Source organism: Pseudoalteromonas luteoviolacea S2607 (assembly GCF_001625575.1).
GTDB classification, from domain to species: domain Bacteria; phylum Pseudomonadota; class Gammaproteobacteria; order Enterobacterales; family Alteromonadaceae; genus Pseudoalteromonas; species Pseudoalteromonas luteoviolacea_E.
On sequence record NZ_AUXV01000056.1, the window covers coordinates 403,700 to 634,385 of the forward strand.

175 protein-coding genes (2 of these 175 cut by a window edge) are annotated in these 230,686 nt (G+C 42.0%); 65 read left to right on the forward strand and 110 right to left on the reverse strand.

Translation table 11 applies throughout. The features are described from left to right. From N480_RS18875 to N480_RS18905, 7 genes are all read right to left on the reverse strand, one after another. A protein-coding gene (locus tag N480_RS18875; protein WP_231102286.1) for an ATP-binding protein crosses the window boundary here: on the reverse strand, positions 1 to 782 show its 5' portion. It extends 781 nt beyond the left edge of the window; the window shows 782 of its 1,563 coding nt (coding positions 1–782); it begins with the start codon at positions 780 to 782; its stop codon lies off the left edge, out of view. A 158-nt stretch (positions 783 to 940) separates the two neighbouring features. Continuing rightward, the gene (locus N480_RS18880; RefSeq protein ID WP_063373981.1) at positions 941 to 1,237 is read right to left on the reverse strand and encodes a PilZ domain-containing protein; all 297 of its coding nucleotides are present in this window, start codon (positions 1,235 to 1,237) and stop codon (positions 941 to 943) included. 9 nt (positions 1,238 to 1,246) lie between these two features. Next, positions 1,247 to 1,630 (reverse strand): response regulator, encoded by a 384-nt coding sequence (locus N480_RS18885; protein ID WP_063373982.1) that lies wholly within the window; start codon positions 1,628 to 1,630, stop codon positions 1,247 to 1,249. An 84-nt stretch (positions 1,631 to 1,714) separates the two neighbouring features. Continuing rightward, the gene (gene hrpA, locus N480_RS18890) at positions 1,715 to 5,596 is read right to left on the reverse strand and encodes an ATP-dependent RNA helicase HrpA (RefSeq protein WP_063373983.1); all 3,882 of its coding nucleotides are present in this window, start codon (positions 5,594 to 5,596) and stop codon (positions 1,715 to 1,717) included. Between the two features lie 79 nt (positions 5,597 to 5,675). Further along, positions 5,676 to 6,104, reverse strand: coding sequence for a CBS domain-containing protein (locus N480_RS18895; protein ID WP_063373984.1), 429 nt, complete (start codon positions 6,102 to 6,104; stop codon positions 5,676 to 5,678). 88 nt (positions 6,105 to 6,192) lie between these two features. Beyond that, complete coding sequence (locus N480_RS18900) at positions 6,193 to 7,191, reverse strand: isoaspartyl peptidase/L-asparaginase family protein (RefSeq protein WP_231102292.1); 999 nt, start codon at positions 7,189 to 7,191, stop codon at positions 6,193 to 6,195. 300 nt (positions 7,192 to 7,491) lie between these two features. After that, on the reverse strand, positions 7,492 to 8,202 hold the full coding sequence (locus N480_RS18905; RefSeq protein WP_063373986.1) for a SapC family protein: 711 nt from the start codon (positions 8,200 to 8,202) through the stop codon (positions 7,492 to 7,494). A 257-nt stretch (positions 8,203 to 8,459) separates the two neighbouring features. Between N480_RS18905 and N480_RS18910 the strand changes: the two genes are divergently transcribed. Beyond that, positions 8,460 to 9,977 carry a tryptophan halogenase family protein gene (locus N480_RS18910; protein WP_063373987.1) on the forward strand — a complete coding sequence of 506 codons (1,518 nt, stop codon included), beginning with the start codon at positions 8,460 to 8,462 and terminating at the stop codon, positions 9,975 to 9,977. 32 nt (positions 9,978 to 10,009) lie between these two features. On the opposite strand, the gene N480_RS18915 is transcribed toward N480_RS18910, so the two are convergent. The 6 genes from N480_RS18915 to pgi all read right to left on the reverse strand — a co-directional run bounded on the left by N480_RS18915 (position 10,010) and on the right by pgi (position 20,619). Further along, positions 10,010 to 11,440 (reverse strand): sulfotransferase family protein, encoded by a 1,431-nt coding sequence (locus N480_RS18915; protein WP_063373988.1) that lies wholly within the window; start codon positions 11,438 to 11,440, stop codon positions 10,010 to 10,012. Positions 11,441 to 11,449: 9 nt separating this feature from the next. Continuing rightward, complete coding sequence (locus tag N480_RS18920; RefSeq protein WP_063373989.1) at positions 11,450 to 12,994, reverse strand: tryptophan halogenase family protein; 1,545 nt, start codon at positions 12,992 to 12,994, stop codon at positions 11,450 to 11,452. An 87-nt stretch (positions 12,995 to 13,081) separates the two neighbouring features. Next, a complete protein-coding gene (locus N480_RS18925; RefSeq protein WP_063373990.1) occupies positions 13,082 to 15,691 on the reverse strand; it encodes a TonB-dependent receptor in 2,610 nt (869 codons plus the stop codon). A gap of 790 nt (positions 15,692 to 16,481) precedes the next feature. Next, on the reverse strand, positions 16,482 to 17,192 hold the full coding sequence (gene pgl / locus N480_RS18930; RefSeq protein ID WP_063373991.1) for a 6-phosphogluconolactonase: 711 nt from the start codon (positions 17,190 to 17,192) through the stop codon (positions 16,482 to 16,484). Continuing rightward, on the reverse strand, positions 17,192 to 18,664 hold the full coding sequence (gene zwf / locus N480_RS18935; protein WP_063373992.1) for a glucose-6-phosphate dehydrogenase: 1,473 nt from the start codon (positions 18,662 to 18,664) through the stop codon (positions 17,192 to 17,194). Before zwf ends, pgl begins: the two co-directional genes overlap by 1 nt. 308 nt (positions 18,665 to 18,972) lie before the next feature. Continuing rightward, positions 18,973 to 20,619 (reverse strand): glucose-6-phosphate isomerase, encoded by a 1,647-nt coding sequence (pgi, locus tag N480_RS18940; RefSeq protein WP_063373993.1) that lies wholly within the window; start codon positions 20,617 to 20,619, stop codon positions 18,973 to 18,975. Between the two features lie 384 nt (positions 20,620 to 21,003). Between pgi and N480_RS18945 the strand changes: the two genes are divergently transcribed. Then, positions 21,004 to 22,065, forward strand: coding sequence for a LacI family DNA-binding transcriptional regulator (locus N480_RS18945; RefSeq protein ID WP_063373994.1), 1,062 nt, complete (start codon positions 21,004 to 21,006; stop codon positions 22,063 to 22,065). Positions 22,066 to 22,081: 16 nt separating this feature from the next. On the opposite strand, the gene N480_RS18950 is transcribed toward N480_RS18945, so the two are convergent. Both N480_RS18950 and N480_RS18955 read right to left on the reverse strand, forming a co-directional pair. Next, on the reverse strand, positions 22,082 to 24,082 hold the full coding sequence (locus tag N480_RS18950; protein WP_081231925.1) for an aminotransferase class V-fold PLP-dependent enzyme: 2,001 nt from the start codon (positions 24,080 to 24,082) through the stop codon (positions 22,082 to 22,084). 117 nt (positions 24,083 to 24,199) lie between these two features. After that, on the reverse strand, positions 24,200 to 25,267 hold the full coding sequence (locus N480_RS18955) for an AI-2E family transporter (RefSeq protein WP_063373996.1): 1,068 nt from the start codon (positions 25,265 to 25,267) through the stop codon (positions 24,200 to 24,202). Positions 25,268 to 25,797: 530 nt separating this feature from the next. Between N480_RS18955 and N480_RS18965 the strand changes: the two genes are divergently transcribed. From N480_RS18965 to N480_RS18985, 5 genes are all read left to right on the forward strand, one after another. Then, complete coding sequence (locus N480_RS18965) at positions 25,798 to 26,463, forward strand: hypothetical protein (RefSeq protein WP_063373998.1); 666 nt, start codon at positions 25,798 to 25,800, stop codon at positions 26,461 to 26,463. A 1-nt stretch (position 26,464) separates the two neighbouring features. After that, positions 26,465 to 27,916 carry a M48 family metalloprotease gene (locus tag N480_RS18970; protein ID WP_063373999.1) on the forward strand — a complete coding sequence of 484 codons (1,452 nt, stop codon included), beginning with the start codon at positions 26,465 to 26,467 and terminating at the stop codon, positions 27,914 to 27,916. Positions 27,917 to 28,043: 127 nt separating this feature from the next. Next, positions 28,044 to 28,391, forward strand: a complete 348-nt coding sequence (arsC, locus tag N480_RS18975; RefSeq protein WP_063374000.1) for an arsenate reductase (glutaredoxin) — start codon at positions 28,044 to 28,046, stop codon at positions 28,389 to 28,391. Between the two features lie 2 nt (positions 28,392 to 28,393). Then, a complete protein-coding gene (locus N480_RS18980) occupies positions 28,394 to 28,948 on the forward strand; it encodes an NAD(P)H-dependent oxidoreductase (RefSeq protein ID WP_155732897.1) in 555 nt (184 codons plus the stop codon). Beyond that, positions 28,945 to 29,379: a DUF2069 domain-containing protein gene (locus N480_RS18985; protein WP_063374002.1), complete on the forward strand. Its 435-nt coding sequence runs from the start codon at positions 28,945 to 28,947 to the stop codon at positions 29,377 to 29,379. Before N480_RS18980 ends, N480_RS18985 begins: the two co-directional genes overlap by 4 nt. 102 nt (positions 29,380 to 29,481) lie before the next feature. On the opposite strand, the gene N480_RS18990 is transcribed toward N480_RS18985, so the two are convergent. Together N480_RS18990 and N480_RS18995 are read right to left on the reverse strand one after the other, a co-directional pair. After that, on the reverse strand, positions 29,482 to 29,802 hold the full coding sequence (locus N480_RS18990; protein WP_063374003.1) for an RnfH family protein: 321 nt from the start codon (positions 29,800 to 29,802) through the stop codon (positions 29,482 to 29,484). After that, positions 29,802 to 30,236 carry a type II toxin-antitoxin system RatA family toxin gene (locus tag N480_RS18995; RefSeq protein WP_063374004.1) on the reverse strand — a complete coding sequence of 145 codons (435 nt, stop codon included), beginning with the start codon at positions 30,234 to 30,236 and terminating at the stop codon, positions 29,802 to 29,804. Before N480_RS18995 ends, N480_RS18990 begins: the two co-directional genes overlap by 1 nt. 142 nt (positions 30,237 to 30,378) lie before the next feature. Between N480_RS18995 and smpB the strand changes: the two genes are divergently transcribed. Next, positions 30,379 to 30,858 (forward strand): SsrA-binding protein SmpB, encoded by a 480-nt coding sequence (smpB, locus tag N480_RS19000; RefSeq protein WP_023401520.1) that lies wholly within the window; start codon positions 30,379 to 30,381, stop codon positions 30,856 to 30,858. Positions 30,859 to 31,133: 275 nt separating this feature from the next. Here the strand turns inward: smpB and fabB are convergent, their stop codons facing one another. Further along, on the reverse strand, positions 31,134 to 32,348 hold the full coding sequence (fabB, locus tag N480_RS19005) for a beta-ketoacyl-ACP synthase I (protein ID WP_063374005.1): 1,215 nt from the start codon (positions 32,346 to 32,348) through the stop codon (positions 31,134 to 31,136). A gap of 181 nt (positions 32,349 to 32,529) precedes the next feature. Here fabB and mnmC point away from each other — a divergent pair, with 181 nt between their 5' ends. Further along, entirely contained in the window at positions 32,530 to 34,515 is a 1,986-nt protein-coding gene (gene mnmC, locus N480_RS19010; protein WP_063374006.1) for a bifunctional tRNA (5-methylaminomethyl-2-thiouridine)(34)-methyltransferase MnmD/FAD-dependent 5-carboxymethylaminomethyl-2-thiouridine(34) oxidoreductase MnmC, read from the forward strand. Positions 34,516 to 34,542: 27 nt separating this feature from the next. On the opposite strand, the gene N480_RS19015 is transcribed toward mnmC, so the two are convergent. Beyond that, the gene (locus N480_RS19015) at positions 34,543 to 35,406 is read right to left on the reverse strand and encodes an OmpA family protein (protein WP_419554952.1); all 864 of its coding nucleotides are present in this window, start codon (positions 35,404 to 35,406) and stop codon (positions 34,543 to 34,545) included. Between the two features lie 223 nt (positions 35,407 to 35,629). On the opposite strand from N480_RS19015, the gene rnt reads away from it, so the two are divergent. Then, positions 35,630 to 36,298 (forward strand): ribonuclease T, encoded by a 669-nt coding sequence (gene rnt / locus N480_RS19020; RefSeq protein WP_063374008.1) that lies wholly within the window; start codon positions 35,630 to 35,632, stop codon positions 36,296 to 36,298. A gap of 53 nt (positions 36,299 to 36,351) precedes the next feature. Here the strand turns inward: rnt and N480_RS19025 are convergent, their stop codons facing one another. The 6 genes from N480_RS19025 to N480_RS19050 form a co-directional block, all read right to left on the reverse strand. Further along, a complete protein-coding gene (locus tag N480_RS19025) occupies positions 36,352 to 37,983 on the reverse strand; it encodes a DUF342 domain-containing protein (protein ID WP_063374009.1) in 1,632 nt (543 codons plus the stop codon). 501 nt (positions 37,984 to 38,484) lie between these two features. Then, entirely contained in the window at positions 38,485 to 40,140 is a 1,656-nt protein-coding gene (locus tag N480_RS19030; protein WP_063374010.1) for an H-type lectin domain-containing protein, read from the reverse strand. 204 nt (positions 40,141 to 40,344) lie between these two features. After that, positions 40,345 to 40,887, reverse strand: a complete 543-nt coding sequence (locus N480_RS19035; protein ID WP_063374011.1) for a GNAT family N-acetyltransferase — start codon at positions 40,885 to 40,887, stop codon at positions 40,345 to 40,347. A 208-nt stretch (positions 40,888 to 41,095) separates the two neighbouring features. Beyond that, positions 41,096 to 48,232 (reverse strand): leucine-rich repeat domain-containing protein, encoded by a 7,137-nt coding sequence (locus tag N480_RS19040; protein ID WP_155732898.1) that lies wholly within the window; start codon positions 48,230 to 48,232, stop codon positions 41,096 to 41,098. Between the two features lie 487 nt (positions 48,233 to 48,719). Beyond that, the gene (locus N480_RS19045) at positions 48,720 to 49,214 is read right to left on the reverse strand and encodes a nuclear transport factor 2 family protein (RefSeq protein ID WP_063374013.1); all 495 of its coding nucleotides are present in this window, start codon (positions 49,212 to 49,214) and stop codon (positions 48,720 to 48,722) included. Positions 49,215 to 49,320: 106 nt separating this feature from the next. Beyond that, a complete protein-coding gene (locus tag N480_RS19050) occupies positions 49,321 to 50,163 on the reverse strand; it encodes an isocitrate lyase/PEP mutase family protein (protein WP_231102287.1) in 843 nt (280 codons plus the stop codon). A 73-nt stretch (positions 50,164 to 50,236) separates the two neighbouring features. Between N480_RS19050 and N480_RS19055 the strand changes: the two genes are divergently transcribed. Both N480_RS19055 and N480_RS25950 read left to right on the forward strand, forming a co-directional pair. After that, on the forward strand, positions 50,237 to 51,136 hold the full coding sequence (locus N480_RS19055; RefSeq protein WP_063374014.1) for a LysR substrate-binding domain-containing protein: 900 nt from the start codon (positions 50,237 to 50,239) through the stop codon (positions 51,134 to 51,136). A gap of 191 nt (positions 51,137 to 51,327) precedes the next feature. Then, positions 51,328 to 52,638, forward strand: coding sequence for a PAS domain-containing methyl-accepting chemotaxis protein (locus N480_RS25950; RefSeq protein WP_063374015.1), 1,311 nt, complete (start codon positions 51,328 to 51,330; stop codon positions 52,636 to 52,638). A 95-nt stretch (positions 52,639 to 52,733) separates the two neighbouring features. On the opposite strand, the gene N480_RS19065 is transcribed toward N480_RS25950, so the two are convergent. The 7 genes from N480_RS19065 to N480_RS19095 all read right to left on the reverse strand — a co-directional run bounded on the left by N480_RS19065 (position 52,734) and on the right by N480_RS19095 (position 61,519). Beyond that, positions 52,734 to 54,209, reverse strand: coding sequence for a cytochrome P450 (locus tag N480_RS19065; protein WP_063374016.1), 1,476 nt, complete (start codon positions 54,207 to 54,209; stop codon positions 52,734 to 52,736). Between the two features lie 3 nt (positions 54,210 to 54,212). Beyond that, the gene (locus N480_RS19070; protein WP_063374017.1) at positions 54,213 to 54,821 is read right to left on the reverse strand and encodes a chorismate--pyruvate lyase family protein; all 609 of its coding nucleotides are present in this window, start codon (positions 54,819 to 54,821) and stop codon (positions 54,213 to 54,215) included. 22 nt (positions 54,822 to 54,843) lie between these two features. Further along, positions 54,844 to 56,391 (reverse strand): NAD(P)-binding domain-containing protein, encoded by a 1,548-nt coding sequence (locus N480_RS19075; protein ID WP_063374018.1) that lies wholly within the window; start codon positions 56,389 to 56,391, stop codon positions 54,844 to 54,846. A 97-nt stretch (positions 56,392 to 56,488) separates the two neighbouring features. Beyond that, positions 56,489 to 58,045, reverse strand: coding sequence for an amino acid adenylation domain-containing protein (locus N480_RS19080; RefSeq protein WP_063374019.1), 1,557 nt, complete (start codon positions 58,043 to 58,045; stop codon positions 56,489 to 56,491). After that, on the reverse strand, positions 58,042 to 59,184 hold the full coding sequence (locus N480_RS19085; RefSeq protein WP_063374020.1) for an acyl-CoA dehydrogenase family protein: 1,143 nt from the start codon (positions 59,182 to 59,184) through the stop codon (positions 58,042 to 58,044). The genes N480_RS19080 and N480_RS19085 overlap by 4 nt, the downstream gene beginning before the upstream one ends. 41 nt (positions 59,185 to 59,225) lie before the next feature. Then, positions 59,226 to 60,446: an NAD(P)/FAD-dependent oxidoreductase gene (locus N480_RS19090; protein WP_063374021.1), complete on the reverse strand. Its 1,221-nt coding sequence runs from the start codon at positions 60,444 to 60,446 to the stop codon at positions 59,226 to 59,228. Continuing rightward, the gene (locus tag N480_RS19095; RefSeq protein WP_063374022.1) at positions 60,443 to 61,519 is read right to left on the reverse strand and encodes an alpha/beta fold hydrolase; all 1,077 of its coding nucleotides are present in this window, start codon (positions 61,517 to 61,519) and stop codon (positions 60,443 to 60,445) included. Before N480_RS19095 ends, N480_RS19090 begins: the two co-directional genes overlap by 4 nt. A 295-nt stretch (positions 61,520 to 61,814) precedes the next feature. On the opposite strand from N480_RS19095, the gene N480_RS19100 reads away from it, so the two are divergent. From N480_RS19100 to N480_RS19110, 3 genes are read left to right on the forward strand one after another with little or no spacing between them, the layout of a single operon-like run. Then, positions 61,815 to 62,405 (forward strand): carboxymuconolactone decarboxylase family protein, encoded by a 591-nt coding sequence (locus tag N480_RS19100; protein ID WP_063374023.1) that lies wholly within the window; start codon positions 61,815 to 61,817, stop codon positions 62,403 to 62,405. Between the two features lie 10 nt (positions 62,406 to 62,415). Further along, entirely contained in the window at positions 62,416 to 62,736 is a 321-nt protein-coding gene (locus tag N480_RS19105; RefSeq protein ID WP_063374024.1) for a 2Fe-2S iron-sulfur cluster-binding protein, read from the forward strand. Positions 62,737 to 62,746: 10 nt separating this feature from the next. Next, positions 62,747 to 63,991: an NAD(P)/FAD-dependent oxidoreductase gene (locus N480_RS19110; RefSeq protein WP_063374025.1), complete on the forward strand. Its 1,245-nt coding sequence runs from the start codon at positions 62,747 to 62,749 to the stop codon at positions 63,989 to 63,991. A 65-nt stretch (positions 63,992 to 64,056) separates the two neighbouring features. On the opposite strand, the gene N480_RS19115 is transcribed toward N480_RS19110, so the two are convergent. The 5 genes from N480_RS19115 to N480_RS19135 form a co-directional block, all read right to left on the reverse strand. After that, positions 64,057 to 64,872, reverse strand: coding sequence for a sterol desaturase family protein (locus N480_RS19115; protein ID WP_063374026.1), 816 nt, complete (start codon positions 64,870 to 64,872; stop codon positions 64,057 to 64,059). Between the two features lie 120 nt (positions 64,873 to 64,992). Continuing rightward, positions 64,993 to 68,124: an efflux RND transporter permease subunit gene (locus N480_RS19120; RefSeq protein ID WP_063374027.1), complete on the reverse strand. Its 3,132-nt coding sequence runs from the start codon at positions 68,122 to 68,124 to the stop codon at positions 64,993 to 64,995. Then, positions 68,124 to 69,476 (reverse strand): efflux RND transporter periplasmic adaptor subunit, encoded by a 1,353-nt coding sequence (locus N480_RS19125; protein ID WP_063374028.1) that lies wholly within the window; start codon positions 69,474 to 69,476, stop codon positions 68,124 to 68,126. Before N480_RS19125 ends, N480_RS19120 begins: the two co-directional genes overlap by 1 nt. Further along, positions 69,460 to 70,104: a TetR/AcrR family transcriptional regulator gene (locus tag N480_RS19130; RefSeq protein WP_063374029.1), complete on the reverse strand. Its 645-nt coding sequence runs from the start codon at positions 70,102 to 70,104 to the stop codon at positions 69,460 to 69,462. Before N480_RS19130 ends, N480_RS19125 begins: the two co-directional genes overlap by 17 nt. A 96-nt stretch (positions 70,105 to 70,200) precedes the next feature. Then, positions 70,201 to 71,100 (reverse strand): sulfite exporter TauE/SafE family protein, encoded by a 900-nt coding sequence (locus N480_RS19135; protein WP_063374030.1) that lies wholly within the window; start codon positions 71,098 to 71,100, stop codon positions 70,201 to 70,203. Between the two features lie 533 nt (positions 71,101 to 71,633). Here N480_RS19135 and N480_RS19140 point away from each other — a divergent pair. Continuing rightward, positions 71,634 to 72,302: a helix-turn-helix domain-containing protein gene (locus tag N480_RS19140; RefSeq protein ID WP_063374031.1), complete on the forward strand. Its 669-nt coding sequence runs from the start codon at positions 71,634 to 71,636 to the stop codon at positions 72,300 to 72,302. Positions 72,303 to 72,399: 97 nt separating this feature from the next. Here the strand turns inward: N480_RS19140 and N480_RS19145 are convergent, their stop codons facing one another. Then, positions 72,400 to 72,762, reverse strand: coding sequence for a winged helix-turn-helix transcriptional regulator (locus N480_RS19145; protein ID WP_063374032.1), 363 nt, complete (start codon positions 72,760 to 72,762; stop codon positions 72,400 to 72,402). A gap of 119 nt (positions 72,763 to 72,881) precedes the next feature. Between N480_RS19145 and N480_RS19150 the strand changes: the two genes are divergently transcribed. The 4 genes from N480_RS19150 to N480_RS19165 all read left to right on the forward strand — a co-directional run bounded on the left by N480_RS19150 (position 72,882) and on the right by N480_RS19165 (position 76,625). Next, entirely contained in the window at positions 72,882 to 73,463 is a 582-nt protein-coding gene (locus N480_RS19150) for an NAD(P)H-dependent oxidoreductase (RefSeq protein WP_063374033.1), read from the forward strand. Between the two features lie 10 nt (positions 73,464 to 73,473). After that, positions 73,474 to 74,019 (forward strand): redoxin domain-containing protein, encoded by a 546-nt coding sequence (locus N480_RS19155; protein ID WP_063374034.1) that lies wholly within the window; start codon positions 73,474 to 73,476, stop codon positions 74,017 to 74,019. 75 nt (positions 74,020 to 74,094) lie between these two features. Next, positions 74,095 to 74,703, forward strand: a complete 609-nt coding sequence (locus N480_RS19160) for an NAD(P)H-dependent oxidoreductase (RefSeq protein WP_063374035.1) — start codon at positions 74,095 to 74,097, stop codon at positions 74,701 to 74,703. Between the two features lie 11 nt (positions 74,704 to 74,714). Continuing rightward, positions 74,715 to 76,625: a monovalent cation:proton antiporter-2 (CPA2) family protein gene (locus tag N480_RS19165; protein ID WP_063374036.1), complete on the forward strand. Its 1,911-nt coding sequence runs from the start codon at positions 74,715 to 74,717 to the stop codon at positions 76,623 to 76,625. A 264-nt stretch (positions 76,626 to 76,889) separates the two neighbouring features. On the opposite strand, the gene N480_RS19170 is transcribed toward N480_RS19165, so the two are convergent. Both N480_RS19170 and N480_RS19175 read right to left on the reverse strand, forming a co-directional pair. After that, positions 76,890 to 77,396, reverse strand: coding sequence for a GNAT family N-acetyltransferase (locus tag N480_RS19170; RefSeq protein WP_063374037.1), 507 nt, complete (start codon positions 77,394 to 77,396; stop codon positions 76,890 to 76,892). A 104-nt stretch (positions 77,397 to 77,500) separates the two neighbouring features. Next, positions 77,501 to 77,800 carry a DUF3088 family protein gene (locus N480_RS19175; protein ID WP_063374038.1) on the reverse strand — a complete coding sequence of 100 codons (300 nt, stop codon included), beginning with the start codon at positions 77,798 to 77,800 and terminating at the stop codon, positions 77,501 to 77,503. 667 nt (positions 77,801 to 78,467) lie between these two features. Here N480_RS19175 and N480_RS19180 point away from each other — a divergent pair. After that, on the forward strand, positions 78,468 to 78,845 hold the full coding sequence (locus N480_RS19180; protein ID WP_063374039.1) for a hypothetical protein: 378 nt from the start codon (positions 78,468 to 78,470) through the stop codon (positions 78,843 to 78,845). Positions 78,846 to 79,111: 266 nt separating this feature from the next. Here the strand turns inward: N480_RS19180 and N480_RS19185 are convergent, their stop codons facing one another. From N480_RS19185 to N480_RS19245, 12 genes are all read right to left on the reverse strand, one after another. Next, positions 79,112 to 79,624: a YgjV family protein gene (locus N480_RS19185; RefSeq protein ID WP_063374040.1), complete on the reverse strand. Its 513-nt coding sequence runs from the start codon at positions 79,622 to 79,624 to the stop codon at positions 79,112 to 79,114. Positions 79,625 to 79,834: 210 nt separating this feature from the next. Further along, a complete protein-coding gene (locus N480_RS19190) occupies positions 79,835 to 80,710 on the reverse strand; it encodes a hypothetical protein (protein WP_063374041.1) in 876 nt (291 codons plus the stop codon). A 62-nt stretch (positions 80,711 to 80,772) separates the two neighbouring features. Continuing rightward, positions 80,773 to 81,654, reverse strand: a complete 882-nt coding sequence (locus N480_RS19195) for a hypothetical protein (RefSeq protein WP_063374042.1) — start codon at positions 81,652 to 81,654, stop codon at positions 80,773 to 80,775. Positions 81,655 to 81,697: 43 nt separating this feature from the next. Beyond that, positions 81,698 to 82,567 carry a hypothetical protein gene (locus N480_RS19200; protein WP_063374043.1) on the reverse strand — a complete coding sequence of 290 codons (870 nt, stop codon included), beginning with the start codon at positions 82,565 to 82,567 and terminating at the stop codon, positions 81,698 to 81,700. A gap of 665 nt (positions 82,568 to 83,232) precedes the next feature. Beyond that, positions 83,233 to 83,955 (reverse strand): class I SAM-dependent methyltransferase, encoded by a 723-nt coding sequence (locus tag N480_RS19205; RefSeq protein WP_063374044.1) that lies wholly within the window; start codon positions 83,953 to 83,955, stop codon positions 83,233 to 83,235. A gap of 378 nt (positions 83,956 to 84,333) precedes the next feature. Further along, positions 84,334 to 84,738: a hypothetical protein gene (locus N480_RS19210; protein WP_063374045.1), complete on the reverse strand. Its 405-nt coding sequence runs from the start codon at positions 84,736 to 84,738 to the stop codon at positions 84,334 to 84,336. A gap of 115 nt (positions 84,739 to 84,853) precedes the next feature. Continuing rightward, complete coding sequence (locus N480_RS19215) at positions 84,854 to 85,459, reverse strand: hypothetical protein (RefSeq protein ID WP_063374046.1); 606 nt, start codon at positions 85,457 to 85,459, stop codon at positions 84,854 to 84,856. A 108-nt stretch (positions 85,460 to 85,567) separates the two neighbouring features. Then, entirely contained in the window at positions 85,568 to 85,909 is a 342-nt protein-coding gene (locus N480_RS19220; RefSeq protein WP_081225599.1) for a hypothetical protein, read from the reverse strand. Positions 85,910 to 86,235: 326 nt separating this feature from the next. Beyond that, a complete protein-coding gene (locus tag N480_RS19225; RefSeq protein ID WP_063374047.1) occupies positions 86,236 to 87,207 on the reverse strand; it encodes a hypothetical protein in 972 nt (323 codons plus the stop codon). 336 nt (positions 87,208 to 87,543) lie between these two features. Beyond that, positions 87,544 to 88,275 carry a carbon-nitrogen hydrolase family protein gene (locus N480_RS19235; protein WP_063374049.1) on the reverse strand — a complete coding sequence of 244 codons (732 nt, stop codon included), beginning with the start codon at positions 88,273 to 88,275 and terminating at the stop codon, positions 87,544 to 87,546. 228 nt (positions 88,276 to 88,503) lie between these two features. Further along, complete coding sequence (locus N480_RS19240; protein WP_063374050.1) at positions 88,504 to 89,385, reverse strand: alpha/beta hydrolase; 882 nt, start codon at positions 89,383 to 89,385, stop codon at positions 88,504 to 88,506. 125 nt (positions 89,386 to 89,510) lie between these two features. Continuing rightward, positions 89,511 to 90,983 carry a LytR/AlgR family response regulator transcription factor gene (locus N480_RS19245; protein WP_196761519.1) on the reverse strand — a complete coding sequence of 491 codons (1,473 nt, stop codon included), beginning with the start codon at positions 90,981 to 90,983 and terminating at the stop codon, positions 89,511 to 89,513. Positions 90,984 to 91,180: 197 nt separating this feature from the next. Here N480_RS19245 and N480_RS19250 point away from each other — a divergent pair, with 197 nt between their 5' ends. Then, entirely contained in the window at positions 91,181 to 92,728 is a 1,548-nt protein-coding gene (locus tag N480_RS19250) for a serine hydrolase (protein WP_063374052.1), read from the forward strand. A gap of 92 nt (positions 92,729 to 92,820) precedes the next feature. Here the strand turns inward: N480_RS19250 and N480_RS19255 are convergent, their stop codons facing one another. Next, positions 92,821 to 94,377: an MBL fold metallo-hydrolase gene (locus N480_RS19255; protein WP_063374053.1), complete on the reverse strand. Its 1,557-nt coding sequence runs from the start codon at positions 94,375 to 94,377 to the stop codon at positions 92,821 to 92,823. Between the two features lie 200 nt (positions 94,378 to 94,577). Between N480_RS19255 and N480_RS19260 the strand changes: the two genes are divergently transcribed. Beyond that, positions 94,578 to 96,683, forward strand: coding sequence for a winged helix-turn-helix domain-containing protein (locus tag N480_RS19260; RefSeq protein ID WP_063374054.1), 2,106 nt, complete (start codon positions 94,578 to 94,580; stop codon positions 96,681 to 96,683). 75 nt (positions 96,684 to 96,758) lie between these two features. Here the strand turns inward: N480_RS19260 and N480_RS19265 are convergent, their stop codons facing one another. The 3 genes from N480_RS19265 to N480_RS19275 form a co-directional block, all read right to left on the reverse strand. Continuing rightward, the gene (locus tag N480_RS19265; RefSeq protein ID WP_063374055.1) at positions 96,759 to 97,067 is read right to left on the reverse strand and encodes a hypothetical protein; all 309 of its coding nucleotides are present in this window, start codon (positions 97,065 to 97,067) and stop codon (positions 96,759 to 96,761) included. Between the two features lie 82 nt (positions 97,068 to 97,149). Continuing rightward, complete coding sequence (locus tag N480_RS25970) at positions 97,150 to 97,509, reverse strand: S1 RNA-binding domain-containing protein (RefSeq protein WP_063374056.1); 360 nt, start codon at positions 97,507 to 97,509, stop codon at positions 97,150 to 97,152. Between the two features lie 92 nt (positions 97,510 to 97,601). Then, the gene (locus tag N480_RS19275; RefSeq protein WP_063374057.1) at positions 97,602 to 97,958 is read right to left on the reverse strand and encodes a MerR family transcriptional regulator; all 357 of its coding nucleotides are present in this window, start codon (positions 97,956 to 97,958) and stop codon (positions 97,602 to 97,604) included. Positions 97,959 to 98,038: 80 nt separating this feature from the next. On the opposite strand from N480_RS19275, the gene N480_RS25835 reads away from it, so the two are divergent. Beyond that, positions 98,039 to 98,602, forward strand: coding sequence for an aminotransferase class IV (locus N480_RS25835; protein WP_063374058.1), 564 nt, complete (start codon positions 98,039 to 98,041; stop codon positions 98,600 to 98,602). Between the two features lie 388 nt (positions 98,603 to 98,990). Here the strand turns inward: N480_RS25835 and N480_RS19290 are convergent, their stop codons facing one another. From N480_RS19290 to N480_RS19345, 12 genes are all read right to left on the reverse strand, one after another. Next, positions 98,991 to 100,895 (reverse strand): S9 family peptidase, encoded by a 1,905-nt coding sequence (locus N480_RS19290; protein WP_063374060.1) that lies wholly within the window; start codon positions 100,893 to 100,895, stop codon positions 98,991 to 98,993. Between the two features lie 529 nt (positions 100,896 to 101,424). Beyond that, positions 101,425 to 101,790: a hypothetical protein gene (locus N480_RS19295; protein WP_063374061.1), complete on the reverse strand. Its 366-nt coding sequence runs from the start codon at positions 101,788 to 101,790 to the stop codon at positions 101,425 to 101,427. A 241-nt stretch (positions 101,791 to 102,031) separates the two neighbouring features. After that, the gene (locus tag N480_RS19300; RefSeq protein ID WP_063374062.1) at positions 102,032 to 102,391 is read right to left on the reverse strand and encodes a hypothetical protein; all 360 of its coding nucleotides are present in this window, start codon (positions 102,389 to 102,391) and stop codon (positions 102,032 to 102,034) included. Positions 102,392 to 102,679: 288 nt separating this feature from the next. Continuing rightward, positions 102,680 to 103,261 (reverse strand): hypothetical protein, encoded by a 582-nt coding sequence (locus N480_RS19305; protein WP_063374063.1) that lies wholly within the window; start codon positions 103,259 to 103,261, stop codon positions 102,680 to 102,682. Positions 103,262 to 103,418: 157 nt separating this feature from the next. Next, positions 103,419 to 104,408: a questin oxidase family protein gene (locus N480_RS19310; RefSeq protein ID WP_063374064.1), complete on the reverse strand. Its 990-nt coding sequence runs from the start codon at positions 104,406 to 104,408 to the stop codon at positions 103,419 to 103,421. 211 nt (positions 104,409 to 104,619) lie between these two features. Further along, complete coding sequence (locus N480_RS19315; RefSeq protein ID WP_063374065.1) at positions 104,620 to 105,621, reverse strand: hypothetical protein; 1,002 nt, start codon at positions 105,619 to 105,621, stop codon at positions 104,620 to 104,622. A 300-nt stretch (positions 105,622 to 105,921) separates the two neighbouring features. Beyond that, entirely contained in the window at positions 105,922 to 106,245 is a 324-nt protein-coding gene (locus N480_RS19320; RefSeq protein ID WP_063374066.1) for a hypothetical protein, read from the reverse strand. Positions 106,246 to 106,507: 262 nt separating this feature from the next. Continuing rightward, the gene (locus N480_RS19325; protein ID WP_063374067.1) at positions 106,508 to 106,966 is read right to left on the reverse strand and encodes a hypothetical protein; all 459 of its coding nucleotides are present in this window, start codon (positions 106,964 to 106,966) and stop codon (positions 106,508 to 106,510) included. Between the two features lie 249 nt (positions 106,967 to 107,215). Further along, positions 107,216 to 107,506, reverse strand: a complete 291-nt coding sequence (locus tag N480_RS19330) for a VOC family protein (RefSeq protein ID WP_155732901.1) — start codon at positions 107,504 to 107,506, stop codon at positions 107,216 to 107,218. Between the two features lie 219 nt (positions 107,507 to 107,725). Then, a complete protein-coding gene (locus N480_RS19335; RefSeq protein WP_081231930.1) occupies positions 107,726 to 108,076 on the reverse strand; it encodes a hypothetical protein in 351 nt (116 codons plus the stop codon). 179 nt (positions 108,077 to 108,255) lie between these two features. Next, entirely contained in the window at positions 108,256 to 108,594 is a 339-nt protein-coding gene (locus N480_RS19340; RefSeq protein WP_063374068.1) for a hypothetical protein, read from the reverse strand. Positions 108,595 to 108,719: 125 nt separating this feature from the next. Further along, positions 108,720 to 109,232: a M23 family metallopeptidase gene (locus tag N480_RS19345; protein WP_063374069.1), complete on the reverse strand. Its 513-nt coding sequence runs from the start codon at positions 109,230 to 109,232 to the stop codon at positions 108,720 to 108,722. A 272-nt stretch (positions 109,233 to 109,504) separates the two neighbouring features. Between N480_RS19345 and N480_RS19350 the strand changes: the two genes are divergently transcribed. From N480_RS19350 to N480_RS19400, 11 genes are all read left to right on the forward strand, one after another. Beyond that, the gene (locus tag N480_RS19350; protein WP_231102288.1) at positions 109,505 to 111,004 is read left to right on the forward strand and encodes a PfaD family polyunsaturated fatty acid/polyketide biosynthesis protein; all 1,500 of its coding nucleotides are present in this window, start codon (positions 109,505 to 109,507) and stop codon (positions 111,002 to 111,004) included. A 1-nt stretch (position 111,005) separates the two neighbouring features. Then, positions 111,006 to 112,103 (forward strand): ACP S-malonyltransferase, encoded by a 1,098-nt coding sequence (fabD, locus tag N480_RS19355; RefSeq protein WP_063374070.1) that lies wholly within the window; start codon positions 111,006 to 111,008, stop codon positions 112,101 to 112,103. Between the two features lie 84 nt (positions 112,104 to 112,187). After that, complete coding sequence (locus N480_RS19360; protein ID WP_063374071.1) at positions 112,188 to 113,930, forward strand: carbamoyltransferase; 1,743 nt, start codon at positions 112,188 to 112,190, stop codon at positions 113,928 to 113,930. Between the two features lie 105 nt (positions 113,931 to 114,035). Continuing rightward, a complete protein-coding gene (locus N480_RS25460; RefSeq protein ID WP_063374072.1) occupies positions 114,036 to 134,246 on the forward strand; it encodes a non-ribosomal peptide synthetase in 20,211 nt (6,736 codons plus the stop codon). 98 nt (positions 134,247 to 134,344) lie between these two features. Next, the gene (locus tag N480_RS19370; RefSeq protein WP_063374073.1) at positions 134,345 to 135,007 is read left to right on the forward strand and encodes a DNA alkylation repair protein; all 663 of its coding nucleotides are present in this window, start codon (positions 134,345 to 134,347) and stop codon (positions 135,005 to 135,007) included. Positions 135,008 to 135,093: 86 nt separating this feature from the next. Next, positions 135,094 to 135,564 (forward strand): GNAT family N-acetyltransferase, encoded by a 471-nt coding sequence (locus N480_RS19375; protein WP_063374248.1) that lies wholly within the window; start codon positions 135,094 to 135,096, stop codon positions 135,562 to 135,564. 119 nt (positions 135,565 to 135,683) lie between these two features. Further along, entirely contained in the window at positions 135,684 to 136,295 is a 612-nt protein-coding gene (locus N480_RS19380) for a LysE family translocator (RefSeq protein ID WP_063374074.1), read from the forward strand. Positions 136,296 to 136,320: 25 nt separating this feature from the next. Beyond that, positions 136,321 to 137,037, forward strand: coding sequence for a sulfite exporter TauE/SafE family protein (locus N480_RS19385; RefSeq protein ID WP_081231931.1), 717 nt, complete (start codon positions 136,321 to 136,323; stop codon positions 137,035 to 137,037). 138 nt (positions 137,038 to 137,175) lie between these two features. Next, on the forward strand, positions 137,176 to 139,068 hold the full coding sequence (locus tag N480_RS19390; protein ID WP_063374075.1) for a hypothetical protein: 1,893 nt from the start codon (positions 137,176 to 137,178) through the stop codon (positions 139,066 to 139,068). Then, entirely contained in the window at positions 139,065 to 140,771 is a 1,707-nt protein-coding gene (locus tag N480_RS19395) for a HEAT repeat domain-containing protein (RefSeq protein WP_063374076.1), read from the forward strand. Before N480_RS19390 ends, N480_RS19395 begins: the two co-directional genes overlap by 4 nt. Positions 140,772 to 140,889: 118 nt before the next feature. Beyond that, complete coding sequence (locus tag N480_RS19400) at positions 140,890 to 141,249, forward strand: glyoxalase superfamily protein (RefSeq protein WP_063374077.1); 360 nt, start codon at positions 140,890 to 140,892, stop codon at positions 141,247 to 141,249. Between the two features lie 31 nt (positions 141,250 to 141,280). On the opposite strand, the gene N480_RS19405 is transcribed toward N480_RS19400, so the two are convergent. Together N480_RS19405 and N480_RS19410 are read right to left on the reverse strand one after the other, a co-directional pair. Continuing rightward, entirely contained in the window at positions 141,281 to 141,694 is a 414-nt protein-coding gene (locus tag N480_RS19405) for a rhodanese-like domain-containing protein (protein WP_063374078.1), read from the reverse strand. Positions 141,695 to 141,799: 105 nt separating this feature from the next. Continuing rightward, entirely contained in the window at positions 141,800 to 143,158 is a 1,359-nt protein-coding gene (locus N480_RS19410) for a hypothetical protein (protein ID WP_063374250.1), read from the reverse strand. Between the two features lie 162 nt (positions 143,159 to 143,320). Between N480_RS19410 and N480_RS19415 the strand changes: the two genes are divergently transcribed. Together N480_RS19415 and N480_RS25125 are read left to right on the forward strand one after the other, a co-directional pair. After that, positions 143,321 to 143,692, forward strand: coding sequence for a HopJ type III effector protein (locus tag N480_RS19415; protein ID WP_063374079.1), 372 nt, complete (start codon positions 143,321 to 143,323; stop codon positions 143,690 to 143,692). 144 nt (positions 143,693 to 143,836) lie between these two features. Beyond that, positions 143,837 to 144,088 (forward strand): TIGR03643 family protein, encoded by a 252-nt coding sequence (locus N480_RS25125; RefSeq protein WP_081225596.1) that lies wholly within the window; start codon positions 143,837 to 143,839, stop codon positions 144,086 to 144,088. Between the two features lie 103 nt (positions 144,089 to 144,191). Here N480_RS25125 and N480_RS19420 read toward each other — a convergent pair whose 3' ends face one another. Both N480_RS19420 and N480_RS19425 read right to left on the reverse strand, forming a co-directional pair. Further along, positions 144,192 to 144,620 carry a response regulator gene (locus N480_RS19420; RefSeq protein WP_063374080.1) on the reverse strand — a complete coding sequence of 143 codons (429 nt, stop codon included), beginning with the start codon at positions 144,618 to 144,620 and terminating at the stop codon, positions 144,192 to 144,194. A 199-nt stretch (positions 144,621 to 144,819) separates the two neighbouring features. After that, positions 144,820 to 145,050 carry a hypothetical protein gene (locus tag N480_RS19425; RefSeq protein ID WP_063374081.1) on the reverse strand — a complete coding sequence of 77 codons (231 nt, stop codon included), beginning with the start codon at positions 145,048 to 145,050 and terminating at the stop codon, positions 144,820 to 144,822. Positions 145,051 to 145,294: 244 nt separating this feature from the next. On the opposite strand from N480_RS19425, the gene N480_RS19430 reads away from it, so the two are divergent. The 4 genes from N480_RS19430 to N480_RS19445 all read left to right on the forward strand — a co-directional run bounded on the left by N480_RS19430 (position 145,295) and on the right by N480_RS19445 (position 152,823). Further along, positions 145,295 to 146,470 carry an efflux RND transporter periplasmic adaptor subunit gene (locus N480_RS19430; RefSeq protein ID WP_063374082.1) on the forward strand — a complete coding sequence of 392 codons (1,176 nt, stop codon included), beginning with the start codon at positions 145,295 to 145,297 and terminating at the stop codon, positions 146,468 to 146,470. A gap of 6 nt (positions 146,471 to 146,476) precedes the next feature. Next, a complete protein-coding gene (locus tag N480_RS19435; protein ID WP_063374083.1) occupies positions 146,477 to 149,626 on the forward strand; it encodes an efflux RND transporter permease subunit in 3,150 nt (1,049 codons plus the stop codon). A gap of 197 nt (positions 149,627 to 149,823) precedes the next feature. Further along, the gene (locus tag N480_RS19440; RefSeq protein ID WP_063374084.1) at positions 149,824 to 152,166 is read left to right on the forward strand and encodes a hypothetical protein; all 2,343 of its coding nucleotides are present in this window, start codon (positions 149,824 to 149,826) and stop codon (positions 152,164 to 152,166) included. A 219-nt stretch (positions 152,167 to 152,385) separates the two neighbouring features. Continuing rightward, positions 152,386 to 152,823 (forward strand): hypothetical protein, encoded by a 438-nt coding sequence (locus N480_RS19445; protein WP_063374085.1) that lies wholly within the window; start codon positions 152,386 to 152,388, stop codon positions 152,821 to 152,823. 3 nt (positions 152,824 to 152,826) lie between these two features. Here N480_RS19445 and N480_RS19450 read toward each other — a convergent pair whose 3' ends face one another. After that, positions 152,827 to 155,097 (reverse strand): acyl-CoA dehydrogenase, encoded by a 2,271-nt coding sequence (locus N480_RS19450; protein ID WP_063374086.1) that lies wholly within the window; start codon positions 155,095 to 155,097, stop codon positions 152,827 to 152,829. A gap of 227 nt (positions 155,098 to 155,324) precedes the next feature. Between N480_RS19450 and N480_RS19455 the strand changes: the two genes are divergently transcribed. The 5 genes from N480_RS19455 to N480_RS19475 all read left to right on the forward strand — a co-directional run bounded on the left by N480_RS19455 (position 155,325) and on the right by N480_RS19475 (position 160,523). Continuing rightward, complete coding sequence (locus N480_RS19455) at positions 155,325 to 157,136, forward strand: M2 family metallopeptidase (protein ID WP_063374087.1); 1,812 nt, start codon at positions 155,325 to 155,327, stop codon at positions 157,134 to 157,136. A gap of 127 nt (positions 157,137 to 157,263) precedes the next feature. Beyond that, positions 157,264 to 158,073: a hypothetical protein gene (locus tag N480_RS19460; protein WP_063374088.1), complete on the forward strand. Its 810-nt coding sequence runs from the start codon at positions 157,264 to 157,266 to the stop codon at positions 158,071 to 158,073. Next, positions 158,070 to 158,972: an ABC transporter ATP-binding protein gene (locus N480_RS19465; protein ID WP_063374089.1), complete on the forward strand. Its 903-nt coding sequence runs from the start codon at positions 158,070 to 158,072 to the stop codon at positions 158,970 to 158,972. The genes N480_RS19460 and N480_RS19465 overlap by 4 nt, the downstream gene beginning before the upstream one ends. Before the next feature lie 389 nt (positions 158,973 to 159,361). After that, positions 159,362 to 160,000, forward strand: coding sequence for an NAD(P)H-binding protein (locus tag N480_RS19470; protein WP_063374090.1), 639 nt, complete (start codon positions 159,362 to 159,364; stop codon positions 159,998 to 160,000). Further along, complete coding sequence (locus N480_RS19475) at positions 159,987 to 160,523, forward strand: GNAT family N-acetyltransferase (protein WP_155732902.1); 537 nt, start codon at positions 159,987 to 159,989, stop codon at positions 160,521 to 160,523. The genes N480_RS19470 and N480_RS19475 overlap by 14 nt, the downstream gene beginning before the upstream one ends. Before the next feature lie 12 nt (positions 160,524 to 160,535). Here N480_RS19475 and N480_RS19480 read toward each other — a convergent pair whose 3' ends face one another. Continuing rightward, positions 160,536 to 160,922 carry a hypothetical protein gene (locus N480_RS19480; protein ID WP_063374091.1) on the reverse strand — a complete coding sequence of 129 codons (387 nt, stop codon included), beginning with the start codon at positions 160,920 to 160,922 and terminating at the stop codon, positions 160,536 to 160,538. Between the two features lie 206 nt (positions 160,923 to 161,128). On the opposite strand from N480_RS19480, the gene dld reads away from it, so the two are divergent. Then, the gene (dld, locus tag N480_RS19485; protein WP_063374092.1) at positions 161,129 to 162,829 is read left to right on the forward strand and encodes a D-lactate dehydrogenase; all 1,701 of its coding nucleotides are present in this window, start codon (positions 161,129 to 161,131) and stop codon (positions 162,827 to 162,829) included. Positions 162,830 to 163,023: 194 nt separating this feature from the next. Beyond that, a complete protein-coding gene (locus N480_RS19490; RefSeq protein WP_063374093.1) occupies positions 163,024 to 163,968 on the forward strand; it encodes an endonuclease/exonuclease/phosphatase family protein in 945 nt (314 codons plus the stop codon). A gap of 56 nt (positions 163,969 to 164,024) precedes the next feature. Here N480_RS19490 and N480_RS19495 read toward each other — a convergent pair whose 3' ends face one another. Both N480_RS19495 and N480_RS19500 read right to left on the reverse strand, forming a co-directional pair. After that, positions 164,025 to 165,368, reverse strand: coding sequence for a serine hydrolase domain-containing protein (locus N480_RS19495; protein ID WP_063374094.1), 1,344 nt, complete (start codon positions 165,366 to 165,368; stop codon positions 164,025 to 164,027). 75 nt (positions 165,369 to 165,443) lie between these two features. Further along, positions 165,444 to 166,883 (reverse strand): MATE family efflux transporter, encoded by a 1,440-nt coding sequence (locus N480_RS19500; RefSeq protein WP_063374095.1) that lies wholly within the window; start codon positions 166,881 to 166,883, stop codon positions 165,444 to 165,446. A 297-nt stretch (positions 166,884 to 167,180) separates the two neighbouring features. On the opposite strand from N480_RS19500, the gene N480_RS19505 reads away from it, so the two are divergent. Continuing rightward, positions 167,181 to 167,378 carry a DUF1289 domain-containing protein gene (locus N480_RS19505; protein WP_063374096.1) on the forward strand — a complete coding sequence of 66 codons (198 nt, stop codon included), beginning with the start codon at positions 167,181 to 167,183 and terminating at the stop codon, positions 167,376 to 167,378. Between the two features lie 94 nt (positions 167,379 to 167,472). Further along, positions 167,473 to 170,109, forward strand: coding sequence for a fibrinogen-like YCDxxxxGGGW domain-containing protein (locus N480_RS19510; protein WP_063374097.1), 2,637 nt, complete (start codon positions 167,473 to 167,475; stop codon positions 170,107 to 170,109). A 40-nt stretch (positions 170,110 to 170,149) separates the two neighbouring features. Here N480_RS19510 and N480_RS19515 read toward each other — a convergent pair whose 3' ends face one another. The 4 genes from N480_RS19515 to N480_RS19530 form a co-directional block, all read right to left on the reverse strand. Then, positions 170,150 to 171,811, reverse strand: a complete 1,662-nt coding sequence (locus N480_RS19515) for a tannase/feruloyl esterase family alpha/beta hydrolase (RefSeq protein WP_063374098.1) — start codon at positions 171,809 to 171,811, stop codon at positions 170,150 to 170,152. Between the two features lie 276 nt (positions 171,812 to 172,087). Then, a complete protein-coding gene (locus N480_RS19520; RefSeq protein ID WP_063374099.1) occupies positions 172,088 to 172,414 on the reverse strand; it encodes a hypothetical protein in 327 nt (108 codons plus the stop codon). A 294-nt stretch (positions 172,415 to 172,708) separates the two neighbouring features. Then, positions 172,709 to 173,830 (reverse strand): response regulator, encoded by a 1,122-nt coding sequence (locus N480_RS19525; RefSeq protein ID WP_063374100.1) that lies wholly within the window; start codon positions 173,828 to 173,830, stop codon positions 172,709 to 172,711. A gap of 18 nt (positions 173,831 to 173,848) precedes the next feature. Continuing rightward, the gene (locus N480_RS19530) at positions 173,849 to 174,928 is read right to left on the reverse strand and encodes an HD-GYP domain-containing protein (protein WP_063374101.1); all 1,080 of its coding nucleotides are present in this window, start codon (positions 174,926 to 174,928) and stop codon (positions 173,849 to 173,851) included. 91 nt (positions 174,929 to 175,019) lie between these two features. Here N480_RS19530 and N480_RS19535 point away from each other — a divergent pair, with 91 nt between their 5' ends. Next, on the forward strand, positions 175,020 to 179,030 hold the full coding sequence (locus N480_RS19535) for a PAS domain-containing hybrid sensor histidine kinase/response regulator (protein ID WP_063374102.1): 4,011 nt from the start codon (positions 175,020 to 175,022) through the stop codon (positions 179,028 to 179,030). A 108-nt stretch (positions 179,031 to 179,138) separates the two neighbouring features. Here the strand turns inward: N480_RS19535 and N480_RS19540 are convergent, their stop codons facing one another. After that, positions 179,139 to 179,624 carry a GNAT family N-acetyltransferase gene (locus N480_RS19540; protein WP_063374103.1) on the reverse strand — a complete coding sequence of 162 codons (486 nt, stop codon included), beginning with the start codon at positions 179,622 to 179,624 and terminating at the stop codon, positions 179,139 to 179,141. Positions 179,625 to 180,029: 405 nt separating this feature from the next. Further along, positions 180,030 to 180,314 (reverse strand): YciI family protein, encoded by a 285-nt coding sequence (locus tag N480_RS19545; protein ID WP_063374104.1) that lies wholly within the window; start codon positions 180,312 to 180,314, stop codon positions 180,030 to 180,032. 271 nt (positions 180,315 to 180,585) lie between these two features. Between N480_RS19545 and N480_RS19550 the strand changes: the two genes are divergently transcribed. The 3 genes from N480_RS19550 (at position 180,586) to phnW (ending at position 185,418) form a co-directional block, all read left to right on the forward strand. After that, positions 180,586 to 182,037: a PepSY domain-containing protein gene (locus N480_RS19550; RefSeq protein WP_063374105.1), complete on the forward strand. Its 1,452-nt coding sequence runs from the start codon at positions 180,586 to 180,588 to the stop codon at positions 182,035 to 182,037. Further along, a complete protein-coding gene (locus N480_RS19555) occupies positions 182,037 to 184,136 on the forward strand; it encodes a TonB-dependent receptor (protein WP_063374106.1) in 2,100 nt (699 codons plus the stop codon). Before N480_RS19550 ends, N480_RS19555 begins: the two co-directional genes overlap by 1 nt. 187 nt (positions 184,137 to 184,323) lie before the next feature. Continuing rightward, positions 184,324 to 185,418 (forward strand): 2-aminoethylphosphonate--pyruvate transaminase, encoded by a 1,095-nt coding sequence (phnW, locus tag N480_RS19560; protein ID WP_063374107.1) that lies wholly within the window; start codon positions 184,324 to 184,326, stop codon positions 185,416 to 185,418. 94 nt (positions 185,419 to 185,512) lie between these two features. Here phnW and N480_RS19565 read toward each other — a convergent pair whose 3' ends face one another. Together N480_RS19565 and N480_RS19570 are read right to left on the reverse strand one after the other, a co-directional pair. Then, entirely contained in the window at positions 185,513 to 186,307 is a 795-nt protein-coding gene (locus N480_RS19565; RefSeq protein WP_063374108.1) for an energy transducer TonB, read from the reverse strand. Between the two features lie 587 nt (positions 186,308 to 186,894). Beyond that, on the reverse strand, positions 186,895 to 188,529 hold the full coding sequence (locus tag N480_RS19570; RefSeq protein WP_063374109.1) for a methyl-accepting chemotaxis protein: 1,635 nt from the start codon (positions 188,527 to 188,529) through the stop codon (positions 186,895 to 186,897). Positions 188,530 to 188,862: 333 nt separating this feature from the next. Between N480_RS19570 and N480_RS19575 the strand changes: the two genes are divergently transcribed. After that, positions 188,863 to 190,026 carry a DUF819 domain-containing protein gene (locus tag N480_RS19575; RefSeq protein WP_063374110.1) on the forward strand — a complete coding sequence of 388 codons (1,164 nt, stop codon included), beginning with the start codon at positions 188,863 to 188,865 and terminating at the stop codon, positions 190,024 to 190,026. Positions 190,027 to 190,075: 49 nt separating this feature from the next. On the opposite strand, the gene N480_RS19580 is transcribed toward N480_RS19575, so the two are convergent. From N480_RS19580 to N480_RS19605, 6 genes are all read right to left on the reverse strand, one after another. Beyond that, positions 190,076 to 190,768, reverse strand: a complete 693-nt coding sequence (locus N480_RS19580; RefSeq protein ID WP_063374111.1) for a UTRA domain-containing protein — start codon at positions 190,766 to 190,768, stop codon at positions 190,076 to 190,078. Between the two features lie 93 nt (positions 190,769 to 190,861). Then, positions 190,862 to 192,268 (reverse strand): FAD-dependent oxidoreductase, encoded by a 1,407-nt coding sequence (locus N480_RS19585; protein WP_063374112.1) that lies wholly within the window; start codon positions 192,266 to 192,268, stop codon positions 190,862 to 190,864. Continuing rightward, entirely contained in the window at positions 192,265 to 193,074 is an 810-nt protein-coding gene (gene phnX, locus N480_RS19590) for a phosphonoacetaldehyde hydrolase (protein WP_063374113.1), read from the reverse strand. The genes N480_RS19585 and phnX overlap by 4 nt, the downstream gene beginning before the upstream one ends. 27 nt (positions 193,075 to 193,101) lie before the next feature. After that, positions 193,102 to 194,433: a DUF5690 family protein gene (locus N480_RS19595; protein ID WP_063374114.1), complete on the reverse strand. Its 1,332-nt coding sequence runs from the start codon at positions 194,431 to 194,433 to the stop codon at positions 193,102 to 193,104. A gap of 52 nt (positions 194,434 to 194,485) precedes the next feature. After that, entirely contained in the window at positions 194,486 to 197,290 is a 2,805-nt protein-coding gene (locus N480_RS19600; RefSeq protein ID WP_063374115.1) for a TonB-dependent receptor, read from the reverse strand. Between the two features lie 193 nt (positions 197,291 to 197,483). Further along, positions 197,484 to 198,560 carry a serine hydrolase domain-containing protein gene (locus tag N480_RS19605; RefSeq protein ID WP_063374116.1) on the reverse strand — a complete coding sequence of 359 codons (1,077 nt, stop codon included), beginning with the start codon at positions 198,558 to 198,560 and terminating at the stop codon, positions 197,484 to 197,486. Positions 198,561 to 198,861: 301 nt separating this feature from the next. Between N480_RS19605 and N480_RS19610 the strand changes: the two genes are divergently transcribed. Continuing rightward, on the forward strand, positions 198,862 to 199,380 hold the full coding sequence (locus N480_RS19610; protein WP_063374117.1) for a hypothetical protein: 519 nt from the start codon (positions 198,862 to 198,864) through the stop codon (positions 199,378 to 199,380). Positions 199,381 to 199,426: 46 nt separating this feature from the next. Continuing rightward, the gene (locus tag N480_RS19615) at positions 199,427 to 199,801 is read left to right on the forward strand and encodes a nuclear transport factor 2 family protein (protein WP_063374118.1); all 375 of its coding nucleotides are present in this window, start codon (positions 199,427 to 199,429) and stop codon (positions 199,799 to 199,801) included. 21 nt (positions 199,802 to 199,822) lie between these two features. Here N480_RS19615 and N480_RS19620 read toward each other — a convergent pair whose 3' ends face one another. The 4 genes from N480_RS19620 to N480_RS19635 all read right to left on the reverse strand — a co-directional run bounded on the left by N480_RS19620 (position 199,823) and on the right by N480_RS19635 (position 203,503). Continuing rightward, a complete protein-coding gene (locus N480_RS19620; protein WP_063374119.1) occupies positions 199,823 to 200,791 on the reverse strand; it encodes a glutathione S-transferase family protein in 969 nt (322 codons plus the stop codon). Between the two features lie 142 nt (positions 200,792 to 200,933). After that, the gene (locus N480_RS19625) at positions 200,934 to 201,350 is read right to left on the reverse strand and encodes a DoxX family protein (RefSeq protein WP_063374120.1); all 417 of its coding nucleotides are present in this window, start codon (positions 201,348 to 201,350) and stop codon (positions 200,934 to 200,936) included. Between the two features lie 318 nt (positions 201,351 to 201,668). Continuing rightward, entirely contained in the window at positions 201,669 to 202,385 is a 717-nt protein-coding gene (locus N480_RS19630) for a DUF4397 domain-containing protein (RefSeq protein WP_063382457.1), read from the reverse strand. Positions 202,386 to 202,582: 197 nt separating this feature from the next. Then, positions 202,583 to 203,503: a hydrogen peroxide-inducible genes activator gene (locus tag N480_RS19635; protein ID WP_063374122.1), complete on the reverse strand. Its 921-nt coding sequence runs from the start codon at positions 203,501 to 203,503 to the stop codon at positions 202,583 to 202,585. Between the two features lie 300 nt (positions 203,504 to 203,803). Between N480_RS19635 and katG the strand changes: the two genes are divergently transcribed. Further along, entirely contained in the window at positions 203,804 to 206,017 is a 2,214-nt protein-coding gene (gene katG, locus N480_RS19640) for a catalase/peroxidase HPI (protein WP_063374123.1), read from the forward strand. A 153-nt stretch (positions 206,018 to 206,170) separates the two neighbouring features. On the opposite strand, the gene N480_RS19645 is transcribed toward katG, so the two are convergent. After that, positions 206,171 to 206,674 carry an RNA methyltransferase gene (locus N480_RS19645; protein WP_063374124.1) on the reverse strand — a complete coding sequence of 168 codons (504 nt, stop codon included), beginning with the start codon at positions 206,672 to 206,674 and terminating at the stop codon, positions 206,171 to 206,173. A 390-nt stretch (positions 206,675 to 207,064) separates the two neighbouring features. Here N480_RS19645 and N480_RS25465 point away from each other — a divergent pair, with 390 nt between their 5' ends. Continuing rightward, positions 207,065 to 207,229 carry a hypothetical protein gene (locus N480_RS25465; protein WP_155730556.1) on the forward strand — a complete coding sequence of 55 codons (165 nt, stop codon included), beginning with the start codon at positions 207,065 to 207,067 and terminating at the stop codon, positions 207,227 to 207,229. 218 nt (positions 207,230 to 207,447) lie between these two features. Here the strand turns inward: N480_RS25465 and N480_RS19650 are convergent, their stop codons facing one another. From N480_RS19650 to N480_RS19660, 3 genes are read right to left on the reverse strand one after another with little or no spacing between them, the layout of a single operon-like run. After that, the gene (locus N480_RS19650; protein ID WP_063374125.1) at positions 207,448 to 207,894 is read right to left on the reverse strand and encodes a methyltransferase family protein; all 447 of its coding nucleotides are present in this window, start codon (positions 207,892 to 207,894) and stop codon (positions 207,448 to 207,450) included. 57 nt (positions 207,895 to 207,951) lie between these two features. Continuing rightward, on the reverse strand, positions 207,952 to 208,545 hold the full coding sequence (locus tag N480_RS19655) for a Crp/Fnr family transcriptional regulator (RefSeq protein WP_063374126.1): 594 nt from the start codon (positions 208,543 to 208,545) through the stop codon (positions 207,952 to 207,954). Positions 208,546 to 208,563: 18 nt separating this feature from the next. Then, entirely contained in the window at positions 208,564 to 209,019 is a 456-nt protein-coding gene (locus tag N480_RS19660; RefSeq protein ID WP_063374127.1) for a GNAT family N-acetyltransferase, read from the reverse strand. Between the two features lie 414 nt (positions 209,020 to 209,433). Here N480_RS19660 and N480_RS19665 point away from each other — a divergent pair, with 414 nt between their 5' ends. The 4 genes from N480_RS19665 to N480_RS19680 all read left to right on the forward strand — a co-directional run bounded on the left by N480_RS19665 (position 209,434) and on the right by N480_RS19680 (position 215,306). Then, positions 209,434 to 212,811: a methyl-accepting chemotaxis protein gene (locus tag N480_RS19665; RefSeq protein ID WP_063374128.1), complete on the forward strand. Its 3,378-nt coding sequence runs from the start codon at positions 209,434 to 209,436 to the stop codon at positions 212,809 to 212,811. Positions 212,812 to 213,035: 224 nt separating this feature from the next. Then, positions 213,036 to 214,205, forward strand: coding sequence for a MerR family transcriptional regulator (locus N480_RS19670; RefSeq protein ID WP_063374129.1), 1,170 nt, complete (start codon positions 213,036 to 213,038; stop codon positions 214,203 to 214,205). Positions 214,206 to 214,437: 232 nt separating this feature from the next. Then, positions 214,438 to 214,971, forward strand: a complete 534-nt coding sequence (locus tag N480_RS19675; RefSeq protein WP_063374130.1) for a hypothetical protein — start codon at positions 214,438 to 214,440, stop codon at positions 214,969 to 214,971. 125 nt (positions 214,972 to 215,096) lie between these two features. Continuing rightward, positions 215,097 to 215,306 (forward strand): hypothetical protein, encoded by a 210-nt coding sequence (locus N480_RS19680; protein ID WP_063374131.1) that lies wholly within the window; start codon positions 215,097 to 215,099, stop codon positions 215,304 to 215,306. A gap of 112 nt (positions 215,307 to 215,418) precedes the next feature. Here the strand turns inward: N480_RS19680 and N480_RS19685 are convergent, their stop codons facing one another. Next, a complete protein-coding gene (locus N480_RS19685; RefSeq protein WP_063374132.1) occupies positions 215,419 to 215,850 on the reverse strand; it encodes a DoxX family membrane protein in 432 nt (143 codons plus the stop codon). 68 nt (positions 215,851 to 215,918) lie between these two features. Beyond that, positions 215,919 to 216,416, reverse strand: a complete 498-nt coding sequence (locus tag N480_RS19690) for an RrF2 family transcriptional regulator (protein ID WP_063374133.1) — start codon at positions 216,414 to 216,416, stop codon at positions 215,919 to 215,921. Positions 216,417 to 216,679: 263 nt separating this feature from the next. On the opposite strand from N480_RS19690, the gene N480_RS19695 reads away from it, so the two are divergent. Beyond that, entirely contained in the window at positions 216,680 to 217,354 is a 675-nt protein-coding gene (locus tag N480_RS19695; RefSeq protein WP_063374134.1) for a hypothetical protein, read from the forward strand. A gap of 52 nt (positions 217,355 to 217,406) precedes the next feature. Here the strand turns inward: N480_RS19695 and N480_RS19700 are convergent, their stop codons facing one another. Then, positions 217,407 to 220,415: an FAD-binding and (Fe-S)-binding domain-containing protein gene (locus tag N480_RS19700; protein ID WP_063374135.1), complete on the reverse strand. Its 3,009-nt coding sequence runs from the start codon at positions 220,413 to 220,415 to the stop codon at positions 217,407 to 217,409. Positions 220,416 to 220,597: 182 nt separating this feature from the next. Next, positions 220,598 to 221,821 carry an aspartyl protease family protein gene (locus tag N480_RS19705; protein WP_063374136.1) on the reverse strand — a complete coding sequence of 408 codons (1,224 nt, stop codon included), beginning with the start codon at positions 221,819 to 221,821 and terminating at the stop codon, positions 220,598 to 220,600. A 213-nt stretch (positions 221,822 to 222,034) separates the two neighbouring features. Here N480_RS19705 and N480_RS19710 point away from each other — a divergent pair, with 213 nt between their 5' ends. Continuing rightward, the gene (locus N480_RS19710; RefSeq protein ID WP_063374137.1) at positions 222,035 to 222,898 is read left to right on the forward strand and encodes a pirin family protein; all 864 of its coding nucleotides are present in this window, start codon (positions 222,035 to 222,037) and stop codon (positions 222,896 to 222,898) included. 57 nt (positions 222,899 to 222,955) lie between these two features. Here the strand turns inward: N480_RS19710 and N480_RS19715 are convergent, their stop codons facing one another. From N480_RS19715 to N480_RS19750, 8 genes are all read right to left on the reverse strand, one after another. Next, positions 222,956 to 223,495 (reverse strand): sel1 repeat family protein, encoded by a 540-nt coding sequence (locus N480_RS19715; RefSeq protein WP_155732903.1) that lies wholly within the window; start codon positions 223,493 to 223,495, stop codon positions 222,956 to 222,958. Between the two features lie 241 nt (positions 223,496 to 223,736). Next, a complete protein-coding gene (locus N480_RS19720) occupies positions 223,737 to 224,498 on the reverse strand; it encodes an SDR family oxidoreductase (RefSeq protein WP_063374138.1) in 762 nt (253 codons plus the stop codon). A gap of 24 nt (positions 224,499 to 224,522) precedes the next feature. After that, positions 224,523 to 225,413: a 3-hydroxyisobutyrate dehydrogenase gene (gene mmsB / locus N480_RS19725; RefSeq protein ID WP_063374139.1), complete on the reverse strand. Its 891-nt coding sequence runs from the start codon at positions 225,411 to 225,413 to the stop codon at positions 224,523 to 224,525. Positions 225,414 to 225,423: 10 nt separating this feature from the next. Further along, entirely contained in the window at positions 225,424 to 226,563 is a 1,140-nt protein-coding gene (locus N480_RS19730) for an enoyl-CoA hydratase/isomerase family protein (protein ID WP_063374140.1), read from the reverse strand. Beyond that, positions 226,563 to 227,339 (reverse strand): enoyl-CoA hydratase, encoded by a 777-nt coding sequence (locus N480_RS19735; protein ID WP_063374141.1) that lies wholly within the window; start codon positions 227,337 to 227,339, stop codon positions 226,563 to 226,565. Before N480_RS19735 ends, N480_RS19730 begins: the two co-directional genes overlap by 1 nt. Positions 227,340 to 227,350: 11 nt before the next feature. Continuing rightward, positions 227,351 to 228,508: an acyl-CoA dehydrogenase family protein gene (locus tag N480_RS19740; protein WP_063374142.1), complete on the reverse strand. Its 1,158-nt coding sequence runs from the start codon at positions 228,506 to 228,508 to the stop codon at positions 227,351 to 227,353. A gap of 127 nt (positions 228,509 to 228,635) precedes the next feature. After that, on the reverse strand, positions 228,636 to 230,126 hold the full coding sequence (locus N480_RS19745) for a CoA-acylating methylmalonate-semialdehyde dehydrogenase (RefSeq protein ID WP_063374143.1): 1,491 nt from the start codon (positions 230,124 to 230,126) through the stop codon (positions 228,636 to 228,638). Positions 230,127 to 230,199: 73 nt separating this feature from the next. Beyond that, a protein-coding gene (locus N480_RS19750) for a thiolase family protein (RefSeq protein WP_063374144.1) crosses the window boundary here: on the reverse strand, positions 230,200 to 230,686 show its 3' end. The gene runs 692 nt beyond the window's last position; only the last 487 of its 1,179 coding nucleotides appear in the window; its start codon lies off the right edge, out of view; its stop codon occupies positions 230,200 to 230,202.

Here is a 230,686-nt window from a genome sequence, read left to right on the forward strand (position 1 = left end):
GAAGCTATCTTTTTTGCTGCACTTCGCAATGATAATACTGGCGCAACTAAAAATCGGCTAAATGGGATAGCTAATAAACTACTGACTAGCATAGCAACAATGGCAATACCTAAAAACCAGTGCTGCTGACGACTTGCAAATAATGCGTCTAATGAATTGCTTATCTCCATGCCATTAGCAATACCAATGTAGCCTAGTAGTTGCCCTGAATTGTCTTCGTTTTGATAAACTGGTTGCCACAATGCTGTATGTTTCGATTTTGGGCGACCGACTAGCATCGAACCACTCACAGATTTGAACACCAATCTAGCAGGGGATTTGTGTTTAGGCTTTGGCGGCCGACCTTCTCTGCTTTCAGACCCTCTTACAGGCTTTCCCTCGCGTCTTTCTTTGCTATGATGCTTGGGAGGTCCCCTTCTTGGCTTTTTCGCCATCTGCTCTATTTCTGCTTCTGAGCGGCCTTCAAATTCACCTACGAGTCTTGGCCATAGCGGGTTATGTCTAGAAACCCATTCCTCGCCATATAATGAAAAGTTGCTTCTAACGGTAGGCATAATCGCAACCAGTTTAGCACGGCTACTGTTTTGTAAATACTCTCGAAAGCTTTTTTCAAACGCCAGTTGGTTCGCGTAATAAACGGCCGAAATTAATACGGCGTTAACCAACAGCAAAATGGCTAGCAACTTTCGTCGCAAGGTAAGTTTCATCGCAACTCCATTGTTATTAAACAAGTTGGCTTTGGTACCAATGCTTACCTTTTTCGTCGCAAGTTGTTGTTCCATAAAATTTCTATTGAATTAAGTGACGGTCTTATCCATGAGGATTGGCAGCTAATAGTGAATACCAGATAAGCTGATCACATTATTTACCAAGAATGTGCAAAAACCGTGGAAGATGCAGAACGTAAAGCGAGCCAAAACTCGCTTTGTTCTTGATGAATTTAGTTAATTTGTACGATTTCTAAACCAATAATATAAGAGTCAGGTGAACTTTCCGCACTGCCACAGCGAACAACTTTGGCATTCGCGTTAAACGGCGGAATTGTCGCGCTTTTACTATTAATAAAAACGGTTATCAACTCGCCTACTTCGAGTGGGCTTTCGATTTCAACAGATAACCCTGTTGCACTTAAATCTTGGCACACACCGATGATTTTCTCCCCAGTTTGGCTAACTGTTAATTCTGCTTGAGCGTTAACCATCATGCGCATAAAGCGACGTTTGTCTTCATGGATCATAGTGAACTCCTAGACCATATTTTTTATTTTTTCCAAAAGAGATTGCATCGCAAATGGCTTTACTACATATTCATCGCAACCTGCTTCGTACCCTGCTTGTTTTTCCTGTTCAGACTCTAAACCCGATACCATCATTACTGGAATATCTTTGGTCTCAGGGGTGTTCTTTAGCATACGACATGTGTCGTAACCATCAAGGCCCGGCATACAAACATCGAGCAAAATGACATCCGGTGGATCTGCTATTGCATTAGATAAACAACTTAACCCTGATTCCGCATAACTGAATTTAAACGCATCCGACAAGGCCATAGATAACATTTCGTAATTGAAATACTCGTCATCAACAACCAATACGTGCGGTGTTCTACTCCGTCTTTGCTGCGTGGACATAGTCAATGCCGCTTCCTTCTCACAATCCAAAAATCATATCCTCTTATTAAGGTAATTGTCTCAAGGCAAAATGCAAGTCAATTCCTATAAATCCACTTCATTTAACGCATTGCTAACACGCTTAGCCGAAATTGGGTAAGGTGTACCTAATGTTTGAGCGAACAATGAGACTCTAAGTTCCTGTAGCATCCAAAAAATATGTAATAAATCTTGCGGTATTGGCATACCTTTGGGTACTTTGTTGTACTTTTGTAAGTACAGTTCAGATACTTTTTCGATTTCCAGCACGCATAACCTATCTCTATTAGGGTCTACAGGCAGCTTCTCTAAACGTTTTTCTATTGCTTTTAGATATCTCAATAAGTCGGTCATTTTATCTGCGCCATGCGCACTTACAAACCCTTTGAAAATGAGCGTTTCTAATTGAGACTTAATATCACCATGTGCTGTAATCATTGTCAGGTCAACGCGTCCTTTCATGCGCTTATTAACGGCATGCGCAATACTCAAAACCTGCTCAACCTGTGACGCAATCTCAACGACTTTATCGCCAAGCTCACCCCTTATAAACTCTTTTGCGCGCTCAAACTCATTTTCATCCCTAATCGCGTCAAACTTTCCTAGCAAGCTGTCTACACCAGCAGCTGTACAATCTGCAATTAAATCATGGATTTTTCCAAACGGATTAAAATATAGACCTAATTTGGCTTTATTGGGTAAATGTTGCTGCAAATATTTTACAGGAGACGGAATATTCAATAACACCAGCCTTCTTAGCCCAATTTGGTGTGCTTGTTTTGCCTTCTCTGGGTGATCAAATAAAGTTATGGCTGTGCTTTCTTTGTTGTCTACCAGTGCAGGAAACGCTTTTATCTCGTAACCACCCTGTTTCTTGGTATATTCTTCAGGTAGCGCACCAAACTGCCACTGTGTAATGCCCTCTTGCTCTATGCCTTTTTCAGCTACCTTAGATAGAGTTTGTGATACTTTCCCTTGTAGCTTTTCCTTTAAGGCACTTAATTCAAAACCGTGAGCAAGCACTTTTCCACTGTCATCAACAATCTCAAATTGCATTTTAAGATGATTTTCCAGTGCAGATAAATCCCAATCCGTTTCTTGTACTTTAACCCCTGTCATACGCAGTAATCGCGTCGCCAGTGAGTCTAGTAACGGGCCTCGCAATGGCTCAAAAGAGGCAAGTACCGCGTCTGCATAATTTGGTGCTGGGACGAAGTTCCTTCTTAAGTTTTTAGGTAGGCTCTTAATTAATGCACAGATCAATTCATGGCGCAGTGCCGGAATATGCCAGTCAAAGCCTTCAGGTTGAATTTGATTTAATAGTGCCAAAGGGATAATAACAGATACGCCGTCAACCGCTTTCCCAGGCTCAAAATGGTAGTTTAACGCTAAGGTTAAATTGCCCTGTTGCCATGTATCTGGATAGTCAAAAGCCGTGACTTTATCAGCGCCATGGCGCATGAGTGCATCTCGGTCCATGTGTAATACACGATTGTTGCTTTGTTTTTTCCACCAGTTGTTAAATGCCGCACGATTATTTACTTCAGCGGGAATACGTTCATCATAAAATTCAAACATCTGCTGTTCGTCAACCAAGATATCTCTACGTCTCGCTTTGTTTTCTAGAGATTGGATCTCTTCTATCAAAGATTGATTGTATTCCAAGAACAGGGCTTTTTGCCCTAATTGCTGGCCAATTAACGCTTCTTTGATAAATAACTCACGGCTAATTACAGGGTCAATCTGACTGTATACTGTGCGCTTTCTAGATACGATAGTCAGGCCGTATAACGTCTGTTGTTCAAACGCAATTACAGCCCCTTGTTTCTTCTCCCAATGCGGCTCACTGTAGCTGCGTTTAACCAAATGCTGCGACAAGGGCGCCACCCACGAGAGGTCAATTTTTGCGTTTATACGTGCATAGAGTTTACTGGTCTCTACAAGCTCTGCCGACATTAACCACTTAGGGCTCTTTTTAAATAAACCAGAACCTGGAAAAACATGAAAAATGCTGTTTCTGGCACCTTTATAGTGCTGTTTTTCATCTTTAACACCAATATGGCTCAGCATACCACTCAGTAATGCTTGGTGAATTGCTTCATAGCTTGCTTCATTGCCAGAGCCTTTCATATCCATTTCATCACATACTGTAGTCAGCTGGTAAACAATATCTTGCCACTCGCGAATACGCATATAAGCTAAAAAGTCTTTTTGGCATAGCTTTCTAAACTGACTTCTTGAGAGTGATTTTTGCTGCTCTTCTAAATACTGCCATAAGTTTAGAAATGCCATAAAGTCGGAGTTTGGATCATCAAAACGACCATGCTTTTCATCTGCCGCTCCGCGCTTTTCTTGCGGCCTTTCTCTCGGATCTTGAATCGACAGCGCTGCTGCGATAATAATAACTTCGGTTAATGCACCTTGCTCAACCGAAGACAGTACCATCTTAGCCAGACGTGGATCGATTGGTAAACGACTGAGCTTGCGGCCCGCCTGCGTGAGCTTTGCGTTTTCTCTGCGACTAGCCGCTTTAACAGCACCAAGCTCTTCAAGCAACGACATACCATCTTTGATGTTTCTGTTATCAGGCGCTTGAACAAATGGAAACTTGGCAATATCACCTAACCCTAACGCCAACATTTGCAAAATAACAGATGCGAGGTTAGTACGTAGAATTTCTGGATCTGTAAACTCAGGGCGTGATAAAAAATCCTCTTCAGAATACAAACGAATACAGATACCAGCTGCGACACGCCCACAGCGACCAGTTCTTTGGTTTGCACTTGCTTGAGACACAGCTTCAATAGGTAGCCTCTGAACTTTAGTACGGTAGCTGTAGCGGCTAATACGAGCAGTACCTGGATCGATAACATAGCGGATGCCAGGTACCGTCAAAGAGGTTTCTGCAACGTTGGTAGAAAGTACAATTCTTCGGTGGCTATGGGGAGCAAAAATACGATTTTGTTCAGCATTAGAGAGGCGAGCAAATAAAGGGAGAATTTCGACCCCTTTTAAATTGCGTTTACCGAGTGCGTCTGCGGTGTCTCTGATCTCTCGCTCACCATTCATAAATATTAGAATATCACCAGGCCCTGCGTCACAGAGTTCATCCACGGCATCAAATATACCTTGCAGTTGATCATTTTCAGCTTCGCTTTGCTCGCCAGATACATCGACAACGGGTCTGTAACGCACCTCAACAGGAAAGGTACGACCGGACACCTCAATTATAGGGGCGTCATTGAAATGCTGTGAGAATCGCTCAGGGTCAATCGTTGCTGAGGTGATAATAACTTTGAGATCTGGTCTTTTTGGCAGAAGGTTTTTTAAATAACCAAGGATAAAGTCGATGTTAAGGCTTCGTTCGTGGGCTTCATCAATAATGATAGTATCGTACTGATTTAAAAATCTATCTTGCTGTATTTCAGCCAGTAAAATACCGTCCGTCATCAATTTGATATAGCTTTTGTCGGAGACCTGATCGCTAAAGCGGATTTTGAAACCGACTTCCTCACCAAGTTCACACCCAACTTCCTCTGCAATACGGTTAGCGACACTTCGGGCAGCAAGACGTCTAGGCTGAGTGTGCCCAATATAACCATCGATACCACGACCAAGTTCCAAACAAATTTTTGGTAATTGAGTCGTTTTACCCGAACCAGTCTCACCAGCAATTATTACAACCTGATTGTTTGCAATAGCCTCTTTAATGTCGTCTTTCTTTTGGCTAACTGGTAGCGATTCTGGGTAGGAAACTTGGGGCAAACCTTCTTGCCTTTGGGTTTTCAATTGTTGGCTACGCGCAATGGATTCACTGATCTGAGCAACAACCTTTTGCTGTTTTTTCTCATCAGTGATTTTTTTCACACCTTGAAGACGTTTCTTAAATAAAAACTGATCCTTCTTTAAACAAAAAGGAATATCTGAATATAACGACTTTAAGTCCACTACACGACACCTTGAAAATTCCAAAATCGCCGCGTAGTCTATCAAAACCTCATGCTTCTACCCAAGGAAAAACAGACTTTTAAACAAATCTGTTCCCTGATTCGTAGGTGTCATGCAAATGTTTATCAAAAGCGAGTAAAACGTGAGCACGTGTTATGACCCCAATAAGTCGCCCATCTTCTTCGCAAACTGGGTAAAGCTTTGGTTTATCGTTCGACATCTTATCAGCAATTTGCAAAATACTGTCTTCGGGGTGAACACACACAGGGTTTTTGTTCATCACATCAGACACAATGCTATGCGACTCATTTTGATAGGTCGCTTCTAACATTTTTTTGATACAGTCCTGTTCAGACAAAAAGCCAATCACTTTGTGATTGTCGTCCAAAACAGGTCCTCCTGACTGACCGCTTTGTAATAGTTTTTCGACCGCCATTTCTATACGCATGCTTGCGCTAAATGTGACGGGTCTATGATTTAGATAATCTGCTACTTTAACTGATTGCATTATTTATTCCCCCAAATAAAACGCCAGCTACATTTATAATAGTAGCTGGCGTTGATAAATTTGCCTAAGAATCAATAACCGTTTATTTTTACTTAAAAATACCTACATAAGTCGGCGTAGAACTTGACTTACTAGCCCTATACATGCCTTTGGTGTTAAACGGCATGCTGATGTTGCCCTGACTATCGACAATTATAACGCCACCAGTACCGCCAGCTTGGAACATACGCCCAAATATCACTTCCTTGCCAGCTTGAGCGATAGACTTATTTTGATATTCCACTCGGGCACATATATCAGCTGCTACATTGTAACGAATAAAATACTCACCATGGCCAGTTGCTGACACAGCACATGATTGATTATCAGCAAACGTGCCCGCACCAATGATTGGTGAGTCCCCAACTCGTCCATATCGTTTAGCTGTCATACCTCCTGTTGAAGTACCTGCCGATAAGTTTCCATGTTTATCAACCGCTACTGCACCAACGGTGCCCATTTTAAACTCTGCTGGTAAAGACTGATGTGCCGCTTGGTAATCTTTAGTACCGCTTTCTTGTTGGCGTAGCTTTTCTTTAGCACGCAAGAGAGATTTATATCTATCAGGGGTATTGAAGTATTGTGATTTTACCAATTCAATACCTTGCTTTTTAGCAAACTCCTCAGCACCTTCTCCACTGAGCATAACGTGTACAGAGTTGTCCATCACTTCTCTAGCCAAATTAATTGGGTTTTTTACATGCTTAACACCCGATACCGCACCTGCTTGTCGGTTTCGACCGTCCATAATAGAAGCATCTAACTCATGACTCTCTTCATAGGTATACACAGCTCCCTTACCTGCGTTAAAAAATGGTGAATCCTCTAGGATATTGATCGCTTTTGTAATTGCATCTAAGCTATCACCGCCGTTTTCAAGCACCTTATACCCGGCTTCCACAGCTTCTTGAAGCTTTGCCCGGTATGCTTTTTCTTTTTCTGGCGTAAAACGGCTTTTCTCAATGGTACCAGCACCACCATGAATGGCGATTGCGATAGGTTGTTCCGCATGCTTTGCGACAGCCCCTGTACAAGCTAGCGTAAGCATTAGCCCCAATAAAATCTTATTATTCATTTTTATCCTTTTGTTGGATTTTTAACGCTATAACAATGCGCGTAAACACGAGACGAGGCAAGCTTTTGCGTTAAAGCACGGTGAAAATCGCCCAAACAAAGTGAATTGACGTTGAGTGACTGAACTAAGGCCTGTGTAAATAAAATCGTTGATTGCAACCATAGTGTAGCTTTTCGTGTAAACTAAACGCGGTTTAATATTGAGGCATAAAAAAACGCTTGCGGTGCAAGCGTTTCTATCTGTTCGTCAAGCTCACAAAGTGAACTTACCATATTAAGCTTCTGGTAGCTGAGCTTTAAGACGAGCTAGACGCGCTACTTGATGAGTTGAAGTCAAGAAAGCGAAAATAGGCGCTAGGTAACCGCGCTTACGTAGCTCTAGGTACTCTTCATCGCTAAGCTCGTTTAGTTTACGCTCATCTACTAAGTAAATGCCGTTGATGTCTTTTTTCTCACCAGCGATATCAACAGTTAAAGTCTGTTGTACTAGTAGCTCTTTATCAGCAAGGAACTGAGTAAATACTTCTGTTACACGCGCAAACTCAACATAGTTTACAAGGGCTTCTTTACGAGCCTGAAGGTACTCAGTTTCTTTGCCATCAGCAAATAAAGCGTTACCTTCTTCTTCACCAACTAATGGGCTTGCTTCGTCGATAACGATACCGAACTGATCTTCCTCAGGGTGCTTTACTAAACCGAAAGGGTAACGAGCAGCAGCTAGCGGTGCAAAACCTGCCTGCCACTTGCCGTCTCTAACATATAGGTTTTCACCAGGTTCTAAACCGAATAAAGCAACTGCTTGAAATTGACCAGTTTCAGTATTCTTAACAAATGCCATTGGGAACTCTGTTGCAACACGAGCAAACTCATGTGCAACAACTGGGATTAGGTGCTGAGATTTAAGAAATTCAACATTGATGCCGTTTTTAACTTTAATGTTGGCATGCTTCTCGTTGTGTAAAGGCTGCACTTGCTGCTCCGCCATAATACTACTCCATTCAAATTCGTAATTATTACTTTTAGTGGCCCTAAGGCTAATGGTTTTGAACACAAATTGGAAGTGAATTTATGAACTTCTCATTTATTTTACAAATGACCAAAAAGCTGCCGTAGAGTTTTTAGTCAACCTGCTGTGTTCTTCTTGCTCTATGTCAACAACTTAAAGTATGTAACATGAATTAAATGACATCGCTGTCTATACCTGTATACTTTGTTACAAGTTTGAGAACTGGAGTAACTATCATGTCTGAGCAATCGATAAAAAGTATAACTATTGTAGGCGGAGGCTCGTCTGGCTGGATGACAGCAGCATATCTAAACGAGTTGTACAATAGCAAATCACACAAGATCGACATTACGCTAATTGAAAGTAAAGATATAGGTATTCTAGGAGTTGGTGAAGCAACTGTGCACTCAATTCGATACTTCTTTGCAGCTATGGGGATTAACGAACAAGAACTAATGCGAGAAACCCAAGCTACCTACAAGTCAGGCATCATGTTCAGAAACTGGATGAAACCGACTGAGTCAGGCGAAACTCATGAGTACTTCCACCCTTTTGAGCAACAGCAACTCGGGTCAAATATTGATATTGCCACAGCTTGGCTCCTAAGTGATCGAAATAAGCAAGAGCGATATGATGAAGGCGTATGTTTAAGCTCCCACACCATCAAACACGCCCTATCGCCTAAGTTACCTAACTCAACCGGCTACAAAGCGCCCACACCATACGGATATCATTTAGATGCGACCCAAATGGCGCGCTTTTTAAAAACTAAATGCACTGCTGCGGGCGTAAAACACGTAGAAGCCACCGTAACCGATATCTCAGTTGCGAATGGAAATATCGATACAGTACATACCGAAAAGGGAGACTTTTCTGCTGATGTATTTATTGATTGTACGGGGTTTAAAGGCCTCTTAATCAATAAAGTTAGTACGAACAATTGGGAAAGCTTCGAGGAAGCATTACCTTGTAATAAAGCGGTTGCAATTCAAAGAAAGTTACCAGCAAATAAAACGCCGAACCCTTACACCGTTGCAACAGCTTTGAGTAATGGTTGGGTGTGGCAGATTGACCTCGCAAACCGTCAAGGCACTGGTTATGTATATGATGGAAACCGCCTAACTAAAAAAGAGGCTGAAGAAGAGCTCAAGTCTTTCCTCGGTGAAGAAAGTGAGTTCATCAAAACAACACATATAGATATGCAAATCGGCAGGCGCAAAGAGTTTTGGGTTGGTAATTGTATCTGTGTTGGTCTTTCAGGTGGTTTTATTGAGCCCTTAGAGTCGACAGGCTTGCACTTGATTAATCTTGGGGCACGATTACTTTCTACACACCTGACAGGAACACAGGTGCCACTATCGGTTAAAGACTCATATAACCGATTAATGAGGCATGCTTATGATGATTTAAAACAGTTTATTGTATTGCACTACTGCTTGACTGACAGAGACGACAGCGAGTTTTGGGTGCAAGCAAGAAAATCTGTTGAACATTGTCCAGAATTGATAGAAAAGTTAGCACTATGGCGTAATAAACCATGTGAATTCGCAGATATAGGCAGTGCGGGAACATCTTGTTTTACCGATGAAAACTATAGATATATTCTCTATGGCATGGGCCACGCCCCCAAGCTTAATATTGAATATGATTATTCAGAGCACGAAGCTGTTTTTGATGAACTGCAAAACAGGATAAAGCGACTCATCGGTTCAGTTATGACCCACGAAGACGCACTCAAGAGAATTAATAGCTAACAAATAGGAGGGTAGCACAATGATGCGCTACCCTATTTCAGTTTCCGTTGGTAAGGTGACAGATGCGTTTCATATTTACGCCATTTTTGAACTGACGATGTATATATTGGCTTTCTCACTTGCTGATCACTCACAGTATGAACAACTTTACTGCCTTCATAAAAATGTTCACAGCTTTGTTGATAATCCAGCCCTAAAAACGACAGTACTTCGCATATAACTTTTTTCGGGTTTGCGATAAGCGCTTCATACTCTAATGTAAAGATCGCCCCATTTGATGTATCTTCAAAAAAAGACATCAGTTTGTCGTACTCTATGTAATAGTCTGTTAAATCATCTAGACTATTGGCAAAGCCATTACCTAACCCAAAGTTCTGCTCATAACAACTCCATATAGTATCCATCGGCGAACGCCTACAATGGATGACTTTTGCGTTGGGGAAAACCTGATGTATCAGTCCAACAGCTTTGAAATTTTGTGGCATTTTATCCGTAAAGTAAGTAGCCGTTTGCAAGAACGCCGTATTCTCTAGGTATCGGTCAGCTACTTTATTTAATGCTTCGGTATTGATTTTGCCTAACCAATGTGGAAACGCAGTTCGAGGCACATATTTTGCCGCAACTTCAGCACTACAACGAGCAAACTCAAACAACTCATCTCCTGCTGTTACTTCACTATGTGCTGCGAGTATTTGCTCAATCAGTGTCGTCCCACTTCGGGGCATTCCTACAATAAATATTGGCTGTGCAGAAGAATTATCACTTTTATCTAATTCGGAATGTGAGAACTTCTTTTTAATTGCGCGCAGTGCTTCCAATTCATCAACGCCATTATAAGGCACTATCTTGCGCTGTATTTCATTGGCTTTATGTAACCAGTGGACGTATTCGTCTGGACTACTTGAAAGCTGTTTGGCAATGGCAAATGCATAAAACGCTTTGTCTTTATTACTTTCTGCGTTGGAGAAACGTTCTTTCAGGTTGTGAGTGTGTAAAAGATCCTTGCCCGGCTGCGCTCGCACTAGATTATATGAAGCCTCTGAAAAATCGGGTTTGATCTCTAAAGCACTCTTGAAACACACTGAGGCTTGTTCTAGCTCTCCTATTTCTCGATATAAAATACCAAGCTGGTTGTGTATCGAAGCTTTATCAGAATGGTATGCCAACGCCTGTCGCAGCAAATTAATAGCATTCGTATGCTGTTTAAGCGAGCGATAGCTATGCGCCAAAAACTTATACCCAGATTCAAAAGAGGGGGACTTCTGCATAACCTTAGCCATCACACCTACAAAATGGCTATAGCGTCCGGTTTGATAGAGCCACATCAATCCCTGTTGTAATGTTGCTACTGATGCACCTTGAACAAGCAACCCTTCTATCTGTTTCGCTACGTTTAAGCTATCTTCGTTTATAAGCGCCGATTTTAATGCTTCGTAGCTGGTTTTGCTGTGTGAACTTTCCATTTTTTTGGGCTAAACCTTGCTCAAACCAAACTGATTAATCTTCTCCAACAGCGTCCTATTTGGCTCTAACTGTTTTTCAAGGCTCTGAGCATACCTTACGATTTCTGCCACTTCTTTTCTCGCCAGTTCTTTTTGTTGGTATATACATGATAATGCAGAAATGTCTGTGTCAAATTCCATTCCATATAAAACATATAAATAATTTTCGAGGTTAAAAACTTCTAAAGTAGAACTAAAGTCATAAGCCTTCGGTATTTGATATCGCCACAGTGTTAACTTTTCTTGCAGAGATTCAGGAATTGAACTCTTACAGCGATTATCCAACCAAAACTGTGAATCGCTTCTCTTAGAAATGCAGTAATGAAGCTTGATAAAGTCGATAACCTTGTCCCACATATGGCTTACTCTTCGGTTGAATGCTTTTGCGTTCGCTTCCATCGCTTTATGCTCAAATGTGAACTGCTCTGCTAGCATTCTAGCGGTGATATCGAATACTAAAAGGCCTGTGGCTTCTAGTGGCTCTACAAAGCCTTGCGCAAGGCCCATCGCCACGCAATTCTTTGTCCACGCTTCTTCTCGATACCCAATCTTCATTGAAATCTTTCTCGCGTCGACTTGCTCATCAGGCATTTTCAAATAGTCAGATAGATCGCGTAAGGCTTGTTCGTCAGAAGTGTGACTGCTAGAGTAAACATGGCCTATTCCGCGCCTAGAGGTTAAACCGATGTCCCAAATCCAGCCATTTTTTTGCGCTGTGGACAGGGTGTAGCTGGGGATAGACTCATTTTCTTTGCCATAAGGAACTTGAATTGCCAGTGCGCTATCCACAAACAAAGTATCTTTCTTATCCACAAAAGGCACATTTAAAACACCACTGCTTAACTTTGCACTAAACCCAGTGCAATCAAGAAAGAAGTCCCCCTCAATTTCACCAGCTTCAAGGGTTTCAATAGAAGTAATTTCGCCGTTAGCGCCTACGTTCGCCTGCTTCATTGTTGCCGAAATATAGTTAACACCCAACACTTCGGTAGCGTGCTTCTGGAGCATATTCGAAAATTTACCAGCATCTAAGTGGTAAGCGTAATTTGAGATCCCTTGAAACTCTGTGTGAGTAATCGATTTAGGCGCTAAGTTAGCGTTGCAAACGTGGCTTTGGAAACCGACTAACTCTGAATAACTATTAAAATCTTCAAATGCCCCAAGTAAGTAATATGCACTGAGGTCAAATTTCTCTAAAAATGGATAATCAAAAGGGTGATAGTATGCGTGTTGCTTAACATCAGGGTTGTTTAACCAATTTACAAACTTAATTCCTTGTTTGAAGGTAACATCGCACTCTCTGATAAACTGGGTTTCGCTGATACCCAAATATTGCAGTGTACTCCTCATCATGGGAACAGTCCCTTCGCCAACGCCTATTGTGGGAATATCGGGGGACTCGACAAGTGTCACTTCCACCTGTGAGGTATTGTAAGGTTGTAACTTTTTGGCTAAATGGTTGGCAGCGAGCCACCCAGCTGTCCCCCCACCTACTATTACGATTTTCTTTATCACAGCTTCTCCAGAAAATTGTATTTCGTTTTACTCAGAAACTAAAAAAGGGAGGTAACCTCCCTTTTTCTTAGACCACTCTAATAAAAATTAGAAGCGGAAGCTAGCACCTACTGAGATTAAACGAGGCATTTCATACGCGTATACTGGGAAGCCGCGTGTAAAGCCTGTGTACTCTGAGTAGAAGTTGTTATTACCTTCTTGAATAGCATCTTCTTCAAGTAGGTTTACAACTGAAAGTCTTAGGTCGATATTTTCAGTAACATGCCAAGTCGCGCTTAGGTCAAGTGTACCGTAGTCATCATGAAGTCGGTTACCATATGCACCCACATCACGGATCATGTACTCTGAACGCCAGTTGTAAGAAGCACGAACTTCAAACATCTCGTTCTCATAGTAACCTGTTATGTTGTACGTGTGACGAGAGCTGTCAGCAAGTACTGGGTTTTGGTCAGGGAACAACATCTTGTCAGATACTGAAGTCTCTGTGTAAGTATAGTTATAAACCGTACCGAAACCGTTACCAAAGTCTTGCTGGTACTGGAATTCAATACCTTCAACATTTGCAGAACCTTGGCTACGCTTCTCTTCAACCGTCCATCCGAACGCTTGTTCTTCAGCGTTTAGAGGGTAATCGATTTCAGCAGCTGTTGCTTGACGTTGAGATACTGACATGAAGTTTTTAACATCCTTCATGAAGAAACCAACAGAAACTAGAGAGCTTTCGTTGAAGTAGTATTCAACACCTAAGTCAAAGTTATTAGCAATAAATGGCTTAAGACCTACGTTACCAACAATCCAGTTTTGGTTGTTTGGTACGTTATCATTTGCACCCGTTACATTAGGGTTAACGTACATATCAACGTACTGAGGACGAGATAGTGTGCGAGAAGCTGCAACACGTAGAATTACGTCTTCAGTTAAGTCAAATGCCACGTTAGCACTTGGTAAGAACTCAGAGTAATCAGCATCAGACTTTTCACGTGCACCGTCTAGGTAGTAATGAGATGTTGCATCTGTAGAGACGTAACGAATACCAAAGTTACCGCGAGATGAGTCAGTTGAGAAGTTAGCCATTACATAAAGTGCTAGGTTATCTTCTTCAATGTGGCTGTATGCACCAAGATCTTCAGTTTCACCAGTAACTGCTGCTTTAGCCGCATTAACGAAAGTAGCACTATCGAACTTCGTCATTTGGTAATCACCAAAGCCAATGTCGATCTTCTCACCTGTTAGTGCAGACGTATCAAAGTAAGGGTCGAATGAATCTGGTGTAATAAACTCATAACGACGGCTTGTTGTTTCGTGCGTAGAGTAACGTAAACCAGTCTTAAGAGATGTGATAGGACCAAAGTCAACTTCAAACTTTGCATCTGCTTGGAAGTATTGCTCTTCATCAGTCTTAGGCGTTCTGTTCATACGAGAACAGTGTGATGCATTTGTTTGACAGCTCGCTATTGCTACGTGTGAAGGAACGTAGTCTGCAATCGAAGCGCCACCAATACCATTAGGAAGATTCCAAGTTTGGTTACCGTTTGAGAAATCGTAAGTACCATCTACAATTGGAGTTCCTGACTCAGGTGCTCTGCCATTTGCATCAAATACTTCAATTTCAAAGTCAGTACCACCAGTTGATGAAGTATCACCAGCTTGGAAGCTTAATTCGTAGCCGTCGCCTTTGTATTCTACTTTTAAGTCGTAAACCTCTGAGCTCATTGTCGCTTCACGAGGACGAGCCTGCCAGAAACCAACGTTTAGAGGACCACGAACTGGCGTGCCTTCGATGAATGCTTCCGATTCGCCACCACCCCAAGTCGTATCTGCTTGAGTTAAGAAAAGAGCATAGTTTACGTTGTTAGCTTCCATCTCCATATCCATCGCATTGAATGTAATATCCCATTCATCCGACGGTGCAAATTGGAAAGTCGCAGCATATGCATTACGCTTACGTTCTTGCTCGAAAGCTACAGGGCCTGCACCCCATTGCCAGAAAGCTTCATTACCTTGACGTTGCAATTCACGCTCTTGAGAAACAGCAGCGATTAAAACACCAAAGTTTTCATCATCATTTTTCCAACTTGCTAGACCAGAAAGTTGAGGTGAAGTCGTATCTGAATCACTAGAGTGTAACGCTTCTACTGAGCCGTAAACAGTTAGAGGATCTAAATCAAGTGGCTTACGTGTATTAACAACAACTGTACCACCTACACCACCTTCTAATAGATCTGCTTGAGAAGATTTATAAACTTCTAAGCCGCCTACTAGTTCTGATGGTAATAGAGAATAGTTAAAAGAACGTTTAGCAGGCTCAAATACGAACCAGCCAGTAGATGCTACATTTTGTCCGTTTAGAGTTGTCAAAGTTAGGTCGTTACCAACACCACGGATTGAAACCGCAGCACCTTCACCCCATTGACGCTGAACTGTTACACCAGGAATACGCTGTAGTGACTCTGCAACGTTTTTATCCGGCATTTTACCGATGTCTTCAGCTGTTACAGCATCGACTACTGAATCTGAAAAACGTTTTGTATTTAGTGATGCTTCTAAAGAGCGGCGGATACCGCGTACTTCAATTACTTCTACGTCTTCTTGAACTTGATTGCCGGTTTCAGCAACTGCTACACCAGATACGCCTGCGGTTAACGCAAGACCAATGTTTGCAGCTAGTAAACTTTTCTTAAAATTATTAGCTAACACAGGATTCCCCTTGAATCATTTTGTTGGTTTTTAAATCACTTCTGCCCAGTGATGATGACAACGCTGTCATCTAATAACAAACCATACACCCAAAATTACATAATCGCTACATGTTTTTTGTCTTAACACTTTAAAATTTTTCATTTCAAAAGCTAAAAGCCTAAAAAATAAAGGATTATTTTGGATTTGGATATACTTTGTTACAAACGAGTATTAATATACCACAGGAAAAGGATAAATCTGTAGTTTCTGAGGTGATTGATACAAATTTTTTGTATCTAATTTAAGAACTGCGTATTTTTAATGCAGCTTTTTGAAGAGTTTACCAAAACAATAGCCTGGGCAGAAGCTGTTCAAGGTGATAAACATTCTCAATGACAACGCTGTCATTTTAGTTTATTTGTACGCTCGTGTCTAGTAAAAGCTGTACTTCAAGAATACTTGCAGCAGATTTAATAAACGCTGAAAAACTGACTGTAAAATTAATTAGTTACCTACCCCACCCTCTTTCTCAATTAGACTATTAGCAACAATAATCAGTAAAAATACTTTCATACTGCCTTTCCTGCATATAACTTTTCATAATAAAGTATGTAAATAATAAGGCACAAATGTAATTAAATCAGTAATAGGTACGAAATTAATTCAATAAGGTGGTATGCACAGTACAAAAGACTAATAACAAGTTGTACTTAAAAGACGCAAAAGAAGAAAAGTTGTGAAAAGATTTTTTGTATAGAGAAGAAGAAAGAAAAAGCACCCTACCAAGGTGCTTTTTTGTATGTTGTACTTATGGGCACCAAAACACGCTTAGGTTTAAATCGGGTAAGCCTAAAACAGCCCTTAGCGGAATATCAAATTCAGAACCAGGCTGTTTAGCCTCTTCGTAGATTTCACGCTTTGCATCACCGCTTATCAACAAAATTGCGTGTTTTGTATTCGCAATACCACAGAGCGACAAACTCATTCGCTCAGTAATACTTCCAGTAACTTCGCTTTGAATTGCATTGATTGCACAAACAAGCTGCTCGGTATGTAATGCTGACTCTAATCCGCTGGCATTAGGGAATAAAGAAGCGGTATGTCCATCCGGTCCCATCCCTAAAATAGTCACATCAAAAGGCTGCTTCAAAGATTGGTATTCACCCTCGACAGCAGCTTGACCAAGCTCTGCCGACTCAGCACTGTTTTTCATCGTGACGAAATCTGCCGTAGATGCATTGTTTTGCAATAACGTTGAAATAATAAATGCTTCGTTTGATTTTTCATGAGTCGGCTCAACCCACCTTTCATCTACCATCGCAACCGTTACTTTACTCCAATCAAGATCCAAATTTGATAAACGCTTATATGCAGGTGCAGGTGATGATCCACCTGATACCAACATGCTCGCCTTACCATCTGATTGCAGTGCAGTGCTGAGTGTATCTTCGAGAAGAGAAGCCAAGTGCTCAGTCATTTCGTCTTTTGAATCAAAGAACTTTTCGTTTAATAGTGCCATTAATTGTTTTCTCCAACATTGAACCAAGCGTGGTTTTTCTCTGCAAGTAACTCATCAGCTGATTCAGGACCCCAAGAGCCCGCACGATACAATGCTGGAGTGCCCTTCTCTTGCCATCTAGCAATGATCGGATCAATCCATTTCCAAGCTTGTCTAACTTCATCCCTATGTATGAATAAAGACGGGTTATTAGCGGCTGCATCAAGCATTAGACGTTTGTATGCATCAGAATGGAACCCATTACTGTATTTTTCGCTCAATTCGATATTTAACGTCACAGGCTCTAGCTGCATATCAAGGTTATCTAACCGCTTGGACATCAGCGTAAGCTGGATACTTTCTTCTGGTTGCAATCTGATAATCAATCTATTTGGTAAAATAGGCCCAACTTTATCGTCGTATACATTGTGAGATACAGGCTTATATTCAACAACAATTTCGGCACAACGCTGTTTCATGCGTTTGCCTGTACGAAGATAAAAAGGAACGCCTGACCAACGCCAGTTTTCAATGTGCGCTCGAATCGCAACAAATGTCTCTGTTTTGCTTGACCCTTCGCCAAGTTCTTCCAAATAACCTGGTACTAGATTACCATTTAAGTCGCCTGGGACATATTGGCCTCTGACTACATTTTCGTCGACTAACTCATCGGTCAATGGTCGAAGTGCTTCCAAAACTTTTAGTTTTTCATTACGTATGCTGTTCGCATTGAGCTTATGAGGAGACTCCATAGCGACAAGACATAATAGCTGCAACAGATGGTTTTGTACCATATCGCGAAGTGCTCCGGCTTTATCATAGAAGCCAGCTCTACTTTCTAAGCCAACAGTCTCAGAAATACTGATTTGAATATTGTCGATTGTTTTAGCATCCCAAAGGTTTTCAAATAAAACATTTGAGAACCTCAATGCCATAAGGTTTTGAACCGTTTCTTTTCCAAGATAATGGTCTATTCTGAATATTTGTTCCTCTTCAAAGTATTCCGCTATTTTAGCGTTAATTTCTTCCGCTGACTCACCACAGTAGCCAATTGGCTTTTCAACAACTACACGAGAGTTTTTAGAAATGAGGGATTTTTTAGAAAGAAGTTCACAACATGTGCCATATACAGCAGGTGGAAGGGATAAGTAGAATACTCTGGATTTATCTTCGTCATCTGACGCGAGTATTTCTCTTAGTAAATCCCAGTTGTCGTCTGCTTCTGTGACATTTACAACAACAGGTACGAGGTACTTGGCAAATTCATTCCAGTCTTTATTGTTGTATTCATCGTTGCCGAGGTACTCTTGAAGCGCTTTATGTGCCGTGTCTATATATTCATTTTTTTTACTTTCTTCTCGAACAGTCGGCAATATGCGGGTACCCTGAGGCAAGTTGCCTTCTTGATATGCTCTATACATTGCGGGCAACAATTTTCTCAACGCTAAGTCGCCGCCCCCACCAAAAATTACGATATCAAAAGGATTAAGCATAATTATATCTCACAAGGTTAGGCGCGCGATCATAGTGTGAAGAGAACACGCGCGATAATCAAAACCGTTTGGTGTTCAATGCTGAATAGACCAAACTCTACTTCTTTTAGGTTTGAATTCGTTCGCAGATTATTTTACTTACTTACAATTATGTGGAAAAGCAAATTAAGTAAGTTGTATTCAAATTATTTTTAAAATGAGTCTTAGGGGCTCTGTAATTCCTCTCACAAAAATACAGGCCCTAAGTACTCCAGCGCTACCCGTTCAAAGGTATTCTTTACAGTCCAAGTCATCTAAAAACGACTTGCTTATTTATTTCTCTGTTGTTTGTAATATGCAATTAAACCAGACGTTGAACTATCATGTTCGTGAACCACATCGTCTTGCGTGAGTTCAGCTTCAATATTATTTGCCAACCCTTTTCCGAGCTCAACACCCCATTGGTCGAAAGAACATACACTCAAAATGATGCCTTGGCAGAAAATTTTGTGCTCGTACATTGCTATCAATCGGCCCACGGCCTTTGCATCAACTTTATCAAGGATAATCGATGTTGTTGGACGATTACCTTGGTGTATTTTATGTGCCACGAGTTCTTCGATTTCTTGCTCAGATTTACCCTTTGCGAGTAAATCGGCGCGCACCTGCTCTTCATTTACACCAGCCATCATTGCTTCTGTCTGCGCAAAGAAATTAGACAACAATACATCGTGATGTTTGCCTAACGCAATTTGCGGTTCAACTGACGCAATAAAGTCGGCTGGTACAATGACATTACCTTGGTGTAAGCATTGATAGAATGCATGCTGACCATTAATACCCGTCATGCCCCAAATAATTGGTACAGTTGTATACGGTACAGTCTGACCATCAAATGTTACATGTTTACCATTACTTTCCATCTCACCTTGCTGTAAATAAGCAGGTAACATGTGAAGCGCCTGATCATAAGGCAATATAGCCTGAGATGAGTGCCCTAAAAAGCTTGTATTCCAAACACTTAACAAAGCCATAATCAAAGGTACATTATGTTCAAACTCTGCCGTTTTGAAGTGTTCATCTACTTCAAAAGCACCTTCAAGCACTTCAATAAATTTATCAAAACCTAGATACAAAGCGATTGGTAAACCTATTGCACTCCATAACGAAAAACGACCGCCTACCCAATCCCACATTGTAAATACATTTTCGTCTGCAATGCCGAATTCGCGCGTTTTTTCTAGGTTGGTACTCACAGCCACAAAATGCTTCGCAATCGCGCTTTTTTCTTGTGCGCTTTCCAAAAACCAACTTACAGACGAGCGAGCATTGTTCATCGTTTCAGAAGTTGTGAATGTTTTTGACGAAATGACAAACAAAGTTGTTTCTGCGTCTATTTTTTTCAATACTTGGGCTAATTGGACACCATCAACATTAGAGACGTAGTGAACATTCAATGTATCATCTGCGTACGCACTTAGCGCTTCAGTCACCATTTGAGGCCCTAAATTCGAGCCCCCAACACCGATCGCAACCACATCTTTAACAGCTTTGCCAGTGTAGCCTTTCCATTCACCACTTCTAACGCGCTCTGAAAAGCCTTTAAGCTTATCCAATTCTGACTGAACTTGCTCAGTGACATTAACACCATCAACAAGAATTGGTGTACCAGCTCTATTTCTAAGCGCAATGTGCAATACAGCGCGGTCTTCGGTGAAATTTATCTTTTCACCAGAGAACATTTTGTCACGCCAAGCTGCTATCTCAGATTCTTTCGCTAGGTTTACTAACTGCTCGAACGTAGCATCATCCAACAGTTGTTTAGAGAAATCAAAAAGTACCCCAGGAATATGTCTAGAAAACTTATCAAAACGTCCTGAGTCATTGTCAAAAAGCGTTTTTAAGTGCTGTTTTTTTAGTCTTTCTGACGATGTAGTTAATGCTTGCCAACTGTGTAACGATGTACGGCAATTCATAAATTTTTCCCCTAGCGATGATTGTCTGCAAAATACAAAGCCTGCACACAATAAACATAATCGAGCGTTAACCATAAGTTAAAATGACAACGCTGTCAAACTTCATGTTTCTCATTTTACTTTCCTTATGATAACCGATTTTTTCATTTTTGACACCGGTATCATAAAATATTTTAGAGATATTCAGTTGTGGTTAAATTTAACGCACAATACTAATCAAATTAATTTGATCGTTTCCTGAAAAGCGGAAATATACTATATTGCGTTTAAATTATTAAACGTGTCATTCGTTTCGAGTGTGAAGCCCACTATTTTCAAGGCTAAACCGCAGTTACCCATATTTTGGCGATACAAAACGCCTTGTGATCTCATAGAAGAAAAAAAATGAAAGTAACCATCAACGACGTCGCTAAACATGCTGGCGTTTCAATGAAGACAGTATCGAGGGTTATAAATAAAGAACCTTCGGTTAGAAAGAAAACCTACGATATTGTTATGCAGGCCGTAAAAGAGCTGAACTATCAGCCAAACACCGCTGCAAGAAACTTAGCAGGTACATCTTCATTCGCTATTGGATTAGTCTATGACAACCCAAACGCCTACTATATTATCGACATGCAAAATGGTGTGCTTTCAAGATGTAAAGAAGAAGGCTATGAGCTAGTCATACACCCCTGCTCCGCCAGCGATCCTGACATGCAGCAAGAAATCGCAACGATGATCCAGCGTTCGAGACTAGCAGGACTCGTTCTTACTCCGCCTCTATCTGAGCAAAAGCACATCATACAGATGCTTGACGACCTTGGGATTGCTTACGTAAGGCTTCTTTCAGGCCAAAATCATGCCCTAGAAAATGATCAAGACTCAACAACTGAGCATAAAAACAACAACTGTATCTATGTCGATGACTATGCCGCTGCCTACGAAATCACAGAGCATTTAATTAATTTAGGGCATAAAACTATTGCGTTTGCATGTGGTGATGCTGAGCACAAATCAACAACTGAACGATTAGCTGGCTACAAGCAAGCATTAAATGACAATCAACTCGAATTTAGTGATGCACTTGTATATGGCGGGACTTACTCTTTTGAGTCGGGCGTTGAGGGTGCTAAAGCGCTGCTAAAAAATAATAACGAGTCTGGTATTACCGCGATTTTGGGCGGGAACGATGAAATCGCTGCTGGTGCATTATTTGCGTCTCGACTAATGAATATTGCTATTCCTGAGCAGCTCTCTATATCAGGGTTTGAGGATTCTCCCTTCTCTAGGCAAACGTGGCCGAAGCTGACAACTGCGCACCAAGCAAACAGCGTTATTTCTGAACACGCCGCGCGCTTGCTGTTTTCTAAAACTAGAGGCAGCCGCTCCCATGACAAAGACATTATAACTACATTTACACCTACGGTTGTTATTAGAGAAAGTACAGGCCCGGCCCCTAAGTAATCTCTGTGTGGCGCTATTAAATCAGCGCCAATCCACCCTTTAAATTCGCAACATGCTTAAAACCTAACTTTATTAGTGTTTCTTGCACCTTCTGTGAACGTGAACCTGTGCGGCATATCAGTAAATAAGGCGTACATTCATTTAACTGTTTTTCCATAACCGCATTAGCGAGGCGGCCTCTTGGAATATTCATTAACTTTGAACTACCTCCCTTTGTAAATAGCGCTTTGACATATTCTTTAGATGCTTCATGCTCCACTATATCCCTCACATCCAAAGCGACCCCTTCAAATTGAGATAGCCAGCTTTTAGCTTCTTCAACAGAGTTAAGTTCGATTGGTTCGGAGATGTTCAACCCTCTCTTTTTGTTAGCCAAGTCAAACACTACACCGCGAGGCGTGACTAGGGTTTCGTGTAAACACAATTTTGCAGTTTCTTCCTCGGCAAACCGAATCTTTTTACCATTGGTAAAGCGCAATAAATACGTTGGTGAAAGCTCCGTTCCTTGCTGTTTCAAATTCCACTTCTGACAAGTGCGTGTTTCTACATAGCTGCACTCTTTACTTGGCTCTAACACAGAAACTAAACGCTCTTTCACACGTCGTTGCTCTGCTGAATCTTGTTTCAAAAGAACAGCTTTACAGGTCAGCCTTTGAGACAAAATAAGGCGCGAAAGTTTTTGAATGACCCCTTCAATCGGGTTGTAAACAATCGCCTCTAGATCCTCTGTTACATACAACCAGCTACTTTGGTTGTCGTATTCTAACTGTGTTAGCCCAATCAAATTAGCGCACTGTGCTGATGGCTTTTCAATATTTTTTAAAAATAGCTTTTGCAATGACGGCTTTAAACTGCGGATCGCTGCGCACGCGTTTTCAATAAACTCAATATTATCAGCGGGACCAAAAGACAGTCTGATTGCATTTTCGCATTGCCATGGCGTTAATCCCATCGCTTCTAGCACAAAGCTGCTTGATGCACCGGCGCTGCAGGCCGATCCTCCACTCACTCTGATCCCGGCTGCATCAAATAAGTCCATCACTTCTTTGTTAGTTAGGTAAGCCACAGAAAAGTTTATTGTTGTCGCAACACTAAGCTCTGAGGCGTTATGATAAGATACCTCTTCAAACGTGTTATTTAGTGCCTCAACTAATAATTGCCGGTGCTGTTGCAACTGCTCTTTTGAACTAAACAGGCTATTTTTGCTTATCAATATTTCAAATAATGCTTTTAACCCCGCAATACCAGGCAAATTTTCAGTACCAGAACGCATTCCTGATTCTTGCCCACCACCTGCAATAAAAGGGGTATACGGCCGCCCATCGCGGATATACAAAAAACCGACCCCTTTAGGAGCATAGAGTTTATGCCCTGAAAATGGAGCATAATCTATCGAGATTGTATCCATATTTAACGGAACTTTCCCCAAGGCTTGTACGCAGTCGACTAACCAAGCCGCATCAATATTTGCCCCTCTAATTACTTCTTCTAGTCGCTTTAAATCTTGTTTTACACCCGTTTCATTATTGACTGCCATAGTACATATCATTACCGCTTGGCGCCCATATTCAGCGATAAAATTAAGGTCCAATAAGCCCATTTTGTCGACTGGTATTTCTAAAATACGCGCATTGAGTCCCAGCATTTTATTCCAATGAATGAGCGTATTGGGTACTGCTTTGTGTTCGGTCGCACCATAAAGTAGTACTGGTGAGTCATAATGTAGTTGCCCGCTCTGGAGATAGTCACTAATTGCCGAGACAACAGCGGTTTGGATCCCTTCGGTTGCACCTGATGTAAACAACAATTCACCTGATTGTGAGCCAATCACTTTACGCCCTAATGACCGTGTTTCTTCTAGTAATCGCTTAGCTTTAACACCCGTGATATGTGCACTTGATGGGTTGCCAAAATCAGTCTGCATCGCGCCTATCACACTCGTTGCAATGGTTTCTATGACAGGGGTTGTGGCATTGGCATCCAAGTAAATGGGCTGAAATGAAGGGGATAGATTCACGGGCACAACTTATAACTAAATGAAATATGTTATTTCATTTTACACAGTAGTTATCACTTAGTTAAGCCGATTTTTCCATGAATATCGCAAAAAAGGGGCTAATGCCCCTTTTTTAAATTAATTGTTTTGTAAACTGTTGTGGCTAGTTGACCAAGCGTTTCCAAGAGCCTTAACTAACGATGCCAGAGGTATCGCGAAAAACACTCCCCAGAAGCCCCATAGCCCGCCAAAAAACAACACCGCAACGATTATGTAAACAGGGTTTAAATCAACGGCTTCTGAGAATAAAAGCGGAACAAGTAAGTTCCCATCTAAGGCTTGAATAATGCCGTAAACTATAAGAATGGTCCAAAACTCTGGTGCAATACCGAATTGAAATAACGCGACGGCTGCCACAGGAATAGTAACTAAGGCTGCCCCAATAAAAGGAATTAATACAGATAGCCCGACTAAAGTTCCCAAAAGAGCAGCATATCTCAACTCGAGCACTGCAAAAGCAATAAAGCTAGTCCCACCCACTATCACAATTTCAATCACTTTACCGCGAATGTAATTCATTATTTGGTGGTCCATTTCTTCCCAAACTTGTGTGATTAAGCGACGATCTTTTGGGATCAGCTGTTTAATACCGGAAGTTAAAGGCTCCTTGTCTTTAAGCATAAAGAATACAAGTAAAGGCACTAGAATGAGGTAAATCAACCACGCGACAAAGTCCTTGATGGATGTCAAAGACACAGAAACAATTAATTCTCCCAGCGCAACGACTTTACTTTCCACGGCCGCTACAATGTTTTGAACCTGTTGAACCGAAATAAGATTTGGATAGTTGTCAGGCAAATGGAGTAAATAGTCTTTGCCTTTTTCTATCATACTGGGCGCTTCTTGAACTAGATTACTTGTTTGAGTCCACAGTACAGGCACAATCACCAACATCAATGCCAGTACCACTCCAATAAACCCTAGCATCACTATGTTTGTTGACATAATTCGACTTGGTAGCACTCTTTGCAGCCTTGTCACAGGCCAGTCTAATAAATAAGCAATAACGAGTGCCACGAGTACAGGAATAACAAAAGCGCCGAAAAAATACAGCATTGTCCCTGTAAATAACAAAAGGAGCAGTAAAGTGACTGAGTCAGGATCAGAGAATTTATCTTGGTACCAAGATTTAATAAGTTCAAACATCCGTGCTGCGCACCTCTATAAAATTTATATTACTGTCGGTTGTTACCGAGAAGCTCATTTTTTGACTTTCTAAATATCTTACCACGTCACTTATATCCTGCTCTTTACTATAGCTAAATCTGATTACACCAACATGATCTCTGTTGGTTTTTAACTGCCACTTAAACTGGACAAATAATTGCGGACATTTGTAGCGCCGAAGATCTACTGCATAGGTATTTTGTTCGTTCATATTATCAATATGCAAAAGTACACTCCCAAACCCTATCAAAAATTAATAGCGCAAACGTTACGATTAACCTAAAAATCACAATTTACAACTTTTGGTTAAATTTATTCTACATACCTGATATAAAAGCAAAGTCTCTACATTTGTATGTAATAAAACACAATCCGCTTTATAGAGTATATAAGCACTTGGTGGCAAGTAATAAATTGTACGTTTAGGTAATAATTAAACTTTGTTTCTATGGCTTGTATCTAGGCAATGGTTTATTCTTATAGATACAACAAGCATTACGGGAAACCACATGCCACGAGCAAATAACAAGGCACGTTTGCCGGCTAACCCAACATTAAAAGAGATCAATTGGTACAAAAAACAAATCAATTGGGGTGAGCTTCCTCCTTTCTATCACCTTGTTGCTTCTTCAGTTAGTGAGAGTGAAGGTATTTTTCAGCATGGCTTTGATAATGCGATCAAGCGCCTGATTGATAAACGGAATTGGAATTTACACCTGCTAGACGGGTACGAGGACGATAACGGCATCATTCATTGCGAAAATGCTCCAAAAATTCATTTGCATCAAGTTTTTACAGACAGGGGCTTCGAGCTCTGGGCATATCCAATAGCACGTAACGTAAAAGTCGATACCTATCTTAAAGATAACAAGTTTCTGGAATTTAATGTCTGGGATCCCCACGCAATGAAGACACTAATACGCTTTAGCCAACTACATAAATTTATTAGGTTTTATTTTGAACGTGGAGACATTGCAGACAAGGCTCTGATACTTCATGCGCACAAAGTCGTTCATCAAACTATCTCTCTTTTGAAAAGAGAATTGAACGTTGTGTGTGTTGATGGGGTCTCAATAAAAGATTTTTATATGTTATGTGAGAAAGACGCCAGAGCATGCGAAGATGAAATCAACCTCGCAAAAATCATGCTCGGCGATGATTTAAAGAAGGACTAGAATGCAATTTAAAAAAGCAATTGTAACCACTTTGTGCGCCCTCTCTCTGAGTTTTTCTGCTGCTAGCCAGGCAAAGTCCGATTTTAAGTTACCAGATCTCGGAACATCTGCTGTGCAAGTACTACCAATTGAAAAGGAGCGGCTCATAGGCGATGTCATGATGATGCAGATACGCTCTGGTTCTCCGTTAGTACAAGACCCTGTTCTAGATGAATATTTAACCACATTAGGCAACAAGCTTGTCGCCAATGCGAATGATGTAAGGTTTCCATTTACGTTTTTTTGGTTAGATAATAAAGCCATTAATGCATTTGCATTCTACGGCGGTCATGTTGGGGTCCATACAGGCCTACTTGCACAGTCAGACAATGAAAGCCAACTTGCTTCGGTCTTAGGGCACGAAATTGCCCACGTGACACAGCGACATTTGGCGAGACGAATTCAGCAGGCTAAGGACAACAGTGCACTTACAATTGCAGGCTTAATTACCGGGATCTTGGCAACCGTCGTCGCCCCAGATGCAGGCATGGCAATTCTTGCTGCAAATAGTACGCAAGCCTCTTTGAGTCAATTAACACACAGCCGTAAGGCTGAACGAGAAGCAGACCGATTTGGTATGCAAACTCTTGAAAGAGCTGGTTACGATCCATACGCAGCCAGTGAGTTTTTAACCAAACTCGCTGCGCAAGTAAGGTTTCAAAATAAGCCCCCCGCATTTCTACTAACGCACCCATTGCCTGAATCTCGCGTTTCGGACGTGCGTCTTCGGGCGCAACAGTACCCAAAGAGATACGTCCAAAGTAGCGATGACTTTCATTACGCTAAAAGCCGAGTCATGGCTCGCTATCATATGAAAGAAGCGGACGCACAAGCTTTCTTTGAAAACCAGTTAAGAACGAGTTCTGCGCTAGATAAAAGTGATTTACAGTACGGCCTTGCCATTGCTTTGCTCGACCAAGATAAATATCAACAAGCAGAAGCAATTATTAAAAAGCTATTGGCATCAAAGCCAAATAACTTGTTCTTTTTAGATGTGTATACCGACATTAAAATTGGTCAAGAAAAGTATGAAGAGGCAATTGCGCTACTAGATAAAAAGCACCAGCTCAGACCAAACAATCAGGTCATCACGCTTAATTTGGCGAATATCGCGATTAAAGCAGCGCAATACAACAAAGCAGAGCAATTATTGAAAGTATTTTTGCTTGATAAGCCAAATCACGTACTTGCAAAACAACTGCTCACAGATACCTACAAGCTCAGCAAAAATAAAGCAGCTTATCATGAAGCTAATGCTAGTTTGCTGTCACATTATGGTGCATTCATGAAAGCTGCAGATGAAGTTCAAAAAGCACTCAATTTTGTTGAAAAAGAAGACGAAATTAAACGTCTTAGATTGAAGGCCCTACTGGCAAACTACCGAAATATGCAAAAAGAGTTAGCAAAGCTCTAAGCCACCATTTTCTGCCTAACAATCGAAATGATGTAATTTAACTCATCATAAATGTTAGGCAGTATGATTTTGTTAAGATACAATCTCACCCAATTAGAAAAACAAATTCGCTTACTAAGGGATTCTTATGTCTGTCATAATTTATCACAACCCTCGTTGCTCTAAGTCTAGACAAACACTAGCGTTACTAGAGGAAAACTCAATTCAACCTGAAGTGGTTGAGTATTTAAAAACACCTGTCGACGCCGCTACTTTAGATTCACTTATCTCAAAGCTTGGTTTTGAATCTGCACATCAGTTGGTACGAAACAAAGAAACCATATACAAAGAATTAGGCCTAAGCAAAGATAGTGATGAACAAACACTTCGAAAAGCGATGATTGAAAACCCGAAACTTATTGAGCGTCCAATCGTGGTTAAAGGTGATAAAGCAGCTTTAGGCCGTCCGCCAGAGTCTGTATTAGAGATCATTTAAATATTATGCCTGTAATTCTAGTTCTTTATCATTCCAGTCAAGGCTCTGTATCTGCAATGGCGGATGAAATTTACGATACTCTCAGCGCGCTAGGCGCTGAGGTGAGGTTGCGCACTTTTGTGCAGAGGCAAGCTCATGACGTTGTCGTGACAAAACAAGATTTAATCGAATGTGATGGCCTTGCATTTGGCTCACCAACACGTTTTGGCATGATGGCAGCCCAAGCTAAAACATTTTGGGAAACCACCAGCGATTTGTGGTTAAAGGGGCAGCTTATAGACAAACCTGCATGTGTATTTTCTTCCTCCAGCAGTATGCATGGTGGAAATGAAGCAACTTTGTTGAACCTATCGCTACCCCTACTCCATCATGGCATGATGTTAATGGGTGTACCTTATGACGTGCCAGAATTACTGTCTACAACAAGCGGTGGTACACCTTATGGTGCAAGCCACGTAGCTGGAATGGATAATAGCCCAGAGCTAACAGAGACCGAAGTGAAAATCTGTAGGGCCATAGCTACGCGCCTTTTCAACGTATCTAAAAAGTTATTATGAGCCAGATCCCAAAGCAACCTACAACAAAACTGTTTTATAAACTCGCCCTATTCGGCTATGTTGGTTTATTAATCTTAATGCCAGTATGGCTGTTTCTTATCTCGCCTAGAGAAGGGCACAGCATCGGCTTTATGTTTGTAGTATATATATTGCCCCTGCTTTTACCGCTCAGAGGCATTATCAAAGACAAGCCATACACGTTTGCATGGGCCAACTTCATCGTCTTAATATATTTTATTCATGGCTTTACTTTGCTTTGGATCTCAAGCAGCGAACTTGTCTGGGTACTCCTAGAGCTTCTTTTTTCTACTTGTATGTTTATCGGCTGTACTTATTATGCACGTCATCGTGGACAGGAGTTGGGCCTTAAAATACGTAAATTGAAAGAAGACTTAGCTGATGAAAAATCAGCTCATGAAAACGAGCGCTAAGGCCATTCATCGAGCTAACTTCTATTAGCACTAATACAGAAAAGCCACGTACTCTCGTGGCTTTTTCAACAGTAATAAAAGTCGCGCCAGCATAAAGCTAGGCTATGCCTTGGCTCTGCCACCAGTAATTTTATTTGCACGGCCCTCTTCTTTTGCCTTGTCAGCACGCCTTCTTCTCGCTTCTTTTGGATCAGCAATCAAAGGACGATAAACTTCGATTCTATCTCCATCTTTGACAACTTGATGCAACTTCACTGTTCTGTTCCAAATACCCAAACTTAAATCAGTCGGTTCTATTTCTGGACAACGTTCTAAAATCCCTGATTGTAAGACGACTTGTTCAGCAGATGTGCCTTCGGCGACATCCACCGTTACAGTTGTTGCTTTGTCCGGTAATGCAAAAACCACTTCCACTTTTATCATTATCTAACTCCATACACAGACTTAGCACGTTGAGTAAATGCTGAGACCATGTTTTTGGCAACTTCATTAAATACTTTACCAAATGCAAGTTCGATCAATTTGCTCGCGAATTCAAACTCAAGCTTTAGGTTCACTTTGCACGCTTGTTCATCTAACTCAACAAATTCCCAATAACCTTGCAAGGATTTAAATGGCCCGTCAACTAATTGCATTTTGACCCTGTTACCTTCAAATATATTTTTGGTGGTAAACCACTTAGTCAGGCCCGCCTTAGTAATTTCTAGACTGGCCGTCATTTCTTCATTTGAACTACTTAATACCTTTGCACCAGAACAGTTTGGTAAGAAATCCGGATAGGCATTTACGTCATTAACCAGGTCAAACATTTCTTGTGTGCTGTACATCACCAATGCACTTTTTTCTACTTGCGGCATACGATCTCCAAACCTTTATCAGACCGATTTTACCAAGGTTTTTAAGATTTATCTTGTTTGCAGAGACACTGTAGGCGAAAATAAGCCATAAAAATTAAATAACACTGTTTTCCAATTCGATTTGTAGGTAGACTAAGCCATTATGGCAAAGAAAAAATCAAATAAATCAACAAGCAATACCATCGCGTTAAATAAAAAAGCGCGTCATGAGTATTTTTTACACGATAAGTTCGAAGCAGGTATGGAACTACAAGGTTGGGAAGTGAAAAGCATCCGAGCTGGCAAAGTTAATATCTCTGAAACTTATATTCATCTAAAAGACGGCGAAGCATTTTTGTTAGGCAGTCAAATTCAGCCATTAAATAGCGCTTCTACCCACGTGATATGTGACCCTTTACGTTATCGCAAATTGCTTTTGAATAAGCGCGAGATTGACCGTCTTATCGGTGCAACTGAGCGCGATGGCTTCTCATTGGTTGCAACAGCAATGTACTGGAAAAAATGCTGGGTTAAACTTGAGTTTCACCTTGCTAAAGGTAAAAAGATGCATGACAAACGCGCTGACATCAAAGACCGAGATTGGTCTAGAGATAAAGAGCGCTTAATGAAGCATAAAGTCTAAGCCTGCCCATCATAGTAGCCGCTAATTTCATTGTGGCTACTCAACCTGTTTCTTATCCTAAATAGCCGTCAAACAAAATATTGATTTTGCTAACTTCCATGTAATCCAAGTAACCTCAGAGGCATCAGTACAGAGTATTGAGGAGATATTGAGATACCGAATTGAGCTTGAAGTTCGCGTTGTATCAAAGATAAGCATAGAGTTAAGTGACGCTGCTACAGCACCACCATGTATAAAAAAAGCCCTTTCGGGCTTTTTTCTTGGGTTAGTTAAGATTAACCCTTATATTTTTGCACAACCAATGTTGCATTGGTGCCACCGAAGCCAAAGCTATTAGACATTACGGTATTTAACTCAACTTCACGACGTTCAGTTACGATATCTAAGCCTTTTGCTTGTTCATCTAACTCGTCAATGTTAATTGATGGAGTGATGAAGTTATTTTCAAGCATTAATACTGAGTAAATTGCTTCATGAACGCCAGCCGCGCCCAGTGCATGTCCTGTCATCGCTTTAGTTGCACTGATTGCTGGAGAGTTATCACCAAATAGCTCTTGAATTGCGCCCAACTCTTTCACGTCACCAACAGGCGTTGAAGTACCGTGCGTATTAAGGTAATCAATATCACCTTCAACCGTTGCCATTGCCTGTTTCATACAACGTACAGCACCTTCACCTGATGGTGCAACCATGTCGTAGCCATCAGACGTTGCACCGTAGCCCACAATCTCACCATAGATATGTGCACCACGTGCTAAGGCATGCTCTAGCTCTTCGATAACCATGATGCCACCACCACCAGAGATAACAAAACCATCACGGTTTGCATCGTAAGTACGAGACGCTTTTTCTGGTTCTTCATTATATTTAGTAGAAAGCGCGCCCATCGCATCAAATTCCATTGCTAGAGTCCAGTGCAGTTCTTCACCACCACCAGCGAAAATTACATCTTGTTTTCCAAGCTGAATTTGCTCTACTGCGTGTCCTACACAGTGTGCAGAAGTTGCACATGCAGAGCTGATTGAATAGTTAACGCCTTTAATCTTGAATGGCGTAGCAAGACATGCAGACGTCGTACTAGCCATAGTACGAGGTACCATGTAAGGACCAACACGTTTAACACCGCGCTCACGCAATATGTCTGCTGCTTCAACTTGGTACTTAGAAGAACCACCACCTGAGCCAACAACAAGGCCAGTACGTTCGTTCGAAACTTGCTCTTCATTCAAACCTGAGTCTTCAATAGCCTGTGCCATTGCAATGTAAGAATACGCAGCAGCATCCCCCATAAAACGGTGCGCTTTACGGTCAACCAGTGATTTTACGTCGATGTCAATTTTACCAGACACGTTACTACGTAGATTCATGTCTGCAAATTCTTGGTTAAAAGCAATACCACTTTTACCCGCTTTCAAAGATTCTAATACTTCTTGCTTGTTGTTACCGATGCTAGATACAACACCGATCCCCGTAATAACGGCTCTTCTCATGGGTAATTCCCTTAGGACTTAAAAAAATTAGGTGTATTCTACGCGGAAAATGCTAATCAAGTGGTCAGCTTTCCAGCGTACACACGTACTCTGAACTGATATTTGCAAAATTGCAACGGACTAATGCAAATAAAAGCAGTAAAATAGCGATTAATTACAGAAGGTATTCTAACGTATTTCTATGATAAGTAACGCACAAATCCACTTTAACGACGCCGGCACGCCTGTTGCCGATAATTTTGATGACGTTTATTTCTCTAATGACGATGGACTTGCTGAGTCTAATTATGTCTTTTTTGAACAAAACAATTTACCAGAACGCTTCAACAATCACCCAAGACCCCACTTTGTTATTGCTGAAACAGGGTTTGGTACTGGGCTTAACTTTTTAAATAGTTGGGCACGTTTTAACAACAGATCAAAAGATTCAAACATTGAACGTCTTTACTTTATCTCTTTCGAGAAATACCCAATCAAGTTAGAAGATTTAAAACAAGCGTTAAAAGCTTGGCCTTCTCTTCAGTCTCTGTCAGATCAACTTTGTGAACAATACCCAATGGCATTACAAGGTTGTCACCGTCTTGAATTTGAACAAGGCCGAGTGATTCTTGACCTGTGGTTCGGAGACGTTCAAGCATCCTTACCTCAAATTGCATATAAGAATAAGGGGTTAGTAGATGCTTGGTACCTTGATGGGTTTGCACCGAGTAAAAACCCCGATATGTGGCAGCAATCATTGTTTGACGCCATGGCAAACCTAAGTCAGAGCAATGCAACATTTGCCACTTTCACAGCTGCCGGTTTTGTTAGGCGAGGTCTGCAAGAGGCAGGGTTCGACTGCAAAAAAGTCAAAGGCTACGGTAGAAAAAGAGAGATGGTGATTGGTCAGTTAGAAAGCGCGACGCCTCACCAAACGACACCTACCTATTTCCAACAAAATAAAGCGTCGCTCGATAATGTCGCGATAATTGGTGGAGGTATTGCTACAAGTTGCTTACTGTACAATTTGGCAAAAAGAGGCGTAAAAGCGACGCTATTTTGTGAGGATGATGCGCTAGCGCAAGGCGCATCTCATAATCGACAAGGCGCTGTTTATCCAAACTTACAAAGTGAATTTGGAATTCCTTCCGAGTTTTACGCACATAGTTTTTTGTATGCTCTACGATTTTATCAATCATTGGCCCAACAAGAATATAACTTCGCTCATCAATGGTGTGGTGTATTGTTGCAAAGTGTCACCGAAGCGAAAAAACTGCAACATCACAAAATAGCAAGCAGCTCGCTCTACCCAGAGCAACTCATCAAATCAGTCACAACAGAGCAAGCGCAAAAAATTTCGAGCATTGACACACCTTACGGCGGTCTATTTATTGAGCAAGGTGGGTGGGTAAGTCCACCAGAGCTAACACAGGCTGTTTTTGATGCGGCAAATGATCTAGTTCCGAGTAGAGCGCATTTTAACACTTGCATCGATAAATTGGAGCGAAAGCAGGATGGCTGGTACTTGATTTCAAAAGAAACTGAAATTGGGCCATTCTCAGAAGTATTTGTATGTGCAGGAGAGCATAGCGATCGCTTCGAACAAACAAAAGACATTGGTATTCACGGCGTTCGAGGCCAAGTATCACATATTGAAGCGGGTGAAGCGTCTGAAAAACTCTCGACGGTACTTTGTCACAAAGGTTACTTCACTCCGAGTCAAAACGGCCAGCATTGCATGGGGGCTACCTTTGAAAAACACTCTAAATCGAGACAAATCAAAGAGCAAGACAACATTACCAATCGTGAGCAATTAGCAAACTTTTATGCGGGGACTGAATTCGACACCAGCCTAGGAGGCGTTAAAAGTGCCAAGGCAGCTGTAAGGTGCTGCTTTAATGACCACACGCCGATGATTGGACAAGTGCAACAGAAAGAAGATGTAATCCAAGCTTATCGCAACCTTAGCAAGGGTAAGTCTTATGACTTTTCACCTCAAGCGCTTCCGCATCAAGGTCTACATATAGTAACAGGGTTTGGCGCAAGAGGCTTATGTACAGCACCGATGGTTACTGAGCACTTAGTCGCGAGTCTCTTTGAAGAGCCACTTCCATTCAGTGAACGTGTACATGAGGCGCTACACCCATCAAGACTGTACGTAAGAGATCTGATCCGCAATAAGATTTAATAAACCTTGCAATCCTCCAAGCCCTGTCTAGGGCTTGGATATTTGAATGATAACGCGTCGGTTTGTTTCTCGACCAATTGGTGTAGTATTAATTGCCACATGACGTTTTTCACCAAAACCATCTGAGACTATCTTATTGGCTGGTACGCCCTTACTAGCCATGTAATCCTTGATTGCCATAGCCCGCTTTTTAGATAAATTGAGGTTGACGTTTTTAGCACCGTAGCTGTCTGAATAAGCCGAAATGTAAATAGAATCGATGTCAGGATCGTTATTTAAATACTCGCCTATCATATCTAACCTTTTACGTGAAGATTGAGTCAACTCGCTGGAGTTTTGACGGTAGTTCATGACTACAAAAGCAATATCTTCAAAGCTGTAAGGTAAAAGATTGTCTCTGCATTGTAAAAACTCCCAGTAAGACTTCTTAAAGTTTACCGAAGACAATGACACCGATATTTGATCATGCTTATTGTTCCAATCTTCATAATAAAAAGTAGGCTGATACCCTTTTTCTAACTCTGTTAGCATTTCCCAAGCAACGGGGTTGCCTAATTCGCCATCAAACTTTTTCAGCAACGACATTTTGCCCATACTTCTTGCCGGCATGCCTGCACGCCAACTGGGTGGCACCGACTCTAACCCAGCAAAATCGTAGCTCTCGGGCCTGATAACCATGTCCAAGTTAAAAGTAAGATCTTTATTTTTGCTTGCTGTGGAGCTAAAAATAGCTTCTCCATAGTAAGGAACGTTATGAGACAATGTGCACGACAAACGAGTTGTACGATCAACCATCCACTTAGAACTATCTACCGAGGCACTATATTGCCGCATAGCACTTTGCGCAGGCCAAACAACTGATAACACAATTGTTGCAACTAAGATGTTGATATTACGCTTCACTTTTCTTACCTCAAGCAATGTAGCCATTTTTCAGGCAACGCATCTTTAACCTGAATGTTCTTACTGCACTAATTTAAGCAATTAGCGTACCGTTTTAGTATGTCAAAAATGCTGTTATGCATAAAAATAGTTATTTATCAGCTTATACTAAATAGCATCTTGGCGCACGATCAGTATAATAGGCGGCTCGATTTAGAAAACCAAGTTGACCATGGCAGAACAAGAGCAATCCCTATTCGCAAAGCGCTTTCGCGGCTTTTTCCCCGTTGTAATTGATGTTGAGACAGCTGGATTTAATAAAGACACTGATGCCCTTTTAGAAATCGCTGTTAGCCTTTTGAAGATGAACGATGAGGGCGAGCTTAGTATCGATAACACATTGCATTTTCACGTTGCACCTTTTGAGGGTGCTAACATTGAGCAATCGGCAATAGAATTTAACGGCATAGACCCATTCTCCCCGCTGCGCGGAGCCGTTGAGGAAAGCGAAGCCATCAAAGAGATCTGTAAGGCAGTCAGAAAAGCGCAAAAAGACACAGGCTGCCAGCGCTCAGTTATCGTGGCACACAATGCCGCATTCGATCATGGCTTTCTAAACGCAGCTATCGAACGTAACAATATTAAGCGAACGCCTTTCCACCCATTTGTTAGCTTTGATACGACCTCACTCGCGGGACTCGCACTGGGTCAAACTGTGCTGGCAAAAGCCTGTAGAGCCGCAGGTATCGAATTTGACAACTCACAAGCCCATTCCGCGTTGTATGATACAGAGCGTACTGCGGAGTTATTTTGTCATATCGTTAATAAGTGGCAAGCACTGGGTGGATGGCCATTACCTCAGGAAGAAGAACAGCAGGTTCCGACTGGTGATGACGCGTAACTCTCACTGACAAAAAAAGCAGCCTTAGCTGCTTTTTTTTGGTTTAAATATAATTAATTATTAAACTCTTGGGTAATTTTGCCTTCATCGAGCTTTACAAGGTGTGGAGGGTAAATTCTAGAAAAAGAGCGGCTATCTTTTGCAATCGTCAGCTCGATACCCGGGTGCATTAATTCATTTACCTTTACACGGCTCAATTTAATTAAGCGTCTCAGTTTTTGCGCCACCAATTTACTATTTCGCACGTTGCGTTGATAATGCGTATCTAACCGCTTTTCTGTGATTTCAAGCTTTTTCAAATACGCATCACGTTTTTCAGATGCTTTCGTTTTCTTCGCTTTAATTTGCGCTCGCTTAATAGCAAGTAACTTATCAGAGAGCAGTTTATCTAGGTTTTTAAACTCGTTTTCTTTTTTCTTCAAATCGTACCAATCTTGAGCCAGTACAATTCTTGTGCGTGTACCTGATGGCGCACCTACTTCACCAGCCTCAATGCGCATCGCATTATATACATTTCCACCGATAAGCTTACCTCGAGGTGTGTCGCCCTTTCCTACCCTAATCAGCCGTTTAGATTTTAAATCGCAGTGCAGCGCCTGTCGCTCAATAAAGAGATCTTGATCTGATTCTATGTGGCAGTACTGGCCATAACCGACGGAGATGGTGCGCTTTGCCTTAATAATACAAGAAAAATCTTCACCCTCTATTCGTTTTCGTCCTATAGCACCGAGCATAACTGTAACTGCACTATCACTTTCCAGATGGGCAGACTCAACAAAACCAATAACGGTTATATCGCCAGTGGCTTTTATTTTCATCCCGTCTTTGACATCTCCGCTAACAACAACGCTGCCATCAAACTCTATGTGCCCAGTTGTGACATCAACATTGTCATAGCACAGTACATCATCTACTCGCATACCGCGAGGTACAGCGACAGGCACACCTTTCGCCTCGGCTATCAGAAGATTCGGATCATCTGGACTGACTTTAGTGCCTTCAGAGACCTGTAAGGTGAAATCTCTCCCAGGTTTTGGCTCAAGAATATCACCAAACACTGAGAAACCTTGCTCCCCAGGAGTCGGCGGCACACGCTTCATTAAAGGGCTACCCGGTTTGACCGTTATGATTGCCCCCAAGTCACGCATATCTACTTTACCACCCGACTTTTGTTGAGGGCTCAGTACTCTGTCTTGCGCTGTCATGCACAAACGTACAAATCGAGCATCAGTACCGTCTTTCGCTCTCACGCCATGTGCTACGATACCCGAATAAACACTTCCAGAAGGTTGCTCAAACTGCTGGCCTAAAAAGGTATCGAGTGCCCTTTCATTTATCCCCTTAACCACACCAGCACTTGTTAATGCAGCTCTTGCATCGTCGATTGAGATAAGTTTTCCGCCTCTTGCGGTTGTTAGCCGAGCTTCGGCCAGCATGTTATTTTCTTCGACATGGATCATAATAGACGCGTCAACAGCTCTCGCAACGATCAATAAATCCTTTTCTCGCTCATCTGATGGCGCAAACAATTGGCCAATATTGGCATGAATGACATCAAAGTCAGCATAAGGAGATTGCTCTAACAGCTCAACAAGCTGTGCAGCACTCGCGGGAAACCCCGAATGCGCGGGATGTTCCTTCATAGAAACATACCCAGACTCCTCATCAAAATGAAACAAAGACATCACTTCCTTCCTAAATACTCTTGCATTTATTATTTGTTTTTATGCAACCTTCCTCATTTCAGCACAACAACCGTGCAATGTTAAGTCAAAATAGGCCTCTTTTAGCGCCAATTATGAATGATTGTAAACACGGCTAGTGCCAAAAATGGACAAGTTACTATTATTACTAAATTTATCGTTAAAATGCGTGATTTCTTTAGTAAATTACGCAATATGAGACTTTTTACCTAGCCAATAAGTACCATAATTTGAGTTCTTAAATTGTGTATTTACGTGCTTTAGCTTCCATAAGTAGAAAGCTGTATAAAAGTCGCTGTTATCATTCGCTACAATTAACAGTCCTTATTTCCAATGCACTTTTTAGGCCACAATTTGGGTAAAGTTACATATTAATAATTGGTCTGTTATCGGGAATAAAAGGTTAAGAAGAAAGAAGTTAAAGGAAAGAATCAAAATAAAAAAGGCCCTCTTCGAGGGCCGAGACAGATGTCCAAGGGTTGATCAATCTTTGCGTCGGATACTTAAGTTATCATCCCCATTGCTGCTGACTTGCTGCACAAGGCTAACACCACCGATATCCATCACTAGCACAGTTTCCATGGTATGGTTTAACTCCTTATCTTTTGAGGTCTCCTCAACTAATAAGTAGTAGTGCTCCCCAATTTGGCCCCCAGTATGATTGATATTCGCACTGAATAATTCATAAGATGGACTACCAGATTGTGTTTCTAATGTGCCTGAAGAACCACTGCCTGGCACAATTGCAACATATGATACTGTTTCGTATACATGGCCTTCGTTTAACGTATCTTGCTCATAAAAAGCCGCTTTAAAACCGGTTGTTGTAATGTCTTTAACACGAGTCGCAATAGTGTGACCACCATTAAATGTTTGAACTTGGAGGAAAACATACGGCGCACTGTCAAAGTTTTGGCTAAAGTTTGCTTGCTTGAATACTTTTGTATCATTGAGTTCAAAGCTACCCACTTCAATGACCGTCCCATCGGCCATGGTGTAACGACCTTGTTCTAGAGCCATATAATCGAAAGACTCTTTATAAGGATGTACTTGGTCTAAGTAATTCCACTCCTTAAATGCAACTTCAAAGCCTGTTGGGGAAACATTTCTAACTCGGTTAACTCCACCGTGACTACCATTAAAGCTCGGCGCTGATGTGAAAACAGCTGGCGCGAAAAAGTTAGCACTTGCGGTTGAGTGCGACTGCCATTTGTGGTCTAGGTTTTTTACAATTGAATCAGAAATCAAAGTGATCTTGTTGTCCAATGCACATGGATCAGCCTGATAGCAAGCTACTGGTGCTGCTGTATTTGTCGCAAGGTCGTTAATTCTTAGCGGCAAAGTCGCAACAAGGCAAGTGCCGCCCGTTTGCATATTAACTTTGTACAACTCAGACTGATTTCTGTGACCGTGGTCATTAATGACAGCGCGACTAACAAGTACATCTCCATTTTGTCCGATTGTTGCTCCTGTAACCGCAATCAGATTATGGTCAGCCTGTTTAATCAACTCGAAATTATTTTCATCTGTTCTGTCAATTAAATACACAGAGGTTGAAGAAACTAAGTACAACTGGCCTTGATGGAAAACTAAATCGCCTCGGTATTGACCGTCTATATCACCAAAGTGCATAAGCTTAGTAGCTGCACCAGTGCCCTTATCGATTTCATACAGATCGGTATAGCTATTAGCTATCAACACATCATTTTCTTCATCATAGACCATGCCTATAACTGATTTAGTTCGATCAACAACATGATGTTCCTGACTGGCAAAGTCGTAGTAGGCTAAACGGGTGTATTTGAACCTATCGCCTTGTACTGGAATTTGTGCGAGTACTTCAGGCGATGCATTTAGTGCACTTAAGTCCACTTTGTATTCGAAAGGAATAGGCGAAGATGCATAGTACATTCGGTTGAGGCTGGAATCGTATGCCATAGCTGCAGAACTAAATTCAGCCATTGAAATTGCTTTTGCTGACTTTTCTTGCTCTTGTAAACTGAATAGTACCCCAGGTGCGCCGCGACCTGAGTTAATAGAATAAAGTTCGCCTAAACAACTGTTTGCGCTAGCAACAGATGAATAAATAGTAGATGATGCGATCAGTAAGGGGAAAACTGCGCGTGACATATTTAGCATGTTAGAACCTTTCACTTCAATTCTAAATCGTTAAAATGACACAAAGAAATGACATACAATTGCTATATGTGCCTTATGTCCTTTAAGGTAAGCGCTTCCATTATAACTTTGTAACCTGTGATTGGACTATGCAAAATTCATATTGATTATGCAATCAATTCAGGTCACAAATAACATGAACGGCAAGTTCGAAAGTATAAACGGTTAAACTAATTCAATCTGTTTGCTCATCGACACAAATGTAATCGTTGTCTCATCATTCAATTGGTATTCGATTGAAGCTTGTTGAATAAATCCGTGCCTTTCATACAGTTTTACACCGGGTAAGGTCGCCATAAGTTCGAGCTTTGAGTACCCCATAGCAATAGCTTCAGACTCACACTTTTTCATAAGCATTGAGCCAAGCCCTTGCCTCGCATAGTAAGACCTAACAAAAAATGCTCGTACTTTTGCCGCTTGGGATCCAGGCTCTAACAGGGTATTATTGCGAGCCCTTTCATTGTCACTCCCAAACAGTGTGGTGCGATAACTCCACCCCCCACAAGCTACAATCTCTCCCTGATCTTCAATGCAAAAATAGGTTTTATCTTTAATCAGTTGCGTGTCAACACCTAAAGCGCTTTCCAATGCCAGCTCTATTTGTTCCTCTGAATAATGCAGCTTAGACAACTCCCTTGTTGATTCACTGATGATTTTTTTCAAAACCGAAATATCTTCCTCTTGGGCTGTTCTCAACGTGTAATTCATAGCTTTTCTCTCCTTGTGTTCACACCCGTAAAACTCGTTCGACAGCTAACGAGAATACGTTTAACACCAACCTGACGCAAGCACCTCTACATTCAATCCTACATGCACAGAGTAGGTTAATCTTGAAAAGTGTTTCTACTAAAAACAAAAAAGCTCCTACACCATTTAAAACATAACGTAGGAGCTTAATGATATCGTACTTAGCCTATTAGGTGCGGTTTATTACAGAGCAAGCACCTAGATCTCCCTCCTCACACACAAAGGCAAATACTCTGCCATAATGCCTTTGCAAGTGAGATATTGCTTTGTCGCTAACAGTGGTGCCACCTAAGTAAATTTTGACATTTCGAACAGATGCGCTCCCTGTCACCTCGTCTAAGGTGTTGCCTCTAAACTCTATCTGTAAATTACCTATACCTTGGGGTAAATTAAGTGCTTTAATTGCCGTATTGTTTATTCTGAGCAACTCAAAAGAATTAAGAATTTGAATGCTATTGATGGAGGTCCCGCTGATTGAAAGCTGCTTCAACCCCGTATAGGTTGATAAATCAAACTCTGTCAATAAAGTGTTATCTACAAACAACATCGTCATCAAATGCTCGTCTGGTTTACTCAGTTCTACTAGCGGGTTGTTAGACAGATTGAGTACTCGCAATACAGAGAATTTCCCAATATCAAAGGTACTCACTTTATTATCAGATAGCCTCAAATTAACAATCGTGTGATTCTTAGTAACACTTAGCGCTTCCAACTTGTTTCCAGACGCATCTAATGTTTTCAGTTTCGTATCATCAGGTATTTGTAACGTTTCAAGTAGATTGTTTTGCAAACGTAACAACGTTAGTTCAGGGTTATTGCCCAAACTTACATGCGATATATTACTATCATGAGCCTGTACCATTATCAGCTCAACCATATGGGTTAGATCGAGTTCGGTCAATTGTGTATTTGATATCGCAAGAATCTGAATACTGCTCTTATTAACAGACAAGCTTTCTAATGGTGTATTTCTCGCATTCAAGCGAGAGAGGTGTGCCAAAGAAGAAAGCGCAAGGTGGCTCACTTTCGTACCTTCAACTTCCAGTGTTTGTAACAAAGTAAACTGGCTAAAATCTAGCCCGGAAATTGGCGTATTTTTAAGCCCTAAGCTTTTAATTCGATTACTTTGTGAAATACCCGTTATTGACGTCAGTGGTGCATTAGTCGCCTTTAAAGTTTCAAGCGTCGTATTTTGGCCTAAATCCACAGACTTAACCGTGCTGTAACTGATATCTAGCGAAGACAAATTGGTTTGGCCTGCCAAATCTAGATGCTCCGGACCACTCACCGAAATACTTAGTGAGGTTAACTGGCCCCCCTGTGGTAGTGTCACTTCGGTTAGCTCCGTCACTTTTAGCGTCAGTGATTTTAACTCTGTTAATTTAGACAAATCCAAATTAGATTGCGTCATATCAGCAAGGCTCAAACTGGTCAGATTGGACATACCGTTTATTTGCTCTTGTGCTAGATCACTAAGACTATCAATGCCAGACAACGATAAACGCTTTAGTTTTTTAAACTTAACCAGTTCAGAAAGATCCGTTAGAGAACGTATTTCACCACCACTACACGACAAACTCTCGCTATATTCTAAGTTGCGGTGCACGTCATATGCATCGACACATGCCTTTAGGTAAGACTCTGATATACCTAGTTTTTCAGACATACTCTCTGGTATATCTGCAAACTTCGCTTTAATAACACACGACTGCGACAACTGCGTATTTGCAAATACTAGGTGTGTATCCGAATGCGTCGATGAATGAGATATACCACACCCTTCAATACTTTCTAGGTACATTCCCCAATCATGTTTTACAGTAACTTCTAATGGCTGGCCAAATAGTAAGTATGAATGAAGCGCGTTCAACTCAATGCTGCCGCCAGCCGTAGCTTCAACTTCGACGGTATACACGGGTATGTCATACTGCATTTCTCGAAGAGTACCTTCAGCACATGTACTGCCATCCAAATACTCACAAAATGTCATTGTTTCTGCATCGCTACGCACGACTTCTAATAAATATTCAGCGCCATTACGATTGTACCTGAGTTTACCATCTAACCATTGCGCTTGTTGGTGTGGATATGTATCAGCTCCAATTTGTAAGCCATTGACCTCAGAATGATAGAGATGCCAAAGTTTTAGTCCACTATCTGTTCGCTCATACAGCCGTAGATAATCTGCGCCAAAATCTTTGTGATCTTTAAAAGATGAGTGCCACAAAACGTGAGGTTCGATTTCAGATAAACTAGTTTGCTTATTTAGGGCGATCACACGCAGCCCTTCCACATCGTTTTTCAAATGTGAGAATAAGCTTGGCTTCTCCTTTCTTTCAATGACGTACAGTTTTTCATTGTGCTTTGCGAGCACTAAATATTCACGCTTGAACCCTTGTGAACAATGCTCGAATTCTAGCTCACATGCTGGGTCAAAGACCTTTTCCCTATCATTGAATAAGGCTGATACAGTTAGCTTATTACCGTCCCAACTCGTTTTAGCAGCCCCATTTAAATACCCTTTTCTAAAGACACCTTCAGGATGTAATTCAAACCCCTCTGCACCATATACAGACTGATACCGCCATTTACCTACAAGACTATTTATCTCAAAAGTATTGTCCTGCATTTTAACTAGTGCACCCGCACCGATTGATAGCTTAATATTTTTCAAATTCGTATTACTGGCCGATATACGTACCTTGTCAGTCACCAAATTAAAGCCGTCATTTCTTGTCTCTGTCATCTTAAACTCAACAAAGAAGTCATACTCATTATTGAATACTTCTATGTGCCCGAACGAATTGATCCGCCAAGATACCGTCAACTCTGGATCAGTTTGAGATTGAGTAATCTCAGGGTTCAAAGTAATCAATGACATAGAGCCTTGTTGGTCTTGCGACAAAGTCAATTTGTAGTTTTGTCCCAAGTGAAGCAATGATTCATTATCCAAAGCATGATGAGTGAGTAGCCAAGTTCCCTGCATATCTTCAGTAGTTACAGGTATAGTGACCAGGTCACTTTTATTGACTACTTGTATCGGTGCTAAATCGTAATCTTCGTTATCAATTTCGTTTATCGCTCGCCAAATGATGTGGTGTCCCTGAGCTGTGATTTTTAGATCAAAGCCAATGGCATTAAAAACATCGATGCCATTAGTAGATATACGCTCTGTGCCATCATTAAAACGTGCTCGATATAATCCCTCAGATACCTTAGTCATATCTGTCGCAATAATACCGTCATGGGTATAGAGCATCCCCCGGTTAATGTTCTCAAACGACAATCGCCAGCTATGTGGGATTTCAGAGCTCGTGTTAACAAAAACAACGTCGCCTACATAGGGTGGACTTTGCACAAAAACAGCTTTGATTGCGCAGTCATGTTTGGGAGCGTTTACAGCAAAAATATGTCTGAGATCAGAGGTGGTTTGTAGCGTGCCGTTACAGCCCTCAATACTCTCTAGTTCATATCCAGTTTCAGGAATAGCCTCGATAGCAAAGCTCTCGCCATAACGATAAGTGTTTTTAGAAGACACGAGTTGGCCAAGGCCTTCTTGTTCCACATTAATAGTTAATGCTGGAGGTGTTGGTGTGTAGCGAGTTGTATTTTCAGCATTACAATCTGCACCCTCCATAAAGTGGCAAATTGAAAAGCTATTACCATCACTTTCCACAAACTGTAAATAAGATACGCTTTCGGTCGCGATATGAGTTAGCCTAATCCGATCTGATTGCAAAGTAAGTAAATAGTCCTTTCCATTGATTCTAATCGCCTCTTGGCACTCTTTTGGAACACTACCGGTACAGCGAATAAATCGATGAAGTTTCACTACGCCGGTGTCAGTTTGAGCATACAGCTCAGCACGACCATCAAACGCGTATTGATATTTATCTGTTTCAACAAATGCAGTGTAGATATCCGAGTCGGTAAGGGCGTCATCGCTTAGTTCGAATAACAACACCTCACTGTCTGCAATTAGGCTACCAAATTCGAAGTAATTAATTTGCGTAAACTCAACTGCGATTTTATTTTCATAAGCCGCCAAAAGTTTCAGTTGATTGGTTGAATTAATTTTACAATTTGACAGAGATACATCACAAAAATCAACTTCCGTTCGGTCCAATGTATAAGCATGGCGCATCAATTTGCCGTCTATTTTTTCAACAGGCTCCCCGTGTTTAAAAAAGTAGTTGATTTGATTTTGCTCATCGATTTCAAACGACTTGGTTTTCCCTTTCACCTCGATAGGAGTCCATGTTTTCTGATAATCTATATCATCAAAACTAATATTTTGATGCTTAATCAATAAGGCCGATAAAAGGCTGCGTTTATTAAGGTACATATCCTCAAGGTAGATCAATTTGCCGAACGGTAAATTGCGAACAAATTTTGCCGTCAAATCATCACCGTGTTTATTAAAAAACATCTCATGATTTTTAATGCCCCAAGAGATCTGCATTGGATTGATGTATGAGGTCACGTTAGCAAAGCCATTGTCATAAAATTCAATTGCATAGCTACTGTTATTAGCAAACTTATCCTGATAAGAAATTGACCATTGACCAATAAAATCTTCAACTTGCTGTTCAGGCTTTGAGTCTTGGGAAATCAATCCTGAATGGAAGGCTTTTATGAGCTGCGACTTGCCGTCAGAGAACATGTTAATGTCACCTGAGAAGCGGCCCTTACTATTTTCAAAAACATCGATGGTAATGATTGAAACATAGTCAGTTGGAGATTTAAACTGACCCGTACCGTATATTGGTAGCGGCTCAGCCAAGAGTAGTTCGATATTAGAACCATCTCGATCCCACGTAAAAGATACGTTTTGTTTAGCAGTTAATTGCCCTGTGCGGTCTTCATTAAATGAAAGCGCGGCAACAAAGCCACTCATTAACGTGCGTTCACCAATAAAATAAGTGCCTAAAAGTGGCTCAACACCTTCATTCATAAGGTCGTTATCGCCCTTGATTTCAGCCCTTAACTTCGCAATTAGCTCTGGATCTGACTTTCTCAGGGCCTTTAGCATTTTCCGGGCTTCACGAAGGTTACTGGCAAGCTCTAACGTGGAGTTGATCCCATCGGGTAAAGTATGTCCATGATCGATTACGGCTTTGAGCAATGCCGCAACTTCTAACTTTTCTTCATTATCTACATGCGCTTGCGCTTGCGCCAATTCAGCTTCGCTAGTAAGTGCAGAGCCCACTTCCATCATCAATGCGTATTCAGCCGTTGTTACATTTGTAATATTGATGCCAAAGTATTCGCTTGAATCAACGGTGTTATCTTCTCCCGCCGCATCAACTAAACCGCCAAATTCACCAAGTTGAGAGATCAAAGCCACATTTTTTTGTGAACCTACCCCCTGAGCAGACAATTTTATCAGATTGTTCTTTTCTGATTCATCAAGGTCAATCTCTATTACATAGTTACCATTAGCGTCCGCAACAGTATGAAAAATATGCTCACCCACTCTGAGCTGCACGTCCGCATTGGCAATCGGTGAATCGGTCACCTTGCCCTTAAGCGTTGCCGATGTTCTTAAGTGTGTAACTTTGGCGGTAAATGAGTCAGTCGCTGTTGCGCCTTGATGATCCGTCACTGTAACCATGAAAGTAATCTCTTGATCTTCAGTGATATCAGGCACTTCAACAGTTAACGAATTGCTATTTTCACCTACTAAGATTAATTCTAAGCCCGAATCATGTTGCCAAGAATATGTCTCTATCTGTCCATCAGCATCCGTTGCATTGGCAGTTAAAATAAATGGTGCACGCTCTGCAAACTCTGTGCTCGTAGAGGATAACGTTACTTCAGGTGAGACATTGGGTAATGCGACAATCGAAACTTGATGCTCCTCACTGGTTACAGCGCCTTGGTTATCTGTAGCCGTAACAATAAACTTAATATCAATGTCTTGATCAACACTTATACCGGATACTTGGAGTTCCTCAGAAGTTGTGTCGCCAACATCAATAGAAACTGGCGACTCATATGTCCAACGATGGCTAACAATACTGCCATCTTGATCTCGCGACTGTGAAGATAAGGTAAACGCAACCTCTTCACCAATAGAAGTTGGGCCATCTATCGTCACAAGGGGAGCTACATTGCTTTTAGCTACAATGGTCACAGCTTGTGTCGTGGTTGACTCAGCACCATCATCATCCGTCACGGTGACGGTAAAGTTCACATTTCTATCTTCTTGAATATCGGGTGTGAGAAGCGCAATTTTTCTCGCTTGCGCTTCAGTTGGTGAAATATCTAATCCACCATCATTACGCCATCTATAGCCAACAATATTACCGTCACTGTCCGTCGCATGTGCCTCTAGTGTGATAATTTGCCCCTCTTCAACAGAAGCAGGTGCCAGTATGTTTACAACAGGAGCTTCGTTTGGCTTAGGTGTCAATGATACCGTATGTGTTTTGACGGTACTTTGGCCATGCTCATCCGTTGCAGATGCGGTAAACGTGACTGAAGTGTGTGCTTCTATATCTGGTATGGACACATTGAGCTTTGCAGTCTCCTCACCAGTTAAGTTAAATTCTAAGTCAGAATCATGCTGCCAACTGAGTTCCACGTCATCCCCTTCAGGATCGTTAACCGAAGCGATGAGCTGTATTTGTGAAAGCCCTTGTGCATCCGATGGACCTGAAAGTTCTAGCTCTGGTGCTAAGTTGATCAAAGGTTCAATGCGAACCAAATGAGACTTTTCAAACGCGTTGTCGCTAGTATCAACCACTAATATCGTGAAAGTAACATTTTCTGCCGCTTCAACATCAGCACCAGTAACACTTAACGTAGACGTGTTTTCGCCGCTTAGTTGCAAAGGTAACTTTGAATCATGTCGCCATTGATAGCTGGCGACTTCCACCGACAGTTCAGTTATTTCACTTGTTAGGCTAAAAGGTTCATACTCCAACACCGTTTCTATGCCGGTTATATTAATCGTTGGGACTGGCAATAGTGTCATCGTATGATCTGCAGATGCTGAACTGCCTTTGTCATCTGTCGCTGTTAGCGTGAAAGTAATACGATGAGGTTCGGTGATATCAGGGCTTACAACTTGTAACTCCAGGCCGTCATAGTCTGCGATATCTAACTCTAAATCGCTATTATGCTGCCACTTGTAACGAGTAATCTCCCCATCATCTTGTGCACTACCTGCCAATTTAAACTGGGTTTGTTCGAGTACTTTCTTTTCCCCAGAGACGACTACCGTGGGCGTTTTGTTGGTAGCCGGTTTAATATCCTTGTTATCATTGTTTGGGCTACTAGAGCCGCCTCCACAAGCTGCCAACGTTAGACAGCAAAAAACAATTGTACTTATTCGCTTTGCTTTACTACAGCTAATAGAATCCTTTAAAAAGAACACAAGCTTTATCCCTTTTTATTTCTTTTGTCCCTGTTATTTTATCAAAAAAAGTATATTTACAATACAGCCTTTAATCTATAAACAATTAATTGTTAGCAATTTTAATCAAAAAATTAATTTTTTAATTTCACATTAAATAGGCAGGATAACTCTTATTTTACCGTCTATAACACGACAAAGTTCGCGAAAAGAATTAATTTACACCCAATTAAAAATAGAACTTTTATTCCCAAACTTTGGGTTAAATAGATTTTTTAGACATTAAAAGTAGAAAGGCAGAGTACAGTTTAAAACCTGAGGTTGGGCATCATTAAAACACAGACACCGCTTGACCAGACCAAATAGGGGAATCATTGATGCCATGGCCCCTTAATTAAAGCATTGATTTTTAATGCCTTATAGCATTACCCTCTTAAATACATCGACCGGAGATCCCCTCGTCAACAGATATCGGGTGTTTTGGATTCTCTACTTGATAAAACAGCGATATTATTTTCCACTGCCCTTTTGTTTTGACCAACTGAATGCTATTGACCCCTGTAAACTCCGGTGTATTTTTCTCCTGGTTAAACCGAGTCTCCACAACGCTATATATTTGCGAAAAATGATCATAACGCTCGACTTTTCTGACAATCTCGCATTCGTAAAACCCGCTTTTAGAGGGCTTATTTAACAATTCAATAAAGTCCGTGCCAGATTTAACCATCAAATTGTGTTTACCCTCTTTCAAATGCACTCCAAAGACGGTGGCATCCGAATGGAATAACTTTTGTAGCCGCGTAATATCAGCTTTTTCATTTTTATCATGCGACAGGGCTTGCCAAAATTGACTCACAACCTGTTCTGGAGAAGAAGCGAGGGCATTACATGACATAACAGTAATGAACATAATTAATATAAAGCGCATAACGGATCCCTTTGTAATACTTAATTTGCGTGTAGCCTTTAACTTATACCGCAAACTAACTCATTTATTTCACTTTATCTATACCCTACGCCTCCTCGCAATCAGTTTACAAATCGTTTGCTACGAATAGAGCACTGCAATCGCCTTTTAAATTAATATTTTTCATTGTTTTTTCTAATTGATTTGAGATAGACACATAAGCAAAATTTCCCATACTAATACGTCTGACACCAAGTTTTGACAACGTATCAAAAGCAGGTAAATCAGGCATCGCCATTACGTTGATAGGTAACGATGTTGCTGTCACAACTGCCTCAATATCTGACTCGGCTATCACACAAGGAAAAAATAACCCATCAGCTCCTGCCCTCTGGTAGCTCTCAGCCCGTTTGGTCGCTTCTGCAGTCGCATTGTCCAAACCCAACAAAAAAGCGTCGCAGCGAACATTAACAAAAACCTGAGTATCGCTGGCTCTTAGATGCCCCATAACTTCCGATAAAAACGCAGCAAAAGTATCTTTATCCATAAGTATTCTTGTTTGGGCCACCCTACTATCTTCTAGATTCACACCCACCACACCTAAATCAACCAGCTGTCTTATGTTTGCAGCAACCTCTTTGGGATCTCGACTATATCCAGATTCAATATCCACACTCAGTGGCAACGAGCTTGAAGCTGAAATTCTTTTTACCATAAACAAGAGCTCTTCAAATGGCATGTGTTCACCATCTTCATAACCTAATACTGCGGCGACCGCCGCGCTTGATGTCCCTATAGCTTGATACCCTGCCCTTTCAGCACGCTTGGCACTTTCAGCATCCCAAACATTTGCAAGAAGTAATGGTTGTGATTGTTGGTGAAGCATTTCAAATTTATTCATGATGTTTTCCATGTAAACTATTTTATTGTCTGCGATAGCACTATTTTCTTCATATTCATTTACAAACACCAACAATCAAAATCGACTTTTAATATAAGCAGAGCTTATAATTATGAACATCAAGGACAAAAATTAAGATATTGTGTTTAAAAATTTAAATCTGCTTGTCACTTTCGAGTGTGCAGCTCGACATCATAGCTACAGCCTCGCGGCGCAAGAGCTCTGTATTTCTCAAGCTGCTGTTAGCCAGCAAATGCGCCAGCTAGAAGGCTTACTCAGCACCCGCTTGTTTATTCGCAAAGGTAAACAGATGCACCTAAGCCAATCCGGACGCGTGCTATTTGAACATGCACAACAAGGTCTCTCAATTTTAAATCAAGGTGTTAATCAATTGCGCGAAGAGAGTATTGAAGGTGAGCTTACCATTACTTCGACTCAAGCGTTTATCGCACTGTGGCTCATGCCAAGACTGCAATCGTTTACCGAGCAATATCCAAACATTCAGATAAATGTGTCTTCTTCGGCGAGTTTTGTAGATTTGAAACAATACCACCTTGATTTGGCAATACGGTTTGGCGCCAATGTAGAACAACATACTCCAAACAACCTAAACTGTGACTATTTTGGTGAGTCAAATGTTTATCCAATTTGCTCTTCTTTGCTTGCTCAGCAGTTGGCTTTACACAAACCTGAGGCTTTGTTTAAGCAAAAATTGGTGACGTTAGAAAGCCCAGGCCCTTACGATTGGCCAAGTTGGTTTAATAATGCTGGCGTTTCAGGAGTTGAAAACTACAAGCAGTGGACCAAAGTCAACTCGACGGATATAGCACTAAGCGCCGTTTCTAGTGGCCATGGCGTAACATTGGCTGTACCCTATTTATGCCAACGGCAACTCGATTCAGGAGAGCTGTCCATTCCCTTTAACATACCTCACCCAAATACGGTAAAAAGATACTTTGTATACGACCCGACTTCACCTCGGGTAGCTAGATTAAAAGTATTTACGCAATGGTTAAAAGCAGAGATGGCTCAAACAACTTAACCCTTGGTTAAACGCTAATAAAGCCTCTCTCTTCAAAGAGCTCCTCAAAATAGCACGCTCTACATGTAATAATCAGCTCTATTTCGTAACTCATAACTTAGGATGATATTTACGTGCAATGATTGACATGCTAACCCTGATTGCAATAATGCCGGTTTTGTCAACAATAAACGCACGGGGTTTTATCATCAATGTTTACCTTTGGAAAAGAAAGAAGAGCTTTGCAACTTGCTATTGAGCAAGAGCGCAATCATAAACAATTGTTAGAGCAAACGCTTGCTTCAGTGGGACGTTCCACAGCGATCATTGAATTCACTCCTGATGGTAAAATTATTACTGCAAACCAAAATTTTTTGGATGCAATGGAGTATTCACTCCCGGAATTAGTTGGCAAGCACCATCGTATTTTTTGCGATACGAAATATACCAGCACCCCTGAATACACAGCACTATGGCGTACTTTGAATAATGGCGAGTTTTTTTCAGGTACGATTGAACGCTTCACTAAGTCAGGGAGGCAACTGTGGCTGGAAGCAAGCTATAACCCTGTTTTGGACACCTCAGGAAACCTGCTCAAAATTGTAAAATTTGCAGCCGATGTTACTGAGCGAGAGCTCACTGCAGTGTCTCAACAAAACGTCATTGATGCGTTATATCGCTCCATGGCCGTCATTGAGTTTGATGTATCTGGTAATGTTTTAACAGCCAATGAGAACTTTCTTGCTGCAACAGGGTATCAACTAAGTGAAATACAAGGTCAACATCACCGAACTTTTTGCCCCAGTCATATTGTGAACTCTCCAGACTATGCAATATTGTGGCGGCAACTGGCTAATGGCCAATATTTTAGTGGCCAAGTAGAACGTAAAGATAAACACGGTCACGAGCTTTGGTTAGAAGCCAGTTATAACCCCGTCATTGACAAAAATGGCCAAGTCATAAAAGTCACAAAGTTTGCGTCGGATATTACAGAGCGAATTATTGCAACTCGCCAAACTCAAGAAAATGTCGGTCATGCATCTGAGCTTGCAGATACGGCCGCACAAAATGGTACTGAATCCGTAAAAACCGTTATCAAACTCATGCAAGACTTACGCACAGATATGAGTGTCGCGGTTACTAATATTGACGCACTCAATAAGCAATCAGACCAAATAAACAACATCGTCTCAACAATCAGCGCGATTGCCGAGCAAACAAATTTGCTCGCCTTAAATGCTGCTATTGAAGCTGCTCGAGCTGGTGAACAAGGACGGGGCTTTGCTGTCGTCGCAGATGAAGTTCGACAACTGGCAGCTCGAACCAGCTCTTCGACCACTGAAATTGCTGATGTTGTTAAAGAAAATGTCGCTTTATCCACGGAAGCAACCGCCTCAATGGGCAAGAGTGCTCAACAGGTAGAGTCTGGTGTATTATTGATAGAAGAGCTCAATAGCACAATTATCGACATCAACCGCCAAGTCGAAAGTATCGTCGGTGCCGTATCACAACTGAGCCAATAGAAAAGTAGGTCAACCTCTAGTTTGACCTGCTTCATAAAAAAACCACCGGCAACGGTGGTTTTAACGTACATAGTCATAATACGAATTAAAGAGAATTAGAAGCGTGGCTTGGCTTTAATCTCGACTTCTTCTGGCACCAAAAATACGCCAGAAATTGCTTTTAAGTTCGCCTTTTTACCTTCTGGAATTGAGAACTCAAATTTGTGCGCCAATTGTGCAAATAAAGTATGGATGATGTATTTGCCAAAATGCTCACCTAAACAACGACGTTGTCCAAGCCCAAATGGAAATGCCTTGCCTTGCTGCTTCTTGCTTAACTCTCCATTATCATCCAAGAAACGCTCTGGAATAAATTCATCCGGCTGCTCCCATAGGGTTTCGTCACGCGTGATACTGTAGTTATTGATTACTAGTGGCGTGCCGGCGGGTAGAAAATAACCATCTAGCAAAGTATCTTTACTAGTTGCATAATTAGCAGCAGGCATGGATGTAATTGAACAGTGACGCAATACCTCGGCGATAAATGCCTGTGTATATGGCAAGTCTGCTTTGTGTTTATTCAATGGGACTTCATCACGTCCTACAACTTCATCTAATTCTTTTTGCACGCGCGCTTGGTATTCAGGGAAAGCAGCTAGGTATAGCAGCGCCCAACGCATTGCAAATGCGCCAACACCGCCCCCAGCACCTGCAACCTGAGTTAAAGAGCCAACTACAATCTCTTTTTCGCCAATATTTAATGCCGCTTTTGTCGCGTCATCTACGCTGTCATTAGCTTCAAATAAGTAATCACATAAATCGCGATATTCACCTGGCACATAATCTTCTTTGCGACGACCCACATTAAAAGACACATACTGATCCAACCCATTTAAATTTGAGCTGAACTTTTCAATCGCATCGCCATACTGAGCGTAATACTTTTCCTGCAAGTTTTCAGGCATTAATTCATGACGCGTACTGTTAATAAACCCATTTGGAAGCCAACTTAAGCTCTTTTCATCAAAGATACTCACCTCAAATTCACCAAATCGGTCGTCAAACATTACTTTGTGTAAAAAGCTCGCTAACTTTAAAGAAACTTCTCTATTTGGATCAAACGAAATATCGCCCTGTTCTTTCCAAACGGCAGCAATGTCGTTAATCTCTGTCGTCATCCACTCTTCTATTTGATCCCAACGGGTAGCAAAGTACTCGCGCATCGCATGTGCAAACACTTTGCGGTGTACTTGCCATTGATCGCCCGCTTCCAACTCTAGGAAGTGCTTTTGTGGCGCAATTTGTAAAATTTCATAATCTGCACGCACGTTAAATACATCATTTTGCGCTACCAGCGCTTCTCTGATGTATTGATATCCGTTAAGCGCCACAATTGGGCCTTTTGCGGTCTCTACTGAGTAGATATCGCCATATTTCTTTGACAATTCTTCTATTATGAGGTGGTAATCTTCGCCCCAGAAAAAGCGCTGACCATCCTCACTGTTAAATGAAATATGAGGAATCGTTGGAGTCAACTTGTCTATGTCTAACTTGCTCTGTGGCAAAGCTTCTGCTGTATCGGTATTTTTCATTGGTCAAATCCCACTGACTAAGGTTGATAATTCTGCTGATGCGAATTGAGAGTCGAACTGCTCTGATTGCATATACCAAGCAAATGGAAACTTCTCGGTAATACGAAATATTTTTTTGCCTTGTGAATAAACGAGATAAGTGCGGTATAACACAAGATCACTGGGCTCTACGGCGAAGTGATGCGACAGTTCACCTGCATATTCAAAGCCCCATGAGAGCAAGGTCTTATAGGTTTCTATTTGAAATTTTTCCCACGCTTTACCTATGGGAATACGCGTTTCTGATAAAGCCCGAGAAAAGTTCACATTCATATTGCCGTGATACACCAAAGAGTCGGCATATAAATAAGGTAACCCAGTTTTAGCCCCATTGAGCGTGATCACACGCTGTTGGCAGTGCATGTCTTCTTCATGTGGAAGTACGTTCACATCGGCCTCGAGTAACTTCTCGACCACGATCTGTTCGCCTACAATACTTTCAAGTAACTGCGTGACCGTACCATCGGTACCCAAGATAATTTTTTGTAGGTAACTGAGCCTGCTTAAGTTATAAGTTTGCGCTTCAAGATTTTCATCTAAGTTGCTCAAACACTCATCTGACAATTGGATCATGTCCTTTCCTCGTACTTGTTATTTACTTGCTGATTTCGCGTAACCCATCTAAACGCAGACGGGATAGCAATTTTTGCGCTGCCAAGGCGACTTCAAAATGAATGATCCGCGGCCAAGAGCTAATGTTTGGGAAACTTAACAAAAACTCACGTGCCGTATGTGTCATGTTATTTGGCCCATCAAGACGGTACTGGGCAGCAAACTGTGGGTTGTGAAGTAGCTTGACTCGCAGTAATGGATCTTTAAACAAGCTCGGGATCTGTGGCATACAGCCGACCAGTTTTGCCATCGAATCCATGTAGTGACAGTAATTCACCAAAGAAGCCACATGCGGTGTGATCTTGTACTCAGTTTGCCAGTGCTTGGTATCGTGCTTCACTGTGTCATGCATTTCCGACAAAGTAGGTAAGTGAGCCTCACCACATGCCAGCTTAGATAAATAACGACATTGCATTTCTGCGATTACGGGTATTCCGCCCTGTTGAGGACGAACGAATCCGATGAAAGACAGCGTGTGGCCCATCTCAGGAATAAACATTTGCTTAAAGAGGTCACGCATATTTGCGATACTGACATCCAAAAATGGGAAGCTCAGCTGATACCCTGTGCAAAATACTACGGCATCGATTTCTTCTCGTGTGCCATCTTTAAATACTACTGAATTCTTTTCGAATCGCTCGATACCACCAATGTTTGGCATGACTTTTCCGTCTGCAATTGGTCGGAAAAGGCGTTCGTTTTTAGTAACGGCCTGGTGATGAGACGGGCCCGATTTTTTCAACCATTCTCCGCGAATACGTACGTGGTCGTTGCGGCTATTTACATATTTATTGAAAATACCTTTGGTGATCCCACCGTGATATTTATGAGGTAATTTATTTACGATACGTGAAGTCAACCACGATGTATCTATCGTAAAATATGGGTCTTCTTGAAACGCCATATAACGCGGTGCAACCGCTGGGTAACGACGCAGTGACAGAATACACTTACGCGCGACTTCTGATATTTCCGATGTAATGTCAGCAGAGCTTTCGCCAAGTCCCACACACAATACTCGCTTGCCAGTGTATTTGTGCTTGTCGCGATAGTCGTTGGAGTGCTCTATTTCTCCTTTGAACATATCAAGGCCTGGTAACTCCGGTAGTTTTGGTTTCTGGAAATGTCCAGAACACACCGCAACCATATCAAATTCTTTGCTTTGCTCTTTGTCACCGTTTTTACATGTGACTATCCACTTGTCACCTTGTTTCTCGACGCGACGAACTTCGTGATCATAGTGAATATGTTTATCAATATCAAAACGCTGTATATATTCACCCAAGTAGTTTATATATTCTTTCTTTGACCAAAATTTTAATTTTTGATGATTCGGGACATAGTCCGAATACGCCATAAAATAATTTGAAATAGTGAGGTGTAAGTCGTCGTAGATTTTCTTATCTGCAAACACCCCTCCGAAGCTCATGGCTTTTTCAAAGCAAGTAACTTCATGACCGCCATCCGTTAATTGTTTGACGGCGGCAATACCAGATAAACCAGCACCTATGACTGCTATGGTCTTTTTCATAAATCTCTCCGTGTATAGCAAGGAGCTGCTCGTTATTACCGTCAAGACAGTGTCTAGCAACAACTCCTAGGTTAATGTTTACAATGACGTAAACTGGTTACGCACCACCCTGCACAATGGCAGTCGCTTGTTGTGGGCGCGATTCTGATAAGCTTTGACGCGATAGTTTGCCGTTACGATTACGCGGTAGCGCATCCCAATACACAATTTGTTCGGGAAGCATGTACTTTGGCAATCGTTTAGCGCAGTGCATTTTTAACGTCAGCAATGACGGGGGTTCAGATTCAGTCGCTATATGTGCTTCGAGCGTCTTAGCCTCACTTAAAACAACTAAACACTCCTTAATAGCTGGGTGTTGGTATAGTGCACGCTCAACCTCCCCTAGGTGTACGCGATACCCTTTGACTTTGACCATATGATCTTGCCTACCAACGTACATAAGTTCGCCAAGCTCATTGATATAGCCAATGTCACCCGTGTTGTAGGCACTTTCAGCTCTGATTTCTCGCCCCCAGTACCCAGAGAAAACCGTCGGACCAATTACGGTGATGAACCCATGCTCACCCATGTCAACTTGACCGCCTTCTTCATTACAAATGGTGATGTGAGCACCACTTGCAGCATAGCCAATCGGTAGTTCTTCAGGCACCACTTCGGGTACCTTGTAGTAACTGCACACGTTGGTTTCAGTTGGGCCATAGAAATTGAAAAGATCAGAAGTTGGAAACTGAGCGCGTAATGCTTTGAGCGACTTCACATCAAATGCCTCACCGGCAAAAATTATGGTATGAAGTTGCTTACAAGACTCACCAAACTGAGGATCAGCATTCATCATCATAGTTAGGGCTGTCGGCACGGAATACCAAATGGTAATGCCACGCTCAGCAATAAAATTCACTAATTTTTGTGGTACATAACTATCCAATTCAGAAACCAGATGTACACTCGCTCCCGTTGCCAACGCCACATAAATATCCAAAACAGACAAGTCAAAGTGCCATGGTGCATGATTAGAAAAGCGATCCTGCGAAGTCGGCTTTATCTTTTCAATAACCCACTTTACAAATGCAAGTGCGTTGGTATGACTTATTCGAACACCCTTTGGTACCCCAGTTGAACCTGAGGTATAAAGCATGTATGCGAGATTATCTTCACTCACAGCGGTATTCATTCTCAATCTAGATGGCTGACATCGTTTGATATCTTGCCAACTGCTTGCTTGATTAGTCTCAAGTGCCTTTGCTGCTGGTGCAGTAAACTCGCCTTCACTGTCCAATATGACAAAATGACAACCCTCAGCACGTTGCTCGCGATATTGGGAAAACTTAGCCTGCGTTGTAAACATCACCTTCATCGCACAATCATTGCGGATAATATCGACTCGAACCATCGGGTTCATCGGGTCAATCGGTACGTATACTGCGCCAAGCTTGGTCACCGCTAACATAGCTGCCAGTGCACGACATGACTTATCAGCCCAAATGCCTACGCGCTCCCCCGCCTTTACTCCTTTGCTTTGTAAAAGCACAGCAATTTGCGTTACTGACAGCGATAGCTCGCCATAACTGTAAGACTCAAAACTGTCAGTCACGGCTAGCGCATGGTCGCCAACTTTAGAAAGCCCGGTAGTTAGTACGTCACTAAGTATCTTCATAGCAGGCCCAACCTATTACAGATCAATTCCCGCTGAATATCGGACGTACCAGAGAACAACACAGACCCTAAAGCGTCTCGAATGCTCGCATCTACACCACTTTCCTGAAGATAACCTAGTGCGCCATGTACGCGAATAGAGTCTATGCCAGACTGAACAAACGCTTCACTAATCGCGAGCTTGCTCGAAGCAACCGCCTTTGTATTATCAACGTTTTGCGACTTTTGCCACGCGGCAAAATAAAGTAGTAGTCTTGCACTTTGAAGGCGCACTTCCATATCTGCAATACGATGTGAAACGGCCTGGAATTTGCTGATTGTCTTGTCGCCTTGTTTACGCGTATTGGCGTATTCTATACAGCGCTCTAAGTCACGCTGCATGACACCAATAAACAACGCAAACAAACAGCATCGCTCCCAATCCATTGAGGCGGCAAAGATGCGTGCTCCCTGGCCTTCACTGCCCAAAACATAATCTTTATGCACTTTTACTTCATCGAAGAATACTTGATTAAGTTGCGCCGAGTTCAAACCCAGTTTCTTGTAACTATTACCCACTTCAATCCCAGGCAAATTCGCGGGCACTACAAAAGCGGTTTGACCCAAATACCCAAACTTGGGATTGGTTGTGGCATACAGAACAAAATAATCAGCAACACTGCCATTTGTTACATAGGATTTTGCTCCCTTGATGACATAGTAATCGCCTTCTCGCCAAGCTTTTGTCGTTAGCTTACCAATATCAGAACCAGCCTCTGCTTCAGATATCGCGTTAGCGGCAATTTTAGCTCCACTTGTTAACCCTGGTAGCAGCTCCATTTTTAGCTTTTCACTGCCATGTTCATAGATTGGCATTGCACACGCGAAGGTATGCGCCGCACCGGCAAACAGAATACCGGTATCAGTACAACCCTGCCCTAAACCTTCAAGAATTTTGACCGTGGTTAAAATATCAAAACCACTTCCGCATGAAGAGTATTTACTATCTATGGATAACCCGTAATAGCCAAACTCACCAAGCGCATGCCAAGCATCTTTGGGAAACTCCCCTTCAGGCACTTTGGAAAAGTCTAAGTCCCTTGCAAAGCTGAGTGCATGTTCAAACAATTCGAGCTGATCCTCATTCCACTCAAAGTTCATAATCAATCCTTCCTTTAGAAGGAAAAGCGCAATGCTTTTCCTTAACCAGCCATCTGCTTACGGTCGTATTCTTCAATCGCATTTCTAAAGATGGTAGGCGCTTTCCAACCTTCACAATCAAAGCAACACCCCCCAAGTAAACGAATTACTTCGTCACGTAAATCAGGGTTTTGCATTTGATACCCAAAGAAAATTGGGTATATCCAGAAGTAACGGATCAAGTCAGCAGCGATTTGCTGGCCACCATTACTCCAGTCACGGTATGCATAAAATGGTGTTTTCCAATCATTGCCGTCGATGGCTTGTTTAATCGCGTCAGCGGCACGGATCCCTTCTTTCATTGCAAACGATACGCCGTATGAAAATATTGGGTCTAAGAAGCGGTGTGCGTCACCGATACATAACCAACCATCTCCAACGAAAGGTTCAATACGGTAAGAAAAATCAGCCATTGATTGCGAATCGCCAATACGTTCTGCATTTTGGAAACGTCTTCTGATCTCAGGGCTGATGTTTTCCATGCCCCAGGCAATGGCATCGTCTGGGTTTTTACACTCTTTGTAGTAAAGGTCTTTCGGGATCACGATGCCTAAACTGTCTGTATCTGGTGAGATTGGGATGATCCAAGACCAGTGATACTGTTTTGAGTACAAGATGGTGGTGTTAGTTGAAAAAGGAGGTAAATCACGTTCCACACCTTTGTAATGGGCAAAAGAAGCGATTTGTTGAGAAAAGAACTCAATTTCGCGCTTACCTGCGATCCCTTTTCTCGACAAGAATGTGTTTTGACCACTGGCATCAACAAGTACTTTTGAGCGCACTTGATGTTCCATATCATCCGCTTTATAGATAGCACCAACAACCTTGCCGTCATGCTTGATAACATCTTTTACAAGGCCTTGTTGATATTCAACACCATGCTCAAGCGCTTTGCGTTTCAGCATATTGTCAAAATCGCTGCGTCTGACTTGCCAAGTAGGAGCTAAAATTGGGATAAAGAACTCATTTTTAGACAAAGAGCCAATTACATTTACACCCGGTTTATCAGGAAAACCAGCTGCATCCATCTCTGGTGCGAGACCCAAGTCACGAATGATTTGACCCGCATTACCAGTCAATGATTCTCCTATATGAAAACGAGGAAATTCATCTTTTTCAATACACAGAACTGAGAGACCTTTTTTACGGCACTCAATACCACACAAACTCCCTGCTGGACCACTGCCAATAATAACTACGTCGTAACTTTTGAATGCGTTCATGCCATTTCCACCTTGTTTAAGAAATCTTCGACAACCCAGACAAATTCTTCTGGGCGCTCTGATGCAGAGAAGTGGCCACATCTAGAAAGTCTTGTAACGGTTGCGTTTTCAAGCTTTTCTGCTGCTTTTTCACTCCATTCTGGTGGAATAATTTGATCGTGATTACCAGCAACAAATAACGTTGGTACCTTTACACCGTCAAATGTCGTTGCCATGGATTTACGTGCGTATTCGTCCAAGAAAGTGTGGTATGCAGGACGAGATAATACATCGTTAAGTAAATCTTCAAGCGCAGGGGTCATCTTAGGTGGGTGGTAGTATGCAGCTGCTAAGAATTGCTCAGGGTTAGCTGACATTTTCTTCAAGTCTCCCCACCAGCTTTCAACATCATCAACCAAACCGAAACCTGTACACACCAGCGCTTTTACTTTGTCTGGGTGGCGTCTGGCGATTTCGGTAGCAATCATACTACCCGCCGAGTTAGCGACTAATACCCACTCTTTTTCTTCAAGTGTCTCAAGGTATTGCAAAGTGTATTCAACATGATCAACATATGAAGGAGAGTCGTTTTCACTCTGGCTCAAACCGAAACCCGCTAAGTCCAATGCAACTGCGTTATGACGACCTTGCACAGAGCGCAGAGTTGAAGACCAAGATGTTGAAGGGTTACCTAATGCCGGTAACAAAATCCATAAAGGTCCATCTCCTTTTACACGTAATGTATGCTGCTTAAATCCAGCACCTGCGGTAACCAATTCGCTTTTAATGCCATAGCTTTCTTGTAACTTAACAAGGCGGTCAAGCTCTGAGCTTGCTTCCTCAGATTCGACCTGCTCTTCTGCACTCAGTGTTTTAATAAGTGCACACAATGTTTCAATGTTTTCGAAATGTACTGGCGTGATGTCGTGCTCTGGAATTTTAGCGCCATAACGCTGATCAACATGAGCAAGTAATCTCACCATAGATAGAGAATTCAAAATCCCCAACTCTAGTAGTGGTGTGTGCTGGTCCAGATCCGGGGCAGCCCCTTCCAGTAAGTCTTGATTTATAAATTCAATAAGTTCTTCAATCATCCTAGTTTCCTATCTAGTCTGGCAATATTGTTGACCCTCAAACAACGCTCAAAACCAAATCGGCTTTGCGTTTCATCAGGCTAGTTTTCTGTCCGCATTCACCAATTAGACATGTATTTGAAATATCTAAGGTGAGATGCAATCGCGTTTCGTTCGCCTAAAAAAACCTTACCGCTATCGAGGTTTTTTCAACATAGCCCCTGTGGACTATCCCATTGGTCCAAACGGACTATAGGCATCTGCATGCAAAGAATTTACTTTGTTGAGAACTTTCACCAAGTCAGGAAACAAGGAAATGAAGCAGGGTAAAAACCATCTAGTCACACCGGTAGAGAGAGAGTCAACGCCTCATTTGGAACCAATTTATCAGGCGATAGAGAATAATCTTGGTTTTATCCCTAACGGCATATTGACTATGGCTAAAAATCCGATGTTAGCGCAGGCTTTTGGGCAGATGTTTGGCTGTTTAAGTAAATTTGAACACATCAGCAATGAGTTAAAATGGGCCATTGCAACAATCAGCAGCAATGCTGCAGGTTGCCAATACTGCCAGGGTCACTTTTCTCATATTGCCAGCAGAGTCAACGTCAACAGAGCCAAAGTGTTAGCAGCATTTGAGTTCGAAACCAACGTGCTATACGACGATGCCGAACGAGCGGCGCTAAGGTTTGCATTTGCATGTAGTACCGCTCCGGCACATCTAGAAAAAAATCACTACGAGGAATTAGGACAGTACTATTCAGAAGCAGCCGTCATTGAAATCGCCGCAGTTATTGCCATTTGTGGATTCTTGAATCGCTGGAATACCGCTATGGATAGCCAGTTAGAGGCCGATCCCGCTGCCATTTTGGATGAAATTAATCAAATTACTAAGTTCACAGTATAAGGACACCACTATGCCTGAGATTACATTCGTTGATTTTACTGGAAATAAAACCAAGGTAGATGTACCAAGCGGTACCTCTTTGATGCAAGCTGCCATGGAAAATATGGTCGAGGGCATTGAGGCTGAGTGCGGTGGTTCTGGTAGTTGTGCTACCTGCCACTGCTATTTGACCAGTGATTGGCAAGGAAAAATCGCAGAGCCTGATAGCAATGAAAGCGATATGCTAGAGATGGTGACTGAACCAAAGGATTTGAGCAGATTAAGCTGCCAAGTATTGGTGTCTGACGAACATCATGGGTTGCACGTTCATTTACCAGAGTCACAATACTGAGGAAGATGTTATGAAAAGGTGTGTCATTATCGGGGGCGGCCATGCTGGTGCTCAAGCGTGCATTAGTCTGCGCAAAGAAGGATGGACAGGACAGATCATGCTGATCACCGATGAAGACAGCCTGCCCTATCACCGCCCTCCTTTGTCTAAAACCTATTTACAGAATCAGGTTACCGCCGCACAACTATTAATTAGACCTGAGGCTGCTTATCTCAAGGATGAGATCGACGTTAAACTCGATACACGAGTCGACAAAATAGAACCTGAAATTCAGAGCATTCAGTTGCAAAGTGGGGAGCACATTAGCTACGACAAATTACTCATCTGTACAGGCAGTAGAGCCCGTAAAGCAGATTGCATGGGCGCAGAGTTGGGTAATATCTTTTACATTAAAACGCTCAACGATATAGAAAAATTGTCAGCCACATTGAACATTGATGACCTATGCATATCTCGGCGTATCGTGATGGTTGGTGGCGGTTATATCGGGCTAGAGACGGCGTCAGTATTAAAGAAAATGGGTCACGATGTGACCATCATTGAGCGAGAATCTAGATTACTGGCAAGAGTAACTGCACACAGTATTTCCGCTTTTTATCATAAACTGCACAAAAGCAATGGCATTAAAATATTTACAGACACTAATGTCGTTGCATTTCAGGGCAAAGATACGGTCAGTACGGTGCTCTGTGAAGACAAAGTTATTCCTGCTGATATCGTCATTGTCGGTATTGGTGCTCAAACAAATACCGAGCTCGCCCAAAGTGCAGGTCTACTTGTTGAAAACAGTGGCATTGTTGTAAATGAGCTTTGCCAAACAACAGACGTTAATATCTATGCAGCTGGTGATTGCACGATTGGCATTGAGCACCACAGTGGCCTTGCAACACGAATTGAGTCCGTGCCCAATGCGTTAGAGCAGGCCAAAACTGCCGCAGCAACTATCTGTGGAAAACATAAGCCAGTCACCGCTGTGCCTTGGTTTTGGTCAGATCAGTTTGATTGTAAAATTCAAATTGCCGGTCTCAACACCGGTTACGATGAAACCCTATTAAGGCAAAGCGATGCGAATACTTTGTCTCTTTGGTATCTAAAACAGGGCAGAGTAATAGCCGCTGATTGCATTAATTCAGCAAAGGACTTTATGGCTGCCAAAAAAATTATCGCTCAAAGAATCAACGTACCTAAAGAAACGATAACCAATTCAAGCATTGATTTATTTAAAGAATTAGCAAGGTTGACACAGCCTAGTTAACCAACTCACATATAAAGTACGCACCCCAAGCGTGAACCAAAAGAAGCCCGTTAAGGGCTCTTTTTTTATTCTTTTGTTGGCTTTTTGCGACGATAGACACGCAAATTAAATGGGTGAAGCAGTTCACCAATAAATGTTTTGCTGTAGCCGTCACGCACACCTAAACTTGTATTACAGGGCCCGGGTACTCGATATGTACCAAACGCTCGATCAAACACTGAAAAAACAGTCGCAAAATTTGTTTGATAGGCCTCTCGGTCCGTTGCGTGATGCCAGCGATGCATTGTTGGCGACACAAACAGTGCACTCCACTTCCCGTAAGTCCATGGAATGTCCGCATGAATAAAGTAGCCGTAATAGTTACGGATCATGTTGTTGGCTACGATGGCAAATGGTGGCGCCCCCATAATAATCAAAAATGACGTGTCTATGATAAACGTGGTTAAAAAGTTGAGAGGGTGAAACCGCTGCAGTGTTAACCAAGTCATATGCTCATCCGTATGGTGAACACGATGAAGCGGCCATAAAAATCTCGAGTGTTCAAATCGGTGCCGCCAGTAGCCAATAAAGTCCCCCAAAAAAACTGCAATGAAAATGGCAACGGGTTGCGGTAATTCATACCAAAGACTTCTATCGACGATGCTCATCTGATAGCCATACAAATAGGTTAATATCACTGACATCACAGGCGCTAAAAGTAGTAAATTGACACTCATCAGAGAAAAGTTAAAAGCACTTCCTGTGAGTGCTGATTTTGCCTGCTTGTATACCTCTTTACCCTTTAAGAGGTAAGCTAACAAAATAAAAAATGCAGCAATCGCAATTAAGTTGTTAAATGCGGTAACCACCTGTCTTGCTCCGGCCTCTAATACTTCCAGCATAATTGGGGATTGACCTTGATATTCGCTAATATCGCTGTTTTACCAATAAAAAAAGGTGCCTACAAGCACCTTTTGTTTGAGCGTCATAATCTGCCGTACTAACGGTAGGGCAAATGATTACTAAGCGTGTACAGATTTATGAGAGGTATGTGGTTTTGCGACGCCCAAGTCTTCCAAAATGCTGTATAAACATGGTAATACGAGTAAAACCAAACAGGTTGAGGTCATAATCCCAAACACAATGCTGGTCGCCAAAGGGATTAGAATCTGCGCTTGCAGGCTCGTTTCGAACAATAAAGGTGTCATACCAGCAATTGTTGTTATTGATGTCAGAACAACTGCCCTAAACCGATCATGGCTCGCCTGAGCTGCTGCTTCATGTACACTCATCCCCTGCTTCACACGGCTTTTTACAAACTGCACCAACAAGATTGAATCATTTACCACAATTCCTGCTAAGGAAATAAACCCCATTAAGGAAGGCATTGAAAAGTTGATACCCATTATGAAGTGCCCCCAAATGACGCCTATCATCGCTAGAGGGATTGAGACCATCACAATGAGTGGTTCAATGTAGCTATGAAACTGTAAAGCGAGCAAAAGGAAAATTCCAATCATGCCCATTAACATAGCACGTCGCATCGAGGCTTGTGTGATGCCTGCATTTTTCACTTCACCTTCGATAGAATACGTTACATTGGGGTAACGTGTTGGTAGGTCGTGCAAAAATCGCTTTTTCAAATCCCCGACGACAGCACTGGCGGTGTTCAACTCACTATCAACATCAGCATAGACAGATACACTCATTAGGTTATCCACACGATTAATAACCGCAAAGCCTCTAGTTTGTTCAATATTAACCAAAGCAGATAAAGGGATCGCTATACGTGAAGTTGGGTGGATAATTGGAAAGTTATCAAAGTCACTATATTCATCTAGACTTTCGTCGCTTAGTTTTACAGTCACTTCATAGTCTTCTAGTCCTACATGCGTCTCAAGTAACTTAGTTCCTTGGAATGCAGGACGCAACTGATTGGCAATGGCAGCTGAATTAAGGCCCAAATCTAATGTTCCAGGTTTAAGCGTCAGAGTATATTCGGGTTTTCCCGGCCTCAAATTATCCGTGATATTTTGTACCCCATTATAGCCCTTTAGCCAATTTTTAAGTTCGTACGCTGCGTGCGTTAATTGCTCTATATCGTCGCCTTTTAATCTGACATCGACTGCTCGGCCCTGCGGTCCTAATTTGGGCTCTTTGAAAGATAAAGTTAACGCTTCTGGCAAAGTACCTAATTCTTCTCGCCACGTATCCGAAAAAACTTGAATAGTAGTATTGCGCTGCTCTGCACTTAACAAGTCCACAGATATATATGCTAAATTGGCACCTTGATCTTGATAATCAGGGTTTTCACCATAGGTAACTGTCATCGCTTTGACTAATTCAGTGTCCTCATTTTGACTCAATTTGCCATTTGCGCGCTTGAGTGCACTCTCTATCTTTTCCATCGTTTGTTGTGTTACTTGAAACGGCGTACCGTTTGGCATCAACAAGCGACCTTGCAAAACATCTCCATCAATATCGGGGAATGCCGTAAACTTTAAAGTCCCTGAAATAAGCATACTCAGTGAGAATAAAAAACACGCAACCACAGAACCTATGACTAAATACCTATATTTTATTAGCTTATGATTAAGCGTTAAGATTTGGTCATTCCAACGCCGGAACTTCTCCTCAAACTTCGTTCTAATCTCCCCCACTTTTATGCTAAATGGTGTTTCTTTAGACTTGGTTTGTAGGGCATGTGACAAATGGTTGGGCAATATAAGAAATGCTTCTATGAGTGAAACGGTAATAACTGAAATTAATACGATTGGTATCACTTTGAGGATCTGGCCTAAATTACCTTCAATAAACACCAGCCCCACAAAAATACATAAGGTCGTGACAAATGATGAAAATACGCCAGGTAGCACCACTAACGTACCTTGTAATACAGCTTCTTTAATTTCTAAGCCTTGTTCCACCTTTGTGCCTATAGACTCAGCAATAACAATCGCATCATCCATCAATATGCCAAGCGCGAGTAATAGCGCAACCATCGAAAGCATATTGATTGAGATACCAAAATGCAGCATCAAAAAGAAACTGGCCAAAAATGAAACAGGTAACCCCATTACAACCCAAAATGCATATCGAAATGAAAAAAACAGCCACATTACGCCAAAGACGAGCAATAAACCCTGCCATGCATTACTGATGAGTAGTGAAATTCTATCTTTTACCAAACTAGTATTATCACTGGTAAGTGTAAGTAAAACAGTATCTGGCAGAGTTCGCTTGACCTGCTCAATAACTTCTTCTGTCGCCTCTAGTACACGTAGGCTATCATCGACTGAGTTTTTCTTTATTGTCAAAATAGCCGCTTGTTGGTCGTTGTAAAATATCCGCTTTTCATCTTTCTCAAAGGTATCTTTTACTTCGCCAAGATCGGCGATAGTAACATCATTGCCTTGTGTGCCATGTGATACCACCAAACTAGATAAGCTCTCGGCATCTCTGCGCTCGTCCATCATGCGAATCTGTGTATCCGAATAAGGTGTTTTCAATGTCCCGAGCGGTAACTCCACATTTTGGCTAGTTACTCGATTTCCAAGCTCTTGTACACTGATCTTGTGTTGTCTCAACATGTCTTGTGATGCTGTGACACGCAGTTGGTGTTTAGAAAAGTCACTGATTTCGACGATTGGAATTTCGGGATGTCTAAGCAACTGTTGCTTCACCTTTTCAGCAAGGGCCTTTAATTCAACTCTGGATAAAGAGCCATTCTTAGCAGCCAACGCAACACTTACTACATCCTGTGTCCTGCCGCGTTCATTAATAGTCCACTGCTCTACTTGTGTGGGGAAGTCGTCAATTGTATCGATGGCATTTTTAACATCCGTTGTAAACTGTTCAAAGTCACCGTGCTCAAACATTTTAACCGTCATTCGCCCTAGGTTTTGCCTCGCAACACAGTGCTTCTCTTCCATAAAACTAATACCATCCAAGGCGCTTTCTAGACTTAAACAAATTTTTTGCTCGACATTTTCTGGTGTCGCACCAGGGTAAGGCACAATAATATCAATTTGATAGGTGTCGATCTGTGGGAGTGTTTCCCTTTTAATTTGGGGTAAGCTAAAGAGACCAATTGCAAGAAACAAGACCATTAATATGTTTGCCGCTGTCGGGTGAGCAATAAAAAACCTAATCATCAGTGTAACTCCTTGCCATTCGCAGTGCTCAGCTGCGCAGGAGCCTCAGACAAGTCAAGTAATGTGCCCTCTATAGCGGGAAATAAATCCGTGGTAACTAGTTTTGCACCGTCTAAGCTGCTGTGTTGAAGTAAATAACTATCCTCTTGCTTTATCGAATCTGTAAGGTCTAACTTTCTCAATTGGTTATTGTCATCTGCAATCAGTGCGTAGCGACCTCTGACTGCATGTCTAGGAATAACAACAAAGTTTTGGGCGGCAGCGGTTAAAGAAACCTTTGCTCGCAAACCCGCAATTAAGGGTGGCCTTTCGCCAAGCTTGATCTTTTCATAGCTGTTTTGAATAGCGACCACAACCCCGATTGTTTGACTCTGGGGATCAATTTCGTCACTTAAGCGTTCTATATTTGCCTGCCAAGTAATACCACTTTGGGATAATATTTCAACAGAAGCTGCCAACTCCTGAGCTTTTAGATATGACGCCATGCCATCACTAGAAATGTTTTCTATATTGGGCCGTTGTTTGAAAAAGCCTGAGAATTGATTGAATGTGTTATAAGTAAATTGGGCATTGATTAATACTTTTTCCACATCACTTGCACTAAATAGTGTGGCACCTTTTGTCACAAGCTGTGAGCGCTCAACATCCACCTTATGAATACGACCAGTAAAGGGTAAACGAATTTCAGTTCGCTTGATATCCAGCTCAGCCTTATTAACGTCTGCTTCTGCTTTTTTAACTTGTGCTTGTAACGCTTTTATCTCAAGGGGTATTAATCTTTTTTGGTTCAAATACCGTTGCAAATCTTGGCGTTGGACCAGCACACTTTGCTGCGCTCTATCTAATTCAGTTTGTGACACACCAGATTTGTCGAATAACTTTTCAGTACGTTTAAACTCCGACTCTGCAATGCCGAGTTTGTGCTCGCTCAGCTTAATATCTAATTTGTTGTTATCTTGGGCAGTGCGCTTAGCCGCCAAATCAACTTGCGCTGCAGCTAAGTTGGCTTCTGCTTTGGCTAATTGTAACAAGTAGTCACTGTCATCGATTTTTATCAACAGCGTCTGCGCTTTAAAAATCTCCCCTTTTTTTAGGGCTGGATGTATATAAGTAACAGTGCCTGTGACTTCTGCAAGACTGGTTAGTTGAATGTTGGGTTTAACTTTGCCGTAGCCCGTAATTTTGGGGCGTACAAATTGCTGAGTTAATACTTGATATTGAGCAGGCTGCCCAGCTTGCTCAATATTGTCATGTTGAATTGAAGATTTCAGCTTAACAACCAATATCACCAATACAATGCCCACTACTATCGCAATTGGCAGGTTTTTTCTTGCACTAAAATTCCACCTCATTGATGTCACTCTCCTTAAGTCCGAATACAAATCGCTGGTATAAATCCTTTGTCCATTGCTCACCTTGAATTTCGGTGTCGTCAATTCCCCAAGCTTGTTGCCTTAGTGTTTTTAAAATGTAAGGAGAGACTAGCAACGTAATGAGCTGAAAAGCCGCCAATTTAGCTTTTCTTAAATCTTCTATTCCCGTTTCTTGCTGAATAAACTGAGGCAAAAACTTAGAAACACGGGTTGGAAAAGCTTCCATAAAAGCTTGTGCAAGAGGTGTCGTTTTATTCAATACTTCTTCACTCAGTAAGTGAACAAAGCCCGGGTGGGTATGAAGTATTTCTGCAAAGCGACAAATAAACAAATAAAGCGGCTTTTTATGCTCACTAAGGATTTCAAACTGAGCAAAGTGTTCATCCGCTAACGATTGTATCAATTGGACAAAGAGGTTTTCTTTGCCACCAAAGTAATACTTTATCATCGCGGAATTAATACCCGCTTCTGCCGCTATGTCTCGAATTGTTATTTGACTATAAGACTTTAAATTTAATAGCTCTTTTGCAGCCAATATCAACTTTGCACGCTGCTCAGCTTGCTTCACCTCACAGACAGGCCTGCCTCTTGTGACTTTTGTTGTCATACCTTAACTCCAACACCTTTTTTATTTTTTTAATCACGTAGTTAATTAAATAAAAAGATTTAGCCACAGTCAACAGATGTTTATTCTTTAATCAGATTAAATTGCGGCGCCTTGATACCAAAGTTCATAGCTGGTAAATGACACTTCCAGCAAAATCAACAAGAGTAAGAAACTTACAAGTTGACCTACTTTAACCTTTGAGCAGACATATGCACCAAGCGGAGCCCCAACAACGACAATAGGAATTGCTGCAAGTAAGTAACTTTCGATTTGTGGAGTAATGGCATTTAAATGCCACGCATTGATTGCGCTTCCAACTAACGAAGTAAATGCCATCACTACAACAGAAGTTGCCGTCGCCTTTTTAATATCCGCATTATAGGCAATCACTAGTAACGCAAATAGCGCAATATCAGATCCTGAGCCCACTAACCCACTTGCAATACCGCCGCAAAACGCAACTAGCATAAACCGCGCTGTGCTTGGATTAATTCGCTGGGCACTCTCTTGGTGATGCGCCTTTCTCCACCAACGCAGCAACATGGTCACCGCAAAACACAGCAGCAAAAAACTGAAAATGGACTTCACTACCAACCTTGGCGATAAAGGCGCTATATATATTAAACTGATTGCTACACCTAAGGCAGACATAGGCAACGCTAAGAGGACGAGGTTTGTATATATCGGTATGCGACGGCACAATATTGTTATTGTTGCGGCTGTCATGCCAAAACTTTGTATTGCCAACGAGAAAACTTTGGCAGTGCTTGGCTCAATGTGCAGGACTTTGGTCATGACTGGGAATGCCACAGCCCCTCCTCCTAACGCCGTACCACCTGCGACAAATGACCCAAGTGCCATGGTAGCTGCAATTTCAACTTCCTGCAGGATTTGCAATAAAGCGCTTGAAAATCCTTGCATCCAAATCAACGCTGCATAAATAAAAAGCGTGAAGTATAAAGGCCATGTCGTTGGCTTTCTTAGTTTATCAATCATGATATTTCCCAGTCCCTGCTACGATTGCGAGCATTCTAACAAAAGGAAAATATCCATGCGAATAGTCTTTTAGGACCATAGCTGTTTCACTCCTTGTCTTAAAATTGACCGTTATACGAAACGTAAAAAATAACCGATCAATTCATTTGATTGTCAATTGTGAACTTTTTTTCTCATTTTTTGATTTAGATCAACTTGACTTTTTTTTATGAAAAGTCATGATACTCGCAAATTCGTGTTATATCCATTAAAAACAATCAGATAGTGGGAATATCTTATTCCCAAAAACAAAACAAATCAGGGTATATAAATATTTTTATACAGTTAAAAAAGCGTAAAAGAACATTTTTTTAAACTTTTATACTTATTTAACACACAATTCTTTCACTTTTCGTTGATATCAATTCCCCGTTCATGTTTAATTAATCGTGCGATTAATTAAATGGAAGACCGTCAAAACAAGATCGGATAAGATCCATAGAAGCGATTAACCGATGTGCCTTTTGAGATCGTATTTGTAAAGGAGAATGCATATGTTTTTGGGTTGCACTAAAGAATTGTCTAGCGTATTAAAAGCAATCGAATTGTTGAAAACATCGATTTTTGAACATTCACTAGATGGAACAATATTTCAAGAAGCGATGTCCTTCGCTGAGTCAGATGAACTTTATTTAGCACTAATAGATAAAACTAGCTTAGAGGTTAAAACCGAATATTTACGTTCATTTCCAGAGCACTTCAAGGAAGATTTATTGACAGTTGCAAAACTTAAGAAATTTAAAAACCTAAATTTACTAAAAAGCTTATGTAAAGACAGAAACCCATTATCCGATGTAACCGTCTACGACTTAGACAATCCCAACTCAAAATATCTGACACTGGTGGCTTTTAACAACAAGCGTTCAAATCGCAGTGCCCCTGCGTCCTATTTAATTGAACTTATATTGCCTTATCTACATAAAGCACTCATTGCACGCTATCAATCAGATAAAACCAACCGCTCACCGATTAAATCTCTGACCTGTCGTGAGAAAGAAGTACTAGATTGGATTTCATCTGGTAAAACAAATGGTGAGATCGGTATGATCCTTGGAATTAGTCAATACACGGTAAAAAACCATGTTGCAAAAATCCTTGAAAAACTGAACGCGCCGAATCGCTCTGCGGCTATGGCGCTGAGTAAAGAACTGGGCCACAGATAAATGTGTTTGCCTAGGTACATGAAAATACTCATGTCGCACACGATGTATCTATGTCTAAATGTGATTTTTAAGGTGCTTTAAGGCTTGAATCGTTATGCTACAATTTAATATCGTTTGATTCAGACCATACTCGCAGTAATTCCAGTATTCCCAGAGCAGACCGGCCAAACTCAGTTAACTCGTAAGTAACTGCAACAGGCCGGTCACTAATCACCTTTCTAATCACCATTCCCTCTAGCTCAAGCTCTTTTAGCCGTTGATCAACCATTTTTTTCGTCGCTCCTCCAAGAAGTCGAACTAAGTCATTGAACCTCACCGGTTCATCTTTCAAATGATATATAATTGACCCTTTCCACTTCCCTCCAATTAAACGCATTCCTTTCTCAATTGCACAGGGTTCATCACAAGCATTGAAAACTTTTTTTCTACCTTTACTATCTGTTTCTATTGAGCTTTTCATAATTTCTTCATAAATATAACTAGGTTACTAAAAGTATACTAATTGATCTTACTTACTAGGTTCCTAAACTATACCACACACATAATCTGTTGCGAAAATAAGTAAATCAGGAGACCTATATGAGTAATGTTTTAATCATCAACGGCCATCATTACTACCCTTTCTCTGAAGGCAAATTAAATGCCACATTAGTTGACCACGCAAGGATGATGTTTGAGCACCAAGGTCATCGCGTCCGTACAGTATCAATGAAGGATGAAATCGATATAGAACAGGAACTTAATAACCATAAATGGGCTGATTTTGTATTATTCCAGTCTCCGATAAATTGGATGGGGGTAACATGGTCGTTTAAGAAATATATGGATGAAGTATATACAGCAGGCATGGCTGGGGCATTGTGCGAAGGAGACGGCCGAAGCGCACAACAACCGAAAAGCAACTATGGCGGTGGCGGAAAATTATCTGGCAAGAAATATATGTTTTCTGTCACTTTGAACGCACCCGAAGAGGCTTTTAATAATAAAGATGAATTTTTCGATGGCAAATCTATCGATGATCTACTATTCCCTATGCATATGAATTTTAAATTTTTTGATATGGCACCTTTGCCAACGTTTGCCTGCTACGACGTAATGAAAAATGCAGATATTGAAGCCGACTTAACACGTTTCACAGCACACATAACACAGTACTTTTGAGGACAAAATCATGCCCAACAATTATACAAATAAACTTCATCCAGGTATGAAATTTCCCGAATTTTCATTACCCCTCCTAAATGGTGAGGTACGCACCGTAGGCAAGCCACAAAATGGACTAGACTGGCAACTCGTTCTGATATACCGAGGCCAACACTGTCCACTTTGTACAAAATACCTTAATCAATTACAAGTTTTAAAGAGTGAGTTTAATGACATCGGCGTAGATATTATTGCCGTGTCTGGCGATAGTAAGGCTCAGCTTGAGACTCATCTTGAAAAGTTAACCATCGACTATACGATTGCCTATGGTTTGACCATAGAGCAAATGAAAGTGTATGGATTGTACATTTCAGATCCTCGCTCTGCTGAAGAAACTGACCATCCATTTTCAGAGCCGGGCCTATTTGTAATAAACGAAGATGGTTTGGTTCAAGTAGTCGATATATCCAATAACCCATTTGTCAGGCCTGAACTCGGGGCTTTAAAAAATGGTTTGGCATGGATCCGTAACCCAGACAATCACTACCCGATACGTGGGATGCATACATATTAATTCTCAAACATGGGCGTGCGTGACTCTGCTTGCGTACGCCTCACTATTACTTTGGCTTAATAATGGCAGTTTATAATGAAAAACAATAAAATTTTGCTCCTTTTTGCACACCCGTCTAAACATCGCTCGAGTGTCAATGCGCCGATGTTTGAATATGCGAAATCTCTAGACTACGTGACCGCGGTCGATCTCTATGCACAATACCCCACCTATCAAATTGATATTGATAAAGAGCAACAACGGCTGAATGCGCATAATGTAGTGATTTTTCAATTTCCTTTTTATTGGTACTCGACACCTTCGATTTTAAAAGAATGGCAAGACTTGGTGCTCGAATATGGGTATGCATATGGACAAGGTGGAGACGCACTTAAAGGCAAATTATTCATCTGTGCGATTAGCGCTGGCGGTAAAGAAGAAGCCTACCGGGCCAAGGGATATAATCATTTTACAGTCAGAGAGTTACTCCAACCTCTTGAACAAACGGCGTATATTACAGGGATGACCTATTTACCGCCATTTGCACTGTTTAGTAGCCGCTCTGCACAAACAAGCGGAACAATTTCGGCACACCTTAAGCACTGGAAAACACTGCTCCAAGCATTACATCAAAATACAATCGAACCAGACACCACGGAGTCATTGATTACTATAAATGACCTGTTGGACACGAGTGAAAATTAGGAGTACGCCTTATGACTATCTACTTCATTCAGGCTTTTGTGTATTTACTTGCTGCCGTGGTAGCTGTTCCTCTGGCAAAAAAGCTAGGGCTTGGGTCAGTCTTAGGGTACTTGATCGCTGGGGTTATTATTGGCCCAATTACAGGTATTGTTGGCCAAGAAACCGTAACAATTCAGCATTTTGCAGAGTTTGGTGTAGTTATGATGCTGTTTCTAGTCGGACTTGAGCTACATCCACAAATGCTTTGGAAAATGAGAAATCGATTAATCGGACTCGGTGGGCTACAGGTTCTTTTAAGTGCCTTATTTATAAGTGCCGTTGCCTACTTTCTGGGGCAAGCTTTAACCGTTGCTATCGCAATTGGTTTAATTTTTTCACTCTCTTCGACAGCGATTGTACTTCAAACATTTAATGAGAAAGGCCTGAGTAAAACAGAGGGTGGCAAAAATGCATTTTCTGTTTTACTGATGCAAGATATCGCTGTTATTCCGATGCTTGCCTTTATTCCCATGCTAGCAATACCCGAGCTCGTTGCTTTAGCTGAGCATGGCAAAGCAGCAGCCGAGCACCAAGAGCAATTAAGCCTCGTAGCCGGCTTGCCCACGTGGGCATTCGCGCTCGCCATTTTGGCCAGTATTAGCAGTGTAGTTGTTATCGGGCACTTTTTAAGTCGCCCCTTATTCCATTATGTTGCTCAGTCAGGCCTAAGAGAAATTTTTGTAGCAACTGCACTACTCATTGTAATTGGTATCGCTGCATTGATGAGCTTAGTGGGCCTCTCACCAGCGTTGGGCACCTTTATGGCTGGCGTTGTGCTGGCAAATAGTGAGTTTCGCCATGAACTAGAGTCGAATATAGAACCTTTCAAGGGGCTACTCTTGGGGCTATTCTTTATAACCGTGGGTGCCGGTATCGACTTTGTGGTTTTCACAAGCAACATCGCAACAGTTATCGGTTTAACCATAACTGTTATGGTGATAAAAGGCTCTGTACTTTGGGGGCTCGCGAACCTGTTTAAGATCCGCAACAGTGATAGATGGCTTTTTGCTCTAAGCCTAGCTCAGGCAGGAGAATTTGGCTTTGTATTACTCAGTTTCTCCTTACAAAATAATGTTATTCCAGAGCATATTGCACAAATCTTGCAACTTGTTGTTGCACTGTCGATGTTCCTAACACCCTCACTATTCATTCTGTTCGAGAAAGTAATTATGCCTCGTTACCAAGTTTCAGGTAGCTCAAAACCATTTGATGTTATTGATGAACAGGGAAAAGTGATCATAGCAGGAGGCGGTCGATTTGGCCAAGTTGTGAATAGACTGCTGGTTGCAAATGGCATTAAAACAGTCGTCATGGATCTTGATGCGTCCCAAGTTGAAAACCTTAGAACAATAAAAATAAAAACCTTTTTTGGTGATGCAACAAGGCCAGAGTTGCTACACACGGCTGGAATAGACAATACGAGTACGCTTGTCGTAGCGATAGACGACAGAGAAAGCGCTAAGAGTCTCGTACATTATGCCAAACATAGCTTTCCAAATATTAAAATAATCACCCGTGCATACGACCGAGGGCACAATTATGAACTCAGGCAAGCAGGCGCCGATATCATAGTTAATGAAACGTATCACTCAGCATTAGAAGTTGGTGCTCATGCCATGACGTCTCTAGGTTACCATCCATTTTTAGTCGAACAGAAAAAATACGCGTTTGTAAAAACAGAAGTTCAAGCTTCTCAATACTTGTATGAAAAATGGTCCCTAAGAAGTGAAGGAGAACAATATGATCACGATTATCGTAAATTATTTATGCAGATCGAAGAAGCAATTAAGGAAGCTATGCAATCAGACCGAATCGATAAACACAGCCACGATGAGCGAGGATGGACACCACCGCCCAAAGGGTATGAAAATGACTTTGACTAAGCGCTATTCAATAATTGAGAGTCGAGTCTTTCTATTCTTGGAGGGTCCTGTCGTTACAAACATCTAAAAATCATAATGTTCTACGGGAATTTCCATACCGGTTGCCACTTAAATCCGGTATGACCCCTGTGGTTACTTCATTTAAAAAATTTTATGACTCACTGGCGACACAAAAGTAAAGTGATAATAAACTAAGTTCCCATAAAACTCTGTATATCATTCATCCCAAATCACTGAGACTGTGGCTGGCAACAACCGCTACAATTAGTTACCTAGCATACAACCTAAAACCACGCTATTTTGCGTTCCACTGCTGCGTTTATCTGGGTCATGGAAGGTCTCATAAATTGTAAAACCGGCATTCTTCATCATGCCTGCAGACGCCAAGTTCTCTTCATGGCGTTCAATCAAAACAGATTTCGAATTTAAAGACTTTGCTTTATGTTTACACTCCCTGAGTAGTTGGGAGGCAATACCCATTCCCGAATGTTCTTTTGATACGACAACATCCCCGATAAATGACGATTCCGCAACTCGAGCATATTTCTCTATATAACTTGGAGCATCAACACCTGAAATAAGAATGGCCAACCCAACTATTTGATTTTGATAAATTGCCACTGCGGCATGGGCCCTTCCACTCTCGACCAATTGTAATTCGGCGTCGACTCCTTCTTCAGTCAAATAATTCCATTCATTAGGACCATATTTCCATAGTAGCGATTTTAATTCACCAACCTCTGTGGTTTTCGCCAATCTATAACTAATCATCAGTAATAACTCCTTTATCAAACATGCATCAGTCTACATTCCAATCTTTCGCCAGCTCAATGTCATTTACATGTTAGCCATCAAGCTCGCGAAGATAACGCTCACTATGGATGAGCAGCCGCACCCCCAAATTGTTCAGCGAGATAATTGATAATTTCAACTGGTTCAGTAATTGTGTCACCGCTTTCTAAAACCAATACCGGAAGCCATTGCTTATCAGCGCCTAACAAGTCTACAAGTACTTTCCTTGGGCGCTCAAATTCAAGACGTTGGACTTCTACTTTCTCATGCCAATGTGTATTAACAGACAAGGCACCTTCAATCATGGCGCAATGAGAGCATATCCACATTTTTCCTGGCCCATCTTCAAATGGCATTTTTAAAACAAAGAGCTTTGGTTTCATATTTGTATCATTCCCAAATGCAATCACAATAACTATTTTATTAAAGTAATTATCTACTTAAAATTTGAAGGCTCAATATACATTGAAAATAGAAGTAATGCATTTTTATGATGTAATCCATTCGGGCGCTTGTGGGTCAAGCCCCCTTAAAAGCGCTTTTAGCGCCCAGAAAACACCAAAAAATCTGTAGACCACATCGAGGAGTAAAAAGAAGCTAGCAACACATGATAATAGACATTAATTACCACCCCTTTTGTATTAACGTTTCAACTCAAAGATGCGGGATGACTTATAAACTTTAACGTTACACACACTTGAAATTAAAAAATGAATATATTTATTTGAATTAAAGATGCGAGTACCATGCAAAAACAATTCAGAATACAATAGCTGAGCCGCCAGCATTATAGGTACAGACTAAGAATCGGTTAAAATCAATCTATGAGAATCAACAAATTAATTAATAATACCAGCCTATCCAAAAAAACAAACAAATTACGAAACAACAAACACTTACGTTACTAAAAAATAACCTACATATAACTTTAAAAATAATAAAAAATTCCACGACATTTTGAGTTGACTACTTTAACTTTCACTTATTAACTTGTTATTGCGCTCTACTGAAAAGCGCGATAATAAAATTGTTAAAAGACAAGGACAAAATATGAAGACAACAATAAAAGCACTGACACTAATTGCGAGTACAGTTTTTGCCGGTCAAGCCTTCTCTGCTGAGCTAGTGTGCGCAGTATACGCAAAAAGTGGTGGCAGCTCGTGGGGCAATGGCACAGCAAACTGTGAAGCTTTCGATTATTCTTTCAGCAGCGCTACGGGCGGTCGCTTTTACCTTAAGAATGTGACCAAAACGGTTAAGGAAGTAAGATGGAACGGCTCAGCTAGATGCAGCACGACAGCAAGCACTAGCTGCAACGCGACAATTCGTGCTTACGCAACGAACCAAGCAACTGCCACTATTTTATACACAGATGGCACATGGGAATCTACAAATGTAGCTAGAGCCTATTATGAAACAGGTCACTAATCTACATTAGTTAACAAATTCAGCACCAGATGTAAGTTGTAGGTGCTGTATCAAACAGGTTCCTGTAAAAGCCAAGTGTAGAATGTACCAAGTTTAAGCCGCGACAATTGAACAATCACGTTCAGCCCTACTTTCTTTAACTGCACAGTTTTAACTATTGATAATAAAGACTAACCCCGTAAAAAATATAAAGATATTTTTTATAAAATGAGACTCTTTATTGTGCTTTTTTATTGTAATGAACACATTATTTAAAAATGCCATTTTTACGTCTTTTTAGATGGCGCTGTGCTGTTTAAAAAATAATACCTGTAAAAACCAACTACACCACTTACGACAAAACACAGCTCTAAGATAATGGCAATAGGAGACATCAAAATTACATTATGGACTAGCCAAATTGTACCGCCAATGATCATCAATACACGCATTGTTTTATCTTTGCAAAACCCGGATAGCGTTATAAAGATTGTTGCACATAGCCCTAATAAGCTTAATAGTCCTGTATACGTAAAGACTGTAATGCCGAAGCTTATAGACAAAAAAGCAGCAGCTAATCTTAGGTTTTGCCACCTCAAATTAACTAAAAACCTTACGCTCGATAGTAAAAAAATGAACCCAGCTGTCGCTTGTTCTAGCAAAAAGTAATGAAAGCTATTAAACAGACAACTTAAAGAAAGTAATACAAGCAGGTGCGGCTTACGCTTCATCTGCATCGCCGTAGCCTCAATTATTAATGCAAACGCGACTAACACTTGCGAGGCAATAAAAACAGACATAGGATTCCTTGCTTATTTAAAGCTAAAAAGTATTTAAATAGAGAGGGTCAAATAATTTCAAAACGACTCATAGCGAAGTTTATACATAATAACCTCTTTTTCAAAGCGATAAGCTTGCTAACCTAAAAGAGTAACAAGCTTATCATCTTTACAAAAAATAATACTGAAGCGTACATTGAGGGGGTGAAACGCATCACGCTTCGAGGCGTTCTAAAAAATCAATGCAGCAGGCAACGCATCTCGCATAGCTAGTCTCTGGCTCATCTCTTTACTTCGGTCTTCTACGAGGTAACCAGATAAAAACCCTTGGGTTACGACTAAGTGACTTTTTCCAGCTTGCACTGCATCTTTAAAGTTAATGTTAGAGCTAAAGAGCTGTGCCGTTACTTCTGAAGACTCTATCGACACTATCTCATCAAACACACCATCTTTACGAATCAGCTTATCGCGGTTCGTCAAATATTGTGCATTTTTTAATACTCCCTTAGACGTGAGCAGCGGATGCTCACTGGTAACAACCAACTCTTGGCCACTTGAGGTTATAATTTTAACAATGGAAACTTGCCCAATATCACGTTTTTCACTGTTAATAGAAACCATTTGCTCAGTAAGATTAATTGACTCCAGCGTAGAGGTTTCATCAACTACTATCAGTTGCTTTACCTCTTGCGAATATGCGTCGTAAATAGCACGTTCTCCAGGCGCGAACAGCAAAGAGCTACTGCCAAACGCTTTATCCGATAAACAGGTGACCATCCCCCTGTAATGATAATTCTCACAGCTGTAATTTTTAACTCTTGGTGCAGCAAACCAATCATTGAAATTACCTGGTTTATAGTAGCTAGAAAAATACAGTGCAGTGCGCCTGTTTCCCCAGTCGTCATAGACATTGTAGTCATAGGACCTATACGACAAGTACTTACATCTCAAAGACCAATCATTTCGACCTAAAGCTTCAAAATATGTCAACCTGTCTTCTACATAACAACGTTTATCGATTCGATCTGGCGACAAAGCAGCCAGCGGCGCGCTCACAGCCAATGTTAACCATGTGGCTGAGAAAAGCATGTTTATATTTAATTTCATCATTTTATCCTTAAAAATCATCGTGTTTTCGAGTAGCTACTGCCGTACTCATGCCCGGTTCGTTAAAAAATCAACGAATCAGGTATATTGTCGCGAAGAGCCAATCTGTGACCTTTGGCACTGTGTTGATTCTCGAAAAGGTAGCCTGAAAGGTACCCTTGTGTCACAACAATGACATTGTTTTGATTATGTTTCTGGGTGGTTTGTTGAATATTGATATCGGTTTTATAGAGTTGCGCTGTAATAGATAGCGGCTCTACGGATAAGATACTTTCAAACTCACCGTCTTGACTGACTATTTCATCATAATTCGTGAGATATTTGGCCGCCTTAAATTTACCTGTCGCAAGAAGTAACGGATGCTCAGGCGTAACCGTGAGTGTGCTACCTGTTTGAGTTGTGATTTTTACGACCGATAATGAGGATATTGATGCTTCCTCACCGTATATAGACACATTTGCCTCGCCAAGATGAATTGAATCTAATGTTGAACTTTCATCTACAATAACCAGTTCATGCACTTGCTGTGTATAAGCATCAAATATGGCAAATTCACCCGAAGCGAACAATAAACTTGTAGAACCAAATGGCGCATCGGATAAGCACCCTATGTAGGATGTATGTCCATATGAAGTACAGCTGTACGACTTAACTCTTGGTGCTGAAAACCAGTCTGAAAAATGACTGGGCTTATAAAAGCTTGGGTAATATACTTGCGATCTTCTATTACCCCAATCGTCGTACACAAAATAGTCATGAGTTCTAACTGAGATTAGTTCACAACGAAGTGCCCAGTCACTGCGGCCCACAGCTTCAAAGAAGGTGAGTCTATCCTCGATATTACATCGCTGTTCAATATTAATTGGATTTGGATTGTCTGCTTCTACCTGTATTGAAAATAAGACCAATACTGAAACAAAAATAAAGTTTTTGGTTTTTAACATCGGTTAATTCCTTCTTTGCTCGAAAACTGGTGTGCATTACACATTAAAATAGTAACGACTCGGAGATTGAATCGCGCATGAGTAGCCTCTGACTCATCTTATTTTCCTTTCTTGGCAATAGATAACCTGATACAAACCCTTGAGTTACAACCAATCGATTACGACTTTCAGATGAAGGCTGCGTTACATCTATGTCTATGTCAAAGCGATTAAGCTGTATCTTTTTTTCAGAAACGACGGTAAGGGCAACCTGTTCAAATTTGCCATTTTGATTAACTAAAGCGTCTGAGGGAGTCAGTAGGTTCGCACTTTTCAAAGTACCATCGGATAGCAGCAGTGGGTGATCTGAAGAAACCATTAAGCGACTACCATCTTGTGTATAGATTGTAACTATCTCCACATCCTGCAGCGCAGTGCGAGAGCTTTGAACGTACGCCTGAGCTTCAGTAAAGTTAATGTGCTCGGCAGAGGCGCCATTATCAACAACAATTAACTGGTGAAACTGTGGATAAGAGACATCTCTAGGGAGAAGTTCACCAGACACAGATAACACATGTTCCAAATAAACATGATCGGAATTACACCCTAAAGACTTTGTGTAGCTATGACGTTCGCAGCTCGACATTCTTGCTCTTGGTGCCGAAAACCAGCTGTCAAAATTACTTGGATTATAGTACGACGGGTATTGCAGTACTCGACGCATATTCCCATAGTCATCAAAAACATTATAGTTGTATGTTCTTGACGAGATATAATTACACCTCAGTGCCCAATCATTTCTTCCTAAACCTTCAAAAAAGGTCAACCTGTCACTTCTGCATCTTTTCTCAGCTTTTAAAGGGTCAAGTGCATAACTAGAACCACAAAAACTAAATAATGATATTGACATGGCTATAAAAATAGAGGTTTTCATAGTATTTCAATCCTTAAAATAATATTTTTCGAGCCGTATTATTTCTTTGCTTAGCTCAACACCCATACACCAAAGTTAAAAAGTAAAGACAAATAATACTGCTTACCTGCATACATAACATAAAACAAAAACACATGATTAAAACTAAGCAGCAATTAACTTCTTAAATCATGCTAACTCTATGCTCCCCTTCTGGCAACATCATAAAAAGTGAAAATAAATCAGCATTCTAAAGAGATTAACAATCAAAAATAGATGAAAAAATGCACACCTTGCAATATTTAATAAAACAAACTAAAAATTGAAATATATTCATTAAAATTAGCACCAAACTAAAACAAACAACATTGCAAAAAACAAAAAGTTCCAGTTTTCGAAATTCAAGTGAAAAATTAAAAACATAAAATCAATAAAAATTTATTAAATCATACTTATCAACATAGGTAAGGCTTGTTTAAAATTCTTATTTGGATTTTTGGAGTGTATCGTTCAGGTTAATTAAGTGTTTTTAAACTTATTTCGCTCAGTATGAAAGGTATCTGTTACTATCTAGTATTTGAGGCGTTAATAATGCTGGCTAATACGCCTCCATGACGTCTATTAGCTCGGCACTATTTTGTATCACGTTGGCACTTTATGCGTGCCTAACAAATTCGAAAGTCCTCCTAAGATTCAACTTTTTCGAATATGTAAAAACCGTATCCTAAATAATCTCTACCCCACTTCAAGTAAGCGTTAAGCCACTGTTGAATATGAGATTGCTTGCCTAAAAGCTCCTCATTGTTAGGATCAAGTTTTATTTGGTTGTGAATAGTTCGGCTTCGGCGCCATTCAAAATCGTCCCATTCATCTTGATTGCTCGATGTAGCGTAAAGAGGCTTAAAACCATACTTTTCAAACACCTCTATGTTACTTTTATAATCCCGATAAATGCTGGCAGGCTGACCGAGGAAATCCAAAAACGCTTGAGGAGGGGCCTTTTTCCAGTAACACTCGCCGAGTAAAAGGCGCCCGCCCCTTCCCAATAATTCATAGGCTTGTTGCGCCATATTTGGAAGAGCCGCTTCTTGTGTACCAAACGCATGGGATGAACCGTTGCAAACAAAAAGGTCATAATATTGTGACTTGATTTTCAACTCATCAAAACGCTGACATGTAAACTGATATTTTGCTTCGCAGCTCCGACTTTTCGCTGCGTCATTTGCTATAGAAATAAGCTTACTATCGATATCAACACCAAGAACATTGATGTCATAGGTATCTAGTAAGTTTAACAAAAACCTGCCATTTCCACAGCCAACCTCCAAGACTTTATTGTTAGGTTGTAAATCCAATAAGGATGTCAGCTTACGCTCTTTTTCCTTTCCAAGAGGGCTATTATATTCCAATTTAAAACAATCCTTTTTATATATAAAAACAGAAAGATATCACCAATTAAAGTTAAGCAAAAACAAATTTCAATCCGCAAAATTTAAAAAATTAAAATCGTACTGCTGTCATTTACACCTTTTGCTTTACCTACCTAGGCTTTCTGATTTATCACCAAATAACGAATCGAGCTATATACCACAATAAAAAGTAACAGCTATAACATTCAAACAATTCGTAAAATACACTTCATCTGCACTTATTATCTTCGATATATTATCCCTCTATAGCTAGCTTGATAAAAATAGATAATTAATTAGATAAGTGGGTTAAGCCGCTTTATTGATAAGTAATAGGCAAACTCGTGAGCATGTCAATATGGCCACAATAAGTGCTAATCAAATACCCAATAGAGGCAAGTTTTTTCTAAGCTTATATGTCAATGCAAGCTCTATACAGTGAGTAATAATCGTTCTGGGGAGCGTTTCAGATAGGCTTAAAACTATGGCCCGTGTACTTTGAAGCACAAGGTGCTCCCCATATACTACTCGAAATGTGTCAACCAATTTGGTTTGGCAATTAAAATACATAAAATAATGGTCAGGGTAAGCTCGCTTCCAATCAATCCTAATTGGGCTGCCCGTTTTGACGCTGTAACTTACTTCCCCCCATTTCAAAGACTGATCCACTGCCCCCAAACCTAAACTACTCGCTACATCTAAAATAAGGTTATGCAATTCCATTAACCTCTCTTGAGCATGCATTGGGTATTCTGCGAGTTTTAGCTTTATCAGCGGGTCCAATGACACCTCCTAGTAAGAGTTGTGGGCGTTAACTATGGCGATTTACAATAAAAATAGCCTACAAGAAGTAAAGCTTTTTCTCGTCTTAGGCCACAAACTATGGTGGCCTACCACTTTACAACTTAGAGGGTCTGAACTCTAGACCAAACTCTTTTAACATTCTATCTAGTTTTTCTTCATTCTTTGAGTCCAAAATAGTTGCATAAACCCATTTGTAATAGCCGTTCGTCGATAAGTTCTCTTGTGCCTTTTGTTTACCAACCAGTTGTGTGAGCGCTATATATTCAAGATAGCAAACAATTAAATGGCTTAAGGTACTTCCTTCGTCTCGACTTCCATATGGAAAGCCTACTTTAACACTTGGAAAGTCTTGCTTGATCCGCGCACGGAAATCTTCCATGCTTGGCTTACCGTTAATAATAACGTGCCAATGAAACTGCTCATGTAAATATGTGGAAAGCAGCTTAATTTTGTTTTCTAGGTATTTGTTTTGCGTACTCATAGTGATGACAGGATGGCTGTAAGGAACCTTCGCCCCTTGATCGACCAAAACCTTATCAGTGTATATCCAAGATCTCAGGTCGTATTGCTTATGCAATGCCTCTAAATCAGATTTGATTTTCTGCTCTTTAGTTGATTGATTTACCGTTGTAATATCTACTTGAGCCAGAGATGAAAAAGTAGAAAAAGAAAGGATAAAAAGTACAAACAAAAATTTCATAGTTATTCAGTATAATTAATAGTTATTTTTACAGTGCAGTTCAAAGCTAGTTAAAAAGATAGGAAAATTTTATTCTATGCGAGTGGAATAAAAACTTCCTCCCTGTATTTAAAATCCAATAGCAAGCATCAACTTACATTCTTTTGTTATCATGCCATCCCAATCTTGAGTTTCATTTGCATGAACAATAATAGGGGTTTTTAATTGGTAAGCTTCCTTAATAAAGTCATACATCGCTGCATTTTTGTCACTTGCACCATCTAGCCAGTAGCCACTGGGGCATAGCGCTCGCGCTTCTTCGTCTTGGTTTTCCAAAGAAAACTTAAATACACCACCAGTATAATCCGACCAAGTCATTAAGTAAGAAATCTTTTGTGGTATTTTGGTTTGCATAACAGCCAAAGAGTGAAAAGATAATATTGTAGCGAGTATAAACAACAAGTTTTTCATTTTATTTTCCTTATAGAAACGAAATGTAAATATAACAACAAATCACTCCTCTAGAAACTTTATAAAAGCAAACCCATAATTATATTAATTTAATCATATAAAATAGGAACATACGTGCAAAAAGCAGGCTAGTAGTAACCCTCTAGATTGTATGGGTGAGAGAAAATTGAAATGGGGAAATTTCTTCAATAAGTACCCAGCACCCTCACGATTTCGTCTGATACACCATGCTGTATATTCGATATACTACACCTGCAAAATTCTAATGTGCCACTTATCCAATTATTAGTTTAGGTATATTGTTTCACACAAAACCCTTTGCTAGGTTAAACAACATAATCCACTTGCTGAATTAAATTAGGGGTTCCCTTATCATCCAGATAAAACCCACTTCTCCTTACGGCACCTTTTAACTCTCCCGACTCTCTGATATTTAACGGCGTCTCTACATTTGTAACAGAAATAGCACCGATTCCAGCCTCATCAAGAGAGAGCAGTTTATCTTCGTCGATGTTCTTTACCCAAACACGGAGACTGTCAAAGACATCGTCATTCTCGTCAATAAAGCCATTTTTATCTTTGTCATACTGGGCCAAATCTGCAAACCCATTTCCACTTAACGCACCAAAAAGCTCTTTCCCATCATCTACTTTGCTATTTTTATTGAGATCCAACGCCAAGAACCCATAGCCTTTCTTCAGATGCGCAAAGCTGTCTTGTTGCCCATCCGCGTCAATATCAAAGCGCATATCTTCCTTATCTAGCTCTACTGACTTATTGTTAAAGCTAATCACTAACGGGTCTTTCATATCAACGCTTTCAATTGTTCGCTGATAACTCGAATACGACTGTGCAAATTCAGCTTTGAAAACGAAATCAATTTGTTCTCCGCTTTCAAGCCTTATCTGACCATCTACTCTCAATGCATTTGATTGACTCTCATTCGTGTAGCGATCCACGATTATTTGAACGGCTGGGGGTTGTTCACGGTCCAAGTTTTCAGCATTCGAGACAGCATTTGAGGTGCCGTGATGTGATACATCAGTTTCAATAACATCGTCATACCACTGTACGTCTTTTCCTGTCAGCTTTTGAATTAACAATTTTAAGATATACATTTTTGCCCCAGCCTGCATGCTTAATTCATCGTCCACTTGAACACTCTCTAACTGCGTCATGTCAGAACCTTCTAGTGAGGCAATTTCATCGGGACTAGTCACCTCTGTCCGCTTTTCAATAACCTGACGTTTCTCTTCATGCTTATTCATCATGCTAACTTGTGCACTTTCAATTTTCATAACCCCTCCTATCACATCCATGCACTTTTATATCGGCAGAAGCGGTTAATTATTAAGCAGTCAACTGGTAATAAATGAAGGTATGAAGAGCAAAGCTAATAGAGTTGGGTTGTCATCTGAAAAATCCCAGAGGCTGCTCCCCAACATATCAGCCCGATTACTTAGAATATCAAAGACCTTTGATATTCCTTGATAGAGCCACAGTCTTATAAATAGGGCGTTTAAAGCTTGAGTAACTGTTACGGATACTTTGACAGTTGCATCCACATTATTACCTAACGTGATGTTTATGACACCACCAAGCTCTGTATTGAAATCCAATAACCCGAGTTTACGTTACATGGGATATACCTTGCCAACCCATGAGTCACTGCCCGCTTGCGCAATAACCAGCGCATCTTCGCATTGCTTAACCTGTGCAATGAGGTTGTTTTTGAACCAAATGGCGCTTTTGCCAGCAGTATCTAGGCCACCACTCGGCTTGCTGTAATTGGCAATCGCCACCAACAATCCATACTCAGATGCATAACTAGACCACATTTTTGCATCTTTGTTATAACCCTGCGGGGTAACGAGTACGCCAGCAATATATACGCTTGCTCCCAGAGCAACGCTAGATTGCGCGTGTTGAGGATTAATGGTGTCCGCGCAGATAGCGTTTGCAATGCCATGCTTTCCTACTTGAAATAAGTGGTGCTTATCACCATGGGTGAAGTATTTCTCTTCACCTTCATGTAAAAACATCTTTTCGTATGTTTCGACCACTCCAGTGCCATGAATTAATATCAAACCTATCTTGGGCGACCCTATTGTTTTCAGAGGCGCGCCAACACCAATCGACAAATTGTATTGTTTTGCTGCATCAATTAATGGCGCTAAACGGTCATCGTCTTCGGTAAATGCTAACTCATTTGCCAATTTTGGTTCATAACCCGTCAGAGACAACTCTGGAAAAACTAGGTAGTTAACGCCGTATTTGCTTGCTTCTTGTATATATCTCAGGTGTTCATCTATATTAGACTCAACATCTCCACGAATTGAACCGCATTGCGCCAATGCAACAATCATCTTTACTCCTTTAGATTAAGTTAGAAACATATACGTTTACTCTTTGAATCATAGTGATAATACCCCACCTACTTTACGCTGATAGCAGGATTTTACACTAACCGTGGTATGCCTAGACTAGGCCTCCACCGCAGCAGAAGCCTATTTTAATTTTGAAAGGGTTACAACCACTCAATGGTTATAATCAAGCCGTTTATGGCTCGAACCAAATTCCTTATTGTCAATTTGCTAGTGACCTTGGCTGACAGACTTGTCGCAAGTAACAGGGTAGCACTCAAATGCTGCTCTTAGCCCTTTGTAAAGGCTCTGATGTAACATCGACATATGATTCTCATCCTGAAATACCTCATAGATGCCTTTTGTCTTGCTTGCAGCTAATAGCAAGTGGCCTGTGCGAGCAATCGCTTGAATATGTGCTAAGTAGTCTGCTAAGAAATCACCTGCTCCATCATGGTCATGACCTGCAGCTACATAAATATTATATGCCTTTGAGTTGAATAAACTCGCAGATAGCTCGACTTGATTTACGATAGTGGCATTGTCCCACCACATAGAAGGGTCAAGTGCGATGTAAGATTTGAAAGTATCTTGGATCTGCTCGTTAAGTGCAGCTGTCATTGTAAACAGGCCACCCAATGAATGCCCTGCTAGCACTCTAAAATCATTTGTGCGGTATTTATTGTCGATATACGGTACGACTTCACTGTGTATAAAGTCTTGGAATCTAGCACTTTGCCCCGTAGTGTTTGGTGTGCTATGGCCATCATTTGGTACTGTGGGGGTTAGATCTCTAGCTCTGTTTTGTCGCGTATCAATCGCCACGAGTATTGCCTGTGGTATATGCCCCACTATATTTGCAAACCACATACTTTCAGCTGTTATAAACTGATAAACTGCTCCATCAGTTATATACACAACTGGGTAGCGCTTTTGAGCGTTCTCTGGACGGTGGTAGCCTTGAGGCAGCGCAACCCAAACCTTTTTACTCTCAGGCAAAATGTTAGGGTCAAATGTAAGTTCAACAGGTTCATGCCGATAGGTATACGGCTCATAAGCTGCAAAAGCCGAAAAACAAAACAGTGTTATTATAATGCCAAGTATTGCTTTCATATCAATCTCCTTTTAAATGGTCGACACTATAGACCACACCACCATGGATTTGTTCGAAATTTTTGTGTAATTTTCACTCAATCGTTTGTAGTCACTAGCGTTAATATTCCTGCTACGCAAAACGTTTAAATTAATACTTTACGCACTTTGGGCATAATTCTTCGACTTACAGGGATTTCAGCCCCTGTTGTTAAAGTCAGTATACCGCCACCAGAAGTAGATTTTTCAAGTGACTGTACATAGTGTGTATTCACAAGGTAGGAACGATGAACTCGCACAAACAAATCAGGTAATTTTTCTTCCATTGTGCTTAAACTCTCACTATGTAAAACACGCTTTGTATCGGCAATATTCACTTCCACATAATCTCTTGCCCCTTTGCAAAAGCAGATCTGATCGGCAGAAAACCACTCAACTTTGCCGGAGTGATTCAGCATGATTTTAGTAGGTTGCCTCGCTTCAGAGTAGTCGTCTAAAGCACGCTGCAGGCGGTCTGCTCTGCTTTGCTCTGAAAGCCTTTGTACTTTTTCATTCCTGTATGCAATTGCATGCTGCACCAGGAAGTAAAGTAACAGTAAAGAGACAAAATAGTAGAAGTAAACATCCAGAAATTTACCTGGCAGGAAAGCAATAAGCATTGAAAAAATAAAAAGAGCAACAGCGTGCGCTAACGCTGATTGACGCTTATAAACAGTTGCATATACAGCTAAAGCTAAACAAATAAATGCAGGGATCTGAATCGCAAAAATAGTGCTCTGCTCTATAGAGTTAGATTGATATACGGCAGCTAATGTTAAACATAAAGCCGACAGCACGAGTCTCTTTCTGCCTGAGTTTAGAAAAGCGTGCGCTAGATAGGTAAGTAAGCAAACACCGCTGAGTGAACCCAATGCAAAAATCGACAAGACTCTAATTTCATGAACCGGATAGTTGTATGCTATTAACCCGCGTAAGAGCTCTGTTACTAGTTGGGCCATCACAACAGTCGTCAATAATGGTAGTAGCAGGTTATATTGAGAGACCGTACCAGTCAGCACTAATGGTAGTGTATAGACCAATCCAATTAATAATATGCCCAGTGGGATAAATGACGGCAAATAATTTCGAAGGACGACATTTTGAGGTGACGCATAATCGCTAATGATTATACGCTGTATTAGTTGCTCAAAGCCTATCAAGTTATGGTGTGATGACAGCTTTATCACCAACTCATTATTGTGTGCTTTGAGTAAATTGGCTGGTAAGTATGTGACGTAATCCATTGCCCCGGCAATCTCGTCAGAAGGGATTGCTGAAGGCAAACCATTTCGCCCAATCATTTGACCATTTAAATAAAATTCAGCCGCGGCTTTTGCAGAAATAAACAACCCTAAGGGCTTGTTACGCAGCATCAATAACTGGTCTGCATCAAATAATGCACCTACCCATACAAGCTTGTCATACTCGTTGACCTCACTCAGCGACCTCTCTTCGCACTTTGTTTTGAAAAACCCGGTTACTAGCCCTTCTGCCTCACCTCCTTCACAGATCTTAACTGATTGAATATAAAGCTTATTATACGTTGAGGCATGCGCTTCTAACGATATTAAACAAGTCATTATGACAAATAAAAGGAGAACTAATCGTGTGTTTGCAGTCAAAACGCTTGTCGCTTTACTTTTACTTAGCAGGTGCTTAGGGTGCGATACCACTTGCAGAAAATTAGCTACCGTTTGCATATAAGTGCTAGAAATATAAAAAGTAATTGTTATTGTCCTTAAAAGTTATCAATACGCTTTAAAGAGGGCCTATATCAATGAACTATATCAAAAAATCAGTTTGCACTGGATTTATATTTTTGCAAACACTCTTGATACCACAAGCACAATGTGCAGGATTCAATCAAAATCAAGTGGATTCGTTAGTCAAAAAGGCGCAACGCGAACTTAATGTCCCTGGCGTGGCGCTCGCAATAGTAAAAGATAATGAAGTCATCCATGTAAAAGGATATGGGGTTAAATCTATAAATAATGGCGACCTTGTCGATACAGGCACATTATTTCAAGTCGGCTCGATTACTAAGTCATTTAGGACAGCCGCGCTTGCCCTTTTAGTTGATCGCAATAAGCTTAATTGGGATGATAAAGTCATAGACCATTTACCCAACTTTCAAATGTACGACCCTTGGGTCACTCGTGAGTTTACTATCCGAGATTTATTAACCCATCGCTCTGGGTTGCCTCTAGGAGCAGGAGACCTACTTCAGTGGCCCGACGCAAAAGCCACAACAGATGAAATCATCGCTGCACTTCGGTTTTTAAAGCCTCAGAGTTCATTCAGATCACAATATGCATATGACAATTTAATGTATATCGTAGCGGCAGAAGTCATCCGAGTTGCATCGGGCATGCCTTGGGACCAATTTGTAGACAAAGAGCTGCTAGCACCTCTAGATATGGAGGACTGTGTGGCCCATTCCAAGCGTATTGCTGAGCCGGCTCTGCGCGCCACACCTCATATGGAAGTTGACGGGAAGTTAAAAACCACATTTTTCAAAAACGCTGATTTAGTCAACTGTAATATCAAGGGCATGGCTAAGTGGGCGCAAATGCACCTCGCACAAGGTAAGCTGCCAAATGGAGAGCCACTTATTTCAATGCAGCAACAACAAGAAATGTGGCGTCCTGTGACCTTACAACAAGTATCGAATCTCGCTAAAAAATACTCTCAAACGCACTTTCAAGCTTATGGCCTAGGCTGGCGGCTCATGGATTTTCACGGCCATTTGCATGTTTCGCATGGCGGTGCTGTACAGGGTATGACGTCTCATATGGCCTTTTTACCAGAGAAAAACATCGCTGTTATCGCATTGACAAACCAATGGTCCAGAGCTGCTCAAGGCCTTACGGCAACGATTTTAGAAAGCTATGTAACCGATCAACCAACCGATTACATTGATATCTATATAGAAGGTAGAAAACGCTATGCCGCAATGCAAAAAAACACAAAGACAGACAAGCACAAGACTACCGAAGCGTCAAAAAGGCCTCCCACCCTATCGCTCGAGAGCTACACGGGTGTCTTCCATGACAGTTGGTATGGTGAAGTATCAATTGAAATAAATGACAACGCACTATTAATCAACTTTTCTCGTAGCAAAGCACTCACTGGAAAACTCATACATATTGATGGAAATCGTTTCATCGCAAAATGGACTGACAGAACTCTTAATGCCGACGCGTACGTCAACTTTGAGGTTAGCTTTAAAGGTGAGGTTTCAGGATTTAAAATGAAAGCTGTAAGCCGCAGTACTGATTTCTCTTACAACTTCCATGATTTAAATTTGAAAAAGTTAAATAAGTAGCGATGTCGCTAGGTGTTGTCTTTCAGCAAACCTGTACATTAGAGCCAATATCAACTTCTACTGTACAGGTTAATCGACTCTAAAGTGCGACCTTATTCGCTGTACAGCCTGCCTACTAACTCTTTATTATTCGGACAAACATACCCTAGAGCCTGATTAAACTCATCGTTAGACAACACTCTTCCATGGTGTGACGACACATATTTCTGCACATCTAGCCCCAAAGAGTTTATCTTCTTTTCAAGAGTTTCTGAACGGTAGTACACATCGCGACTTGGCCAACTGTTTGGCGAATGAAACCCTGCCTCCAAGCTACTCCCATACATATCTTCTGCAAATAGCACCTTTTGCTCGGGCAAGTAAATGACTAAGTTATGATCAGCATGACTACTTGGTACATCAAAAACCTGAACTTTGCCATTCGCCAACTCCGTGGCATCTTCCACTATGGTCATCTTTTTTGGTGTCACTGGTAATCGTTGACTAGATTGCACCGCCTCAACATGCTCAGATAAAAGCAGCAATTGAGCGCCATGTTCAATCACATCATGCAAGCCCATCAAGTGGTCGTCATGATGATGAGTAACGATAAATTGGGATACAGGTTTCTTATTCCCTGTATATTGATGTAAATGCGCTAAGCGCTGCTGCCAAGTGAATGCGTCGTTGGGCATTTGCCAAGACCCCATGGAAATATACGACGCGCCAACATCCACAAACAAGGTAAACCCCCAATCCTGACCAACCAAATACACGCCTTCTGCAACTTGATTGATGCTGGGTTCGGCAAAATCCAAGAATTTGACTGCAGGTTTACGTCGATACTTTTTTGGCTTTAAAATCAATGATCCGTTTGTATCGTTCACGGTCACTTTTCGAGACGTCACATGCTTATATGGGTGACCGTCGTTACTTATCATGGTTTGATTTGCCCAAACAATGCCAAGGTTGTTTTGTGTATGGTTTAGAAAATCATAGCGTGTTTCAGTATCATTTTTTTTGCGTACAACCCTCGATAACAGACCTGTTTTGCTGTCAAAAAACATCGTATGTTGACTGTTGGTTTTCGTCATACTTAGTACATCGTGACTGCGACCTTTTATCAGCATGGTACCTTGACGTTCCATTTGTGTTGTTGACTCAGCCAAAGCTTTAACAATTAAAGAGTCTACAGCCGCTTCCATGTCGAGTGAGACTGAGTCCCAGTTAATCCGTGTGGTTGGCTGAAATGTCTGCATACAGTGGTCAATATGAAAGCCTTTTTCACCTCCAAACCGTCTGTCAACGACTGTCATATCATAATAACCGTAGTTACCGATTAAGTTTTGGTCACTTCGCTTAAAGATTTTTGTTTTCGAAATGTAGTTGATTTTCAGTTGCTGATTATAAGTGTGCAACTGAATGCCATGCGCTCCGTGTGCTGCAAATCCGCTTTGTCCTTCAGAGAACCGATATAACTGCTCTTCAATTTGCAGCTGTTCAAGCGACATCAAAGTATCTCCGCCATAGGCTTCAACGGCACGTTTTATAATCTTATTAACCGTGTCATCGGCTGTGGCTCCTTGACAGTCAAAAGTCAATAAACAGCCAAACACATAAGACGTAACGCCCAGTTTCTTTGTAAAGTTAGTTTGTGAAAATACGCACACAGTATGACTCCTTAACTTGTGCAAAATCAGAGCCTCTACTTTGTGCAAGGCTAACTAAAGTACAACAATGGAGGGCTGATGAAATCATGATTAATAGCTGATATCTATAATTAACAATGAGTTAGAATGTTGACTTAGGCTCGACATCAGCTGAACATATCCATATACTCATGCTTATTCAGGCCTGTAATTGTTAATATATGACCTTACCTCAGCGTTTTATCATCGATGGTTACCTAATAGATATGTCTCTTTCAGAGGTAACGGGTAAAGCGGGTAGCATAAAAGTAGAGCCCAAGGTGCTTCAAGTCTTACTTTTGCTCGCACAAAACGCTCAGCAAGTCGTCAGTCACCAACAGATTATGGATCAGGTTTGGCAAGGCTCCGAAGTGGTACCCAACGCCCTACAACGATGTATAGCAAGACTACGCAAGGTACTTGGTGACAACGCCAAAGCGCCATGCCTTATCGCGACTCACCCTAAAATTGGCTACAGGCTCATGGTTAATGTGCAATGGCAACAAGCACAAACCGAGCAAAGTGCAGTTAGTAGGGTTCCACAAAAATTAAAAGGGATCTGGAAATGGCCAGCTCTTGTGGTTGTGCTCATTTCATTCGGGCTATTTTTCGCTGTTTTCACCCCCCCCTTAGAACCAAAAATAAAATCGATAAAAACAATAACTCATACTGATTCATTTGAAAGTGATGTCTCATACAGCCCAAATGGACAGTACATTGTATTTAACCGTCAAACCCAATCGTGTTACAGCCATATTTGGGCCAAAAATTTAAAAACAGGGACTGAGTCCAGACTGAGTAAGCAAGCAGGGTTTTATAGAGACACTCGATTTACTTTTGATGGTCGAAGTGTCATTTTTACACAGCAACAAAACTGTGACCAAAAGGCAATAGAATTTGAGCCCCAAAGCGCAAACTGTTGGCAGATCAACAGCCTAGATTTTGCAGAATCGTTAAGCTCTCCACAACCCTCTGCGCTGCGTTATCAATGCCAAAATCAGTCGATTACGCGTCCAATTGCACTGCCAAACCACCAATATGCTTTTTTGAAAACCGAACAAGGCAACTCAGGGTTATTTATTTACAACGCACTAAATCAACAAAGTGACGTTTTGTTCGCGCCCTCGGCTCTTTCCATTTATGGCTATGACTATTCTCCTGTTCAGTCGCAATATGCAGTCATTGGTTTTAATCCTGATTCTGAGCATGTGTTGAGCATACTGAATGAGCAAGGTAGAGTTTTGCAGCAAAATATCGTTACTCTTAAAAAGACTATTCTTCCTCTAACACAGTTTGAAATTCGTTATTCAAATGAGGGAGGTGCCTTATTGGCCGTGAGTGACGGCACTTTGTATCACTTGAGTATGGACGGTGAACTAAGCGAATATAAACCCCTGCAGAAAAACATCATAAGTGTCCAAAAGCACCCTACAAATGCTCAAGTCATTGCGATTACTGGGTACAAAGACACTGATATTGCCAATGTGCCAATTTATACACAACGCAGCACCCCAATACAATCTGGGATCAATCAGAGTGTACAGCCATACAAAAGCTTTGCACGCACAAAAAGCGCCGAAAAATCTGCAAAATTTCAGCCCTTCGGCGACCTGATTGCTTTTATCTCAGAAAGAAGTGGTAATGATGAAGTCTGGCTATGGGATGGCGCGCAGGCAACACAGTTAAGTGACTTTGCGAATAATAGCCGTATTGAGCAACTTACTTGGTCTCCTGATGGCAAGCAAATCGCCGTGGTGAGTAATGGGTTACTCAAATTAATCGATTTAGAAGGAAACACACAAAGCTTCAATGCTCCCGTTCTGTTGGAGAAAGTTGCTGGCTGGCACCAAAATTCGAGCTTACTGGTCACTGCAACAGCGGCAAACGCGCGCGCTTTGTGGGCTCTAGATTTAAAGACATTGCAATTCACCCCTCTCCCAATTGAGGGGGTTATCAATACATGGTCTACGAGCCACACTCTATATTTTAGTCACTTAAACGGCAAAGTGTTTCGAGTTTCTCTACCAATTGACTCTCAAGCTCCCGAATACATGTCCGCTTTAAATGGTAAAAGCTTAGTGCTATCTCAGAACAAGTTTTATAGCTATGACCAAACCTCAAGGTACCTATCTATGTACAATCTGGAAGGTGAGCTTATAAAACAAATACGCCCGCTTAAACCGTTCGCATGGAAACTATCAGACGTCAAAGGTCAACATATGCTCTTAGAGCAAGTAATTGAAGTCAACCAAGAGATCATTGAACTAGAGCTGTCTTATGACCATTAACTTAATTCAGCATCCCGTACTTTTAAAAAAGTTAATGGCCTAATTTTTCGCACTTTCTATTGTCTTGGTTCGCAATTAAAACTCTCGTACTGGCGTATTCCCTTCAAAATAAACAACACACTCAGCTTGTATGTTATGTTTGCTTCGTTGCGTTTCACACTCTTCAAGTGCTCTTTTATTTGCAAGCTGCTGAGTTGGAAAGCCGTAACTAAACCCACTACCCCAAACGCCATTGTCGTCAAGCGCAGCTGCATATGCCTTTTTTGCAGAGCTGCAAGACAGGTATTTTTCAACGTCTACTTCAAACTCACTGACATCCAAAAAGGTATTAGTGTTACAGGCTGTCAATAAGCTGATAGAAAATAAACTCACAAATAACTTCATAGTATATTTATTCCTAAGTGGCATCGAACACTGTCAATCATGCACCTTTGGTAACCTGAGACAATGTGTTCAAATTTACAAGTCACATTATTAGGTACAATATACCAGCCGCAACAATTAATGTTAAGGCCAAGAACACCCCTGCGCCATTCGAGCTGTGTGTTTTTGGGCTGACTAACTTGTGAACAGTAACCCCATCAGGCGCCACTTTATGCGCTTTTACAGCTGCACCTTTTGATTTGTATTCTGGCTTTTCAATGCTAATGATTAGCTCCGTGCCAACTTTATGCACGTTTCTATCATACCCTTCGATATCTTTTAGAGGTAAAAACCCATGCCTATCTGCCCCAAAATCTACGAACGCAGTCTCTAATGTAGGCTCAATATACGTGATTTGCGCTTTAAAATAGTTACCTTTCACAAACAAGTCTACTGAACTCAATTTTGCTCCTTTTCTGATATTTGCTATGAAAAACAATAATGATAACACTGAGCAAATAAACGGTGAACTCAAATCGAGTTTGAGTGATTCGCTTATTTCGTATTTTCTATGTCATATAAGAAGTGCTCTAAGACCGTTTTGCTGTGAGATAATTTGGCGACTTCTTCATTGACCATTTTAATTTGGTCATGCAGCAGGTCGATAAGTTCATCACAAGGTTCAAATACGTGCTGGTCGCCTCTTATGCAAGGTAAGAATACGAGAATGGTATTTAAGTTCATGCCTGCGCTTGCGAGTAATTTTATTCGCTCTAAAGTGCGGAGCTCTTCTTCATCATAATCTCGATAACCTGAAGCTGTTCGTTTTGGCGTCAGCAACCCCCTTTCTTCATAGTAGCGTAGCATTCGAATACTCACGCCCGATTTAATGGATAATTCACCTATTTTCATATTTCCCTATTGACCCTCACAGCGCTGTCAGGGCTTATGCTAGTTACATAAGGTACAGATTTCAACTGGGAAGCAATTATATGAACACTCCAACCTCTCATACTCACTTACGTTTAAACGGACAACCAATCGCTGATTCAGAAACATCAAACTTGGCGTTTGGAGGGTTTGCACACTTCACCTCGATACAAATTCGAAATAAGCAAATAAAAGGGCTAGATTTACACTTGGAAAGACTCAAGCAAGCATCTCAAAAGCTCTACGGATATGCACTTGCCAATGACACCGTCCAGAATTACATTCGCTCAGCCATTGAACAAGGGCCAAAGGATCAATCACTCACAATAACGATGTTCTCACCCAATGGTGAATTCACGGCATCCAGCATGAATATTACTCCCTCCGTGTTGACTAAAAGTTCGGCTCCAGAACAAGGCCCTTCAGGCCCACTTACCTTGTCTGTTATCAATCATGAGCGGCCCTTGGCAGAGATTAAACACGTGGGCGAAATTGGTAAAACTTACTATTTACACCAAGCAATTAAACGAGGGTTTGACGATGCGGTGTTTATGAATAACGCTGGCCATTTAAGTGAAGGTACGATTTGGAATCTAGCTTTTTGGGACGGCGAAACAGTTATCTGACCCAAGGCGCTCATGCTGCAGGGTATTATGATGTCCATTGTTCAGCGCCAATTAGCGGACCTCAATATACCTCAGAGACATGAGAACATCACCCTTGCCAGATTATCAGACCTAAAAGGTGCGGCAGTAATAAACTCATGGACTCCGGGGGTATGTGTTTCTAAAATTAATTCTACATTTTTGCCCGATTCTAAACAATTAACTCCCCAACTTCATAAGGTCTACAACAAAGAGCCCGCAATAAAACTGTGTTCAGTAAAATCGTGCCTGCCTTTATCATGCTGTCTCAAAAGTAACCTTGAAAAGAAAAAATGCCAGCTACAAGCTGGCATTTTTAAATTTTGCAATGTGAGTCACTATAATTTGCAATGTGAGTCACTATAATTAGTTACAGTGTCTCATCTAACCATTTAAAGAACTCACGTTGCCAAACAATGCCGTTTTGTGGCGTCAGTACCCAGTGGTTTTCTTCTGGGAAGTATAAGAAACGGCTTTTGAGTCCACGTAGTTTAGCTGCTTGGAACGCCTGAATCCCCTGCCCTAGCGGTACACGATAGTCTTTACCACCGTGGATAACAAACATAGGTGAGTCCCATTTATCAACAAAGTTCACTGGATTAAACTCAGAGTAAGCTTTGCTTGCAGCTACATTGTCTTTCTCCCAGTACGCACCACCTAAATCATGGTTAACAAAGAATACCTCTTCTGTCGTGCCATACATGCTGCGCGTATCGAAAATACCACAATGTGAGATAAAGGTTTTAAAACGCCCTTCGTGATTACCAGCTAAATAAAACGCTGAATAGCCACCAAAGCTCGCGCCAATCGCGCCAATACGCTTTTTATCGACATATGACTCCTTAGCAATATCATCAATTGCATCAAGGTAGTCTTGCATCGCCTTTCCACCCCAGTCCTTACTGATGTCCTCATTCCACTTAACGCCATGACCCGGCATACCTCTGCGGTTTGGCGCGACCACAATATAACCTTGCGATGCCATTACTTGGAAGTTCCAACGGAAAGAGTAAAATTGCGATAGCGAAGATTGCGGTCCGCCCTGAAGGTATAACAAAGTCGGGTACTTTTTGCGCTTGTCAAAGTTAGGCGGATAGATAACCCAGCTCAGCATGTTTTGACCATCTTTCGTCTCAACCATGCGCTTTTCTACTTTTGGTAGATCCAAGTTTGCATAAAACGCCTCGTTAACCTTGGTTAACGCAACCATCTTTTTGCTGCGAAGATTCAACTTAAAGATTTCCTTCGCTTTATTCATGCTGTTACGAGTAACAATCAGCTGCCCATCAAGTGCAGCAACGATACCGTTGACATCAAATTGCCCTTTCGTCAGCTGCTTGATTTTAGGTTTCGCCTTTGATCTCGTGTTTACTGCAACTTGGAAAAGTTGAATGGTGCCGCCTGTCGGCGCCACAAAGTAGATGTGCTTACCATCGTGGCTCCATTTAAAGCTATAAACAGTGCCATCCCAATGCTCAGTCAAATTTACTTTGGTGTTATTCGCCATAACAATGATGTCATTCTTATCGGCTTCATACCCAGGTTCATCCATCTGGAGCCACGCAAGCTTTCCTTTAGGAGAAAATGCAGGGCTTTTGTCATAACCCAGATTACTTTTAGTTATGTTAGTTGTTTTTTTATCAGCCAGATTATAACGATAAATATCGGTGTTTGTGCTCTTTACATAATCAACACCCGTTAATTTCTTAGAGACGTAATAGATATTTTCGCCTTTAGGCCCCCAAATATAATCCTCTGAGCCACCAAAAGGTGAAGTCGGGCTATCGAAGGGTTTACCTTCCATGATATCGACTTTGGCTTCCGTTTTTAAATCTTGATAAAAAACATGTTTAACACTGCCATCTTTCCATGTGTCCCAGTGTCGATAATTCAGATCATCAAATACATAGGCGTTTGCATTGCTTAAATCCTCATGCTTATCAGACGCTAAAATAGCATTCATTTGCACTGATTCATGAAACAATTTTTTACTCCCATCAGGAGAAACGTTGCTATCTTGAAGCAACCCTTGATAAGCCTCTAATAGCTGAGCCGAGCCGCCTTTTAAGGGCACTTGGTACACTTTGCTAGAAAAGTTATTTTTCTCAACACTCGGCGTCGTAACTCGATAAATTACATGGGTGTTTTCTTTATTTAGACCGAGCGCACTTACGCGCTTTACTTGCCAGAGCTTTTCTGGGGTCATTACTTCTTTGGCTGATGCGCCCGCACTGACCGCTAGCCCTAAGCTAGCACATAAAAGAATTCGCTTCATCGCGAAATACCTCCAAAAATAAAAACCCGTCTAGACTACATAAATAAACAACAGCTGAAAAGGTATTAAAGACAGATTACCATTGTCAGCTGTGTGCTAACCCACTCATTATTAAACGTAAAATATAAATAAAAGCGCTCGTGTACTGAAGGCTACTCTTCCTCTTTTTATGCAACACTGTACTTAATTATTCTTAAATTGGCTAAAAGTCACTAAAAATCAGCGCACTATAGTCAAAACAAGCGCCTCATTAAAAATAGGAAATGATAATTATCGCGATGTAGAATTGACGCGACGATGGATATTTACGCGATTCTTTTTTACCAACTTTGGCTAAGGTGGGTGAATCTTTTATACACTGTGAGCATTTGGTTGTCTGTAGGGTTCTAATCAGGGCTGAAGACATGTAACGCTTAAACATGCTTAATACTATTCAATTGAACAAAAACTTAATGAAGTGACTCTATGAGCACAACATAACTAACCGCCATTTACTCAGACATAGAGCCCAAGGTTTTTAGCGCGTTATTTATACATGGCGCGCATTTTTGAACTCCTCAAGCCTTTTATTCCAATTACCACCATGTTCATTGTTACAAGCTTCTTCTGTATCAAATAAAATACGCTTTTTAATTCCTTTCACTTTGATGTTGCATGATGACAGCTTGCCTTCAATGAGTATCTTAAATTGCTCACCTTTGTCGTCATTTATGGCCAATCGAAGGTGCGCTTTATTATCGAACACGCAAATTACCGAAAGACTATCGGGAAATCGCTGATAGTTTACAATGTGAGTCAACCATTGAAAGCCATCATATTGTTTCAATGCCTCTTCGCATGCTTCTGTTAAGGCTGTAACGATGCTTTTCTCAAGCTTTTTATCTGATTTTCTCATAGGCTTTTCACTGTTTTTTACATAAGAAGAATGAGTATTTAGGCTATCTCCGACATATGCAATGATTCAGAAAGGCAACTTCCACATTATCTGTCTGTGTGGTCGCATCTGAACCAAACACGCGATGACATTACAACAAAAGAGCTAGCAGAGCACTGTATCAGGGTATAGTGATTACTATTTTAACAACGAGTATTACACTTTGAAAAAGAGCATCTGCTATGCTCTGTGGTATTAATAACTACAGTATTGTCACGTACTGCAACTTACAATATAGGTTGCTGGGAAAAACGATTGAGTCATCAACAGTAACTGTCACTTTTTGTTTTGCCATTTTTGCAGCGAGTACCAATGACATTGCTGTATTGTTTCCATCTGGGATAGTCACTGTATAACCGCCACCGTGAACATAACAATTTGGCTTCGGCTGGTTTGGATCAGGTATTAGCGTAAACCATGTATGCTTTTTCCAAGCGGGCGCAAGCGTATTTGTTGCCTCGTGATATCTAATTTGATCGATTTCGCCTCTGATATCATACCTTTCTGCCAAAGCATTGGGACTTATTACAAAAAACAGTGCCAAAAGAACTATTAGCTTCATTATATATTCCTCATAAACGCTAATTTATTATAAAGCAGGGTTTAAAAGTGCAGGATAATAATCAATATAAAGCAAATTTCAAAGTTAATTTTCCACCATTTAGGTGAGATAAAAGTCCATATTAAAATTCAATAAATAGTAGCCTGCACAACAATGATAAAAAACATCCTAAACGCGCATCAGCAAACTGCCAATTTCGTATAATAAACGTCCTATTCGTGCTGCACTGTTATTTATTCGTCAATAAAAATGGACGCCTTTTTATATCAAGTATTTGTATAGTACGTTCTAAGGAGAGCCAGCCGCCATCACCGCTGCGGCAAAAAAAACAGCAGGAACAGTAACAACTGCATCTATTGTGATAGTGGCAGGGGTTGCAATGACTTTACCTGCAGTTTCACTAAAAGTCCGAGGTTGCGCTACCATAATTGTGTACTCTTTTTCTAACTTTTCGAGAGGCAGCTCTCCTTCAATAATATATCGCTTACCCGTTAGCTCACGCTTAAGCTTTAGCTGATTAGACGAAAGCTGCTGTTCAAAGCCCAGAGATATCAATTTTACGACCAGTTCATGTGGTGGGCTCTTTTCTTTCATTGTAAGCGTAACGCTGCCTACAACGTTATTTTTCTCATCTAACCTAAAGTCCTCAAATGTAGGGATGAACTCTACCTCCCTCGACAACTCAAGCGCCTCACCGAATTGCGCATCAATCCCTAACAAGTAAGCAGTCTTCGTTGTGGTGACAAATAGCTCCTTAGTGTCACTTTTGACATAAAAGCCGTTTAGACTTTCTTCTTTGTAATTTGTAGCCCACAAACTTGCGGTGCAACCGCTTAGAAAAACCAAAGCTAATAAAATATACTTGTACATTGAACCTCCTCTACTCAAAGCTACGCTTTTATTGTAAAAAATTTTTCCTTTTTCATCTCGCTATGTAATTATCATTCGATATATTACCCGTTTGGCATGTTACGATGCCTGTACTTAAATTTCTACGGCAGCTATACGTAGACAATTTTCCAGCTTTCTATCTGATCAACTTAGATACGGCTCTATGAGCAATGAGATAATACAAAGCATCACCACTATTTTGATACTCACACTGGCAGCTATAAACTAGCTTAATAATATGCGAATCATCAGACACCAATGCTGCTTGTATCACTGAATCAAAACAACATTGACGTTGTTGTACCTCAATTGCATTTCGCTTGTATTCATGCCCGGTGCTCAAATATGCGACTAAGATGGCCTTCCAAAGCGAGCGTAAAGCGTACTCCTCATCATCAAGAAAAGGGGCTATCACTGAGAAAGCATGGCAGCCAGTAACAGTATGTAGTAGCGTAAAATCTTCACGTAAATAAAATGCTTTTAATGCAAACTGGCGTAGTGTGCAAAGCCTAATGGATCTGGGTTGGATCACGGCTTCGAGACGTCGTAGCAACCCACCTATCTCATCCATCCTATCTACTATAATGCCAGGCGAAAACTCAAAGCCTGCACCATAAGGCGACAATCGAGTTAGTATTTCTTCGTAACCCTCTTCGGTGGTCTCATTTGTTAGGTCAAACGCCTGATACTCTGAACTCCAATAAGCGAGCGCAATGGCAACTTCGCTCTGGCTATGTGCCTCAATGCCATAGGCTAGCCGTATTAACCCGTGAAAAGCAGACGCAGCAATGCCTGAAATCAAACTCGGCAATGACTTTTCAAGTACTTGTCTGACACCATGCTCAAGTAATTCTGCTTGATAGTATTTTAAATATCGCGCATAGCTTTGACGGTTTCCTAATTCACATTCAACACCTGTAACTGCTTGCACCTCGTCTAAGCTTTCTATTAGCTCCAAGTCCCCAATGCTGTTTTTAAATGTAATTAAGAGCTTTTCATGCGGTGCATTCAATTTTGTTAATGCGGTCAGTACCATAGGAAGGTGTGTAGCTAACCCACCTCCATAAAGTGGATGATAAATCGCTATTTTATCCAAAATTGAATTTAAAGGGCTAATTTCTTCCATGCCTGTCCTAGGTTATGATTGTGATACTAGTGATAAAACCTACCAAGTACGTGCTTTTGTTGTAGATACTACAAGGCACTCTTAAAATTTAACTTAGCCTACAGCACCTTGTACATACACTGTTAAACTACGCTTTAATATCACATGTCTTAAGCTTGATACTCAATAGTGTGGCCAAAGCAGCGCTCAACCAAATCCTCTTTAATTGCACCTACTGTGACACCAACTTATTGGCGAGTGAATACCCTTCTCGTTTAATGAAGTTTTTCTGGGCATCATATATATACTGGTACTTTGCTACTCCACGATTATTCTCAGCGCGATTCATGTTTACATCATAGTATGTAATTGATTGCCTTTGATTAAACTGATTATATTTCGCGACCGCATAAGCTGCATACTTGCTGACCAACTGCTCTTTTTCATCAAATAGAGCGATCTTGTGCCAATTTCCATATTCATCGATGTCCTTGTATTCGATTCTGGCAAAGTACCCACTTGGCCCAAGAACTAATCGATCATTTAAATCTCTGAATTCTTCTTTGGAAAAGGTGCCATTCTCATCAAACCAAAAGTAAGCTGTCGCATATCCGCTTGGCCCTTCCATTATAGCGCCGCTGCGATCAAAGCCTTTTCGGTACGTGGCGTAATCATTATTATCAAACGCAAATCGGGCCTCATAAAATCCATTATGCTCGTGCACCACTTGCTTTTTTAAGTTAAGCCTGACTTCACTAACTCTTCTGCCCGCCCCATCTCTTTTAAAATGGAATTCAGCAACCCCTGACGAGTTTTCTGTCAACTTTCCATCTTCATTCAAAAACTGTAATAAACGTGGATACTTGTCACCTTTTAATAGGTACTTTTCAATGTACACTCCATCACGATTCGCTACTTGTTCTCCTGAGGCATTGAAAAAAGTGCGTGTTTCACCCAATTCACTATATGAGAATCGGACACAATGCGCCCCGAAATTTGAATCATCACTGGGTTTTAAAAAAGCGTAGAAACATACACTAGATGGTTTTGCCTCTTTAACACTCACCTTGTAAGTCTTAAATCTATGGGCATCCTTTTGCGTTACAGGGTATACTGGACGAATTGCTCGCACCGTATGATCGCTATTCCATTTTAAGAAATGGCCCGGCTTTAAAGTCGTTGCTGACACAACAGGAGCCACTGTTAAAAATAAAAATGGCAAAGCATACTTCATACTTGTTCCCTCAAACTTATCAAATAAGATTACCGACACACTGAGATTACGTGCATACAAACTCTATTAATATTGATGAATAATCACACTGAATATCTTCAGGTACATGAAATCATCATAGCTACCCATAACCTACTGGAACACGTGCAATATTTCAAATATCGAAACGAACTCAAAAGTTTATTAGAGATTTACCTATAGAGTATATAAATTGGCAGTGTTATCAAAGGTTGTGCCTTTTACGATAAAAAAGCTGGCAACAGCATCGAAACTAAAGCTTGTTTTAGACCCTGTTTGACGTTACTGAAAAGTTATTTTTGGCATTGAGGCGGTGAAGCCCAACTTGATTTCATCACAGCATAAACCAAACTCCCAAAGCGAAGCTGATCTTTTGTTCGAATCAAAGCGGATGATGTCCCAAGGAAGGTTAAAGTTTGTCATTAAATCTAAGCCGTCGCTTTCTATGTAAATGATATCTACATTTTCAAAAGCTGCAGTGGCTTCATTTTTAAGATCGTCCCATGGGGCAACAACAAAGCGAATTCCTTGCTGTGACAAAGACATCGCTTTAAGTGCATGCGTGCCCAAAGAACGAAATAACATATCTGAAATATTTTTTTCCATACACACCACTAAAAATAGGCCGTCATCTTTATTGCGAGCAAAGGCGTTCTATTCACTGAGTCTAGCCTCCTAATAATGTAAGTTTACAATTGTAAAAGGCCCAAATACATGGGCATCCCGCGCCCCATCGTAAAAGTCTGACAGCTGCTAATATTTCTAACTTTTATAGAAACTATTCCCGAGATTCTAAGAAGAGTCACTGCATCTCTGGTTATATGATCACGATTAACTCAGCTATTTTGTTTAAACCTAGCCTTACTTACTACTTAAGTAGCGCTAAAGAATTTAAATTAAAAGAATAGACTTGAAACGAATCATCAACTTCTTGCAGCGTTATAGTTATCAAACCATCCCCATTTTCATACTTAGCAGGGACTCTGTAGGTTACAAAAGAGCCCGATGCTTCACCAGCCATTGCGGTACTCGAGACATTCATAAACTGGAACTCCCCAATCTCGATTAATCTCCCCATTTTTGATAGCCCTTTTACTAAGGCTTGCAAATCAGATTCTGAGACCCTGTCATTTGTACTTACAACTAAATAACTTCTCACCGTGTCTACTTGCCAAGTAGAAATATCTTTGATGGCTTTGTCCATGTATGGGATAGCGGTTTCTTCATATGATGCGGCTTTATAGCTTGTCCAAGCTAACGCAAACGTAAACAGGCCTATTATTACCAATAATGTAAAACCCAAACCTTTTAAAATTTTTTTAAACATAAAACCTCTAAAATTTATTCCGCCCCGCGTGAGGGTAAAGGAAATCAAGCCAGTTGAATTTTTGATATTAAGCGTTATCTAAAACTCCTCGCACAACTCGCATCCGCAATGTAAAGAACACTGTTAGCCTTCATTCTTTGTGTAATTGAGTTTCAGTAAATCTGATTTATTGCCGTAAAGGTCTGAAGCACAGCCACAGTACCATACTCTTCCCATGGGTTGCCTAATAAAATATAACCCCATTTGTTTTCATTGATTTGTAATCACACCAAAATCATTCATCTGTAAAAACATAAAAATGCGCCCTCCCGCTTGGCTTCCAATTACCTGTGTTTGAGCTGCGTTACTTTCTTGTGCCAGTAAAAGGCTGGTTCCACTAGAGTTGGGAAGCGCAACCTGAACCCATCGTGTGCCACCACCTAAATCGGTATCTTCGACCAGTATAAACTGTAGTTTTTGGGTATAGAATTTAATCGCACCATCGTAGTTTTCAACAATTAATGCAACATTTCCAATTTTTTGCTTAATAAATTTAGGCATGCCCATTGCTGACTATTTCGAAGTACTCCCCTACTATAACTCTATGATTCAGCAACGGGTGAGACATATTTTTGTGTGTAAACATCTGGTGTTTAATTAACTCTTAATTTTGCAAATGTATCATTCGCTTATTCAATACAATCACGCATCGACAAACGGAAAGCCTTTGATTAAAGCGTTTCCGTTAAGTTAAAGCATATTTTGTCTTTTATACGTTCCCTACCACGGCATACTACCTATTTTAATACCCAGTAGATCTTGCGCATTTCCCCAGCTTTTACATGTTGGCGTGGTCACTAGCTCAACCGCATTTTCTTTTGTGGCGTAAGCAGTTAGTGCAACACTCACCATTTCTTTAAAATTAGGAGCCGTGCTATCAATCGCAAAACGCTGTGAACTTGCACACGAAGCCATGCCAGACTTATCACCATTGACATGAACAAACAAAATACTCTTGTCACCGCTAGCATAAACGCCGGCGCCTATTATTGTCCTTTCTCTAAAATAATCCGAGGCACAAACACTATTTACAAAAAGCAAACACATAATCAAAGCAATAACTTTATTCACAATTCATTCCTATTAATTTCTCGTTGATAATTTCAGCGCATTACGCTTTTAACTCAGTGCGTAAAAACACTATATTTATGATGTTACTAAAAGCGAGACTATGTTAATTGACAAATAAACCATTAACAACACTCACTTGCTCAGAGTAGTTGTATTTAAGTCACTTTAAAAAAGACAAGTTATTTCGTAACGCATGTAATTTTGCCAAATACACTGGCTTTAATAACTTCACACGATTGGAAACCTTTTGCTAACGTCACGGCATCCCCACACCCGGAATTACGCACCACAGGCTTACCATTAGGCTCTATGATAAAGCGCTTATTACTACATAGCTCACGTGCTTTCTGGTACCATTTTTCGAGTAACTCCTCACCAGTATCAGTTTCACCTGTAACGCTTATCAAAAAGGCATTTTGACGTGCTGTGACATCAAAATGGATGCCTCCTTCATATGAACAGCCTAAGCAAAACAAGCACAGCAGTAAATTTAACCTCACATTTGGAGTCGCATGCATGGGGTAGCTCCCAAGGTTCAAAGTTATGAATTCGATTAAGGCTAGATAGAACCATTGCAAAGTAATAACACAAAAGTATCACGCCTCTACGTGCCTCACAATGTGAGGCTATGTGTCTATAAAATTCAGCGTTTAAGTATTGCGCCAGCGTCCAGATAAAACATCCTTTTCCAGCCCTGGGATTCAGTGGTTATCAACCAAGGGTACGGTAAAATAGATAAAATTGAGTAGTGCACATGAGCGGGTTTTCCTTTTGCGTTGCCTGAGTCACCTAAAGACCCTATTGCTTCTCCTCGCTCGACAAACTGGCCAGTACTTACCGAGTCGCTATTTAAATGTGCATAATAGTGACTGCGCCATTTTGGACCAAGCACAGCGACCACATTTCCACCTTTTTCCACATGTCCCTCAAAAATCACAAAACCGTCTACCGCTGAGATAACCGTAGTACCGACCTTTCCAAAAATATCAATCCCCTTATGCACGCCAGAACTTCCCCACGGTTCATACCAAAACGTTTCTTGATTCCAATCGTGTGTAGTTGCACCTGCAACAGGTATTTGTATTTTTTCTGGCACCAACGTACCTAATAAAAACACTAAGAATAGACCAAAAAGAGTTCGTTTGAAGTACGTCAATCTTCTCTCCTTAAAAAAAATTACTTTATTGGGTGCAATAAAAAGTGAACAACTTCATTGTGCTAATTGCACGAAAAGCCTTAAATTAGCGACTAACCAGCCTTTAAAAGTAGATTAAATACTAAAACTCCTTAAAAAGTGCTGAATATCCATTTGTTCAAAATACAAACTAGTAATCTTGTCTTATATAAAATCAATTTATTCCTCCATTTTGCTTTCATAATTATGTATCAACATGTGCTAAGAATGTGGTGATCTGGCTCGGAATTTATATGCAGCAAACTTCAAAGAGGGAAAAAGCTATGCCCTTTAACTCTGTTTGTGAACAAAAAAATAACAACAAACACGCTAAAAGTAGTGAAAGTCCCAACATTTTAAAAATCCCGCTTATTTCGCCAGAAAGCCTAGGAAGCCGTGATTTTTGCAACGATTATTGCATTAAGTATGCTTATATCGCGGGAGGCATGTACCGAGGTATTGCGTCAAAAGAATTAGTGATCGCGTTAGCTAACGCACAGCTAATGGGGTTTTTAGGTACTGGAGGCCGAACATTAACTGATGTTGAGCAAGACATCATACATATTCAAAGCGCGCTCACCAACAGCCAAGCTTATGGCGCAAATCTAGTTGCAAATATAGACTCGCCAGAAGCAGAGTTAGCATTGGTCGAGCTTTATCTCAACTACAATATTCGATGCGTAGAAGCGGCTGCTTTTATTCGCATCACACCAGCGCTTGTTTTGTATCGCTTGCAAGGCATATATAAAGACCAACACGGTGCTGTACGTACCAAAAATAAAATTATCGCCAAACTCTCTCGTCCAGAGGTAGCTAATCAGTTTTTAAGCCCCGCACCTATGCACCTTGTTCAGCAACTGTTTGCCCTCGGTAAGATTACCCCCGAGCAAGTTGAGCTCAGTCAGTTCATTTTTATGTGCGATGACATTTGCGTTGAAGCGGACTCCGGCGGGCATACCGATAGAGGCCAACCAGCTGTTTTACTGCCAGCCATTCAAACCCTACGCGACCAAAAAGTACTTGAACATAACTTTGCTCAAACACCCAGAGTCGGTCTCGGTGGCGGAATTGGCACGCCACATTCTGCAGCCGCGGCGTTCATGATGGGTGCTGACTTTATTCTCACGGGTTCTATCAACCAATGCACCGTTGAAGCAGGAACTTCAGACCTAGTAAAGCAGATGTTGCAAGACATTAATGTACAAGATACCGACTATGCTCCAGCAGGCGATATGTTTGAGTCTGGCGCAAAAGTACAAGTTCTTAAAAAAGGCGTGTTTTTTGCTGCACGCGCAAACAAGTTATTTCAGCTGTACCAGCAATATGACTCATTAGCCGCTCTGCCAGAAAAAGTCCAAACGCAGCTTCAAGAAAAGTATTTCAATGCGTCGTTTGATGATATTTGGGCGCAAACTAAGCAGTATCTGCTCAATGCAAATCGCTTACAAGATATAGAACGTGCTGAGCAAGATGATAAATACAAAATGGCGCGGGTTTTTCGTTGGTATTTTGCTTACAGCATGAAGTTGGCTTTTACCGGCTCAGAACAAGCGCGAGTTAATTTTCAAGTACACACAGGCCCTGCACTTGGCGCATTTAATCAGTGGGTTAAAGGCACTGAACTAGAACAATGGCAAAGCCGCCATGTTGATCATATTGCCGAGAAACTAATGCAAGGCACGGCAGCGTTATTAAACACAAAAACTCAGCAGCTCTTAACGTTAAACCATGCAGCTGAAACTACGCAGGGGTAACATGAAAGCTTACATATTTCCGGGGCAGGGTTCGCAGTATATCGGCATGGGAAAAAAGCTCTTCGGTGAATTTTCACAACACGTTGAGCTTGCAAACGAAATCCTCGGTTATTCAATTACCGATCTTTGCTTGGTAGACCCAAATAAGCAACTAAACAACACGCAGTTCACACAGCCAGCGTTGTTCGTCGTGAGCGCCCTTGCCTATTTACAGCAGCAAAACCAAGACATCAGCTGCGCCGATTACTTTGCAGGCCACAGTTTAGGAGAATACACTGCTTTATTCGCCGCAGGCGCAATGAGCTTTGAAATGGGTCTAAAGCTTGTTAAAAAGCGTGGTGAGCTAATGAGTCAAGCGGCATCCGGCGCGATGGCGGCAGTGTTGAATGTTCAAGAAGTAGAACTACGTAATTGTCTACAGGAACACCAGCTAACGGGTATCGACATTGCTAATTTAAACGCTCCCGATCAAATCGTGATCTCAGGGCTTGTGGATGACATAGATAAAAGCCAGCAAATTATTGAGCGACTGGGCGCGCGCTTTATTAAACTCAATACCAGTGGCGCATTTCACTCTCGTTACATGGCCCCCGCTCAGCGAGAGTTTGCCAAATACATTGCGGGCTTTAACTTCTCCTCACCACATACACCTGTAATTGCAAATGTCACCGCACACCCTATCAAGGAAAATGAAATTGCCCACTGCCTGATTGAACAGTTAACTCAACCTGTAAAATGGACACAGAGCATTGAGTTTTTAATCGCTCAGGGCGAGATGTCGTTTACCGAACTAGGACCCAAAAAAGTACTCACTAAGCTTGTCGATAGCATTAAAAGAAATTGCGATACAGCTCTTCACATCGGCGCTGCACAAACTCATTTGACGCCACAACAGCAGGTAGAACACTGGAATAGCACCTATCCAATTGGCAGCGAGGTCAAAATCAAGAGCACATCAAAGCGAGGGAGCACTCGTTCTCGAGCCATCATGTCGTTCGGCCACCGCCCTACAATTTATTTGCACGGTTTTAGCGGATACTTTCACTTATCTGAATTAAGCCCACTACAACAAATCGTTAAAAAAGCGACTGAGGCTTAACACAATTATGAATAAATACATCGGCTTTGAACATAATCAGGCCATCAACAGAATAAACATTAACAAAACTTTTGGATCACAGCGATGAAATATTACATTGGCTTAGCAACCTCATTTCACGACCCTGCTATTGCAATCGTTAACGAAAAAGGCGAACTAATTTTCGCTGAAGATGCAGAGCGCTTTTTGGGCTATAAACGCGGTTTATACTGCTTGCCAGACAACCCTTATTACATTGAAGAAGTACTGAAAACCCACTGTGCAGATTGCACCGAGTTAGTCATTGCTAAAACTTGGAGTAAAGGGCGTGAAAAAAGCACCAATATTCTCGAGAATGTAGTCCTAAGTATTTTAGAAACCTTCTCTTTTAACATCGATGTCAACACCCGCGACATCAAAGATCAGTTCTATTTCGCAAGAGCCTCTCAGGCGGCAGCTGGCAGAACCTTGTCTAGGTTTTTTGAAGCGGGTTGTCGGAACTTTATCGTAGGTAACTATCGCACCAAAAAACCAACCGATGTTCGCTATCACGATCACCATTTAACACATGCTGCTAATGCTTGTTTTAACAGTCCATATGACGATGCCGCATGTATCGTGGTTGATGGTATGGGTGAAAAAAGCAGTATTGCTTACTACACCTATAAAAATGGCCAAATAAAACCAGCGCCAATCAAAGTAAAGCGCTCTTTCAAAAGCTTAGGTTTGTTCTACACCATCATCTGTGAAAACCTCGGATTTGACCCGCTTAAGGGTGAAGAGTGGAAAGTCATGGGCTTAGCACCTTATGGTAAGAAAGATCAAAAAGTCTATGATTTACTGCGCTCATCGCTTCAGGTGAAAAACGGTAACTTTTTCGTACCGAAAAACCTCAATGCCATTATGAAAGAGATCAAGGGTATGGCAAGAGAACCTGGTGAATCGGTTGAGCGTTTTAAAGACTTCGCTTACACAGGTCAGTTGGTGTTTGGCGAGATCTTTATGGACTTAATCAATGCGGCATACGAGTATGCACCTTCTAAAAACCTCACAATCTCTGGTGGCTGTGCGCTAAACTCATCATTTATGGGAACCGCCCTTGAGCGCTCCAAATTTGAAAATATCTTTGTGCCTTCAGCCCCAGCAGATGACGGTAATGCCATTGGCGCTGCGCTTTTAAGCTATCAGCAAGATAACCCAAGTTGGCAGCCCAATAAAACGGTGCAATCTCCATATACCGGCTCGACGGTAAAAGAAAAGTCACTGCAAAAGTTAGCACAATACGGCCATTTAAAAGCCACCGATTATGGAGATGAAGTTTACAAAAAAACCGCTGAGTTTTTAGCCGAAGGTAAAATCATTGGTTGGGCACAAGGCCGCGCCGAATTTGGCCCTCGCTCTTTGGGTAACCGCTCAATCCTAGCAAATCCATGTTTGCCAGACATGAAAGATACCATCAACGCGCGCGTTAAATTCCGTGAAGAATTCAGGCCTTTTGCACCGTCAATCTTGCACGAGCACGGCGATGAGTACTTTGAAAACTATCAAGAGTCTCCTTACATGGAGCGTACTTTAGTCTTTAAAGAAGCCGTTAGAGATAAGGTACCTGCGGTTGTGCACGTTGATAACACAGGCCGGTTGCAGTCAGTTAAAAAAGAGTGGAACGAACCTTATTACAACTTGATAAGCAGCTTTAAAGAAATCACAGGGGTTCCTGTACTACTCAACACCAGCTTCAACATCATGGGTAAACCCATTGTGCACTCTGTAGAAGACATGCTTGCGGTGTTTTTGATGTCTGGTATCGACGTATTGGTGATCAACAATACCATCTACGAAAAAAACTAGCAGCAAGCGCCCTAAGTCAAGATAATTTAGGGCGCCCGCCAAGCTCGGCGGTTACTTTATTTGTTTTGCCCATTATTAGTTATATCCGTTTTACTGAGACGAACCATGAAAAACAAACAAGATACTACGGCCAACGAACCTACAAATACGCAACAAGAGATTGCCATTGTCGGTATATCTCTGCGCTTTCCAGGTGCAAGCAGCAAAGAACAGTTTTGGCACAACTTAGCTAACAAAGTAAGTAGTATCTCAGAAATCCCTGCGACACGCTGGCAATGGCAGGATGACTTTGACCCAGCTCCAAAAAAAGACGAACAAAAAATTGTGAGCAAATGGGGTGGATTCATCGATGACATCGACTGCTTCGACGCAGGCTTTTTTGCCATCTCACCTAAAGAAGCACAAAGCATGGACCCGCAACAACGTCTGAGTATGGAACTGGCGTGGCAATGCTTTGAAGATGCGGGTTTGTCTCCAAGCACCTTCAAAAACACCAAAACGGGTGTGTATTTGGGCTGTAGCAATACCGATTATCAAGAGCTTGCAACAGGGAATATCGACCCGCACTTTTTAACGGGCATGTCTACGGGAGTATTTGCCAATCGTATTTCCCACTATTTTAATTTTCAAGGGCCTAGCGAAACCGTCGATACCGCATGCTCTTCTTCTCTTGTGGCTCTACACAAAGCTGTGAATGATTTTAAAGCGGGTGAAATCAATGCAGCGCTTGTTGGTGGCGTTAACTTACTTATCACAAAAAGTCGTTACGTATCGTTTAGCAAACTTGGTGTTCTGTCTCCAAGGGGGCGCTGTAAAACACTAGATGCAGAAGCTGATGGGTACGTACGTGGAGAAGGTGTTGGTATGGTACTACTACTGCCGCTTGAACGTGCACTAGCAGAAAACCTAACCATTTACGGGGTAATAAAAGGTAGCAGTGTCGGTCACTCTGGCCACACGAATACGCTCACTTCCCCTAGCCCATTTTCGCAATCTCGGGTTGTACAAGCTGCCATCGACAATGCGAATATACACTCAGATGATTTATCTTATGTCGAGTTGCACGGCACGGGTACCGTACTTGGTGACCCAATTGAAATTCAAGGTCTTAAACGCGCTTTCCGTGCAACAAAATCTACCAATGCAGACCCTAAACAGCCTTGCTATTTAAGCACCGTAAAGACGAACATAGGGCACCTAGAATCTGCTGCGGGAATTGCTGGGATTATCAAAGTGCTTTTGAGTTTTAAGCACAAACAGGTGCCGCCACTACAGAACTTCGAAACACTAAACCCGAAGATATCGTTAGAAAAATCGCCCTTTGAACTCGCAACAGACTGCAAACCATACAATTTAGCGCATGGTAAAACCCTGCTCGCTGGTATCTCATCCTTTGGGTTTGCAGGTGTTAACGCCCATGTAATCTTGCAGTCACCACCAACAAAAGATACGGACTCAATCAAACTCACTACGCCAGCGATGATAGTCCTGTCGGCAAAAAAACCACAAAGCCTGATTAAGCGCGCGAAACAGCTCGTTGATTTTATTGCACTGCAAAATTTCGCAGATGATGTATTGGCAAATCTAGCCTTTACCTTACAAGTTGGTCGTGAACACATGACTCACCGCATGGCCTTTAGTGCAAGTTCCATGGCGGAAGTAACAAAGCAACTGGCTCTATTTATCGCAGGCGAAAGTGGTACTTGGCAACAAGCCGAATCGAATAAAGCTAAGGGCAGCACGTCTATTGAAGCAAGTAATACGAACATTTCCGAAACGCTGAACCAATGGCTATTGGGTGCCGACGTAAATTGGGCATCACTTTATGTAGACGCTCGACCTAATCGTCTTGCCCTGCCAGGCTACCCGTTTAATCCGAAACCTTATTGGGTAACGTCAAAAAAAGACCAGCCAACAACACAGGCTTTACATCCTCTGCTCCATAAAGCATTACCTGCATTTGGTCAGTTATTATTTAGTTCCACGTTTAATGGTGACGAATTCTTTTTGGCCGACCACCAAGTCAATGGTGAGCGAATCTTGCCTGGGGTTTGCATACTAGAAATGGTGCGTGCCGCTATTTCTTTGTCTCACGATTTAAATGAGTCCCACGGCGTTTTAATCGAGAACGTCAACTGGTTACGACCAATTAGCATAGGGTTAGCTGCATCAAATGAGCACAACACCGTTTTCCTGTCGCTTTGGGAGAGCGGTAACAAAATGATTTTTGAAGTGTGGCAAAAACACGATAATACGCAGCAAGTGTGTGCATCTGGTGAGGTACAGGTATCGCCACACAACACGCCTATATCCCAGTTTGAGCCAGAGACCGAGTTTGAGCTGCGACTAGCCCCCAATGACGCATACACCGCCTTCAAAAGTATGGGAATCGAATACGGTAAAAGTTTCCAAGGTCTACAGCATTTAAGTAAGCAAGGTACAACCGCAACCGCCAAAGTGGCCGTGTCAGCGCCCTTTTGCCAAGGCTATGGCTTATCCCCAGCCATTGTCGATACAGCACTTCAATCGCTGATCATTTTTGCCGACCAAAAACAGGCTGCACTGCCATTTGCGACACAACAAGTCATTTTTTACAACACTGAGCAACTAGCCCAAATGCAGCACCGAGAGGTATGGGTAAAAGCCTCTAAAATAAACGAAAATACCGATAATACCCAAAAGTTCGACCTAGACATATACGACCTAGACGGCAACTTGCTCGTGCAGATAACAGGGTTTTCGACTCGCAATGTGCCAATATCCATACTCAAACCTAGTCAACAAGACACGCAAACTCTACTGACACTCACACCTTGTTGGCAAGCAATTACACCTGATGTCGCGCAATCATTTGACCCGCATATATCCTACTTCGGTCCGCCAACCTTAAAGCCCAAGTGGTTAGAAGCGCGCAAAAATACCAATCACCTGCTCTGGCTGGCAACAGACGAATACGCTCAGCCACTGACCTTATTTAAAGAGCTTAAACGCTTACTTTTAGATGGGTTCGATAGCAAACCACTCTCAATTTCCCTTGTTACAGAGAAAACCCAAGCCGTGATTGGCCATGATGAACAAACCTCTTGTAAGGGAGCGAGCTTGATTGGGTTATTGCAAAGTGTCGCGCAGGAATACCCAAACTGGACAGTACGCATTATTGACTCGGAGCAACTAAGCTCTATCCCGAGTGAAATAATGATATTGCCTGCTGGTTTGTACGCGCAGCGATCTCAACAGTACTTTACTTTTGAGCTGGCACAGCATACCTACTTAGATACCGTGTCCGAAAATAGCAGAAGCTACCAAACTCAAGGGACCTATTTAGTTCTTGGCGGCGCAGGCGGCCTCGGCCAAGTGTGGAGTGAGTGGATGATAAAGCACCACGACGCGCAGATTATTTGGCTTGGTCGCCGAGCAGTAAACACTGACATTCAAAGCGATATAGACCGTTTGGCTAAGCTTGGCAAAGCGCCTGTTTACATTCAATGTGATGCCAGCGACAAAGTCGCTATGGAAAAAACCTATGCCGACATTACCAATCAATTCGGTGCTTTAAATGGTGTAGTGCACTCTATTTTACACCTAGAAGATCAAACGCTAGCAAACATGGAAGAAACGCAATTTAACCGCAGCTATATCGCCAAACAGCAAACTGGTGAAGTCGCGCTTGAAGTATTCAGCCAGACAGATTTAGACTTCTTCTTATTCTTTTCATCGATGCAGTCGTTTTCTCCAGCTGCTGGGCAAAGTAATTATGCCGCTGGGTGCGTGTATCTGGACTCACTTGCCCGTACTTACCAACAGAAATGCCCAATTAAAATCATCAATTGGGGTTACTGGGGATCCGTCGGAGTTGTACAAGATGAGTTCTACCAAAAGAAAATGCGTGCCATGGGCATCGGCTCCATCGAGGCAGAGCAAGGCATGCAAGCACTTGCAACTTTTATGGACGCCAACCTAGCGCAAGCAGGTGTTCTTAAAGTAACCCAAGCCGCATTAGCCGATACCTTTGAGCTTCGAAGCTATAGTGCATCTGGCACCCAGTTTTCACTTGCACAACCAAGTGCTAAATCTCAGCCGCCAAAGCAAGAAAATAAAGCGCTCGTTGATTTAAAGCAGCTTTGCTACGCACTCAAGCAAGCAGGTTGGCAATACCCAGAAGAACGTCAACAGGCCCTTGCTACCTTGCCTGAGTATTTCAGCCAATGGTGGACGGAGACTGCGCGTTACTTAAAAGCTGAGCAATTAATAGATAATGAAATAGTCCAAGATGTAGAAGTCACACCTATTTCAAAACCCGCAGTCAACTTACTGGACAACTGCTTAGCTAACTTACCTGCCATTTTAAATGGGGCGATTAAAGCCACAGATGCGCTATTCCCAAATGCTTCTATGGCCTTAGTTGAAGCGGTTTATCAGAATAACCCGATTGCTGACTACGCCAATAAGGTACTTATCGAGCAACTGCAAGTGTACCTATCTAAAATCAATGCAAACTCAGTGCGTGTCCTTGAAATTGGCGCGGGCACAGGCGGCACCACTCGCACCGTTTTGCCAGCCCTTGCACAGTGGCAAATAGAAGAATACGCCTATACTGATTTATCAAAAGCATTTTTCAATCATGCCAAAGCACAGTATCAAACTGATTACCCATTTATTGATACCAAATACTTTGACATCAGCAAACCACTTGCTGGCCAAAACATTGAAGTTGGCAGCTATGATGTAGTGATTGCCACCAATGTGCTGCACGCTACTGTGGATATTAAAAACACCCTGCAAAATGCCAAAGCCTGCTTAAAACAAGGCGGTATATTACTCATCAACGAGGTTGTCCAAAAGTCACTATTCACACACCTGACATTTGGTTTGTTAGAAGGTTGGTGGTTAAGCAAAGATCAATCGATGCGGTTAGCAGGCTCGCCAATGCTATCTATTGATAACTGGACACAGGCACTCACCGAGTCTGGATTTAACGCCCCTTTTACAGCCACCGCGCATAATTGTCCACAACAGGTTTTTTGCGCTCAAAGCGATGGCCTTATTTACCAAAAAAAAGTTAAAAAAAGTGGGCAAGAACAAACTGTAAACTCACATAACAAAGATACAAAACCACCCAGTATGACCAACAAAACAACCACACAAGACCAGTCGCTGCTAACACACACTCCCGATGACTCTGTGCTCACTGAAGCTGTACAAAACGTGTTGTTTAATATAGCAAGCACTGCGTTGGACATGCCCCCTAACGAATTAGATGCTGAAGAGTCATTTGCTGATTATGGCGTCGACTCCATTTTAGCCATTCAAATGCTTGATGAGATTAATGCCAAGTTCGAATTAAATCTACCGGCTACTTTGTTATTTGACTATCCCTCAATTGGAACGCTAAGCGAACATATTGTTGCACAGCACAGTGATAAAGCTGTGGCACTACTCCCGACTCAAAATCAGAACATTAGCACCTCAACGGCGCAAACTATTGAACATGCTATTAGCACGGACGATACGCGCAGTTTATATAAACATCGCTCGCATAATAAAGCGGCACAGTCGGCGCTGCGGAAACAGGAAAAGACCAAAAACCGTCTCGACAGTAACGGGAAAATCGCAATTGTTGGTATGAGTGGTCAGTTTGGTGGCGCTGACAACCTAGATGAATTTTGGGCTATGTTGGCTGAAAAAAGAACCTCAGTCGAAGCACAAACTCGATGGGATCAGACAGAGCTCACCGCCAATGAAAAAAAATGGAGCAAATACGCAAGCCTGCTTAAAGACATCAGCACTTTTGATGCACCGTTTTTTTCAATTACGCCGCAAGAAGCCATGTACATGGATCCTCAGCAAAGACTGTTTTTACAAGAGGCCTACAAGGCATTGGAAGATGCCAATATGATCACCAAAGTGGCTGGTCAAAATGTCGGGGTATACTTAGGGTGCGCACAGAGTGATTATGCAGGTTTGGCCGAGGATGATGCGCCTGCACAAATATTTTGGGGTAACGCGGGTTCAGTGATCCCAGCACGCGTTTCTTACTTTTTGAATTTAAAAGGCCCTGCCCTTGCCATAGACACGGCATGCTCGTCATCTTTGGTCGCACTTCACAGTGCTTGCCAAGCACTTAATAATAATGAAATAAGCAGCGCTTTAGTTGGCGGTGTAGCAACATTGTGTACACCAAAGTTTTCAATTCATGCCGGTAAAGCTGGCATGTTGAGCCCAACAGGCACCTGCTATACCTTTGATGATCGCGCCAATGGGTTTGTGCCTGGTGAAGGTGCTGGTGTTTTAGTACTGAAAAAGTTGGCTGATGCAGAGCGTGACGGCGACCATATTTACGGTGTGATTATTGGGTCTGCTACCAACCAAGATGGCACCACCAGCGGAATTACCGCGCCGAGTTCCCTATCTCAAGAGCAATTGCATCGTGATATATACGCGCGATTTGATATTCACCCTGATTCAATTCAAATGCTCGAAGCGCATGGCACTGGCACTAAGCTTGGTGATCCGATTGAGTTTCAGGCGCTCACTCGCGCATTTAGAGAGCACACTAGCAACAATGAATTTTGTGCGCTGGGCTCTGTTAAAACCAATATTGGTCACTGCCTAACCGCAGCTGGTGTTGCAGGGGTGATCAAGGCGCTACTCGCAATGAAACATCGCACGATTCCGGCATCACTGCATTTTGAAAATGGAAACAGCCATATAGATTGGCAAAACACGCCGTTTTTCGTCAATCAAGACGCGATTGCATGGCAAACCGATAATGGGCAAAAGCGCCGAGCAGCAGTCAGCTCATTTGGTTTTAGTGGCACTAATGCCCATGTTGTACTCGAAGAGTACCAGCCTAACTCCGTAATGCCATCAGACGGCTCTAATCACGCCGTGATAATTACGCTCAGCGCCAAAAGTAAAGATGTATTGAAAAACAAAGCACTAGCGCTGAAAACTTGGTTAGCAAACGAAAAAGTGCCAAACAACATGCTTGCAAGCTTAGCCTTTACGCTGCAAAGCGCCCGTGAAGAAATGGATTACCGATTGGCGTTTACGGCCAACACTATCGTAGATGTGGATACTGAGCTATCGCGCTTTTTAGACAGCGCTCGTGGTCAATACAAACATGGTGAGGTCAAGCAAGGTAAAGAGATTTTAAGTGCATTAGACAACACTGACTTTGCACGCTGGGTAGATCAAGGTGAATATAACAAGCTACTCGCACTGTGGGTAGTCGGAGCTGCCATTGATTGGCGTTTGCTGTACGCTGAGCAAACGCCTCCATTAATGCGCATCCCTACTTACCCGTTTGCAAAAACATCGTATTGGCTTCCAGAAAAACACGCAAGCAAACCTAGCCGCGTTGAACCTCGAGCTGTTGAGCCTGTTGAAACAGATGAAACTTCAAGTATTGAGTTAGACTTCAACGTAAAAAGCACGCCGATTTTTGAGCCCATTGAGCAAATACCAAATGTACATCGCACTACACCTGCGCTTTTGCATTACACAGCCAGCTGGCAAGACACACCAATAACATCAACAGAGCCCGCAACTTATCATCGCCAAGTTGTGTTATTAGGCCGTGACCTGCCGAAGCTCTACTCCGTATCGAGTACACGCTTAGATTGCGAGACATCCAAGGTTCACGAACAACTTGAAATGTATACAGTGGGCCTCATTGACTACTTCAAAGAACTTGAATCACAACAAGGTGCCACGGCCAACCAAGCTGGCAGTAAACTGTTGGTACAAGTGATTGTACAAGACAAAGCTAACTTATTGTCTGCACTCAGTGGCCTACTTAAAGCCGCAGCGATAGAATACAGCAGCATCGAAACGCAACTTATTGCTGTAGATGAAGCTCACGACCTAGAGCACCTTGTAGAAGCAGAAGCCAAAAAACAAGATTCATGCGTACGCTACCAACAAGGCAAACGACAAGTAATCAACTTTGACTTGCAAGCCTATCAGCAAGTCGACACTTCAACATTGCCTTGGAAAGAAGATGGCGTCTATGTGATCACTGGTGGCCTTGGCCAACTCGGTCAAACTTTTGCTAAAGAAATTATTGAACATACGGCAAGCGCACATATTGTGTTTGTCGGCCGCCGAGATAACAGTACAGCTATCCAATCTCAACTCAATACGTTAAGTGATAAGCACGCTAGATTGAGTTATGTGTCTGTAGATATTGCAAACCACGATGAAGTGAAAGGGCTATTTAACAACCTCAAAGCCAAATATGGCTCTGTGACTGGTATTATTCACAGTGCTGGTGTGATTAAAGATCAGCTCATTAGCAATAAAACGCCGCGCGAAGTGGCACACGTGTTTGCGCCAAAAGTGGCAGGCCTCATAGCATTGGATGAAGCAACCAAAGCACTAGATTTGGACTTTTTCACCTGTTTTTCCTCCATTGCTGGGGTCTTTGGTAATATGGGACAGGCGGATTATGCTTGCGCCAATGCCTTTATGGATCGCTTTATGGCAACTCGCCAAACGCAAGTAGAACAAGGTGAGCGCAGTGGTTTAAGCCTATCTATCAACTGGCCGCTGTGGTCAGAGGGCGGCATGCAGGTTGACTCATTAACGACTTCAATATTGCAATCCCAAGGCATTGAATTAATGCCAAACGAAGTGGGCATCGATGCATTTTACCGGATCTTTACGTTACGAAAAATCCCAACGCAGCACTGCTTTTTATATGGTGATACAACTAAATTAACGCAGCTTTGGCATAAACCAAAAACGGCATCTCAAAGCGCCAATGCTACCACGGTATACACAGGAAAAGATCATGCTCAGATCCGCAACTACGTTAAGTCTCTAATTACAGACATTACGAAAATAGACAGTAGCGACTTAGACGATGACGTCGATTTTAAAGACATGGGCTTTGACTCCATCATGCTGATGTCTGTGGTGCAAAGATTAGAATCTGATCAGTACTTGGCTATCGAAACCTTGCCACAGGCCTTACTGTTCGAGATAAGCACCATCAACGAGTTGTGCGACTATTTGGCAGAGCACCAATTGCCAACACACCTAAACGAGTTACCGGTTAATAAAACATCAACCGCTACACCATACAATTTGAGTACGCCAATACCCCTGTCAAAAGCCCAGCAAGGTTTGTGGTTATTGCACAAGCAAAACCCGCTGCTGAGTAACTATCACGTGCCAATGGTGTTTGAAGTAAGCAACTTAAATCCAGCTTACATGCAGCAAGCGCTAGATTGGTTGACTCAAAAACACCCAATATTGTCGGTAATGCTCTCTGAAGTCGAAGGTTTACCTCAGCAACAAGTGACTGGCCAAACACCTGAGTTGACAAAGAGCAATACAAAGAGCATGTCCAAATCGGGCCTGATTAGTTTAATCCAAGCAGATATCAAACAACCATTCGCCCTCACCCACGCACACACTGCACAAAACCAATTGCTATGGCGTGCAACGCACTGGCAAGTGAACAATGAACGCGATGTCGTGGCTTTAGTGTTTCATCACCTGATCATCGATGGTGTCTCTGCGACCTTACTTCTAGAACAATTATGGCAATCTTATCATGCACTTATCGCGAAAAACACGCTAGAAACACCACAACCAAATACTGGGTTTTTCACTTATGTTGAGTGGGAAAAGCAGATGCTCAACAGCGAGCAAAGTACACACTTAAAACACTACTGGCAATCACATTTACAAGGCGCAGAGCCTGAACTAGCGCTTGCCAACAAGCAGCCTCATCAAGACGGACAAAAACAAGCGCAGCGCATCGAATTGCCTATGGAAAACAGCCATGTCCAACGTATTCATCATTACTGCCAGAACAGTAAGATAAACCCAGCTGCATTCTTCTTATCTGCTTTTCAAACGCTGTTAAGCGCAAAAACTCAGCGTACAGACATCATTTTAGGCGTACCTGTATTGCATCGCCCGACTAATGAAATGGCCAACTCGTTGGGACTATTTGTAAATCAGTTACCACTTAGAAGCGCACTAAATAAAGCACAGCCATTCGCCAAACTTGCACAAAACAATCAACACCGTCTTGGTGAATTGATAAAACACAGCGCCTACCCATTTGCAGAGATCGTACGTGCAACTGGCGCGCAGCGCACCCAACATCGCCACCCAATTTTCCAAATGGGGTTTGCGTACCACAACTTCTTAAAACCTGACTGGGTAGAGTCGAATCAAGATCTGGTCGACGCCATTTGGACTCAGTGTTTGCAAGAACCTGAGTTAGACTTAAGCCTTGAAGTCACTCCTTTGAGCAATACCTTTAAGGTTGCCTTTAAGTTTGACGGTGCTATCTATCCATCCCATGTAATTGATGCGTTAGCCAAAGACTACTTAACCCTACTTGACGAGGTCATGTTTGCAGGCGACCAGTTACTTGGCAACTTACCCGTTTTTTCAAACTCGCAGCCACAAGCTATGATACAATCAGCGCAAACTACGCTCGTTGATTTATTTGAAGCGCAAGCTGCAAAGCACCCCGAGCGCACAGCCGTATGCTTTGGAATGCAATCGATCAGCTACCGTCAGCTCAATAACAAGGCCAATCAATTTGCGCACACCTTGTTAAATCACAACGAGTTCAAACAAGGTGCTGAAAACCTCATAGCACTGTGCGCAAAGCCATCCATTGAGCTAATCGTCGCCATACTGGGCATTTTAAAATCGGGGGCAGCCTATGTGCCGCTTGATGCTAACTCTCCAGAGACACGTATCAATCATATTTTACAAGATGCCAAACCCAGTATTTTGGTCCTAGGCGCAGATCTGCCGCATGCACAAGCCAGCCAACATAATCAGGTGATTAACTTACAGTCAGCCCTTGCGAGTAACGCACAAGTTGCCAATATCAATCGCGCATCATCCGTAAGCCTTGCCTATGTTATTTATACATCCGGCTCAACGGGTAAACCCAAGGGGGTGTTAGTCGAGCACCACAATGTGTGTAGCTTGTTTGATAATACTCAATCACTATTTGGTTTTAATGAACAAGACACTTGGTGTTTATTCCACTCTTACGCATTTGACTTTTCAGTGTGGGAAATTTGGGGTGCGTTGCTGCACGGTGGCAAACTCATGATCCCTGACGAGCTAACTCGAAAAGAATCCACCAGCTTTGCCAAGTTTGTCACAGACAATGAAATTACGATTTTAAATCAGACCCCATCTGCATTTTATCCTTTGATGGACATATTACTCACCAAACCAACAAATGCGCTGCGCAAAGTGATATTTGGCGGTGAGGCGTTAGATCTAAGCAAACTAGCACCTTGGTTTGAACAGGCACAACCTCAAGCTGAGCTTGTCAACATGTACGGCATCACGGAGACTACGGTGCATGTAACTGAAGTGACCATAGATGCTAATATGATATATGGTGCACAAGCGCGTAGTATCATAGGCCGTGCCCTACCCGGCTACGACATATTGCTATTGGATGAGCAATTAAATCCAGTCCAACAAGGGCAGGTGGGCGAGGTTTATGTTGCGGGCTGCGGCGTGACTCGCGGCTACCACAACCTACCGGCTCTGACTGGTGAGCGCTTTATAACACATAATTCAGGTCAGCGCCTTTACCGCTCAGGGGATCTAGCCCGCTTAAACGAAACAGGTTTACTAGAATATATGGGCAGAGCCGACGACCAAGTTCAGATCCGTGGCCACCGCATTGAACTTGGCGAAGTGCAACATGCATTGCAAGCGCTAAGCTACATAACAGAAGCCTATGTTGTTGCCGCACAAAAGCAGCTAGGACAAGTGTTAGTGGCTTATATTATTGCCCCAAATGCGCCGTCTTCGGCAAAAATCCGAGCGGATTTACTTACTAAACTACCAGAGTACATGGTGCCAGCTTATTTTGTGTTAGTGCCTCATTACCCTCTGACCTCAAACGGTAAAATTGATAAAGAGACACTATTAAAGCAGCTGCCTTTTAATCAAGCAGCAAAAGCGGCGCTTTTGAATTCGCAACCGCCAGCATACACCAGCGCTCCCCTTCCTCAACTTGCAACTAGAGATGAGCGCTCAGAGTTAACATCCGCCGTGAAGCAAATTTGGCTGCAAGTTTTAGAAGTAGATGACATTGCTTCTAATGTGCCATTTTTTGAGGCAGGCGGTGATTCATTACTGGCTAATGTGCTAACTGCAAAATTCAAGTCACAGTTAAGCATTGAATTTCCGCTGACGAAGATTTTCCAATATAGCACCATTGATGCGATGACAGACTACATCGAGCAGCAGCTGCCTGAACATAACACCAAGTCTGCCCACGCTATTGAAGAAAATCAGCGAAACAATGTATCAATGGCAAGCAGTCGCGACCAAAACATCGCTTTAATCGGGTTGTCTTGCCAATACCCCGATTCACCTAACCATCAAGCGTTTTGGCAAAATTTAGTCGAAGAAAAAGACTTTTTAAAACGCCTCAGTGAATCTAGCAAGCAAGGTGACATCACCTGGCTAGACTCATGGGTTGAAGGCCAAGATCAGTTTGATCCAGAGTTTTTCAATATCTCTGAAAAAAATGCTAAAACCATGAGTTATTCACAGCGTCAGTTACTGTTGCACGCTTGGAAAGCCATTGAAGATGCGGGCTATTGCGCAGAAAACATGCCAAATACAGGGGTTTATGTGTCATCGTCTGGCGCTGATAACCCAGACTTGAACTTGCAGGACAAATTTAAAGACGGCCAGTTTATTTTAAACGCCGAAGATTATGTGGCTTCAACCATGAATCAACCCGGTACGCTGCCAACTACAATTTCGTACCACCTTGGTTTTACAGGCCCAAGTTTGTTTGTCCATTCAAACTGCTCTTCCTCTATGTCTGCTATTGCATTGGCCTGCAGTGCACTGAAAGCTGGAGAAATTGACTACGCCATTGTAGGCGCTGCTTGTTTATATCCACAGCGTTACACAGGGTATCAGTACGAAAAAGGCCTAAACTTCGCAGGCGATGCCCGCTGTAAAGTGTTTGATAAAAAAGCGGACGGTATGATTGGCGGCAGTGGCGTTTCTGTGATTGTGCTCAAACGCGCAGAAGATGCAATGGCAGACGCAGACAACATTTACAGCCTGATACGTGGCATAAAAGTGAATAATGATGGCAAAAACAAAGCTGGCTTCTTTGCACCGGGTACCCAAGGTCAAATGAGCCTGATTGAGCAAACGCTCAACGCAGCTAAGGTGTCTGCTGCGTCGATTAGCTACGTTGAAGCCCATGGTACTGGCACCGCACTTGGGGACCCTATCGAGTTTTCCTCGCTTCAGCAGATTTATCAAAAGCAAACCAGCGAAAAACAGTATTGTGGTCTTGGCGCCGTCAAATCTAACCTAGGCCATACGGATACGTTGGCGGGTTTAACCGGATTGATTAAAACCTCTTTGGCGCTTTACCATAAAAAGCTCCCCGCGTCTTTGCATTATACAAAGGCAAACCCACACATAGAGCTGGCCAGTTCGCCATTTTATATTGTTGAACAAACCAAAGACTGGCAAACACCGCTTTTACCAAGGCGTGCTGCGGTTAGTTCGTTTGGCATCGGTGGTACCAATGCCCATGCTGTTTTAGAAGAAGCTGGCGCAAACGTCATCAATTCAAAGGCTGACAACGCATTGCTTTTACAGCCTAAGATCATTGTTTTGTCGGCACATAATTCACAAGTACTTGCAAAACAAGTAGCGCTACTCTGTGAATTTCTCGACCACCATGACATAGATGAACAAAGCCTCGTGCGGCTTGCGTACACGCTGCAAACAGGTCGCACCGTTATGGACGTGCGTACAGGTTTTATCATTCATTCAATTGCAGAGCTAAAAGCCAAACTGAGCAATTACCTTGGTGCGCCGGACTATGTTGTAAAAGACACTGACACAGCAAAGCCTGTTACCCCCTCAGAGCTTAACGTGTTGCTTGCCCAAGAAAATCATGAAGCAATTTTAAACGCTTGGCTGAGAGCTGGATTTACCAATTGGGGCTTTTTATATCAACACGCTAAGGTCACAAAAATAAGTTTGCCAACTTTCCCGTTTGCACTCAAAACAATACCAATGGGGGATAATCACCAAGTCAAAGCGCCTAACACAGGTAACTCTAATCAGACCGATGAAGGCCAGGTTTGTATTAAAGTGCCAATGTGGGTTCCAAAGGAGCTGGCTGTTCACGATGAAAAAGTGCCATCTAAAGAGTATCATCATGTCGTTTTATGTGAGGCCCCTTCAGTCGAACATACCAGCGACACCTTACATACACTGCACTCTGAGCATTTCGCTATTGAACAAAAAATAGAAGATTACGGGTTTCAACTTGTCGAGCTGCTGAAGCAACTTATCGCAACCAAACAACCAATAAAGTTACAATTGGTGGTTGGCGCAACTCAAGAGGAAGACGCGGCTAACTTATATACGTGTTTTCACGCGCTGCTCAAAACTGCAAGTCTTGAAAGTAACACGCTAAACACACAACTAGTGCTATTAAATTCAAATATGTCGGCTTGCGATATCGCCAGCATACTTAACCAAAACCTGAACAGCTTTGACGATAGCTATGTACGCTACCAACACGGCAAGCGGGAAGTATTAAGCTATCAACCGATACCTAGCAAAACGCCGTACACGCCGTTCAAACCTGATGGTGTCTATCTTATCACGGGTGGTTTTGGAGGAATTGGCAAGCACTTTATCGATGAACTTAACGCACAAACATTCCATAAAACGGTCATTGTTACTGGCCGAAAACCCTCAGAACATCCAGATGTACAGCAGTGTTTAGCGGCATTGCAAAACCCACACACCACTTTGCAATATCACTCAGTAGACGTTTCGCACAAAATGAATGTATTGCTGTTGGTGCGTAAAATCATTGCCCAGCATGGCGCCTTATCTGGCGTTATTCATGGCGCAGGTGTTCTCAAAGATACACTGCTAACTAAAAAAGACCGCGATACATTTAATCAGGTACTCAGCCCTAAAGTTGCTGGCGTCGTAGCTTTAGACGAGGCGACACAAGACATTACCCTAGACTTTTTTGCTTGTTTTGCGGGGTTAAGTGGTGTCAATGGTGCATTAACTCAAGTGGACTATGCCACCGCAAATGCATTTTTAGACTGTTACATGCAACATCGTGCAGCTCTACAAAAACGCGGTAAACGCCATGGCCTGAGCGCAAGTATTGACTGGCCCTATTGGCAAGATGGCGGCATGAAGATCAACCCTGCCTTCGAGCACACCCTGCGCCAAAACGGATTTGCACCAATGCCAACACACATCGGAGTCGATGCATTCTATCAAGCTTTGCACTACCCACAAGCATTGGTTGAATATACCCATCAAGACGAGCCTAACTTAGCAAATAATCAGCAAGTCGCACCTCAATTTTCTGACTTAGCATCTTTGCAGTCTGAACTATCTGTGGGCCTTGCTAGCATTGCAGCAAATGTTCTAGGCGTGAAAGCTGAAGAGCTTGATGCAGATACTGATTTAGGAGACTTTGGCGCTGATTCAATCGCATTTATCACCTTTATTAACCAAGTAAATTCTAAATATCAGTTGGCACTCTCGCCAAGCGTGCTATTTATGCACTCAACCTTAAATGGTATTTTGGGTCATATAGTCGATGAACACAGCGATTCGTTGATAGGCACGGCAGTAGCGCAAACGTCGGCTCAAAACACTCCAGATGAAATGCTCAATAACGACAATGAAGATCGCATTGCGATCATCGGTATGAGTGGGCAATTCCCACAAGCAGATAATCTTGAGGCTTTCTGGCAAAATTTAGTCAATGAAAAAGACTGTGTCACGGCGTTCGATTGGCAGTCCCAACAAAATAGTGATGCCCGTTCACAACAACCACTACCAAAAGATATTAACTGGCTAGGTCGCCTTGAACGCAATCAAATTTTTGACCCGCTGTTTTTCAATATTGCACCGGCTGAAAGTGACCGTATCAAGCTTCAAGAAAGCCTACTCATGACCCATGTATGGAAATGTATTGAAGATGCTGGCTACAACCCTAAAGCACTCGCAGGTACTAATACCGGGCTGTTCATTGGCTGTCAGGCAAGTTATCACGACGGTTTAATTACTTCTTCAGCCTATGCACCAAATCGTATGAGTTATTTTCTTGATTTACATGGCCCCAGTGAAGGCATAGATACTACCTGTTCATCGTCACTTGTGGCTATTCATAAGGCTGTGCAGTCCATTAAGAACGGAGAATGTGAACAGGCGATTGTAGGTGGAGTCAATGTTATCGACTCTCCAAGTGCATCCCTTGCCATGCATGAAATTGGCGCTTTGTCTCCTTCAGGTCGATGCCGAACTTTCTCTAGCGATGCCGATGGTATCGTGCGGGGTGAAGGCGTTGGCATGATCTTTATTAAAAAGCTTTCAAAATGTGAGCAAGATAATGATCACATCTATGCCTCAATTTTAGGTTCTGCTATCAATCACGGTGGTAAATCTCAAGGTTTTACCGTCCCCAATGCAAAAGCGCAAACACGCTTATTAGATAAAGCTTGGGCTGATGCGGGCATAGATCCAACCACACTAAGCTACCTAGAGTGCCATGGAACGGGCACATCATTAGGCGACCCCGTCGAAATTGACGCGCTAAAAGCTGCGTATAAAAACGCCCAGCCTGACACGGAAGCAACAACAAAATGTGCTTTGGGCTCTGTAAAAAGTAACATTGGACATTTAGAGATTGCAGCGGGAATAGCTGGGGTCATTAAAGTGCTGTTGCAGCTCAAAAACCAAACTTTGGTGCCCTCTTTACATGTCAATGAGCTCAACCCTTATCTTTCTCTTGATAACTCACCATTTAAAGTACAAACAGCGGTTAGTCCTTGGAAAGCCGAGCACAAGCGCAGAGCGGGTATAAGCTCCTTTGGGATCAGTGGTGTCAATGCACACCTTGTACTAGAAGAATACCCAAATAAAGTCTCAAAACAGGCGCAAACACCTGATACAATAACCGAGCACACCATAATTTTGTCTGCTTCGAATAAATCCGAATTAACGGCTAAAGCCAATGAACTCAGCATCTATCTTAAGAAGCACCCTACCACTGAGCTCACTTCTTTGGCGTATACGCTGCAAGTAGGCAGAGCCGAGCATAAATATCGGATCGGTTGGGTTGTCTCGTCACTTGACGCTTTACAAGACAAGCTCTCGAACCTTAAGCACTCAGCAAAAGTGCCCAGTGGTAAACAGCCAGCATTAAATAATCACGACGTTTTGCAATTACAACAAAACCCGCAAACCTTGCTGCGCTTTTGGCTTGAGGGCAAAGCGATAAATTGGCACGCACTGTATACACATAAACCAAAGAAACTAGCATTGCCAACGACCCCATTTATCAATCCTCAAAAGGCCTTTTCAGATCCTGCAAGTACACCGTGGTTGCTGCTTGAGAACCAATGGCAGGACCAACCTTTAGACTTGCCAACCAATGAGCCTGAGGAAGTTCTCCTAGCTGCCAGCGAACAACACGTTATGGTTGTAGCACTAGACTCTCAAACCGCGAGTGAACTAAGTGAAAAGTTGCCCAGTGCACACATAACGACAGTATTATTTTCGCAATTAGACTCATTGAAATTCGGCCCAGAGAATCTGCCAGATATTGTGTTTTTCATCGGTCCGGCGGGTAGTTTGACGGCTGTCAATTCGCAAATTGAGCCCCTTTTCAAGTTTATACAAGCGATAGCGCCATTCGATAATCACCCTATGCAACTTTTTTATGGGCAAACGCTCTGTGATGACAGGACCTGTTGTGATGATATTTCCGCATTGCTCAGAAGCTACACTTTGAGAAATTCAGACCATGTATGGACCTTGATTGAACTTTCACATCAAGTTCCAGATTGGACACAAGTCATGATGCAGGAACTGATTAGCGCCAATTTATGTACTCAGCAAGCGCAACCAAACCATATCAAGTACCAAGGCAAGGAACGAATGGGCATGCACTTGCACAATGCACCAGTGCCGCAAATAAGCACGACTCAGTTTAAACAAAACGGTGTATATCTCATTGCCGGTGCACTGGGTGAGTTAGGGTTGACATTAAGTATGCACCTGCTCAAGGAATTTAACGCCACGCTAGTGCTACTAGGTAGACGACCAGCACAAGAATGCACTGAGGCACTTGCAGCCTTAAAGGCGCTAGATAAAGGGCAAATTCATTACCTCACAGCGGATATTGCCTCTGTACAGCAGGTGCGTAATGTTAAGCAGTTCATTACAGATACCGATTTAGGTTTGAATGGTATTCTTCATTTGGGTACCAGTTATGCACCAGATGAAAGTACTTGGGATGAATTTGAAAATGCCATGAGTGTCAAAGTCCAAGGTTCACTGAACCTAGATACGGTCTTCGCACGCAGCAAATTGGATATGTTTATCCTCTTTTCTTCTATGGCTGTTTTTGGCAGTCTTAATCACCTCTCGTATTCATACGGTAATGGTTACCAAAACGCGTTTGCTAAGCAGCGTAAGAAACTGGTGGAGCAAGGAGAAAGACAGGGTAAAACATTGGCAATTAATTGGGGGTACTGGCACTCGAATGATTCGGTAAAAAGCATCGAAAACGGTTTCGCCGAGAAAAAAGGGTACCGACTCATTGAAATGCCTGAGGCATTTAATTTGATTGAGTCTTTACTGGACTGCGAGCATACCTCAATTGGCGCCCTATTAAGCTCAAACCCTGAGCAGATATACCAAAACACTGCCCAGTTGATGACTCGAAAAACGCCGAGTATCAACACGCCTTCTTCCTCTTTGGCGGCTATGGACCGTGATTTCAGCCATACAGATATTCGCAGCACAGTGATTCAAATTGTCAGCCGCGTTATTGGTATCGCGCCTGATGAGCTCGATTTAGAGTGTGACTTGTATGAATATGGCTTTGATTCTATTTCGTTACTTAAAACCTTCCAGCAGCTCAAAGAGGTACTGGATATCGACTTGCAAGCGGATGCCTTCAAGAATATGAATAACATTCATTCGTTCATTGACGATATTGAAAGGTTACACCTGACGCAACACAGTGATTTTGCGAACGACCGTACTCAGCAAAAGCCTGACTTTATTTTAGACGCTGGGTTCACCCCTGCTAAGCAAACTGACACGCTCAAACATGCATTTGAAGGTAGCGTGGAGTCTGTTTTACTCACGGGTGCCACAGGCTTTTTGGGTAGTCATATTCTGCATCAACTTCTAACAGAAACAAACGCAACTATATTCTGTTTAGTGCGTGCAAAATCATTAAAGCAGGCTCAACAACGTATCGAGCAATCCGCTCAAAAATATCAATTGGATATTGATATGTCGCGAATTGTGCCAATGCTTGGAGATATGGAGCAGTCTCAACTAGGGCTAAGCAATGCCAACTGGCAAACCTTGTGCGTGCAAGTACAACATATTGTCCACACGGCATCTTATGTAAACCATATTCAGCCCTACTTTGCATTCAAAAAGTCAGTCGCGGGTACTAATCAGTTGCTAACCATTGCGACGACTGAAAAGCTTAAAATGATTCACTTCGTGTCTAGCACCACAGCGAGCACTCAGATTAAAAATTCACATTTTTCGGTTAACCCAGTGGAAGACTTCATAGATATTGAAGATGCCGAATTGATTTGCAGCGGCTATGGTCAATCTAAATGGGTGCAAGAAGAGAATATTCGACAGGCGGCCGCAGTAGGCGTGCCTTATACCATTTATCGCTTTGCACAAATATCTGGCTCGTCAGAGACAGGTATAGGTAACACCGATGATATTTTCCATCGTATTTTAAAGATGATGATGCAAGTCCCTGTGCAACCGGATGACGTGCCCTATTTGCTCGATATCATTCCGGTAGATAAAGCGGCCGCAGCCATCGTGTGTGGCATGAACGAGCCACAAAAGCGTAACTTGGTGTTTCATGTTGCAAACTCCACACCTTTGCCCGTTGCGCAGTTTTATCACTTTGCACAGTCTCAAAAATTGAGTTTCGAGCAAGGCTGCAAATCCGATTTTATTCAAACTTGCAAAGAGTATGTGAATAGCCTGAAGCAGGACAATGCACAAATCATCATGGAAGGACTGCTTACCCAACGCCCAGGTTATGATGAATACTTATTTGAAACCTACTTAATGCCGATGACGCCGTATGATAAGGACAACTACATAGCGCTGATTGAACAATACAACATCGGCTTTACTGATTGGGAGTCGCTATTTGCAACTTACTTTAAGCAGTGGCAACAAGATAAGCACTACCAAATTATATGGCATGATGCTGTGATGGAAAAATGATTTAACGCTGTACTAAAGCCTCACACATCGCTGTGAGGCTTTGAATCATTGCTTTAATTGAGCTAGCTTATTTCAAAAGCACCAAGATACAAACTGCAATGAATATGATCGAAACTGTTTTGCAGGCGCTAGCAGACATTAACTATCCCCAGCAACAAGCCAAAACAGCACAAATACGTAAGGTCTCGTCTGTTACTTATAAATTGCTGCCTGACCATAACATAGACAATGTGCTCACATACTGCGAGCAGCTACTGTCTCAGCGAGATTGGGCACTGAGCCTCATTGCCTATGACTGGGCATTTCGAGTCAAACATCAGTATACACCAAACACTTTTGATGTATTTGAGCGTTGGCTATTTGAATATGTGGTTGACTGGTATGACTGTGATGATTTTTGCACACATGCATTTGGTGAATTACTCGCACAACACAATGAACTCATCATAAAAACGCATGCTTGGGCGACACACCCTCACTTTGCAGTCAGGCGAGCAATGGCTGTCATTCTGATTTATCCAATCAAAAAAATCCGCTGTCCCACAGATGCGCCGATGCAAGCCACAAACTTATTGTTGAACGATCAGCATGATTTAGTCCAAAAAGGGTATGGCTGGATGCTAAAAGTGCTGTCACAAAAATCTTTGAATGATGTCATTGAGTATTTAAAATTAAACCACCAACACATGCCCAGAGTGGCTTTTAGATATGCAATAGAAAAGCTAGACAAACAAACCCGTACAGCACTGATGTCTCTATAAAAACTACAAATATGACAGTGGGCCATAGTATTTCCAACACATATAACATATTATTTTGTTATTTTATAACAATTAAAATGCAAATCATGATAACGATAAAAAAGCTCTCTGACGCATATAAGAACCAAGTTGAGAAAATACAACTGTGCGAAGACCAAATAGAATTTGCAGGCACAGCCACTGAATTTTTAAATGACGCTTCAGACACAACGCATTTGCACGTAATAAAAAATAACCAAGACGTCATTGGGTATTTTAAGCTCGACCTGGCGTATGCCGATAAATATGACTTTTGTCCAGAAAATGCAGTAGGAATCAGGGCATTTGTAATCGATAAACAACAGCAGGGTAAAGGCTTTGGCAAGCTAGCAGTAAGCGCGCTGTTTCCCTATGTGGCAGCTAACTACCCAACTTATTCACAAATCATATTAACCGTTAATTGCCGTAACAAAGTGGCCTATGAGTGCTATAAAAAAGCAGGGTTTCAAGACACCCGAGAAAAGTATTTAGGCAGCCCTGCGGGCCCTAATTACATAATGCGTGGCCTTTGCAACTAGGCTTAATGGCTCAGAAAAACTTGTCTAATTGGATTATCTCAAAGCAGATTATTGCTAGCCGTTTTTTCCATTTCGATTATGTTACGATGTCTTGCGATTAAGTAATGATGGAGACTCAAGTGAGTATTGAAAGTTATATTGCTCTGTTCAGTGCTATGTTTGTAGTAGGTATTATTCCCGGTCCGGCGGTTTTTGCTATCACCACCACATCCATCACTGGTGGCTTTCGTCGTGGTGCAGCAATGACCATTGGCTTAGTGCTTGCCGACTATGTGTTCATTTTATTGGCAGTTTCAGGCTTGGCCTTTGTTGCTGAGTCCATGGGGAGCGCTTTTGCTATCATCAAGTATTCGTGCGCTGCTTATTTGGTTTGGATGGGTATAAATCTATTCTTATCAAAGCCTCATTTACAGGACAGCCACCATGTACCTAAGGCGCATCGATTTGATGTTCTGGCTGGTTTTTTACTCACAATGAGCAACCCAAAAGCGATTATTTTTTACGTCGCGCTCTTTCCAGCTTTCGTCGATTTTCAGCATATCTCTCATACCGATATTTTAGGTATTTTTGCCACGGCTACGCTCGCTTTTGGCTCTGTTAATTTAGGCTATGCATATGTGTCTTCTAGCGCAAGGAAACTCGTTTCCAATTCAAAGCGCCTTGGGATATTTAATAAAGTAGCGGGCACTTTACTCTCGGCGTCCGGTATTGGCGTTGCGTTAAGAGCTTAGTTTATTAGCCCTCAAGGAGCGAACATTGAATGCGGATTTCTTACTAGGGACGATAGCCTTTGCGACATCATTGATAGCAGCAATCATCGGATTTGGGGGCGGGATGTTATTGATTGCTATTCTGCCAATTTTTATTGCCCCCGCGCTGGTGATCCCTATTCATGGCATCACCCAAATTGCCAGTAATGCTTCACGCGCCGTTTTTTCATTTAATTATGTAAAGTGGTCTTTATTGCCTGCGTTTTTAGTTGGCTCAATTGCTGGCACTCTCTTATTTGGCTTGGTGCTATATGCCCTGCCTACAACATTTATACCTTTGGCAATTGGTACCTATTTACTTCTTAACTTATGGCACCGTCCATTTGCGAATTTTATAGGTAAATTTGAAAGCTATTATCTTATTGGTCTTTTGCAGACTGGCCTTGGACTGATCGTAGGCGCAACAGGTCCACTGTCACTATCAGTTCTCACCAAAGAGCTCACATCAAAAGATGAAGTTGTCGCGACAAGCGCGGTGTTTATGACTATCAGCCACCTCGCCAAAATACCGGTATTTATGATGGTTACACAGATGCTTTGGCAAAGCTTAACATTGATTTTAATCATGGTATTGGGGTCTATTCTCGGCTCATTTGTAGGCACAAAACTAAGACTCAAGGCAGACAATACCAAGTTAATAGCCTTAATTAAATTACTATTAACCTTACTTGCACTTCACATGATTTTTGCTGTTTTCAAATAGGTCTCAGCGCCAATTCCTTAGTCAATTTCTCCCTTAAACCGAAACAAAATTAGTACTTAGTTCGCTAACAATAGCTCCACACTCGCTCCATATTCCTAGCCTATAATGATGAATAGATAAATAAGATAGAGAATCGACATGCGCTTAATCACGACTGCTTTGTTGAGTTTAGCCACTTTGACTGGATGTCAATTTGGCGATAACGACACGCCAACAATAACGGAAGTCACCCCCACCCCCGAGGTAAAAAGCAACCTAGAAATTACTGCAATTTCAACAGGCCCTTTGGACATGCTAGAACCTACCGATACGGTAAAAACTTACTACACTGTTGATGTAACGGGTTTTAACGATGTCGATGTAGAAGTTCACTTCTATCTAATGCACTCAGACGAACTTGACGTGCAAAGTGAACAGGAAACAGCAATTGAAGACATCCAACAAATTGCTGTCGTTGAGTTGACCTCATTGAACGAAGGCTCAAGCGAGCACGAAATTGATCTGCGACTGCCTAATACGCTTGAAGGTGGAAACTACCACATTATTGCGCAAATTGATCCAAACGATTTACACGTAGAAGATATCGAAGAAGACAATCACCCTTCGGTAGATCACCAGCCTCACCTTGATGGTGAATTCCCGCATGCTGATATTGTTGTACGTGAGCAAGAGGATCATGATTACAAGCTACTAGCAGCCTCTTTCGGCCAATCAGCTCTTATCTTGGATGTGCCAAATGTCGATAACGGAACCAGTGAGCATCACTCAGATCTTATCGGTTACCTCGAAGCAGATTATGAAGGTGCCAATTTAGGGCTTTCACATATCAAAGCCGAAGTGATGGTTGCAGGAAACTGGGTAGAAACTCATTTTTGGGATGCTCAAAACAAACAGTATTCAGATACACTAGCACATGCATTCACCGCTGAACTGCATGATGAACATATTGGTTTTGATATTGCTTTAGAGACTGAGTTATTACAACAAGTTTATGCTAATTATGATGCTCAGGGTGATAACCAGTTAGAGTTACGTTTTACGCTGATAGATGCAGCACAAGATTCAGAAACACGTACCGATAACAACGAGATCCTGACATCTATCCCGCTTTATTTCTTTGAACAGACTGATGAACCAGAGGCGCGTCCAGCAAAGCAGCAGCGCTTTGAAGAAACCGCCATTGCGCCAGCCGCAGTTGGCCTTGCAAACATCAACTTCTCGAGTGAGTTCAACAAGTCATATGGTGACAAGTCTAAGTTCAGTGTGGGTGTAGACTTGCAGGGTCAATTGTTTATTGTGCCTACTGGCGATCCGGGCGGTCGTATTACAGGTGAAGGGACAGTAGAAGCCTATTTCTTTAACGCCAAAAATACGCTGTTTAGCATTTCATATAACGGTAGCGCTTATATCAGTGGTCTAAACACTGGCTATGAATCAGAAATGATTATCTTCAACAACGTTGTTTTTGAAGACGAGAAGTTTACCGCAAAGTATGAAAAGTCATGGGAAAAGAAATGGGAAGAAGAAAAAGTACTTGCCCAAGCCACATTCACAGTGGGCCCAATCCCGATTAAAGTCGAAGCAGGCGTTACTGGTAACCTTGGCTTTGAACTAACAGTAGGATACAACGCTGAGCTGTATGCTGAAGGCGACCTTTTTCATGTAGACTTTGGTGCATTTGGCCGTGGTGGCGTGAACCTTTTGGTAGCATCTGCCGGTGTGCAAGCGATTTTAAACTTGATCGATAACACCTTTGCAATGGAGTCAAACGCTGGGTTTGCATTACTGACCAATGACAACACCAACCCACATATTTACTACGGCATTGAACTGAAAAACGACCTAGATGTTATTTCAGGCAAGTTTGGTCTGTACGCTGAAACCTATGGTGTGAAGTGGTGTAAAAAATGGGGGATCCCTTACCCTTGCGGCAAGAAAACAACTCGTTATGATCTGTGGTTATACCAAACCAACAGTGTGTTCAATAAATCGTGGACAATCTACTCCAAAGAAGGCGATATCAATCTATGATAACGCTTAATAACGTGATTTTAGCCGGTGCACTTTGTGCACTGGCTAATTCTCAATATGTGCAGGCCAATTGCTCTGCTCAATTTGACTTTGCCATAGACACTCACACCACATTCAATTACGACCAAATTAATAAACAAGGCCAACAAACACACATAAAGCTGTCTGGGCAACTCACAGTTAAAACCGCCGAACACAACGATGAAGCCGGCTGGTGGGCAATGAAAGCTGACAATGTGCGTGCAGGGAGCGGACAATTTAGTTCAGAGCTGGACAGCTATACCGTACCATTTGCTTTTAAATTAACGCCGATGGGATTGATCAGCGACTTTTGGTTTCCATCCCCGCTCAATAAACAGAACCAAGACCAACTAAAAGGGTTGGCATATTATTTTCAATTTCAGCGCCACCCTGACAAGCAGCTTGAAATGGAGCAAGATACCCTAGGCCAGTATTCCGTATCTTATTTCTTTAAAGACGACAAAATCCAACTCAATAAGCAAAAGTACCAGCTACACAATGCCAATCAAGCTGCGCTGCAAACAATAAGTATCGCTTCATCCGGGCATGAAATTACGCCAAGTCCATGCTTTTTCACAACTCGATCAGGCCAAGAAACTTTACTGTTTACAGGCAAGTCGCAAAGCTTAAACCTGAAAACCAAACAGCAATATCGCCTTGACCCCGCTAAACAAGCCTACCCGTCTGTGCTGTTTTCTTTGCCTGCAGAATTGATCAGCTGGCCAACAGATAACCAAACACTTAGCCTCGAAGATGTTGCCCTGCTCAAAAAGGCATTAGTGCGATTGGTACTCGAAAATGATTTAACACAAATTGCAGCCCATGATTTGGCAAAGCAGCTAACTCAATTTGACGCCGTGCTTGGTTCACTAGATGAGGTATTTTTAAAACAGCAGCTGCCAGATAATGCGCAAATGCGTTTATTCAACGCCTTGGGTCAGATAGATAGTAATAATAGCCAATTGTTGCTGGGCACGCTGCTGATAAAAGCCGATAAAGATCCGCTTATGCAATTTAGAGCATTGAGAGCACTGTCTCAGGGCAGAAATGCTTTCAGTCCTGAACTCACCGTGCTACTCAAAGAACAAGTTGAAACGGGCTTCACCAGTTTGGACTCTGAAGTAACCAGTAGTTTTTACATGACCATTGGCGCGATGCTATATGGACGTGAGCCCGACGCTCAATCGCAACAATTACATAGTGCGCTCTCAGAGCAGCTTTCATTAGAAACAGATGAACGTATTCAATCAGCACTCATCACAGGGTTGGGCAATAGCCGCAATGAGCAACACTTTGAACAAATTGATAGTTACACCAACAATCGCAACAAAAGTCTACAGAGATCCTCTTTTCGAGCCCTTGGTATGCTACAAACAGAACAAGCTTACATCAGTTTAGAAAAGCAGCTATCAGTACCTGCGCATCATAATCAAGTTGCACTGCTCAGCGCCCTTGGGAAATACCAGCTAAAGCCTGCGGCAAGTGATGCTGTACTCGCGATTGCAGTAAATAACGAAAATGCAAAAAGCCGTTATGCAGCCATCAAAGCGCTGGCAACACAAAAAAATCAGGAAGGCATTAAACACACTTTAAAGTCGGCATTACGCTCGGAAACGTCTAAAAGAAATTTCAAAGCGATTGTTGAATTACTACATAGCACTGACAATTCAACGCAAAACTAAATCCCCGCCTGCAGCCATCGTCTAATTGTTCGATGGCTGTGTTTCTTACCACACCAATATTAACACGGCTTAATATCAACAGGATCACTGCACCTTACTAAACTGACGAGTTCAATATATGCACCTACAACCACCCATACCCATACTACGTTCCTTTGATGAATACCAAGCCAAGCAATTTTACATAGACTTTTTGGGGTTTCAGTTAGACTGGGAGCATAAACATGAGACGGGGCTGCCACTATATATGCAAATATCTCAGGGAAAGTGTGTACTTCATCTTTCGGAGCATTACGCAGACGCCACTCCCGGTGCATCACTTAGAATTGCTGTAGCAGATCTCGTTCCCTTTCAACAGTTATTAGAGAGCAAACAGTTCAAACATGCTCGCCCTGACGTTAATACCCAGCCATGGGGCTTAGAAATGCCAATTGTGGATCCATTTGGTAATAAACTGATTTTCACTCAACTGGCTTAAAAAGGCAGCACATTCGCTGCCATAAAAGTGACTATTTTTGTGCGTCGTCAACACGCCTGTGAACTGGGTAGCGCTCAAAATCCTCCCAATAATGGATCCCTCCAAGCATTTCTTTGACTAAATACCCCAGAGCAGAGAGCTTTTGTGCAGCTTTACTTGCGCCATTGCATCCAGGTCCCCAGCAATAAACGATGAATAACGTATCCTTGTTAAACTCTTGCATACGATCTTGAGTTATTTCACCGTGTGGTATGTTAATCGCAGTAATAGCATGACTCTTTAAAAATGCTTCTCTGGCTCGTACATCAATGAGTACAAAGTCGTGATTGCCAGATTTGATATCCGCATAAACATCAGAACAGTCTGTCTCAAACGCGAGTTTATCTGAAAAATACTGATGTGCCTGTTTAGTGTCTTTCTCGATGACGTAACGTACATTAGACATGATTTAACTCCTTAATTAACCTACTGAATACTCTACTAAGTGACTGCTAATTAAGGAATTCATAAGTTTGGAACGCAGTGTTCAGACATGCTTAATGTATTTCCTTTAGTCTTTCATCTGCTCAATGGCGACGATTTCTGAGCGGTTCATAGTGAGTTTGTAACGTTCAAGCTGGACCTCACCTTTGGTCTTAAAACGCATGACTAGATTGATTTGATAACGCCGCTCTACAGAGTTTTTTGACACTTTGTGCCCCTCTAAGCTGTAAAGCTTTCCAGCGCCTTTTTTCAAGTAGCGTGCAAATGAACTCATGTTAAATGTGATACGCTGCTGCACTTCCTCATACCCAGGTAAGAACTCATCTACGTGCACTTGGTTCTTTGCACAAAAATGCAAGAAATTCGCTTCTTGTCGATTCTGCCTGCCCCGTTTTTTGAGCAACTTATCAACATCGTCTGGGATCTCTTTTTTCTTGATATGCTCCAACCATATAGTTTGGGTGCAAACCGTTGCATCATTCACAGAGTTCTTGAACTTGTTGCGCCACTTTGGCCTACCTTTTTGTACCTGTCGCCAGGCCCACTGAGTTAAGTCATCTTTAAAGGTTTCCCTTAAACCGTAAATAACCCCCAATAACGCGATGAGGGCAACTGTGATCTCTTCAAAATTAGAACGCGCATTGAGGACAAGGTACATCACGAATGCCATTATCACTGCCGTTACCGCACCACGCGCCAGACGTTTTAAGTTTGCGCCTAAGTTGGTCGTTTCTTTATTAAAAACGACCCCATACTCAATCAGCCTTTCGAGTAAACGCATCTTATTGGTAATGCGATTGGGGTCATCTAAAGTAACTTGTGAGTTATAACTAAGCTTTTCACGATACTCACTCTCTTGTTTACAAAAATCGACTACTGCACTTCTCTCGCGACTGAACTCACTAGATTTTGGGCCTCTTGCAAGTAGTTTCAAAAATGCTTGCTCTGTATGCCAACTCAAATAGTTGTCCGCATTTTGAAAGTATGACTTTAGCTTGTTATCTGGTGGTGTGTAGCGCCGCAGCTTTACTAACAAACGTGCCGACTGTTCAACCAGCTCAATCGCTGCAGGATAAAACTCTTCAGCTTGCTTCAGTTTAAGCGTGTCTTTCACATCTGCGTCTAAAGCAATACGAATTTGATAGCAAAACAAATTTAAGTTCACTCGATAGTCACTCTTTTGTCCTTTGCTTTGGCTAATAAAACGGCTTCTGACTAATGGCAAGTGTAACTGTTCAGAATAGTAAGCACTGTGACTCTTAATGTTTGCATTAAAGTAGTCCACTTCATTTAACGTGTTGGCATTGATACCCATATCGGTGGGTATCGAAAAATACAGGTCAAGTTGGTTGGTCTCTTTGGGCAGGAGCTGATAATTGATTTTAAAAGATAGGCTTTCGTCTTGGCTTAGTTTCGCTTTACTCACTCGAATAATGTACCTCCAATTTTTCATACTCTAAAATTATAACACAAATCCTTTGGGAACATTGGCTTATGCACTTAAAACTCGCTCTTTTGTACCAAAGTCGCGGTTTGCAAGCCTGAAACTTTTAGCGATAATGGGGTTTTAATTCAATAAGAAGTATCAATGACAAATTTACCCCAATCACCTGAAAATATTGAAAGCTTTATAAAACGTGTAACAACGCAGGGCAACACCATAGAATTTGAGCAAACCATATCCTTGATAGACAGCCACTACGAATTTAATGCATGTGCATTTAAAAATGGCGAACAGCACAATGAAGCAGGCACCAACTTGGGTTCATGCAAAATATTAGCATTTGCAAAACTGAATAACTTGTCAGAACATGCAACGCTGCACTGCTTTGGCCGCTATTACAGGGAAGATGTTTTACTCAACCCTAAAGGCACTGATCACGCAAATATCAGAAACTTCATACAATTTGGCTGGCAAGGCGTGTCATTCTCTCAACTCCCTTTGGTTCAAAAGTCATAAGTTAATTCGGGCACATCGCACACGAATAATAAGCATGCGCCCACCCTTTAATACCAATACTCCCCGCCTTGCCACTTTGTATCATATGAATCCAAACCGGCAGTGCTTTCGTATAACCACGCTTTGACAATGCCTTGGATTAAGATGCAATTTAGAGAAGACGAAACATCACGAATAATTGAAATGGCCTGGGAAGATAGGACCCCATTTGAGGCAATACACACCTTGTTTGGGTTAGATGAACAAGCTGTTATTCAGCTCATGCGAAGAAACCTTAAGCCTCGCAGTTTTAATAGTTGGCGAACACGTGTATCTGGACGAAAAACCAAACATTTACACATGCGCTCTAAAGACGTTGTAAGGGGTTACTGCAAGACCCAATATAAACATAGGTAACCTTTGAAAGTAGCTTTGCACAATTTTCGCGCAGATTATATTTTGTGAGTAGAGCGAAAGAGATGGGCCCACAAGCCCATCGACATAGATTTTAGCCATGCACTCAACCAGCATTACAAGTTGCCATAGTCTCTTTTAAATTCTGCGTGGTTAAGTCTTCTTTCACTAAATAGCCTTTTACAAAGTCATAGCCTTTTACTCTGTGCTTATCTTCGTCACATTTTGAAGAGGTATACAACGTAAGAATCGAGTTTTCAAATACTGGAGTGGTCGCTCTCAACTTAACAAAAGCTTCTAAAAACTCAAAACCATCCATAAGCGGCATGTTGATATCGAGGAAAATAATCACAGGGGGAAACTTGTCAGGAAATAGTTTCGCATTGTGCTCATAGTTAGACAAAAAATCGATCGCGACTTGTCCGTTGTCAGCTTCAAAGATATGACCTGTGTAGCCGGCATTTTTCAACGCACGTTTCAGTAGATATCTGTCTACCTCATCGTCGTCTATCATCATAATGGTATATTCTCTCATCTACACTTTCCTTACTCTGAGATAGGTCAATAAAGTCAATATAAAAGGCTGAGTTTATTTAAATCAACAGCTTAGATTATTTAACTGTTCACTGGTGCTCACTTTAGTCTAGTCAAGCAGCTGTGTTCTACAAATTAAAGTAAGTAGTAGGTGTATAAAATGAAGCTGTCTTTTGAAGTATGTAAAGAAGAAAAAGTGACTATGTAACTGCTTCAAGATAGATCAAATTTGCCATTGCTTGTTCATTAGTCGAACCACAGGTTTCTTTGTCTGCTTTGAAATCACTGCACACCTTGGGACGTTCTGGCTTACCAAAAATTGAGCAGAGGTTCTGCTCGTTTAAATACTCACAGCGCACATTGGCTGCTTTTTTCAAAGAGCTGATACTTGGGGCGATACAACAAGCACCGCAGCCTAACCTACACTCCATTTTACTCCCCAACCCAAAAAGCAAAGATTATACGTGTTAGCACACTTTCTGTATGCAAAAAATGATTCTTTTATTAAATTTTAAGCAATTGTACCTGCTAATTGTAAAATTGTGACAATAGTCGCAATGCTTTGTTACATATTGATATGAGATCAAAACACCTAGAAATATCTATTGGCGTATTATTCTGTGTAACCGATACGTATCAGTATCAAATTTGTCAATTCAGGAAGGAATTAACATCGTGGCTAGTAAAAAACAAATCATATTACCCTGTGTGGTTTTACTTGGAGGTATCGCAAGCGCCATTGCGTTTTCATCAATGCAAACCCCTCCTCAAGAAAAACCAGAAAAAATCATTCATCCGCTTGTCGAGGTATCGCCGATCAATACATCGTCTCTGCAAATGTCGGTAAGCTCTTATGGTATCGTCAAGCCAAAGTACAGCACGCAAATGGTTGCTCAAGTCAGCGGACAAATTATTGACCTCTCTGAAGCTTTTGTTAAAGGGGGATTTGTTAAAAAGGGGGCGATCTTGGCGCGCATAGATCCCAATGATTATGAAGCCGCACTTATTGATGCTGAGGCTAACCTCGCACAAGCGAGTTCTGCACTCGAAATCGAGCAAGCTCAAGCGCATGTAGCCAAAACTGAATGGGAGCGTATTAAAAATAACGCTAACTCCACGATTCCCTCTGAGCTGTACTTGCGAAAGCCTCAATTAGCCGAAAAGCTAGCACGATTTAAGGCCGCCCAAGCCAGCGTTAAACGTGCAAAACGCAATCTTGAACGCACCTATATCAAAGCGCCGTATGATGCAATTATCGAAACTCGCTCACTGAGCCTTGGTAGTGTCGTAAATCAAGGTAGCTTAGTCGGAGTTTTAAATTCTATTTCTGTAGCCGAAGTACGTTTACCAGTAGCTGATAATGAGCTCCAGCATCTTCAAAATAATGGAATCAATGCAAATGTCACACTCACTGCGAAGGTTGCAGGCCAAGAAGTCAACTGGCAAGGTACAATCGTACGCAGTGAGGGAGTCATCGACAGCCGCAGTCGTATGACCTACCTTGTAGCACAGGTTGAACGACCATATGACGACACGCAAAAGCCACTGCGCTTTGGCGCATATTTAAATGCAAATATAAAAGGAAAGCGAGTCAATAACGCTGTAGAAATTCCTCACCATTTGGTGAGAAATGGACAGGTGGCGATTCTAAACAGCGACCAAACGCTGTCATTTAAAAAGCTCAATATTGTTCGAGAATATGACGGCCTAGTCGTTATAGATCAAGGGCTTGAATCCGGACAAAACCTCATCACATCAGCGCTTGAATATCCAACCGAGGGCATGCAACTGCGCATTGATGATAATATACCCACTCAAGCCGCGACTCAGCTTGCATTAAAAGAGGAGTAATGGCGCATGGAGACTCAAGAAAAAGGCATCATTGCTTGGTTTGCGCGTAACCCAGTTGCCGCTAACCTTTTAATGATATTTGTACTAGTTGGTGGGTTGCTGACCGCATTCACCATTCAAAAGCAAATTTTCCCACAGAATAAAAATTACTGGTTGAGTATTCAAGCAGTCTACCCAGGTGCTGCACCACAAGAAGTAGAAGAAGGGATCACCATAAAAGTGGAAGAAGCGATGGAAGGGCTAGAAGGTATAAAAAGGCTCATTACCTACTCTAATCGTGGATTTTCACAAACTTGGATTGAAGTTGACCAACAGTATGAGCCAAAAGACGTCCTCGACGAAGTTAAGATGCAGGTAGACGCCATCTCTAATTTCCCCTCAGGCATGGAGCGTCCAATTGTTCGTAACGAGAAAAACGAACAAGATGTAATGTTGCTAACGTTAAATGGCGACATGGACTTCAAGGAGCTGAAGAAACTTGGTAATACCCTTCACGATGAAATGCTTGCACTCCCAGGCGTGAACTTAGTGAATTTTAATAGCGGTCTGGACTATGAAATAGGTATTGAAGTGAGCCCAGACAAGTTGCGTGAATATGGCTTAACATTCCGTGATATCTCCTCCGCCGTACAGAGCTTTTCAGCCAATATGTCGGCTGGGCAAATTCGCTCAGACAATGGCTACATTTCAATGCGTGTTGAAAACCAAGCATACCAAGGTCATGAATTTGAGCAACTGCCTTTAATTACGCTAGAAGACGGCGCGCAAATTCGCTTGGGTGATGTCGCCAAAATTTCAGATGGTTTTGAAGAAGGCTTAATGTACTCGCTATACAATGGCAGAAATTCACTGTTGTATGAAGTCATGGCCTCCAAAGATCAAGACATCACAAAAGTTGCAGGTGTTATAAAAGGCTATTTAAAAGAGAAAGAATCTCAGCTTCCACAAAACGTAAAACTTGAGCCTTTTTTAGATTTCACTTACTACCTCGAAGGCCGCCTAAACATGATGATTGAGAACATGATTATCGGTGGGATTCTGGTAATGTTGATGTTGGCGTTATTCTTAAGAATTAGACTCGCGTTTTGGGTAATGATGGGTTTACCTGTTTCGTTCTTAGGTGCTTTCTTGCTCATGCCTATGGGCTTTATGGACATTACAATCAATTTAGCTTCTCTGTTCGCCTTTATATTGGTACTCGGCATTGTTGTGGACGATGCTATCGTCGTCGGAGAATCTGCACACGCAGAAATTGAAAAGCATGGCCATAGTCTAGATAACGTGGTTCGCGGAGTAAAACGCGTTGCCGTACCTGCAACCTTTGGTGTACTTACAACAATCGCAGCATTCTTACCACAAACTTTGTCTACCGGCCCTGAAGCCGCATTTTCCAAGGCAATTGGCGGAGTCATTATTCTGTGTTTGATCTTCTCATTGATTGAATCAAAACTGATCCTTCCTGCTCACTTGGCCGCCATGAAAGACAAGCCCAGCAATCCCAAAAACCCACTTCACCGTTTGAGAGCGGGTATGGATAATGGTTTAAAACACTTTATCGACAATATCTACAGACCATTTATTGATAAGTGTATCCACTACCGTTACACGGTGATCGTCGGCTTTATCTGTATTTTGATTGTTAGCGCAGGTCTATTTGCTGGCGGATTCATTAAGTTTGTCGCGAACCCTAAAATTCCACACGACTTCCCGAGCATACAAGTTGAAATGAACTTATCTGCTTCAGAGTCTGCAACGCTTGAAACAGCCAATAAAATTGAAAAGCTGGTCTGGGATGTGGAAAAGAAAATTGAAGAAGAGTATGGGCAGGTGATGGTTAAAAACCTGTCGGTAAACATGAATGGCCGCACCAATGCTTCAATCCGCGCGATTTTGGTTGAACCTCATTTACGTCCAATTGACACTTTTGAGCTAAGTGAAATGTGGCGAGAAAGCATGCCGCCTTTGCCCGGCGTTAAAAGCTTGAATATTGAAGACAATGTCTTTGGCGGTGGTCGCGATGATGGCGACATTAGCTTCCGCCTTGAGGGTAAAAACAAAGAGACGCTGAGAGAAGTTGCTGCCAAGCTAAAAGCGAAGCTAAGAACTGTGGAAGGCGTCGGAGATGTAAATGACTCCATGCAGTCTGCTACGGATGAAATCAGACTAGAGCTAAAACCGTTAGCTTACAGCATGGGCTTGACCTTATCCGATGTCGCTTCGCAAGTGAACTTTAGTTATTACGGACTTGAAGCCCAACGTATTTTACGTAACGGTGAAGAAATAAAAGTTATGGTTCGCTACCCTCGAGAGCATCGAAATGCCATCAGTGACATCCAAGATGTGCGTATCATTTCACCTGCTGGGGCTGAAATCCCATTGGTTGAAGTGGCCGACATCAACCTCGTTGAAGGTGTTAACCGCATTCGCCGAGAAAATGCAAAGCGCACTATCAATGTCTGGGCATCTGTAGATACTGACAAAGCTGAACCTTTCAAAATTGCAGAACAAATAAGCGAAGAGTACTTGCCTAGCTTGTTAGAAAGTTACCCTGACGTTACGAGTAGCATTACCGGACGAGTGCAAGAAGAAATGGACAGCGTTGCTGAGCAACTGCGCGATTTTGCTTTATCGCTGATGATAATCTTCGCACTGTTAGCTATCCCACTGCGCTCATACTCACAACCCTTATTAATTATGTCTGTGATCCCATTTGGTGTTGTCGGTGCTGTTCTAGGCCATATGGTGCTTGGCATGACAATGAGTGGCTTGTCTTTCTTTGGCATCATTGCTGTCGCAGGTGTTGTGGTTAACGACTCTCTGGTAATGGTTGATTTTGTCAACAAAGCACGAGAAAGAGGACTAAGTATTAAAGACGCGGTTGTTGAAGCTGGATGCCGCAGATTCCGCGCAATCCTACTTACTTCACTCACAACGTTTATCGGATTAGTCCCCATCATTATGGAAACCAGTTTGCAGGCACAAATCGTTATTCCAATGGCAGTTTCGTTGGCCTTCGGTGTTTTGTTTGCAACAGTAATTACCTTGATACTTATCCCTTGCCAATACGTTGCGCTTGAGGATGCAAAACGGATAGGTAAAAAGCTGTTTGGTAGAAAAAGCGAGGAAATTACCCAAGCACAATCCAATTTGAATTAAGTAAACTCCCTTCCTGACCAAGCCCAGCATATATGCTGGGCTTTTTTATTCTACAACTCCTTACATTTACAAAACAAACATTAACCTATTTATTAAGTTACCGTTAAAATAAAGCAGACTAAATTGCTTGGAAATAGGATAGCTCTTCCTATTGACTAAAAAAATAATGTGAAAACTGCCATTGATAAGGAATAAAAATGCGCAAAATACTTTTGGCCTCACTCGTTGGATTATTAACTGCCTGTGGTGGTGGCGGTAATTCATCCGGAAGCGACGATCAACGCCCATCGACACAAAACCGTGCCCCTACAGTTACACTCAGCGGAGATTCTCTCGCTTTATCAAACGAATCGATTTTTATCTCTACCAGTTTTATCGACCCAGATAATGATCAACTTAGCGTAAAATGGACAAGTTCATTGGACGGCGCTCAGTTTGATCAAGAATCAATGACTAGAACCGTGGTCAAGCTCCCACTTGTTACCGAGAAACAGAGCATTACAATCACATGTGAGGTCTCAGATGGGGTGAATTCAGCGGTGACTAAAACGCACATGATTTCACTCTACCCCGAAGTTGTAGGCGCTAACATTGAATTGAAGGACAGTTATACATTCAGTGGTGGCGACACAGTTTCATTAACGGCATCCTATGCAACCGACACAAGCATTCAAAATGTGAGTTGGGAATTTGATGGTCTAAACCCGACATACGAGGTAACAACATCAAACGCCGGCCGCACAGGAGACTCTACGCTCACCCTTACACTTCCTGATGTATCTGAGGAAACTGAGTTTACTGTGGTGATCAATGTTGTGACCGACAAAAGTGTTCATACTCGCCCTGCAACAGTAAAGATAACGCCAGCTGATGGTCCTTCTTTAAGTTTGTCATTACCAGAGCAAGTCATTGTAGCAAGCGGTAAAACCACAAGTATCATCCCAACTATCTCTCATAGCGACGAAATCGAGTCGTATGCATGGCAGTGGCAACCAAACCCGCAGCCAACCAACGCGACCGATGAGAATAAAACCTATAACTTTACCGCTCCAGTTGTACTGCAAGATACGACGTTTGATTTGTCACTAGAGGTTTCAATGAAAGGTGGTGTAACTGAAACTGCCGCCACCAAAGTTTTAGTCACTAAGCAAGCAACCCAAACCCCTATCACGCTGACTAGCTCTCACGAGGTGGCAGCTTCAGGACAGACAGTCGAAGTCACTAGTAATTTGACTGACTTTTCAAATATCGACAGTGTCACTTGGTCTATCAACAATCAGTTTGACGAACAGTATCTCACTAAGGAAAACAGTAAGCTGACAATACAATTACCGGAAGTCGAGAGCTTTAACAATTTTCACACCATAAGCTATACCGTGAAATACAAGTCAGGCGATAGTACTACCGCAACACAGTCGCTAACTTACCACAATACAGCTGCAACGCGAGACTCAATAAATATTCCTGATAAGGATCATAGGTTTGAACTGTACCCTAATCGTGAGGTTACACGAAACTACACCTTAGAAAGCGCAGTACCAATAGACCAAGTGCGTATTGTCCCCATCACCAACTTGCATACTTACGATAAACTAGAGGTTAACCAAACCGACGGCATTACTGCTGTAACCGTATTAGATAGCCAATACACGATGAGTTCTCTCAGGGCATTTAACCTAATAATCAAAGCGGGTTTTGCCGAGAAAGAAGTTAAAATCTATGCCGAATCGTACAACTCATTGTTAAGAACCTATGCAGGCGTCAATGAAACCTATGTGAGTGGCTCGACATTTTTCTTGTATGGTCAGTTCATCCATTTAGATGGCAACACAGACTATGTGCCTTCTTGGAGCAGTGATATTGGGGTATCAAAGACATCAAATGATGTTGCCTTAACAGCCCAATATCAACAAATACTGCCACAAGACCTTGATGCCAGATTGTCACTATTCACAATAGATGAAGCGGATAAACATGTAACAAACAGCCTAAAAGTTTTACTCGCAAATAACTTAGAAGTTGAAGGTGAGCATTATCGCTGTATTGTTGAGGATAGAGTACTAACAAGGTGTACCAGTACCAACAGCCAACTCCAATTTGAAACACAGCCAGAACAGCTTAAACAAGTGGTTACACGCGGTTATTATGCCTGCTTATTAGGTAATGAAGGCGACGTTCACTGTGCAGGATTTAACGACTCGCCTGTATCAGAAGTACCCGCTTTGGCTGCCGTCAGTAAGCTAAACGCAGTCAACTATGATACGGCTTGCGCACAATTTGCTGATGCCAGCTGGCAATGCTGGGGAAATGATGCTGAACCTGTGCAGCAGCTAATCGCCCAATCGGGTGTCGTGCATCAAATTTTAGGCAACAACACGCATACCTGCTTAGTTAGTAACGGTCATTTAAGCTGCTATGCAGGCAGCACTTTGGCATTCCAAAGTAGTGGAGACTTCGTAGAAAACATCGTCATGGACGATGGCAAGCTATGCTACCGAAGCCAAGGCTCAAACACACTCAAATGCCCATTTGAGGACTAAAAGCGGCAACTCTTTCCACTACAGAGCTGGGAATTCGCCCAGCTCTGTAGCAAGGTCTACAATTGGTTTTCCACTCAACTATCACTCATTTCTGACTTATAAAAAATAAGCTATTTATACTAAAACAAAACAAGAAGTTAGGTTATTTTAATTAGTTAACTTTACAAATGAACTGAATAAAGACACACTAGAGATAGTGATTCGAAACTATGTTTTAACATGAAATATCTCTGTTTTATTTTCGCTCTGACAACTCTTTTTTTAGCTGGTTGTGGTAACGAAGAAGCCGGTCGAGGTGATAAAGACACCCCAGGCTATGCTGCCACGATGTATTTTGATGCGTTGTACAACCGCAAGGATATGAAGGCCGCACTTAAGCTGTCTACACCCAGACTCGCTAGAATAATGCGCTCTTACGGTACGCCATCACAATTCACTAGAAACCTCGTTAATATGCAATTTGATCAGGTCACAATAGAGTTAGACATGACCAATAAAAGTTTGCGTGAACAATACGGAAAAAAAGCCAAAGTGAACCTGATTTTCACCGGTCAGTTACATGGCGACCAAGTTGACGATATGCGCAGTGTACAAATGGTAAAGCGCAAGGGTGACTGGTACGTCGATAAAATCAACCCAGACCCTTACGCACGCTAAAAACTACTGAGCGCTTTGTGTGTCTACACTTAGCGCTTCGTCTCTGAGCTTTAACCATTTTTCAAGTGTGTCTTTGTCCCCTTCAGAAATCTGACCTGATTCACATGCTTGATGTAATTGCTGAGTGATAGTCTTATCGTATATGGTTGCTGAGTGTTTCCTTTGCCAGCGCAAAAAGTCGTGATATGCAGGTTTTGCTTGCTTAGCAATGGACAGTGCTTCTTCTAGCTTTTCCAGTCCGACCATCCCATTACTGTCGCAGAATGCACTAATACGATTACGCGTATTGCTGTTTTCAAAAACACTCGAGCACAGGGACTTCACCTCATCATCTGAAGGCCCAAAAGCTCTTGTTCCAAGCGGAAAAATAACACGCTTCACCACACCTCTAAGCCCCCGCGGCAAAAAGTTTTCAATAAATGCTTTTGCAGCTTGGCTATAGTTTGTCAAATGATACGCCATGGCCACACGAACAAGTGGTAAGTCACCGCACTGGTGTCCATCATCTTCATACTTTTTCAATACACAGGACGCCAAATACAAATGGCTCAGCATATCTCCCAATCGTGCTGATTGCATTTCTCGATATTTAAGTGCTCCACCTAAACGAAGCATTGCAATATCACTCAATACTGCCAACACTTGGCTATACCAAGTAAGGAGCTGGTAATAACGAGCCACTTCTCCACTAACTGGCGAACTGACAAACCGTGCCACAGTTAGACCATTGAACAGTGCTTTTAAACTATTTGTGCCAGAGTGAATGAGATGGGACAGTAGTAACTTATCAAACTCTTTTAGGCCCTGATCTTTATCTTCAAGTTGCACAGCTTCCATTTCTTTTAAAATAAATGGGTGGCAGCGGCTCGCTCCCTGACCAAAGATCATTAAGTTTCTGGTCAATATATTGGCACCTTCCACCGTAATACTGATTGGCATACCTGCGTAATGATTAGCTAAATAATTTAAAGGTCCTTTTTGAATTGCTTTGCCACCATGAACATCCATTGCATCATTTATGACTACGCGTGCTTGCTCAGTTAAATGGTACTTAGCAATGGCAGTGATAACAGATGGCTTCTTGTTCAAGTCGACCGCTAATGCCGTATTTTCTCTTCCAGCCTCAATACTATATGTCAGTCCGCAAATCCGAGCTAATGCACTTTGTACGCCTTCAAATTGGCCTATGGGCTGCTTAAATTGATAGCGAAGCTGGCTATACGCTGAAGTCGCTCGACTGCATAATTGTGCCGTACCAGCACTCAAAGCAGGAAGAGAAATACCGCGCCCAGCACTCAAACAAGAAACCAACATGCGCCATCCAATTCCAACACCATCTTGGCCACCAATGACCCAATCTAACGGAATAAATATATCTTTCCCTTCTGTTGTACCATTCATAAACGCCAAGCCCATAGGGTCATGCCTTTCACCTTTAATGACGCCAGAATGAGCCGTTGGGATCAAGGCGCAGGTTATACCAAGCTCCACTTGTTCACCCAACAAATGCTCTGGGTCATACACTTTAAACGCCAACCCAAGTACATCTGCTACGGGGGCTAATGTAATATATCGCTTTGACCAAGTTACGCTTAACCCAAGTGTTTCTTTTCCTTCAAACTCTTGTTTACATATGGTCGCATAGTCGTTGATACCACCAGCATCTGAACCGGCGTGCAGTGAGGTTAAAGCAAAACAAGGGATCACCTCCCCTGTTGCAAGCTTTGGTAGCCAGTGTTGTTGTTGCTCTTGTGTCCCAAAATGAAGTAGAAGCTCAGCCGGCCCTAAACTGTTTGGTACCATAACCGTTACAGCCGCGGATAAACTGCGAGTCGCAATCGTTGAAACGATCACTGAATTTGCTTGCGCACTAAACTCCCTACCACCAAAGCTCTTTGGAATGATCATAGAGAAGAACCCTTGTTCTTTTAGATACTTCCAAACAGACTCAGGTAAATCCCCCTGCGCAGTAATTTGCGACTCATCAAGCATTGCCATGAGCGATTTCAGCTCATTATTTACAAAAGCCTGCTCCTCATCAGATATCCTTGGTTTGCCAGAATGCAGCCACATCTTCCAGTCTGGTTTACCGCTGAAAAGGCTTGCATCCCACCATGTGTCACCTGCCTTCATGGCTTCCTTTTCTGTATCTGATAGCTCGGGTAAAGCGCGTTTAAAGTAATTAAACAATGGTTCAGAAATCCACTTAACCCGTATTTCCTTGACACCGAAAATAACCCAAACAGCTATAATTATTAATAAAACTAACCACATGAGAGTTTGTCTCCTTCCTTTAATTAAGATAAGTATGGATGAAAAACATACTAACTCAACCATGGCACAGCATTGCTGGCAATAATTCAAAGCCACATTGTCACCAGTATATGAATAAACTTTGATTTCGCTTGTGCCTAAATTAACTTTCAGTGCTCTTTTGGCGATTGAGAGGACGCAAATAGACTGTTATCATCGCGTTTCTCTATAACAAAAAGTGAATAATTATGTCAGCAAAATTTAAACTCAGCCTAAGCGCAGTATTTGTCGCTGGGGCGCTCTCTCTGAGTGGCTGTAACTCGACAACAAGTGAAAAACTAACAGAAAAAGACGCTGAAGCATTCCTAGTACAAGCTGAAGAGCAGCTTTTAGACCTCACAGTCAGAAGTAGCCGTGCAGCTTGGATATACGCTAATTTTATTACAGAAGATACCGCAGCACTTTCTGCTGAAGTTGGCGAAGAATACACCGCGACACTTGTTGCACTTGCAAATGAAGCCGCAAAATTTGATGACCTAGAACTGAGCTATGATAACCGCCGTAAACTAGACAAATTAAAGTTAAATCTGACGCTGCCAGCGCCGAAAGATCCAGCTAAAACCGCAGAGCTAGCGAAACTTTCAGCAGATTTAGATGGCCTGTATGGCAAAGGTAAATACTGTAAAGAAGGCAAGTGCTTAAGCTTAGGTGATATGACTGCCAAAATGGCCACAAGTCGTGATTACGAAGAGCTATTAGATATATGGCAAGGCTGGCGTGATGTTTCTAAACCAATGCGCCCTCTTTATAAAGACTTAGTATCTCTTGCAAATGAAGGGGCCAACGAGCTTGGCTATGCAGACACCGGTGCTATGTGGCGTAGTAAATATGATATGCCTGCGGATGACTTTGCTAAAGAACTTGACCGTATTTGGGGTCAAGTAAAACCTTTATATAACTCCCTTCACTGTCATGTCCGAGCAAAGCTTGGTGAAAAATACGGCGAAGACAAAGTGCCACAAGATCAGCCTATTCCTGCACACTTACTTGGCAACATGTGGGCGCAATCATGGGGTAATATCTATGATTTAGTTGCTCCAGAAAATGCAGATCCAGGTTATGACTTGACTGAGTTGCTTAAACAGCATAATTACGATGCGATTAAGATGACTAAAGGTGCCGAAAAGTTCTTCACTTCAATGGGCTTTGAACCTTTACCAGAAACTTTCTGGACACGTTCACTGTTTTTAAAACCAAAAGATCGTGATGTGCAGTGTCATGCTTCTGCGTGGAACTTAGACTCTAAAGATGATTTGCGTATCAAAATGTGTATTCAGCAAACGGGTGAAGAGTTTTCGGTTATTCACCACGAGCTAGGGCATAACTTCTATCAGCGCGCATACAACAAACTACCTCTTTATTATCAAGAGAGCGCGAATGATGGTTTCCATGAGGCAATTGGTGACACTATCGCCCTATCGGTGACACCAGGGTATCTAAAAGAAATCGGTCTGCTAGATCAGGTGCCTGATGAATCTAAAGACATTGGCCTACTCATGAAAATGGCAATGGATAAAGTTGCGTTCATTCCGTTTGGTTTACTTGTAGATCAGTGGCGTTGGAAAGTTTACTCCGGTGAAATTAGCCCTGAGCAATACAACCAAGCTTGGTGGGAGCTACGCGAGAAATACCAAGGAGTTAAGGCGCCGGTTGCACGTACAGAAACCGACTTCGACCCAGGTGCAAAATACCATGTTCCAGGAAATGTTCCTTATACGCGTTACTTCTTAGCTCATATTCTTCAGTTTGAGTTCCACAAGTCTTTATGTGAAATTGCTGGCAGCAAAGAAGCTATTCACCGCTGTTCAGTTTATAACTCTAAAGAAGCTGGTGAGCGCTTGAATACCATGCTGGAGATGGGCAGCAGTCGTCCATGGCAGGAAGCACTCGAAACAGTAACAGGCAGCAAGCAGATGGATGCAACAGCAATCCTTGACTACTTCGCACCTTTACAAGCATACCTAGACGAGCAGAATAAAAATCGTCAGTGTGGTTGGTAATCACATCAACTTTAGATAGTGCAGCTTACGTTGCACTATCTTTTATCCTCCGCTACATCTTGCAACAATTTTTTTCTTCCTGCTCCTAGAGAATATAGCTAAAGTATTGATATCAAGAGGAGAACATATGAATTTTCATCGTACTTGGCTCTTTAGTCAATTTGAACTGACACGTCTATTTGCCACCAAAAGAGGTTGGCTCGCCGTAACCGCGTTTTCACTGGTATGGTTTATGGTGCTGCGTTATCCAATTTATAATGCTGTACCATTTCTTAATAGCCCCGAGTTTGAAGGCTTTGTCAGCCAGCTGGCCGGCACAATTGGACTCAACAGTTTGGTCTCTTGGCCTGAAGCCGAGCTTGCTATATTTTGGGTGATTGCTTTATTTACCTTTCCGATGTTTGCCCTATTTGTTACAGCAGATCAAACAGTTGAAGATAGAAACCGAGGTACTGTCCGTTTCCTAACACTTAGGAGCGCACGGTTTGAACTATTATTTGGACGTTTTCTTGGCCAAGTAATGATATTAGCCGCTTTGATTGGGCTGGTAAGTATTGCAACATTAGTCATGATGAGTATGCGTGAATCTAGCTTAGTTGGGTCGGGGATTATCAAATCGGTCGCAATATGGGCTAAATTATTGGTGACATGTTTGCCATTTATCGCATTGATGAGCTTACTAAACTTGGTGACTAACTCTGCACGGATGAGCATTGTATTTGCGATTTTATTTTTTACCATTGTCGCTTCAATTATTACTTACATTGGCGACGTATACCCAATGTTTGCTTGGCTAAATTACTTGATCCCTGGACATCATATCGGCGATATCACAGGCTGGCAAAGCAGTTCTAACTTCGCCCTACTCTTACCAATTTTCCAAGCAGCTGCACTACTGGGTGCTGCACAGTTCATTTTGCGGGAGCGTGACCTATGAGCACAGTTATAGAAGTAAGTGCACTGTCAAAGTCCTTCGGTGCAAAACAAGCATTATCCGGTGTTAACTTCAAAATAGAACAAGGAAGTACAGTTGCTTTAGTGGGCCCAAATGGCGCTGGGAAAACGACCCTATTTAGCATTATTTGTGGTTATCTTAAGCCAGACATGGGCCAGGTCGATATTCTTGGTCACTCACCACGCAGTGCAGCCTTATTCAGTAAATTAAGTGCACTACCACAAGATGCGCAACTTGACCCCAAGTTTTCTGTAGCTAAGCAATTAAGCTTTTACGCACAATTACAAGGCATGGACAAAAAGTCAGCTTTAGCTGATACCCAAAGAGTTCTTGAACTAGTTGACTTGTCACATGTGGCACAATCCAAAACATCAGAGTTATCACATGGCATGCGCAAGCGAGTATGCATTGCACAAGCCTTATTGGGCAATCCAGAGATTGTGCTCCTCGACGAGGCCACTGCCGGTTTAGATCCCAAAAATGCCAAAGCGATTAGAAACCTCATCGCGTCCTTAAAAGGTCACATTACCTTTATCTTGAGTTCACATGACCTCAGTGAATTAGAACGCCTATGTGACACGGTCCTATATTTAGAGCAAGGGCAGTTAAGTAGCCATCAAAGTGATCTGCACCAAACCCAACAAGGGAGCTATATCACACTACAAATGCTTAACCTCAACGACCAAATGCAAGCTCAAATTGCCCAGTTGCAAGGGGTAACAAATGTTAGACAAACTCAGTCCGACGAGCTGGTAATAGAATATACCAAACACGCCGAACCATTAGATTTGTCGCTATTGACTTTAATCCATAAGAATCAATGGACCTATAAGCAAATAGTGAATGGTAGAACCTTAGAAAACCAGCTGTTCATAGATTAAACGCTAAACTAAAATACCAGCGTTTCTGCCACTCGGCAGAGACGCTTTTTCTTTGTTTGCAAGCTGAGCATCTTCATTGAGCAGCGTAAGCTTAGCCAAACCATACAAATTCGTGTATGGGCTCCTCTTTGCTAGCCACGACTTCGATGAACAAGTACAAAGCCGCTAAGGTATTTGCACTATTGCTTACACACCAGCTTTAACAATACTGGCACGGCACAATATAAATTGAAAATATCACCACTGCTGAATCCATTACAGACTGTAACCCATCTTTATTAACCTTCGTCACAACGGTATCATCACAACGATGTATTTACTTACTCCTTAAACATTAAAATTCTCGGTAAATGCTCATCGGAATAACTTCGTAAATAAGGTCATACAGTATGAAAACGGCGATTGTATTGGGTGCTACAGGACTCATCGGCAAGCATTTAATTGAGCAACTAATACACTGCGACGACATCGGGAAAGTAATTGCAGTTACGCGTAGACCCCTTGATTTTGGTAATGATAAAGTTGTTTGTGCGCAGGTTAGCTTTGACCGACTTATTGATTATGCTGATGTATTCAAAGGTGACCTTCTTTTTTCATGCTTAGGTACAACCAAAAAACAGGCTGGCTCAATCTCCATGCAACGTAAAGTGGATTTTGACTACCAGCTTCAAGTTGCGCAAATGGCGGCTGACAATCAGGTTTCCCACTATTTTCTGGTGTCTTCAAGCGGCGCAAATGCACAAAGTCGTAACCCATATTTGAAAATGAAAGGGGAACTTGAGGATGAAATCAGCAAACTGAGCTTTGATAAAACCAGTATTATTCAACCCTCACTACTACTGGGGAAACGCGATCATTTTCGCCTTGCCGAAACCTTTGGAGCCTATATTCTGCCGGTTGTGTGCAAAACTCCAGGCCTACGTAAGTTCAGACCCATTTTAGGGGAACAGGTCGCCATAAAAATGGTCAAGATTAGCCAGACACAAGCCTCTGCTCAAAAGACATTTAAACTGGATGAGCTGTTTTAGCTTCCACGCAGACAATAAGCGCTTATTCAGTTTTGACCATCTAAGGTATCAAGTACCCATTACAGAAACCAATAAGACGATGAAAATAAGAACACTAACTAACCAAGATTGGCCAGCAATTTTCGATATTTACGCTAAATCAAAGCTCGATGAGCTTCAAAATGAATCACAAAATATTAAACTTGTTCCGCTAGAACACGATATCCATCGACTAACCGAACTTGAAGAGTCTGATGTTTACATCTGCGAAAATGGTGAAATCATGGGTTTTGGGGCAATTTTCAAGCATGAAATACGTGCCTTATTTGTACACCCTAATTACCGAGGCTGCGGTGTGGGGCAAACCCTTCTTGAAAAATTATTGAGCTTAGGAAAGCGTCCTATCAGCCTGAATGTCGCAAACTCAAATTCACCGGCAATAAATTTATATGTGAAATATGGCTTTAGCTTCGAACGGGCGTTTCATGCAAATTATCACGGTATAATTGTTGAGGCTAGCCGAATGACAAAGCATCTGAGCTAGCCCAGCCCACCACTATTTCGCGGGGCTTAAATCTTTAACATAACCTGCACAAGTACACTGAATTTCCCGCCCTTTGACCTTGATACGCCAATTGAGCTTAGTGTCAGATACCAAAGTGTCTGGATTATATCGATGGCTTTGGTTTCTTGTGCATGCATCTCGCTCTTGCTGCGAGTAGCTCTGAGAATCTTTTAAAGTTGGATAACCAGACTCTACACAGGCACCAACAACATACTTTGCAGCAGTAAACATTAAATTGTTCACCTGAGCCGCTTCTGTCTTGGCCTGTGATTGCTCAGAAGTACTCTGCTGACCCTGATTGCCTTCACATGCAACCAAGGGTACAAAACTCAATGCAATGATATAAAAACAAATTGAAGTCGTGGGCTTACCTTTCATACGTTTTACTCGCTCCTTGTGATTGATCCAAGCTTAGAGCAAATAGATAAGTTTGCCTTTAAATCTATTCATCTAATCCAGCTTGTACCGAATAAAATACTATTTATCATGTAAATCATTCGATTCACTCCAACTGTTGCTTACGGTATACTAGGACCCAATATCCCATCAGCAATGTCAATACTAACATTCATTTAGAGAGTAGCATGACCAGTAACGCCTCACACAATACGCTAATTCAAGAGTTAAAATCTATCGTTGGAAATAGCTTTGTACTTACCGACGACACCAAAAAGCAACCTTATACCAAAGGGTTTAGATTTGGCTCCGGCGAGGCACTTGCGGTCATTAGACCTGCTACCTTGTTTGAAATATGGCAATCACTTGAAGCATGTGTTGCAGCTGATGTTATCGTCATCATGCAGGCAGCTAATACCGGTTTAACTGGTGGCTCAACACCGGATGGGAAAGACTATGACCGCCCCATCGTAATCATCAGCACTATGCGTATTGATGATATTCAACTTATCGATAATGCTAAGCAAATTGTTGGTCTGGCAGGCAGTACCTTATTCGGCCTTGAAGATACATTAGCGCCACATGGCCGTGAACCACACTCAGTGATAGGGTCATCGTGTATTGGCGCTTCAATCGTTGGGGGGATTTGCAACAATTCAGGTGGTGCACTGGTTCAACGTGGGCCCGCATACACCGAAATGTCATTATTTGCTCAAATTGATGAGAAAGGCAAATTGTCTTTGGTCAATAATCTCGGTATCAACCTAGGTGACTCGCCGAAAGAGATCCTGACCAATCTACAAAACAAAAACTATACCGATGCTGACGTGCACTTTCCGGAGCTTAGAGCTTCTGATGATGAATACCATGAACGTGTGCGCGACGTCGATGCTGACACACCTTCTCGCTTTAATAATGATGGTCGTAGGCTATATGAATCGTCAGGTTGCGCAGGTAAATTAGCAGTATTTGCGGTACGATTGGATACCTACCCTGTGCCAGAAAAGCATCAAGTATTTTATGTCGGTACCAATGACCCAGCGGTCTTAGCACAAATCAGGCGCGATATATTATCGAAGTTCGAAAACTTGCCAGTGTCAGGCGAATACCTGCATAGAGATTGTTATGACGCTTCTAAAAAATACGGTAAAGATACTTTTCTTGTAATCGATAAACTAGGTTCAAAATACATCCCAAAAATGTTTGCGATGAAGCGAACGGTCGATCGTATCGCTGAAAACTTCAAGTTTTTACCAAATAAGTTTTCAGATCGCATCATGCAGTATTTAAGCTGCTTGTGGCCAAACCACCTACCAAAGCGCATGGAAGAATACCGAGATCGCTATGAGCACCACTGGATTGTAGAAATGAGCAATGCAGGTGTGGCTGAAGCTAAAGCCTATTTTGACGAGTTCTTCAAAAACCATGATGGCAGCTATTTCGAATGTACCGAAGACGAAGGTGAAAAAGCGATTTTACACCGCTTTGTAGCTGGTGGTGCAATCGGCCGCATGCAAACCATGAATAGCAAAGAGATGGGTGCCATCATGACCATTGATGTCGCATTCCCTCGTAATGAACAAGATTGGTTTGAACAACTCCCACCTGAAATTGATGACCAAATCGCAGTCAAACTTTATTACGGTCACCTGTTTTGCCATGTGATGCATCAAAACTATATTATGAAGCCAGGTGTTGATGCTAAGGCTGTGAAGAATAAAATTCTCAAGACGTTTGATGAACGCGGTGCTGAATACCCAGCAGAACATAATGTTGGGCATGAATATTTTGCAAAAGATGCGCTTAAATCGTTTTATAAAGAATTAGACCCTACCAACTCATTTAATCCAGGTATTGGTAAAACAAGTAAGTGTAAACACTGGCACTAAATTGCTGATTACCGGATTTATAGCGTCTTATCACTCATGGCTTATTGAGTGATAAGACGATCATTGTAGTTGGCGCTATTTTTCTGAGTTAAAATCCCAATTATTCGCGATGAATTAAAATTTTTATATAATCTATTTGAAACATTTTTGATACACTATAACACTATTAAAAATATTCAAGTGTTGTACTACTTATGAACCACCCTTTCAAAACAAGTGCCATCGCACTTTGTGCTCTGCTAACTTCCGCATGTAACGCCACAAACCCAAGTAACGAAAACAACCAAACAAAAAGTAACTTGCGCGTTGTCACATGGAATATCGAACATTTGGCGGCAGATAACACTGAAGGCTGTAGACCAAGAACAGAAAAGGAGCTATCAGAGTTACAAACTTATGCACAATCGCTAAACGCTGACGTTATCGCCTTTCAAGAAGTTGGTTCAGTAAAAGCGCTCGAAACCGTGTTAGATCCACAAAAGTGGCAGCTGGTTATTTCAAACCGTGCCGATAGCCCTAGCTACACTTGTCGTGGCAACGGTTTAGCTTCCACTCAACAGAAAGTGGCTTTTGCCGTTAAGAAGAAATTTACTGTTGAAAAAATTGTTCAGCACAAACAGTTTTCAGATTTAAAGATGGGCTTGAGAAGTGCGCTTGAAGTACAACTTAATTATCGTGGCGAAACACTGAGCCTGCTCAATGTACACCTAAAGAGTGGTTGTTTCGTAGACGATTACCGTCGTTCAGACAAAGATTCGTGTAAGCTGTTAGCTAAACAAGTTCCATTGTTAGACAGATGGGTTGAAGACAAAAGTAACGCTAACGCACAATTTATTGTGCTCGGTGATTTCAACCATAGACTTTCTGCGCCATACAACCGTTTCAGCCGTGATCTTTATCATCCAAACGGCTTAGCTGATAAAGCACCAAACGATGTGACAAAATCAACACTATTTAATGCAAACTTGATGCTGACAGGCTGCCATCCATACTATCCAGCCCCCATTGACCACGTATTAGTTTCAAATACCTTAAAATCAGACTACATCCAAAATAGTGCTCAGTTCCACTACTTTGATAACATGGAACCAAAAAAAATGCTGAGCGACCACTGTGCGCTAAGTATTGATTTAAAATAAGTAAAAGCAGTACCTAGCTGTACGCCCAATTTTGTACAGCTAGGCGCTATCGAATCTTACTGTTCCAACTGCTTAATCACATCTACAACCGCTTTAAATAAACGCTTATTTGCCAGCCCAATACTCTGATTTACCACCGAGCCATAAGCGCCAAATCGAGCAACGACCAGCTGCTTTGAAGGAATAATAACAACATATTGGCCACGATGACCTCGCAATGACACTGTGTCTTTCGGCAAAGATGGTAACCAAATGCCAAGGTCATTTAACCATAATTGACCGCCATAATGATCAACCACACCAGCCCCCATCATCACCTCATTTATCCATTTTTGAGAGACGATTTGTTTGTCGCCCCAATTACCTTGTTGGTTGAACAATTGCCCCACTTTTAGCCAGTCATGAATACTCAAGAACATTCTCGCACCACCACGGAGGTTTCCAGCCTCATCAAACTCGGCTATCGCGTTATTTATCCCCAGTGGGGCAAACAGATAAGACTGATATACATCATTTAATGACTGAATATCACCGCCGGCGGCTACTTTTACGACATCACTAAGTAGCTGGGTAGTGCCAGTCGCATACTCAAATTTTGTGCCTGGCGTGTATTCTGTTGGCAGTTTCGAGACATAATTTACTGAATCTCCGGTGTGATACCACATAGGAGCTAGATCCTCATAGCCATGTATGTCTGGTGTTTCAGCCCATTTCACACCAGAGCTCATGTTAAGTAGGTTTTTAACGGACATTGAATGTTCACCAAAGCTGACTTGCTGGTCTAACGTTAACTTACCTTGTTGCTCCAAAACTCCTGTCAGTAACCCCGTCAAAGTTTTTGCCATCGACCAGCTCAACATTCGGGTATTGCCTGAGTGATGGGCGTCATACTGCTCAGCAACAAGCTTTCCTTGGTACATTACAGCAACGGCAAATGTATTGTCACTCCACGTATAGTCGAGATGATTTGTGGCAAAAAACTTATCCAAAGAAACATCATGACGAATGGCTTTTTGCAATGGCGTACTCGGTTGCTCTGTTGGTAATTGCAAGCCTTGTGTTTGAGCATGCAATTGTGATGGCGTCAATTCGTGAAGTAAGGTACAGCCAAGGCCTTGTCGAAATACAGAGGTGCGGGTTAGACTCTGCCCATCGACTTCGGCAGTTATCGAAATATGCTTTTTGGTGGGATCGATATCTAGACTATAAGCACTGGGTAACGCACCAAGTGCTTCCGGTATAACCCGTTGTTTAATAAAGTCTATAGGCTCATCTGATATAAAGTGCCGAGAACATAATTGGTTTGCGCTGTATCCTAACAATACATTCGGGTCCGTATTACAGCCACTCAGTGCTAAAGAAGATGTAATACAGCCCAATGCCAATACTGTGTTTTTCATATTTATTCCTTTTGTTATTGTCGAAATTTATGACGAATAACTAAACAATAAATACAATGAAAGCTGTCTTGATATCTAACTGAGCACTACTTTTTTCTGTACGGACAAGGTTTCATTTTTCTTCGCGCTATACAGCACTAAGCATACACCTAGTATAAAATTAGATAAGGTCAACCCCCAAACGATCCCATGAAAGCCTGCCACTGCCGCACCGATGTAGGCACTTGGTACAGAGAGCACAAAGAGCCTCACAATACTAAAATTAAGCGCCACACCGCTTCGCCCTATTGCGTTACAACAGCTCACATATAACATCACTGCCGCAAGTGCCACATAGGAAATAGGCAATACTGACACAGCAAAGTTTATAGCACCTTTCACGTCTGACTGTTTGCAAAAACCAACGCTGAGCATATCAGCTCCTAAGAATAACAAAGTAGCAATAACCAACTGCCATACCACGCAAACAACGACTGCCAGTTTCACCCCTCTTCTCACTCTCAGCGCTTTTTTTGCCTCCCAATTTTGACCTACAAAAATGGGGAGCGAAGTCGTTAAGACCATAGGTAGCAGCAAGGCGATTGGTTCTAAGCGCATAACGACTCCGTATGCAGCTACGGCATCATTACCTTGCGTCGCTACAACCCCCATTAGTAATGACTGAGCGATAGGGGTGAGCAATTGCATTGCAACTACAGGGACAGACAATCGAATTAAACAGCGCAGCGCAGCGCGGCTTTTCTGAGACAGTAAATTTACTTTAATAGAAATATTTTCTTTTACTACGAGTAAAAACAGGGCGTATATACATCCAATAGACGCAGCAAAGAAATGTGCTATCCCTAATTTTTCCAACCCGCTAAGCTGCACGCTATGTGCTACGGGTGAGAACAATAAAGCACTCATTAAAACTTGAGCTGCAGAAAACGTAACGAGCAACCAAGCCGCAGCACGCATATTACCAAATGCGCGCAATAAGCCAAAAACAACCATAATGATGAAGAAAAGCACCACTGCACTTAAGCGATACTGCATATATGTTTTTAACGTTGGCCAGACTTTTAGTTGTTGCGGAACAGTTTCATCAAACCCCAGTAAATTTAGTATTGGCAATAAGTTAAACCAGATAATGACCGCTAACAGCACACCCACAATGGCTGTAAAAATCAAACTTACCGCGGCCAGCTCCTCAACCTTGCGCGCTTGAGTCAACCGAGTTGCGACAACAATACCCAACCCGATAGCAAATGCAAACACGGTGGCCTGTATGGGCAATGTGAAGCTCATGGCAGTCAGCTCATCCACCCCTAAACGAGAGGCGAAATAAAGTTCAATCAAGTCAGCACCAAATAGAGCTAAAATTGCAAATAACATCGGGGTCGTGAGCTGTCCTAGCACCGCGCTTGTAGAACCAGTTAAAATCCAGCGTTTTCGCACTGCTCGTGCACGCTGTTTTTGACATGTTTCATTTGACGAAACGGCGCCATCAGGAGTTTGGTATTTTCTACTTGCCATAATGCGTGGTTTACTCCTTGGTATTAAACCATTTTATTGTTATTTCAAGCATTCTCTATAAGGCACAGACCCATGTTTTGCAAAAGAGTTCCTCTGGTATTTAATGTACACGACCAATCGCCTAGGAAATAAGATAAGCCACAAGTAGCACATAATTAGTAAGAAAATGTGAATCCAATAAACAAGCTGGTTTTATGTACAAATTCATTATTTAAAATTCAGCCAAAGTAACGACTTTTAAGAAGCCCACAAAGCCGTCATAATTACCATAGATACGTAGCAAAGTAAGAAATTCATATGGGTCAAAAATCGACTGAGGAACAGGTAACTGTTGCCTCACCCTGCATTCGGAATTGTTGCTTGAACGATAAGGATATATGTATTGGTTGCCTTCGCCATATCGATGAAATCGTTGGATGGGGCAGCAAAAGTTCACAGGAAAAGCTAGATATTCTAGCCAAGTGCGAATCCAGAAAACAAACCAAACATCAGTAAAGAAGGCACACCAAAACCTTAACTCTTTACTCAGACACACCCGCTCTAAATCTTTAAATACCTACTCTACACTCAATAACCATTAAGGATATCAATGAAAAAGTCTAAATTATCACTCGGTATAACTTTAGCCCTTTGCCTCTCAAGTACCCAAGCTTTTAGCCAAGAACTGGTGAGCGATGGTCAGTTCAGTGCACTTAGCTTGCAAGAAGCACAAACAAGCTCAGAGTCTACACATTGGCAAGTATCCTCAATTGACGATGCGGGTATATTCAACCCTACTTCATCTCAATATCTTGCACATGACGCCATTAATAATATTGGATTTGTAAATGCAGGCGCCAAGCTGAGCCAAAATTTACATACTGCACTGGATATGCAGAGCACATATACAGTTTCTGCAAAAGTGGGTTGGCGAAATGACAGCGATGCCTACAACTTTAAAATTGGTTTTAGGGTTAATGGCCAATTCATAGATCTAACCCCTAGCGTGCAATTAGTGCAGGGTGAATGGCAGACAATTTCTATCACATATACACCAGACAGTTCTCATCAAACCTTAATAGACTCCGCACAACCCATTTTCATTGAGTTGATGAACTCGGACTCGCAGATAAGTATCATCGACTTTGATGACATCTCCGTGCTTGTCGCGCCTAAAACACTTGATACTGACGGCGACGGCATGCCTGACGCTTGGGAAACTTTACATGGCCTAAACCCATCTGATCCAAGTGACGCAAACGCGGACTTAGATGGCGATCTAGCGACCAATCTATCTGAATATTTGAATAGTACCAACCCTACCGATAGTACGAGCTTACCTAGTGCATTTAGCCAAACATTAAATGGTAATACGCAAGTGAATGGGGCTTTACGTCTTGTGCCACAGTCTAGCTCACCTGTGCTTTGTGACACAGCACATGAGGGCTCGATGTACTACAACAGTGTAGAAAAACAGGTATTCGTTTGCGATGGCACTGTGTGGAATGAGTTTAAAGGTCTACAAGGTGAAACCGGCGTTCAGGGTGCACAAGGCCCACAAGGTATTCCTGGCTTACAAGGCCTTCAAGGGGAAGTGGGTGCAACTGGTGCCACCGGCGCTATTGGGCCCCAAGGTGATCGAGGGCCAATTGGCCCGCAAGGACCACAGGGTATTCAAGGTTTACCGGGAACCACGCATTGGCAAGACGGGGCTGGAACAGTTACAACTAATGTCAGTGTTGGTGTTGGCACTGCTACACCCTCGGCAGCTTTGGAAGTTATCGGTAATGCCATTGCTAATACCCCGATTCAGCCGAATCACTTAGTTACGAAAGGGTACGCTGATTCAGCAGATAGAATGCTGATGGCCAAGTATGATGAGCTCTTAGCCATGCTTACTGTATTAAACAAAGAAGTATTCCCAAGTGATGGTTCAAGCTGCGCCAATGTGCTCGCATCTAATCCATCTGCACAAAGTGGCATCTATTTGATTGACGCAGACGGCCCTGGTGGCGAGAAAGGCGTGTATTATTATTGTGATATGCTAGATCCAAGTGCGTCGCGCAAAGCCATTTTTGGACAAGAAACTGGACCTAACAAAAACATCGCTCTGGTTTACACTAACTCTTTACAACCTGCAAACTACTCAGCGAGCGCAACCGTTTCGGGCTTTACACCAGCCGGCGCGTTTGATGGGCACCTATATTACACAGCTCCTGACAGAAAGATAAACCTAGATGCGGGTGATTATATCTCTCATGGTATCTGGCTTGGACCAGCTAACAACAATGAATGGTTACAAGTTGCATTTGCCAAAAAGGCCGTGATCACCGCATTTAGTACCCAAGTCGCAATGCATGATGCTAATTTTGCCCCAAGAACGCCTAAAGAGGCGATATTGCAGGTATCGGATGATGGCATAAACTTTGTTGACCACGAACACTTAACAATGGAAAAAGGAAAGGCGCTAGTTACACTTCAACGCCCAGCCGCAGGTACTTACTTTAGACTGTTAGTACAATCAACTCACGGCTCTTCAAGCCGTACCCAAATTGACGAAATGGAATACTACGGGTTTTTCATCGATGAATTTGGCTTAGACCCTAACACTGCGCAAGGAACAAACTGTCGAGACATTCAGCAGAAAAATTCTGGGGCTACATCTGGATATTATAGGATAGACCCAGATGGCGCAGATGGCGTCACACCTTTTACCGTATACTGTGATATGGACACATTAGGGGGAGGCTGGACCCTGTTTGCCAACCATGCTGATGGCCTAGAAAGGAAGCTTGAGAAAGATCCGGTAAAAGTTGACCAATATGGTGTTTTGGCTTCTGCTCGATGGCAAGCACTGAGAGCGACAATGACCGAGGGACTCATGTTTATCGATGAGAACCAAAAGGTATCTATGATCTCGGCTTATAATGTCACTAACCCAACCGGCGTAGGTTGTCAAAGCCTGCTAGATGCCACAGCTGCAAACCTCACTGCAACATTCAACAATACAGCACATATGGAAGGATTAAATATCTTCCGTTCGGAGCCAACAGGTGTTGCATGTAATTACGTTGACTCGGGTACCTTCACCATGGCGCAATTGGCAGATAACACCGGTTACTACCAATACCATATCGCAGGTGCCGCAGTGTTCAATGGAAACCCAGAGCGCCCATTCTCAGTTTGGCCTTACAATACAATTTACGCATATACCGAGCAGGATGAATTGAAGTACTTCATCAAGTAACCTAAAAAGCGGTGCTGTAGCACCGCTCTTTACCACTTAACTATTTACTTAAAAAACCGGCATGAAAACTGGTCGCTTTATTAGGGTCACCTTTGCCATCATAAACAGCCTGAATTGGGTAAGGAAATACTGGCTGCTCTCGGATCACCTCACCTTGAGCATTTTCCTTCTGAGTAAGCAGACTATTTGGGGCGACGCCACCAATCACCCACTCTTCCAAGGCCTTCATTGCATCAAATGTAGCGTTCCCAGGCCCATCGATACCACAATGTATCACCCCTGGTAATAAAAACAGTCGACTGAAATCACGTACTTCCTGTTTTTGGCTAGCCATGAAGCCTTCGACCCTTTCGTACCAATCGATGGTCGCATAAGCAGGGATCGCGGCATCTGCCCAGCCGTGCAATACCAGCATTTTTCCACCTCGATTTTTAAATGCACGTAAATCGGGGTCGTCAGCATCAATCATTTTGCTTATTTCAGCGAGGTTTTCAGCTTCGTCTTCATAGGAGAAGTCTCGCCAATTATAATCCACATGCAGCGCTTCAGGATAAGCTATATATTTCAAATATTCTGTCGCTGCATAATAATGGAATGGTTTGAGCTGAGCCAACTGCGGTGCAACCCATCCCATCCACTCGACTTCAGAACCATAGGGTAAGCCGCCATAAATGACCTCACCTTGTGAATTGCGAGAAGGCTCATAAAGCGCTTTAACTGCGTCGACCTGTTGCTGTGAAAAACAATTTTGTACTTGCCCAGCTTCACAGGCTAAAGTTTGAGGATCAAAATCACAAAGTCTCGGATCGCTAATCACCCCATCTTGTAAACCGTCATATGCATCGCAACGTGCCATAGCAGCTTGAGCGATTTTAGGAATGTCACTTGGGGCGAAAATCGGCTCATCTCGCTCATCGAGTATTGCGCGCGCGTTATCCATACAATTGATTAAATTCACATTTGTATAATTAATAGTCGGGCCTCTTGCTATCACCCCATCAAAGTCATTGGGATAGCGTTTTGCAGCCATTACACCTGCGTGCCCACCTTTAGAGCAACCTGTAATAAATGAATACTGAGGCTGAGTGTGATAGTACTTTTCCATAATTGCTTTGGCTGCCACAGCGACGACATGATTAGCACGATAGGCAAAGTCAATTTTACCCTGCTCATTATTTCTTGCCCACTTACCATCAAAACCATAAGCGGTATGCCCACCATCATGGCTCATGGTTGCATAACGCCTTACTATACCTGCCATGGGTGGGTAAGGACTGACATCCCCGCAAAATCCCATGCATGCATTGAGTAAATACTTTTGATTCCATTGCGCACGAGCAGGTAAGCGTAGTTCAAAGCGAATTGTTGGTGTCACGTATCCCCGCACTAAGCAATGATCTGGTAAGTGCTTTTGCGATTTTGCAATGGGTGCCCCCATCAACCTGCTGTATTTATAGGCCCAAAGAGCCTCAGTTTCATTCATTTCATAACGCTTGACGAAACGAGATTCAATGACATTGGTTGCAGCTTCACCGTCTTCTAGTTTTGCAAAGTCATCAAAGCGTAATGCCATGCAATCACGCTCTTCTGGACTCATTTGCATTTCGGCAGTCGCTGCCAACAAAGTGTGGGAAACAGTCAGACCACCTATAAAAGTTAGTAAACTAGCTGTTTGTTTTAGAGTATTAGATTTTACAGACATCCCATAAAGCTCCTTTCTAGGGTTATACGCAACTGATAACTATTATCAATTGCATATGGATTGTCTTGTATACATCATGGAAACTCAAGTGAATTAATTGAAAATTAAGACATAAACTAGAATTGAAGTCATTGACAATGAAGCTTAAGTGATTTGGTCTAAACGCGAAAAAGGAGAGCGATGAAATAGAATCTTAGTACAGCTTAGCGTATTGATAAGCAAAGCTCGAACAATTTGAATATAAGGCCCCTTAGGACCTTATATTAGCCAAGAAGCTTATTTCTTTACTAACGCGAGTAAAGTTAGGCTACCATCGTTGTCACGACAACGTCTATCGCCTTCGTCAGACTGAACAACTAATGTGTAGTAAATGCCTTTACGACCGTCACTTTCAGCTTTCAGTGCTTGGCCCAATAAGTAGTCTTGCTGGATTTTTGCTGAGTCCTGATAAACACCATATACGTTCTTAAACTCAATGACATATTGATAACCGTTATATCTCACGTCGTCGACCAATCCATCACACGTGAAAATGGTATTTGCAGAAGCAGAAAGTGAAGCAAAACCAGAAGCTAACAAAGCACCTAACAGTAATTTTTTCATTGCTATATTTCCTTTTATTTTATGAAATGTCGATTACCGTGTAATCAATCAGTTTCCATTTTGGGTGTGAATTGTGTCACTATCATGTTGAACTTTAACTCTAAAAGAGTGATTTTTGCGGGCACTTTGTATTGCTAGGTAGCAACGTATAAAATTCAGTGTGTACTGATTGATTCAGGCCAATCCAATAAAAAGTAATGAAGATGAAAGACGGTGGTGTGAAAAGGGTCTGGCTAAAATATGGGCACACAACAAACATGCGCCCTTTCCATCTATTAGTTATTAATTTGACAGCTAATCAATGAGTTTTTCAAGTTTGATAAAGAAGTCATTAAACGTTGCAGACATATCTTCAGAGTGCTCTTGCACTTGCTGTAAGTCATCTTTGGCACTATCAAGCGTATCTCTTAACTGCTGCTCTTGTGAATCACTCAAACCAAAATCTACGATCGACTCTTCGACTTCAAAAATGAGCCCTTCAACTAACTCTTGGCATGATTGGCTGTAATTCTTAAACACTGACTCAATGTCTTCTAAGTCTCTACTCGCAACTTGGCTTAATTCTCTTAGGCCTTTATTTTTGGCTTGAATAGCCTGAATATTCGTTTGTAAGCTCCTAAGTCGGGCATCGGCCCCCCTGACAATCAAAGCCAAAATATCATTAAACCGGCCATATTTTTCGTCGTCCTCAATGGGCATGTTTTTCACAAGTAGTGAGCAGTAACAGCTATTAAAAAAGCTGCGCTTCTCAATGTTAATGACCGTTTTACTCTCTCGTCCTTTTTTAAGTAGCTCGCTCTCTAGCGGGTTAATTGCGCCAAAGTTACAAAAGTCTCTAAACTCGCCGAGCAAGCCAATTTGAACCGAGGCATTTAAATCTAAATTAGTACAGGTTTCTAAAATGGCACTAGATAAGTCTGACAGCGTATTACACTGATAAGACTTTTCGATAAACTCCAAACATTGCCCCAATTCACTACAACTCGTGATTGCCGTCATAGTGACTTCTTCAGCGGTCTCACAGTTTACTTTTAAAGTGTCAATTTCACTGCTGTATTTCACTAGCCGCTCTATTCGAAAGCTCAATTCATCAGCATCGAAAGGCTTAGTGATATAATCATCTCCTCCTGCTTTAAAACCTTCTAATTTATCTTCTATGCAGTCTTTAGAAGAGACAAATAATACTGGTGTATCTGAGTTGACATGCTTGTTTCGTATTGCTTTGCACACTTCGTAACCATTCATGCCCGGCATGACAACATCAAGCAATACCGCATCATATTTTCGTTCATCAAACAACGCTAACGCTTCATCACCATTAAACGCCGAAAAATACTCATGCTCATCGCCTAACATCGTCCTAGCAATATCATGATTAACTTCATCGTCGTCCACTAATAATACAGTGTATTTCATACCACCCCCAATTAGATGCTAGTCTCGATACTGTTGGGAAATATCAAAAAACAAATCCTCTTTTTGCAAAAACTCGTCGAGTAATTCCGGGTCAAAGTGCGTCCCACGTCCCTCTCTCATAATTGCAATTGCTTTATCGTGCTCCATTGCATCCTTGTATACCCGCTTGCTGATCAACGCGTCATAAACGTCCGCTATGGCCATTAAGCGAGCGCTAAGCGGTATTTCGTCCCCCTTCAATCCCATTGGATATCCCGAACCGTCCCACTTTTCATGGTGGTAATGGGAAATTTCTTTTGCTGTTTGTAAAAAGCTATCTGTTTGACCAAGCGCTGACTCAGCCGTCTCAATTGCATTGCGGCCAAACACTGTATGGTTTTTCATTATTTCAAACTCATCGGCGGTTAAACGACCTGGTTTGAGTAACACATTATCCGGAATACCCACTTTGCCGATATCATGCAAAGGGGCTGATTTATAAAAGTTGTTGATTGTTTCAGATGTAAGTACTTCTTTGTACTTATCTTTTTCACTAATAATGGTAGCGAGTAACTTAACGTATAGCTGTGTTCGGCGAATATGATTTCCGGTTTCTTGATCTCGCGTTTCAGCCAAACTAGCCATCGCCTGAATAGTCACGTCTTGCAACCTAGACATTTGTTCGGTGCGTTTTTGAACTTCCTCTTCTAAATAATCATTTTTGTTTTTAAGGATATCTTTGGATTCTTTGTTTAAAAGGTGAGTATTCAACCTAGCTAGCAAGATCGGAGGGCTAATGGGCTTGTTGATATAGTCACACGCCCCCAGTAAAAAGCCTTTTTCTTCGTCTTCAACGCTGGTTTTCGCAGTCAGGAAAATAACCGGTATTTCGCTATAAACCTCGTGTGATTTCAAATACTTAATTACTTCATAGCCATTCATATTAGGCATAACAACATCAAGCAAAATAATATCGACATTGTTTTTGGCGACGACTGAAATTGCAGCTTCGCCACTTTTTACTGCCAGCACGCGGTATTTATCCTTAATGATCTCCGTCATGAAAGCTAAATTCTCTTTAACGTCATCAACCACTAGCACTGTTTTTTGCTGTTCCATAGTCCCTTCTATTGATTTGTTGGACAATTGTTCACCACACACAAAAATATAGGTCTATTATTAGTGAAACGCCAAGATTGGACCGGATCCGATGAAAAGTTTAAGAATCAGCTTTTTTATCACATTCTCAATCATGCTCCTCGTCAGCATCGGGATTGGGCTGATGTCTTACTATGTGAAAACCGAAGTAAGCGCGCTATCTGCAAAACAAACCCAATTATTTAAGCTCACTGAGCTGGCCCACGAGCTGAAACTCAGTTCGGATAATCTAACCAACTTTGCAAGGGCTTATGCTGTCACAGGAAACGATAAATGGCAGCAGTTATTTAGTTACACTCTGCTTGTCCGCGATGGCAAAGTGATCGCCGAAAATGCAAATACCTATGATTACTGGGATAGCTTGGCTGCGCCCCACTCCAGCTTGCCGCAATATGAAAGAATCACAGATGGCCACAACATTATTGAGCGCTTTCAACAGCTCGGCGCGCAAGACTTTGAACTGTTACAAATGCAAAATGCGCTTTCAACCTCAAACTCTCTTGTAAGCCTCGAAAGGCGAGCTTTTAATGCAATTGAAGGCATACACAAAGACGAGTACGGAAACTGGGTAAAAGATGCAGACCCTGATCTTGTAAGTGCGCAAAAAATCTTGTTCAGTGATAACTACTTAGTTGAAAAATCAAAGATTATGTCTGCAATTGGCGAGGCGCATAGAGCCATTGAATCACGTCTCACAACTGAGCTAGAAAGCCACCAAACCAGTTTAAGTAATGCTTACTTTCTCAGAAACATTTTTAATATAGTGCTGTTGGTTAATATTGCTCTGTCGTTTTATTTACTTTGGCGGCTTTACATCAACCCTGTGGCATCAATTCAAAAACAAGTCGTCAGCAATGTTGAGCAAGGTAACTACAACTTTACTTTGGACGAGTCAGTAAAAGGCGACCTCTCAGACCTGTCCAAATCAATGAATAAGTTACTGGGTGACTTGTCAGAGCAACTAGAATTTAACACGATTATGAAAGACTTTGGTCTTGCTCTTCGAGGCAAAAAGAACCCCCACGAACTTGGTGAAGAGTTGCTACAGTTTTTAGAACAGCGCCTTTCCGTGCCATTACTGGGGCTTTATGTCTTTGAAGAACAAAAAGTGCTAAATCGCGTGGCTGGAACTGGGTACAGCTGCAATTCTGCAAAAACTTACAGCAATTACGACTCTATCCATTTTCATGTACTAAGCACGCAAAAGCCCTACTCTATGAAGTTTGAGAAGGATCAGTACGCCATTGAGCTCAACGGCGAAAAACTATCAATCTGTGAACTTTATTACTTTCCTCTGGTGGTGAGCAATGACAGCATAGGCTTATTAGAGCTGGGCAGCTTAGTTGCATTGACAGATCAAGACTATAAATGGATTAAGTCTGTAATTAACGACTTAGCAGTCAGCCTGCAACTCACACAAAATATTGATCTACAATCCAAAGCAGAAAAACGCATTGTAGAACAATTAGAGCTCAATAAAAAAATTCTCGATGCCATTCCAAGCCCAATGTACTACAAAAATAGCGACGGCAAATATTTGGGAGTTAATAGCGTTTTTCACCAGTATTTTGGGACATTTGACGCAGATGTGTTAGACGCAACTGCAGAAGACATCTTCAATTATGAAATCGCTCAAGTGTTTGAGCAATCACATCAAGATTTACTCACTGGTAATTCCAACCAGCACTACGAGATCACTATAAATAATTCCGAAAATACGCCACGTAACTTCATTGTCTACGAGGCCGTGTTTACTAACGCTGAAAATGAACTAGCAGGTGTCGTAGGCCTGTTATTAGACGTAACAGAGCGCAAACAAATGGAGTTAGAGCTGAGACTTGCAAAAGACAAAGCCGACGAAATGAGCACCGCAAAAGGTGAATTTTTAGCGAACATGAGCCACGAGATCCGCACACCCATGAACGCAATCATTGGCATGAGTCATTTGGCTTTGAGAACGGACCTCACTGAACAGCAATCTGGCTACGTAAACAAGATTGACCAAGCAGCCAAGAGTTTACTTGGGATAATAAACGATATTTTAGACTTTTCAAAAATTGAGTCGGGAAAATTAGAAGTTGAGCAAATTGATTTCTCACTGCAAGAAGTGCTCGATAACGTGGTCAACATCAATGTGATACGCATGCAAGAGAAAGGCCTTGAAATGCTGCTGGATATTGCGCCAGATGTACCGATAAGCCTTATAGGGGATCCCCTAAGGTTAGGTCAGGTGCTTATTAACTTATGCGGTAACGCCATCAAGTTTACAGAGCAAGGGGAAATAACAATCTCTGTTACCACTGTAGAGCAGCAAGAAAATACAGCAACATTAAAGTTCAGCGTCAAAGACACAGGTATTGGCATGTCACAAGCGCAGCAAGATAAGCTGTTTCAGGCGTTTTCTCAAGCCGATGGTTCCATTACGAGAAAGTACGGTGGTACAGGGCTCGGTTTGAGCATTTCGAAAAAACTTGTCGAGCTTATGGATGGCAGTATTGGGGTAAACAGTGAAGAAGGCAATGGCTCGGAGTTTTACTTCACTACGCGCTGTGGATTGCAGTCAGCCAAGCTGACCAACGTCATTTGTCCAGACAGCCAATTAACAGGGAAACGCGTTCTGGTTGTTGATGATAATGAGAGTGCACGGTCTATTCTCACGAATTTACTCAAAGCTATGAAGTTCAATGTTACTTGTAGTGCCAGTGGTGCAGGTGCCGTTGAATTGGTGCAAGCGAGTAAATACGACATCATCTTTATGGACTGGAAAATGCCGCATATGAGCGGTATCGATGCTATTAAGCATATAAAGTCACTCGAACTCGAAGAAGAGCCTAAATATATCTTAGTGACGGCCTATGGCACAGACATTGGCATGAATGCCGAGATCCATGATTTGATCGATGCAATTATTCTAAAACCAGTTAACGCATCCATCTTGTTAGACGCGATTATGGAGTCATTCAAACTCACACCACAGACTTCTGGTGTTGCCTCAACACACACGTCGCAATCAGAACAAATAGAATTTAACCAGCAAAAAGTGCTTTTGGTGGAAGACAACAGCACAAATCAAGAAATCGCCAATGAAATGCTTTGCTCACTCAATTTAGCAGTCAAAATTGCTGACAATGGGCAAATTGCTGTTGATATGGTCAACGAAGAGCAGTTCGATATTGTTCTTATGGATATTCAAATGCCGGTTATGGACGGTTATAGCGCAGCGAAAAACATTAGAAAAAACAGTAAATTTGACACATTACCCATCGTTGCGATGACAGCAAATGTGATGAAAGAAGACCTCGAAAAATGTGAACAGGCAGGTATGGATGGCCATATAGGTAAGCCCATTAACTTTAACCAGATGGCGGAAACAATAAAGTCACACTTATCAACAAAGCGCGGAGCAAAGCCTAAACCATCAATTGCAACACCAAAGCAAGAGAAAAGCCCCGAGCCGGTAGAAGATACCCATCAAACACCCAGCTTGAAAGGTGTAAATGTTGAATGCGCAATTAAGCGGCTTGGCGGCAACGAAAAAGCATTTTGGAACATCATCAGGAAGTTTGCTAGAAACCAAATTGAAGAAACTATCAACTTAAGCCAAGCGCTCGTTATTGGTGATTTAGAACACGCAGAACGCATTGCGCACTCACTGAAAGGGGCAAGTGCAAATCTGTGTATTGATGAGTTATCAAAACAAGCATCGGATATTGAGTCTGCAATTTCAAAAGGCGAGAAGGTTCCTTCTGAAAACATTGAAGTGATGACTCAATACTTACGGGAGTTACATCAAGCATTATCTGAATCTCAACCTCAAGAAACTGCAGCACCAGAGCAAAAAGTGTCGAATGTGGTGCCTTTAAACCTGTCACGGGATGATTTCATAGAGCTAGAAGAACTGCTTTTAAGCTGCGATACCCAATCGGTCGAGAAGGTGCAAGAACTTAAAACAAAACATAAAATTAGCGAAGAGACCTGTAATCAACTTGTTGAGCTAATCGAAGACTTTGAATTTGACCAAGCGAGGGAAGTCATCTCGCAACTGCTCAATCAGTCGGCTTAGACTTTTAAGTGATACTAAAATGCATGACCTTTTGAATCTACATGCACAAAACTTGAACGCTTAGGTTCAAATCAGTAGCAAGTTGCATATTGATAAAGCCCAGTATTTTTATGGTGGGCTTATATAAACATTATTTGTAATAGTGCTGCCGGCAAACTCAAAGCTTAACTCGCCAGCTTGCTTAAACCCCAAGCGCTTATAAAATGAATTAGCGGCATTCTCAGTCCAGGTATATAGCCAAAATGGTGCGCCAAAGTTTTTTCGCACCGCATTCACAAGTGCGCTCCCCACACCTTTGTCATGAAAGTGTGTATGTACATAAAGCTTTTCTAACTCGTAGCCATTGTCAGGCCCCTCAAAAAATGAGCTTTTGTTAACAACGGCCAAACCTAAAATTGCTTCCTGGCGTTCATATACCAATATCTCGTAGTCTTTCAGTGATAAAAGGTTGCTAAAGTAGTCCGTTGTAAAGTGGTTTATTGCAAAATCAGCATACTCTCTTCGCATTCCATCTACTGTATATGTGTTAAACCATACTTGGAGTGCCAGTGCAGTTAAACTGACCGCGTCCCCCTTATTCGCGAACCTAATCATTATGCTACTTCCTATTATTAAAGCATTTATAATTTCAAACCACCAAATTAACAAACAAAAACATTTTAACGTAAAAAATTAAACCTGCATTTACCAAAATCATAATATAAGATGATATAGAGCATTAATATGTACACTTACTTTGAGATAGAACATAACCAAAGAGTGTAATAGTCTTATTTTCGCACATAGTTTGAAGCGGCAGTGCTTTTTAAAGTCTTGGTTTACGTTGATTTACTTAGAGGTTAGTATGGCGGCAATTTTTTATAGTGCCGCCAAAAGCAGGCCATTCATCATTCAAATAATGTGCGAAGGTATCTGTTGTGATTCAAAATATTAACTAATTCACAAAGCGTCTTTAATATATAAATTATTCGATTGAATTAATCTTCTTTGCCTAATTTTTTATAATAAATAATCAAGTTCCTTAGCTGTTTTAGAAGGGACAAACTCTGTGACTTGATACTCAGCTATACCCGTTTTAAAAAAGGGATCTTCACTTAAAACCGTCTCCAGCTGCTCTTTCGAGGTAGAAGTTGCCAAAATCACCCCACCAGTTCTAGGCTCAGTACGACCAGACATTAAAAAAATGCCATCGTCGTAACACTTGTCCAAATATTCAACATGTAGTGGTAAATACTTATCAACTTCAGATAAACCAACTAAATAATTTAGTGTGACGATAAACATGCCAGTTCCTTTTTATAATATTTGAGGTGCTATCAATGCTTGAACAAAATAGGATGTTATTTAAATAAATTAACGCACAATCCTATTTCGATTCTTTTAATAATGTATCAGCCAAAAAGATGCCTGTATATAGGCACTCACATTTGCTTACAACTTGCTAGGTACTGGCAGTGTTAAGTAAATGCAGCCAACATGCGACAATTTGTCACATGCCATTCTCAGCACTCGTTACATATAATATGAAAATTATCCTCAATATAATAATAATCATATGCTTAAACGGCTGCTAAAATGGCATAGGCGAATAGCCCTTTTTTGCCTGGTACCTTTCCTAATTTGGGCTCTTTCTGGTTTACTGCACCCTATCATGTCGCACTTTGCAAAAGCGCCTAGGATCGATGCAGCGCCTGTTCAGGTTAATACGCAATATTTACAAAATTATGCACAGTTGAGAGATCTGCTGAATAAAGCGCGTATAGAACACTTTAGTCATGCAAGCCTAATACAATATGATGGGCGCTATTACTACCAAATTAGGGAAGTTAAGTTTAATGAATTGCTGGTCCACTACTTGCCCATTGATGGGCAAGTATCGAATCTAACTGATCATCAATATGCCCAATCTTTAGCGAGTAAATGGTCTAAAGCAAATATAGTTGAATCAAGATTAATTACGCAGTTTAGTCCAGCCTATCCCGAAATAAACCGCGTTCTTCCGGCATACCGCTTTACCTTAGACAATGGCAACCTCTTATATATCGATACGCTTGGTAAAAGAGTTACCGCACACAATACACCGATGCGCGAATCTCTGTCTTATTGGTTTAAGCAACTACATACTTGGCAGTTTATAGGTGAGCGTAATAGTATTGTACGTATAATCCCCATGCTGTTGATAAGTAGTGCCCTATTCGTTATGGCACTTCTGGGACTTATTGCGTATAGCCTACTTTGGTCGCGCATTAAATCTACACATCTAAATACTCAAACAATGCACCGTACAGCAGGCCTTTCTCTCAGCTTATGTTTACTCGGCTTTTCTTCAAGCAGTATGCACATTTTAATCGATAAGTTTTACCCTCAATCGTTTCGGCAAGTTGCACCAAACAATACGTTGAATACTCAAGCTTTGACCCATGACCCGATACAAGCTCTTGCATTAGCAAATGGCGATAACTTCCAGCTTGTTGCTATTAAGGGTGAAATTTACAGCCAAGTCGTTACCTTCAACAAACGCAGAATGCAGTTTTCGTATTGGCAAGATGCGCCAAAAAATGTAACTAACCAACTCCTCGCCGAGCAGGTTTTGTCTACTCAATTGGATGTAAGAGGCCAAGTTTTTCACGCTGAAAAAATTGATAAGTTTGGGCCAACCTATGGCTTTATCAATAAGCGTCTGCCTGTTATCCAGCTCAGGTTTGAGCAAAGTCCAAGCACACTTTATAGCGTCGAACCTCACACTGGTTATATCGCAGCAGTCGACGATACATGGCAAAATGCGCGTAGCTGGCATTTTGGTTACTTGCACAAATATCATTTTTTAAACCCGATTGGCAAAGATCTTCGCGACAGTGTTATCGCAATAATTTGTCTTGGGCTAGTCTCCGTTGCGATACTAGGCACTAGCATATATTTTGCTAGAACAGCTCGCCAGCGTCGGGCGAGAAAGCAACGTGACTTAAATAACAACGAATTACTAAAAATAACTAAGGAACAAGCATAATGAAATCAGGCTTTTCTTATTCACTGATTACTATTGCACTTTTACAAGCTGATATTGCCGTTGCACAGCAAGGTGCAGCTGATGATATTGAGCAAATTATTGTCACAGCAAGCCGTACAGCCAAAGCGAATACAGACTTAGCACTCAGTGTAGGTAGCGTATCAGAAGATGTGATAAGAAATGATAATGCACAGCATGTCTCAGAATCTTTGGAAACAATTTCGGGTGTATTGTTAAACCAACTTTCTGGCGGACAAGGACACAATGCCGCAATCCGTATGCCCATAAACTATGGCGGTTATACCCTTTACCTTCAAGACAATGTGCCACTGCAATCTGCTGCATTCTATAATCACAATGCGCTTTGGTGGGCTAGCACAAACTCGTCAACGTCAAAGTTAGAAGTCATCAAAGGTGCGGGTACTAGTCTATACGGCTCAGGAGCGGTGGCAGCAACAGTAAACGTGCTTTCAGCACCTGTTAATACCAGCAATAATGAACTAGCCACCACATTTGGAGAAAATGGCTACCAGAAATTTAATGGTGCCCTAGTTCATAAAATGTCCGATAATAATGGCGTTAGAATCTCAGCGGCACACCTAAACAATGAAGGCTGGCGAACACACAGTAGCGTCAAAAAGTCTGAGTTTAATGTACTGCATGAACTGACCATTGATGACAAGCAAAGCGTCAAAACAAGCTTAATTGCATCGACACTCGACCAACAGATGCTTGATGCACTCAACAGTGAAGAATTTGCGGCTGATCCCACACAATCCGGCTTATCACAAAACGTGTTAGATATTGACCCCCGCCGAGACACAAATTACGTGCGCTTGAGCTCCGAATACCAGTATGAAAGCCAAGATTTTTATGCCTCTGTCATACCTTATTTGCGCTACAGAAGTAATGATTATATCGCCACATGGCAACCAAATATGCCCAATGTTGAATCGAGTGTGAGATCTCTTGGTTTATTGGCTCTAAGTAACTTTGAACATAGCAGTGACTTTGAAACTACAGTAGGTATCGATATAGAACGATCTGAAGGTGAAGCATACTCTTATCAGCCAACCACTATCACTACATCTGGCCGCTCAAGTAAAACGTTCCCCAAAGGGCATATTTTCTATAATGATACTACCCGCTACACGGGTATTTCTCCTTATGTTCAGCACATTGGCCACCTTAATGATCAATTAAGTTACGCCGTTGGATTGCGCTATGATTATAACGAGTATGATTTTGACAACCACTTACCGACATACGATGACGACGGGTTTAATAATCGCTCAATACCTAGCCGCAGTGACACATTTGAACACTTTAGTCCGAAAGCCAGTTTGAATTACAAACTTCAGGATAATGCTAGCGTATATGTGCGTTATGCAAGTGCTATTCGACTTCCAACCGCGTCAGAAATGTATCACCTTAAAACCAAGGAAACCAGCTCTCAACTAGACTCTCTCAGTGAGGAGACATCCGACACCTATGAGATAGGGTACAAAGCCAATTTAGACAAACTCTCGGTTGAAGTCGCCTATTATGTAATGGACGTTAAAGACGCTATTGTAACTGCCTATGATAATTTAGGTGCTAGCTATAGAACTAACGCAGGTGAAGTGAAACACCAAGGTTTCGAGTTCGGTGCAAACTATACCTTTAGCCCTAACTGGTCGCTAGCGTTAGCCTACAGCCAGTCAAACCACGAGTTTGGACACTATATTCAAGATCAAAACCGACAAGATAGAGACGAAAAAGAACTCACTGGCAATAGCTTACAAATGGCGCCAGAGTATGTCGCCAACTTAAGAGTGAATCACACCAGCCCGCTACTTGAAGGACTACAAATCACTGCTGAACTCAAAAGCATTGGCGATTACTGGATGGATGCCGAAAATTCCGAAAAATACAACGGGTATACAATTGCAAACTTAAAAGTAAACTATCAATTGTCAGAAGCTCTCAAACTCCATGTTCGCCTTGCTAATGTGGCAGATAAAAAATACGCGCTTCAGGCCGAAAAACGCTACGGCAGGGAACGAATTCAACCTGGCGCTCCGAGAACAGCTTATGTTGGGTTAAGTTACACTTTCTAATCCGCCTTAAGTGATTAACGATTAATCTGCTGTGGTATCGCAACATCATGCGTGATATCACAGCTCTTTGTTCAACTTCCCCAGTTTATTGCAACCACTTAAAAATTGCCGACTGACTTATTGTCGTCATCAAACCGTCATTAACTTCGTGCTTTAATAACTGGTATAGACCAGAAAGAGAAGCATCATGAACAACGATTATTTACTATTAACCCCTGGCCCATTGTCTACATCAAATACTGTTAAAGAAGCCATGCTAAAAGATTGGTGTACTTGGGATGATGATTATAACTTAGACATTGTACAGGCCATTCGTAGCGAATTATGCTCACTCGCCACTAGCAGCACTGAATATACCGCAACATTAATGCAAGGAAGTGGCACTAGTAGTGTCGAGTCTGCCATAGGCACGCTTATTCCCAATGGCGGCAAACTACTAGTAATTAATAATGGGGCCTATGGCGCGCGTATAATCGAAATTGCACAATACCTTAAAATTGCTTGTACGGCGTTAAATTATGCTGAAACGCAGCAACCAGACATTAAAGATGTCGAACAGGCACTACTTTCAGATCCGACTATCACACATGTTGCGATGGTGCATTGCGAAACCACAACCGGTATTTTAAACCCAGCAAAAGAGATTGCAGCTGTCGTAAACAAACACAAGAAAGTCATGATACTAGACGCAATGAGTAGCTTTGGTGGGATCCCTTTTGACATTGCAGACTGGCAAGTTGACGTATTGATAAGCTCCGCCAATAAATGCATCCAGGGTGTACCGGGGTTTGGCTTTGTCATTGCCAAAAAAGCGCTTATGCACAACGCTAAAGATAATGCTCGGTCATTATCCCTCGATTTATACGCACAGTGGCAAACCATGGAGCAAAACCAAGGAAAGTGGCGCTTCACTTCACCGACCCATGTTGTCAGAGCGTTTGCCCAAGCATTAACTGAACTCAAACAAGAAGGTGGTATTTCAGCGCGCTACCAGCGATATGCAAAAAACCAAGCGCTGCTCGTTAAAGGCATGCAAGCACTTGGGTTTAAAGCCTTACTCCCGATAGAGCTACAATCACCAATTATTACCTCTTTTTATTCACCAAACTCGCCTGAATACGACTTCAAACGTTTTTATCAGAAATTAAAATCTTTAGGCTTTGTGATTTACCCAGGCAAGGTCTCCAATGCCGACTGCTTCCGAATTGGTAATATCGGCGAAGTAACTCCTCAAGACATCACACAATTACTAGAGGCTGTTGCTCAAGCAAAGTATTGGTAAAAGACAAACAGTGATTATCGCAGTGCATAACCAGTTTTTGCACTGCGCTTTTTGGGTATGTCCCCGAAACACTCTCGAAAACGCATCGACAAATTTATTTCAATTTGAAGTCCAATTGCACTTCCAGTCGTTTACCGTTCTGTACATTTCCGTTTTCATTAAGTTGCACATGATACTTCCATTTTGCCAGCGCCGCCTTCGCTTCTTTGTCAAACACGCCAATTGGTACTGACTCAGTCACCTCAATATTTATTGGAAAGCCTTGCATGTTTAAGTCGAACATAAGTTGAACATGTCCTTCTACCTTTGCTTGGGCCGCATGTATCGGGTATTTTGGTTCTATGCGAATAACCGGTTTTGGCGCTACATGCTTGTCTAGCAGTAACTGATAGGCCGTTTTATCAAGCGGCCTATCAAGATAGGTGTAATAGACTTGCAGTTGCTGCTTGGCTGCTTCATGGTTATTCAACCCAACGAATATTTCAATTAGGTTCTTCAATGCCTTTTCGTGGTCATAGGCATTAAGCTCTTTTAAATGAACCGCACGGTTCAAGTACTTTACGGCTTGTTTTGGCATCTGATTATGAAATGAAATACTACCGATATAGTAATCAACCACAGCCCGATCATGGGAGTTGATTGGCTGAATACTCAATAAAATATCAAGTGCTTTATCCAAATTACCAGCATAAGTGTAGTCATACGCATTAAGCACTTTAACCGCAGTGGCATCACTCATTACTTTTTTCTTCATTTTACTATGACAAGCATAAGTAAAGTGCTCTGGCAGGCAACTTGGTCCAGCCTCGCTCTGTTGTTGATTAGCTTGATTTGACTGGCAGCCAATCAAAATAAAAGCCAAGCAGCACAATATCAATGTCGTTTTCATCTTATTACTTCTTATCCTTTAATCAGAGTCGAGTTCAATTGTTTAATCAATTTCAAATAATTAGTTTCTATTTTGGCTCTTTGTTCGAATCGTTTAAAACTATTTTTATTATTTTATTCGTCATGTCATTATGAAAATAGCCAATTTCCATATAGTTACCATTCATTATCACTTTTCCCTCATCCCCTTGCCTTGCCACATTTCAAAGACTCGCTCTGTAAAACCACTTGGTTTGGGTGGCTAGCAACTAATAAATAATTAGAGAATGTGACTAACAAGCCAATCACAATAACGCCACTCATCGCCACTTGAGTTCAGTGTATTCGCTCGTTTGCCAACTCTTCATTCAGATATATCTGCTTCAGTGCTTTGGGAAAAAGAATAACTCGGCTGGAATCACCCGTAAAATACACAAAAAAATAATGAACTAACTACTCGGCAGCTGCTCTTTGAGATATGGAAAGCGCCAGCTTCAGGCTAAAAGGCGCAGTCTACATGCTTTTAATATACCCATACAGTAATTTAAGGCCATTATTAAATCGCTGATTATACGGAGCCGCATTTATAGTCAGCTCCGAATTGCTGCACTAAACTCTGAAACCTTCAACCACAAGCCCAAGTTCTTGACTGGCGCTGCGCAGTGCCTTGCTCGTATCGGTCAGTGATTGCGTAGCATCTAAGGACAGATTTGTAGAATCCGACAGATCCGTTATGCGCCGATTAACCTCTTGAGCTGCATGTGATTGTTCTTGTGTGGCGCGCGCAATTTGGCTGTTCATTTGCGAAATTACTTCGATTAAGCGTTCAATCTCAGTCAAAGCAGTATCCGCTTCTTTAGCTTGTTGTACTGATTCTTTTGAAGTTGCCTGACTTTGTTGCACTGCAATCACCGCCGCTTGCGCTCCCTGCTGCAAACGCTCAATCATAGATTGAATTTCATCGGTACTTTCACTGGTTCGACTTGCAAGCGTTCTGACTTCGTCAGCAACAACCGCAAATCCTCTTCCCTGCTCTCCAGCTCTGGCTGCTTCAATTGCTGCGTTTAAAGCTAATAGGTTTGTTTGTTCTGAAATACCGCGAATAACATCCAGCACAGAGCCTATATTATTGCTTTCCTCAGCCAATGAACTGGTTACTTCATTGACTTGCTGGATGTTTGAAGAAAGACTCTCAATCGTACCAATTGTTTTTGCGAGCGTATTTTTACCTGATGCACTATTTTTCATCGCATCGCTTGCAGCTTGCTCAGCCGCTTCAGCGTTATTGTTAATCTCTTGAATCTGCATACTCATTTGTTCAACCGCAGTAGCAACTTGCCGGCTGTTGTCATTTTGCATTTCGATGAAGTTTAAATTTCCGCGCCCAGCCTGATCCACCTCATGGGCAAGGTTTTTTACGCTGTCGCTGTTGCCTGCAACTTTCAAAATTGAACTGCGCATTCTTTCTGTGTAAGCATTAAAGTGCTTCGTCAGTTTAGCCACTTCATCTTTACCGTACTCATCTAGACGCAAAGTCAAATCTCCATCCCCATTGGCAATGCGCTTCATGGTATTCGCAGTTTCTCGAATGGGATGCAAAATGCTTTTTGAAATGAGTATGCTCAAGCTAATCGCAAGAATAATAATCACACCAAAATCGACAAGCAGGTCATTTCTTTGCGACTGATATTCTGCATAGATTGTATCTAGATAAACGCCTGAACCAACAATCCATTGCCACGGTTCAAACCCTTTCACAAAAGAAATTTTCTCAACTGGCTGCTCCGCGCCCGGTTTTGGCCATTTGTATGGTACGAACCCACCATTTTGCCGCTTCACTACATTTACCATGTCCACGAAAAGCGCTTTGCCGTCGGGGTCTTTTACCCCAGTAAGTGACTTGCCGTTTAGGTTTGGCTTAAAGGGATGCATGACCATGACAGGCTCAAAGTCATTTACCCAAAAGTAATTATTACCTTCATACCGTAAGCTCGCTAACGTATTCAATGCACTTTGGCGCGCCTCTGATTCGGATAAGGTGCCATTTTGCTGTAGTTGATAAAAATGGCGTAAAATACTGTGAGCACTCTCTACTAAGCTTTGTGTTTTTTCGTATTGCTGTGATTCCAATGCAGCATATTGACGCTGCAAATTAAGAATATTTTGGATCACCAAAGCGGCAATCACTGTCCCAATTAAAATCGTGAGGCGTTGATAAATACTGCATTGCCTTAACGTTCGCATAAGTTGTTCCTTCTTGCATACATATTGAACCTTAAATATAGACACGCAGAAACCGTTCGCCAGTGAAAATAAAAATAAAGTTTATTTAAAACATATAGATAGGAACAAATTACAACTTTACAAAAGCAATTAGCCTTTAGTCTAAAATTTGGGAATTTTTTAATTAAAGCGCATAGGAGTCAAAGCATAAATAAGGACGTGTTTGGATTATTAGCCTAAATACCGGCAACAAGCAGCTTGCCAAATCACATGGTGTCAAAGATTACCATCGTTTTTCTCAAGGAGATCAGCTAGCATAGCGCTGGTTAAATAATAATTAAAATAGAGGAAATCATGATCCAAGATGGATTCTCATTTATCGCATTTTTAATGTTCTTTTCAGGTCTCGTCATTTGGTATGAAAATAAATATAAAGACGGTCGTTTTTTTAAATATGTCCCAGCAGTTATTATTATATATTTCTCTGCGATGGTGATGTCCACTTTAGGTGTTTGGGAAATGACAGATTCCGTTAAACAAGCACGTGGTGAAGTTAGAAATGCTATTTTACCAGCAATGATTTTTCTTATGTTATTGAGGGCAGACTTAAGAGACATCGTCAAACTCGGGCCAAAACTACTGGGCACATTTTTTGCCGCGACACTCAGTATTGTACTTGGCTTTATCGTCTCATTCGCCCTGTTCCAAAATTACTTAAACGATAACGCTGCACTGACCTTTGGTGCACTTGCTGGAAGCTGGATAGGTGGCACCCAAAATATGGTGGCAGTTCAGCAAGCCCTAGGCCTAAACGATGCGGGCATGGGCTATACGTTACTGATAGACTCGATTGACTACGCTATGTGGATTATGTTTTTGCTTGCACTCGTGCCCTTTGCCCACAAATTTAACGAATGGACAAAAGCAGATACCAGCACCCTAGACGACCTGCAAGAAAAACTGACCCTTTCAAACGATCAAATTCGCAAAGAAACGACTTTTCCAGATATGATGTTGTTACTCGGCTGTGCTTTTGGTTTATCAGCACTTGCAAACTACGCATCAGCGCTATTGCCACAAAATGCCGTATTGACCAGCACGACATGGAGTATCATGATAGTCACGTTTGTAGGTGTAATTTGCGCCATGACACCACTGGGAAAAATTCCTGGCTCGCCTCAACTGTCCAATGTTTTACTTTACACTTTGGTTGCACTAATCGCTGCTAATGCTAATTTTGCGGAGCTAACGCAGGCACCAGCATACATACTGGCCGGCTTTGTCATTTTACTTATTCATGGCCTTATTCTGACCACCATTGCTAAAATCTTTAAACTCGATCTGTTCACCTGTGGTATTGCTTCTCTGGCAAATATCGGAGGCGTCGCCTCCTCTCCTGTTCTTGCAGCAGCTTACAGTCAGACACTGGTGCCTGTCGCCATTCTCATGGCATTAATGGGAGTCATTATTGGCACTGGTGGTGGGATTGGCGTCGCTTTGCTATTGCAGGCAATGTAAACTTTCACTCACAATGACGCGGTAGTGCGCTATCGCGTCTCATTTAACCTTATATCCCTTCAACCACCATTTCTATGGCGTCATGAAGCCAATACTCTATGTTGTAGTCCACTAATTGCTTGTGAGCATCATAACGTGCTCTTTGTACTTTTAAACATGGTGCCCCGCTATTCTTTTCCAGTCTTGAAGACGCTTCGTCAGGTAATACAGTGACACTAATCACACATTGTTCATGGCTCACTTCAGCATTATATTCTGTAGACATCACCTCCGTAATTGAACCGTTTAATACCTGATTTTCAAGCCCTTCGAATCGTGCTGCGAGACAGTATATTTCTTCCATCAAAATTGCACGCTCATCGACCTTTCTTACTCGAGTCAGTTTGTAAATGGCCTCGCCTTCAAATCGCTCATGAGCCACTTGGTGTGCAGTGCTTGGCGCTTCAATACTAATCACCTCCGTTTTCGGCTCAAATCCTTGCTCCTTGGTTAAGCGATTAAAGTTTACTTTACGCGCAGGGTGCCACCGCAGTTTTTGTGGTGTGACAAACCAACCACGGCGTTTTTGGCTAAATATCACGCCCTCGGCTTCAAGCCTTGCAAGTGCCTCTCTCACGGTGATCCGTGTAGAGCTAAACTCCTCTTGTAAACTCCGCTCTGAAGGTAACTTTGACCCAGGCTGCATGGAGCCTTGAGCTAGTAAATCTTGAATATAATTACGGATTTTTTGATAAAGCAACATGGTATTTTAAAAGTACAAACCCCAAAGATGTGACAAGCTTACGTGACTTTTATGACAATCGGAATCTCATTTGGTGTAAATCTAAAACTCAATTCAAACACTGTTTACATCTGGGTCCAGCTTAGCCGCGCTGCCGCTTAACCTACTCAGCCAAGTGTCTAATTTGGATGGCACCAAATTCATATCTTGCGCATGCTCTTTACGCCTTATTGCGTTTCTAATCGCATATGCACCAATACTTCTGAATGGTTCAGCAGGAAATTTAGCTAGCTTGCCATTTACCAATGCACATTGGCTCCAGCAGTCTTGCTGATTGGCTATCAAAGATGACAGGATTTTTCCTCCTAAGTAAGATTGCACAACACCATTGCCAGAATAGCCACTGCCATAAAATACATTCTTCTTTCCTTTGAGTAGGCCAAAAAATGGCATACCTGAAACGCTGCGATCAGATGGGCCCGTCCATGTTCGCTCGATAGGTAAAGGGGTATCAAAAAAGTGCGCGAGTGAACGGTGCAAAATATCTAAATAACGGCTCGGTGCATCAAAACGAGTCTGTACTTGATTCGCAAAACTAAAATAGTTACCTCCCTTGCCTAGCATTAATCTGCCTTCAGAGGTCGTACGATAATAATTGACAAAAATCCTCGCATCTATGACAGGCGCGCCATGCACAAGTTTGAGTTGCTCAAGCAATTCAGGCATTGGTTTAGAAATCACCATATCACTTGAGACCAAAACAACATGTCGAGAGAACTCCGAGCGCAGAGAAGGCAGCCACGCATTGACGGCAAACGTCAGGCTAGTCGCGCGAATCTTAACGCCCTGTTTGGTTGAGATAGTGACAATCTCGCCATCTATATGTGACTGATAAGCTGTTTTTTCAAACACACGTACACCAAGTTTAAGCGCGACATTTCTGAGCCCACGCACTAACTTTGCGGGTTGTACACTGCCGGCATGCGGACTATAGATTGCATGTAAATTGGCCTCAGACCCGGTTGCTCGCAAGCCTTCTTTATCAACTGTTTGCCAATTGTTGAGATCATGTTTTTCAAGTAATGAAACGACCGGAGCTAGGCTCGCAATTTGCGCTTGATTGGACGCTGTGTAATACGTCCCGTCCACTCGGCAATCACACTCGATAGCGTGACTATCTGCAAACCGTTTAATTTCATGCACGGCCTGCTCTGAGCTTTGTACCAAAAAGCGCGCTTGCTCTAGGCCGAACTGCTTTACCAAACTGGCAAACTTGGTTGACCACGTCAGCATGGCTCCACCATTTCTGCCTGACGCGCCTTGGCCACATAAATCTTTTTCTATCACCGTAACATCCAACTCTGGCGCTCGTTGCTTCAACATAATCGCCGTCCAAAGCCCTGTAAAACCGCCACCAATGATACAAGCGCCGGTTTCTAAGTTATGTGTTAGCGGCTTCGCTGAGACGATATCTGTCTCAGCAATTGCGTCATCAAACCAAAACGGTTGGAAACGCTTCATGGGCGCTCTCCACGCGCGAGTTTAGACTCAATTTCAATCAACACGGCATCTACATCGGCGAGTGAATCCACCACGTAGTGTGCTCCCGCAGCTGACAATTGGCTGTAAGCTTGTCGAGTTAAAGCCGCTTGCTGCGTATTGTCCAACGTCTGCCACTCTTGCTCACTCAAACCAATAGCATTGCCCGTTACGGCTACCCCAATGGTCCACATACCCGCATTTAATCCCTCTGTAATGCCATGTACAGAGTCATCGACTTTTACACACGAGGCAACTCGGTTAATTCCTAAGCGCTGGATATTTTCTAATGCCATCCAGGGGCCTGGGCGAGAGCCTGCAACACATTCATCACTTGCAACAACACAATCAGGCACATAGCCATATTCAGCCGCAGCCGGCACCAAAACATCCATCACGGGTTTTGGGTAACCAGAGCAACTACCAATTTTCACGCCTTGAGCTTGAAGTCGATGTATAACATCCAGCACACCAGCAATGGGTTCTGCGCGCTCTGCAACTTTGGCTATTTGCAAAGGCATAAATGTGTCGTAAATATGATCAACATCTTGATGTGTAGGTTGACGCCCAAACTGAGCCTGCCAACGGTTTGCTATTGCAGGTGTATTGAGTAGTGTATTAATGTGGTCCCACTTGCCCATTCCCATGGGGCCGCGTGCTTCTTGTAAAGAAATATCAAAATCAAAGCCTCGTTTAAATGCTTCAACAAAAATGCTAGTTGGTGCAATGGAGCCGTAATCCACAACCGTGCCTGCCCAGTCCAAAATAAGTGCTTCTATGTGTTTCATATTGATTCCTAGTAAGTGTAAATTCGATTAGCTAGATGCGATTTCAATGTTGCGAGTGGACGACCATTGTGTGCTCAGAAGCGTCGTTTTAAAGTAAACCAATGCGCTGATAACCAGTACGCCAGCTATCGCCGCCACCCAATAACACGCAGATATAAAAAATTGCAGCCAAGACAGTTCAGGTGTAGCAAACGTTTTGTACAGTAAAATCCCTACAGAACCGATGTACCCTGCTGAATCTGCAAGGTAAATTAAAAAGCCCGCATTGGCGCTAGAACCCACTGCGGAGATCAGTCGGTCAAACAAAAAACAGTTATACGGGATGTAACTGATATACAAACCCGCGCCGAGTAAGACCATCCATGCTTTAGAGGACAGCCACTGTGATTCATATCCGTACGTGCTCCCAGCAAGTAGTAACACCCCAAACAAAATAAAATAATGATTAGCGAAAAATGCGGTTCGATTATTTTTAATTAATACCAACGCCGCCATTGCCAGCAGAACAAAGAATGCAATTCTAATCCCTGCATAAGCGAAGATAGTGGGCTCATGACCATAGCCCAATGCTTGCCAAATTTCGGCCGAAAAGTTGTCTCGAAAGTCTCGAAAGCCCGTAAAGAGTAAAAAGCTTAAAACTAGCGCTGAGATGCCAAACCAATATCGTTTGAAAAATTGCCATCGCGCTTTGCCGCTCATGGGCGCGCGTTTTTGTCTGGCTTGTTCATCTTGTGAGGTCGGTTTTGGAATGCTGTTTAAACACAAAACGCTTAAAAACAACAAGGGTAAAAATAGTGCCCCCGTTGCTGCTGGCATCCATAGCTCTGCCACATTGAGCTCTACCACCAGCCATTGGCCAACCGTTCTAACAAGACCTGATGCCAAAATAAACGTCACACTCAAGACGGCCCCGAGAATTTCAGTACTTTTACGCCCCTCTAAGTAACTGAATACCAACCCCCAAATCATGCCCAGTGAAAGGCCATTGATAAAGAGCCAAAAGACATTCATACCTACAGGCGTTAACGCAAACAAAACCAACGCAAGCTCAGCGCTTAAAATCATACCGATGATCACATACACTCGCCTGTCTGGCCGCATTTCTGCGATGACTTTTACACCAATGAACTTGGCGCATAAATAGCCAAATACTTGCGCTAGTATCAGCGCCACCTTGAAGCTCACTAGCCAGTCCGAGCTGTTATATTCTTCATATGAATTAACTGAAAACGGCTTGCGAAACGCATACATACTAAAGTAAGTTAAAAACGCGCTAGATGCCGCAAACAAGACGAAACCAATGCCACTGGCTTTTTCAAGCCAATTAGGTGGTTGCTGCCAAAGGCGAAGATTGGTCATGATACTTCCACTTGTAAAGGCAGACTTAGCGCCTGCCATCTGATATTAATAACTAGAACTGATAATTCAGCCCGACCATACCGCGAATACCGTAGTATTCGACTTGAAGAGGACGCCCTTCGTTTCCTTGGTAGTACTCAAGTGGTTCGTCGGTCAGGTTATTCAACTCCAGGTACACTAGAGCATGCTCATTAAGTTGGTATGACGTAGTAAAATCAACGGTCGTATTCGCGCCATAATAGATGTCTTCTTGAGATGCCCTACCACCAGTGCCGTGCTCATCTATATAAGCACCTTTGTGATTAACGGATAATCGAGCAGCAAACTGCGTGTTATCGTAATAGAGTGTGAAGTTATAAAGCTCATCAGCTTGGCCTGGAATTGCAGGATTGTCGCTGCGGCTGAGCCCCGTCATTTCTGAGTCCATCAATGTCGCGTTACTCATCACCCCAAAGTGCTCTAATTGAGGGGAGATAAATGCCAAGTCGCGATTAAACGCAACTTCAACCCCCGCTACTTTTGCATCGTTACCATTTTCTGGACGATTAATGCTGATCCCGTCAATGCCTCGATAAGTATCTTTTCTTGTAGACCAGTAAATTGGGTCTTGAATGTCTTTGTAAAATACACCAGCAGATAGCAGTCCAACGCGATCGAAGTAGTACTCGACCATTAAGTCTAAATTTGTTGAGAATGTTGGGTTGAGGTCAGGGTTTCCGGTTTTAAGCTGTTGCTCTTGCTCTAAGAAAGTGCCTCCCGCCGTCAAGTCTCCGAAGTCGGGGCGTGCAAATGTACGCGTCAAGGCAAAGCGATAATTAACGTCTTCACTAGCGCGATAGGTAAGATGAAACGATGGTAAAATAGCCCAGTAATCTTTTGTATGATTGTTGGCTTCAAGTGTTTTGGAATCCTCAAGGTAGGTAAATCCAGATACATCCGTGTCTGTATGGGTTGCTCTAATACCCGCGACAATTTCAATATCTTGGTTAAATTGATAAATTCCCATCCCATACAGAGAAGCATGTGTTTCATTCACGGTAAAGTTTCGACCCAGTGCCCCGCCATTGTTTACAAGTGCGGACTCGTCTTCAATCAGTTCAAAATTCGACCTATTGCTATTCCAAAATTGCATTGCATCCTCTGTCGATGCAACGGGGGCGAACAAGGCGTGATAATTCACGGGTAATTCTGACAGGTAATCAGTGCGACCCGGCTGTTCTGCTAAAGAAAAGCTATCTAGGGTTGGCACGTCACCACTAGACGCCTTCCAGCTATAGAACTCATCCGAAAAGCTCGCTTGCCTTTGCTTATCTCGATATTTTGCACCGAACTTAACAGCGAGCGCGTTGTCAATTTGCCATTCAAGGTCCACATTAACCACAGCTCGGTCTTTCTCATTAACGAAGACTTTGTATAGATTGACCCAAGATAACTGGCTTTGAGACGGATCCATTTTAAAGTTTTCAGGCAAATAAGTACGAATACCGTCCCAAGGGTCTTGACCACCATCGACAATATTGTAGGCGTAGTACTTTCCATTTTTCGCTTGTGTTAACCCAGAGTAATTAACCTTTTGATCAAAACGCATCACAAAATAACTGTGGTCTTGTTTATTGGGCTTATTACCATAGCGAAATTCGTTTTCATAACTGGCAATTTGCCAATTTAGGGTTTTATCAATACCCAAGTCATGGTCACCTCTCAACTCAACCCCTGTCATTTCGGTGATCAATTCATCGCGGATATGTTGCAGCTCGATACGGCTTTTATCAAATCGCAAACGATGCTTGTAATGTGTTTCGTCATCAATCAAAGTGCCATATAACGCGCTGGCGCTAATAGAACCACTATCTAATTCGTATTCTACAGAGCCGTTTAAACCAAACGTCTCTCTTGTACCTGTATAGTCCCTAAGTTCTAAGCGGTAAATACCGTAATTTTCTTCCTCTCCACGTCTGCGTGCTTCGAAATTATCTGTCGCCCAGTCGCGCTTCCAAGCTGTCGCATTAATAATAAAACCAAGCTTGTCATCAAGCAGACGGTCGCCGTAAATCACATTCGCCGAGTAATTATTACCTTCAGCGAGCTCATTCTGACCGACACCCACATTCGTCTTCAATATGAACTCATCAGCTCCTTTTTTAGTGATAAAGTTGACATTACCACCAATTGCATCGCCTTCCATATCTGGTGTAATTGCCTTAGATACCTCAACGAACTCAATTAATTCACTGGGGAAAAAGTCAAATGCGGTTGCTCGGCTCGTTGTTTCTTCTTCTGCTGTTGGCAACCGATTACCGTTTAAACTTGTTGAGCTCCATTGCGCCGGAAGCCCTCTAACTGCGACAAAACGGCCTTCACCTTGGTCTCTTTCAATAGAAACTCCAGGGATCCGCTGTACAGCTTCCGCCGCATTTCTGTCAGGCAACTTTCCGATGCCATCCGCAGCAATGACACTCTTTATACTTAATGCATTCTTCTGAGTATTGGCAGCGGCCATTTCACCTCTAAAAATTTGCCCAACACTCACGACTTCTTCAATAGTTTGACTACTGTTGAGAATGATAGGCTCAAGCGTTACTACTTTGCCATCAACCACTTCAACCTCTACCTCGGTGTCTCCATAACCGATGTAAGACACTACCAAGGTATATTTACCACGGCTCAGCTTTGATAATGAAAATTCACCGCGATAGTCCGTCACCGTAGAGAATTCACTTCCCTTCACGCGCACAGTTGCACCCGATAAACTTGTATGTGGGTCTGCAACTACCCCGACTAATTTTCCGCTTGAGGCATATACACTTGCACTACTAGCCAAAACTATCGCTGCCGCGATTTGTGTTAGTTTACTCATTGCTTTTATCTCAAATGTTGGGTTTCTTTTCTGGTCTAGACCAATTTATTGCAGATAGAGTAATGGTGGTTTTTTACACTGGCGTGACGGTTTGGTTAAAGCTTGATTTAAAGAAAAAGACGTAACCTATCTTTTGATAAGATAGCGCTGTATAAATTGGTTCGCAGCGCTTATTAAAACAACAGTGCGACAGTCATAGTGACAAGCTTGATTGAACGGCATCCACAAGATCTCGTGACCAAACGCCATCACTGTTACCATTTGTAAAATAAACAATGATATAGGCATCACCCAAGTTATCTTTGTATAAGATTCGTACCCTGCTCAGCGCACCGCCATCATGGCCAAGCTCCTGAAACTGCCAATTGCGGCCATAATCCCACCCAGAAGCGAAGTAGCTGATATTTCCATCACGCAGACGATAAGGCTGAAAGTATTCCTGTAATTGTGCCTGCTTAATCAGTCTGCCAGACGCTACCGCAGATAAAAACCTGCCAATGTCTTCGAGGCTACTGTAATAGCCTCCGTGCACAACACTGTAGTTAGGCCATTGAATGACCTCTGATTCCACTAATTTTCCTGCATTGACATGGTAAGTTTTAATAACATTGGGGTGGTTTTTCGGGTCCTTTAGCCGCAATGTGTTTTTCATAGCAAGCGGGTTGAATATGCGCTGCTCAACAAGCGCTTCATAGCTAAGCCCTGAAACAGACTCTAATAATGCAGCCAATACCAAGTAGTTTGTTTGTGTGTATCGAATCTTCGCCCCAGGGGCAAAACGCACGGGCTTAGCCTTTAATTGCTCAAATGTCCCCTTTTTATCTGCTGCAAAAGCAAAGTTATTCACCTCACGGTCGAAGTACTCTGGTACACCCGAGGCGTGGTTCAAGAATGCACTAATAGGAATGTTATGCCAGTGCCTTGGTAAGCCTCGTACATAGAGAGACGCGGGCTTGTCGAGTGAGATTTTCTGCTCTTGTGCAAATTGCAAAACCAAAATACTGGCAAACAATTTACTTATGGAATGAATGGGAAATAAACTGTCTTCGGTAAGTATGTGCTCTTTTTTAAACAGCTCACTACTGTGCATACCCTTGAACAACTCTTTGTCTTTATGCAAGACTAAAAGCCCTTGAGCCGGTATTTGATGCTGTTGTTCGTGCTGAGCAAGTAATACCTTCAACTTCTCTGCATCACTGCGCTCATCAAAGAAATTACACCCTGACAAAGTGAGTACACACAACGAAACTTGAGTGATTATTCTAAACATCGACGACTCTTTTATTGGCAACCCTACCGATAACCTACAGAAAAATCTAGAGTTACCGATTATTTAGTCAACTTAAATTACACAGTTTATATGAATAATTATCTAGTCTAGCTGCTTTCTCCCACTTTAAATAGTCGTGAATCAGCTACTCCATTTAGCATCTGTATGATGTTCCATACAAAAGTGTTGAAGTATGTTCCATTTTAAAAAACAATAGCTAACGAAAGGTGTCTATAAAATCGTGATTTTTTAGGCTATGAAGTAATATCAACAAAGACTAAAATTGACCAAGGAGCGCCATATGGCAAACACAAAATGGACTCAACGCACTTTGACACATAAGGACGCTATTCTTTATGCTGTGCTAACCTGTTCAGTTATGCTGATCACTGCCATCATCATTTGGGCCAAGACGCCGAATTTCCGTCCTTTAATAGACGATCTTCGACTTGTAGACGCGGTAAAAATCACCGATGTCTTAGACATGCAAAAAATTACCTATCACGCTGATGTTGAAAGCCATATGCTGTACATAGACGAACGACACACTCAAAATGCACGACTCGCACTTGCCCGCGCAGGTTTTGTATTTGAATACCCTAAGCATGAGTCATTCAGCGCTTTGCCAAAAGCCTGTGCAGAACTCGAATCACAGCTTGGTCAATATGCAAGCATGCCTATTTGGCAGCAACCTTGGTTTATGTCTGTACTGCGGCTAATTATGGGTACGCTTATTATTATTATATTTATTGTTGCCGTTGTTCGCCCTGCCCTAAGCGCACTCATCCACGGCACGGTACCAAATGAACAACAAAAGTAGTTAGTAAAACATTAACATAGATTAATAAACAAATTGGACGCTACACATGGAATGCACTATTACACAGCAAATTTTCAAGGCAGAACAAACGCTAAAAACTGCGATGCTCTGCTCAGATACAGCGTTATTAGCAGAATTATTGGCTGACAATCTCGTGTTTATTAATCATCACGGCCGGCGTTTATCTAAACAAGATGACCTTGATTTACATGCCTCGGGCCAACTTTGTATTACAAGCATTTCGCTGGAAGATTTAAACGTAATAACAATGGGCGATATGGCCATTGTTCACGTTAATGCCGATATCACCGGTGAATATGATGGACAAAATGCAAACGGACAGTTTGCATTCACGCGAGTTTGGGTTAAACAACAGTTAGATTGGCAAGTTATCAGTGCGCAATCAACTTTGCGCCCCTAAAAAGGGGCTCTTCAAGCCCCCTCAACGGTTATGTGCTCGGGTATAGTCTAACTCTGGCCCGTTGGGTACCACTTGAGTAGGATTAATCATCGTATGACTAAAGTAGTAATGGCGCTTTATATGGAAAAAATCGACCGTCTCTGCAATACCTGAGTATTGATATAAAGCACGTACATAATTTGAAATATGCGGATAACTTTCAATGGTACGCTTGTTACATTTAAAGTGCCCTACATACACCGAGTCAAAACGGATCAGGGTTGTGAATAAACGCCAGTCAGCCTCGGTCAATGTGTCCCCTACAAGATATGAGTTTTCACTCAGTAGTGTTTCGACTTTATCGAGCGCATTAAATAACTTATCAAATGCAGCTGAATACGCTTCTTGACTCGTTGCAAAGCCTGTGCGATAGACCCCATTGTTGATGTTTTCGTAGACAAAACTATTTATTTCATTGATTTCAGTGCGAAGCTCAGCAGGATAAAAGTCAAGCTCATTTCCCGTTAAATGGTTGAATGCACTGTTAAACATGCGAATGATTTCTGATGATTCATTACTCACAATACGCTGACATTTTTTATCCCAAAGCACAGGAACAGTTACACGGCCACTGTAATCAGCTTTGTGTTTGGTATAAAGCTGATGCATGAAGGCACTGTCGAATAAGGCATCGCCCGTACTGCCAGCCTGTTTGTCAAACGTCCACCCGTTTTGCAGCATATCAGGGCTGACAATAGACACATCGATATAGTCCTCCAGTCCTTTTAACTTACGAAAAATTAGGGTGCGGTGCGCCCAAGGACAAGCTAAGGATACATATAAATGATAACGACCTTTTTCCGCTTTAAATCCAGCATCACCACTTTGCCCAGCTTCACCATCCGCTGTAACCCAATTGCGCAGCTGTGCAGCCTCCCTCTGAAATTCCCCATTACTCGATTCTGTGTCATACCAGTTGTCATGCCACTGACCATTTACTAATAAACCCATCATCAATCTCCTAATCTAAAAATTTGAAATCGTTCGAGTAGCCTTGCCTAAGTGCTCAGAGCCCCCATTTTCACCTGAGAAAAGCCACTTCTTCACATTATGTAACGTGCTGATGAAACACATACATCAGCACGTTAGTGCACTATTGCTGTGTCAATTTGTGATCAACACTAAAACGCCCTGCACCTGCTGATGCCAGCGCTAAAAATCCACCCGCCATTGCAATATTTTTGAAAAACATAAAAAATTGCATTTGATCTGCTAAGTTGTTGTGGAACACAAGTGCACTAACAACACAAAACCCAGCAAACGCCAGTGCCGTTAATTGCGTCAATGCGCCAGCAAGTATGAATAACCCCCCTATCAATTCGAATACAATCACCAGTGGTAATAAAAACTCGGGTAAGCCACCTGAAGCTAAGTACTGCGCATTACCTTCGAAGTATTGGATTTTATTCATACCGGCAAGAATGAAAATGACAGATAAGCCTACACGACCTACTAAGCTTGCAATACTTGCTAGGCCTTCATTGTTTGAGATAATGTTGACTAATTTCATTTGTTTGCTCCTAAACTTTGACTTGTTTCTAGGCATTACCGCCTGACTTGCTAACAAGTTTACTATCTACTTAAACAAATAAAATTAGTTAATATAGAGAGATTCATTCTAATAATTAGAACTTTAATGAATGGAGGTGAGCGTTTTAGACCTAGGTTTATACCTGATAGACGCAGGGCTAACTGGCCCGATTTAGCATAGTAATGATAAAGCTGAGCTGTTTACTCAGCTGCCAGTTTGTGTGTCGATATGTGCTTTGCACCGCAATATAAAAGGCCACCCAAATCAAAGGTGGCCTGCCGATAATCTGACCTTTACTTATTGGGCCTTATTTACCTTATATGATTTAATGTTACCTTCATTTTCAGAGGTCGAAGTGATATAAGCCAACTGAATATCTCCGGCTTGTGGAGATAGCGTGGCTTTGGCAATCGGGTTTTGTGTATTTGCTCCCTGTCCGGCTTTTACAACAATAAGCTCGTTGCGCTCAATCGGTAAATCCAGGTAGTTAGTCGTATCACCATATTCAAGGTTTTCTGCCACTTTTTCATCGCCCATATAGATATCAATCTTACCCATATCAGCTACATAGGTATGAAAAATAATGACGCGATATTTACTACTGGCAATTTCATCATCATTGATTTTAACAGCACCCAATTGTGCAGCTTGTGCGGAGTCGTTGTCGAGACGACCAAATGTGTAAACAACATAATCTGCGTGCTCAGAAAAACGAAAGCGGGTAGACTCTATTGCGGTCTCAAGAGAGTTACCTTTAACACCGTAAAATGCGAAAACGTTACCGTCTGAATCATCTTGCACTAACATCTTTTCATCAGACTTCTCACCAAACAACAGACCATTTTTATCCGTTAAAGACATTTCCTCATGGCCTTTTTCGAACTGCCAGTACACATCGACTTCGCTATTCACTAAATTAATGGCACTAACGTCTGCTGTGTAGGTGTCATCGTCATTACAACCTGCCAATACACCAACCACAACTGATAATACTAACCCTTTGATTAAATTCACCTTCATCTCCTCCAATTGTCACTGGGAAAAGTATAATCAAAGGGAGATTTTCAAGTTGTTACCGAGTGTAATTATTAACTACTTTGATGTATTCAAGCGTAATGAAAACAATGAAAAGATGCGTAACATCGTAAATTTCACTGATTTTAGATAAACTTTGTGGTGCTTTATTTTATATTACTGCAAAAGGGTCAGCGTTAAATATTACAAAAGCTCATCGCACAGTTGTTTCTGAGCTCTTGCTCAAACAGTTTTTGTAAGATTGTAATGTCATTTGTGCGTACATAATTAGGTCTTACAACCAAAGAAATTGTGCGATGAGGTCCTGGCTCATTGAGATGAATAGCCACCAAATCGGACTCCCCTTTTACAAGCTGGTCCAATGCCATTTGAGGCACAAGCGTGGTTCCCATTTTTCCAGCCACCATTTGAATTAAGGTATGTAAGCTTGTGCTATCAAAAGAAGTGTCTTTTTGATCGTTGGATAGCTTACATGCACTAAGCGCATGTTCCTTAAGGCAATGGCCATCCTTTAGCAGCATAAGTTTGTCTATTTCAAACTGTTCACTGGTAATTTCTTCAATGCTGGTTGTGCACTCGTCTTTATGACTCACCCAATAGAAATCTTCATGCCAAAAATCAAATGCCATCAATCCTTCTATTTGATATGGTAATGCCAAAACAGCCGCATCTAAATCACCTTGGCGCAACATATCAACCAACACATGAGACTGCTCCTCAATAATTTTTAACCTAAATTCTGGGTATTGATTACGTACTTCAGGTAACACTTTTGGAAGTAGAAATGGCCCGATTGTTGGGATCACGCCAATCTTCATAGGACGGCATAGAGGCGCTTTGCTGGTTTGAGCAAGGGTCATCAATTCATCCATTTCTAGCTTGATGCTTCTTGCTTTGTCGAGTAGCTGCCTGCCCTCTTCTGTGACAAACACATGTTTGTTGTTGCGTTCAAAAATAACTGTACCTAACTGCTTCTCGAACTCATGAATCGCGGTACTCAAAGTAGACTGCGACACATGGCAAGCATCCGCAGCCTTTTTAAAATGCAGTGTTTTCTCGACCGCCAGCGCATATACAATTTGTTTAAGTGATACCATCTGTTTGTTCTTTATTTTAGATTGTTTTCTCTATCTTAATCGTTAAATCAAATAATGCACCCGCTCGGATGCTTAGAAATCAACCAATTCTAGTTTTCGATTCAAGCAAAATAAATAAAAGACAATAATTTCAATTAGATAGAACCCATTAAGTGCATTGCTAATGAGTATTCTAAAAAACTGATGATTATCTTTAAGTTATTCAATTTTAATTCTTAAGTTTGTACTTTTAGGCTCTAAAGAGCACTCACTCAGGTGGATGACAGACAAAACCTGAGCATACTCATTTGGAGCTTTTTTATGCGTACACATCTATTAACCTTAGCAGCAACCGTTAGTATGGCACTTTCAAGTGCCGCTAATGCATCACCGTCTGCAACTCAAATCAAAACCAATCAATTTTGGTGGCCTGAACAACTCGACCTGAGCCCCTTAAGACAACACAGTGGCAAATCAAACCCATATGGTGAGCACTTTGATTACCGAAGTGAATTTATCAAGCTCGATTTAGAAGCTGTAAAAGCCGACATTAAAGCCACTTTAACTGATTCAAAAGATTGGTGGCCTGCCGATTGGGGACACTATGGACCATTGATGATCCGTATGGCTTGGCACAGCGCCGGCGTTTACCGTGTTCACGATGGCCGAGGGGGTGCAGCTGGTGGGCAACAACGCTTTAACCCACTGAACAGTTGGCCAGACAATGCCAATTTGGATAAAGCAAGACGTTTACTTTGGCCAGTTAAGCAAAAATACGGTAAACAACTCTCTTGGGCCGATCTGATGGTACTCGCTGGCAATGTCTCCTTGGAGTCCATGGGTTTTAAAACCTTTGGTTTTGCCGGTGGCAGAAGCGACGATTGGGAGCCTGATTTAGTCTATTGGGGTCCAGAGACAGCTTTTTTGGCTGATGAAAGGCGCGATAAAAAAGGTAAGCTAAAAGGTCCACTCGCGGCTGTAGAAATGGGGTTAATCTATGTTAACCCTCAAGGCCCGCACGGTAAACCCGACCCAATTTTAGCAGCTAAAGATATACGCTTATCATTTGGTCGTATGGCAATGAATGATGAAGAAATCGTCGCGTTGATCGCAGGCGGCCATACATTTGGTAAAGCCCATGGCGCTAAAAAGCCCAGCAATTGCGTAGGAAAAGAGCCCGCAGCAGCGCCGACTGAACAGCAAGGGTTTGGCTGGAAAAATACCTGTGGGAGCGGTAAAGGAGCAGATACAAGTACCAGTGGATTCGAAGGTGCGTGGACAGTGACTCCAACACGATGGTCAACCAATTATTTAGATAATTTGATGAATTTCAACTGGGTACAGACTAAAAGCCCAGCGGGCGCAATTCAGTGGATCCCAGATAATCCTGCGGCTGCAAACTTAGTGCCCGATGCTCACATCAAAAACAAGCGCAGCGCACCAATCATGTTTACAACAGATCTGGCGCTCAAAGAAGATCCTGCATTTCGTAAAATTGTCGAACGCTTCCGAGCCGACCCAAAAGAGTACGAGCTCGCTTTTGCAAAAGCCTGGTTTAAGCTCACTCACAGAGATATGGGGCCTCGCGCACGTTATCTCGGGAATGACATTCCAAAGGATACCTTACTCTGGCAAGATCCTCTGCCCGAACAAACAGGCAAGAGAGTCTCAAGTTCGGATGTTAAAAAGCTAAAAAAAGCCATTCTTGATACTGGGCTAAGTAATGCAGATCTCATTGAAACTGCTTGGGCTGCTGCATCGAGCCACCGCATAACAGATATGCGCGGCGGCGCCAATGGGGCAAGGGTCAGACTCGCGCCTCAAAACAACTGGGCTGTAAATAACCCAACACAGCTCGCTTCTGTGCTAAACAAACTAGAGCGCGTGCAAGCAAGGTTCAACAGCAAATCAAGACGGAAGGTCTCAATGGCTGACTTGATTGTGCTTGGTGGCGCCGTAGGAATTGAAAATGCTGCGAGTAATGCAGGTTTCAAAGTTTCGGTACCGTTTGTCCCGGGACGCACTGATGCAAGCCAAGCTCAAACAGATGTATTGTCGTTTAGTTATCTAGAACCAAAAGCAGACGCTTTTAGAAATTACTATCAAGAGAGTGCATTTATGTCTCCTACCAAGATGCTTGTAGACAAAGCAAATATGCTTGGTTTATCGGTCCCAGAAATGACTGTGCTATTAGGTGGTATGCGAGTGTTAAACACCAATACAGATAATTCCAAAACTGGCGTGCTCACTCACACACCAGGAAGCTTAAATAATGCCTTTTTTGTCAACCTTTTAGATATGCGTACTAAATGGAAAAAGTCAGATAATAAGCTGGGTATGTATCATGGTTTCGACAGGAAATCCGGAGACAAGTTATGGCAAGCAAGTTCGGTTGACTTGATATTTGGTTCAAACTCGGAATTGCGCGCAATCGCTGAAGTATATGCATCTCATGACGCCAAACAAAAGTTTGTTGATGACTTTGTCACGGCTTGGGTCAAAGTCATGCAACTGGACAGATTTGATCTACAGTAGTACCTAAAGTAAAAGCCGCACATCGCGGCTTTTACTTAGAAGGACTTATTTTTACAGAGTTTTGTTTAATAGTTACTTTTTAACTATGACGTGTATTTTTATGATTAAACGCCTTTCAACCCACAGTTACCCAACCAACCTTTGCTTTCAAGCTTAACCAACTATTAGCCTATTATTCGTATCTCTACTGGACAGAACTTGGCTAGCATCAAACGAAGTTGCACGCTTTGCCATGCGATCGTACAACAGGACATTGACTGTGGCCGCTAGGTTCATACACCCTGTTGTTGGTACATACACAACGGCGTCAGCTGCATCAACAATATTTTGTGGCAAGCTGCCATCTTCTGGACCAAAAATATACAGCGCATCATCTGGGTGCTTAAATTCAGGCAACGGAGTGGCACCTTCTACCAACTCCACGCACACCAAAGCTCTTCCCGGTGTTTTTAATGAGATTAAGTCATCAACTTGCTGAATCGTAATGTGATCAGCAATGTTTTTTGTATCTGTATGATACTTTGCGGCTTTTGCATACCGGTTACCATTAAAGTATACAGCCTGCGCCCCATAGCACCCCGCTGCACGTAATACACCACCTACATTGGTTGGTGATTTTGGGTTAACCAATCCAATAGCCGAATACGACTTACTCATATTATTTAACTCTCATGTATAGGCAGTTCAGCTGCCAAAAAATACCGACGCGCGATTGTATCATGTGCATAAGATTGTGCCAGTAAGCCAATACATCATAGTAAGTGAGATTTAGACATAAACTGTAACAATTGGGAAATTACCATCTCATAAAACCCCATTCAATTCAGATGAAAACTGTTGCCAAAAAAGAAAGTTTATAAAACAATTCATTAAGCATTTCTATCTAAGAAAACGTAATAAAACATTTCAGAAACAGAACCTGCAAAAGGAACAAAGTTTAGTGTTTTTCCTGCACGAATGTAACATTTCATGTTTTTACATTGAATCTAGGCGCTCTATTCGCTAGCTTTGAAACGGTACAATTTTGTACAAATCAAGGAGATACCAATGAAATTAAAAATAAAGAAAAGCACAATAAAACACTTATCTAACAAACGTTCATTGAACTTAGATTTAACGCCAAACGTTGCTGGCGGTAAACCATTGGTCGAGACGCGTGCGGCATGTCAGTCTATTTGGGCCTGTACTAACCCACAAGCTTGCTTGTCTTAAGCAAATCAAAAGCACTTGTAACATGCCATTTTGATGGCTTAGTCGAGCGGCCTTGATGAAACCAGAGGTCGCTCATATGATGAATTAAATTTTAAGCTAGCATCGCAAAGCAACTAGACTTAGCTTTCTTGCCATTATTTGTCATCTATCGCGCGACGGCTCAGCTAAGAACAATACAAATCCGCGTATCAAAGCATGCCCTTGCACAAATACATCTGCTACACCCAGCGCCTAACATTGCGACAATAAGCTTGGTATTGCTCTGCAAATTTTTCGAGCATCACTCGCTCTTCAAAGCGAATATACCAACGGTCGGATACCAGTACGAATAATACAACAAACCCCAAAATTAGCTCATTTGCACCTAAAAGCAGGCAAAACCCTAATAGCGATATAACAAACCCCAAATACATTGGATTGCGTGTGTATTTAAACACCCCCTCCACCACGAGTTTATTTGGCTCACCAAATGTCATTACGTTGGTGTCGGCACGAATGAATTGACGTTTTGCTCGCACGGATAGCATCAAACCTAAAAAAGCAAAAGGCAAACCGATTAAATTAAATGGAAATAAAAGATAATGTGGCAATGCAAACCACCAGCAAGTTAAGCTCATCGTGACGAGCGTTAGTATAAATAAATTGGGGGGAAGTAACTTTTGCATTTTTTGCTCCTTGAAATAACGAGCAGTTTAATGGTCAAGTTACTGGCCTACCTTAACCTATGTTAAGCCCATTTTATTTCTAATCCTGGATAAACTGACATCCGTTATCCCTAAATACATCGCAACTTGGTTGAGGGCAATATGCTGAGCCTGATCGCCAAAGTCATCTAAAAACTGCTGATATCTCTGCTGGGCACTTAAAAGTAACAATCCCGCTTCTCGCTTTTCTTTCTTCAAAGCTAATTGCTCGTAGACCTTTCGTACATACTCACTCCAGTTTAAGTTCGCTCTAGCAAGTCCGAGCAATCGCTCGTATGGTATCGACGCTGTTATGCAAGTGCTTAACGCCTGTGCATAAAATGGGCTTGGTTGCCTTTCAATCAATGAGCCTATGCTTGTAAAAGCACCACCGTGTTTTACCAATGATTTATTAAATTCTTTGCCTTGAGCATCAATATAATAGTATCTACCAACGCCTGAAATGAGAAAGTACACATCAGAAACAATGTCTTGGCAACGAAATATATGGGCTTTGGGTGCATGCTCGTTAAACTTAAAATGTGGCAGCGCACTGCCTAATTCTTGCTCATCAAATGGTACCAATGTGGTGAGTATCGACTGCAATAACTGCCTGCTTTTGGCTTCATCCATGCGATGTTCAACTCAACTTTATGCCACAGTCAATGGGTTATGCTTCACAAACAAAAGTGTGTCATGGTCATAGATTTCATTGCACCAGTGGTGTTTGCTCAATATTAAATCAGGCGCGGTGTTCCGCTCTTTCACACGAGCAAAACCAAATTTTTCATAAAACTCAGCTAGGTGAGAGAATGGTAAACAATACACACTCTGAAAATGGCTGGCGCTTTCAACTAAGAATGAAACGAGTTTATCGGCAATACCCGCCCCTCTAAAATTAGGGTTCACATACATTCCGCCTAATTCAGCATCTTTATCTGATATCGTCTGCACTCGCCCCACACCCACTTTTTGTCCATCGATAACAGCGATTGCAATTAAATCCTGTTCAGGGTTTGAGAGTTTAAAACCAATGCGCTGATATTGCTCATTGACCCAATGAATTTCCTCTTGCTTTGCTATTCTAATCGTGACCTTGTGACTCATTGTCTTCTACTCCTTAAAACATCCTAATGTCTGAATATCATAGGCTTATGATAAATACCAGCCATTAACTCGAATGAATGACAATTTACATAGTAATGAATTTTAAGTTTGATAGCGACATTGACTGTTGACCAATGAGAAACTCATTTATTTCAGCTAATTAGATTACTTTTTAAAGACAAAAGAAGCGCGACATTAAATCAATTCGCCCCCAGTAATTAACACCTATCAAACTGTAAATATTGATGTTTTCATTTCTTTTTGCATTGCATCTACCTTCTATTAGTTTCTCTACTATACATTCGTACATAACATAATTTGGCAATAATGAAACGCATTGTTATTTAGCTTCTATACTTGTTTCAGGACTTTTGATATTTCTCGCTACAACAGCGTCTTAAGGGAATTTTGAACATGGTTAACTCAGCCCGATTCAATCTACTATCGACATTAAGATCTAAACTTATTGCAGCTTTTTCTGCCGTTATGGTCACCCTGGCTATTATCGGTTTAATTTCTTTCTTTGCTTTAAAAACCGCTTCAGATGGTTTTAAGGACTACCGTGAACTTGCTCGCGATAGCAACCTCGCAGGTATTTTGCAGTCAAATATGCTAATGGTTCGCATGAATGTGAAAGACTTTCTGCTCACTGGTAGTGATAAAGACATACAGCAGTATAGCCAGTACTTTACACAAGTAGAAAAGTTACTAGACGATGCCAAGCGTGAAATTAATAAGCCCGAACGTGCCGCAATGATAGTAGAGCTTAATAAAGAAATTACTCAGTACAATCAAACATTTGAAGTTATCAAAGCCTACCGAGTACAAAGGGATGAGATCGTGAATGGGCAACTTAACGTGCTTGGCCCACAAATGGAGCGTGAATTAACCAAGCTCATGTATAACGCCTCTGAAAGTAATGACACTCAACTCGCCTACCTAACAGGTGTTGCGATGAGAAACCTGCTGTTAGCGCGCTTGTATGTAATAAAGTATCTCGAGAGCAACGATGAGAGTGCAGATCAAAGAGTCAGACAAGAATTCTCTCAATTTGAACAACAAATGGACAAGATCGAGCTCTTGACCACCTCTAATGCAAGTAAGCAAATGATTGACCAAATCAGGTCAATGGAGTCTGAGTACAAACAAGCATACCAAAGCGTCCATGATATTATCGTAGACCGAAATGACAAAGTGACTAATACGCTAGATGTGATTGGGCCGCAGTTCGCCAAATTGGTTGATGACCTAAAGCTATCTGTTAAAGCTGATCAAGATACACTCGGCCCAAGGTTAAAATCAGATAACGAATATGCCATTAACAAAATACTCGTGACCTTTGCAATCGCACTAATTTTAAGTGGTTGCGTGGTGTTTATTTTAACACGCACTGTAATGGCACAATTGGGTAAAGACCCTAATGAGTTAGAACAAATTGCAATGGCAATCGCGCGTGGTGATTTAGACCAAAAATATGACGAGAACAAACCTAAAGGGGTGTTCAAATCTATGCTCTCGATGCGTGATAGCCTGCGTCAAGGTCGTGAAAAAGAGCGCGAAGAAAAGCGAATTGCAAGTTCAAATGCGCGAATTAAAAGTGCTCTGGACAATGCCAGTGCTTGCGTCATGATAGCCAATAGAGATGGCAAAGTGACTTATCTCAATGATGCCATCAACACAATGTTTAAAGCGGCTAGCCAAGATATCTGTGCCTTAAACCCGAGTTTCGACTATACCAAAATTATTAATGCCCCATTAAGCACTCAACTGCCTTCATTTGCCGATATAGAAACACAACTTCAACAATTAACTGAAGCTTTTGAAGGCGAATTCGAAATAGCCGGGAGAACCTTTGCATTAGTTGCAAGCCCTGTAGTTGTTGATGGTCAAACCGTCGGATTGGTATATGAGTGGGAAGACAAGACAGAATGGCTATCAAACGAGCGAGAAAAGGCCCGAGTCGCCTCTGAAAATGCGCGTGTTAAATACGCTCTAGACGGTTCATCAGGGCAAGTAATGATAACCGATGATAAATACCAAGTGATTTATTTAAACGCTGCTTTAGAACAAATGTTTGTTACTGCAAGCGCAGATATCACCAAGGCCTTACCTGAGTTTAACCCAGTTGAGGTTAAGAACCAGCCCCTTACTCATTATTTTGACCACTTTTCACAACATTTAGTCGAGTATGATCAATTAACAGCCAGCCACGAGAGTGAGTTTGTGATTGCAGGCAGAACCTTTTCGATTGTTGCCAGCCCTGTAAATGTCGAAGGAAAACGGGTGGGCACAGTTATCGAGTGGCAAGATAAAACGCAATGGCTAGCACTTGAAAAAGAGAAGTCGCGTGTGGCATCTGAAAATGCACGAGTAAAGTATGCATTGGACAGTGTATCTGGCAATGTCATGATCGCTGACCCTGAATTAAATGTCATTTATGCAAATAACGCATTACAAGACATGATGGAAGCGTCAGAGCGTGATATCCGTGAGCACGTAGGCCACTTTAGCGCGAATGAATTGATTGGTTTTGGCATACAAGATTTTTATCTTGAGCCTGACCAGCAGAAGCTTGTATTTGAAAACTTGCAAAATACCCACCGAAGCGTGGAGCATATTGGTGACAAAGTATTCGCGCTAACAGCCAATCCAATTGAAGTAGATGGCCAGCGTATCGGCACTGTACTTGAATGGGTTGACCGCACCGCTGAAGTCAATATTGAAAAAGAGATAGATCAAATAGTACAAGCCGCTTCAAAAGGCGATCTAAGTAAAAAGATTGACCCATCTGGTAAGTCTGGGTTCTTTGGAAATCTAAGCCAAGGGTTAAATGGCCTTTTAGATACGGTTGAAGTCGCCCTAGATGATGTCATGCAGATGCTTGGTTCACTGGCACATGGGGATCTATCTAAGCGGATCACCAATGATTATCAAGGCAAGTTTGGAAAACTCAAAGAAGATACGAACGCCACCGCAGATAAGCTTACAGAAATTATTTCAAGCATACGCACATCAGCAGGCAGTATTTCACAAAGCGCAAACGAAATTGCGCAAGGCAACATGGACCTGAGTCAACGTACGGAAGAACAGGCATCAAGCCTTGAAGAAACTTCAGCGAGTATGGATGCCATGACAGATAGTGTAAAACAAGGGAGTAAGCGCGCCGAAAGTGCCAGTGAATTGTCGATGGAAGCTGAGCAACGCGCCGAGCAAGGTGGACAAGTTGTTAATTTAGCAGTGACAGCGATGAAAGAAATCAGTGACTCAAGTAAAGAAATCTCAGAAATTATTGGTGTTATTGATGAAATTGCATTCCAGACTAACTTATTGGCGCTCAACGCTGCTGTGGAAGCCGCCAGAGCCGGTGAGCAAGGAAGAGGATTTGCTGTCGTGGCAGGTGAAGTAAGAAACCTTGCACAGCGATCATCTGAGGCCGCCAAGGAGATCAAAGAGCTTATTCGTGATAGCCAAACAAAGGTGGAAGAAGGCACGTCTTTAGTTAATAAGTCTGGTGATACCTTGTTAGAAATAGTCGAGTCTACTTCCAAAGTTCGCGCGATGATGCAAGAGCTTGCAGAGTCTGCTAGACAGCAATCTGAAGGCATAGTGCAAGTAAACAGCGCTGTAACTCAAATGGATGAAATGACACAGCAAAACGCGGCCTTAGTCGAAGAGGCATCCGCTGCTGGGCAGTCCATGGCGGACCAAGCGCTTAACATGAATAAAACCATGGACTTTTTTACACTAGAGAACACCCCTTCAGGAACAGGGCTAGCTAACATAGCCTATTAGTTCAATTGCCCGCGGCCACGTTTGCGCTGCGGGTACTTATTGTAAAACTATGATTACTCTCCTAACGTCAATATCAAACTATTGAGTATTGACCTGTCTACAGCTTTATAGTCTAAAGTCAATCAATAGTGTACCTTCGATGAGAAACGGGGGCCTTAACCTAGGTATGCATCTAATGTTACTTAACTTTTAGCCCTACTCTACCCCGAAATGGTGTGCTTGGTATGTACAAAATATCTGAACTCGCTAAACAGGTTGGAATGTCCAGAACCGCCTTACTGTATTACGAGAAACAACAACTTATATCAGGTCAACGGCTCGAGAATGGATATCGTATTTATACCCAGAAAGACGTACAGCGGGTACGGTTAATCCAACAATTACTTGCCGGCGGCTTAACCCTAAAAGAATGCAAAGCATGTCTTGAAACAAAGTTAGACAGGGCCATTCTAAAAAATCGCCTTGACGCACTTGATAGAGAAATTGAACAAAAACAGAGTTCGCGAAACTTGCTTGCAGCGCTGTTAGGTGAAGGGGAATTAAAGACATGGCATGAAAAGCTAAACAAAGTTGCACCAGACATACACATTGATTGGTTAATAAACCAAGGTTTTGAAGAAAAAGAGGCATTGCGCCTGAAGTGGTTATCAAAAGACATGAATGAACATGACAAATATATGGCTGATTTTATGCGTGTTTTCCAAGGCCTTGCGCGTTGGGGCCCTGGAAGTGAAGAAGATACATTAAAGGCCCTTCAACACGTGCCAAAACCAGTACGAAAAATTTTAGAAATCGGCTGTGGTAAAGGTCAAGCGACTCGAGTCCTAGCACAAAATTGTCAAGCCCATATTACCGCGATAGACAACGAACAATCAGCTCTCGATGCCGTATCGGAAGTTTTTGCATCGATAAACAAGACGGACTGGCTAACAACAAACTGCATCAGCATGACGGATCTGGATTACCCCAGAGCGTATTTTGATCTGATCTGGTCGGAAGGTAGCGCTTATATTATGGGTGTAGAAAACGCCCTACGCCGCTGGCGACCTCTTTTAGTTAAATCAGGCACCTTAGTATTCAGCGATTTAGTATGGCAAACCGATACTCCCAGTGGCAAATCGATAACCTTCTGGCAAAAAGAGTATCCAGATATGCAAACTCTTTCTGAAAGACTCAATCAGATCCAAAACATCGGGTTTAAGTTAGTGAGTGACTTTCCACTAAGTACTAAAGCAGCTGAAAATTATTATGAGCCTTTACGAAAACGCGTAAAAGCGCTCAATGCTAATGGTTTGAACGTCAAAGCTTATGACGATATTGAACATGAAATTGATATTTGCACACGTTATGCAAATGAATTTGGGTATCACATGTTTGTGCTGCAAAAGCTTTAGCTTTGCTCGATAACACATTCTGGTGCGCCATGGTTGAGCCAGTATAAATGCTTTCACGTAACATACAAAGCTATAGGCATGCGTCTGGCGCTCGTTTACAATCACTCCATGTTAAAAGATTCGCCAAAAACCCGGCTAAACTTTGCCATTAGGTAACCTTATGAGAGAATTTATAAAATAGAATGTTAACATAAGTAACAATGCCATTTAAAAAGTCACACATGTATCGATTATGAAGACTGTAAAGCTCTTATCCTTAGTTATTATCTCTCTCCTATTCGTACTGGCATTTTTTCACCAAAAGGTCATCTCTTTAACTCTCTTACCACAATATATTGAGTGGGCCCACACCATTGAAAGCCAAGGTCTTGAGGTGGGAACTGGGCTATCTAAGCGAGAACTAGCACTTGCGAAAGAGATAGGTATCAAGCACCCGGAAAAAGTCAAAATTGTGTACGTCGAAGAAGTGCCTTTTCCCTATGAAAACTTTGCTCTAAAAACACTTGGCGAAGCGCTGGGGTTTATAGGAGAAGGGATAGTTAATAATGCACAAGTATTTGGTTACACGATATATGTTAGAAATGGCTTTGATTTAAATAAACCTAAATTCGCTCATGAGCTTGTTCATGTATTACAAATGGAAAGAATGGGGATGCACAATGTCGTAACTCAGCATTTTTCTAATCTTGCTGAGTATGGATATAACAGCGCCCCTTTGGAAGTGGAAGCGTTTGAGGCTAATAAAAAATACAGCCAAGATTGGTAAGTTGATTGAATCCGCCAAACACCATGAGCACGGTACTTACGGAGTTAGCACACTGCGACCGCGCCAGCTAAAAAGGCATAATTTACAGTAAACAAGACTCGCTTATGCACAAGGAGTATCACCAAATGAAAATGTTACTAACAAGAAATGTGATGAGGATTTTAGCCATATTTCTTGCTTTCCCATTTTGGGTAATTACGACGGTTATGCTATTCATCATTACGATTGGAGAATATAAGGGCGCATATGCTTGGGCACTTGCAACGGGCTCATTTATTGGTGCTCTAAGCCTCTCTTATATCGCTGTAACAGGCCACGCCAAAAACCCTCTTTGAATGACCTGTCTTTATTTTAAAGCTGGCATAGAACCCTTGTGCCCGAACACCGTATACCGAGGTATACCAAATTGACGACAATATTTTGTAGTGGCCTATTTTTGACAGCAAGTTAATCCTTGTTCACCTTACTCTTTACCGCTTGTTGAGATACACCAATCTGGGTTATTAACAAGGCGGCACCTATCAGTGCAAACCCTTTAAGAAAATGCGCCTGCTGCAAAGCACGTACAACTTCGAGTTCTGCGTACAGCATCTCGTACCCATGGACAACAAGCGTCACTGGAAGTAAAAAAAGTACTAACAACCACCCACCAAGTCGAGCTTTCCAATTGAATAAAATCATCAGGGCACCTGCCAATTCGACAATTCCAGAGACCCAAATTAAAGTGACTTTATAAGGAACTACTTGCGGCATCAGGTCCAAGTAATAAGGCACATTCGTAAAGTGAGTAATACCAGATAACAAAAATAGTGACGTAAAAAGAAAACGGGCGAAAGTATTAATTGATATATGCTGGGGCAATCGATTTTCTTCAAACATTTAAATGTTCCTATACAATTCAAGCAAATTTATGGTTACCGAATTCAATGCTAAGTAAATGAATTTCATTAAGAAGAGAAAGCAGCATTTTGCTCTATCCAAGCTTTAATTCGAGCTTTTCTTTGTTCACTGACATCTTGTGCTATCCCTGCCACTAACTCTGGCAGCTTTACATTGCTGAGCTCTTGCCTGAATTTATCTTCAGCATTTCGAAAAGACGCAGCAATTTTGCATGGCGTTATAACTTCATCTGAAGACGCACCGCATGGACCATTTTGCCTTACTTCTGTACAACGAAAGCTTCGAGTTGTTCCATCGATGGCCCCCGTTATGTCCCATAGCGATATGGTTTCAGGTAAGCGCGCTAATTTATACCCCCCCGCTACACCGCGTTTTGCCTTTACTATCCCAGCTCGACTCAGCAACTGCATCTGTTTCGCCAAGTATGGCGAAGGCACACCGATAAAGTCAGCCAACGTTTCCAAAGCCAATGCTGCATTCGCAGGTAACAAAGCTAACAGCGCGCACGTGTGCGCTGCCCACTCAACACCTTTTCCGATTTTCATAAGATAAAGCCTCTTAAATTACGGACAAAATATATCTGTAATAAAAATCACCGTCAACAATTATTACGGATATTTTTTATCTGTAATTAAATGGGGCCATTTTCGTTTGCCGATGTTGTTTCTGACACTTAGCCAATTAGTCAGAAAAATCAAATAACTCTCCCCTGCGTGGGATAAATGAGTACTGACTTAACTCCACAAAAGCAATAAAATAGTAGTCAGAACAGAGATTTTTAAAGAATTGATGCAAAAGGAAAAGAGTAATGGAGTTAAAGAAAACTGCACTGAGGGCGTCTGTAGGTTTTTTATTGTTCAGCGCATTGTTCGCAATGTATGTCGTTTTGGTAGGTCAATTTGGCCAGTTTGAAATTAACGTGTTGCTAAGCACATTATCAATTTCAATCGCCAGTATGTGTGCTATGGCCTGCGCCGCATATATCGAAAAAACAACCTCTAAGACAATTGGCTCTCTGGGTATGGGTCTGTCAGCATTCAGCCTAATATTGATGCTGTTATTAATATGGGACCTACTCAATCATGACTCCTACTGGCTACTGAGCTGGTCATCATTCGTTGTCGCGTTTGCGATAGCCCATGCTTTATTGTTAAATTTACCCCCATTATCGACAAACCACATGTGGTTGCGCTTGCTTGCTAACGGATCAATAGCCTTACTTGCCGCATTGGTCGTCTTTCTTATTTGGCAGCATGATGTTGCAAGCGATGCCTACTTTAGGGTAATGGTGGTTGATGGAATTGCAATAGCCCTGGTGACGTTACTCATTCCAATATTTTCAAAATTAGACCATAAAACAAACACCGAGACGCAAAAAACCTTTGATGTCGCACAAAGCATTCATCTAACGCATCTAAAAGATGATATTTATATAGACGAGGATGGCGCCCAATATAAGCTACAACGTCTAAAAACTAATTGATGCTGCAATCAAAATAAGCCGAGCGGCCATATGGCCGCCTACCTAATACTGACTATAAATGCGAGGCCAGATATTCAACGGGATGTTTAGGTTTAACCCCCTCAAAGCGCTTTACTTGGCTTCGGCAAGAAAAGCCTGTAGCGATAATGGCCTGTGATTGAACATGTTTTTCCCATGACATTTCATACAATTGCCGAGAAGCAGATTGATTTTTCGATTCATGGCCAAATGTACCCGCCATTCCGCAGCACCCCACACTCGGCGCTGTGAGCTCAACACCTAATTGCCTAAAAATAGACTGCCAAATCGCAGTAGACGATCTTGGGTTGGTCTCTTCGGTGCAATGAGAAAGCAGTGTTAATGCTTTAGAGCTGCCTTTTAGCTCGAGATTTGATAAGTCTTGTTCCTGTAGCCACTCATGGATGGTTAATACTTCGAAGGTTCCGCGCTGTGTGTCAGATAGTACCTTGCGATATTCATCTTCATAAACAAACACAAGTGCCGAATCAAGCCCGACCATTGGAATATTAAGTGTTGATACTTGCTGTAGAAAAGTACTATTTTTCGAGGCGGTCGCCTTAAACTGTTTCAAGAACCCTTTAACATGCTGTGTCTTGCCATTTGGGTGGTACGGCAACACTACTGCTTGTTTACCTAACTTATTAATCAATTTGATCGCTGACTCAAGCAACTCGACTTCATAAAAACGGGTAAATGGGTCTGGCACTATCAATACAAACTCTTTTTTTTGTTGCTGGCTGAGATTGCTCAGTGAAGCAAAATCAAATTTGAGTGCATTTGGTTTATGCTTACTCAATAGCGGTAAGTCTTGATAGCCGACGATACCCTTGAAGAGTGAATTCGTAAATTTTGCACCGATTATTGGATTCAATAGAGATGCAAAATTGGACATGACCGGCAGCAAGTGCTCAATATTAGCAACCAAATAATCTTTCATTGGTCGCCCATATTTTTGATAATACAAATCGAGAAAGTAAGCCCTCGCATTAGGAATATCGACTTTAACCGGGCACGCACTGGCGCAAGCTTTACATGCTAGGCAAGAATCCATAGCCGCTTTTACTTCGTGGTTGAGTGTTTTTAATGCACCGGCTTCTGAAATCTCCGCCTTGGGCAGTTCTGAATTTAGCTCATCGTAGCCCGAGCTTAGTTCTGGCAACTCAATCCCTTTCAGCCCTTGTAGTCGAGCCCACTCCTTGAATAAGGTTGCTCTTCCCTTGGGAGATTCCCTTCTGTCTTTGGTAACTTTATATGAAGGGCACATTTGAGTCGTTTCAGAGTAATTAAAGCAAAGTCCATTCCCATTACAATTTAAAGTATCTTGGAAGCTTGTTTTAATATTAATGGGGACTAACGTATCAAAGCGAGCTCTCAACGGACCATTAACCTTGGCAAGTTCAGTATTATTATTCAGTGGTGTACATATTTTTCCTGGATTTAATTTGTTGCGTTTATCAAATATTGTTTTTATTTTTTGTAACTCTAAAAATAACTCTGCACCAAAAAATTCAGGTCCGTACTCACTGCGATACCCTTTACCATGCTCACCCCAAAATAACCCTCCGTACTTTTTGGTCAACTGTGCGACTTTATCCGAAATCGGCTTTAGCAAAGCTTGTTGAGCGTCATCACATAAGTCCAGTGCGGGGCGGACATGCAACACCCCCGCATCTACATGACCAAACATGCCATATGACAATTTATGAGCGTCCAATAGAGCTCGAAATTCAGTTATGAAATCCGCTAGATTCTCGGGCGGAACAGCGGTATCTTCTACAAATGCGATGGGCTTTCGGGTGCCCTTGCTATTACCCAATAAGCCCACAGCCTTTTTACGCATCGCATATATTTTAAGAATGTCAGCCTTATTTGTGGTGATCGAGTAAGATAAAACGCCAGATTGCTTGTTTGCGATAAGCGAGTCTAGTTGGGTAGTTAAAGCCTCGACTTTCTGTTCGATGCCTTGTTTTTCCGAGCCATTAAACTCCACCATATTCAAACCATTGGATGTAATATGCGCGGGAGTTTCTAAAAAGTCCGATACGCTACGCCAAACCATATCTTCTCTCGCCAGATTCAGGACTTTACTATCAACAGTTTCTACTGACGTTGAATTGGCGCGAACTAAAAATGGTGAATGTCTGAGCGCTGAATCAAAATTGTCGTAGTTAATATTTACCAACGTTTTGAATGGCTCAATCGGTAAAATATTGAGTTTCGCTTCTGCTACAATGGCCAATGACCCCTCACTGCCAGCAATAATACGCGAGAGGTCAAACGCCTTTAGATCATCACTAAATACATTTTTAAGGTCATACCCAGTCAAAAATCTATTTAGATTGGGAAAAACAGACAGGATTTTTTCTCTGTTTTTTTCACAGCTAGTGAGGACAGTATTTAATATTTCCCCTGCTCTGTCGTTTTTTTTGGCCTTTTCCTTTGCCAGTTTCGTTGTAGTTTGTTGCGTATTTAGTTCAAAGCCATCAGATAAAAAACACTTCAACCCTAACAAGTGGTCACTGGTTTTTCCGTAAACTAACGAGCCTTGCCCAGAGGCATCAGTGTTGATCATGCCACCAACCGTTGCACGATTACTAGTTGATAGATCAGGCGCGAAGAAAAATCCGTACGGCCTTAAAAAATCATTTAGCTGATCTTTAATCACACCAGCTTGCACTCTCACCCACCTTTGCTCAGTGTTAATCTCCAAAATGCCCCGCATATGGCGAGATAAATCGATGATAATACCATTTGTCAGTGATTGGCCATTGGTGCCTGTGCCTCCTCCACGCGGGCCAAAATACAGCTCGCTAAATTCAGCACGCTCAGAAAGGGAAAGTGCCATTTGAATATCTGAATTCGATTTAGGAAAAAGCACAGCTTGAGGTATTTCTTGATAAATACTGTTGTCTGTTGAGTGCACTACTTGAGTTGAGTAACTGGTATCAATTTCGCCCTCAAACCCCTGCTCGACCAGTACCTCGGTATATACTTTAACTGTATTCTCAGTAATGACACTTGCTACATTTTCTTGACCCATGCTTTTTTGCGCCCCACAAAATGATACAATATAACATATCAATAAATATATGGTAGCTTGTCCTGAGTTTCACATCGCTCTGTTAAGTTTCAAATGTGGGCGGCTGAGTCTCTTATTACCGCCCTAGATTGCGTGTGAACTTAAAATTTATGTATATCAAGGTTCTAGACTTAAATAAGGCTTTACCATTGACTATACCCCTCAATGTTTTTCGCAAGCAGCTCAAAACAAAGATTGTCTCTGGCAATACATAGACGATGCTCGCCCTCGGTCGCCGACAATGCTAACCACTCCCTTTGTGCCAAAGCGCTCGCATTCACGCCATTAAAACTAAGTATTTCATCACCCACCTGAATGCCAGAGCCAAACGCAGCCATATCAGGCATGACATAACGCACGACAAATGCACCGTTTGTCAGCTTTCTAAGTTCCATCCCCAATAAATTGTACTTTGCCTTAAAATTCGCTTGTTCGTATGGGTTTAAATGTAACTGCAAATTATGGTAATCAATCACATAACTAAAGTGGTTTAAAATAGAGCTTCCAATTACAGACTTGCCATCATCACCGCCTTCAATAAAGTTTGTTTTGACATTTTTTAAGGTTAAGTCTGAAATTTGTAATTTAGGAATAGTGCCGCGCTGATGGATTGTTTGGCCACTCAGACCAAAATCTGAACCAGTAACCGTTTTGCCCTTATACGCATGCCCCGCATCACGGACAAAGTAGTTATTTAGCTTAAAGTAGTGTCGGCTCCCGGTATCTAAAACGACCTCTTGCTCCATAGTTTGGTTATCTCCTAAATCAATTTTGCTATCAAGGTACAGTTTGCTCAGAAAGACTCGCATTGGTATGGATACACCCGCATACTCGGCATTGTGCGTATTACTAGAAATCTCAATCGTGCCTGCTCTGGGGTCAATATGCCATGCAAAGTGTTTTAATATGTCGTGTCCAAGAATACCGTCGTACACAGCCTCATCGGGCCTCAAAAAGTACTCGCTTTTGGTGACTGGCATAAACGCAAAGCTAACATCATTGAAGCGAACATCTCCTAGTTTGATGCTCTTTACATCAGTTTGAAAGCCATAAGAGTTTTCGCCATCACCCCAGCCTCCTAGTTCTAATGAATAGCCTTCTTTTAACCCCAATTTTTTAACTTTTTCTGAGTCCTTTAAAATCGATACTGACGCACCAGTATCTAACATCATTTTAAATCCCGGAATTCCATTGATTGACATGAACACATAGGGCTTAACCCCTGTATCTGCTTGCAACTGAGTTTTGTTTTTTTGAGTTTGCCATTGTGGTCTGATGTCATCATTTTCATACTTGAGCCTAACGTAGTTTGCGACACTGCATCCACTTAAAGTCATGGTACACAGTAAAGTGAAGAGTAACTTCATAACACCTATCCTTTTAACTATTGTGTGCCATCACGTTACTAGGTTATGTGTGAAGAAAACGTCAAATCGTCTGGTCCTTATTTTTTAGTTTCAAAGTAATTCTCAAAAATAGAACGAAGTATTCAATTTTTACACTTTTGCGCTCAAAAAAACTGATACTAAAATAAACACATAATCATCGAAGTGTGTCGATTTCATAAGGGGAGAAAATCAGTGGCGCAGTTACTGGCAGCAACGCAATATGATATTGGCGGCATTGAGGTTAATCGACTCTTGCCTCACATGAAAAAGCGGATGGTGGGGCCGTTTATCTTTTTTGATCACATGGGTCCTAGCCACTTTTCTCAAGGCCGTGGTGTTGAAGTGCAACCTCACCCACATATCGGGCTATCTACCTTAACTTACCTTATCGAAGGCAACCTAGTGCATCGAGATTCTTTGGGCAACCACCTTGAAATAGCCCCTGGTGACGTAAACTGGATGACTGCGGGCAAGGGTATTGTCCACTCAGAACGAGAAAGCTTTGAAACACGAGGAAAGCCCCATACCATAAATGGCCTACAATCGTGGGTTGCCTTACCTGAACAGTATGCAGACATTGCGCCGAGCTTTGAACATGTTGACAGGCATGCTTTGCCGCAGATGGTCACAGGTGGTGTTATGAAACGCGTGATTGCTGGGCAAGCATATGGCATGACATCGCCAATCAAAACATACTCCCCAATGTTTTACGTGGATCTGATAGCAACTAAACATAACACTCTCGAATTACCCAGTAACACTCAGGAAACCGCGATATACCTTATTTTTGGAACAATAAGTATTGAGGGGAGCACTTACAAAGCGGGAGACTTGATTTTATTAGATGACCTAAATAGTGAAGTAAAAACTCTGGAAGATTCAAGGGTAATTTTGCTTGGTGGTGACAAATGGGATGTCGCTCCTTATATCCACTGGAACTTTGTGTCTTTCAGCAAAGAGCGCATAGATCAGGCAAAATTAGATTGGCAAAGTGGTCGCTTTCCAGGGATCCCTGATGACAACTTAGAGTCTGTCCCGCTGCCCACGAGGAAATAACAAGACTGATTAACGAACAGCAAAACCAAAGCCACTGATTACACAGTGACGTTGCCTTTATTTAAGTGGGGCTAAATTGAGCTGAGACTCCTTCAGATCAAGTGGGTATATTTTAGAGATTTTATCTTCTTTCGTGCACATCATAACAACTTTCATAGAGGTACCCGTTTGCGCTCTCCTACAAGACACAAATTGTGCCTTCATGCCAAATTTTTGCTTGTAATCAGCAACAACGATATCAATCTTCGCTTTCATTTGCGGTGTCGCTTTGGTATACAACGCGTCGTAAAAGTCTACCCACTCGGTAATACCCGACTCAGCAGCAACGCCTAACCAACCCATGCCAATCAAAGTAGACTGTTCAACATGTTGGCCTTTTAAAAACATAAAAGCCAAATAATACTGCGCATCTTTGTAACCCCAAGTAGCGAGCTCCCCTAGCTCTTCAAACGCGTCCGCATACCGACCTTGTTGGTAGAGCTTAATCCCATTACGCTCTTGCTTGTGAATCGCATCAATGTCTTTGATGATGGCTCTATTCGACTTACAGGCAGGTAATACCATGGCGAATATGATGATGAAGAGTATTTTATGCATAATAACTAAGAAGGCGTGCTCAGCTTTTAATATAAAAGCAATGTTACACCAGTTCAAAAAAATTAAAACTTTTAATTATCTATAGTTAGTAACGGGCAATTGAAATAAAAAAGCGGCGGGACACACCCCCACCGCTTTATTCTACACACTCTCTTCTTTCGAAGATAAAGGAACATAAGTATGCGAATACTTTGAATACTAACGATATTTTATTACAAAATAACGAAAGTATTAGATATTTTTAAAGTCTAATGCCACCGTCGATTTCTACAACACGACCAGTGAAGAACTCATTTTCAATGATATATTGAGCAGTATGCGCTATCTCTTGCGCTTCACCCAAGCGGCCCACAGGCTTCATCTTAACCAAACGCTCTTTTGCTTCAGGCTTCATTGCATCGGTCATCTTAGTGCGAATAACGCCTGGCGCTATTGCACCAACTCGAATACCGTAACGACCCAGCTCTTTCGCCCACGTCGTGGTCATTGCCACCACACCAGCTTTCGCTGCTGAGTAATTAGTTTGGCCGATATTTCCTGCACGCGCCACACTGGACATGTTAATAATCACGCCACCTTGATCTGCCTCAATCATTTTTACAGCTGCCTCTCGGCCGCACAAGAATACGCCCGTTAGGTTAACGTCCATTAATGACTGAAATTGCTCAAGAGACATTTTATTTACGACTTCACCCTCTTTGACTTTTACAAATAAGCCATCACGTAGAATACCCGCGTTATTGATGAGCACTGAAAGAGAACCAAAATCATCAACGATCTTGTCGAAGACCTCTTCCACATTGCTCTCAATACTTACGTTTGCAACATACGTTTTAACGGTTACATCAAATTGGCTCAGCTCTTCTACTGCAGCTTGCAAGACTTCTTCTTGCATATCAACCAAAGCAAGGTTAGCGCCTAAGCTTGCCATCTTATGTGCCATAGCAAGACCTAAACCTTGCGCGCCCCCAGTAATAACAACCGTTTTATTTTCTACATTCATAATTAATTTTTAAACCTTTACGTTTTAAGACTTTTCAGAGAAAAGTTTAAATATCGCACTGAAATCTTCTGCCCCTTTGCCTTGGTTTTGCATCAGGTTGTAAAGATTTTTTGCAAGTGCGCCCATTGGGGTGGCTGAATTTGTCTGCTGAGCGGCCTGCATTGCAAGTCCTAAGTCTTTTGCCATCAAATCCACCATAAAGCCCGGCTTGTACTCATTTGAAGAAGGAACATTGTCCAGTACATTCGGGCATGGGTTATACACTTCAAGTGTCCAATTGCGCCCAGAGCTATTAAGCATTATTTCACTCAATACTTTGGGGTCTAAGCCGTGATCTACACCCATTTGGAGTGCTTCGCTGGTCCCTGCCATTAAAATTGACAGCAGCATGTTATTACAAATTTTTGCGACTTGCCCGGCACCGATATCCCCAGCGTGATAGATATTTTTACCCATATCCTTCAACACTGTGTGCGCTTTGGCAAAATCTTCGTCGCGTCCACCAACAATGAAAGTTAACGTCCCAGCAGCAGCTCCGGCCACACCCCCAGACACTGGAGCATCAACAAAAGATACACCCGCATTTGCTAGTTCTTTACCAACAAATTGGGCTGACTCTGCGTCTATTGTTGAGCAGTCAATAACCAGTGCCGACTTACTAAGGTAGTTGATTAATCCATCTTCGCCAGTATAAATTGAGCGAACATGTTTTCCGGCTGGTAGCATGCTAATCACAAAGTCTGCACCTGTACAGGTATCTGACACTTTCGATGCTGCACTCGCACCTTGTTCAACTAGTTGATTTACAACTTCTTCATTTAGGTCAAATACCGTTACTTGATGGCCTGCTTTAACCAAATTAGCAGCCATTGGGCCACCCATATTGCCAAGGCCAATAAATCCTACATTTGCCATTTTTATTTCCTTACATATCTGCTAATGGGTGGTTTTCTTCATTCCATTTCGGTTTAAAGAACCCTTCGATTACGTCAGTTTCTACATCATTAACGGATTTAAAACGCCAATTTGGTTGACCGTCTTTATCAATTAACAAGGCACGTACACCTTCTCGAAATTCACCGACCTCTCCACAGTGAACGGACATTGTCAGTTCATGTGAAAAACAGTCTTTTAAAGACTTTCCAGCAAGGCGCTTTAACTGCTCACTTACTAACACTGCACTAATTGGAGAGCCATGTTTTAAGCCTGCTTGCGCTTTGCTTAACCATTTATTCTCACTGCTATCAATCGATAGAATATGATCAATTTGTGCAGATAAATCGGGGAGTTCTACTAAGTGGGCGATATCTTTTGCAAGTGGCTTAAGCGCACTATTTGGTAAAGAGTGCGCGCCGTCTTCGATTGACAGAAGTAACTGAGTTAACTTGTCGTGGTTTAGCACATTGGTTTTACCCCAATTCACTTCACGCAAATTATGAAGCAAGATGTCAAAGTGATCAGCATTGATAAAATGATCAGCAAGGCCTACCAGCTTTGCATCATTCGCATTCACTGAGGCACCTGTTAAACCTAAGAATAGCCCCATACCCGCAGGCATTTTATTCAAGAAGTAAGAGCCGCCCACATCTGGATATAAACCAATCGTAATTTCTGGCATCGCAATACGCGACGTTTCTGTCACTATTCGGTGACTAGCACCTGCCATAAGACCAAGTCCACCACCCATAATGATACCGTTACCCCATAGTAAAATGGGCTTGTCGTAATTATGGATTTGAAAATCTAGACGGTACTCTTCACTAAAGAAGGTTTCCAAGTAATTATTATCATCGTCAGCAGCCATCGCTTTATACAGGCTAACAACGTCACCTCCTGCACAAAACGCCTTTTCGCCAGCGCCTTTAAGCACCACCATGGCGATACTGTCATCTGTCGACCATTCACTTAACTGTGGAGCAAGTAAACGAATCATATCTAAGTTAAGCGCATTCAACGCTTTTGGCGCATTCAAGGTGGCAATTGCCACCTTCATGTCGTTATTACAGTGCGCCAATTGGAACACGACTGGCGCGTCTTCTTGGTTTAGTAACTGTAATTCAACCATTAGCCATTCACCCAATTTGCTTTGCGTTTCTCTAAGAATGCGTTTACGCCTTCTTTTTGATCTTGTGTATCAAATAATGTCACGAACAATTCGCGCTCAAGCGGCAGTGCACTGTCAATCGTGCCTGTACGACCTTTTTGAATAAGTGACTTGCATGCGGTAACCGCAACAGGGCTTTGATCTTCAACTTTCGTAGCCAAGGCAAGTGCCGCTTCAAGCGCCTGGCCTTGCTCAACAACTTCTTCAACTAAGCCGATTTTCTCAGCTTTATCAGCCTTTAAGCGCTCGCCGCATAAAATCATACGCTTAGCCCATCCTTCACCTACTAACCAAGCGAGGTTTTGTGTACCGCCAGCACAAGGAAGCAAGCCCACTTTCGCTTCAGGTAGCGCCATTTGTGCTTGAGTTTCAGCAATACGAATATCACAAGCAAGAGCAACTTCTAATCCACCACCCATAGCGAAGCCGTTAATTGCGGCAATTGATACGCCGCGGAAGTTACTTAACGTCTCGAATGCTTCACCAAACACGCGCGACATATCAGCAGCAACGCCCTTGTCACCATCAGCGAATACGTTTAAGTCAGCACCCGCTGAGAAGAACTTTTCACCTTCACCGGTAATGATCAGAGAATAAATTTCTTTATCCGCATTAAGTTCAGTTACCAATTCTTTAAGACCGGCTAAGGTGTCACGCGTCCAAGTATTTGCAGGTGGGTTAGACATAGTAACAATTGCAATGTGACCACGTTTTTCAAGTTTTAATTGTGCAGACATTTTTTTGCTCCTTATAAAACGCTCGCAGCGCCTTCAGCTAAAATTCGACGGGCAATGATCACTCGCATGATCTCATTCGTGCCCTCTAAGATTTGATGAACGCGCACGTCACGTAAATGGCGCTCCAAAGGATATTCTTTGATGTAACCATAACCACCATGGATCTGAAGTGCATCATCACACACTTTAGTTCCTACATCAGTTGCGAAACGTTTTGCCATTGCGCAGTAGGTGGTTTTTTCAGGGTCATTACTATCAAGTTTAAACGCAGCCAAACGAACCATTTGGCGTGCAGCAACAAGCTCTGTATTCATGTCAGCAATTTTGAACTGCAATGCCTGAAATGCAGCCAGAGGTTTACCGAACTGCTGGCGTTCTTGCATGTATTCTTTTGCTGTATTTAGCGCCTGTTGCGCAGTACCTATTGAGCAAGTCGCAATATTAATACGACCACCGTCTAAACCCTGCATTGCAAACTTAAATCCTTCACCTTCTTTACCCATTAGGTTCGCTGCAGGAATTCTAACATCTTCAAATGTAATTAAACGCGTGGGCTGGGCATTCCAACCCATTTTCTCTTCTGCTTTACCATAAATCACTCCAGCGGCATCAGCAGGAACAACAAACGCAGAGATCCCTTTAGGGCCATCTTCACCAGTGCGTGCCATAACAACCAATACATCGGTTTCACCCGCACCTGAGATAAACATTTTCGACCCGTTTAGGACATATTCGTCACCTTCCAGTACGGCTTTGGTTTTGAGTGATGCGGCATCTGAACCTGAACCTGGCTCAGTTAAACAGTAGGATGCTAATAATTCACCCATTACTAGCTGGTCCATATACTGACCCTTCACCACATCAGTACCAAAGCTTGCGATCATCCAAGTCGCCATATTGTGAATCGTCAGCATAGCCGTCGTCGCAGTACAGCCCATCGAAAGCTGTTCGAAAATGATGCTTGAGTCTAAGCGAGACAAGCCTAAGCCACCGGCCTCTTCTGGTGTATATAAACCACAAAAACCTAGCTCGCCAGCTTGTTTAATGACGTCTTTAGGGAAAATATGCTCTTGATCCCAACGAGCAGCGTTTGGTGCAAGCTCGGTCATTGCAAATTGGTAAGCGGTTTCAGCGAATGCCTGTTGATCTTCATTCAGATTAAAGTCCATAAAAGACCTCTCTTGTTGTCATACCAAGTGATTTAAATCACTTGTTTTTATTCTTGTTGCACCCGACAGCGTCAGGCGGTACTACTAAAAGCCCAGCATAGATACTGGGCTTAGGGATAATGCAGAATTAACGAAGGTTAATACTCATGTTCGGGCCTGTTACTGCTTCATCAGCAAACCAGCGAGATGTAATGGTCTTAGTCTCTGTATAGAAACGTACGCCTTGTTTACCGTAAGTGTGAACATCGCCGTAGAATGAATTTTTCCAGCCAGTAAAGGAGAAGAATGGCAGTGGTACAGGAATTGGAATATTGATACCAACTTGACCAACTTGAATTTCTTGTTGGAATTTACGAGCAGCAGCACCGCTTGCAGTAAACAATGAAACCCCGTTACCGTATGGGCTGTTGTTAACAAGCGCAATGGCTTCTTCTAGCGTATCAACAAATACACAATTTAATACAGGACCAAAGATTTCCTCTTTGTAGATGTCCATATCTGTTGTCACATTGGTAAATAATGTAGGACCTACCCAGTTGCCGTTTTCATAGCCTTCAACTGTAAAATCAGAGCCATCAAGTAAACAGGTTGCACCCTGTTGTTTCCCTGATTCAATTAAAGACAAGATACGCGCTTTAGCAGCAGTCGATGTCTGAGGCCCATAAGCAGCTTCAGGGTCATTCCAAACACCTGGACGTACTTTTTCAAGACCCGCTTTTAAATCATCAACCCACTCTTGAGATTTGCCAACAAACACAGCAACCGATATACCCATACAGCGCTGACCAGCAGCACCAACAGACGCACCCACCAAGTTGTTGATTGTCTGCTCTTTGCTTGCATCAGGCATAATTACCATATGGTTTTTAGCGCCTACACATGCCTGTACACGTTTTAGGTTTTCAGTACCTTTGCTGTAAATGTATTGTCCTACACCACAAGAACCGACAAACGATACAGCACGAATTTCCGGTGCTTCTAAAATTTGGTCTACCTGATCTTTACCACCATGAACCACTTGAAGCACGCCCTTCGGTGCGCCAGCCTCTTCGAATAGCTCTACTAAACGCATTGGCGTCAGTGGATCTTGCTCAGACGGCTTAAGAACAAATGTATTACCGCATACGATTGCCATTGGGAACATCCACAATGGGATCATTGCCGGGAAGTTGAACGGTGTGATACCCGCACACACACCTAAGGGTTGAATGTAAGAATACGTGTCGATGTTACGCGCAACATTTTCAACCGTCTCACCCATCATCATTGCAGGCGCGTTAGCTGCTTGCTCAACCACCTCTATCCCGCGCCAAACATCACCTTTAGCGTCCTCAAACGTTTTGCCAAGCTCATGACAAATGATGGTAGCGATCTCTTCTTGGTGCTCTTTTAATAGGGCAGCATATCGCATCATGATGCGAGCACGCTCCGGAACTGGCACATTTTTCCAAGTTTGGAATGCTTCTTGAGCAGAGTTAATTGCTGCTTGTACTTCTTGTGACGTTGCGCAAGGTACCTGTGCAAGTACTTCTTGATTTGCTGGATTAACGACGTCTAACCATTTGTCAGACTGCGACTGTGTGAATTCACCGTTGATGTATAATGGTACCTGGTGCATTTTGCACTCCTCCCCAAATAAACTGAAAGTAGCGCCGCGTTAAAATTTAGTATAGTTACGGCGCTTTGACGATTTAAACTTCTACTGCTAGTGCAACCGCCTCACCACCACCAATACATAGTGATGCAATACCTTTTGATAGGCCGCGATTGCGAAGTGCGTGAATAAGTGTAACTAAAATTCGAGCGCCACTTGCACCAATTGGATGACCCAATGCACATGCACCGCCATTGACGTTGACTTTTGCGCTATCAAGTTTCATTTCATTGATTGCAAGCATAGTTACCATGGCAAATGCTTCATTGATTTCCCAAAGATCTACATCATCTTTTGACCAACCAGCTCTGTCTAAAAGTGAGTTCATCGCGCCAACTGGTGCAATTGTGAACTCTGCTGGTGCTTGAGAATGTGTCGCATGTGCCACAATCTTACAAAGTGGTGTTAAGCCGTGCGCTTTCGCTTCTGACTCGCTCATTAAAATAAGTGCCGCAGCGCCATCAGAGATTGATGAAGAGTTAGCAGCCGTAATGGTGCCATCTTTTTTGAACGCAGGGCGTAAC

Bases quoted from the DNA above. Each gene is read 5' to 3' on its own strand.
- N480_RS18880 (WP_063373981.1), bottom strand. From the start codon at position 1,237: ATGATCCATGAAGACAAACGTCGCTTTATGCGCATGATGGTTAACGCT.
- N480_RS18885 (WP_063373982.1), bottom strand. From the start codon at position 1,630: ATGTCCACGCAGCAAAGACGGAGTAGAACACCGCACGTATTGGTTGTT.
- N480_RS18895 (WP_063373984.1), bottom strand. From the start codon at position 6,104: ATGCAATCAGTTAAAGTAGCAGATTATCTAAATCATAGACCCGTCACA.
- N480_RS18900 (WP_231102292.1), bottom strand. From the start codon at position 7,191: ATGCTTACGCTAGCTTGTACAGGGGCTGTCGCAAAGCATGCGGAACAA.
- N480_RS18905 (WP_063373986.1), bottom strand. From the start codon at position 8,202: ATGGCGGAGCAGCAAGTGCAGCCTTTACACAACGAGAAGCATGCCAAC.
- N480_RS18910 (WP_063373987.1), top strand. From the start codon at position 8,460: ATGTCTGAGCAATCGATAAAAAGTATAACTATTGTAGGCGGAGGCTCG.
- N480_RS18915 (WP_063373988.1), bottom strand. From the start codon at position 11,440: ATGGAAAGTTCACACAGCAAAACCAGCTACGAAGCATTAAAATCGGCG.
- pgl (WP_063373991.1), bottom strand. From the start codon at position 17,192: ATGGCACTATTAAACGAAAAGTTCTTTGATTCAAAAGACGAAATGACT.
- zwf (WP_063373992.1), bottom strand. From the start codon at position 18,664: ATGCTTAATCCTTTTGATATCGTAATTTTTGGTGGGGGCGGCGACTTA.
- pgi (WP_063373993.1), bottom strand. From the start codon at position 20,619: ATGAATTGCCGTACATCGTTACACAGTTGGCAAGCATTAACTACATCG.
- N480_RS18945 (WP_063373994.1), top strand. From the start codon at position 21,004: ATGAAAGTAACCATCAACGACGTCGCTAAACATGCTGGCGTTTCAATG.
- N480_RS18955 (WP_063373996.1), bottom strand. From the start codon at position 25,267: ATGTTTGAACTTATTAAATCTTGGTACCAAGATAAATTCTCTGATCCT.
- N480_RS18965 (WP_063373998.1), top strand. From the start codon at position 25,798: ATGCCACGAGCAAATAACAAGGCACGTTTGCCGGCTAACCCAACATTA.
- N480_RS18970 (WP_063373999.1), top strand. From the start codon at position 26,465: ATGCAATTTAAAAAAGCAATTGTAACCACTTTGTGCGCCCTCTCTCTG.
- arsC (WP_063374000.1), top strand. From the start codon at position 28,044: ATGTCTGTCATAATTTATCACAACCCTCGTTGCTCTAAGTCTAGACAA.
- N480_RS18985 (WP_063374002.1), top strand. From the start codon at position 28,945: ATGAGCCAGATCCCAAAGCAACCTACAACAAAACTGTTTTATAAACTC.
- N480_RS18990 (WP_063374003.1), bottom strand. From the start codon at position 29,802: ATGATAAAAGTGGAAGTGGTTTTTGCATTACCGGACAAAGCAACAACT.
- N480_RS18995 (WP_063374004.1), bottom strand. From the start codon at position 30,236: ATGCCGCAAGTAGAAAAAAGTGCATTGGTGATGTACAGCACACAAGAA.
- smpB (WP_023401520.1), top strand. From the start codon at position 30,379: ATGGCAAAGAAAAAATCAAATAAATCAACAAGCAATACCATCGCGTTA.
- fabB (WP_063374005.1), bottom strand. From the start codon at position 32,348: ATGAGAAGAGCCGTTATTACGGGGATCGGTGTTGTATCTAGCATCGGT.
- mnmC (WP_063374006.1), top strand. From the start codon at position 32,530: ATGATAAGTAACGCACAAATCCACTTTAACGACGCCGGCACGCCTGTT.
- rnt (WP_063374008.1), top strand. From the start codon at position 35,630: ATGGCAGAACAAGAGCAATCCCTATTCGCAAAGCGCTTTCGCGGCTTT.
- N480_RS19025 (WP_063374009.1), bottom strand. From the start codon at position 37,983: ATGTCTTTGTTTCATTTTGATGAGGAGTCTGGGTATGTTTCTATGAAG.
- N480_RS19030 (WP_063374010.1), bottom strand. From the start codon at position 40,140: ATGCTAAATATGTCACGCGCAGTTTTCCCCTTACTGATCGCATCATCT.
- N480_RS19035 (WP_063374011.1), bottom strand. From the start codon at position 40,887: ATGAATTACACGTTGAGAACAGCCCAAGAGGAAGATATTTCGGTTTTG.
- N480_RS19045 (WP_063374013.1), bottom strand. From the start codon at position 49,214: ATGCGCTTTATATTAATTATGTTCATTACTGTTATGTCATGTAATGCC.
- N480_RS25950 (WP_063374015.1), top strand. From the start codon at position 51,328: ATGTTTACCTTTGGAAAAGAAAGAAGAGCTTTGCAACTTGCTATTGAG.
- N480_RS19065 (WP_063374016.1), bottom strand. From the start codon at position 54,209: ATGAAAAATACCGATACAGCAGAAGCTTTGCCACAGAGCAAGTTAGAC.
- N480_RS19070 (WP_063374017.1), bottom strand. From the start codon at position 54,821: ATGATCCAATTGTCAGATGAGTGTTTGAGCAACTTAGATGAAAATCTT.
- N480_RS19075 (WP_063374018.1), bottom strand. From the start codon at position 56,391: ATGAAAAAGACCATAGCAGTCATAGGTGCTGGTTTATCTGGTATTGCC.
- N480_RS19080 (WP_063374019.1), bottom strand. From the start codon at position 58,045: ATGAAGATACTTAGTGACGTACTAACTACCGGGCTTTCTAAAGTTGGC.
- N480_RS19085 (WP_063374020.1), bottom strand. From the start codon at position 59,184: ATGAACTTTGAGTGGAATGAGGATCAGCTCGAATTGTTTGAACATGCA.
- N480_RS19090 (WP_063374021.1), bottom strand. From the start codon at position 60,446: ATGAACGCATTCAAAAGTTACGACGTAGTTATTATTGGCAGTGGTCCA.
- N480_RS19095 (WP_063374022.1), bottom strand. From the start codon at position 61,519: ATGATTGAAGAACTTATTGAATTTATAAATCAAGACTTACTGGAAGGG.
- N480_RS19100 (WP_063374023.1), top strand. From the start codon at position 61,815: ATGAAGCAGGGTAAAAACCATCTAGTCACACCGGTAGAGAGAGAGTCA.
- N480_RS19105 (WP_063374024.1), top strand. From the start codon at position 62,416: ATGCCTGAGATTACATTCGTTGATTTTACTGGAAATAAAACCAAGGTA.
- N480_RS19110 (WP_063374025.1), top strand. From the start codon at position 62,747: ATGAAAAGGTGTGTCATTATCGGGGGCGGCCATGCTGGTGCTCAAGCG.
- N480_RS19115 (WP_063374026.1), bottom strand. From the start codon at position 64,872: ATGCTGGAAGTATTAGAGGCCGGAGCAAGACAGGTGGTTACCGCATTT.
- N480_RS19120 (WP_063374027.1), bottom strand. From the start codon at position 68,124: ATGATTAGGTTTTTTATTGCTCACCCGACAGCGGCAAACATATTAATG.
- N480_RS19125 (WP_063374028.1), bottom strand. From the start codon at position 69,476: ATGAGGTGGAATTTTAGTGCAAGAAAAAACCTGCCAATTGCGATAGTA.
- N480_RS19130 (WP_063374029.1), bottom strand. From the start codon at position 70,104: ATGACAACAAAAGTCACAAGAGGCAGGCCTGTCTGTGAGGTGAAGCAA.
- N480_RS19135 (WP_063374030.1), bottom strand. From the start codon at position 71,100: ATGATTGATAAACTAAGAAAGCCAACGACATGGCCTTTATACTTCACG.
- N480_RS19140 (WP_063374031.1), top strand. From the start codon at position 71,634: ATGTTTTTGGGTTGCACTAAAGAATTGTCTAGCGTATTAAAAGCAATC.
- N480_RS19145 (WP_063374032.1), bottom strand. From the start codon at position 72,762: ATGAAAAGCTCAATAGAAACAGATAGTAAAGGTAGAAAAAAAGTTTTC.
- N480_RS19150 (WP_063374033.1), top strand. From the start codon at position 72,882: ATGAGTAATGTTTTAATCATCAACGGCCATCATTACTACCCTTTCTCT.
- N480_RS19155 (WP_063374034.1), top strand. From the start codon at position 73,474: ATGCCCAACAATTATACAAATAAACTTCATCCAGGTATGAAATTTCCC.
- N480_RS19160 (WP_063374035.1), top strand. From the start codon at position 74,095: ATGAAAAACAATAAAATTTTGCTCCTTTTTGCACACCCGTCTAAACAT.
- N480_RS19165 (WP_063374036.1), top strand. From the start codon at position 74,715: ATGACTATCTACTTCATTCAGGCTTTTGTGTATTTACTTGCTGCCGTG.
- N480_RS19170 (WP_063374037.1), bottom strand. From the start codon at position 77,396: ATGATTAGTTATAGATTGGCGAAAACCACAGAGGTTGGTGAATTAAAA.
- N480_RS19175 (WP_063374038.1), bottom strand. From the start codon at position 77,800: ATGAAACCAAAGCTCTTTGTTTTAAAAATGCCATTTGAAGATGGGCCA.
- N480_RS19180 (WP_063374039.1), top strand. From the start codon at position 78,468: ATGAAGACAACAATAAAAGCACTGACACTAATTGCGAGTACAGTTTTT.
- N480_RS19185 (WP_063374040.1), bottom strand. From the start codon at position 79,624: ATGTCTGTTTTTATTGCCTCGCAAGTGTTAGTCGCGTTTGCATTAATA.
- N480_RS19190 (WP_063374041.1), bottom strand. From the start codon at position 80,710: ATGAAATTAAATATAAACATGCTTTTCTCAGCCACATGGTTAACATTG.
- N480_RS19195 (WP_063374042.1), bottom strand. From the start codon at position 81,654: ATGTTAAAAACCAAAAACTTTATTTTTGTTTCAGTATTGGTCTTATTT.
- N480_RS19200 (WP_063374043.1), bottom strand. From the start codon at position 82,567: ATGAAAACCTCTATTTTTATAGCCATGTCAATATCATTATTTAGTTTT.
- N480_RS19215 (WP_063374046.1), bottom strand. From the start codon at position 85,459: ATGAAATTTTTGTTTGTACTTTTTATCCTTTCTTTTTCTACTTTTTCA.
- N480_RS19220 (WP_081225599.1), bottom strand. From the start codon at position 85,909: ATGAAAAACTTGTTGTTTATACTCGCTACAATATTATCTTTTCACTCT.
- N480_RS19225 (WP_063374047.1), bottom strand. From the start codon at position 87,207: ATGAAAATTGAAAGTGCACAAGTTAGCATGATGAATAAGCATGAAGAG.
- N480_RS19235 (WP_063374049.1), bottom strand. From the start codon at position 88,275: ATGATTGTTGCATTGGCGCAATGCGGTTCAATTCGTGGAGATGTTGAG.
- N480_RS19240 (WP_063374050.1), bottom strand. From the start codon at position 89,385: ATGAAAGCAATACTTGGCATTATAATAACACTGTTTTGTTTTTCGGCT.
- N480_RS19245 (WP_196761519.1), bottom strand. From the start codon at position 90,983: ATGACTTGTTTAATATCGTTAGAAGCGCATGCCTCAACGTATAATAAG.
- N480_RS19250 (WP_063374052.1), top strand. From the start codon at position 91,181: ATGAACTATATCAAAAAATCAGTTTGCACTGGATTTATATTTTTGCAA.
- N480_RS19260 (WP_063374054.1), top strand. From the start codon at position 94,578: ATGACCTTACCTCAGCGTTTTATCATCGATGGTTACCTAATAGATATG.
- N480_RS19265 (WP_063374055.1), bottom strand. From the start codon at position 97,067: ATGAAGTTATTTGTGAGTTTATTTTCTATCAGCTTATTGACAGCCTGT.
- N480_RS19275 (WP_063374057.1), bottom strand. From the start codon at position 97,958: ATGAAAATAGGTGAATTATCCATTAAATCGGGCGTGAGTATTCGAATG.
- N480_RS25835 (WP_063374058.1), top strand. From the start codon at position 98,039: ATGAACACTCCAACCTCTCATACTCACTTACGTTTAAACGGACAACCA.
- N480_RS19290 (WP_063374060.1), bottom strand. From the start codon at position 100,895: ATGAAGCGAATTCTTTTATGTGCTAGCTTAGGGCTAGCGGTCAGTGCG.
- N480_RS19295 (WP_063374061.1), bottom strand. From the start codon at position 101,790: ATGAGAAAATCAGATAAAAAGCTTGAGAAAAGCATCGTTACAGCCTTA.
- N480_RS19300 (WP_063374062.1), bottom strand. From the start codon at position 102,391: ATGAAGCTAATAGTTCTTTTGGCACTGTTTTTTGTAATAAGTCCCAAT.
- N480_RS19305 (WP_063374063.1), bottom strand. From the start codon at position 103,261: ATGTACAAGTATATTTTATTAGCTTTGGTTTTTCTAAGCGGTTGCACC.
- N480_RS19310 (WP_063374064.1), bottom strand. From the start codon at position 104,408: ATGGAAGAAATTAGCCCTTTAAATTCAATTTTGGATAAAATAGCGATT.
- N480_RS19315 (WP_063374065.1), bottom strand. From the start codon at position 105,621: ATGAAGTATGCTTTGCCATTTTTATTTTTAACAGTGGCTCCTGTTGTG.
- N480_RS19320 (WP_063374066.1), bottom strand. From the start codon at position 106,245: ATGGAAAAAAATATTTCAGATATGTTATTTCGTTCTTTGGGCACGCAT.
- N480_RS19325 (WP_063374067.1), bottom strand. From the start codon at position 106,966: ATGTTTAAAAAAATTTTAAAAGGTTTGGGTTTTACATTATTGGTAATA.
- N480_RS19330 (WP_155732901.1), bottom strand. From the start codon at position 107,506: ATGCCTAAATTTATTAAGCAAAAAATTGGAAATGTTGCATTAATTGTT.
- N480_RS19340 (WP_063374068.1), bottom strand. From the start codon at position 108,594: ATGCATGCGACTCCAAATGTGAGGTTAAATTTACTGCTGTGCTTGTTT.
- N480_RS19350 (WP_231102288.1), top strand. From the start codon at position 109,505: ATGCAGCAAACTTCAAAGAGGGAAAAAGCTATGCCCTTTAACTCTGTT.
- fabD (WP_063374070.1), top strand. From the start codon at position 111,006: ATGAAAGCTTACATATTTCCGGGGCAGGGTTCGCAGTATATCGGCATG.
- N480_RS19360 (WP_063374071.1), top strand. From the start codon at position 112,188: ATGAAATATTACATTGGCTTAGCAACCTCATTTCACGACCCTGCTATT.
- N480_RS25460 (WP_063374072.1), top strand. From the start codon at position 114,036: ATGAAAAACAAACAAGATACTACGGCCAACGAACCTACAAATACGCAA.
- N480_RS19370 (WP_063374073.1), top strand. From the start codon at position 134,345: ATGAATATGATCGAAACTGTTTTGCAGGCGCTAGCAGACATTAACTAT.
- N480_RS19375 (WP_063374248.1), top strand. From the start codon at position 135,094: ATGATAACGATAAAAAAGCTCTCTGACGCATATAAGAACCAAGTTGAG.
- N480_RS19390 (WP_063374075.1), top strand. From the start codon at position 137,176: ATGCGCTTAATCACGACTGCTTTGTTGAGTTTAGCCACTTTGACTGGA.
- N480_RS19395 (WP_063374076.1), top strand. From the start codon at position 139,065: ATGATAACGCTTAATAACGTGATTTTAGCCGGTGCACTTTGTGCACTG.
- N480_RS19400 (WP_063374077.1), top strand. From the start codon at position 140,890: ATGCACCTACAACCACCCATACCCATACTACGTTCCTTTGATGAATAC.
- N480_RS19405 (WP_063374078.1), bottom strand. From the start codon at position 141,694: ATGTCTAATGTACGTTACGTCATCGAGAAAGACACTAAACAGGCACAT.
- N480_RS19415 (WP_063374079.1), top strand. From the start codon at position 143,321: ATGACAAATTTACCCCAATCACCTGAAAATATTGAAAGCTTTATAAAA.
- N480_RS25125 (WP_081225596.1), top strand. From the start codon at position 143,837: ATGCAATTTAGAGAAGACGAAACATCACGAATAATTGAAATGGCCTGG.
- N480_RS19420 (WP_063374080.1), bottom strand. From the start codon at position 144,620: ATGAGAGAATATACCATTATGATGATAGACGACGATGAGGTAGACAGA.
- N480_RS19425 (WP_063374081.1), bottom strand. From the start codon at position 145,050: ATGGAGTGTAGGTTAGGCTGCGGTGCTTGTTGTATCGCCCCAAGTATC.
- N480_RS19435 (WP_063374083.1), top strand. From the start codon at position 146,477: ATGGAGACTCAAGAAAAAGGCATCATTGCTTGGTTTGCGCGTAACCCA.
- N480_RS19440 (WP_063374084.1), top strand. From the start codon at position 149,824: ATGCGCAAAATACTTTTGGCCTCACTCGTTGGATTATTAACTGCCTGT.
- N480_RS19445 (WP_063374085.1), top strand. From the start codon at position 152,386: ATGAAATATCTCTGTTTTATTTTCGCTCTGACAACTCTTTTTTTAGCT.
- N480_RS19450 (WP_063374086.1), bottom strand. From the start codon at position 155,097: ATGTGGTTAGTTTTATTAATAATTATAGCTGTTTGGGTTATTTTCGGT.
- N480_RS19455 (WP_063374087.1), top strand. From the start codon at position 155,325: ATGTCAGCAAAATTTAAACTCAGCCTAAGCGCAGTATTTGTCGCTGGG.
- N480_RS19460 (WP_063374088.1), top strand. From the start codon at position 157,264: ATGAATTTTCATCGTACTTGGCTCTTTAGTCAATTTGAACTGACACGT.
- N480_RS19465 (WP_063374089.1), top strand. From the start codon at position 158,070: ATGAGCACAGTTATAGAAGTAAGTGCACTGTCAAAGTCCTTCGGTGCA.
- N480_RS19470 (WP_063374090.1), top strand. From the start codon at position 159,362: ATGAAAACGGCGATTGTATTGGGTGCTACAGGACTCATCGGCAAGCAT.
- N480_RS19475 (WP_155732902.1), top strand. From the start codon at position 159,987: ATGAGCTGTTTTAGCTTCCACGCAGACAATAAGCGCTTATTCAGTTTT.
- N480_RS19480 (WP_063374091.1), bottom strand. From the start codon at position 160,922: ATGAAAGGTAAGCCCACGACTTCAATTTGTTTTTATATCATTGCATTG.
- dld (WP_063374092.1), top strand. From the start codon at position 161,129: ATGACCAGTAACGCCTCACACAATACGCTAATTCAAGAGTTAAAATCT.
- N480_RS19490 (WP_063374093.1), top strand. From the start codon at position 163,024: ATGAACCACCCTTTCAAAACAAGTGCCATCGCACTTTGTGCTCTGCTA.
- N480_RS19495 (WP_063374094.1), bottom strand. From the start codon at position 165,368: ATGAAAAACACAGTATTGGCATTGGGCTGTATTACATCTTCTTTAGCA.
- N480_RS19500 (WP_063374095.1), bottom strand. From the start codon at position 166,883: ATGGCAAGTAGAAAATACCAAACTCCTGATGGCGCCGTTTCGTCAAAT.
- N480_RS19505 (WP_063374096.1), top strand. From the start codon at position 167,181: ATGGGTCAAAAATCGACTGAGGAACAGGTAACTGTTGCCTCACCCTGC.
- N480_RS19510 (WP_063374097.1), top strand. From the start codon at position 167,473: ATGAAAAAGTCTAAATTATCACTCGGTATAACTTTAGCCCTTTGCCTC.
- N480_RS19515 (WP_063374098.1), bottom strand. From the start codon at position 171,811: ATGTCTGTAAAATCTAATACTCTAAAACAAACAGCTAGTTTACTAACT.
- N480_RS19520 (WP_063374099.1), bottom strand. From the start codon at position 172,414: ATGAAAAAATTACTGTTAGGTGCTTTGTTAGCTTCTGGTTTTGCTTCA.
- N480_RS19525 (WP_063374100.1), bottom strand. From the start codon at position 173,830: ATGAAATACACTGTATTATTAGTGGACGACGATGAAGTTAATCATGAT.
- N480_RS19530 (WP_063374101.1), bottom strand. From the start codon at position 174,928: ATGGAACAGCAAAAAACAGTGCTAGTGGTTGATGACGTTAAAGAGAAT.
- N480_RS19535 (WP_063374102.1), top strand. From the start codon at position 175,020: ATGAAAAGTTTAAGAATCAGCTTTTTTATCACATTCTCAATCATGCTC.
- N480_RS19540 (WP_063374103.1), bottom strand. From the start codon at position 179,624: ATGATTAGGTTCGCGAATAAGGGGGACGCGGTCAGTTTAACTGCACTG.
- N480_RS19545 (WP_063374104.1), bottom strand. From the start codon at position 180,314: ATGTTTATCGTCACACTAAATTATTTAGTTGGTTTATCTGAAGTTGAT.
- N480_RS19550 (WP_063374105.1), top strand. From the start codon at position 180,586: ATGCTTAAACGGCTGCTAAAATGGCATAGGCGAATAGCCCTTTTTTGC.
- N480_RS19555 (WP_063374106.1), top strand. From the start codon at position 182,037: ATGAAATCAGGCTTTTCTTATTCACTGATTACTATTGCACTTTTACAA.
- phnW (WP_063374107.1), top strand. From the start codon at position 184,324: ATGAACAACGATTATTTACTATTAACCCCTGGCCCATTGTCTACATCA.
- N480_RS19565 (WP_063374108.1), bottom strand. From the start codon at position 186,307: ATGAAAACGACATTGATATTGTGCTGCTTGGCTTTTATTTTGATTGGC.
- N480_RS19570 (WP_063374109.1), bottom strand. From the start codon at position 188,529: ATGCGAACGTTAAGGCAATGCAGTATTTATCAACGCCTCACGATTTTA.
- N480_RS19575 (WP_063374110.1), top strand. From the start codon at position 188,863: ATGATCCAAGATGGATTCTCATTTATCGCATTTTTAATGTTCTTTTCA.
- N480_RS19580 (WP_063374111.1), bottom strand. From the start codon at position 190,768: ATGTTGCTTTATCAAAAAATCCGTAATTATATTCAAGATTTACTAGCT.
- N480_RS19585 (WP_063374112.1), bottom strand. From the start codon at position 192,268: ATGAAGCGTTTCCAACCGTTTTGGTTTGATGACGCAATTGCTGAGACA.
- phnX (WP_063374113.1), bottom strand. From the start codon at position 193,074: ATGAAACACATAGAAGCACTTATTTTGGACTGGGCAGGCACGGTTGTG.
- N480_RS19595 (WP_063374114.1), bottom strand. From the start codon at position 194,433: ATGACCAATCTTCGCCTTTGGCAGCAACCACCTAATTGGCTTGAAAAA.
- N480_RS19600 (WP_063374115.1), bottom strand. From the start codon at position 197,290: ATGAGTAAACTAACACAAATCGCGGCAGCGATAGTTTTGGCTAGTAGT.
- N480_RS19605 (WP_063374116.1), bottom strand. From the start codon at position 198,560: ATGTTTAGAATAATCACTCAAGTTTCGTTGTGTGTACTCACTTTGTCA.
- N480_RS19610 (WP_063374117.1), top strand. From the start codon at position 198,862: ATGGCAAACACAAAATGGACTCAACGCACTTTGACACATAAGGACGCT.
- N480_RS19615 (WP_063374118.1), top strand. From the start codon at position 199,427: ATGGAATGCACTATTACACAGCAAATTTTCAAGGCAGAACAAACGCTA.
- N480_RS19620 (WP_063374119.1), bottom strand. From the start codon at position 200,791: ATGGGTTTATTAGTAAATGGTCAGTGGCATGACAACTGGTATGACACA.
- N480_RS19625 (WP_063374120.1), bottom strand. From the start codon at position 201,350: ATGAAATTAGTCAACATTATCTCAAACAATGAAGGCCTAGCAAGTATT.
- N480_RS19635 (WP_063374122.1), bottom strand. From the start codon at position 203,503: ATGGTATCACTTAAACAAATTGTATATGCGCTGGCGGTCGAGAAAACA.
- katG (WP_063374123.1), top strand. From the start codon at position 203,804: ATGCGTACACATCTATTAACCTTAGCAGCAACCGTTAGTATGGCACTT.
- N480_RS19645 (WP_063374124.1), bottom strand. From the start codon at position 206,674: ATGAGTAAGTCGTATTCGGCTATTGGATTGGTTAACCCAAAATCACCA.
- N480_RS25465 (WP_155730556.1), top strand. From the start codon at position 207,065: ATGAAATTAAAAATAAAGAAAAGCACAATAAAACACTTATCTAACAAA.
- N480_RS19650 (WP_063374125.1), bottom strand. From the start codon at position 207,894: ATGCAAAAGTTACTTCCCCCCAATTTATTTATACTAACGCTCGTCACG.
- N480_RS19655 (WP_063374126.1), bottom strand. From the start codon at position 208,545: ATGGATGAAGCCAAAAGCAGGCAGTTATTGCAGTCGATACTCACCACA.
- N480_RS19660 (WP_063374127.1), bottom strand. From the start codon at position 209,019: ATGAGTCACAAGGTCACGATTAGAATAGCAAAGCAAGAGGAAATTCAT.
- N480_RS19665 (WP_063374128.1), top strand. From the start codon at position 209,434: ATGGTTAACTCAGCCCGATTCAATCTACTATCGACATTAAGATCTAAA.
- N480_RS19670 (WP_063374129.1), top strand. From the start codon at position 213,036: ATGTACAAAATATCTGAACTCGCTAAACAGGTTGGAATGTCCAGAACC.
- N480_RS19675 (WP_063374130.1), top strand. From the start codon at position 214,438: ATGAAGACTGTAAAGCTCTTATCCTTAGTTATTATCTCTCTCCTATTC.
- N480_RS19680 (WP_063374131.1), top strand. From the start codon at position 215,097: ATGAAAATGTTACTAACAAGAAATGTGATGAGGATTTTAGCCATATTT.
- N480_RS19685 (WP_063374132.1), bottom strand. From the start codon at position 215,850: ATGTTTGAAGAAAATCGATTGCCCCAGCATATATCAATTAATACTTTC.
- N480_RS19690 (WP_063374133.1), bottom strand. From the start codon at position 216,416: ATGAAAATCGGAAAAGGTGTTGAGTGGGCAGCGCACACGTGCGCGCTG.
- N480_RS19695 (WP_063374134.1), top strand. From the start codon at position 216,680: ATGGAGTTAAAGAAAACTGCACTGAGGGCGTCTGTAGGTTTTTTATTG.
- N480_RS19700 (WP_063374135.1), bottom strand. From the start codon at position 220,415: ATGGGTCAAGAAAATGTAGCAAGTGTCATTACTGAGAATACAGTTAAA.
- N480_RS19705 (WP_063374136.1), bottom strand. From the start codon at position 221,821: ATGAAGTTACTCTTCACTTTACTGTGTACCATGACTTTAAGTGGATGC.
- N480_RS19715 (WP_155732903.1), bottom strand. From the start codon at position 223,495: ATGCATAAAATACTCTTCATCATCATATTCGCCATGGTATTACCTGCC.
- N480_RS19720 (WP_063374138.1), bottom strand. From the start codon at position 224,498: ATGAATGTAGAAAATAAAACGGTTGTTATTACTGGGGGCGCGCAAGGT.
- mmsB (WP_063374139.1), bottom strand. From the start codon at position 225,413: ATGGCAAATGTAGGATTTATTGGCCTTGGCAATATGGGTGGCCCAATG.
- N480_RS19730 (WP_063374140.1), bottom strand. From the start codon at position 226,563: ATGGTTGAATTACAGTTACTAAACCAAGAAGACGCGCCAGTCGTGTTC.
- N480_RS19735 (WP_063374141.1), bottom strand. From the start codon at position 227,339: ATGTCTGCACAATTAAAACTTGAAAAACGTGGTCACATTGCAATTGTT.
- N480_RS19740 (WP_063374142.1), bottom strand. From the start codon at position 228,508: ATGGACTTTAATCTGAATGAAGATCAACAGGCATTCGCTGAAACCGCT.
- N480_RS19745 (WP_063374143.1), bottom strand. From the start codon at position 230,126: ATGCACCAGGTACCATTATACATCAACGGTGAATTCACACAGTCGCAG.